This window comes from Legionella sp. W05-934-2 (assembly GCF_964199965.1).
Classification (GTDB): Bacteria; Pseudomonadota; Gammaproteobacteria; order Legionellales; family Legionellaceae; genus JAFIFT01.
Genome location: NZ_CAXMZT010000001.1, coordinates 1 through 230,686, shown reverse-complemented (window position 1 = coordinate 230,686; position 230,686 = coordinate 1). Strand labels below are relative to the sequence as shown.

The window sequence follows — 230,686 nt, the reverse complement described above, 5'->3', positions numbered from 1 at the left end:
TGTCTAATTCGAATACAGATGTTAAGGACCAAGCTTCTGGGTTAAGGAATATTTCCCGTAACAAACCGGTTAAGGTCATTGCTATCACTGCTGGAAAAGGGGGCGTTGGAAAAAGCAATGTTTCCGTCAATTTAGCCGTTGCACTTGCTAAAAAGGGTAATAAAGTTTTATTGCTTGATGCGGATCTTGGTCTTGCCAATATCGATATCATGTTAGGATTACATGCGCGCAATAATTTATCCCATGTTATGGAAGGGAAATGTGTCCTTAATGATATTATTCTAAAGGGGCCAGAAGGCATTCAAGTTGTGCCTGCTTCGTCTGGAACAGAATATATGACCCAATTGAGCCCGATGGAGCATGCAGGCATTATTGATGCCTTCAATGAAATCACGGATGACTTGGATTATATGATTATCGATACGGCAGCAGGTATTTCGGATACGGTGTTAAGTTTTACACGTTCTGCCCAGGAGCTTATTGTCGTGGTTTGCGACGAACCAACGTCTTTAACAGATGCCTACGCTTTAATTAAAGTTATGCGTAAGCGTTATGAATGGCAAAATTTCCATATATTGGCTAACATGGTTCGTAAGGAAAAAGATGGGCAGATTTTATTCAATAAATTATATCGGGTTGCCGATCAATTTTTAGATGTCAATATTGATTATCTTGGCGCGATACCCTTTGATGAACATATCCATGATGCCGTCAAGAAACAACAACCTATTCTGCTTTCATATCCCGACTCTCCAGCCTCAAAAGCTTTATGTAAATTAAGTGATAATGTTACGAGTTGGTCATTTGCAGAATCATTAGCTGGCTCTACTTCTTTTTTTATTGAGAGGCTAATCTCAGAAGGATAAATCTTCTGCTAAAATTGTAAGTATATCTTAATGAAAAATGCTGTGCGCTTTAGGTTAAGAGATGGATGGCTTGTTGTATTGCCTGTAGAGCCATCGTTTGAAAATACATCGGTGGGCGCTGTGTAACCTACAATGATAACGTTAAACAAGGATTTGGTTAACAGGAGCATGAATGGACGCGTTGACTGCCTACAAACAAGCAAATCAACCATGCACCCATGATCTGGTCATTCAACATGCACCCATGGTTAAACGCATTGTATATCATATGCGAGCAAAATTACCCGATACAATTTCCCTGGATGATATGATACAAACAGGATTGGTCGGGCTATTAGAAGCCGCTAAGCAATATGATGCGACGAAAGGTGCATCGTTTGAGACATATGCCAATATCCGAATTCGTGGTCATATATTAGACGAGATAAGAAAAAATGACTGGGTGCCTCGATCAGTATATCGTAATGCTCGAAAGGTATCCCATGCGGTCAAGCAAGTAGAGCAACGTCTGGGTCGTGATGCTTCTGACACCGAAATTGCAGAAGAATTAAATTTAACGTCTAATGAATATGCACACCTTCTCAAAGAGAGTACTTGTATTCAAGTCTTGCACTTTGATGATCTAGGCATTGATCAAGATTACGTTGGACAAGACATCGATAGTGAGCAACCATTAACGACTGTCTTAAAAAATGATTTTAACGAAAAATTACTTGAAATCATTGATGGATTGCCCGAAAAAGAAAAACTTGTTTTGTCGTTATACTATGAACAAGAATTAAATTTAAAAGAAATTGGTAAGGTAATTAATGTGAGCGAGTCCCGTGTTTCACAGATTTTGTCGCAAGCGACCTTGCGAATTAGGGCTCGATTAGAAGGATAATTATGGATGGATTAACCTTAATTGGTTTAATACTTGGTTTTGCGGCTATCTTAGTTGGCCAAATTCTCGAAGGGGGTTCCATATACTCCCTATTGAATGGACCTGCATTATTAATTGTATTGGGTGGCACAATTGGTGCTGTATTTGTTCAAACGCCCATTGTTATATTTAAAAAGGCATTGCGATTATTCTGGTGGACAATATTTCCACCCAAATTTGCTTATCAAACCGATAGACAAAGATTGGTTGATTTAGCCAAAAAATCAAGGCAGTATGGTCTTTTGACGCTGGAAGAATATATTGACACTGAAGAAAACCCAATCTTAAAACAAGGGTTGGAGTTACTTGTCATTGGTGTGGATAAAAACACCATACGAGATGTATTAGAAACAGAAGTGGCAAGGGTGGAAGATTTCAATCATAAAGCAGCAGGCTTTTTTGAAGCCATGGGTGGGTATAGTCCAACGATTGGGATTATAGGTGCTGTCCTAGGATTAATACAAGTAATGGGGAATCTCACTGAACCCAGTGAGCTTGGTGCAGGTATTGCCGTTGCATTCGTGGCGACGATATATGGGGTTGGCTTTGCTAACCTTTTATTTTTACCCATCGCTAATAAAATTAAGCTTGTTATTGCCGAACAAACGCATCATAACGAGATGTTAGTGGAAGGGATTGTTAGTATGGCAAGTGGTGAAAGCCCTAATATGCTTGATTATCGTTTAGTCAATTATGGGCAGCATCATGGCTAAACGAAAGAGGGGCCATGACAAAGGACATGAAGATTCTCACCGATGGGTTATTTCATATGCTGATTTTATTACCTTGTTATTTGCCTTTTTTGTCGTCATGTATGCAATATCATCGGTGAATATATCTAAGTACCGTTCCCTGGCAGAGGGCATGTCTAGTGCCTTTAATAAACATGATCGCAAGCGGCCATCAAATATAATCCGTGAAAGAAGCGAAGTTGCCGTTGAAACGAAAATCAATGAGGATGATTTTAATCGTTTAGAAATGGCTTTGCAGCAACTAAAAGGTGAGGAGTTTAAGATAAGTCGACATGAAGGTTGGGTTGAGCTTGATATTAAAGCAGCTTCACTATTTGACAGTGGTAGCGCTCAGTTAGTGCCTGATGCCGAAAAAAAATTAATTCAAGTTGCAAAGCTCATTGATAAATTACCATACCCTGTTGCGTTAGAAGGTTATACCGATAATAAACCAATTTATACCACACAATTTCCATCAAACTGGGAGCTATCATCTTCCAGAGCATCGGCCGTAGCAAGAATACTAACACAAAATGGTGTTTCTGCTGAAAGAGTAACCGTCACTGGCTATGCTGCGCAATACCCTATCGCAACTAATCGAACGGAAGCGGGGCGAGCAAAAAATCGGAGGGTGAACATTATCATAGCAAAAGATAAGACCGTGCCTCGTTTATTAAATCCTGAAATGCGGTCTGAATTTTCAAAATCAAATATATTATTGGAAAGTTTTATCACCAAAATACCAAAAGGAGAATTTTAATGATTTGGATGGTTGCGAGTATCGTCGCAGTGTTAACAATGGTTTTTGGGATGATCGCCTGGCGTCAAACCCAACAAATTAAGCATTTAAATAAACGTTTGGAAGCAAATCAAGAATCGCTGCGCCAATTTGCGCTAGAAAAACAAACGCTACTTAATGCAGATCTGAGGTTTAATCAACAACTTAAAGAAATTCATCAACAAATATTAAGTCTAGACAAGCAGATACAAGCCAACGGTAATATTCGTAACAATGATGGCGGTTATCAGCACGCACTTAAGATTTTATCCATGGGTGGGACGAAAGAAGAAATTATGAACAGTTGTCATCTTTCCAATGCCGAAGCCGAGCTATTAATGAATCTTAATGCCTATCGTACAGCAATGACAAAATAGGTAAACTATTCAGATCTGCTCACCGAAATGCCATATTTGGCGCATCTTGAGCGAAAACTGAAATAAAAAATGCTCACATACTGATTTATGCTGCGCTTCTTGATTTCATTTTTCGTCTAACCTGCACTCAAATCTGTCTCTCCCTCGAAATTTAATTGTGCAGGTGTATAGATACAAATAATAAAAAGTTACCTATTCGATTAGCGATAATAAACTATACGGCCTCAAATTCTTCTAGCTTTATGACTTCAAAGGCTGGTTCTTCATAAGGATGGGACTGCTTTAGGGCAATAATGGCCTTTTTAATCGTTTTCTCGGTACATAATATCTCCACACGATACTCATCAACCTTATTTAATAGTTGCTTTTGACCCAATGCTGGATTTGCCTTAGAGCTTGGCATAAACTGCCCTTGGCCAGGGCACTGCCAAGCGCATCGTTGATATTCGCCTAGTTGGCCTGCCCCCGTTTGAAAGATAGCTTCTTTCACTGTCTCTGCATGATCAAATGGCACTAAAAAATTTAATTTATAGTGAGTTAACTTTTCCATTTAATATTACACCCCAGACTTGGTTTTTGGGTAACGGTTATTGGTTGGCCGGCAAGCAGTTGGTCACAAGCTTGGCGTAAGAACTCCCCTGTGACAGGTATGTCATTACCAGGGCGAGAATCATCCAGTTGCCCACGGTATACCAGTGATAAGTTACTATCAAATAGATAAAAATCCGGGGTGCATGCGGCTTTATAAGCTTTCGCAACTTCTTGTGTATTATCAAATAAATACGGAAATGGGTACTGCTGCTCTTTAGCGGTTAGGACCATATTATCCGGGCTATCTTGTGGGTATTTTTCAACATCATTCGAATTAATGGCGACACATTCAATTCCTTTAGGCTGATAGTGGTTAGCCAATCGTACGAGCTCACTATTCACATGTTTTACATAGGGACAATGATTGCAGATAAACATTACCACAAGCCCTTTACGATTTGCTGAAGGTTTAAGCGTATAGGTAGTGTTGGTGACAACATTGTCTAATGAAAATAAAGGGGCTTCTGTACCGAGTTGCAACATGTTTGAAGGTGTTTTACTCATTACCAAGACTCCGATTAAATGATAAAAAAATATTCCTAGATGATTAAAGTATCAGTCCTATTTCTTAATATAAGACGTTTTAAAACATTAAACGATTACCTAGAACACAATAATGTGTATGAATGCTGTTAACGCAAACATCAAATTCAATATCAACCAGATGAGTGATATTTTATTAGATTTCTCGAGATTAAAATACGCGTAAGTGGATATCGATAAACTACCCAGCATAAACACCCACTGGGAGGCAATCGAAAAGCCAACAGAAAACAGAGCAATACCCAAAATTCCAATAATGATGGAAAAATCACTCGTTTCTCCGGAAAATAAATAATAAAACAACAGTTGAAAGCTAAGCAAAACTGGTAGGGCTACTTGTAAAATCATGCCAATGCCCAGTAGGGCGGCAGTATGCCCTGAGATGAATATTATTTCTAAAGCAACAAAAAAAAATAATCTAAAATATAATGCGGTTAAAAATAATAGAAATGACCCTACAATGTAGAAAGGATGAGAATAAATAGTAAACAAGCCACTAAATGTCGTCAGAGCGCCCAATATACCAATAAAAATAAAAAGACGATCCACCAAATTTTTATTTTCTGTGATTACCACCGTAGTAATATTCCTTTACTAATTGCTTCTTTGATAGCAGCATTTTGTGTTTGATTCACAGACACCCAATAATTTCCCATGTTACTTAAAGCAAATTTAACTCTTGGATATTGGCAAACTTGTACGACATCTTTACAATTGACACGAATAATATCAAATTTCTCATGGACAAAGCATTGAAAGTGAAGATTTCTTACATCCGATGCGAAAGCAGCCCATTTGCCTTTTTCAATGATTGCTATCAAAGGGGGACTCATGAAGACGTCTTCTGTTTCATGCTTTTGTAACTCTATCTTGTCGTTGGTGGTATTTTCAATAAGATAAAAAGTTTGATTGCCTGCCTGATTTAACACGAGAAAAGGGTCATTTAATTCATAACCAATATGCTCACATCCCTTGGGTAGGGTGGCTGAAAATGAAACACCCAATATTATAAGTAAAACAAGAGAACAAAATAGTTGCAAAATGGTTGCTCGACTACTCAACAATATGTTGATTTTGCGCATGATTCTTTTTTGCCTTTATTTTAGATTTAATCATAGGATAATAAGTACGATAAATACTTAAGTAAAGATAAACAACTGCATATGATAATGAAACTGAAAGCCAAAAGATAGATGTATTTGGATATTGCCAAAGTAAAATTGCTAAGCTCAATCCAAAAAGGGCAGAATAGGCATGCATTAACAACTTCAGACCCTTTGAATCAGTTAAATATTGGAGACGTGATGGGTAGACATATTTGATGGGCACAAAAATCAAGATTGATAGTATAAATAGAACCCAGGCGTTGAAACCAGCGGACGTCTCAAAGATGAACATATAGAATAATGCGATATTCCAATAACACGGGAATCCTTTGAAAAAATGATCCGGAGTCTTTGCGTCAGACTGACAAAATTGATAGGCGGAAGTCAAAATGACAATTGCAACAATGATAAGCGAATATTGTTGGGGTAACATGTCTGGCTTTATATAGATGAAAAACATAGGCGTTATAACATAATTTAAATAATCAACCATGTTATCCAGTAGTGCCCCATCAATGCTTGGGAGTACCGATTTAATTCGGACCATTCGGGCAAATGTACCATCAATCGCATCAATAAATACGGCTATCGCCATTAACCAAAGAGCTTGCATATAATCATGATTATAAATACTGACTAAGGTAAAAAAACCTGCGACAGCTGCAAGTGCGGTAAATAAATGGACGGTCCATGCAGCTATCCGTTCATGTAAAGGAAAAGGTTTTTTTGCTGTTTGCATTATTATTTTTAAAAGTATACCCAAATTAATGAAATAGTAGCAATGTTTGATTAATTTTCGCAACCTTTTTATGTTTAGGAATTAAAATATCGTTATTTATGATGGTCCATATTCTTCCGCGGTGAATATAAGTCGATCAAACTGTACCCGAGCATTTAGTTAATTGCCAAGCAACTTTAGTAGGTAATTTATCTAAAGCTTGCATTGATTTGTACTAAACTCAGTGTAATGATACAGTTGTTTAAAAATTCATTTTTTATATCAATCAAGGATTGGCAATGACAAGCCATAAAACACACAACCCTTATACTGAAAAAGATCTACACGAATATCGACATCTAACAACTAAAGAAATCGACAAAGAAATTCAATTAACCCATCAATCCTTCGTCAATTGGAAACAAGAATCCATCGATTCACGCTGCAAATCGCTCATTGAATTAAAACAATGTTTAGAAAAGCACAAACAACGTTGTGCAACAATAATTAGCAGCGAAATGGGTAAACCAATTTCAGATGCGATATTGGAAGTTGAAAAATGCATGTGGCTTTGTCAACATTATGCTGAAAATGCCCAACAATATTTAGCAGATAAAGTCATTGACGCCGATTATTTACAATCATTTGTAACCTATCAGCCTTTGGGTATTATTTTTGCCATCATGCCTTGGAACTTCCCTTTTTGGCAGGTGTTAAGGTTTGCTATACCCACTCTAACAGCAGGCAACGCCTGTTTATTAAAGCATGCATCCTTATCCACAGGCGCTGGCAACTTAATACAGGAGTTATTTGAGGAAGCTGGCTATATGCCGCATCTGTTCAAGAATATGATTATTGACACAACACAATGTGAATATATTATAGCGAATGAGTTCGTTAAAGGCGTTACGTTAACAGGCAGCGAGCAAGCTGGACAATCAGTGGCCTCACAGGCAGGTAAGCATCTTAAAAAAGTTGTTTTAGAGCTTGGTGGTAGTGATCCATATATTCTTTTATCCGATGCTGATTTAGCGTGTGCTGCAGAGCAAATTGTTAAGTCTCGTTTAAATAATGCAGGGCAAGTCTGTATTGCCGCAAAACGTGTCATGGTACAACCCCACCAACATTCAAAACTGATTAATTTAATCACGTCATTAAGTAAAAAGTACAAAATGGGCGATCCTTTGTCTCCTGATACGACTTTGGGTCCATTGGCAAGCAAATCGCTGCAAGTTAATTTACACAACCAGGTGAAAGAATCATTGGCACATGGCGCTACGCTTCATTTTGGCGGTGAAATACCAAATCGACAGGGTTATTTTTACCCACCTACGTTACTGGATAATGTTAGTCCAGGGATGCCAGCGTTTGATGAAGAATTATTTGGTCCTGTCATTAGCATAATCCCCGTAAAAGATGACGACCAAGCAATTAAGTTAGCTAATCAAAGCCAGTTTGGGTTAGGTGCTGCTGTGTTTAGTCAGGATATCAATCGGGCAAAAACCATTGCTAAAACACTGGTGAATGCGGGATGTTGCTTTGTAAATCAATTAGTTTCTTCAGATCCGAGATTACCCTTTGGTGGAATCAATCGCTCTGGTTATGGGAGAGAGCTATCTGAAGAAGGTATTCAAGAGTTTTGTAATATTAAAACAGTCGTAATCAGTAAAACTGGATTGCCGGAATGATAAGAATTGATCTCAACCATCAAATTATGCTCTTTGAGGACGATCAAGGTAAGAATTACGTTTGGCCAATTTCTTCTGGTCTCAAAGGAATTGGGGAGCTAGAAGGGAGTGGTTGTACGCCTCGTGGTAAACATAGAATCTATAGTAAAATAGGTGATGGCGCCCCTATCAATAGTGTTTTTGTTGGTCGACAATGGACTGGTGAAATATTTACAGAAGAATTAGCCCAGAAAAATCCGGATCGAGATTGGATATTAACTCGAATATTGCAACTGTCTGGTTTAGAAGAGGGCTTTAACTTAGGCGGTAATCGAGATTCTCTGCAACGCTATATTTACATTCATGGGACACCTGATCAAACAAAGTTAGGACAGCCAGGCTCAAAAGGGTGTATTCGCATGAATAATAAGCATTTGTTGCAACTTTTTGACAAGGTGGCGCTGAATGATATGGTTGAAATATGTGCCTTATAAATTTTCACCTAAAATTTAAATGGATTAGCATCAACATCACCACTTTCTAGAGCAACTAATTCTATCAAAATTCTGCAATTTATGATTATACCCGTGATCATTCAAAAAGCGAGTTTTCTGCTTTTTCTTTTTGTCCTGCAAAACGTTAAAAAACAGACATGGGAATGAGCCATTGCGTGTTTTTTAACGTTTTGCATAATCAAAAAATAAAGGCGCATAAATCCTCGCATTTTGAATGATCACGGGTATATAATATACGAATTGTGATGATCATCAAGGTGGTTCCATGAGCTACAAATTTGAACAGGGCAAAGACTTAATAATCGATTCTATTGTAGAAAAAGTAAGCAAAAAAATGGCTGCTAAAAAAGCAGAAAGGTGTGGTACCTTTCTTAGCCAATTTTACCAAACTGTTGCACTTGACGATTTAGAAGCTTGGAACGTCGATGATCTGTATGGCGCTGGAATTAATTTATGGAACCTGCTTTCGAAACGCAAGCCAGGTGAAACCAAAATCCGCATTTATAATCCAGACTTTGAGCGTCATGGCTGGCAAACCACACATACAGTTGTCGAAATAATTGCTGACGATATGCCTTTCTTAGTGGATTCAATCCGTATGGTAATTAATCGGATGGGGTTATCTTGCCATTTGATTATGCATATGGGTGGCCTTATGCTCAAAAGAGATAAGCATGGCCATGTGACTAAAGTCTATAAAAAAATAGATGTTCCCCATGATGAGGTATTCGAAGAGGCCGCGATTTTTATAGAAATTGACAGTCAAACAGACCCCATCGTATTGCGAGATTTGCATGAAGATTTTGAGCGCGTTCTAGAGGACAACAAAGCGGTTGTCGAAGATTGGGTATCCATGCGTGAAAAAGTTCAAGAAAGCATCATTGATCTTGAAAAAACAGCGCATTTACTTGATGCTGGTGAGTTATCAGAAACGATCGCCTTTTTGAATTGGATAGAAGATCATCATTTTACATTTCTTGGTATCCGAGACTATGAATTAGTAAAAGAAGATAAATCGATGATCCTGAAAGTGATCCCAAACACCGGGTTGGGTGTCTTAAGACATAGTTTAAGTCAATCAAAAGCACGAATTATTTCCGAAATGACGCCTGAGGCAAGAGAATTAACGTTGTCATCCACTCGAATACTCGTTATGTCAAAAACGAATACGTTGGCATCAGTTCATCGAGATGCTTATACGGATTATATCGGCATCAAGCGATTTGATAAAACTGGGAAAGTGATTGGAGAGAGACGTATCATCGGCTTATATACTTCCGCTGCGTATAATACCAATCCTAAACATATCCCTTTTTTACGTCACAAAGTGGCGCAGATCATGGAAAAGTCACAACTTAATCCGCGCTCACACTCAGGTAAAGTATTGCTCAATATTTTAGAAACACTTCCTAGGGATGATTTAATTCAAGCAACAGAAGATGAGCTACTTGAAATATCGATGGGTATCTTTTATATGCAAGAACGAAGACGTATCCGTATGTTTGCTCGTACGGATGTCTATCGTCGTTTTATCTCTTGCTTAGTCTATGTACCGAGAGAGCGTTTTAATACGGCGCTCAGACATGCCATGGAAATGGTGCTTGAAGCGGAGTTTGATGCCTTGGAAATTAGCTTTTCAACGCATTTTTCTGCATCTGTTTTGGCACGTATCCACTTTATTATCCGTATCGATCCGACTAATCTCAAAGAATATGATTTTAAAGATGTTGAGAAAAAGTTAATCATTGTTGGTCGCTCTTGGTCAGATGATTTACATGACTATTTGAAAGAAAGCTTTGGTGAGGAAAAGGCAAATCGACTTAATAATGAATATAAGGATGCATTTCCAGTTGCCTATTCCACACAGTTTTCTCCTCGAACGGCGGTGTTTGACATCATTCATATTGAAGCATTATCTGAACAAGAACCATTAGGCATGAATTTCTTTCATCCAATGGATGAAGACAAAGATTTCTTTCGCCTAAAAGTCTATCAGCACGAAAGTACCATTACCATTTCAGATGTCCTCCCAATTCTTGAACGATTAGGCATGCGTGCAATTAGCGAACGTCCCTATTTTATTAAGCACGGTGACGGTTTCAAAACATGGATTAATGATTTTTCGCTTCAATATATCAAAAAAAGAGATTTTGATATCGATGTAATCAAAGACTTATTCCAAAATGCCTTTTTGAGCGTTTGGTATGGGCATGCTGAAAATGACGGATTTAATTTGCTTGTTTTAGGCGCGGGCTTAGATTGGCGTCAAGTCTCTATTTTGCGCGCATATGCGAAATATTTTAAACAAATTCGATTTACGTTTAGTCAAGAATACATTGAAAATGCGCTTAATAATAATGTTGCGATTGCACGCAAACTGGTTCAATTATTTGAAGTTCGCTTTAATCCAGATTTGTCAAAGGATAGAGACGATCGTTCAAATCAATTAGTCCGTGAGATTCTCAATGATTTAGACGATGTTAGTAATTTGGATGAGGACAAAATCATTCGTCAATACGTTCAAACGATAACCTCAACATTGCGAACCAATTATTATCAGATAAATGCTTCTGGAAAACCAGCACCCTATCTGTCCTTAAAGATGAATAGTAAAACCATCGCCGGTATGCCGAAACCTTACCCAATGTATGAGATATTTGTTTACTCACCTCGATTTGAAGGGGTTCATTTAAGAGGCGGAAAGGTCGCTCGAGGAGGTTTGCGCTGGTCTGATAGACGTGAAGATTTTCGTACTGAAATTTTAGGGTTAATGAAAGCACAGCAAGTTAAAAATGCCGTGATTGTGCCTTCTGGTGCGAAAGGAGGATTTGTTCCGAAACTCATCGCTTCTAATGCTTCTCGCGAAGAAATCATGGAAGAAGGAATCAGTTGCTATCAACTATTCATCCATGGTCTTCTCGACCTAACCGATAACTTGGTTGAAGGAAAAATTGTTAAACCGGCTCGAGTGGTTTGCTTTGATGAAGATGATCCCTACCTAGTAGTCGCTGCTGACAAAGGAACAGCCACTTTTTCAGATATTGCTAATGAAATATCCTTGGATTATGGTTTCTGGTTAGGCGATGCCTTTGCCTCAGGTGGCTCTGTTGGTTATGACCATAAAAAGATGGGGATCACCGCGAAAGGTGCATGGGAGTCAGTTAAACGCCATTTCTATGAAATGAATATTGATATTCAAACTAAAAATTTTAGCGTAGTAGGCATTGGTGATATGGCAGGCGATGTTTTTGGAAACGGAATGCTCTTGTCAAAACAAGTCCAATTAGTCGCTGCATTTAATCATGTTCATATATTCATTGATCCAAATCCTGATAGCCAAGCTAGTTTCAAAGAACGAGAGCGCTTATTCCATTTGCCACGTTCTAGCTGGACTGATTACGATAAAAAATTGATCTCAAAAGGTGGTGGGGTGTTTAATCGTTCTGCAAAATCTATCCCGGTTACCAAGGAGATGAAAAATCGTTTCGGCATCAAGCAATCCGTGATAGAACCCAATGAATTAATCCAATACTTGTTAAAAGCGAAAGTCGATCTTTTATGGAGTGGCGGCATTGGGACCTTTGTTCGCGCTTCAACGGAAACAAATGCCGATGTGGGTGATCGAAGTAATGACGCGATTCGTATTGAGGCGAACCAGTTGCGTGCTAAGGTGATTGGTGAGGGTGGGAATCTTGGATTAACGCAAGCTGCCAGAATTGAATATTCCTTGAATGGCGGATTAGTGTTTACTGATTTTATCGATAACTCTGCCGGCGTTAATTGCTCAGACAGAGAAGTGAATATCAAAATTTTGTTGAATAGTATCGTTGATTCGGGTGATCTGACCACAAAACAACGGAATGAGTTGCTAAGTGATATGACAGATGAGGTGTCACGACTGGTATTAAGAGATAATTACAATAAATCAAAAGCGATAGGTTTAGCTGCCGCCCAAGCTCATAAGTCAATTGATTTGCATGCAAGGTACATCCAAGATTTAGAGTCCCGAGGTAAAATCGATAGGGTATTGGAATACTTGCCAGACGATAAAGTGCTTAATGAACGAAAACTTTCTGGCCAAGGATTGATGCGTCCTAGTCTATCGGTCCTTATGTGTTATTCGAAGATTTTATTAAAGGCGAATATTTTATCTAGCAATGTGCCGGACGACCCCTATTTAAAACAAATTTTAGATCAATATTTCCCTCGTCCTTTGAGAGAGAAATTCTCCACACAAATGAACCACCATCCACTTCGACGTGAAATTATTGCCACACAATTGAGTAATATTATTATCAATGAAATGGGTTTTACGTATGTGTATCGGTTGCAAGATGAAACGGGTGCACCTGTTTCAGCGATTGTTCGTGCTTATATGATTTCTCGATCAATTTTAAATATTGATGAGATATGGAGAAAAATTGATGAGCTTGGCACTAAAATTACAGCCGAAACGCAAATTAAGATGATGCTCCAATATGTTCGTCTGTGTCGTAGGACTACCCGATGGTTTCTTCGCTCTCAACGTAAAACTCTGGATATTAGTAGCGCGATTGAGCGTTATAAATCGGGTGTTAACCAGCTTAAAAAATGCATGCCACAAATTTTTGCTGAAAAATCAAAAGAACTTTACCAAAGTGCCTATGATCACTATTTATCCTTAAATGTTGGAAATGTTATTGCACATGAGCTAGCTGTTACCAGGGCGTTATTCTCGGCCATGGATATCATTGAAGTATCTCAGCAAATGAATATAAAAGTAACGAAAGTTGCACAGGTTTATTTTGCATTAGGTGAATATCTCGATTTAAACTGGATTCGTACAAAAGTTATCGTACATTCAACCGAAAATCATTGGGAATTACTATCAAGAGAGGCATTACGAGATGACCTAGATTGGCAACAAAGGCAGCTGACAGCTGGCATTATTCGCATTGATATGGAAGAAAAGGATTTGATGGATCAATTCAATCAATGGTTTGAAATGCATAAGAATCTCATTGATCGCTGGCATAATATTCTAGCCGAACTAAAATCTGCACAAACAATGAATTACACTATGTTTTTTGTCGCTATTCGTGAGTTATTGGACTTAACCCAAACCACGATACAAATGGCTGATAAACAGGTGATGGCTTGAGACGGCTTATTTTAATAATTGTCCAGCACAAAGGGAACATGATTAAAATTCATGGGCTTTAAAGCGCATACTATTATTTTGTGCCGACTATGAAATCCTGCTTCCCTTTGTCCTAAAAGTTGTTATTATACGGATTGTTATATAAAACAAAGGAGTGATTTATGCCGTTAAATAATAACTCGTTAGAGAAATATTCAAAGGGGTCTCGTTTTTTCCATTGGCTGATTGCTGTGATTGTCATCACGCTATTAGCTGTGGGCTTTATTCTTGGCGATTTACCGGATTCGATGAAACCAATATCTTATACGTTACATAAATCGTTTGGAATTACTGTCATCTTTTTGATGCTTATTCGATTGCTTTGGTTAATTCATACTGGAAAACCCAAACTACCTGCGTCAGTACCAAGCTGGCAACGACTACTTTCTCGTAGTGTGCAACATGGATTTTATGTCCTTCTCTTTATTATGCCAATTGCTGGTTGGATCATGTCAACGGCAGCAAACAAATCCCCCATGTTTTTTGGTTTGTTTGCTTTTCCATTTCCAGGGATTGATCAAAATAAACAGTTAGCTGAATTTATGTTTGAAGTTCATTCATGGGTTGCTTGGTTAATTATTGTATTACTTGTTATGCATGTGGCAGGGGCTATTAAACACCACTTCATCGATAAGGATAACGTTCTTAAGCGTATGTTATAATCCATGTATACCCGTGGTCATTCAAAAAGCGATGAATGATGACGGGTATATAACACAAGGTGAAGGGATGTACCTTGTTAAATTCCTACTCTCATTTGACAATACATGATTTAAACCTATTGATATTAATTCCTTGTAGCCAAGGGATTCCGCTTATTCGGAACCTCATACAAAGCCCAGATAGACCAGTTATTGCACATTAAGAATAAATAATGTGCTATATTTATAAAACATATAAAAACTGGAATCACTCATGGAAGCGAATAATTCGATTAAAATACCAACCTCCTTACTAACAATTCCGATGCTTTTAATATTAGTTATGCTACCAAAACCTAGTATAGCCTTGGAATCATTTACTGTAGCATCGAATACATTTATCTTTAATCCGAGAACATTAAGTTATACAGCAATCAATTCAAATGGAAATGTTGTTAAACGGGGAAGGGCGTCAGGTGGTTCACATTATTGTCGTGATATAGGCCGTAGTTGTCGAACACCGGTTGGATCGTTTCGGGTGATAGGGATACGTGGGGCCGATTGCTATTCAAGTAGATATCGATCGCGAATGCCCTATTGTATGTTTTTTAAAAAACTCTATGCCGTTCATGGTCATTACAATGTGCCAGGATATAATGCCAGTCATGGTTGCATTCGTGTTCCAATTCCTGATGCAAAATGGCTCTATCATAATTTTATGCGTAATGGCACAAGAGTTATCGTAAAGCCGTATTGAAGATAAGATTGATTGCCAGTCAAGAATATACCCAGAATTTTACTAGGGTCGCATCCATGCGTTCCTAATGGCAGACAATCGACTGTCTCTAAGTCCCTTAAGCCACTACGTAGTCTGAATTGGAAAGATATTTTTTGTCAGGATAATAAGCAAAGACAACGGAGCCGCCCTTGATTGCATTGATAATTGGGCGAGCCAGCGCGGTTGCAACAGCAGGGCACCCCCAACTTCGGCCTGCACGGCCAGAGCTTTTAATGAAATTCTGATTCACATACCAAGCACCATGAACGACCACGCGTCGAAGAAAGGCATTATCATTAAACCCTTTTTCTAAGCCTTCTAAATTGAGTGAGTAGCCTTTAGAACCGATATAACTGTCTTTCGTTATAAATGTTCCAATACTACTTTCCAAGCTATGATTTTTATTGGAAAAATGTTTTGCCATGGTCATGCCTGAATTTTTACCATGGGCGACAAAAGTGTTATAAAGCATTTTGTGACTATTTAAATCAAATACCCACATCCTTTTAGCAGATGAAGGCAACGAATAGTCGATAACGGTTAAAATGTGTTTTTTGACACTGCCTTCTTCAATGGCATGCTTGTAAGCAGTTAAGGCGGTTTCCAATGCCTTTTTCTTGATATTAGGCGCAACAACGGATAAACGTTGTATCTCCTCTTTGATATCGACTGAGTTTTCAGCATATCCTGGATTAGCTAAAACAACAGCTGCCATTAACGGTAGATTTTTTATTAATTTTTTAAATTTTACCATATTATTAATAACTCCATATATACTCAATTACTAACCAAACTGGTGGCATTATATCTCCATTCTAGGGAGATGTAAAACCATCTGGGCTCATATATACCATGATGGAGCAATCAAAGTCTACTGGTTTAGTTGATTTACACGATGAGATGCTGCAAGCATTAAAACCTAAAAAATCAGTATAAACAGTAAATTATATGTATAATAATAGGTCAGGTATTTTCAGTTTATGGAGGATATGATAAATTACAGCATTTATTAATCCTGTTAACAAAGAAATCCCACGCTACTTGTTTGTTAGCCTGCTATCTTTTGACATTCAATCGAGCTATGCATGTATTTGCAAGCTAGCATTGTGAGTTGTAATTGAATGATAAGGATAAGTTATTTTTAACGATTTTGATTCTTTGGAAAACATACCCCCTTTTTTCTCCTTTGGAGGTGAAAATGCTTGACCGTTCTAAACTAGGCCCAATACAAGGAACTGCAAGTTCTATCAATGACGCTTATCGGGCGCCAGAATATCCCTATGTCTCTCATTTGATTGAATATGGTCAACTAACGACTGATCAAACCCAACAAATTCAAAATACTGCTATGTCGTTGATTAAGCAGGTGCAAAAACTGCGATTAAAAAGCAGTGGTATTGATTCATTTTTAACAGAATATGCGCTGTCAAGTGACGAAGGCATTGCCTTAATGTGTTTAGCTGAAGCCTTGTTGCGTGTTCCCGATACGATCACCATTGATAGTCTGATAAAGGACAAGTTAGGGTCTGCCAATTGGCAATCCCACCGTGGCCAAAGCCATTCAACGTTTGTTAACGCGACAACTTGGGCGTTGATGCTAACTGGTAAGGTGTTGAGTCCAGAAAAAGCAGAATCAAAGTTGTCACAAGTATTAATAAAACTGATTAAAAAGAGTGGGGAAGGGGTTGTAAGAAAAGCGGTTGAGCGAGCAATGCGCATCATGAGTCGTCAATTTGTCATGGGGCGGACTATTGAAGAAGCGACGAAACGAGCTCAAACGAATGAGTCTAAAGGATACTCCTATTCCTATGATATGCTTGGTGAGGCGGCTTTAACAGAAAGGGATGCGCAACGCTATATGAAAGCCTATGAAGAGGCTATCATCAGCATTGGGAAAGTCGCAGACCCGTCAAAATCACTAAGAGAAAACCCGGGTATTTCTGTTAAGCTCTCAGCAATTCATCCTCGTTATGAAGAAAATCAAAGGAAACGAGTTCTTGATGAAATCCCTCCACGATTATTGAGACTAGCGCAACTAGCCAAACAATATCAAATCGGTTTAACAGTGGATGCAGAAGAATCAGATAGATTAATGTTGTCATTGGATATTTTTACAAAAGTCTATGAAGATGAAAGTCTCGCCGGTTGGCATGGATTAGGATTAGCTGTCCAGTCCTACCAAAAAAGAGCCTTTTATGTTATTGATTATATCGCTGAACTTGCTAAGAAGCATGGTCGGCGTGTTATGTTGCGTTTAATCAAAGGTGCTTATTGGGATACTGAAATAAAGCGCGCTCAAATGGATGGGCAATCCGGTTACCCCGTATTTACCAGAAAAATATTTACCGATGTCTCTTTTCATGCTTGTGCAAAAAAGCTACTAACCTATACAGATTATATATACCCCCAATTTGCAACCCATAACGCCTATACCGTTGCTACGGTGTTAACGTTAGTTGGTGATTACACTGATTATGAATTTCAATGCTTGCATGGAATGGGCGTTGAGTTATATGACCAAATTACCCCGAAAAATAAGCTAGGAATACCTTGTCGAATCTATGCGCCAGTTGGTTCGCATGAAGATTTACTGCCTTATTTAGTCAGGCGTTTATTAGAAAATGGTGCAAATTCCTCCTTTGTTAATCGAATTGTTGATCAAAAATCGCCAATTGAGAAGTTGGCACAAGACCCATTGGCTATATCAAAAAATCTGATTGAGCAAAATAAACCATTTATGGTGTTGCCAGAAGAGGTTTTTTTACCTGAACGAAAAAATTCCCAGGGATTCGATTTCACCGATCGTGAAAAAATAGCTAACTTACAACGCTATTATAATGACATGACATTATGTCAATGGGAATCGAAACCTCTGATTGCCGGCCCAACTAATAGTTCTGAGACTTTTTCTGTTTATGCCCCGTTTGACAATAGCACGGTCATTGGCAAAGTGACTGAATCAAGCACAGACGATATAGAGACTGCCCTTGAACGAGCTAAAAATGCACATGCTTCCTGGTCAAATGAATCCGTTGAACATAGGGCCGCCGTTCTTGATAAAATAGCGGAATTATTCGAAAACCATCGATATGATTTGATGGCAATAAACACATTTGAAGCCGCAAAAACTTGGCGGGATAACATTGCAGAAATCCGAGAAGCGATTGATTTTTGCTATTATTATGCGCAACAAGCAAGAAAACTGTTTGGTAAACCCATGGTATTACCTGGCTATACAGGGGAGCTTGATGAGCTTTCTTTCCATGGCCGTGGTGTTTTTGTTTGCATAAGCCCATGGAATTTCCCCTTAGCTATTTTTACGGGTCAGGTAGTGGCAGCGTTGGTGACTGGTAATTGTGTCATCGCTAAGCCCTCTGAACAAACGTCCCTTATTGCTAGTCTGGCAACAAAACTGATGCACCAGGCTGGTATTCCAACTGATGTCTTACAACTATTACCGGGTAAGGGTGAAACTGTTGGTGCACAATTAGTGAACGATACCCGCATAAAGGGCGTTGTATTTACTGGATCAACCCAAACCGCATCGAAAATAAATCAAACACTGGCGAAACGTTCAGACGAAATCGTCCCACTTATTGCGGAGACAGGTGGCCAAAATGCCATGATTGTTGATTCATCCGCCTTGCTAGAACAAGTGACAAAAGATGTCTTATTATCAGCATTTGGCAGTGCTGGTCAACGTTGTTCAGCATTGCGTGTCTTATATATTCAAGAAGAGATATATGAAAAATTAATGACTATGATTCAAGGTGCTATGGCTGAGATCACTATTGGTGATCCGAGGTTCTTGGATGTGGATGCTGGTCCTGTTATCGATAAAGAAGCATTGGATACTTTGTTAAGACATGTGGGTCAGATGAAAGAAAAGGGAAGGGTCGTATACCAAACGCCAGTATCGGAAGAATGCGAACATGGTTATTTTATGCCACCTACCCTTATCAAGCTTGATTCTATCAACGAACTTAGCCAAGAATTTTTTGGCCCAATCCTTCATGTTATTCGATATCAAAAAAAGAATGTCGACTCTGTCATTCATGACATCAATCAGACCGGTTATGGATTAACGATGGGAATCCATACGCGCATCAATCAATTTGCAGACTATGTGCGAAAGCGTGTTCATGTGGGTAACTGTTATGTCAATCGCAATATGATTGGGGCAGTCGTTGGATTGCAGCCATTTGGCGGTGAAGGCAAATCAGGCACAGGATTCAAAGCGGGAGGCCCGCTGTATTTATACCGATTCTGTCATGAGAGGACCTATACGGTAGATACAACCGCTGCGGGCGGAAATGCGAGCTTAATGGCTATACCCGAAGATTACTAAAGTATGAGATGAGATATAAACTAACAATAAAATGGCGTGGTATGGAATTTATGCTCTATCGGTTCGCAAAATTATGCTATATGATTAAATAAGGACATACGATTGATACGGATGTCTAGATGTCTCATAGGTGTTTGACTCATATCGATAAGGGATCTCACTATGGTTTCAACCCAAGAGCAAAAAATTGTCCAAGCATTATCTAAGAGAATTGTAAAGGCACAACAGAAAATTCGTATTTTGGATACGATTAAATGGGATGACACCGTCAAGACGCAGTTTTTTAAAGAAAAATGCAAAAACTTGCCTAAAGTTGATAAAGATTATTATTCTCAAAGACCATTGCCCTTTGATGTCTCAGAAAAACGTTTAGAATTTAATTTGATCATACGGGATGCACGGCATTCTTTAGGGGAATACTCAGCGGCAACGCAATTAATCAAGCGTCAATGCGAAGAATATATTCAAGCACTTGCTTTGCTCGACTCTCGTGGAACACCCGATTTTAGCCGTATTTCAATGGCGTTATATGGTAGTCCAGATGATGTCTTTTACGTTGGTGGGCCTAAATTAAGTGGATTAGGTGCGTCGTTATTTGATGTGTTGACCTCATTAGATTGCCAACTTCAATCGACGGCAGATGAAAAAAGACATACTGCCAAAGAGGCTCAGAAATTATTACAAGCGCGATTAAGCCAGTATTTCACTCATCACCCAGAGCGTGTGACAGTTGAGGTGAATGATAGCATGGTCGCTGATGCTGCCGCTGGTGCGGAGACAATTAAATTAAATAGTCATAGCCGATTTAGTGACCGCGATATACGTTATCTTGAGGTGCATGAAGGATGGGTGCATGTCGGTACAACGCTTAATGGTGCTGAACAGCCTTATTGTACGTTTCTATCCAAAGGGGCTCCTTCCTCCAGTGTTATACAAGAAGGCCTTGCTGTTTTAACAGAAGTCATTACTTTTTCATCCTATCCCGGTCGATTGCGTAAGATCACTAATCGCGTTATTGCGCTTGAAAAAGTGCTAGCTGGGGCTAATTTTCTTGATATTTATCGCTATTTTATTGAAGTGGGTTTGAATGAAGAAGATAGCTATAACCATACTGTCCGCGTTTTCCGAGGCTCCTTGCCAGAGCTAGGACCCTTTACCAAGGACTTATCCTATACAAAGGGATTTGTATTAATTTATAATTTCATCCGTCTTTGTATTAGCCAAAAGAAAATTGATACCATCCCGCTACTCTTTATGGGAAAAATAGGTCTTCAGGATTTGCCCTTGCTGCAAGAGCTAAAAACTGAACAGCTTCTCGCGCCACCCATGTATTTACCGCCCCAGTTTGAGGATTTAGCCGCGTTAAGTGCTTGGATGTCATTATCCTTATATTTAAATAAGTTTGATATGCAGGAAATGAAGCGAGTCTTTTATGGGCTATTAATATAGTACCTAATCTTGCAAGCTTATCACTTAAACAGGCGTTTTAAGTGTGATTGCATTTATCTCGTCAACCATTAGGCGTTACCCATATTGCCTACCACACCCGTATCTGCATGCCAGCCTAATTTTTTTAAGGGCAGTTGGTTGATTAATAGCTGAATAGATTGATTGGAACAAGCTAAAATAACATTGCGGGGATGCTGAATGCGGATGGTGAGCACATTGTTATTGAACACCAATCGCAATTGGTTAAGCAATTGCGGGTATTGTGCCATGTTAGCGCAGTTGATGATTACAACGCCTTGTGGGGTCATTAACCTTTGGCAATTCTGAAAAAAAGTAGATGTTGCACAATGATTGGGGTATTCATTATCTTGGTACAGATCTATCAATATTGCGTCGTATGTTTTATCACATTGAGAAACATAAGTGTTCGCATCATTTTCAATGATGGTTGATGAATGTAGGGTATCCACATAAAAAAACTGTTTCGCAATGTTAATGATTTCAGGATTTATCTCAATCACATCAATGTGAATGTCATCAAATTTATTTTCTAATGCATGAAGCAATGCTCCTCCACCCAAACCCAGCATTAAATATTGGCCTGAATCCTTCTGGCATAATTGAAGCATGGGCATCATATATTCTAATGCCGGTTTATGAATTGCTCTGCGATTTAAACGGCTATGAATTGTGCCATCGGGTTGGGCAAGCCAACGATAACGCCAGTTTTGTTTAACAAGATAGTGCCGACTGCGGTAAATAATGCGATTTATGAAACTAGGAATCATTGTTGGAAAGGGTATAAATGTGGAATATTCATGATAGCGGATAATTCGCTTAAAGCTGTATTCACTTCATTGATTAATTGGGGGTCACATAGATCGTTTAAGTGAAGCTTGTCTCGATAGTGTTTTTTAACCCATGATTCCAATTCCATTAATTTGTGCTCATTAATCAGGAACCCAGGATTTATGGCTTTAAGACCAGCTTCGGATAAGGGTACCCTTAATCTTAGACAAGCAGGGCCACCTCCATTACGCATGCTTTGTTTTAGATCAAGAAAGACAACTTGAGTCAGTGGGCAATCGCTATCGCCTATCCAGCTTTGAACTAACTCACGAACATGATCATTTTGCTCGCATTCGCTTGGCGCAACCAATAACATGCCCTGATGGTTTGGTAATGAGATGATTTGCGAATTAAATAGATAGGTACTCACTGCGTCAGCAATAGGGAGTTCGCTATTTTTTACCTCAAAAATGTTTAAATCAAAGTGAATTTTAGATTTCAATTCAGCCAAAATCTGCTTTTGATTAACATAGGCCAATTCGTGAATCAATAGGATATTTTCATTGCCAACAGAAATCACATCATTATGAAAAACACCTTGATCAATCACATCGGGGTTTTGGCAAGCAAACACCGAATTATCCTCCCTTAAGCCATGGGTATAGGCGATTTGACGCGATGCTTCTAGGGTTTGTCTTGCCCAATAACGTTTTGGTCTTGAATAGAGATTGTTTTGTAGTCCTTGTTGCCCAAATACAAAAAGATTGACACCCGGTTGATTATGAAAACCCAGACGCGTATGGTTTGCTGCACCTTCATCTCCCATGACAGCTGTTGCAGGGAGGACCGGGTGATGGGCAAAATGGTCCAAGTTTGAGAAAGCCATTTGTAATAATTGTGCGCTGAACGTTGCTTCAATATGACGGTGTATATTGGCATTAAGATTTGCTGCGGTAAAGTGTGTACGTTTATCTTGGCTATCTTGATAACTGGTTACCGTTGCTGCATTAGCAGTCCACATATTGGATGCCGAAAAGGCGGCACTTAACAATTGAGGAGCGAATCGATACGCTTGATGAATCATCGATTCAGTGGAGCCTTCAAAACCCAGTTGTTTTAGAAGCGGTAGGTAAGGGCGGGCGTGAGGCGGTAAGAATGCTTGCGGGATGCCCCTTTCATGCAGAAGGCGCATTTTTGCAATGCCTTGTAGTGCTGCGGCTTTGGGATTAGCTTCTGATAGTGCATTATCCATGGATGCAATATTACCACTGGATAACCCTGCATAGTGATGCGTTGGTCCCACAAGGCCATCCATGTTTAATTCTATCATTGTGATATCCTTATTCCTGGCATAAGATCGTTAGGCAATGTCAGGTGGCTAGCCTGCGTAGACGCAATAGGATAAGCACAATAGTCGACCGCAAAATAGCCACTTGGACGATGATTTCCACTGCAGCCAATGCCACCAAAGGGAAGATTTCCAGCGGCCCCTGTTGTTGGTTTATTCCAATTGATGATACCGGCTTTGATATTGTCAAAAAAGTAGTCAAATTGTGCCTTAGAATCGCTTAATAGACCAGCGGATAAACCATATTTTGTGTTATTAGCCGCATTGATTGCTTCATCAAAGGTATCGTATCGGTATATTTGCGCAAGGGGTGCGAATATTTCCTCATCATAATGGCGTTGCGCTTTTGACATATCAATAATGCCTGGCGATAGCAAGCCACTGTTTTCTTTCAGTAACGACATGGTTAGAAGGGATTTTCCGCCAATTGATTGAAGATGCTCCTGTCCTTTTAAGCTCACCTGGGCATGGTGTTTAGAAATGACAGGCCCCATAAAAGGTTGCTTTTCGGACATGCCATCACCAACGGTAATTGCTTCAGTTGCTTGAATCAATGCTTTAATAAATTTATCCCCGAAGTCACCATTCGGTATATACACGCGTCTGGCACACGTACATCGTTGCCCAGAAGTAATAAAACACGATAATAATGTTTGATAGACGGCAGCGTTCATATCCGCTACGTCACCAATAATAAGAGGGTTATTACCTCCCATTTCTAAGGCTAAAATTATGCTTGGGTTATCGGCAAACGTTTGATGAATTTTTTTTCCAGTTGAGTAACTACCTGTAAAATAAACACCCGATAATGGCTGTGATAATAATAGTTGGCCTGTTTGACCATCACCTTGAATACAATTCATCACACCAGACGGGATGCCTGCTTCAAGCCAGCAATTCATGATTAATTGAGACACCGCAGGAGTGAGCTCAGAGGGCTTTAAGATAACGGTATTGCCAGCTAATAAGGCAGGAATGATATGGCCGTTGCTCAAATGGGCTGGAAAGTTATACGCCCCTAAAACAGCAACTACGCCATAAGGTTTATAACGTAAGCAGGATAAACTATCATCGCCCAGGTGATTTGTCCTTTGAGCGCAACGTTCCTCATAGGCTTGTATGGATAATTTGATTTTTCCTATCACAGAAGTTACTTCTGTTTTGGCCTCCCATAAGGGTTTACCATTTTCCAAAGAGATCAACTCAGCTAACGACTGAGAATATTTTTCCACAACATCCGCAAATTTTTCAACAATTGCTTGTCTTACGCTTAGTGATTCCCTAGACCATAGCGGAAGGGCAGTTTTAGCTGCTTTGAAAGCATTTTCCACTTCATCTGGGGTTGCATTGCTGCCAACCCAAAGCACTTTGCCTGTGGATGGATTATACGATTGAAAGCTGGTGCCTTGCCCTTTCACCCATTCATTATCAATGAGATGACAAGATTGATGTAAGTCAATGTTATTTAGAGCCATAAGTTCCTTCCTTTGTAACAGTTGGTGATTGGCGGTGCAAAGGTGCTAGACGAATCGAATCACCAATTTGTAGTTGTAGAATTTCAGCTGTTTCTTTACTGATAATACAAGCGTTTTCGCGTTGATCAAACATGACCGATGTTAAAACAGCACGAAAATCGATATTCGTATTTGATAATAAATACGGTGGCGATACCACATCATCTTTTATACTCTTAATTGTTAATTCGCGGGAAGAGCTTAAAGTTTTTATATCGGTTCGCATCGCTTCTATTGCAGGTCCACCATCAAATATATCAATATAGTTATTAAATCGGAAACCTTCCTTAAATAATATTTTCATTGCTGGGGCCGTAGAAGGGTGTGGTTGCCCTATAACTGCCTGTGCTTCGGGATGTAATAATTGGACATATAATGGAGAGCGGGGCATCAGATCAGTAATATATTGTTTGTTGGATGTTAATGTCAGCTTGTCCGCTTCTTTAAAGGGGATTTTAAAAAATCCGCCAATGACATGATCCCAAAAAGGGGAGTTTCCATCGGGCGACGATACACCTCTCATTTCAGCAATGACTCTATCGGCAAAACGGTTCGGGAATTGTGCCATAAATAAGAACCGTGCGCGCGATAATAAAAGACCGTTAGCATTTTTCCGGTAGTCTGGATGCAAAAACAACGTGCATATTTCGCTGCTATCTTGTAAATCATTCACAAGACTTAATACTTTATAGTCAGTACGGATGTTTAAAGCATGGCTAATACGCGTTCGTTGAGAGATATGATAGGAGTAAAAGGGCAAATCAAAGCCAATAGCTGATTCGATGGCAGAAGTTCCAACCACTTCACCCGTGTCCGTGTCTTCTAGAACAAAAAGATAGTATTCACTGACAGGCTTTTCCACCGTTTTATCAAAAGACTCAACAGCCCATTTGACTCGTTTACCAAGCAATACAGGATCATGGGGTAATGTGGTCATGCCATATCCGCTGGCAATCGCAATCTTCTCCATGGCTGCCGAGTCCGATAATTTGATACGTCGATATAACATCATGATTGAATATCCTCCAAACTTCCACGTGCTAAATCATCTAAAAGGAGTGTGGACAATGTTATTCTCTCGATAAAGCTATCGAGTAAAATATATTCATTCGGACTATGAATAGCGCCTCCTCGCACACCGAGGGTATCGATAACTGGTACGCCATGGCTAGCAATATTGTTACCATCACAACACCCACCACTATCCATCCAATCGATGGAAACACCGATTTGCTTTCCAATTGCCACAATGCGGTTAAATAAGTTTTCAGTGGCGTGATTAACACGTTTAACAGGTCGTGCAAATTGGCCATGAACCGTTACTTGATAGTCTTCTTTAGCATGTTTTTGAATAATGTCATCAATTTTTTGACGAACCCAAGCTTCATCGTCTTGTTGGGCAATGCGAATGTCAAGTTTCGCGACAGCCTTATCAGGCACTTGATTTAGCGCATCACCACCTAATATTTTGCCAATGTTTATGGTAACGCCGTTTGCAGGAAAGTTAAGTTGGTGAATATCGGCTAATATTTCAGCAAGATGAACGATGGCATTTCTACCATTATAAAAATCACGACCAGCATGGGCTGTTCTACCTTTTGCTACAATCGTTAATTTACCACTGCCTTTTCGATTTTTAGCTAAACTACCGCGATCATTCATAGCCGGTTCATAAATCAAACTTGCTTGATAATGCCTGGCAATTTCATCCATAAAACGACTAGAAGCAATTGAACCTATTTCCTCGTCGGCGTTGATCATGACATCCCAACCGATAGAGTCGGCGCTCTCAAATTTTTCAAATTGGGATAGCGCATGTAAAATTACCAGCAATCCGCCTTTCATATCTGCAACGCCAGGGCCATTCCATCGATTATCATCTATGGGTTTTACTTCCTGAAAAGTTGAGTCTTTTGAAAATACGGTGTCCATGTGCCCCGTTAATAGGATACGGCGAGGGCAATCCGGTCTTTTTCGAATATAGAGTGTGTCTCCACAGGATATCTTTAAGAGGTTACCATGCATATCCATCTGTTCGACGGGCTCGGATTTGATGATTTGAATCTCATCTGCAATCGGTTGAAAAAGGGTGGTTAACTCTTTGGACATTTGCTTTAGTCCATCCAGATTTTCACTCCCTGAATTAATATGACACATTTTAATTAATTGATCGGTGATGATTGAAACATGTTGTTCAACCTCATGCTTTAAATCCTTAATTATCATAATGCATCATCCGAATTGAGAGTTTAGTAACACTAGCTGAATTAATAAAGGGTTTCAAGCGAAATCATAAAATACCGGTTGAATGAATTGAAATTATGGGTTTATCATAGCTATCTAAAGATGCGTTTGCTATGATTAACCAATTTCTTTCTGTTCGTAACTTAAATTGCTATGATGACTCCTGTTAGTACAGTTAATCAAAATGAAAAGTCAAAATTTGATGCCCATCAATCTCATTGGTGGGATAAAAATGGACCACTAAAAACACTTCATGATATCAATCCAACTCGATTAAACTTTGTCCAAGAACATAGTGATCTTGCGGATTGCAATGTCCTAGATGTTGGCTGTGGTGGTGGGGTTTTATGTGAAGCAATGGCTGAACATGCGAAATCAGTAACCGGCATTGATATCGTAAGCTCTGCTATAGAAACAGCAATTGATCATGCCAACCAAGCTAAATTGACTATTCGCTACCTGAATACGCCCATTGAAGATTTGTCAGAGTCACAATTTGATGTTATCACTTGTATGGAAATGCTTGAACATGTTGATTCACCTGACATTGTTATAAAGCACTGCTATCGACTTCTAAAAAATCAGGGCTGGTTGCTTTTATCAACCATCAATCGAACTGCTATTGCTTATGCACAGGTCATTTTAGCTGCGGAGTATCTTTTAAATGTTCTACCACGGCAAACTCATGATTTTAATAAATTCATCAAGCCATCCGAACTTTCAAGAATTTGCCGAGAGCATGGTTTTGAGGTGATTGACATCAAAGGGTTGAAATATAACCCATTTACACGTCAATCTTGGTTAAATGACCAACCAAATGTCAATTATTTATTGGCATGCCGAAAATGTGTCCAAGAATAAACGTAGGTATCAAACACTCGTTTTATCATCGTTGGATTCTTTATTCTTCCCAAAGCGTTCTTGGTAACGTTGATAAGCATATTTAGCTTGTTCAACAGTCACTTCATCTAATTCGTTGCCGAATAGATCAACTCTTGCAACACCAGGCTGTTGGCATTTCAAATAAGCAGGCGAACTGCTATAAAAATTCAATGACTCTTTGAGAATTTTTTTACTAAAAGGGGCGGTATCTAATCGCTCATAAAAGTCTAATATTTCTTCGAAAATACCTATTTGAAGCGGTTTAACTTCCGATGATTTTTTAAAAAATGCATTCGGGAAATGTTCAATCAGCCAGTCAATCACTGCAATTTTTTCTTTTTTTGTTAAATCAGTCATAATCAAGTAAATTGAGTATTGGTGAAACGAAAATAGCATACTCATCATCAAATTGGCAATAGAACGAAAGGGAATATCACGACACATAAGGGGTAATAATAGCGTTATATACAACCACATTGGATTACATGTTGACATTTTATGGGCTGGCTACTAAGGTTTAATATGAGAGTTAGAGGAACTGCTCTCCTTTAATGGAATAATCCTCGGAGTCCTACTTTTGGCCACGGAGTGTCATAGGAAATACCTGATGGAAGATAAGCCAGGCTTTAGCCTGGCTTTTTTTTTAGACTCAATCACTTATCGATAAATCATTATGAATAAAATGTTGCAGATGTTCTCGATACTCACTTGACTTTAAATAATCCGACAACGCTTGATTAATTTGTTGTACCAAGTTCGGTTGATTAGGTCGTACTGCAATAGCAATTCCTAAGCCATATTCGAAAGGTTGGCCTAGCGTTTTAAATTTTTGTCCGCCATTAACCAACCAATAATCGACAGTAGGCTCATCGACAAGGACAATTTGAATTTGTTGATTATTTAAAGCCTCAATGAGGCTACGCTCATCAGCAAAGCTTACAATCGAATTCGTAACGCCCAAAGACGATAGGACTTGTGTAAATAAAGATCCTTCGAGGTAACCAATCTTATTGTTTTGCAATGTATCTAATGAATAGGGTTGGTTAAAATCTCGACTGACCATAAATTGGCAATACCCGGGCAAATAGGGATCAGAAAAAATTACTTTTTGAGCTCGTTCAGCATTGATCGTGAGTGAACTTACGCCAACATCTGTCTCACCTTTTGAGACACTATCAATAATGTCTTTAAACGGCATGGGTTTGAATTGGCATGGGCGATTAATTTTATTGCAAATATAAGAAATCATCGATATATCAAATCCATAAAAATGATTATTGGCAGTTTGATAAACGAAAGGGGGCATATCCACTGCGACAGCGACATTAAGTTGTTGTGTAAATCCACATTGGCATATGATAAACAGCAAACATAAAATTCCCTTTTTTATCATGATTATTCCTTAACTTTCGGTGGCGTGGCGATAAAATCTTTGAAATAATTAATTGGAAGATAAGCACTGACAATTAAACCAGAATGACCTTCTGGTTTAGTGAGTTTTACTTCTCCACCATGCAGTTGAACTATTTGACGAACGATGGCTAGGCCCAATCCACTGCCTGTTTTTTTGTTACCAAGCACACGATAAAACCGTTCAAAAACCCGTTCTTTTAATTCATCCGGTATCCCCGGTCCGTTATCTTCAACACGGATAATAATATTATCATCCTCTTCATCTTTTAACACAGAAACAATCACATTTCCTTTTTCGTGTGAATAGCGAATGGCATTGTCAACTAGATTACGGATTAGAATGCTAATAGCGGTTGATAGAGCGTAGATATTAGGAATTTTTTTATCAGCATTAACTTCAATCTCAACACCTTGTTCAACGGCGTGTGGCACTAATAAAGCAACTGTTTCACGAACAATATTCGCCAAATTAACATATTCTAAATCTTGAGGTTTGACTGCTTCAGGAACCAAACGACTCATGGTTAGCAATTGTTGGACAATATGGGTGCTTCTGTCTACGCTGATAATTAATTTCTTTAAGGCGTTATTTTTTTCTTTAATATCATTGGATTTTAAAGCGACTTGCGCTTGTGCTTTTAATGCAGCTAAGGGTGTTTTTAATTCATGTGCTGCATCAGCGGCAAATCGCTTTTCCCTTTCAAATCCTTCCTTTAGACGAAAGAATAATTTATTCAGTTCGTCAATGACAGGTTTGATTTCTTCTGGTACCTCTTTTAAATCGACTGGCTCAAGGTGTGATGGCGCGCGATCCGCGACTTCTTCAGCAACCCTATCAAGGCTGTCTAGCCCTCGGCCAATGATTATCCATATTAATAATCCTGATAAGGGGAAGGTAAGTAGCATGATATATAAATCATCTTGAGCGATTCGATGCCCTAATTCATTGCGCGTGTCATAGCGTTCTGCAAGGACTGTGCGAATACCAGCCTTATCATTATAGGTAGTAAACACCCGCCATTGCTGATCATCCATCGTTTTATCACTGAAACCGTCTTTATCGGAAACGAGAGGTAGTTTAGGTGCTGAGGAAGAATGTAATAATAAATTATCGCCATTCGTCCATACTTGGAAATAGAAACGGTTTATTAGATGCTGTGGCGGATCAGGATTGAAATAACGCGTTTTATAAAAATGCTCGACTTGATAGGGAATTTTTTCGAGTGAACGCTGAATTTCGCCTAGGGGACGATTACGAATATCATCACCAAGTAATGCTTGATAAGAAAGTGCTGATATTGCCATTAACGTATCCAAGTGCTCTTGAATATCTTTTTGATCTAAATAATAGTTTCCAATAGCTGTCAGTGTTGTAGTAATCGTAATTGCTAGTAAGAGGTTTATCAGCAAAAATTTGCGAATAGAAGACTTCACAATTAATCAGCCGCTTGTTTTTCAACCATATAGCCAACTCCTCGGATTGTTCGAATATAGTTGGCGTCTAGTTTTTTTCTTAAGTTGTGGATATGAACTTCTAAGGTGTTACTGTCAACGTCTTCGTCCCAACCATAAAGGCTTTGCATCAATTGCTCTCGTGATAATACGGTGCCTTCGTTTTCTAGTAATTTTTGTAATAGGGCGAATTCTCTACGGGGAAAGTTAACTGCCTCACCTTCCACATAAACAGCATGCGCAGCCGGATCGAGCACCACATTACGGTAATGCAACTGTGACTCGGCTCTGCCGGTTGAACGTCTTATTAGCGCTCGAACTCGAGCCGATAACTCATCTAAATCAAACGGCTTTGTGAGATAATCGTCAGCCCCACTATCTAACCCTTTTACTCTATCTTCGACAGAGTCCCGTGCAGTTAAAATAATCACGGGAGTTTTAATGTTTTCATTCCGTATCGTTTGAAGGAAAGCAAGTCCAGATAGTCTGGGTAATCCTAAATCGAGAATAATGGCCTCAAATGATTCTATTTTAACAGCATTTTTAGCGGTCTCACCATCTTTTAACCAATCAACGATAAAACCAAACTGCGTTAATCCAGCTTTAACGGCATCGCCTAACTGTTCATCATCTTCGATTAATAATAAACGCATTATGTCTCCTTAGGGACGAGTTGAATCGCGGCTTGATGTTGGGCGAAATGATCGATCATCAAGATGACGCGTTAACCATAATGCTTGTATGAAAACAAATAGTAACGTTAAACCAAGTCCGCCAAATAATTTAAAGTTCACCCATGTATCAGTACTGTAATAAAATGCTATATAGAGGTTAAGTGCCCCCATCAGCAAGAAGAATACACCCCATGCATAATTCAATCGCAGCCATATCCCATCTTTAAGTTTAATATTACTGCCCATCATTTTTTTTATTAAAGGTGTGGTATTAAATAATGATGAGAAGAAAAAGACGATAGAAGCTAACCAATAAATGCCGGTTGGCTTCCATTTGATGAACCAAGGATTTTGTAAATATAGCGTTGCTCCGCCAAGCAAGGCAATGATAGCAAGGCTAACCAATTGCATGGTATCAAAGCGATTATATTTAATTCGAAACAAAGCCACTTGTATAAATGACGCGATAACGGCGATACCCGTTGCGGCATAAATTCCATATAGCTTGTAGGTTAAGAAAAATAAGATAATGGGAAAAAAATCAAATAAAAGTTTCATGGGCTCTAAAAATTAATCGTTCTATATATAATACAATAGGATAATTCGATTCAATTGTCACTACAAACGCTTTGATTAAACGTTAAATCAACTGAATTTTGCATAGATTACACATAAAACCTTAATATTTTATTAAATTGTTATTAATTATTATCGGCAGTGACTCTGAGAATCTCTTCGAGCGTTGTTATCCCCGCTAAGACTCTGTCAAATCCATTTTTGCGAATAGAGGCAATGGCGGGACGTAACACAGATTCGTAGGCATGCTGGGATTCATTGCGGTGTATCAGTGTGCGAATTTCTTCATTGACGGGTATCAACTCATAGATTCCAACCCTGCCTTGATAACCAAGGTGATTGCAATTTTCACAGCCAACCGCTTCATAAATATCCGCAATTTTCTTATTGTGCGCAAAACCCATTATCCTTTTTTCTTCCGAGGTTACACGATGTGGTTTTTTACACTGATCGCATAAACGACGAACTAAGCGTTGTGCGATTAGCCCAATGAGGCTTGAGGACAATAAAAACGACTCGACCCCCATGTCATGAAGCCTGCTGACCGCACCAATAGCTGTGTTAGTGTGGAGCGTCGATAATACCAAGTGACCTGTTAAACTCGCTTGTACGGCTATTTCTGCTGTTTCTAAGTCACGAATTTCGCCGATCATAACAACATCGGGATCTTGACGTAAAATTGCTCGTAAACCTTTGGCAAAGCTCATTCCAGCCTTGGTGTTAACTTGTGTTTGTCCAATGCCGGGGAGGTCATATTCGATGGGATCTTCGATTGTGAGAATATTGCGTGAAATTTCATTTAACTCTGTCAGCATGGCGTACAAGGATGTTGTTTTACCAGAGCCTGTTGGCCCCGTCACAAGAATAATACCGTGGGGTTGAGCGATGAGTTTTCTAACGCCTTCCAATATATCATCAGGCATGCCTAAATGAACTAAATCAAGCTTGGCAGCTTGTTTGTCGAGAATCCGAAGGACAATGCGTTCGCCGTGGTTAGAAGGAAGTGTCGAAACACGGACATCAATAGTGTGACTTCCAATTTTTAAAGAGATCCGACCATCTTGAGGTATGCGTTTTTCAGCGATATCGAGCTTTGCCATCACCTTCACTCTTGAAATCACTAAAGGTGCTACCGAGCGTTTAATATCTAATACCTGTTGTAAAACACCATCAATGCGAAAGCGAACTATCACTTGATCTTCATAGGTCTCAATATGAATATCAGATGCCTTTTTTTTAATCGCTTGGGTAAAGAGTGCATTGATTAGTCGGATGATTGGCGCATCGTCTTGGGTGTCCAATAGATCTTCACTAAGCGGTTGGTTTTGAGAGAATTGCTCAAGTGATTCGTCTTCAAAATTAATATTGAGATTAGCAATATCCGATCGATTCTCATAAAAAGCCGTCATATATCGGTTAAAAATTTCTTCTGATACTTCAACAGGATTAATTGTCTGACCTAATAAGCGATAGATTTCAGATAAAGCTCTTGCATCAGGCGTTTTATAAAAATAGAGATCATAGTTTTGCGTTTCTTTATTAAATATTGAGACAACCTGATGCTTTTTAGCAAATGGATAGGGTAGGGTAATGGCATTAGAATCATTCATCATCGTCATTACTTGGTTGTCTTGTCTGGTGGTGGTTGAGTCGCTTTCATGTTTGGTGGAGGCAGTATTGTTTTTGCAGGTGCAATCGCCACAATTTTTGTCTGTGCCGAAAAAGGTATCGGCAATTTTGCAGAGCTTAAAGGTTCTAGAACCAAATGTTTATCGTCTTCGATGTATATTTCTTGGCTGCGTAAATTTTCAAGTTCTTCGTTGCGTACTTCTTGGTATTTGCCACCACTCACACGAACAGCGTCGTGTTCACTATGTAAAATAATGGGCTTGATGAAAACCATGAGCATTTTCTTTTCACGAGAACGAATGTTTCTTTGGAATAATCGACCAACACCTGGAATATCCCCTAAAATGGGTAGCTTTTGATCATCATTGCCGAGACTATCTTGTATTAATCCACCTAACACCACGATATCACCACTTTCAATATGAATAGCAGTCACAATTGAGCTGATATTAAAGACAGGATTTAGTGCATCGGTACTACCAGGATCAATGGTGTCATTACCCTGGTCGATTTGCATTTGAATGCCATTACCCCTTGTAATCTGGGGTCTAACATATAAATGCAAGGCGACATTCACACGGTCGAATGTGACATACGGCGATGCGGTTGTTGTACCACTCGCATTATTGGGATAAGACGTCGTTTGGACAGATACTTGTTTACCCACTAGAATTTTAGCTTGGCGGTTATCCAGGACAACGACAGAAGGTGTGGAGAGAATATTGGCTCTTCGATTGTTCGCGAGGGCAATAATCTGCGCTTGAAAATCGGAAATTGACGTTTTTGAATTAATAATTGCAAACCCAGGTCGAAAATTTGCGGGATTACCCGTTTGTTGATTCGTACCCCATTCAATTCCTAATCGATTCACATCCGCTTCATTCATCTCAGCAACCATTGCCTCGATTAAAATTTGAGCGGGGCGAATATCAATTTGGCGAATCACTGAATTTAAAATGCTGATGATGCTCGCAGGTGCATTCATAATGATGGAGTTTGTATTCGGCTCACCGATAATCTGCACGGTTGGTTTTGTCGATCCTTCCGATTCGCTACTTACTTGTTGGTTATTCGATTTTGAACCTTCCATCCCACCCATTGGTGAGCCGCTTGGCTGGAAAGCACCATCAAAAGGAGGGGGGCTTGACGAGGTTCCTGTTGCAAGCCCAGATTGCGGCATGGTGCTATCAAGCTCGGGTTTAGTAATGGTACCGATGGTTGTTCCAACTTTACCACTAAAATTCGCCTGCGCTACACCAGCTAAGATAGGGACAACATCCTCGGCACGAAGATAATGTAAATAAACAACTTTTGTGTTGCCTTGTCGAGAGCCACTGTTTTGTTGATCGAGCTGATTGATCAATAATCTTAAGCGAATACGCTCTGTTTTACTGCCACTGATTAATATTGAATTACTGCGATCATCTGGCGCAATCATAGTTTTAGGATTATTGCCTGCTAGCGTTCGAGTCTTAACAATATCCTTAAGGGTATTTGCGACATCCATTGCTAATGCATTTTGTAACTGAACGATATCGATTCCATTGGAAGAAGAACTGTCGACTCGTTTAATGATATCAGCCATACTACGAATATTGCTAGCTCTCCCCGATAATATCAGCATATTTGAGGGACCATACGCTGAAACACTGCTCCACTGAGGCATCAAGGGTCTCAAAACAGGAACCAACTGTTCTGCGGGCACATATTCAACGGGGACTACGCTAATAAGCATTTCGTCGCCATCAGGGGGGTGTCTTAATTGATTAAGAAAGTCAGGGCTTTGAGTTTTTGCATCAATATTAGGAACGATTTTTATTGTTGATCCACTTGGAATCGCTGCATAACCAGAAACTTGCAACATGGATAGAAAGACTTGATAAAGCTCTTTATCTGAAATAGGTGTGCTTGAAACAATCGAAATTTTGCCTTGCACTCGCGGATCTATGAGAAAATTTTTCCCTGTTACCCGAGATACTTCAGCTATCACCGCTCGGATGTCAGCATTTTTTAAATTCCATAGTTTTTTATATGCTTTCTTTTTCAGTGGTGGTGCATGTGAAGGTACTTCAAAAGTGGGTTTTGAAGATGCCAGTTGTACTGGTTGAATGGCTGATTGAGGTGAATCTTCCTCACTTAACTGGTCCCGCAATTCTATTGCTTGCTTATATTCAGTGAGTGGTCCAAGTGTCACTAAATAGAGTTTTTTACTTTCAATATAACTAATTCGAACAGGGACGGGCGTTTGTTTGCTCAGCTGTTCCTGAAGTGTTCGAGCATTATTCTGGTTGGAAAATGCACCAGCATGAAGTAGATAGGTGGATTGCCCATTTTCCGTTTTAGTATGGATGGTTACATTCATCGCATACAGGCACACGGATAGTATCGATAGTAGCGATGTGGTGATTAGTTTTCTTAGCATGTAAGCCAAACATCAAAAATTCTATACATTAAGACATAATACCCAAATTTATAAGATAACAAAAGCTTAAAATGATGATTATGGAGGGGATGGTGGCTATGGGTGGACTCGAACCACCGACCTCAGCATTATGAGTGCCGCGCTCTAACCGGCTGAGCTACATAGCCATTGAAGATGCTTATTTTACGATTTTAGTTTTGAATGTCAATGACATTCTTCAATATTTTGATTTGATAGCTTTCGATATGAAACGATTACCATCTATCCAAGATTTACTAGTATTTGGTTTGCTTTTAGTAAGGGCGGGCAAATATTTGAATGATATCTACCCGCAGAAGGAAAAGAGATTAACTAACAAGAATGAATAGCGAGCCTGGTCCTCGAACAATTTGCAGTAGCAAGCGGTCACTTTTTTCTTTAGCGACTTTTTGCAAGGACTTAACGTCATTAATGTGTTTCTTATTCGCACTAATAACGACATCACCAGGTCTTAATCCTGCACGCCATCCAGCACTTGTTTCGGAAGCACCTACGACTTGCACACCAACCACGTTTCCATGAAGCGGGGTTTCTTGTTCATAATTTTTCAATGCCAAACCAAACAAGAAGGGATTTTCGGACTGAAGTTTTTGCTCATGCTCTTTTAAATCAGTCACGATGGTTGTCAAGACCAATTGCTTTCCATCACGGCGAACATGAATTTTTGCTTCTGTACCAGCTCGTAGTAAGGAAGTGGTTATTTTAACATGTGACGCTTGTGTAATAGGTGAATCATTAATTTTTGTAATGATATCACCTGCTTTTAATCCGGCACTTTCAGCAGGGGAGTTTTCATTTACTTGCGATACTAGAGCACCTTGCAAATTTTCACTATACCCTAAAGCGACGGCTAATTCCGGCGTTAATGGTTGAACAAATATACCCATCAACCCACGGTGGACGGATCCATAACGCAAAATTTGTTGAACAATTTCTCGAGCCATGTTTATTGGAATGGCAAATCCAATACCCACATTGCCGCCATAAGGAGACAGAATCGCTGTGTTGATTCCAATTAACTCGCCTTTTGCAGTGACAAGTGCGCCGCCCGAGTTGCCCGGGTTAATGGCAGCATCTGTTTGAATAAAATTCTCAACGCCTTCAATATTTAGATCACTTCGTTTAAGGGCAGAGATAATTCCAAATGTGGCCGACTGGCTATTTCCATAACTATTTAATCCAAACGGGTTACCAATTGCTATCACAAAATCGCCTACCTCGGCTTGATCGGAATCTGCGATGGGTAGACTTTGTAAGTTTTTAGCTTCGATTTTTAATACAGCCAAATCAGTTTCCATATCGCTGCCTACGATTTTGGCTTTTAAGCGTCGTCCATCGTGGAGCGTGACAGTGACGATACTTGCATTACGAATTACATGGTCATTGGTAATGATAATGCCGCTTGATGGATCAATCACGACTCCTGAACCAATGCTATTAAATTTGCGGGGCTTTGGGGGCAAACCTCTTATGGTGCGTTCTTCGAGTTCGGCAGGTGTTTCTGGTGCTGGCACATAACCTTGTACTGAGATATTGACAATGGCTGGCATTGTCTTTTTCAAAATTGGCGCAAAGGTTGGCATAGTCACTGCTTGGGTATTTGCTGCATATACAGGGGATAGCCCTAACAATGCAATTAAAATAAAACGGATCATTATTTTCATGTTCATAGTGTTAACCTATAGGTTTATCAAACCAAATAAAAGTTCCTATTCTACCCGTTTGCCCGTCTCGACGATAGGAGTAGAAGAGATTTTTTTGTTCAAATGTGCATAATTTGGATTTTTGGATCGACATGACGCCATTTAAGCGAAGAATATGTGCTGCCAATTCATCCAAATGGATATGCCATTTTTGTTGTTTGAAAAAATATCTTGGCGAAAAAGGATAGTTAAGTTTAAATTGATCACATACTTCATCACCTACTTCAAAGCAATGACCGCATATCGCAGGGCCAACCCATGCGATACAATCATTCGCATTACTATGCATTTTTTTTAGCGTATTTTCAATGATACCATCACACAAGCCACGCCAACCCGCATGAATGGCTGCAATCTCTGTGCCTGTTTTATTCGTTAAAATAATGGGTAAGCAATCTGCCGTTAAAATTGCTAAAATTTGATTAGGTTGCCTTGTAATGCTTGCATCCGCTTGATTATCCTGATTATGTGTCGCATCAACAACATGCGTACTGTGTGTTTGATGTAGCCAAACTGGAGAGGTCGGCATGGATTGCTCATGCATTAACAATTGCCGATTTTGCAATACATGTTGCATGGTATCGCCGGTGCGAAGCCCTAGATTACCATACTGGTAGGGATAATGGCTTGCTCCGGACATTCGTGTTGAAGCAAAGGCATTGACATGCTTAGGTGCCTGCCAATTAGGTGTAATTATCATTATAATTAGCCTCAATTGCACAAATTAATGACTTTAGATCATCAGGAATAGGGGCCATCCAAGTCAAGGTTTGTTTGGAAGATGGGTGCTCTAATGTTAACCTAAATGCATGCAGCGCTTGACGTTTGAAGGCTTGTAAATGATTTTTAACGAGGTCTGAATGCTTGGGGGGAAGCTTTAATCGATACCCATAAAGTGTATCACCAATGATTGGATGTCCTATATGAGCCATATGGACTCTTATTTGATGGGTTCGACCTGTTTCAAGTTGCACATTCAGTAAGGTAAAATGTTGAAATTGTTTGTCAACCGTGTAATGGGTAATGGCTTCTTTGCCAGACACTAAAACAGCCATTTTCAATCGGTTTTTTGGATGCCTACCATAAAACGTTTCGATACAGCCGCCACTAATAATATGCCCATAAACTAAGGCTTTATATTCCCGTTTAATGATGCGTTGCTGTAGTTGTTGGACTAGGCTATTGTAGGATTCTAATGTTTTAGCAATAACCATAATCCCCGTCGTATTTTTATCTAGGCGATGAACAATACCTGCTCTTGGCAAGTTCGCTGATTCTTTATAGTAGGCTAATAACCCATTTAATAATGTAAATTCGCTATTACCAGCACCAGGATGAATGACAAGCCCCGCTGGTTTATTGATCACAAGAATCTGATCATCTTCATAGATAATATCAAGCTGTATCGATTGGGGTATGTTATCTAATTGTATCTTTGGTGTAAAACAAGATTCCTTGATGAAGACCGAATCATCGATTTTTAATTTCGACTTTGGCAAACAGGTTTGATCGTTTAGCAAAACATTGCCTGATTTAATTTGATCCGCCCAGTAATTTCTTGAGAATTGGGGTTGATTATTAACAATCCATTGATCAATGCGGCATCCATGACCTTGCTCATCGACAGTCAATGAAACGGATTTATCAGGCTGATTCACATTCTGTTTCCATTAATCTTGCACGCAGTGAATTTGGCAAGGCTTCCGTAATAGTAACCGTAACAAACTGACCAATCAATTCATCAGGACCATTAAAATTAACCACACGGTTGCATTCGGTTCGTCCTGCTAGTTGTCGCTCATTTTTTTTGGAAAAACCAGTCACCAGTAGTCGCTGAGTGGTGCCGATCATCGCTTCGCTATACCGAGCAACTTGTGTATTAAGACGATTTTGTAATAGTTGTAATCGCTGTTTTTTTACTTCCATCGTAGTTTCATCAACAAGATTCGCTGCTGGAGTGCCGGGTCGTGGGCTAAAAATAAAGCTAAATGACATATCAAATCCAATTTCATGGACTAAATCCATGGTGGCTTGAAAATCATCATCCGTTTCCCCAGGAAATCCGACAATAATATCGGTCGACAGTCGGATATTGGGCCTAACTTTTCTTAGTTTCCTGATTTTGGACTTAAACTCCAAAGCGGTATAACCACGTTTCATCAGGGTAAGAATTCTATCAGAACCACTTTGCACAGGAAGGTGTAAGTGATTGGCAAGTTCCGGAACTTCCGCATAAGCATTGATTAAATTATCCGAAAAAGCAAGCGGGTGGGAAGTAGTAAAGCGGATACGCCCAATTCCTTCAATCGCCGCAATATAATGGATCAACAATGCTAAATCGGCGATATCACCATTTTCCATTTTCCCTTGGTAATCATTAACATTTTGCCCTAATAAATTAATTTCACGCACACCTTGTGCCGCGAGCTGGTAGCATTCAACTAATACATCATCAAACGGACGGGATATTTCTTCACCCCGAGTATAAGGTACGACGCAATAACTACAATATTTACTGCAACCTTCCATGATAGAAACAAATGAAACGGGGCCTTCAGCCCTTGGAGCAGGGAGATGATCAAATTTTTCGATCTCAGGAAAACTGATATCAACAACCGGTTTCCCAGTTCGTTCCCGTTCATTTAGCAATGCAGGGAGTCGGTGCAAGGTTTGTGGACCAAAAACGATATCAACATAAGGCGCTCTTTTGATGATATCAGCACCTTCCTGACTGGCAACACAGCCGCCAACGCCAATAATAATGTTTGGATTGGCTTTTTTAAATTCACGCCATTGACCAAGTTGAGAGAACACTTTTTCTTGTGCCTTTTCACGGATAGAACACGTATTTAAAAGAATGACGTCTGCTTCATCAACATTACTTGTTTGAATCATCCCTTTGGCGTGATGGAGAACTTCAGCCATTTTGGATGAATCATATTCATTCATTTGGCAACCGTTCGTTTTAATGAATAACTTTTTCGTCATAATCGCTTCATAAATATCGAGGAAAAAAAGGCTTATTATTTCAAATTTGAACAATTTGGCAAGAGGCAAGCGCATTATTTTTATTGAAATGTGGTAACATTTGCATTTTATATCAATATTTCTGAGGAAAATTCTATGCCATCATTTGATATCGTGATTGAAACAGATAAAGTTTCTTTACAACATGCCTTTGATAATTCAGTTCGGGAGTTGCAGAATCGATTTGATTTCAGGGGCGTCCAGGCCGAATACACGCTTAATGAGTTCATTGTAACGTTAAAAGCGGAGTCAGATTTCCAAGTTGAGCAAATGGAAGATATTTTCCGTACCCAATCTGCTAAACGCAATTTAAATATGATGGGTGTTGAAAAGCCAGAAACGATGTCTCGAAGCGGAAAGTTTTATTCGACAACGTTGACTTTCAAGCAAGGGATTGAACAAGAAGACGCTAAGCGTATTGTAAAATTTATTAAAGAAAGCAAATTGAAAGTTCAGGCCAGCATACAAGGGGATAAAGTTCGCGTGACTGGTAAAAAAAGAGACGACTTACAAGAAACGATTGCGATGTTAAAAAATTCCGATTTGAATTTGCCGATGGAATTCGAAAATTTCCGTGAATAACGTTGCAACGAACTTATTTTGTGCTCTTGATACGGCTCATTTAATTATCATAACATACGAATTCAACAAGAAATTGCATGAGCTTTACCAATTATCTAATCAATAACAAGTATCAATCTTAGTTAGTATGTTGTTGATAGAGACACAAATGAGTGCATATTGACAAATTGGTCATTATATGTATAATTCTAGTTTTTTTTCCGTTGTCCATTATGTCATATCCCCGTGAGTTGCTCTATCTGTTTCCTGCAATACCTTTCTTGCCAGAGAATATCTCCAAAGCGTTTATTCAAGATCCACTGACTCAAGCATTTTCGAAGTTAATAGAAGATAATCGATATCATCTATTGTCAAAATATGTGAAATTTAACTGGTGGACTCGGTATTTGACAAACGATGAAACTCTTGAACTGTTTAAAAATTTTAAATCCGCCTCTAATTTAACGCAACGTTATTACAGCGCATTAATTGAGCGAAAAACTAACGAAATAGAAATCAAAAAATCAGATATTTCCTATCTATTAACGTCTTACGAAAAATTAAGCATTTTAGTAGAAAGACAAAAGATCAAAGAAAAAGGGGAAGCTCTTGGGGTGTTTGTTGAGGAAAAGGATTGGTATGATGAGATTGAAACATTAAAAAAAGAAATTAGAATACAACGTCGGCTCATGTGTCTTTTTCAATTAGGCATCAATATAAGATTTGAAGAAATAGACGCAATTTTTAAACAATACCCATTTTTTAAACGCGATGTATTTCCATATACCGATGAAACTGATCTAAAAAAATGCAAAGAAATCATCCGCCAATCAATCTTATCCCATATTGGTAAGCACATTTGTTTTGACAGCCCAATCGATCTAAACAATGAAAATCAACAATTGGCTGAAGCACTAGTTGATGCAATTTTTAGTGATTCACCTCAGCGCTTTTCTGAGCAAGCAAAAAATTATAGAGATTCTGTGCACAAGAAATTGCTCGACGAGCTTAGCAAATATCGGCAGGTAGCTTCTGCACAATCATCTGAATCGATTAGCCAGTTATTCTCTGGTTTTACTAACAGTTTATTTGAACATGCTGATAGACTCGCACAAGCTTACCAATTTATTCAATACACGGGTTTTGGCTCGCAATCGGATTTTTTTCTATTTGACGTCTATAGTGCTGCCCGAAACGCGCAGAATGTATCTGAATTCAAACATGCTATTTACGGAATTTTAAAGCCTTTTCATCCGATTGTTCGTGAATACCAATCCATTGGTCTTTATGAAACCAATGAACTGCGAAAAGTTATCCGGATAATGATCCCCTTATTGATATTGACTGCCACGTTTATCGCGGTTGCTGCTATTTTGGCACCACTTGCATTACCGGAGATTGCTTTTTGGGCTGCTTTGGTTCCTTCAATATTTATCGGATTAGGCTTAACTAGCCTGTATTGTAAAGTTAAAGATAACCTATATCAATCTATTCGGCAGACGTATTACGGTGGTCAATACCAATTGCCTGAATTTCAAGTTAATGAACGCATGAATGTGATTTTTGGAAATTCTGCATCGATTGTTCAACAATTTTATATTGAACTATTGAAACAATGCCAGGCTAATGACGAATTATTTTCTGGTGAACAAAAAAAGGGGTTGTTAACGGATGAACAAAGCAAGCGAATGAATGAAAATAGACAGCAACTGCATCTCTTGTTAAAAGAATGGCATGATATCCATGAAAATCACCAAATTACCCAAGAAGAGGTGTTAAAAATCACGCGCAATCAGATGGTAAGAGTCATCAATAAGAAACGCAGTCAGTTGAGCCAGTTAGTTGAATCAAACTATGATAAAGAGGTAGAAGGGTGGGACAACATTGCCAAAAATGTAACAACGACTGAGCCCAAAAATCCCATAGCGAATGCTGGTAAAAAATTTGTTAGTCAACTGAGTCTATTTAATCAAATTAAGCGCTCGATTGACGAGGAAGCGCAAGTTTATGCGCCTATCTTGATAGCTATAAACTAGTGCACGCGATGCTCAACTTTTCACAGAACCAATCGTACCCGGGCCTGATTGGTTCTGCGAAAAGTTGAGCATCGCGCTATTTAATAAGCTGTTTTCGTCGTTTATAAGCCAACCATTGCTCTCGGATCACATGGAAAAGAAATGCGCCCAATAACTTTTTGTTCCATTTCACCGATTTTTTATCACTAAGACGAATGATTTGGTAGTAAAACCAGGCTACTTCGCCTTGAATATTGATACCTTGTATCATTTGAAAAGGGCTTGTCGGTCCCAAAAGACCATGTCCTAACAGTTTTTTTTCAGGCCGCGGAAGCGTTTTTAATTCGTGTTGTTTCAATTGATTTGGCCAATCTGGCATCACACAGAATGGTCTTGCAAGACCTAAAAAATCGACATGGGTTAACGCCTCATTCATCGCTGTGATCGTTTCAAATCCGCCAGTTACCATTAATGGGATTTTCGCAACTTGTCTTACTTGTTTCGCATAATTAACAAAATAGGCTTCACGGGCAATAGTTGAATCCCTTTTAGGCAAATCGGCCTCCCCCTTATCACCATGGTGACCTAGAAGCTGCGGTTGTTCATAAGTGCCTCCGGATAATTCAATCAGATCGAGCGGATAGTCATTTAAAACATTGATCACGTTGATACAATCATCGATCGAATAGCCGCCCTTTTGAAAGTCTGATGAATTTAATTTTAAGCCCACCGCGAATTGGCTGCTCACGGAGGACCTAACTGCTTCTATAACACGTTGTAGAAAACGCATGCGATTGTCAAAATTGCCCCCCCACTCATCGGTTCGTTGGTTGGTAATCGGGGATAAAAATTGGCTTATTAAATAGCCGTGCGCCCCATGAATCTGAACACCATCGAAGCCACATTCTTCTGCAATTTTAGCGCTTACTGCGAATCTTTGAATAATTTGTTCGATTTCGTGTGTTAAAAGGGCACGCGGTTTTGCAAATGAATGGAGAAGATCAAGGCTTACCTCAGAGGGGGCTAGGGGGGAGCGATTGACCCATTTTGTGCATTGCCTACCAGGGTGGCTAATTTGCAACCAAAATCGGCTGCCATTTAATTTGCCTGCATGCGCCCATCGTTTAAGAAGATTCTTATCACTGCTTTGATCAATAATGACATTGCCTGGACGTTCTAAAAAGCGTCTATCGATCATCACATTACCACTAATGATTAGTCCTGCCCCCCCCATAGACCATTGTTGATATAGATTCACCAAACGATCATTGACTTGGCCATCCACACTTAACCCTTCAGTCATTGCAGCCTTTACAAGCCTATTTGAGATAGCTTGTCCACAAGGTAACGTAAAGGGTTGAAATAAGGGATTGTTAGTTTTGCTCACAGCGACATCCTATTGATATTTAATATTATTTGATATGTGAAACGATTGATAGATTATGTTATAATAAAAAACATCCCTTAAGGTTTACAACAAGGTTGCTTTGGTGAAAAACTTTGTACAAATTAGTGTGTCAACGGGCTTAATCAGCTGAATTGTTTCCCGATAACACATAAATTTAGCCAAATTTTTCATTTTTTCTTTCTTAGCGAAACTTTAGGGCTGTTCACTAATGCCATTTCGCTACAGCTTATGCTATTCTAAGAATTTATACAACTTACGCTAGGGTTAAATTAAGGTTACATAGACATGCCTTCTGAAACAGTGTTTTATACCATCTTTCTTATTTTCGCAGGAGCATCTTTATTCGCAACCGTGGTTCTATACACCCGACAATCGTTATTAGTAGCCTATATCCTTTTAGGTATGGTGTTTGGTCCCTGGGTTTTAAAGCTAGTTGATAATGTTGGGACAGTTCAGCAGATTGGTGATATGGGAATCGTCTTTCTGTTATTTTTGCTGGGGTTGCATTTGCAACCGCAAAACCTCGTGCACATGTTAAAAAAGATTACTTGGATTGCCTTAATCAGCTCAGTTGTATTTGCAGTTGTTTCCTATATGATTGGTCGTTGGTTTGGGTTATCTGTTTCAGAGTCTTGGATACTTGGCGCTGCCATGATGTTTTCATCAACAATCATCGGTTTGAAGCTCCTGCCAACAACGATACTTCACCACCAGCATACGGGTGAAGTGATGATTTCTGTATTGTTAATGCAAGATTTGATCGCTATTATTATTTTAATCCTCATCAATGGTGCCCAAGAGGGAACCGGCTTTACTTGGAATGACTTAATTCTTGTTGGAATAGCGCTTCCTGCCATGATAGGATTTGCCTTTGCATTTGAGCGTTATGTGCTTATCAAACTACTGGCCCGATTTGATACGACACAAGAGTATGTCTTTTTATTGTCAATCGGCTGGTGCATGGGGATGTCGGTATTAGGTCATGCCTTAGGCCTCTCAGAAGACATCGGCGCATTTGTTGCTGGCGTAGCACTTGCGTCTAGCCCAATTTCTCTCTACATCGCTGAGAGTTTAAAACCATTGCGCGATTTCTTTTTAGTCATGTTTTTCTTTACGGTGGGCGCCACCTTCAATTTTAGCTTAGGCTCACAAGTCATGATACCGGCATTTATTTTATCCGTGTTAATTATTCTCTTTAAACCACTGCTATTTAGTATGTTGTTGACGTTTTCGGGTGAAAAGAAATCTGTCTCAAGAGAAGTGGGTTTTCGTTTGGGCCAAGCAAGTGAGTTCTCACTACTCGTTGCAAGTATTGCGCTTAATGGCCATATTATTTCAGAAGTTGCTTCGAATTTAATTCAAGCAACCACAATTATTACCTTTGTTGTGTCTTCTTACATTGTTGTTTTAAAATACCCAACCCCCATTGCGTTGTCGGATAATATGCGGAAGGATTAATACCATGAAATTATTAGTGATTTTAATTGCGTTGTTTTCAGAACGATTTTTAATGCACAAATTAGCAGACAAACGCGTTTCATGGATTCATTGGATACAAAAGCAATTTATCGAAATTTGCAATAATAACAAACCATTACAGTCACGTTTAATGAAGACTGTGCTGATGGTATTGCCCATGTGGCTTATCGTTGCGGGTGTCTATTGGATATTAAGTGATGCGTTCTGGGGTATTGCTTATTTTATCATGAACTTAGTTATCTTTTATTTTTGTATTGGCCCTACCAATATTTTTTATCCTTCTGAGAAAGAAGGTGTTGGCATACAACATTTAGTTATCGCTAACGGTGCTATCATTGCTCCTATCTTTTGGTATATTTTGCTGGGCCCTTTATTCATGCTTGCTTACCGCCTGATTGAACTGGCTAGCCATCATCAGAAGGAGCAGTTGTACTGTGAGGTCATTGTCCAGTGGCTCGATTGGATTCCGGCACGAATTACGTCGCTATGTTATTTGTTTGTTGGTCATTTTCAACGCGGACTTGAGCCTTTTGGTCATTACTTTTTTGCAAAACCTCAAGACAATAATGTGTTACTCGAATCAAGTGGGATGGCAGCTATTAGTGACGATCAATCAACACTCTCCGAGCTTGATGCTGAAAAAGCACTTGAACATAGTATTATTCTTTACCTGGTGTTCATTGCTATCGTCACCATTATCGCATGGTTTTAAGGATACCAAATTATGAAACGAATGATCGTTATTTTGTTGGCTTGTCTTTGCTTAACGAGTTGTAAAACAGGCGAACATATTGCTGTCAAAAATAGCCGAAATGCTTCTAAGGTGACATCAGAGGCCCCAAAGACCACAGCAAAATCAATGAAGCAATGCTTGCAAAGTTGTGAACAAATTAATCGTTCCTGTCTGAGCCAATGCAAGGATAGCTGCCGTATCTGCCAAAAAGAAGCGGACAAACAAGCTTGGAAAAGTTATGAAGAATACTATCAAAGAATGAAAATTCAGGGTACTTATCGGCCAAGAGATTGGTTATCTTTTCGAGATCCTTTAAAATGCCGAAAAGTGTCATGTAGTTGCCCAGGTGACTTAAACGTTTGTATTCAACAATGTGGTGGCGAAATTAAGAAAAAGCTACTTGCCACACCGTATTGCGAATAACTCGATAATATAAAATGGGGAAAAAATTAAATGTCGAACGAATCAATTTCAGATATCGATCCAGTCGAAACACGTGAATGGCTGGATGCACTTGATTCTGTCTTATCTGTTGAGGGCAAAGAAAGAGCCGCCTTTCTCGTCCAACAGCTCATCGATAAAGCGAATGGTGCAGGCGCTATTGTTAATACCTCAATTAATACACCGTATCGAAACACTATCCCTGTGCATGAAGAGTTATCCATCCCGCCGGATGAAGGCGTTCGCAAACGTATTGCTGCGTTAATTCGCTGGAATGCTGTGGCTATGGTGTTACGCGCTGGTAAGATTTCCCCTGAGCTAGGTGGTCATATCGCGTCCTATGCTTCCGCTGCAACGTTATATGAGGTTGGGTTTAACTATTTTTTTAAAGAAAATGACTTACTCTATATTCAAGGCCATTCTTCACCAGGTATTTATGCACGAGCGTTTCTGGAAGGTCGACTCTCCGAAGAACAGCTTAATAACTTTCGCCAAGAAGTCGAAGCGAATGGCTTATCTTCTTATCCCCATCCCTGGCTAATGCCGGACTTCTGGCAGTTCCCGACGGTTTCAATGGGTCTTGGCCCCTTGCAAGCAATTTATCAAGCTCGTTTTCTGAAATACTTGGAGAATCGAGGATTAATAGAGCCTAATAAGAGTAAAGTTTGGGTGTTTTTAGGTGATGGAGAAACTGACGAACCTGAATCTTTGGGTGCTTTAACCATTGCATCGAGGGAACGGCTTGATAATCTTATATTTGTGGTTAATTGTAATCTACAGCGTTTGGATGGCCCCGTCCGGGGCAACGGGAAAATTATCCAAGAATTAGAAGGGGTATTTCGTGGTGCTGGATGGCAAGTGCTAAAAGTCATTTGGGGCGCACGGTGGGATAGTTTATTAGCTCAAGATAGCAGTGGGCTTCTGCAAAAGAGAATGGAAGAGTGTGTCGATGGCGATTATCAAGCCTATAAAGCAAATGATGGAGCCTATGTGCGCGAAAACTTTTTTGGGCAATATCCCGAATTGAAAAAGATGGTTGAAAATATGTCAGATGATGATATCTGGCGACTTAACCGAGGCGGCCATGATGAAGGAAAAGTTTATGCTGCTTATGCCAAAGCACTTGAAACAAAAGGTAGACCAACGGTTATTCTTGCAAAGACAGTGAAAGGATATGGCATGGGTGCCGCCGGTGAGGGGCTAAATATTACCCATCAGCAGAAGAAAATGACCATCGAGCAATTAAGAGCATTTCGCGATAGGTTTCATATCCCCATTTCCGATGATGAAATCAATGAGATTCCTTTTTATCGACCAAATGAAAGTAGCCCGGAATTCAAATACCTTCAGCAACAACGAGAAAAACTGGGTGGGTATTTACCCAAACGCACACACGAATGCGAGCAGCTTCCTGTGCCTGATTTATCGGCATTTTCCTCCGTCATGGGAGACAGCGGCGATCGAGAATATTCAACAACGATGGCCTTTGTGCGCATCCTATCAGTCTTATTAAAAGATAAATCCTTAAAAGATAGAGTGGTACCTATTGTTCCTGATGAATGTCGAACATTCGGTATGGAAGGCCTATTCCGTCAAATTGGTATCTATTCGCCCATTGGTCAGCTATATACGCCGGTCGATCATGAGCAAGTAATGTATTACAAAGAAGCGAAAGATGGTCAGATTTTAGAAGAAGGAATAACTGAAGCGGGTGCATTTTGCTCATGGATTGCCGCAGGAACTTCCTATTCAACCAATCATCTCCCCATGATCCCATTCTTTATTTATTATTCAATGTTTGGTTTTCAGCGTGTTGGCGATTTAGCTTGGGCTGCTGGCGACATGCAAGCTCGCGGGTTTCTTTTAGGAGGTACGGCTGGGCGAACAACACTAGCCGGTGAAGGGTTACAACATCAGGATGGTCATTCGCATATTCTTGCCGGCACCATCCCTAATTGTATCACCTACGACCCCACTTATGCCTATGAATTAGCGGTCATCATCCATCATGGTTTGGATCGCATGTATGCAAAACAGGACAACGTGTTCTATTATATCACTGTCATGAACGAAAATTATCATCACCCTGAAATGCCTAAAGGATGTGAGGAAGGCATTATCAAAGGCATGTACTTGTTAGAAAGCATTAAAGGCAAAAAGGGGCATGTCCAATTGTTGGGGTCAGGCACAATTTTGCAAGAAGTTCGCAAAGCAGCACAATGGCTACAAAAGGATTTCAACATTGGTTCTGATGTTTGGAGTGTTACCAGTTTTAATGAATTACGTCGCGATGGTTTACATTGTCAACGGTATAATCGGATGCATAGCGATAAAAAAGCGAAGACTCCTTATGTGACACAGTTATTAGAAAAGACCAAGGGCCCCATCATAGCAGCAACAGATTATTTAAAGCTCTATGCAGATCAAATTCAACAATTTATTGACAAGCCATTTATTGCTTTGGGGACTGATGGCTATGGACGAAGCGATACACGCACAAAACTTCGTCATTTCTTTGAAGTTGATGCAAAGTTTATTGTATTGGCTGCGATTGAATCTTTAGTAAAAACAGGTGAACTACCAAAATCAGCTATTAACGAAGTTATGAAAAAATATGACATAAACGCCGACAAACCTGAGCCCATATCACAATAAAGGTCTGTCCGGTTTATGACGAATGAGGAATCATAATGGCAAATGAACAAAAAATAAAAATCCCTGACATTGGTGGGGCTGAAGGTGTTGACGTCATCGAAGTATTAGTGAAGGAAGGGGATTCTATCAGCCAAGATACATCATTGATAACCTTGGAGTCTGATAAAGCGAGTATGGAAATTCCCGCCCCGGTTGCAGGGATCGTTAAGAAATTGATGGTTAAAATTGGCGATAAAGTATCAGAAGGCGATGACATTTTAGTCATAGAAACAGAGGCTGGAAGTAATGAGGTTAAAAAGGAATCTTCTCAGAATCAGTCAGAACCAGAAGTCCAAGGAAATAAAGAACGTGTAACGGAGCCTAGTAGCAATGCCACTTCGACTGCGCCAATGTCTGAGTCCATCGAATCGATTAAGATTCCTGATATAGGTGGCGCAGCAGATGTCGACGTCATCGACATCATGGTAAAAGAAGGGGATATGGTTGAAGTAGAACAATCATTGCTTACATTAGAGGGTGATAAAGCGACCATGGACATTCCTTGTCCAAAAGCAGGCAAGGTTAAAAGTATCCATCTGAAAATTGGTGATAAAGTCTCCCAAAATGATCCAATATTAGAATTGCTCGTTGCCTCTCATGGTGAATCAACCGTGACTCAATCACCTGAACCACCGACAAAAACGCGTGTGGACAATACGGCTGAACAACCGAAATCGATTGATGCGCCAGCGGTGATTAGTAAATCATTACCTAACGATCAGGCAGTCCATGCTGGGCCCGCTGTTCGTCGACTTGCGCATGAATTAGGCGTTAATTTAAACCAAGTGACAGGTTCTGGTCGCAAAGGTCGTATTACCAAAGAAGACCTTGTCCTTTTTGTTAAAAATGTCATGGAAAAGGGCGGTTCAGGTGGTGGCTTATCGATTCCCCTTGCTCCCGCTATTGATTTTAGTAAGTTTGGTGAAATTGAAGTTAAACCGCTTAACAAAATTAAGCGATTAACCGGTGAAAATGTGCATCGAAGTTGGGTGACAATTCCCCATGTGACACAATTTGATGAAGCTGACATTACCGAGCTCGAAGCGTTTCGTTCTGCAGAAAAAGAAGGGGCTAAAAAAGCCGGTTATAATTTAACCATTATCGCATTTGTGACAAAAGCATTATACCTTGCTATGAAAACATTTCCCCAATTTAATGCTTCGTTATCGCCAGATGGAAAGGATTTAATTTATAAGTCCTATTATAATATTGGCATTGCCGTTGATACACCCAATGGATTAGTTGTGCCCGTGATAAAAGGCGTTGATAAACTCAGTGTGGCTGATATCGCGCGTGAAATGGGAAGACTATCACAAAAGGCACGTGAAAAAGGATTAATGCCTAATGACATGTCGGGTGGTTGTATGACCATTTCAAGCCTTGGCGGCATAGGCGGAACAGCATTCACGCCGATTGTTAATAGCCCTGAAGTAGCGATTCTTGGTTTATCAAGGTCTTATATCAAACCCGTGTTTCAACAAGACAAATTTGTTCCACGTCTCATGTTACCCTTATCGCTATCTTACGATCATCGTGTGATTGATGGGGCAGAGGCTGCACGTTTTTCAGTGTATTTAGCGGATATATTGGGTGATATTAGAAAAATCATATTAGGATAAAGAGATTAATAGTGATGTCGGTTGGGTGCAATACTGATGCACTTGATAATTTATGAAAATAAGCCGTCGTTGCGAAAGAAGTGAAGGAATTTAGTGCAAATCTTTGTACAGAGATGAACTGGATTGCTTCGCAGAGCTCACAAAGACGAGGCTAAATAAAATTGTCCTGTTCAAAGGTTCAATGCCCAACACAGTTTTAAATGAGATAATAAATAGAGGCAAATATGGCAACTGATAAAAAAACAGATTTAGTCGTTCTAGGAAGTGGACCAGGTGGATACACAGCTGCTTTCCGTGCTGCAGACTTAGGATTAAATGTCATCCTTGTTGAACGCTATGATAATATTGGTGGCGTTTGCTTAAACGTGGGCTGTATCCCATCCAAAGCACTGCTTCATGTTGCCAAATTATTGGATGAAGCTGATGAAATGCATGGCATGGGTGTTGAGTTTGGAAAAACTAAAATAGATAACAAAAAACTAGTTGAGTGGAAAAATTCGGTTGTTAATAAACTGACAGGCGGGTTAAAAGCACTTGCAAAACAACGAAAAGTTGAAATTGTAACAGGGGTTGGTAAATTTACTGGCAGCCACAGTATGGATGTGGCCAATGGCAAAGAAAAAACATCCATTGAATTTAAAAACGCCATCATCGCTGTCGGTAGTGAATCGATTAAACTCCCATTTATTCCCGAAGATGATAGAATTTTCTCTTCAACCGGTGCCCTTGAGCTTAACGATGTTAAAGGCGATATGCTCGTGATCGGTGGTGGGATTATTGGTTTGGAAATGGCAACAGTCTATTCCTCTTTAGGCGTTAATGTCACCGTTGTGGAGTTTTTAGATCAATTAATGCCAGGCGCTGATAAAGATTTAGTAACTATCCTACAAAAGCGTATGGAGAAAAAAGGGATTAAGTTTTTACTTAAAACAAAAGTAACCAAAGTTGACGCCAAAAAAGATGCCCTTCATGTGACCATGGAAGGAGATAATGCACCCGATAAACCAATGAAATTCAATCAAATTTTACTGTCTGTTGGCCGCAAACCAAATGGTGGCATGATTGATGCGGACAAAGCGGGTGTTAAAGTGGATGAACGAGGATTTATATCCGTTGATAAGCAATTGCGAACCAATGTTGCGCATATTCATGCGATTGGTGATGTCATTGGACAACCCATGCTTGCGCATAAAGCGATTCCTGAAGGGAAAGTAGCAGCAGAAGTTATCGCTGGCAAAAAACATTATTTTGAACCAGCTTGTATCGCCAGTGTTGCTTATACCGATCCAGAAGTTGCTTGGGTAGGCTTAACCGAAAAGGAAGCGAAGGAAAAAGGCATTGACTATGAAAAGGGCGCATTCCCATGGGCTGCCAGCGGTCGTGCTTTAAGTATGGGACGAGAAGAGGGCATGACCAAGTTACTCTTTGATCCGAAAACAAATCGCATTTTAGGTGGTGGTATCATTGGTGTGAACGCTGGTGATCTTATTTCTGAAATCGCTTTAGCTATTGAAATGGGTTGTGATGTGGAAGATATTGCCTTAACCATCCATCCGCATCCAACGGTTTCTGAAACGATATGCCAGGCTGCGGAAGCATTCGAAGGTAGCATCACGGACTTATATTTGCCGAAGAAAAAGAAAAAATAACTAACCGATTAATCGATTTTATCATTCATAAGTTAAAACCCCGAGATGTCATGAGATTTCTCGGGGTTTGAAGTAACTTAAACTAATTTGTTAATAGCTTATTTGCCCTTAGAGCAACAATTACCGCCAAATATATTATAAAGAAAGGCGATAACAACGCCATCTATAAATCCATGAATAAATGCGAGCGCTGTCCCTAAAAATACATTAGCTAATGTAATTCCATTGATCATGTAAAGCGCGTTCATTGTCATGACAATTGTTGTTCCATAATCAATAAAATAGGCCATCAATCCTAGAATTAACATGGTTAATCCCATAAATACACCAAGGGCCAACCCGAGACCTTTAATGCTTAGCCGACACTTTTCCATTACTCCCTCCTTCGTACACGTTTACCCCTCACCTTAATTATAGTTGAGTCACAGACAGATGGTATTAAGTTATTAATTGGTATCATATTCTTGACACTTGCAGAATGTGTCTAGCAGACTGTGCAATCCTTCATGACCATACAAAATTTACTTGGTTATTCGTTCTTTATAAATGGTATAATTATGGTTTTATAAAAGGGTATAAGGATTAATCATGTCCATTTGGTATCGAAGTATCACTGTCGAGCAGTTGAACCTACGTAGTCAAAATACAATGGCGGAGTTTTTAGGTATACAATTTACTGAAGTTGGGGATGATTATTTACTGGCGACCATGCCTGTCAATGAGAAAACCAAGCAACCCATTGGCATTTTGCACGGCGGGGCAAATGTTGTGCTTGCTGAAACCATGGCGAGCACTGCTGCCAACATTGTCATTGATATCGAAAAGCAATATTGTGTTGGCCTTGAAATCAATGCCAATCATATTCGTTCTACGACGGATGGAGTCGTCACTGGCAAAACTTATCCACTTCATCTAGGACGAAGTACGCAAGTTTGGCAAATTGAGATCAAAAATGCATCCGGTAAATTAACGTGCGTTTCTCGTATGACAGCATCCGTTTTATCGAGATAGTACGGCATCGCTTTCAGAAATACCCTCTTAATTTAAGCTGACATATGCTCTAATATGAGGATTACTAAAAAACCGATAAAAAAGCTCGAAGTAATTAATGGCGTATCTTCTACCTCATGCGCTTCAGTCAACAATTCTTCCGTAACGAGATATAATAGGGCTGCAACACCAAAGGATATCAGTGCAGATGTATATATCGGTGGCAGTGATTGCAACAAAGAAGCACCGCCAACGGAGCCAATTGGTAATAATAGGCCTAACCCAAACACGATCAAAATCGTGTTCAATTTATTAAATTGTTTACCCGATAACGTTGCCGCAGATGACAAGCCTAAAAATAAAACCTCAATTGCCAGCGCAAACGTAATTAGCAATCCACCTTGTTTACCAACCAGAAAAGCTATACCAATTAATACCCCATCTATGAATAAATCAATACCGACACCTGATATGAGTCCCCACGGGGTAGCAGACTGACCACCGTGAGTATGGCCAATAGCTTCGGTTAATAGCTTTATGCCAATCATTGTTATTAAGCCGGCTAAAAAGCCAATCGTCATAGCCCAAATATTAGTCCCTTGTCCCAAATGGGGTAATAATTCGATTGCCACAGCCGCAAAAACCACACCAGCAGCAAAATGTTGGGTTCCGCTAATTAGTTTTTCGCCAGGATTAAAAATCCCCGCAATTATTCCACCAAGTAACATCCCAAATGTTGGTATCAAGCTATAGGGGGTTGAAGTCCAATAGTACGGAAACGTACGCTAAGGAAGTGCCGTATTCTTCGATAGCTGATTTAGAACGATCAATAAATCCAGATTGTTTAGTTTTGCGGCAATGTCTGTAAAATAATGAAAGCTCAAAGCTCTTTTACGTTTAAGTGCACTTCATTGGAAGCAAATTTGGCAACGATATCCAATTCACCGCCCATGGCTTCAATATAACGCTTCAGGGTGGACAGTTTCATGTCACGCCGTCTTTCTGTTCTTGAGACATTAGCCTGTTTAGTATTAAGTTTAGTTGCCATATCTTCTTGAGTAATATGCAGCTGCTCACGTATTTCATATAAAAGAACTTCCTTAAGCAATTGACTGGTTTTTTCTTCAACCGCCTTTTGCGCAATTAAGCTCATTTTGCTTTTTAATGTTGAAAAGGACTTAGCCATGGTTCTTTTCCTCCGTTTTTAAAATTAAGAGATGTTTTTGGTACAAACGCTCAGCAATAGGAATATTTTTTTCATACCAACGATCATCTCCTGTTTTATTACCGCCCAAAAGTAAAATTGCACAACGTCTCGGATCGAAAGCATACAAAATTCTGTATGGGTCACCTGCATGTTGGATACGTAATTCACGCAAGTGCGTAAGTTTTGAACCCTCAATTCCAGATGAAAAAGGAAACTTTAGATTCGGTCCGCATTGTTCCAAAAGATTTACTGTTGATGCGATATCAATCTGCTCTCCTTCCGTGAGACTCTCCCACCAAAGTTCAAATTCATCGGTATATTCAACATCCCATATCATTACTATAGTCCAATAATATATTACATGCAAGTAATATTACTTTAATGTAATGTTTTTAGCAATCAAATTCAATAAGTTTGAAGTCCGATGGTACAAAAACGTATGCTATGGATCTTCAATGTTATCAGCAAGCTGGTTGAATGGCCTGAGTTCACCCTGCATAACTTTTTCATTTAGAACAAAAGAGTAATGCCCAAGTACATTAATATGACCATATTGCAGTGGTGATAGCCTAGCCTCATCCTCTTCTCTTATCAAAACAGACTTCTGCTCTAAATAATTTCGTGCCGCATCCATGTAAAGAGTATTCCAGAGAACAACAGCATTCGTCACTAAGCCTAAAGCGCCTAGCTGATCCTCTTGTCCCTCACGGTATCGTTTACGAATTTCTCCACGTTGGCCATGACAAATGATTCTGGCAACACTATGCCTGCCTTCACCTCGGTTCAACTGGGTCAGTATTCGACGACGGTAATCCTCATCATCGATATAGTTGAGCAAATACAAGGTCTTGTTAATGCGTCCGACCTCTATAATTGCTTTTGCCAAGCTCGAAGGTTTATCGCTTTTTAATAGTGATCGAATAAGTTCCGATGCCTGTACAGTGCCGACTTTTAGAGAGCCAGCTATTCTCATCATATCATCCCAATTTTGCTCGATACGCTGTGTATTGGCGCAACCCCGTGCAATATCGTTAAGTACACCATAGTCTGCTTCTTTATCAATGCGCCAGAAAACGGCTGCACCAGCATCTGCTAAACGAGGGGAAAATTGATATCCTAGCAACCAGAATAACCCGAAAATTATATCGCTGGCTCCCGCGGTATCCGTCATGATTTCCGTTGGATTTAAACTCGTTTGCTGCTCCAGCAACCCTTCTAAAATAAAAATAGAGTCTCTTAAGGTGCCAGGTACCACTATACCGTGGAAGCCTGAAAACTGATCCGAAATAAAATTATACCAAGTAATTCCCTTGCTAGAACCAAAATATTTTCGATTGGGTCCTGCGTTAACAGTTCGAACAGATGTAACAAACCGCATGCCATCTGCGGAAGCCACTTCTCCACCACCCCATTTTTTTGCCAGTGGGATAGTGGACTGATAATCAACCAATCTAGCATTAGCTCTAGCCAATGTTTCCGCACGGATATAATTTTGCTTAACCCAATTTAGACGGTGGCGAGTCAATGCTGGAATATGGTGTTTTATTAATGGTTCCAGTCCAATATTACATGCCTCGGTTAGAAGTACAGCACAAAGGCTGGTTGGAAGATCATCAGCGCGAGCATTTGATTCACTTACATGAGTAAACTCATCAAGAAAGCCTGTGCGAGCATGGATTTCAAGTATTAATTCGGTTAGATCAACTTGTGGCAATAACTTCGCAATTTGCTCACTAAGGAATGTAAGCGTTGATGGAGTTTCAAGCTTATCAAGGTTCATAATCGTTAATGTAGGATGCTTCCCTGAATTATCAATTCTGATTGCGTTATTATTATCAAAATTAGCTGCAACTTTTTTATATGTGACATCCAAACGATTTGTCATGGCCGCTATTGCATCGTGAGGAGCCAAAGGATGTCCTAATAAACGGCAGATCTGTATTCTGTTGTTATGCCAATCAGATCCTTGGAGTAATTTTGTCCGAGTATCCCCCCAACGGTCACTGTTTTCGACATAAACATCCCTTCTTTTCAAACTGTCTTGTAACTTATCCAAAAAGCATAACGTATAACCCTGTTTTGAGACATTTCCTTCTTTATCAAAAACTAATCGCTTCCAGGGTTGAGTAATAATATCAAGCGGGGGATCCTTAAGAGTTTTTTTGCGTGATAAATTGCCCTGCGCAAGATATTCTAATGCTTCAATCGTATTATTACCTGCTGGCGCCGCTTTAAAAATGATATCTCTGAGTGCTCTGGGTAGAAATCTAGAGACTTTTCCATATTGCTCGACTATTTCATCATGAAATTTATCGCCCACTGGTCGAGCTAAAATGTTTATGGTTTCAATAGATTCCAGTAGTTTTTCTTTAGAAATTAAGGCATAAATTGTCTCACGTAGCTTGGTATTTTCTGTCCCTTCATTTAAAACCTGCTCGCAAGCTTTTGCTAAAGATAACGCTGCCTTATCTAAATCCTTTAATGTACGTAAACGTTTTTTTTGGCCAATCCTCTTCGCATCACTTGAAATGCCGGTGGTAAGCAGATCAAGCAAATCTAGCGCATCATCAAGCGCAATTATTTCAAAGGTTTGAACAAAAGCAACCAGTATGGCTGTTCGCCTATCATCAGACATACGCGCTATTTTTTTCGCAGAGATTAGGCCTGCGTAACGAGCCAGATTTTTTAATCGCACAGGGGGTATATGAGAAAAATCAAAATTGCCAAATCCAAATGCCTGCAACTCAAGGTAACGCTTCATGGACTCGTTAAATGCAGGAGCGCTGATTGTTACAGGACCTTTTCGATAATAATCAAAACGCGATGTTCGCTCTCCTTTGGGTACATGAAGAAGAGCCTCTAATTCTATTTTTTGCTCGGGCGTTGGCAAAGATGATAGGCGTTTCCATAGACGTTGGGCAGCTCTTTCTCTAATTTCAGAAATTAATCGGGATAGGGTTGATTCTCCAGGTAAAATTACTTTGTGTTGAATTAACCAAGTGGTAGCAAATTCAAACAGTAGGCTTGGTCTTTCATTGCTTATCCATGATTTGGCATAGAGCAATCGGCTTAGTCGAAATACCCAGGGCATTTGATTGAAATCACGATACCCATAATACTCGCGAATGAGTGCTGTATGCTCGCGTTTGGTAGTTTCACGTTTTCCATAATCATTTAAGACAGTTATATCGGCGATTGATAGCTGTCCTGCAACAAAAATTTGAGCATTGACGGGCACAAGGGATAAATCCGTAAGAAATGTTCCTAAGAATCGAACAGATGTTAATTGTAAAGCAGAACCAAGTTTATTTTGATCCCCACGTCGCTCAGCAATAAAGGATAAGTCTGTATTGTCTAAATGAAAGTATCGTGCCAGCTGAAATTCATCTGGTTCCCCAACATATTGGCCATATTGTGCCTTTTGTTCTTCGGTTAAAAAATCTACAGCCATAAACCTATCTTATAAAAGCACCATTCTTGGAGTAAAATTAGAGTAAAACAAACGTCCGTTTTCCTTACTAAAAAATCACAAGCTCAGAGCAAACGATTTTAATAGATTTATTTGGTAAAGAAACACTGGCAATTAATCAAGGTAAATAATACTCTATATTCAACAGACTTTCCTAACGATTTTAAGTGAATATTAACTGACTATGAAAATTGGCTACGCACGAGTTTCAACATTAGAGCAAAATTTGGACTTGCAAATTGATGCACTTGAAAAATCGGGTTGTAAAAAAATTATTACAGATGAAATCAGTGGCTCTGTCGCTGAGAGACCTGGTCTTACTCGTTTAAAAGAAGATTTAAGAGAAGGTGATACTGTTGTTGTTTGGCGGCTAGATAGATTAGGCCGTTCACTAAAGCATCTGATTGCTTTGGTTAATGAGTTTGAAATTTTAAAGGTTGGCTTTGAAAGTTTGCAGGAGTCTATTAATACAACTACGTCTACTGGCCAATTAATATTTCATATGTTTGGCGCACTAGCAGAATTTGAGCGCAACTTGATAAGAGAGAGGACTAAGGCAGGCTTGGCTTCTGCCAGATCTCGTGGCCGCCTTGGTGGAAGACCTAAACAATTAGATAGCAATAAACGGCAGCTTGTAGTCAAACTATACGATGCTCGCGAACATACAGTTCAAGAAATTTGCCATATGATGGGTATTTCAAAACCAACACTTTATGAATACCTTAAAGAAAGAGAAAAATAGAATGATAGCCAATTTATGTATACGAAGAGCAACACTTGCTGATGCCGAAGCAATCAGTCACGTTATCATTCAAACACTCGAAGAAGTAAACTCAAAGGATTACCCAACGAGTGTGCTCAATGCAGTTATTAAAAATTTCTCTACAGAACAAATAGCCGCGAAAATGAAACAGAGAAAAATTTTTGTCATAACGGAAAAGAACCACATTATTGGCACAGCAAGTCTTGAAGGAGACTTAGTACGAACAGTTTTTGTATTACCCAATAAGCAAGGTAAAAAAGCAGGATCATTATTAATGCACTATTTGGAAGAAGTTGCACGTAAAGAAAATATTTCCTGTTTGACAGTTTCTTCTTCAATTACTGCAGAGGGATTTTATCAAAAGCTTGGGTATAGCGTGTTACGCAATGAGTACTATGGGGAAGAAAGAACTATTATCATGAAGAAAAAATTATCTGAGATTCCTTAGCGTACGTTTTCGTACCATTGGACTTCAAACCCCCTATACAGAAATATGGTGGTCATCGTATTGATTCTTAAAATTATTAACTAATTGAATATTATCATAAAGTACAGTTTTAAGTTTGTAAAATAGTAAAAAAAATAATCGCTTGTAAGTTATCTATTAATCTATCAAAATGTTTGTTTATTTTATCCAAGGAACTGCTCATGTCACATTTTCCTGTCATTATCATCGGTGGGGGGCCTGTTGGACTTTCAATGGCTTTATTGTTGGCACAGCAAAAAATTCACTGCTTATTAGTCGAAAAGCATCCGCACACCACTAACCATCCAAAGGCAAGAGGGGTCAATGGGCGCAGCATGGAAATCTTTCGCCAACTTGGCCTTGAATCTCACTTAGAAAAATATAAGCTTCCAGCTGAGGCGACACGCTTTATTTGGTTAGAAGACTTTCAAGGACAAGAAGTTACCCGGGTTGAAGACAACACGGATTATGCGAAACAAAGTCCAACGACACGTGCAGTCATCGCTCAAGATAATGTCGAAGATGAACTTTACAATAAAGCAGTTAATAGTGAGTATATAGACCTACATTTTAATATGAAAATGACCAGCGCCGAACAAAATAGCGAACGTGTTTTAATCACCGTTGTTAATCAAGCTTCAAATGAAACGACGCAAGTAACCGGAGACTATCTTATTGGGGCGGATGGTGCTTATAGTTCCTTACGGGATATATTCGGTGTCAACATGCAGGGGGCCGATAATTTAGGCGAATTTTGTAACATCTATTGTGAAATGAATTTAGACCGCTATATTGCTCATCGCCCAAGTGTTGGTTTTATGTTTACCCGGGAAGATATATTAGGCACCTTTATATTGGCGAAGGCGGGCTTTCAAAAATGGCTTGTTGGTGTTCGTCTAAGAGATGAAGCAGGTTTTAGCAAAGATATGTTTACCGACGACTATTGCGTGCAATTTGTGAAAGATGTTGTCCGGGATGACTCTGTCGACGTGAAGCTTATTAACAAAGGTTTTTGGACAATGGCAGCCCTTATTGCGGATCAATACCGGGTAGGCCGGGTATTTCTAGCAGGCGATGCTGCTCATCGACTTCCCCCAACAGGCGGTTTTGGTATGAACACTGGCATTCAAGATGCTCATAATTTAGCATGGAAGTTAGCCTTTGTACTCAACGGTTATGCAAATGATTCCCTATTAAACACTTATGAGAGTGAACGATTGCCAATTGCCTATACCAATATCATGTGGAGTAATAAAAATGCCGAACGTTTTAATAAAATTTATTCGTCGTTGATTGAAGAAGACTATCAATCGTTCAAAAATGCATTAGCCGATCAAACCAATCATTTAAATAACATCAATTTAGATCTCGGCTTTATTTATGGACAAGATTACGCCAATCATTCGGATTTTCAGCAAACGTCAGTCGTAGGGGGAAGGGCGCCTCATTGTTGGTTAAAGAGTCATGATAAAACTTATTCAACGCTGGATCTCTTTGTTGATAAATATATCTTGTTATGCGCCAAAGAATCTGAACATTGGCATTCAGTCCTAAAAAATAAGCCATTTCCCTATCAAATCCTTGTAATTGGCAAAGAGGGAGATTATGAAGATATTAACCAAGATTTTTCGCAATTGTATGACATTGGTAACGATGGTGCTGTGTTAGTTCGTCCAGACGGGCATATCGCCTGGATAGGGAAAAACCAGCAAGCCGAGTTTGATTATCACCTTGATTAAGCAGTTATCACATTGACTATTAGGAATGGTTAAGCAATTGTTATTTTTTCTTTTGCTTGGGTGATAGCCATTCCTGCCATGTTTCCATGCCTTTTTGCATTTGTTTGACCCATTGATCCGATAATTGTTGATAGCCATCAAACAGATTCTCTTTGTCTGGCGATTGACTGAGCATTTCAAAGCCAGATTCTAAAAAATTAGTCATCATTTCATGCAGTGGATGGCTTGATAACTTGATGATATTAATAAGAATTTGTTTCGAAAGAAACGGATTGCTACTTGCTTCTTGTTCAACAATGATTTGTAATAAGGTCGCATTGGTTATGTCATTTTCAGTTGACGAGTCTATCACTTTAAATTCCACATTATGGTGAATATACGCTTTCAATTGTTCAAATGTGATATATTGACTAATTTCCGTATCATACAACCGACGGTTCTTGTACTTTTTTATTACTTTCATTAGGCTACCTGTTTATATTCCCTGTTTTTCCTTCTCATAAGACAAGTTGAGAACCTGCCAGAAGGGCATCGAAAGAGGGGAAGAAGGCACTTAGGATGCTTAAGCAAAATACAATCCACCATTTATGTTTAAATTTGCACCGGTGATATATTGACTTCTTCGATCAATAAGAAATTGCACTGCCCAGGCAATTTCATTTGGCTCAGCTAACCGTTTAGCAGGAATATCCTGGATGATCCCTTCTAAAATATCCGGACGAATTCCCTCCATTAATCGCGTGTTAACATAACCAGGAGAAAGCGAGTTAACGGTGATATTATAACGAACTAATTCTTGAGCAAGGCTTTTTGTAAAACCTAAAACACCCGCTTTAGACGCGGCATAATTGGCTTGTGAAAATTGCCCCCTCAGCGCATTGACAGAAGAAATATTCACAATTCGACCATACTCATTTTCGCGTAAATTATTAACAACGTGGTGGGTCACATTAAACATGCCATTTAAATTCACGTTAATGACATTATCCCATTGTTTTTTAGTCATTTTGGTAAATACAGCATCTCGTGTAATGCCTGCATTATTCACTAATACATCAATGGGGCCGAAGTCGCTGAGGATGTTAGTAATCACTTCGCCGCATTGATCATAATCCGTAACATCTAATAGATGGAAGTGTATATTATTAAAACCTTCCTCTTGCAACGTTTTAAGCCAATCCTGGCTTGCTGTTTTTTCAACGATATCCATCGCAAAAACGTGCTTACACTGTTTACTGAGCATTTTACAAATCGCTGTACCAATATCACCAACTCCACCAGTAACAATCGAAAGATGGTTCTTGTTCATAATCAGATCCTAAAATATCAAACCACCATCAAAGAAGGGTGGTGGTTTGATTTGGGACATGCCCAGATAATAAAATATAAATAGGGTAGTGGTATACGTTACATGTATTGGCCACCGTTTAAGTCAAAGTTGCTGCCAGTAATGAAACCGCTTTTGTCATCGGCTAAAAAGGTAACCATTCTAGCAACTTCTCCCACTTCTCCTAAACGCCCTACCGGTATTTGTGTTGTAATATAATCTAACGTCTCAGGCTTCATTTTAGCAACCATTTCAGTCTTAATATAGCCAGGCGATATCACATTCACAGTTATGCCTTTGCTTGCAACTTCTTGCGCCAAACTTTTGCTAAATCCATAAAGGGCTGATTTAGTCGCAGCGTAATTACATTGACCAAACTGACCTTTACGTCCATTGATTGATGAAATAGTAATAATTCTGCCATAACCAGCATCTAACATAGGTTGAAGAAAGTTGCGTGTCATATTAAAAACGGACGTTAAGTTAGCATCTAAGACGGTATGCCATTGCTCAGGCGTCATTTTTTTGAATGTGCTGTCGTTTGTAATACCCGCATTATTAACTAATACATCGATACGCCCATATGTATTGATTACTTTAGCCTTTAAGGCTTCACAATCTTCATAGTTGGAAATGTCTGCATAAGCAATATCAATGTTATATCCTTGATCTTTTTGCTTTTGCTGCCAAGCTTTAGCAGCGTCGTGATCCCCACCTTTATAATAACAAGCAATCACTTGAAAACCTGCTTTTGATAAATCTTGTGAAATGGCTGTTCCAATCCCTCCAGTACCACCTGTCACAACAGCAATCCGATTCGTATACATGATAAGCTCCCTTTATTATATTGATATGATTGCCTAATAAAATGGTGACTGATTAGTTACTATTTGTCAAATAGTTATACTTTTTTTGGATATTTATCTTAATGTACTAATGTATTTTCATAGGGAAGTAATCATTCGAAAGGGTTGATCCATGACTTTTATCCCTTTATAGTGGCTTTTGAATTTATTTGGGAGAACGGTATTTTAAAAAATAATGAAATCTCATTTATTGGAATGATTGTTTGTCTAACAGCGAGTACATACGCAATGTATGATTTTTTTATCGCTGTTGCTCCGAGTGTGATGACGTCACAATTAATGCATAGCTTTCACATGACAAGTACTGGGTTAGGGTGGGTAGGAGCTAGCTTTTTCTATGCCTATGCTATCATGCAGCTGCCTTCTGGGTGGATGCTCGATAGATATGGTGCTAAACGCATGATGATTTCATATTCGTTACTCTCGTGCTTAGGACTCATCTTATTTGCAACCACCTCCAGCTATTTTGTTGCTATGATTGGGCGGTTTTTATCTGGCACAGGTGTTTGTATTGGCTTTCTTGCTTCCTATTATTTGGCTTCACGATGGCTACCTCACCGCTATTTTTCAACTGCGGCTGCGGCTTTGCATTGCTTAGGCACGGTAGGCGCCATTATAGCGCAAAGGCCTTTAGCCTTGATGGTAAATAACATTGGATGGCGATACACCAATTTGAATTTAGCAGCAATAACGGTCGTGCTGACAATGTTATATTTGTTTTTTATCCGCGATGGTGAGTCGTCTACTGAAAAAAGCAAAACCAAATTAAGGGAGGCGTTGTCTTATTGTTATGGCAATACCCAACTTCGGTGGATAGCCTTGGTTGCATTTCTTGCTTGGTTACCATTCTCAACCATTGGCGCATTATGGGGCGTTCCTTATCTAATAAAGGTATTTAATTGGGACAATCTGACGGCATCTAATTTTTGCGCATTGTTTTGGATAGGTTCTGGTTTAGGTGGTTTTGTATTATGTGGTTTGTCAGAATGGCGGGGCAGGCGAAAAAAGCCAATGCAGTTATTTTTTTTGATAGCCGTTTTAAGCAGCTTGGTTATTGTGTGGATACCAACTTTCTCAAAAGGTGTTTTATTATTGTCGATGCTAATGCTAGGGTTATCAGTATCGGTACAGACCTTAACGTTTTCATTAATTAAAGAAAATGTCCCGCAGCAATATTTTTCAGCAGCATCAGGCCTAAATAATTCCATATCGATGCTAAGTTCTGCGATGGGCCAAGCGTTAATTGGTATTCTGATGGATTGGCATCGCATCAATACCCATACTTCATTCGTTGACTACACAATTAGCGATTACCAATTCGCATTAGCAATTGTCCCTATTATTGCAATGATCGGTTGGTTTGTTGTCACGTTTAAAATTAAAGAGACTTATTGTATTCCTGTGGAAAAAAGACTTAATAAGTTTTCTTATAACAAGGAGTCAACCTACAGCAAAAAGGAGGAAATTAGTCATAACTAATGTGAGCCTACCAATCATTAATAGGTAGAAACGTGCACGGCTCGCGTAATCACAGGGTGATTGATATCATTTCCATACGCTTTGATAATAATTTGCTTGTTATGATCATCGGGGACCAAAACCACCTGCCAAGTTTTTTTCACTTTATCTTTGACATAAGAAATTCTAGGCATCGAAGAAGGCATAGAATTTTGCCGATTATCAGGATTGGCATGAGCAACCTGATTTAGTATCAATAATTTATCCACCATTTTGGAAGCAGTCCACATTTGATAGCCACCACTATCCTGAATATTATGAACATTTGACTCGATCATAACGACGGCCATCTGCAATTCTCTTGAAAGTAAATGCTGTCCTAATTGTTGATGTTTAACACGCATCTTATGCATTTCCTGCTTTTTACTCGCTGAGTCTTGATTGCCACAAGCAGACAGTAGTAAGGATAAGAGAGTCAAAAGCGACAAATAAATTATTTTCTGAATTCCAGCTTTCATATTTATCTCTAATTAGTCCATTTACAAATAAGCTTAGTTGTAAGTCGAGAATATGCAAGTTGGTTGCCTAGGATAGGTTATCAAGAGGGAATTAACTATCTATGTGCTAGGTCTGATTATTTTGATAATCAGTCTTAACGGATGGGTAATACGACTGGTATTCCGCACTAGAAACCAGGATTTAATTATGAAATTATTTTGATTACGAACCCATAATAATAACCCATGAAAGCCGACCTCCGCTTTATGCGGTGGAAGACGGGAATTGGTCTAGAGCAAGATTGAATGGGGTTTTATTTTGTCAGATTGAATTAAAAATAAAATTTCATTTTTGGGTGCGGAATCTGGTATACAAATGAATGATAAGCTGAATGGATAAATGGGCATTTACTATATAAATGCCCATTTGATGATTGCTTATTAAAAATTTTAAGCTGTATTTGTTGGTTGAAATTGTGGTAACTCAGGGGATTCTAATTCTATTTGTGAAAAATCCACTTCATTGATCCGTCTAAACTGATTAACATCCTTCTTTTGCGTAAACGTTGTAACAACGCTCGCTAGCGAGTCGACTAAGTTCACGATTGGGCTAAGCGCAGCGACAATAAGGATGAAACCGGCTGCAGCAACAGTGCTACCAGCTTCTTTTAATTTGTGCCAGGATTTAGAGGAATCACCGTTTATCAAGGCTATTAACGATTTACCTAAATCCACGATAGCCGCTAATAATGTGGCAGCAGAAAGCAATGTAAACAAAACTGGCGCCGCAATAATTGACGCGCTTCGATAGGCTACATCTGAGAATGAGGTGTAGGGTCTAAAAAAAACAGGACCATGGTCATGGTAGCTCTTTTGAAATGGAAGTCCCGTTGTGCCAAGCAATTTATTAATCTGAATCATGATAAAAACCTTCTTTTGAAATTAGTGCGCAATTATAGTACATTTTATATAACAGAGTCAAATTCTCTCCGGAGCGTTAAATAAATATCAAGTTAAACACATAATGACAACAGACAACTTGCACCCTTATTTGTATTCGTTTTTTCCAATTAAATCTGTTATGGTAAAAGTTCACTATGATTGCGATGAATATAACTGAACTATCTTCTTAAGCGCTAACTAGTTCATCATATATTCTCTCGACTGACTTAGTGTCAGTAGTCTGCATTAATTAAATGATATTTTTGATATACAAGGAGTGTGTATGAAATATATTGTTACTTTTGCAACAACGGACGACCTTACTAGCAACCCTTTTTGGCATAGTTTTTTACTGTTATCAGTCGTTGATGAAACCGGGAAAATCAATGTGGTCGATAATTGGGGCTATTATGGAATACCCTCAACATCTCGAACGAGTTTTATCACCAAACTGAAAATTAAAATTGGCTTAGACATCGATTTAACAGGTAATCATGGCATGCTAAGGCATGAAGAAGCACGTTTTTTAGATCTCGGAAAAGGCCTTCATGGTAAAAGCTTTGAGTTAACCGAAACACAATTCAATACCCTTCAGCAACGCTGCTTAACACAAGTTAAACTTCAAAATGAAGCCATTCAAGACTACACGAAAGGCATTAAAGGAAAACCACCGGAAAAAACAAGAATCTACCCCCAAGAGGAAAATTCTAAAAGCATCTACGCATTAGAAAAAGCAAGAGCTCATGAAGCGGGTGAAGAACCGCGATTAAAACCCTTTGAAATTCGAACGGGATGGTCTTTTTGGGGGCCAACGCTCAAAGAATCATTTACTTGTAAATCCATGGCTCTTGAACTCCTTTCTGGCATTTTAAAACCGGAATATATCGATGATCTGACGGAACATGGCAAACATCCAACCGTCCCCAAATATAGTGGTAAACAAGAAAACATTTATTTATATAGTTCGGGACCATTGAGAGCGCATAAAAAGCGCTCTGGCGATGTGGTCTATTATCGAAGCTTAGAAGACGAAGGCGTTACGCTTTCTTGGGTCATCCCCCCTCAAGAAATTATTACATTGACTAATGAAACAAAATCATTACTGACAATTCCTCCCAATTATATTGACGATGTAAAAATACTCACCTCAAAATTACAACAACTTGAGTGGGTGTTTATTAATGCAAAGCTTGATCAAGATTGTGAGCCTTATCGTCAAGGTTTAATAAAGCGTATACGGGATTATTATTTATCGTTTTCAAGGGATAATAAGGGAAATTATTCTCATAATAAAATTGGTAATAATGCCTTTTTTATGAATTTAGGAAACTTACCAAACGATCCGAACAATAACCCAACTTCTAGGAATATCTGCCGTGTCCAAAATTTCATAAATTTACTTCATTTAATCCTGGTTGATGGTTGTCGAATCTATAACCCAATTGCAAATGAAACGCAAATTGAAAAAGAGATACGACTGAATTCTAAGCGCTATGAGCTTGAACTACTTGGAAATTATCTTAGCCTTGCCGATAAGCATTTATTGGCTGAAATTATCGGTAAAGCTTACTTTAAACCAGCGTTTATCATCGATGAGAATGAGGAATCATTGGTTGCACGAGAAAACGAGTCAATGCCACTGGCCCTTGTATAAAACACGATTCATGCTCCCTTCTCCGCAGACATGAGGCGAAAGTGTCCAAAGGGCGGATGAGGATTAGATGACTCGTGAATTCATAGCAGATTCTGCTTGAAATACATACTGATTAATCACTCAGGGGAGGAACAAAAGACTCCCCTTTTCGACCAAACGCATTATCCAAATAGTAAATAATCCGTTGAGGAAGCCAAAAATTTGGGAACATTTTGTCATGACCATCGATAAAGCCAAGATGCCCTCCCCGCTCGCTTAGTTCAAGCATGGTTGTTTTCGATAAATCAGCTTGCTTGGGAATTGAATCAGGTGACATAAACGGATCGTCTTTAGCGTGCAGTATGACAACTTGGTTACTAATTCCGCGTAGAAAATAGCGACAGCTCGTTTTTCGGTAATAATCATCGGCATCGGCAAATCCATACAGAGGCGCTGTGATGAGATTATCATATTCTCGAATCGTATTAACTGACATAAGTTGATTTTCATTGACGTTAATAACGGGGCCTACTTGGTGTAATTTTCGAAAGGTTAGGTATTTAAGATCTTTTAATATATAGGCCTGGTATAGTTTTGAAACCCCTTCATTAAGCGTATCAGCACAGCTTGCTAAATCAAACGGCACAGAAACAGCGATGCCTAAGTCAATGGGCTTAAGGTGAGGCGTTTCACCGAGCCATTTTAATAAGATATTCCCCCCCATTGAAAAGCCAATAACCCCTTTAGGGCAATTTGGATAACGTTGATTTAAAAATTGAATGACTAAGTTTAAATCCTCCGTTGCTCCTGAATGGTAGGCAAAGGGTTTTTTGTTGGGGCTTAAGCCAGCACCTCGAAAATGAACTAAAACGCTTCGATAGCCCGATTTATGAATGGCATTAAAAAAGCGTTTTACATAATGGGAATTAACATTGCCCGCTATACCATGCAATAAAATAATCAAAGGACTGTTCTCTGGTAAACTATCATCCGCCCAGGATAAATCAAGAAAGTCGTCATCCGGCAAATCCAATCGTTCATGCCTTAAGCGCATAGTTGGGGTTGGCTTATTAAAAATTGGCAATATCGTTTGCAAGTGACAACTTGCTAGCCATTTTGGTGGTTGAAAAGGACTTTCGATAATCATTTTTATATTCTTTCCAAATAGTTAATTCCCAGTGATATATTGGCAAACTAATGTGACCAGATAGGTAAAAAATATAACTATTTCTTAAAGTATAGACTTTTTTAAGCAAGATGAATTTCCTACCAAGCGATTACACCTCCATCATAGCGTCTGACTGTTTCTGCATGACTTATATCAATATAATTATCCATTTGTGTTAACATCCCTTTCACAGAAACATCAACATCCGTTATCGCATTAATACCACCCAAATCGGTTTTAACCCAGCCAGGATGAAGGAGCATCACTTTTACACCTTTTTGTTTTACATCAATGGCAAAACTGCGCATGACACTATTGAGTGCTGATTTACTAGCACGATAAGCATAAGATCGTCCTCGTTCGTTTTCGGAGATACTACCCATACTTGATGACATAACGAGGATATGTTTATCGTTACTAGCAAGTAGGTTTGGCAATAATGCATCGCATAATAGTATGGCACCCACACAGTTAACATTGAGCACATGGAGAAAATTATCGCGATACACATGACCAACAGTAACCCCTTGTTCACCGGTAATACCCGCATTATTGATCAATAGGTCTATCGGCCTTTTTTTTAAATTTGATTTTAACGCTTGAATATCACTGTCTTTAGTGATGTCTAATTGGTAGACTTCCCCCCCTATTTGTTCCAACTCATACGCTTTTTTAGGGTGTCGACAACACCCAATCACATGATAGCCGCGCTGGTTTAGTTGTTTCACAAATTCTAAGCCAAGCCCTTTATTTGCACCTGTGACCAAGGCTGTTTTCATTAATATTATCTCCATTTTAAACAACTTTATAGACAACGAATTTTCTAAAAAAAAAAAGCATTTGATTTTTATAATTTTAGCCCCATTTTAATAATAATGGGCTATACATTATTTTATTTAAATGTTTAATAACTTTGTTAAAGGAGAGATAAAATGACTCGTATGGTGACTTATGATCCGATGGGAATATTAAGTGAAATCAATCGGTTATTTGATAACAGCGGCTACCATTATCGAAGTGGCAAAAGCAGCAGCGAAACCAGTCAATGGGTGCCTGCAGTGGATGTTAAAGAAAATGAAAAGCAATATCATTTTTTAATGGACCTACCTGGAATACAAAAAAAAGACGTTTCTGTTTCAATGCATGATAACATTTTAACAATTGAAGGCTCCCGAGAACATGAAACAGAAGAGACTGAAAAACAAAATTATTATCGCTATGAACGAAGTAAAGGTAAGTTTTATCGACAATTTACCCTGCCAGAATCTGTTGATGAAAATGCTATCAATGCAACGATGAAAAATGGCGTACTTGAAATAATCATCCCTAAAAAAGAAGCTCCAAAAGCAAAAACAATTGATGTCAAAGTCGAAGAATGATGATATCGGATGGTATTTGTAACATAGTACCATCCGCTTTGTATCCTATGTGTGAATGTCTTGTTTGATTAATACTTGCACTTTGTACGTTTTTTGGGTAATTTAAATAGTCTATAAATTTTCTTCATTTAATATATAAAATGGCCAACAAGGAGTTGTTTATGCATTTCATACCCAAATCAATCATTGCCTCAGTCATCATTTTTTCAATCAATATGCCATTATCCTTACACGCATCCATTACCAGAACTTACCACTTCCCTCCTAATCAGCCAGTTACCATTCAAAACCCTCTGTACTGGGATTTAGATACGCATTGCACCATCAATTCGAATGATGAAGAGGATACATTGGTCGGGAAGATGGTCCATCGTAGTGGTAAAATTAATGGTAATTATTTAAAACAAGGGCAAGACATGGCAGTCACAGTTCATCCTAATGAAGATTTCCATCTTGAAGCAGAGTATAAAGCTGTCGTTCAAATTACCAATTACGGAGAGTCAACTGTCTCGGCGAAATGCAGAATTTAAGCCCCATTAGTTTCATCCGCCCGGGCTAGTCCTGGGCTTTGATGTTCAGGATGAGATTCCTTTAATAGAAACACCGCTATTATTAAACTCGCTAAATAACATAATGGCATCACTGACAATGACCATTGATAGGAGGTTAATGGGTAAGAAACACTATGATTGATCATCACCCAATTTCCACTTCTGTGCAGAAAAATACCCACGAGTGGTTGAAATATTGCACCGCCAAGCAAGACAGATAAATTATTAAAACCAGACGCTGTGCCGACAAGGTGAGGCGGATTATTATCTTTGACAACCGCAAAACTCACCGTTTGCCCCCCCGATCCAAGCCCCATAACAAATAGCACTAAATAAGCCATTGCAGGTGATACGTTGGGAACATATAGAATTACTACAGTGGCGATAAAGCCCAACAAAGAGGATATCGCTAACGAAATTTTACGGCTGTATATGTGATCACTTAACCATCCCAACAAAGGAGAGCCAATACCAATTCCTAGCCAAATCATACTGCACATACCTGATGCAACTAGAACACTGACTTGATATTTTTCTTGCAAGAAAGGCACGCCCCATAAAACCGCAAAAACAGCAATGGGCGTCCATATAGTAAAGGCATAAGCACTGATAAACCAGGTATAGCTATGCCGACATACTTCTTTTAACCGACGAATTTCTCCTAAAAAGCTTCGCTTTTGTGGGCTTCGTTTGGGTGGCACAGGATAATCTCGTATGACAATGACCATCAACAACGCCAATGCAATGCCAATTCCACCTAATATAAAGCTCGCATTTCGCCAGTTAACCAGATCAATCAATGCAGCAAGTGGCATTTCGCCAAACATAGCGCCTAGCGAGCTCATTAATTGCGCTATGCCAGCTAAAACAGCAAAATAATGAGGAGGAAACCATCGCGAAATAAGAACTAAAACACCGATAAAAGAAAAAGCGGATCCTAAGCCAATTAAAAATCGTCCAACTGCAGCCGTAATTAAACTATTGGTTGAAGCAAAAAATATCGATCCAAATGCGCACACTAACAGTGCAATGGTCATTAAACGCCGAGGACCATAACGATCATACAACAAGCCAGCAGGCAATTGCATCGGTGCGTAGGCATAAAAGTAAAAGGCAGAAACAATGCCAAAGCCTTCTGCTGTCACCTTGAAAGTTTGCATCATTGGCTCAGCCATAACGCTAGGTGCAACCTGCAAAACGAATTCATATAAATAAAAACTCGCTGCCAGAATAAAGATGACATAGGATTTGAACAAGCTAGGAGTGTTATGTGCTTTCAAGATAGATTGATGTAGTTGTTTTTTACTATTACACCTTATTAATCACCCTTTTGTCAATGTTTTGGTCTCTTTTATCGTTGCGTGTACATAAGAAGACGTTTTTTTAAAATTTAATCAGACGAAATGTTAAATTAATTCTTGGTCCAATAATCGCATTCGTTTTTGGAATCGAATGCTTATAGTGGTTTTGGGTGTCTCCCTGCATAATTAATACACTACCCTGCTCTAACGTGAGTTGTGTGCGCTGTTTAGTTTGGTTGTTTCGCAATAAAAATTTGCGTTCAGCACCTAATGTTATTGAGGCGATAATCGGTTTGTCGCTGAGTTCACGCTCATTATCTGTATGCCACCCCATGCTGTCTTGTCCATCACGATAGAGATTCAAGAGAACACTATTAAATGGATGGCGAATTAACACCTCCACCTTATGTTTTAATTGCAAAAGCGGCTCATTCCATGGGGATGGTTGATGCTTGACGCCACTATATTGGTAAATGGCGTCCTCGTCCCCATGCCAGGCGACTAACCGTGGCGCTAACACCGATTTACCAAACATTTTATAGGATTCTTGTTGCCAACAGATACTATTTATCAATTGATTAAAATACTGGTTTGATTCTGACACAGTTAAAAAGTGGGGATGATACGCTATGTTTAATTTATCACAACAAATCATGATGAAACCCGCTCTTTATTATAAGCTAATTGTTAACATTGACCCTAAATTAAATAGGGTCGTCTTTCTTAACATCTGATTTCTGAGAATCATAGGCTTTTTGAACGGCTGCTTCAATCATTCTAGCATCTTCTGATCCGGGTGGTGCCAGCTGCAATAATCTTCGCCAATAAGAGATTGCCTCATTGAAGTGGCTTTGTTGGTAGGCATCCATGGCTAACATATTTAGCGCATCGATTTGATTAGGATTTTGTCGGAGAACTTGCTGAAACAAATCGCGAATTATAGGGTTAAATTGGTTATGATTCATCTGCCATAAAGCATAGGCATAATTAATTTGATAATTACTATTCGCTGGCTCAAGATGGTTTGCATTTTTAAAATGAACCATTGCCTCTTCCCATTTTCCTTCACTGGCAAGAAGCTTCGCAAGCAAATAATGACCTTGTGCACTATTGGGTTGTGACTTCACCTTTTCTTGTAAACGATTAATAAGCCCCTGTTTGCCATCCATGGATTGTAATAATTGCGATACCTTTTCCTTTTCTTGTTGTTTTTGTTGGTATTGTGTCAAATCAGGGTAAGCACCAATCAGTCTATAGATAAAAAATGAACACACGACAACAGCAAATACTGTCAGCAATTGAAAATTTCGTCGAATTGGCATCAACCAAGCAATTACCAAAGCAGTGAGTAGCACTAATAAAACAGAGATAGAACAGAATAACATCATATTAATTTACTTCTTTTCGCTGACAACTTTGCAAGAACACAAAAAGCCCCGAGATAACAAACAGCAAGGGACCAAACCATAACAGATAGGTTAGCCACTTAACCGGTGGATTAAACAGCACAAAATCACCATAGCGATCGGTCATAAAATGCATGATTTCATCATCACTTCTGCCCTCTTTGACTAACTCATAGACTTTCTCTTTTAAATCCTTTGCCAGTGGTGCATGGGAATCTTCTAAATTTTGGTTTTGGCAAACAAGGCAACGAAGTGATGAAAGCATATGATGAAATTGGGAAGACTGGGCCTTGGTTTCAAATGGATATAACTCAGCGGCTGGCTCAGCCATCACCATAGCTGATATAAACCAAGCAACCATGATCCAATGCACTTTCTTCATGTTGATTGCCCTTTTATGATCGGCAAGAACGCATGTTGCCAGATGTCAGTTGTTAAAATACCGACATGCCGATATCGAATAATCCCCCGCTTATCAATTAAAAATGTTTCTGGAGACCCATAAACACCAAAATCAATGGCAACGTGGCCTCGTTTATCAAAAAGAACCGCTTGATAGGGATTTCCATAACTATTTAACCAAGCTTTTGCAGATTCTTCGTCATCTTTATAATTGATACCAACTAAGTTGACACCTTGGTTTCCTAACTCAATTAGGAATGGGTGCTCAAGCGAACAAGCTTCACACCAGCTTGCCCAAACATTTAAGACAGTCCATTTACCGTTAAAAATAGACTGGTCTATTAATTCTCCATTGATGAGGTTTGGTAAGTGAAATCGAGGTACAGTCTGGTTAATTTTAACCGATGGAATCGTTTGAGGTTCTAGGAATAATCCCCGAAAAAAAATTAATACGAGCGATATAAAAGCAACTAATGGGAGTAATCGGTAAATAAAAGTTCGATTTATCATACTGAGCGCCCCATACCCAGTTCGCTTGCTAAACACTTGCGATAGTAGCGCGGGTTTAGCAAGGCAGTTAAACCGCCTAGCAAAATGACAAAACCACCTGCCCATATCCAACGCACCAACGGTTTATAATAAAGTCGAACTGACCATGAATTATCATCAAGCGGTTCACCTAAGGCAATATAAATATCTCGAAAAGGCGTCACGTCAATGGCAGCATCGGTCATTGCCATTTTTCCAACATGATAGATTCGTTTCTCAGGATAGACTACCGAGTGATAGTTGCCCTTTTCAACATGAAACTGAGCAATCGTTCCACCATAATTAGGTCCTTGCAATGTATTTTCAGACTCAAATTGTATTGTATAACCACCGATTGTCAGTTGCTGGCCAGGTTTCATGCTAACGTCGCGTGTAATCCCATATCCTGTTGAAATGGACACCCCAACGATGACCATTGCAACACCAAAATGAGCCAGATTCATGGACCAAAATGAAGCAGTCATCCCGCGAATACCATTTTCTTTCCATCGATTAATCACCGATAGCAATATGCTGCTTTTTATCCAAAGTGCCAAGCATAAACCAAAGAATGGTTGGAGATAGATGGTATAATCAGCCCACCAAAACACCCCAAAGGCCGTGATTATTGTAATGATAACCATTTTGATTAATGTCGAACGAATTCTTATGAAGCGGTCTGATTGCCACCTGACATGAATCCCTACCCCCATTAACACAAATAAGGGAATCATCAATGGTACAAATACCGTATTAAAATAAGGAGCTCCAACCGATATTTTTCCTAAATTAAGTCCATCTACGATTAATGGGTATAGTGTTCCAAGCAAGATAGAAAATAAAGTGACAACAAGAATAATATTATTCAGTAATAAAAACCCCTCTCGAGAATAGGCTCTTGGTTTATGTGGGTTCACTAATGTTTCACCACGCCAAGCAAATAAGCTCAATGAGCCGCCGATGACTATAATCAGAAATGCTAAGATATAAAGGCCTCTTTGTGGATCCACTGCAAAGGCATGTACTGATGTCAGCACACCCGAACGCACTAAAAATGTGCCAATTAAACTCAATGAAAATGTCATAATGGCTAATAAGACAGTCCAGGCTTTAAATTGCTCTCGCTTTTCACACGCAATTAATGAGTGGATTAATGCTGTTCCAGCAAGCCAGGGCATAAAGGAGGCATTTTCGACAGGATCCCAAAACCACCAACCACCCCAACCTAGCTCGCGATAAGCCCACCAGCTACCTAATGTGATCCCCACCGTCAAACAACACCATGCCCCCATCGTCCAGGGTCTTGTCCATCTGGCCCAGGTTGATTCAACGGTACCCATCCATAATGCTGCAATGGCAAATGCAAATGCAATAGCAAATCCAACATAGCCCATATACAACATAGGGGGATGAAAAAGAAATCCCGGATCTTGTAATAGCGGATTTAAATCACGCCCTTCCAATGGAATTGGCGTTAGTTGTCTAATAAAAGGATTGGAGGTAAATAGAATAAAAGAAAGCAGACCGAAACTTAAAAAACCAAGGACGATAAGCACCCTGCTAACAAATTGTATAGGTAAATACTGACTAAATTGAGCAATTAACACCATCCAAAAGGTTAATATCAGAACCCATAACAAGATGGAGCCCTCGTGACCACCCCAAACGGCACATAGTTTATAAAACCAAGGCAGTAAAGTACTTGAGTTTGATGCAACATAAAGCACACTAAAATCGTCTTGTATAAAACATACGGTTAATATCGCTTGAGCGATAAGTACCAAAAGGAACACAAGCCTTGTTAAATTTCGGCTTCGGCCCATCACGTCCTCACGCTGTTGAACGATGCCAATGGTAGGAATAACCATTAAAACGAAGCTCGATAGCAAAGCAAGTATTAAGGCCATTAAACCTATCTCAGGAAAATACATTAGCTGCTAGCTCCTGTCTTTAAGGTCTTTTGCATTGAAGCCTTCACTTCAGGAGGCATATAGTTTTCATCGTGCTTTGCGAGTACATTGCTTGCTTGAAAACGTCCTTTCTCATTCATGGTACCCGTGGTAACGATGCCCTGACCTTCTCGAAACAAATCAGGGAGGATGCCTTCATAAAACACCACCACATCATTGGCAAAATCGGTCAAGGTAAATTGAACTTCAAGCCCACCTGGTTTTCGTGAAACAGATCCCTGCTTTACCATGCCGCCAAGGCGTATGGTCTGATTGATAGGGGCTTCGTGATGCATGATTTGTGTTGGTGTATAAAATAGACTAATGTTTTGTCTGAGTGCATATAAGACTAAACCCAAGACAATGAGCAACCCAACAAGCAAGGAAACAATTAACAGCAATCGTTGTCGACGTACCGGATTCATGACGATGGCCTTTGAAATAATCGTTTTAAATGGTTAGTTACACGGTTTCTATACATTCGCAATCTTATGAAATTGAATAAAAATACAACAAAAACCAATCCATAAGCGGGCCAGACATACATGTCATAATTGCCCATAGACAACCATTGAGTTAGATAATTCATCCATTGCCCCCCAAATATAGGTGCTTGACCCATTGTTGCTTATTCTCGCGTTCAATCAATTTTGTTCTTGCGCAATCAAGGATAAAGTACACAGACAAGGTCAAAAAGCCAACCATCATCAAAAAAAGTGGGTATAACATGGAAGAAGCGATTTTGGGTTTTGAAAAAAGGGATAATGTTGCGCCTTGATGCAGCGTATTCCACCAATAAACAGAAAAATGAATAATTGGTAAATCAACTAACCCAACGAGTGTCAGCACAGCAACTAATTTATCAGCTTGTGTCGGGTTGCGAGTCGATGATTGTGTAGCAATAATGGCAAGATAGATTAAAAGGAGTATGAGCTCAGAGGTTAAACGAGCATCCCAAATCCACCAGGTTCCCCACATTGGCTTACCCCATATACTGCCGGTAACTAGTGCGATGAGGGCCATGCTGGCACCGATGGGAGCAGTCGAAGATAATAAGATTCCTGCCAATTTAATTCGCCAAACTAGTGTTAATATAGCTAAAAAACCCATTAACGCATACAATGACATCGAAAGCATCGCTGCAGGAACATGAATATACATAATTCGGAAAGCATCACCTTGTTGATAATCAGCAGGTGCAATAAATAAGCCGGTGAAAAGGCCCGATAAAAGTAGAGCAATTGCGCAAACCAACAAAGGCCTTTGCAACCAGGTTGTGTTTTCATAAAACCATTTAGGCGAGGCTAAAGAATAAAGAAAGGACCACATAGTTATTTTAATCTACCAATCGGTGCCAGAATACTATCACACTCTCCTTCCATAGCCAACTTATGGCGATAGCCTTACTCACACTCACTAATTTGCATTTTGATAACTAAAGCGATTGGCCACGGTAATAGCATGACGCTGCCTATGGATCCTGCCAATAACAAAGCTAAATAGGGATTAACATTAATGGGTTGTGACGCTAGACTGACCACACCACTTCCCCAAATCATCACCGGTAACACGAGAGGAAGTAAAATCAAGGCCATCATGACCCCCTTCTGTTGCATCGATAAGCTAAATGCCGCTGCTAAGGCAGTTAAATAAGCAATCATAAGCGAACCTGCGGAGACTGCGGTAAATAGTATAAGAGACTGGTAAAAATGCAAACCATATGCCACTGTTAATATTGGCATTATCAATAAGGTAGCAACCAGCGAAGACAACCAATGAACGAGTACTTTTGCTTGGGTTATGGTTACAATTGGTTTCTGCAATAAATACCATTGTGTCATCAATCCATTATCATAATCTTGTTGCCATACTTGATCGATGGATAACAACATGGACAATGTTAAACCAAACCAAATAATACCAGGCGCCAAGGACTTTAATGAATTAGGCGAAAATGGCAAGGACAATGGGAAAAATAAACACACCATCAAAAAAAACAAAATCGAAAATACAACATCCCTTGGTTGCCTGGCTTTCAGTAAAATTTCTCGGCGACAAAATTGGTAAAATTGGTTCATAACATATAATTCATTGTTTTACATGACAAATTTGGAAGCGGTTGATGTGATGTTACAACAACAATGCCATTTTGGTTAATATGATGTTCAATCAATTTTAGTAGATTTGAGATGCTTTGTTGATCTAATCCAACAAATGGCTCATCTAAAATCCAAATGGGTCTTTTGTGGAGAAGCAATGCCATTAACACGGCTTTTTTGCGTTGGCCAGCCGATAGTTGAATAGCTGGCACATGTTCGCAATGACCTAATTGAAAATAATTGAGCGCTTGATGGTAAGATTCATCGGGAACAGAAGATAATAGCCAGTGTTCAGAAATCGATAATTGATTTTGCAGTGGTATTTGATGACCAATGTAATTGATATTTTGTTGAAATCGACTTAAGCGATCCTGTATTGGCTGTTGATTAAAAAGAATCAATCCACTCTCTGGTTGTTTGAGACCGCATAAAAGTTGTAATAACGTTGTCTTCCCAGCACCATTCCCAGCTTGAATATGAAACACACAAGCAGCTGGAATAGAGCAATTGATATTAGTTAATATAGGTGTCGCTTGGATACTGTAATAGAGCTGCTTGACTTCTATCATTGTGAGCACATACAAAAATATTGCTGGTTAATTTTATTTATATATTCAGGAACGTCATTTATAATTGATATTTATTAAATGCACCGTCCTTGCGAGCTTTGCGAAGCAATCCAGACAGATCTCTGAACAAAAACCAGTTCTGGATTGCTTCACTACGTTCGCAACGACATCTTATTTAAAAAATTGTTCAGTAAAATGGCAAACACTCCTCATGCAATCGCCTATTATATCGATTAAAATCAATTAAAACAAAATTTATTCTTAACACGCCCTCCTTTTAAATCTAGAATATATTTTTAATTAATAGAGGTTAATACTATGGCATTTTTAGCTGAATATGGCATGTTTGCGTTGAAGTTGCTGACTATCATAATAGGAATCCTAATTTTACTAGCCGGAATAATATCAATTAGTAAAAAAAGCCAACCTAAAGTATCGCTCGAATCATTGTCAGATGAATTTGAATCGCTAAAAACATCCCTGAATAAAGTGGTTAAACCCCATGTCAAACAAAGTCGCAAAGAATTAAAGGCGAAACATAAAGCCCAAAAAGAGCTACCGTCTATATTTGTCATCGATTTCGATGGTGACATCAAGGCAAGTCAAACTGAACAACTGAGAAAAGCGGTTACGGCAATTTTAGCGGTTGCGACGGAAAAGGATCAAGTGGTTATTCGATTAAATAGCCCAGGGGGCGCTGTCAATGGCTATGGATTAGCCGCATCACAACTGCAACGCATTCGAGACAAACAAATCCCGCTTGTTGCTTGCATTGACAAAATCGCAGCAAGTGGCGGCTATTTGATGGCTTGTGTGGCTAACCAAATTATGGCAGCACCTTTTGCGATCATTGGCTCCATTGGGGTGGTAGCTCAGCTTCCCAACTTTCATCGCTGGCTCAAAAAGCACGATATTGATTTTGAGCTCTTAACTGCGGGTGAGTTTAAACGGACATTAACTGTTTTTGGGGAAAATACCGCTAAAGGACGAGAAAAATTTCAAGAAGATATCGAGCTCATTCATCAAGCGTTTCGAAATTATGTGATGCAAAATCGGCAAATGATTAATATTGATGAAGTTGCCACTGGAGAGCATTGGCTTGCACTCGATGCCTATCAATATAGGCTGATTGATGTATTAAAAACCAGCGATGATTATCTTATTAGTCAAATGTCTGACTATAATATATATAGAGTTAAGGTTCATTCCTCACCAGCACTCATGGAAAAGTTAATGAAACCTGTAGCAAAAATGTTACACCCTTGGTCTTAATTATGGCGACACCTAAACGGATTACAAAAGCGACACTCATCAACATCGTCGATTCTGCAGCGAAACTGACTTCCGGTAACGCTGCAAATTACATTCCTGAGCTTGCCCATATCGATGAAGATTTAATTGGAATAGCCATACAGCAAATGGAACATAAAGTCCTGACATATAGCAACAAACCATTACCCGATGTTACCTTGCAAAGTGTTGCAAAACTAATTCCGTTAATCGGATTATTAGAAGAAGTGGGGCTAGATCAACTTTTACAATGGGTAGGTGCTGAACCATCCGGTGATGAATTTTCATCGATTACCCGGTTAGAACAATTTGGACCTAAACCCTCCAATCCAATGCTTAATGCGGGTGCGATAACATTGTGCTCAAAAATACCAGGCACAGGCGAGCAACAATTTGCTTGGTTAGAGCGATGGGTCATGCAGCTATTTAACCACCGATTGTCGATCAATCCCTTAGTTTTTAATTCTGAAAAGCGAACCGGCGATCGCAATCGATCCCTGGCATTCTTATTAAAATCGCATGGCATTATTGATGGTCCAGTTCCTGAAATTTTGAACGTTTACTTTACGTTATGTTCTTATGAAGCCTCATTAGAGCAGCTAGTTATGCTACCATCATTGCTAGCCAACCAAGGTTTTTGCCCAATTAGGAAAACACGGATAATTAGCAAAGAAACAGCTCGCACAACATTATCCATTATGGCAACTTGCGGGCTATATGACGAAACAGGAACGCACATGGTACAAACTGGATTACCCGCAAAAAGCGGCGTTTCTGGCTATATTATTGCTGTCATGCCAGGGATAGCCGGTATTGCCTGCTATAGTCCGAAAGTAAATGCAAAAGGTAATAGCATCCGTGGGCGTGCTATGTTGCAGCAATTAGCCCAATTGTTTGGTTGGCATTTTGCTGCGCGATAGTCATTTGCCTTGCTAACCGGCTGAAATACAGCGTAATACGACAGTTAAAAAATTTACTACACATTAATTTTTTTGCTAGCAGAAATTTCATAACCTTGTAGCCATTGGATACCCATCTTTTTCATTTGTTTCACTTGATCGAGCGATTGTACTTGCGTAGCAATTGCTTCTATCCCCACCGTTTGTAGCAAATCAATTATATAACGCAGCATCATTTCTGACTGATCTGTTTTAAAAGCATCGTGAATTAAACTCCCATGTATTTTGACATAGCTCAGGGGGATCTCTTGTAAGTAATTCATCGTTGATAAATTAACACCTGCCTGATCAATACCAAACTGGAATCCTAAGTCGATTATCTGATTAATAAAACCCATCATGGTTAATTGATTGCTAACGAGCCAAACTTCCGGTATTTCGAAAGCTAAACGATGGCGCATAGACCTTGAAATGTGATTTAATTTCGCTAATAACGCCTGCTGATCCCCTTGCTCCAATATGGTATTCAGGGATAAGTTCATCGCATAAGTGCTATCATTTTGTATCAATAGTTTTTCAACATTATCGATCATTAGATTATCGATCAGTGATGATAATCCCGATCGTTGTGCTATCGGCAAGAATGCATTTGCACCAATTTCTTTATCATCTATCATGATGCGTAAATACAGCTCTTGATGCAGTATTGACTCTGAGCCGACAACCGCTTGTTCGTAAATAATAAAGTTGTCTGTTATAAGTGCAGACTTTAATGCATTGGGGTCAACAACCTCGATTTTAGTCTCTCCATCGGTGATAACATGATAACTTTCACCCGATTCCCTGGCTTTATTTAACGCTTGATCCGCCAGTGTTAAAACGTTTGATGAGGATTGATTAAATGCATAAGGAACTACTGAAAAGAACACTTCTACGTGGTCATCTTGTTGTTTGATTTTAGCCAATCCTTTTGAAAAATCAGGGATAGACGATAAAATTAATTCTTTGGATATCTCTTTGATGACCAAGCCAAATTGACTACCGCCAATTCGACAAATAAGGATTTGTGAGTGAACTGACCAAAACTGTTGAATATATTTTGAAAACGCTAGAATGATTTCATCACCTTTTGCGTATCCGGAATGAATATTGAGATCATCCAGGCCCTCTATAGTCACGAGGATAAAATACCCAGGACAAAACTCTTCTTTATTTGTTAATAAATAGTTAAATTGTTGCAGAAAGAAACGTCGATTACCCAGATTTGTCAGTTGATCTACATAGGCTTGTTGACGTAATCGTTGGATTTCACTCATATTACTTCTGAATAGACTTTTCAAATGATGGACCATGCGGTTCATGGCCAGCGTTAATTTTTTTAACTCTGGCGTTTTGGGAATATTAGCTTGAATAACAAACCGTCTGTCACATATATCTTGCGCTTGCTCAGTGACACGATCCAGTGGCTTCATAATAATTCGTATTGAAATAAAGATAGTTATCGACGTAATCAAAGCAAACAATAAATACCAAATAAGAAGGAATTTAGCATTTTGCCATATCGATAGATAAGCAATTTCCGGATCCGTTGTTACGACGAGATAACCTACTTGCTTCCAACCGTCCATAATCACATTTTTTTGAGAAGTGCTTGGCCATGAAATTAAATCACGAAACCAATCAGGCACTTTGATCGTGGCTTCATTTAATTTCCTTGAGATAAGTAGTTCATCTTTATGATTATAAATTTCGATTGAAGCAAAATACCCCTGATCAAAGACAGCTTGCACCATGGATAGCATCATTGCTTTGTCCGTCTTTGACAAATAATGGGATAAAGATAATCCGAGAGAGGTTGCTGTATCCTGAGCATTGTTGTTTAGCTGCTGGCGATAGAAATGGGCTGAATTATTCAAGGTAATGGCGTACGTTCCCATTAAGACAACAAATAATAAAAACAAAACGCCATAGATTAATTTTTTAGTTAAACTCATTGTTTGTTCCCTCTTTTTCCATTCGTTTTAGTAAGTCTTGCCATTTTCTCAAGCGGTTAGAATCGCCTACGCGTTGATCACGACTTTGTTGTCTTACTAACCACAGACCATCAATATTAAAACTATAGACCGGAATTAAATCACTCCGTTCAGAAGCCGGTAATATTTTTGAGTTAATATTATCCAAAATCAAAGGATCACTGCCTGTGGATTCATAGTAAGCTAAGACCATATGAGCCTGATTCAAAGTTTTTGATTTGACATAGACTATTTTGAGCCTCTCGCTAGGGACCCCCATTTTTAAAAGGGTAAAATATTTAGCAATCGAGAAATCCTCACAATCCCCTGCGGCAGACTCAATGAATTCTTTTGGCGTCTGCCAATAATCCGGCTCTCCTTTAAATTGCATATCACTGACAAATTGAAAGAGATTAAAAAACCGATTAACTCGGTCTAGTTTTTCAAACTCTGACATATTGGCCTGTTCATCAAGCAATTTTTGGAGGGTTAGGAAACGTTTTTTAGCTGATCCATTAGAATGATTAATTTCATGGTTAAAATCTTTCGAAATTTTTTGCTGGGCATACATATTGAATGTGCAAGTGGCAAAGCATATGACAAAAAGACTTAGAAATAGCCTACTTTTTCTTTGCATAGTAAGTTACTATTCGCTTGTCCTTGAAATCATGCCGAAAGGTAACCAATAATCCTTCCACATGCGCAATTGACTTCAGTCGTTCCATAGTATTAGCCGCTAATCCTCTATATTCATACGGTCCAGCAAAGACAAAGTAGCACCTGTCAATTTCCTTAGCAAATACCTTAAAGCCTTTCGCTCTCAGTGTATCTACCATATTTTTAGCAAAATTCAACGAGCTAAATTTTCCAACCTGTACAAACCAATCTCGGTTTCTTGCTGGATAGGGAATATGACTATTTTTCAATAAGTTGGGTTTAGTTAAAGGCGTTTTTTCAACTTGCTTGACGGGTTTAGCGATTCTTAAATCTTCTTCAAGCATTTCAGGCATTGGAACACCATCCATGGGTTGCTCAGTAACAACCTGGCGTTGAGCGGAATTAAATATATCCCCGTTAACAACATTTGTTGGTATGCGTACATTAAAGAAAATAATTAATTTACCGACGCCATTAATGATGCGATAACGGGAGTATACCTCATCGACGTAACCTCGGGCATTTTCAATGGATGCTTGGTAATATTCATTTTGAGAATCTAATAGATCAAGAAGCGTTCGCTTACCCAATTTGAATTGTTCTTGATAAGCAGAGCGGGTTTTTTTGGCAGCTTTAACATGCCGTCTCAAAGGAGATAATCGTTCACTACTTGAAATCCATGCATTCCAAGACAACCGAAGCGACTCCCTTAAATCGAGTAATGCTTTATTTTTTTCTTCATAGGCCTCTTGTACTTGGTACGCTGTTCGCCTAACTTCGGCTTGATCTGCTCCGCCTCTGAAAATATTATAGTTCATGCGTATAATGGCTAACTTATCATTATTTGGACCAGTCAGTCCCGCAAGATTTCTATTCTCTGAAGCTCTTAAAACAAAATCAACGGAAGGATAATAGCGTGAGCGTGCAACCTTATATTGCTCTTTAGCCTCTTTAATATCTGCATAACTTGATTTAACGGTAGGATGGCGTTCAGCTCCAACCTCAATCGCTTGATTTAATGTTTTTGGCATTTCTGCGATCGAAGGCTCCTTCGGCCATTGCAATTTCTCAGGCCACGCACCTATAACACGAGCAAATGTAATTCTAGCTTCACGAAGGTTTGCTTCAGCACTGATTTTATTTGCCTCCGCTAAGGCTAAACGTGAATCTGCTTGATCAAGCTCGGCTTCGCGAGATAACCCCGCATCACTTCGTTCTTTAATTAGAGCAAATACTTTTTTGTGTGCTTTTAGATTGTTGACCGCAAGGCCTAATAACTGTTCATTTAGTAATACATCTAAATATCTTTTTGTCGCATCAAGCGCAAGATCCTCAGCAATACCTTGAGTTTTTAGTAGTTGCGCTTGATAGAGATATTGATTTCGGTGATATTCACCGATGATTGCTCCGCCAGCAAATAAGCTCTGCGTTAATTCAACACTGGACTCTTTGCGAGTTAGCTTTCGTACCCCACCACCTTGAAGTGCGCTAGTAGTTGGGTTTAAAGTTGCCTCTTCACCAACACCAGCACGGACATCAACAGAAGGCAAGTAGGCACCAGCTGCCACATCGATCCCTTGACGATCAGATAATGTTTTTGCTCGGTTAAATAAAACATCCGGGTTTGTGATAATGCTTTTTTGCACAGCATCTTCTAGGGTCAGCGCTTGTGCGTAACCGCTAACCATCATTGCGATGCATAGTGCTTTTTTTAATCTCATAGGATATGATTATTGTTTTTATTATAGATACAATAAATGATTACGCGTTTTATTTCAACATTTTAACATACATTGTGAAAGAACATGCATCCCATATTTACTGTCAGCGAACTTAATCGTCAAGCCAAGCAATGGCTTGAACAAGGATTTGCCAATATTAAAGTCAAAGGTGAAATCTCAAACCTAGCCAGGCCAGCGTCTCAACACCTTTACTTTACTTTGAAAGACGACTCTGCACAAATAAAATGTGCCTATTTTAGGCAATCGCAAAATGGGTGGTCAAAAAACATTGATAATGGTCAATCCGTTATTTTACTGGGGCGGGTTACTTTATATGAAGCACGCGGCGATTATCAACTTATCGTTTCCGAAGTCATTCCGGATGGTGAAGGTCTCTTACTACAGAAAATTGAACTTTTAAAACAAAAATTGAATCAAGAGGGGTTATTTGATCCAACCAATAAACAAGCCATTCCAAAGCGCCCACAAACAATAGCCATTATCACGTCTGACTCTGGCGCGGCAATTCACGATATCTTAACTACGTTAAAAAAGCGTTATCCCATCGCATCTGTCTCATTATATTGCTGTGAAGTACAGGGAGCGCAAGCGCCTTTAACTATCATTCGCTCATTAAAATGCGCTATTTCCGATTCAAGAAACGATGTCATTATCATCGCGAGAGGTGGTGGGTCTTTAGAAGATTTAATGCCATTTAATGATGAACAATTAGCTCGAGAAATCTATCGTTGCCCTATTCCAGTTATCAGTGGTGTAGGCCATGAAACCGATGTAACAATTTGCGACTTTGTTGCTGATCTAAGAGCTGCAACGCCAACCGCTGCAGCACAAGCGTGCTGTCCTGACCAGTCTGTTTTGTTAGAAGACATCAGCAACCGAATTGATAGAATGAAACACCTTGTTAGACAATTAGTCGCAGGCTATCAACAAGCGTTAGGATGGCAAACAAGGCAACTGTTTGCTCCCACAAATTTAATGTTCAATCAACGTTGGCAGACTCTGGATTATCTCCAAATGCGACTTCAACAAGCGCAAAAGCGTCAGTTGCTTAATAAAAAAAATAGCATAACTATTCAATTGCAACATATTCACAAGTTGCATCCTAAACAAATCATAAAATCCTATCAACATCAATTTTCTTTTAAACTACACAGACTTCAACAAATTATGGGTATTACACTGAATGCCAAAAAGCAACACTATGGAAATACCACAGCAACATTGCATGCATTGAGCCCATTAGCTACACTGAACAGAGGTTATGCTATTGCCAGTTTTAATGGTGCTATCATTACTGACCCATCACAAGTTGAAGATAGCGATATGATCGACATAAGAATTAAACATGGTCAGTTATCCTGCAAAATCATACAAAGGAAGAAATTTAATGAATAAATTATTTCAATATTCACTTTTTAATCTAATTTTTTTATTAACTTTTCCACTTACCATGCATGCTGTAAAAATTAATTTACCGGAAAATCACGCTGTTAATGGGGGCGTGACTATCATTCCCATTGATCTGAAGGAAAAACCCGCCGCTTCTTATTTAGATAAAAAAATAGCAATTATACCAAGCTTTATGAGTAATCAATGGTTAATGATCGTTGGCATACCTCTGGATGAAAAGGCACCGATTCAAAACATCAGAGTATCCCAACCTCAACAAGGATTAGTTCCCTTTCATGTCAGTGAAAAGTATTATCGCATCCAGTCATTAGTGATCGATAACAAACGAAAAGTGGATCCGTTTGCCAAGGACAGACCACGTATCGAAGCAGAGGAAAAAGAACGTGAACAACTGTTTTCTGTCTTTAGCGAGCGAAATCCTTTTGAGGAAGGCTTTATCGCCCCCTCACACGGACCTATTTCAAGTCAATTTGGTTTACGAAGAATCTATAATGGTAAGCCAAGAGCCCCTCATACTGGACTTGATATCGCTTCGCCTAAGAATACGCCGGTGATCGTGATAAATAGTGGCAAGGTAGTCAGCACAAAAAATTATTTCTTTACTGGCAATACGGTGATAGTTGACCACGGGATGGGATTGTTTTCCCTTTATGCGCATTTAGACAAAATCTTAGTAAAACCGAACCAACAAATTAAACAAGGAGACCAAGTTGGTCTTGTTGGTGCAACTGGTCGCGCAACCGGGCCACATTTGCATTGGTCGATGATTTTAAACCAAACACTCGTGGATCCCCTTCTTTTTGTACCCAGCCAAGCGATAACAAACATGAAGAAACGGTCTTAATACAAGATGCTTAATCAATTCCAAGATAGCTTGGCTCAGATAGCTATCCAAACACAAAGCCATCTATCTCAACTTGTCTTTGTAACATCAATCTTATGGATTTCGTTTTTGCTAAACCAGGTGTTAGGTAATTGGCTATTTCGATTTGGTATTTTTCCAAGACATATTCGCGGCTTACCAGGAGTTTTCTTTGCACCGTTTATACACGCTGACTTCAATCATCTTTTTTTTAACACGATCCCTTTTATTGTGTTAGCAAACTTTATCATGATTCAAGGTGTCAGCTTATTTTATAACATCAGTATTTTTATCATCATCGTCAGTGGCTTGATTACTTGGGTCATCGGTAAACGAGGCATCCATATTGGCGCAAGCGGGCTTATTACTGGGTACTGGGCCTATTTGCTCGCTGACGGTTTTCAAAACCCATCCCTAACCACCGTGATTGTTGCATTAATCGTCGTATATTATTTTGCCGGTATTTTCTTCGGACTATTTCCATCCAAAAAAGGCGTTTCGTGGGAAGGACACTTATCGGGGGCAATTGCGGGTGTTTTGGTGGTTGTGTTACAAAATATCACTCTATAAATAGACACCTACTCTGAATCATTAATTATGCAAAAAATAGCGAAAATAGCCTTTGTACCGGACAAAAATCAAATAACTAATACGAGCCCGTGAGCGTGCCCGTGCCCATGCCCGATTTTGAAGAATTAAAAGATAAACTTTGATCTTGAAGCAGATCACCGGAAAAAGTGATTTCTGCCCATTAAAAACCGGGCACGGGCACGTCTTAGATATGAGTTTTTGTCCGGTACAATGGAAAATAGCCTGTTACAATGCACAATCTTAAGTGCTCAATTAATTTACTAGGTATTCCTTATAAAGTATTTTATACTTAATAAGTTGCCTGTTCATTTTTTTATGAACAAATACAGAAGCAATATTGATTTAATGTGATTTGGCAAAGACTTTTTTGTCTTTTGAATTGCCATAGGGACAAAAAAATAGTATCTTGACGCGTTTTTAACCCGTAGGAGAATCTATTATGTTAAAAGAATCGATATCCAAAGTGCTAATGTATTTCCTTTTAATAACCGCGAGCGTCACAAGCTCTGCTCAGCCCCATGAAATGTCACTTGGGTTCAGCATTGACTATGTGTTTAAACCCAATGAACCTCAAGACCTGGTTAACAATTTTTTCTTTACAATAGAAGCTAATTGCAAAGTCAAATCAACCGATGAAAGCGATGAGCTTCTTGCAAAAATGTTAAACGGTAGTAGTACGTTTAATTCAAATAAATTAAATCTGGGTGATGAGATTAAAGTCACTGTTCGAAACAATGATATCCTTCACATTGTTGCTCCATCTGGCGCAAAGGTAAGATTGACAAATTTAGGTTTAACTGAATTTATTGCGAATTGCTATCCAGCATAACGACAATCATGCCAACGAATTATAAATGGTGTCGTTTAAGATAATGCAAAGGACTTTCCGTTGATTAGAGAAAGCATAGAGATCCTTAGATGAACCCAGGTATTAAATACCTAAAGGACTCTATGCAAAGGAGGAAAGTTTCCGGCAAAACGAGAGGTACTCCATTTCAATCCACTAACATATTTTTAAATTGCCAGGGATCGCTATTATCGATTTGCTCTGAAAACAAATGCTCGCGATTTCTTAAAGGTGTCCAATCGGTGTAATGCCCTTTTAATTCACCCAGATAGGGTATTGCGACCTTTAGCGCATAATCAAATTGTATATCTTCCGGTTCAACAATGCCTTGATTGGGATTTTCAATTGCCCACATAACACCTGCTAAAACACCTGCTACCACCTGTAAGCTCGTAGCATTATTGCCTGGGGCTAGTTCTCGTGCTTGCTGAACTGACAATTGTGATCCAAACCAGTACGCACCTTTTTTATTACCCATTAACAAAACACCAAGCTCATCCATCCCATCGATAATTTCATCTAACATAATTCGCTGTGTTTGATTAGAATGCCATTCATTTTCTGCCAACTCGTGGATAGATAAAATCGCATCGGGGCATGGGACATACGCATAATGCACGGTGGGGCGATAAAAGAGTCTTCCCCCTTCTTCCAAGGTTAAATAATCTGCAATCGAAATTGATTCTGCATGGGTAATTAAAAAACCGTGGCTTGCTCCGTATGAAGGGGTCCAAGTTCGCACTTTTGTTGCTGCACCGGGTTGTTTTAGATAAATTGCGCATTGCGTACCAAAAGAAAATGGAAAGCCATTGTCCGGTAAACTCTTTTCGTGTGTTCCCCAACCAAGCTCTGCGGGTTGCGATCCTTCCGAGATAAAGCCTTCAACGGACCAGGTATTCACAAACTCGCCTGGCTTTTTAACGCGGGCAGAAGTTTGCATGTCCCTCTCAGCAATATGGATTGATTTTATGCCGAGCCAGTGAGCTAAATATCCCCAATCTTCGCGAGTTGAAGGCATGCTTCCTGAATAGTTGTTATCTTTGGCCATATTCAGTAACGCTTGTTTGACAAAATGAGAAACTAACCCTGGGTTTGCACCATGGGTAATAACCGCCGTCGGTGCGATCTTTGTTGTTTTAATATTAAGCACGCCCTGCCTAAGCGCATAATTTGTTCGCATTTCAGGATGTTTCGAAGCGTCTTTATATTCACCTTTCCAGGGCTCTGTGCAAGTATCAAGGTAAAGCGCCCCTTTTTTTTGACATAATTCAATTAAAGCGGCACTGGCTATGTCAACAGACAAATTAATGAACAAATCACCTTGTTTTATAGACGGCTCAAGAATTGATAAATAATTTTCAGGTGTAATGTTCTCCACATTCAATAAAACTTGATATTCATTTGTCAAAGCGATTCCATCGTGACATTTATCAAATACGGTAATTTGTGATGGATTGATGTTGAGGTGTCTAAATAATAAAGGTAACAATGCCTTACCAATGCACCCAAAACCAACAAGAATAATGTTATGCCGAAATGAAATAGGTCCTATCATTTTTTATCACTTTTAACTCAGATGAATATTTTAATTTGGGTAAGCCTATCAGAATAATACCGCCTCATTTAAACCTGAGCCGTAGTAATTATAACTTGGCTTACCCCATGATAACTAATAAAATTTGTGTGAATTTTATAGCGCTTTTGGTTGTTGTTGCGTAATACAATGAATACCGCCACCTCCTGCAAAAACGTCTAAGGCGTCAATTTGAGTAATGCCCTCGTTTGGGAATAAGTGCTTAAATAGTGTATACGCAGCATCGTCATATTTTTTATGGCCAAATGACGGCATCACAATGCCTTTATTTGCACGATAAAAATTGATATAGGATAGCGTCAATCGTTCACCATTGATTTGTGTTGCAGGTGGTAGCTCAATGGTAAACACTTCGAGCGCCCTCCCCTTAGCATCGGTTGAAGACTTTAATATCGCTAGGTTCTCTTGGAGTATATTGTAATTTTCATCCTGCTTATCGGTCGTAATAAGGCATAATACCTTACCAGGTGCAATAAATGTGGCAATCTCATCAATATGCCCATCGGTCTCATCACCAATAAGTCCATTATTAAGCCAGATCACCTTGTCAATAGTTAGATAATCTTGCAGGTATTGTTCGATTTCATACTTTGATAAATGTGGGTTACGATTATCATTTAACAGACACTCTTTCGTTGTTAAAACAGTCCCTTCGCCATCAACATGAAACGAACCGCCCTCCATCACCAATGGCGCTTTAAATCGAATAGCGTTAACTTCTCTCAATATGTGAGAGGCGATTTGATTATCTAAGGCATAGTTATCGTAATTCCTCCCCCAAGCATTGTGAATCCAATCAACGCCTGCCAGTTGGCTTGAACCATTCAGTAAAAATGTTGGCCCCGTATCCCTTGTCCAGGAGTCGTTTATGGGTAAACTGATAATGCGTGCGCTATGATTGCATAAGTTTAAAGCATTAGACTCATCTCCAGGGTTAACAAGTAGCGTCACTGGCTCATATTTTGAAATCGCTTTCACAACTTTAGCATAGGCAACTCGTGCTCTATCTAAGCCGATTTGTTCCCAGGTTTGCTGGTGACATGGCCATGCCATCCAACAACCACTGTGAGGGTGCCATTCTGGCGGCATTTTAAACCCTTTTTGCTTAGGCGTTGTCATGATTTTCCTTTGCTTTTGTTAGCATCAAGATAAGTGAATTGTGAAAAAATACTACGAAGCTCATTCAAATAGTGTTGAATCGTTTCTTCGGATAATTCGGTGTTAATCAATTGCTTTTCATACGATTGAAGTAGCTTTTTTGTATCGAAATGAGCTAAATTTAGCACATTGGTGACCGTATCTCCGCTTACCAGATCATTCATTTCAAACTCCCCATTGCCCAATAGTTTGACAGCAAGCGAGTTGATGTCGCCAAAGAGATTATGCAAATTTCCTAGAATTTCTTGATAAGCGCCAACTAAGAAAAAGGCAAGGTGATAGGGGTTATTAGTGTCATAGTTTGGTAACATTAATGTCGAACTCAAATAGGACTTACCTGTATATTGTTTCAAGGTGCCATCTGAATCACAAGTCAAATCTTGAAGAATGCTGTGCATTGTAGGGGGCTCTGTCAGGTGAGAAATAGGAGCCACGGGGAATATTTGACCAATAGCCCATGCGTCTGGCATCGATTGGAAAAATGAAATATTACAAAAAATCTTTGTTGCTAATCGCTCATTAATGCTTGTCAATAAATCATTGTCACTGGCATTGTTTTCATCCAAGCGACTTTGAAGCTCAAAACATATCGCGGTAAAAAATTGTTCTACCTTTGCTTTTTCCTTTAACTTGATTACGCCATGTTTGAACATTGAATGTGCTTCATTAAGTGAATGAAAGGCATAATTAAATAATTCAGTGGGCGTGCACTCTGACATACTTTGATAGGTATCCCAGATATCACGAAGAACATGGGAGTCATCGGGCTCAATCAAAGGTAATTCACGGCTTTGTTTAACAATTTCAGCATCGGTTATATTCGTGGCGATCAAGGCGTGATGTGCTGTAAGCGCCCTGCCCGACTCAGAAATGATATTAGGTTCAGGGTGTTCACTATCTTCACATACATTGCGTAGTGCTAATAAAATATTAGTCGCATATTCTTCTAGGCTATAATTCATTGAACAATCGGTGCTTGAATGCGTTCCTTCATAATCCACTGCAAGGCCACCGCCAACATCGATTGTTTTGATGGGGGCATGCAATGTTCTTAATTCAATATAATAACGTGCCACCTCTTGCATGCACTGCCGTATATCCAAAATGTTAGCAATCTGAGAACCAAGATGGCAATGCATAAACTCAAGACAGTCGAGATAACCTTCTTGTTTTAATACTTGCACAATATCCAGAACTTGCTCCGCATTTAAACCAAATTTTGATTTTGCACCCCCCGTATTTTCCCATTTACCCGCTCCCTTGGTTACCAACCGGATACGGATTCCAATTTTAGGACGAACATCCATCTTAATAGATTCTTTAAGGATAATATCCAACTCAGATTGCTTTTCTATAACAATATACACTTGATGGCCCATTTGTTGGGCAATTAAGGCCATTCTGATATAGCAAGCATCTTTGTAACCATTACAAATAATGGTTGAGGGGTTTTGACCTAACAAACCTATCACAGCCATGAGCTCTGGCTTGCTTCCTGCCTCAAGACCTACCTGATGCCCAGGTGCAGTGAGAAGCTCCTTCACAACAGAATTCTCTTGATTAACTTTAATTGGGTAAACTAATGTGTAAGTCCCACGATAATCAATTTCTTCGATTGCTGTTGCAAAAGCGGTATAAATTCTTTTAACACGATCATGCAAAATATCTGTGAATCGGATGAGCAAAGGCAATTGCAATCCAGCTCGACTTGCCGCATTGATAATTGTTTTGAGTTCAACACCTGAATCGTTCGTATTTTTAGTAACTTCAATGTTGCCATTATTATTAATGGTGAAATAACCCTCTCCCCAGTTATCAAGGTTATAATAATTATTAAGCGTGGAATCGTGCGGCATTAGAAGGATACTCCGGTAAATTAAAGACTTGATTTAACAAGTTCATGGTAGGTGTGAGGTTCACGTTGTTGAGCAAAGGGAAATAATCGCCCCCAAAGCGCACGCTCATTAAAATCCAATTCAGCAACTAGCACAGCAGATTCATTCCTTGGTGCTTGGGCTAAAATGTGACCTAAAGGCGAACTAATAAAGCTGCTGCCATAAAATTCAAGACCCTCTTCACAACCAATTCGATTGACGGCAACCATAAAGGAATTAGCCATAATGCCTTGAGCCACAATGACTTTTTCCCACATGGGTTGGCTATCAAAATCAGGGGCGGTTGGTTCACCGCCGATTGCGGTTGGGTAAACTAATATTTCGGCCCCTTTTAGGCCATAAATTCTTGATAATTCTGGAAACCATTGATCATAACAAGTCGGTAACCCGAGTTTATGTCCGGCTACCGTGTGAATCGGATAATTTGAGTCACCTGGTTTAAAATAAAAATCTTCATGGTATTTTTCCCCACTGGGTATATGCTGCTTACGCGTGACCCCTATTAATTTCCCTTCGTTATTAAATGCAACTGCGGTATTATAGCCCGCTTTTTCAAATAGAGATGCAGTAACACAAATGTTAGCTTCTTTGGCAATACTGCTTACAAATCTAGCTGTTGGGCCATTTTGTACATCCTCCTGATAAGGCTTTGGATCGACATCCGAGCGGGTACAAAAATAAGGCGATAAAGTTAGCTCCTGCAGACATACTAACTGAGCGCCTTGCTTGGCAGCAGCAAAAACACCAGAAGCTAGACTATCTTGATGTTCATTTGCATTTTCTCGCCATTTTTCTTGCACTAAAGCTATTTTAAATTTTGAATGACTCATTTTTACTCTCACTTGTATGTTGCATGGTGCCTTGGATTAAGAAAGTGCGTATTTTAGATTAAAAAAGAAGAGAGTTGAATAGGGATAGCACCAAGATATTGCAATTTGTGCATTGGCTCAAAGACCAATACATCAAAATTATAACTGCAATTCAGCAACCTTTCATCCATCCAAATAATATCTGCTCCCCTATCTGGGTAGAAAGCAAAATGAAAAAGCGAATTAGAGGGCTAATAAGCTACATGCGTTTGCTTTAATAATTTAGCTAAACGACAACCCGCTAGCGCAATTTGATACTGACTTATTTTTTGAGCGGCAGATTGGTACTGAGCAGGTATTTTTGAACTACCTTTAAGGGGTGCATAAACTTTTTCAATACCAATTTTTCGTGATTCATCAAGCCAATGACTCACATCAACTTGGCCAACTGGCAATGATCGACAAGGATATTTCTTTTCTATATGGCGTGCTGTTTTTAAGATATCTTGGTATTTCACCGGTTTATTGGATATCAAATAACCAGCACCATTATCCCAAAATTCATGCAACGATCGCCCAACCGTATTCTTCGTTAACGAATAATAATTGCCGCCTGCATCCCCCTGAGGATAAGCCTTCGATACTTTCGCAATTGAATGCAAGGGTTGATGAATATCACCAATAACATGGAGAATGACTCTTAATGCCATGGCTTTGTTCAACGCAGTGGTGCGCGGATTTTCTAGTGATTGAACAGCAGTGCTTATAGCCCATCTTGCATATTGGCCACATTGTTTTGGTAACGGTGTGCCATCTTCGGAAAAGTATTTATCTTCATAGTGATAAGTGGTATACCATTGGATATCGTCAAACCGGATATCATCCATCCAAGTCGCTGAATTAACTAGTTTTCTCGGCGGGTAGATAGCATCCAAAACATGATTTAGATGGGATAATTTTTTGACATATCCAACAGGAAGCTCGTCAATGGCGATTTGTGCAACGAGACGATGTCCCATACTGTTCCATGCATGCAATTGCGTTGAACAGATGATTAATAAAAAGGCAATGCTCCTAAACATAGTGTGTCCCAAAGTAAATTACGATAAATAGGGTGACCAGGCAGGTTCTTGCACATCCCCTTCACCAGAGGGCAACACTAATCGAATACGGCCATCGGTCGAAACCATTGCGAGCACACCGTGATTTCTTTGTTGCGTTGCGTAGAGAACCATACGGCCATTCGGTGCAATAGTCGGCGACTCATCACGTTCAGCGTTGGTGAGTGTGTGGTTGCCATTACCACCTAATCCCTGCAATGCAATATTATATTTATGCTGTTGTCGTCTTAGCATGATGATATTTCTGTTATCCGGTGTAAAGGAAGCTCGCGCATTGTATTGGCCAGAAAATGTCACTCGACTGATTTGCTTTGTCGACAAATTTAGTTGATAAATTTGTGGGCTGCCTCCTCGATTTGAGGTAAAGATGATGGATTGTCCATCACGTGAGTAGCTTGGTTCCGTATCAATTGACACACCCGTAGTCAATTGCGTCATATCACCCGATCTTAAATCGATTTGATATAATTTTGGCGCTCCGGATTTTGACAATACGATAGCTAGACGATTACCATCGGGCGAGAACGCTGGTGCACCGTTAATACCAGGGAAATTTGTTATCAATTTTCGGCGGCCAGAGGCTAACTCAATCAGATATACTTGCGATTTTTTTTGCTCAAAACTAACATAAGCCAATTTTTTACCATCGGGAGACCAAGCAGGCGACATAATCGGCTCGGATGATTGCAAAAGCGTTTGCGCGTTTTCGCCATCCATGTCCGCGACTTCCAGCTTATATTTATTCCGGCTGGCATTACGATTGACGAGAACATAAGCAATTTTTGTCGAAAAGATTCCCTTTTCCCCAGTTAATTTCTGATACACTCTGTCACTGATAAAATGCGCAAACGATCGCCCTTGACTGGGTTTTATGCGATATTGCTCTGCTAAGAGCATTTTGCCTTTTGTGACAGCATCAATTAATTCGAAACGTACCATTAATTGACCATCATCTTGCTTTTTAACTTCGCCAGTTAAAACCGTATCTGCCCCCAGTTGTCGCCAACTAGCGATGGGCATCGATTGTCCTTTCGCAGGTGAAGCTGAAATCACTCGAAACAAGCCGGCATTGGCTAAATCCCGTTTGACAATATCACTCATCATCAATGCCGGGTCAAGGCCTGAAAAGGATTCTATCGCGATGGGCATCGCAGAACTCACGCCCTGCGTTAATTCGAGATTGAGCGCCCAAATCATGAAGGGAAAAAACGACAAAAAAATCAATACAAAACGTCTCATGTTAACCTCGTGCTTGTTCCGGTCTAACGGTTAATTGAATATCGCGAAACAGCTCAAATAACTCTCTTTCTTGTGGGACAGGCAAAGGAGATGCTTTATTGATGGCTGATTCTGCTGAGCGGTCTAAAATTGTGTCCCCGCTGCTTCGTGATAATTGCGCCAACACCACCGTTCCATCGGGCGCTAGTCGAATTCGAAACTCACAACTGAGCTGGGAATCAACATTCGCAGGTAAAATCCATTGTTGCGAAATAGCTTGAAGGATAAGCGCCTTATATTTTTGGAGCGCTTCATTAACGCGTGCTTGTTTTGCAGCGGCAGCTTTTGCTGCTTGCAATGCCTCTTCGCGTCGACGTTCGGCCTGTTCGCGTTGACGTTCGGCCTCTTGAGCGGCTTTTTGTTTACGTTCCTCTTCAAGGCGTCGTTTCAATGCTTCTTCTTGTTGCTGCTTTTGAAGTTTTTCACGTTCCTTTTTCAGTGCAGCAAGTCGTTGTTGTTCTTTGCGCTGTTGTTCAGCTCGCTCTTTCGCTTCCCGCTTTAAGGTGGCAAGACGTTTTTCTTCCTCAATTCTGTGACGTTTCGCCTCTTCCGCAGCCCTTTTCTCTGCAGCTATTTTAGCAAGTCGTTGACGATTCGCCTGATCTTGTTCTTGTTTTAATTTATGAACGGCTTCTTCAATTTCCTTTGCATCAATACTAACTGCTTCAATCGCCTTTTGTTCCTGATGGTTGGGATCAGGATTGATCTGAGGCTTATCGATTACCATCGCATTGATAATCGGCTCTGATTTTGGCGTTGGCGCATAGGAAATAAATACAACCACAGCCAAATGCAGCATGAAAGAATAAAGGATTGCTTTTTTAAAAGACATCGTATCTGACACAATTAAGCTTCCCTATCGTCGGTCATTAAACCCACTTGTTCGGCACCTGCTTGCTTGAGTTGCGACATGGCTGTGATCACCCTTCCGTAGGGCACACCTTGGTCACCTTTTACCAAAACTTTAGGCGCTTGTTTTTTTTCAGCTGCGATACGTAATTCTGCCGCAACTCTTACCATTAAATCTTTCGCTGAGATAGGTGACTCTGGATTAGTAGCCTTATTTAAAAAATATTGCCCTTCCTTGTCAACACTCACAATTATCGGCTCTACGCCATCGGTTTGTATTGCTTCACTAGTCGCTTTCGGTAATTCAACTTGTACCCCTTGACTTAATATTGGCGCAGTTATCATGAAAATAACCAATAACACCAACATCACATCAACGTAGGGGACTACATTAATTTCTGCGACCGGCGCTAGTCTAGATTGCTTTGTTTGTTTCATTGACATCATCCCGGCTATCAGCCAACGTTTGTCTTTCAAAAATCAATAACAACTCTTCTTGGAATAATTGGTGCTCAAACACAATTTGCTGGCTTTTTTGTTGTAAACGATTATAAGCAATAACTGCCGGTATTGCAGCAAATAAGCCAAGGGCAGTGGCAAATAGTGCTTCAGATAACCCAGGCGCTACCATGGCAATCGTTGCTTGACGAACTTGTCCTAGGGCATGGAAAGCATTCATAATGCCCCAAACTGTACCAAACAAACCGACAAATGGAGCAATTGCCCCTACCGAAGCTAATATCGTGTGATGGGCTGTTAATTCATTTTCCTCTTTGAGAGCTGATATTTGCATAACACGCTCAATAGGTTCTAAGGTTGTTTTGCCAGCACGATGATAACGCAAAAACTCTTTAAATCCACGTTTAAAGATACTGGCTAGACCAGAAGTATCTTCTTTATCGACACTCGCATAGAGCCTTCCTAAATCCGTGGAAGTTTCAAAAGCCTTCATAAATTTTTTATCATCTTGTTGTTTTGCATAAATAAAAGCGGAACGATATAAAATCAATGCCCAAGAAAACAATGAAGCAAGAATTAAACCAAGCATGACAGATTTAACTACGATATCTGCTTGTGCAAAATACGATAAGAAACTAATATTTCCTAACACGTCTTACTCCTATCATTCGTTTGATTATAAATTACTCTGTGTCAGCAGTTTCTGTCAATGGCGAGCCATAAAATTGATAAGCCAACTCGGTTGCAACTCGCCCTCTCGGAGTGCGCATGAGAAAACCTTGTTGAATTAAATACGGTTCTATGACGTCCTCTATTGTCCCTTTTTCTTCACCTATTGAGGCGGATATGCTATCGATACCAACCGGTCCGCCATCAAATCGCTCTATTACTGCCTTAATTAATTTTCGATCCATGATATCGAACCCGTGCTTATCAACATCCATCATTGATAAAGCTTCTTCTGCAATCGTAGCGGTAATAATACCTTTCCCAATCACTTCAGCATAATCTCTAACACGTCTTAGTAATCGATTAGCAATTCTTGGTGTTCCACGTGAGCGTTTAGCTATCTCATAAGCCCCTTCCGCTTCTGTCTGAACCTTCAATAACTTAGCTGAACGTTTAACAATTTGCGTGAGGGCATTGATGTCATAGTATTCTAACCTTTGAACAATTCCAAATCGATCTCGCAATGGAGACGTTAGCAAACCGGCACGGGTGGTTGCACCAATCAAGGTAAAAGGAGGCAAATCAAGTTTGATTGAACGTGCAGCAGGTCCTTCACCTATCATAATATCTAACTTATAATCTTCCATGGCGGGATATAAAATTTCTTCGATTACGGGACTTAAACGATGTATTTCATCAATAAATAACACATCGTTTTTTTCTAAATTTGTCAGCATAGCGGCAATATCACCAGCCCGTTCTAAAACCGGCCCCGATGTTTGACGCAGATTCACATTCATTTCATTGGCTATGATATTGGCCAGGGTTGTCTTGCCTAACCCGGGAGGGCCAAATATTAGCACATGGTCAAGCGCGTCGGCTCGCTTGATAGCGGCATTGATAAAAATCTCCATTTGCGCACAAACAGCATCTTGGCCTATATAATCAGCTAGTTTCAATGGGCGTATAGCCCTATCGATAACATCTTCTCGGGGTTCGGTAATGGCACTAATGACGCGATCACTTTCTAACATGGCGATACTCTTATTTTTTTATCTTTTTTATACCAACCGACTTCTCATTCCTACCGCTTGTTATCGGAAGCTCTGTGTTTGCAAAAGAAAAGCTTTTAGCATTACCCTGAATAATTGTAGGATAACCTGTTACGCTTCATATTCTATCAATATCATCCGTGAGTTTCCATTAGATTATCCGAATCAATAAACATAAATAATGATAGTCCTCTTCTGCGATCTGATCTTTATAAATTGGTAAAAGATAGCTATTACCTGAACAATCAAACCGTATTACCAATAACCAGCCTAATTGACATATCAACGTTGCACTCTGATAACTTTTTTCCTTAGCGCCGTTTAAAATTAACCACTTATCTTCTCGAGACAGGATCCTCAAAGGCAATTGGCTATCTTTTTTTCTGAGATGGATATAAAGGTAAAACAACAACCCTATTAACAACAGAGTTTTTGCAAACCAACTTATGGGTGAGAACAAAACAGCCATACTGGTCACCCCAAAAACACAGGCAATCAATTTTTTTTCAAGATTTGATTGCGTTAGTGTGATAGAGAGACAACACAAATTGGACACTATCTTGGTCTTCCTTATCGGTTGGTTGCTCAAATTCCATCAGCCAAGCATATAAATAACTATCTTGGTGATGAAGAAGTTTTTCAAATTTTTCAAATTCGCCCTCTGTCATGGCATCTAAATGATGCTCAAGAATGTGGTTAAAAATAATATCTAATTCTAATAACCCTCGACGACATTGCCAGGCAATTTTTGCTTTCCGTTCTTTTGCGATCATGGCTTACTCATACATTGATAGAAGGCAAATCCTACACTAAAATAGTCAACTTTGACAATGATTCGATTTACTTTTATAAGTTAAGCTTCTATGTCATTTCCTGTATTTTCCATCTGTCAGACATGGCGGGATGGTGCCCAAGGGGAAGATTAGGGATTGATGAATAGGAGGTATTATTTTATGTGTCGCACTTTATCCTTGAGACTTTTACTATGAAACAATATACCATTAACGATCGTGTTTATACCTATTCATCCGATTTATCCTCTGAATTGGAAGTCAATTCCGATGAGACCTACTTGTGCCAACTTGATTACTTACACTGTATTTCTGTGAAGGGTGATAAAGCCGGATCGTTTCTTCAAGGCCAATTGAGCTGTGATATTAATTCAATCGATAGCACGCATTATCGCACAGGGATGTTGTGCAGTCTGAAAGGCAGAATAATTGCTCTGATGGATGTTATCCATTGTCATGACTATCAATTAGTCATGGAAAAGGATATCACGGCAAGAACCCTGTCCGTGCTTGAAAAAGCAGCGCTTATTAGTCATGTACAATTAAAGCCAAGCACTCGCTACTCCGTTTTAGGTGTCATTGGCCCGGTTGAAAAAATTGATTTACCAATCACCCCTCCATTGAAATCAGATACACTCAATCAAAACGAAGAAGCATGCCTCTATCGGATTGCTGAAAACATGCATATTCTCCTCCTACAAAATGAGGTTGCCGATATATTAATTAAAAACAATCAAACGATGATGAAAGGTTCATTGCTTTGGCATTACTATTGTCTAAAAATCAATCGACCGGCAATCTATGGATGCACACAAGGACAATTTTTGCCCCACCGTCTAGACTTCCATTTGCAGCCAACTATGATCAGCCTGGAAAAGGGTTGCTTTCGTGGTCAGGAAATTATCGCTCGCACCCATTACCTTGCAAAATTGAAACATGGCTATTTCACTTATGTGAGCCATTTACAACCTGAAACGTTAGATAAAATAATGCTAAATGATATAGAAATAGGTGAAGTGATTGACTGGTGTCCCATGGGTGAAAATCAGTTCTTAATCGCCGCTAGTATTAAAAAGGAGGAAGTGGATCCCTTTTTAAAATCGCTTTCTTAGTCTCTCAAGCACACTAAAGGCAAAGCTAAATACAGAAAGAAGTGATTCATGAGAATCTATTATTATTCAAGCGAGGACATAAATTTGTCATGAGCCGCTTGTTCTTCATCTGTCGCTTTGATGACAATGCCATTGTGAACAATCGCCGTTTTTTGGTCTGTCATACCATCGGTTGATTGACGGGGTTGCTCTGTCACCAACTGTTCAAAAAGACTTGTTTGACCGCCCGTCATCGCCAGATAGACTGACGCCAAAATTTCAGCATCAAGTAAAGCACCATGTAATTGACGATTTGTATTATCAATATCGTAGCGTTTGCATAGCGCGTCTAGATTATTACGTTGCCCCGGATGTTTCTTTTTTGCAAGAACCAGTGTGTCGATAATCGAACAATATTTATGTAAATTTTTCTTCCATCCTACCTTTGCTAGTTCCATGTTAATGAAACCCACATCAAATGGTGCGTTGTGAATGATTAATTCACAACCGTTTATGAAAGACATAAATTCTTCGACAATGTCAGCAAATTTTGGTTTGTCGGCTAGAAATTCATTACTAATACCATGAACCTGAAATGCAGCATCCTCAACCGCTCGTTCAGGATTGATATAGCAGTGATAATGGCAACCGGTTATTTTTCGATCCACCACCTCAACACAACCTATCTCGATAATTCGATGCTCTTCAGGTGAGATGCCCGTTGTTTCAGTATCTAATACAATTTGCCTAGTCATAATGGTAATTTAATCACTCAAAGTTTTTATTGCGCTAGTTGCCAACCTATCTGCTCGTTCATTTTCAGGATGCCCTGCATGCCCTTTCACCCAATGCCAATGGATATCATGTTTTTGTGCTAAGGTATCTAATTCTTGCCATAGATCGGCATTTTTCACAGGTTTGTTTTGCGCATTTCGCCATTGCTTTTGTTTCCAGGCATTCAGCCATTCCGTCATCCCTCGTCTCACGTACTGTGAATCAGTGTATACATCAACTCGACAGCTACGCTTTAGAGCCTGTAAGGCTTTAATCGCAGCCATTAATTCCATTCGATTATTGGTGGTTAATGCTTCAGCACCACTCAATTCCTTTTCATGATCTTTATAGCGTAAAATCGCGCCCCAACCGCCCGGACCGGGATTACCTTGACAAGCACCGTCAGTATAAATTTCAATGGTCATAAAAATATATCATCAAATGGTTCAATATTAGGGTTGATTGAGTAGGGTTTAAAATCAACGACTCCCGCATTGCGCAGAACCTCTTCGTCAATAAAAAAATGCCCCGTGATTAGCTTGGATGGTTGGGTTAATATCCAATGTGCCGCATCGGCTACAATCGTTGGTTTTCGACTCGATTCATAAATTTCTTTTGGGAAATGGACGCGAACGGCATCGGTTGCGATTGTTGTCCTTGGCCAAAGCGAGTTCACTGCAATACCAAACGCGCTTAACTCTTCAGATAAACCGAGGGTGCACATGCTCATGCCATATTTGCTCATGGTGTAAGCCAAATGAGGGCCAAACCATTTGGCATGCATAGTTAGCGGTGGAGAAAGTGTTAGAATATGCGGATTATTCGATTTTTTTAAATGCGGTATGGCATGCTTTGAGCACATATAGGTTGCTCTGACATTGACAGCATGCATTAAATCATAGCGTTTCATGTCCGTATCTAGCGTATTAGTTAAACTAATAGCACTTGCATTATTGACCAGACAGTCCAACCCACCAAAATGCGATACGGTTTGTTCAATGGCATTTTTGACTTGATCTTCAAAGCGAACATCGCAAGTGATTGGTAATGCTTTGCCACCTGCGTCTTCAATTTCTTTCGCAACCGTAAATATCGTACCCGCTAACGTTGGATGGGGTTTATCTGACTTTGCTGCGATAGCAATGTTTGCACCCTGTGCAGCAAATTTTAAAGCGATCTCACGCCCAATGCCTCGACTTGCGCCAGTTATCAATAATGTTTGAGTCATGCTTTGTCCTTGAATTTTAAACGTCCAATCCACTTGAGAAATAGACGCATTAGTTTACCATATGGCGGATAAAGCCAGGAAGCAGGCGCGAGATTTCTCTGTATAAATATGGGTTTCAACATACTAAAACGATCAAACCCTTCTTGGCCATGATAACAGCCCATGCCGCTTTCACCAACCCCGCCAAACGGCAGGTCATCCACAGCAATATGCATGATAGTGTCATTAATCGTTAGGGCACCACTCAGTTGTCGCTTGCTAACTAATTCAATTTCAGCCTTATTTTTACCAAAATAATACAAAGCAAGTGGGTTGCGGTGCTTATCAACATAAGAAACAGCTTGATCAAATGTTTCATAGCCAATCACCGGCAAGATGGGCCCAAAAATTTCTTCCTGCATCAATATCATATCATCAGAAGGATTCAACACTAACGTTAAGGGCATCTTCCTCAACTCATTGTTTATGTCACCCAAACAAATAACCGTGGCACCTTTTATCTTAGCATCCTCTAATAATCGAATTAATCGTTGAAAATGCGATGGCGATATAATACTACTATAATGATCATTGTTGGGCATATTGGGGTAACGTTTATCAATAAATTCCCGCACTAACTGCTCAAATCGATTAGTAGCGCTAGTGGGCATTAGAACATAATCAGGGGCGATGCATGTTTGACCCGCATTAAAGCATTTACCCATTAATAGGCGATGAAGATAATGATCGGGACAGGAGGTTGATATTAATGCAGGCGACTTCCCCCCCAGCTCTAAGGTGACCGGTGTTAAATTCTCACTTGCAGCACGCATTACTTGTCTACCCACCGTCGTTGATCCTGTGAATATTAAATGACCAAAGGGTAGACTTGCAAAACGTTTTCCTAATGTAACATCGCCATTAATCAAACAGACATCTTCTTTTGGAAAAGTTTTTTCAATGAGTGAGGCTATCAACTCGCCTGTTTTCGGTGTCAATTCAGAAAACTTAATCATAACACGGTTCCCAGCTGCCAATGCATATGCAGCTGGCACTAATGATAAATAAAGAGGATAATTCCAAGGTGATATGACGCCAACGACACCCAAAGCTTGGGGCTGGACATAAGCCTTGGCGGGTTGAAACAGGTAAGATACCTTTTTTCGTCTCGGTTTTGCCCACTTTTTCATATTTTTTAAGCAATATTTTATCGCTTTGAGTGTGGGGAATAACTCAAGGAAATATGTTTCTTTCGTTGACCGATGTAAAAAATCACTGTTTATTGCAGCCGAGATATCCTCGGCATGCTCTTGGAGTAAATCAGCTAACCTACGCAAATAGTCCTGTCGAGTTGACAAAGGCAAATCACCTTGCTGACGCCAGGTTTTTACTGTCAGTTCAAACCGCTGTGCTAATTGTTCACAATCCATATGAAATTCCTAATGTTCGATTTTTTCCCAATCGCTAATTTTAATGTTGAACAATATTAGCATACTCTCCGGCAAGAACTGACTCTTTAATAATTGCAATATCCGGCGCGTGAACTCGGTCAACATCATAAAACTTTACTTTGCTACGAATTAACTGATGCAGTTTTTGTGTTACTGGTGCCAGTTTATCAACATTAAGAAAATCTGCACCTTGTGCTGCAGATATTAATTCAATCGCCACAATAGTAGCGGTATTATCAATCATCGAGCTGAGTCGAAGAGCAGCTGAGGTCGCCATCGAAACATGATCTTCTTGATTCGCTGAAGTGGGTATACTATCGACCACATGGGGATGAGCAAGGGCCTTATTATCACTTGCACAGGCGGCCGCAGTCACTTGTGGCATCATAAACCCAGAGTTTAATCCATTATCTTTTACTAAAAAAGCAGGCAGTCCACTGAATTTCTCATCAATTAGTAATGCAATTCTTCTTTCGGATAAAGAACCGATTTCTGCAATCGACAAAGCTAAATTATCAGCCATCATCGCTATCATTTCACCATGAAAGTTTCCACCCGATATGATATCTTCATCTTTTGCAAACACTAAGGGATTATCCGATACGCTATTCATTTCCACTGTTAATGTTTCTTTCACCCAATTTATTTGGTGTAATATCGCGCCCATGACTTGTGGTTGACATCGTATTGAATATGGGTTTTGTACGGGTTTGTTTAAACTCGCCTGATCTCGATTGACTTGGCTACCCTGAAAAATTTGGCGAAACAATGTTGCTACTTGAATTTGCGCCGCATGCCCCTTGACCTGCTGAATTCTGTCATCAAATGGAACTAAACATGCGGACATGGCTTCTGTCGTTAAGCTACCAGCAAGAATTGCCGCATGAAACACCACTTCCGTTTGCCATAACGCATTTAAAGCAATCGCTTGGGAAACTTGTAAGCCATTCACGAGCGCCAACCCCTCTTTTGGCTCTAATGTTAATGGAGCCAAACCAAATTTATTAAGCCCATCAACAGCAGTCAGCACATCATTCTTGTAATTAAAGTAACCTTCACCGATTAATGGCAGCGACATATGTGCTAAGGGCACTAGATCACCCGAGGCGCCAACAGATCCCTTTTCAGGAATAATCGGCAAAAGTTGGCTGTTATAAAAGAATATAAGCCGCTCTATTAGCTCAACTCGCACACCCGAATATCCCATAGATAAGCTATTGATTTTCAATAATAAGATCATCCGTGTTATACGCTTAGAGAGTGCAGGACCAATGCCGCAAGCATGGGAAACCAAAGCATGGTATTGTAATGTGTGCAACTTTTCTTCGGATATAATGCGATTTGCTAATAACCCCAGACCGGTATTAATCCCATAGACCACCTGCTTTTTAGCAACGATCTTTTCAACAACAGCCCTGGATAAATTGATGTCAGCAACAGCGGAAGGCTCCAATGCTATCTGAATTGTCTCGTTATCAACTAAATAGTTGCATTCATCCCAACTTAAATGCCCAGGCTTAAGATAAAATATTTTGGACATGGCAAAAACTCCTAATCAATCATAGGTAACCATAGTTTATTCTTTTTGGCGCAATTAATTGCCAAGTCATACCCCGCATCTGCATGTCGCATCACACCAGTAGCTGGATCATGATGCAAAACGCGTTTTAACCTTTGTTCCGCTTCAGGTGTGCCATCTGCAACAATGACCATACCAGCATGCTGAGAATAGCCCATGCCTACACCACCGCCATGGTGGATGCTCACCCATGTTGCACCACTAGCGCAATTTAATAGTGCATTCAACAATGGCCAATCTGAGACAGCATCCGAGCCATCTTTCATGCCCTCGGTTTCTCGATTTGGGCTTGCCACTGAGCCCGAATCAAGGTGGTCTCGTCCTATGACAATAGGCGCTTTTAACTCGCCACGCCGCACCATGTCATTAAAGGCAACACCGATTGTTGCTCGATGTTCCAATCCAAGCCAGCATATTCGCGATGGCAGTCCTTGAAACTGGATTTTCTCTTTTGCTTTATCCAACCATTGATGGAGGTGGACATCATCCGGAATGAGCTCTTTAACTTTTGCATCCGTGGCAAAAATGTCATCCGCTTCGCCCGATAAAGCAACCCAGCGAAAAGGGCCGATGCCTTCACAAAACAAGGGGCGGATAAATTCAAGTACAAACCCTGGAATATCAAAGGCGTTTTTAACGCCATGATTAAACGCTTCCTGTCTAATATTATTTCCATAATCAAACACGGGTATACCCATTTTTTGAAAGGCTAACATGGCTTTTACTTGGTTTGCCATCGATTGACGGGCAAGGGTGATATATTGGTTCGGCTCTTTAACGCGTAGAATAGCCGCCTTTTCCATAGTATACCCTTGAGGGATATAACCATTCAGCGGGTCATGAGCAGACGTTTGATCGGTGACCGCATCCGGTATAATCTTTTGGTCGAGAAGCTGTTGATAGACGTCAGCAGCATTGCCCAATAAGCCAACGGAAATTGGTTTTTTCTTTTCACAAGCGCTTTGGATGAGCGCATAAGCTTCGGATAAGGAATCAACTTTGTAGTCCAAATAACCTGTATCTAGGCGTTTTTGGATACGTTGTGGATCACATTCAACAGCCAGCATCGATGCACCAGCCATGACAGCAGCAAGCGGTTGAGCCCCACCCATGCCACCTAACCCACCCGTTAAAATCCATCGCCCTTCCCAGCTGCCTTGATAATATTTTGTTGCACAAGCCATAAAAGTTTCATATGTCCCCTGCACAATCCCTTGGGAACCGATATAAATCCAACTTCCGGCAGTCATCTGGCCGTACATCATTAACCCAGCTTTATCTAATTGATGAAAATGCTCCCAGTTTGCCCAATGAGGAACAAGATTTGAATTAGCGATGAGTACGCGAGGGGCGTCTTGATGTGTCTCAAAAACGCCAACCGGTTTACCCGACTGAACAAGCAATGTTTGAGTAGGCGTTAATGATTCAAGGACATCTAATATTTTTTTCAAACACGCTTGATTTCTAGCTGCCTTGCCAAGTCCGCCATACACAATTAGTTCATCTGGGTTTTCTGCGACTTCAGGATTTAAATTATTACAAAGCATGCGTATTGCTGCTTCTGTTTGCCAACAACTCGCAACGCGATCACTACCTGTTCGTGCTTTAATCACAGCTTAATCCTTGTCCATATTGATTTCGGTTAATTATACCCAAGAATGTTTAAAATGCTAGGGCACGCTCTCATTCCATAATTATTTCATTTTCAACCGTTAAAATGATATAATAATGGCCATCAATTGCTTTCTATAGACAGGTTTATGTCAAAATCCACAACCAAACATCCCCGATCGCTGATTATATTTTGTGGTACTGAGCTCTGGGAAAGGTATGGTTTTTATGCAGTACAATCCCTTCTAGCATTGTATCTCACCCAGTTTTTTTCATGGCCCGATGATCGCATCTATAATTTGGTTGGCACGTTTACTGCGCTAACTTATTTATCTCCTGTGATTGGTGGGTGGATAGCAGACCGATTAATTGGTCAAAAATATGCGGTGATTGTAGGCAGCATTTTTCTATGCGGGAGCTATTTATTACTCTCGATGTCACATGATACGCATTCGTTACCCATTTCACTTGCTTGTATTGCGATTGGTACGGGTTTAATCAAGCCCAATATATCCGCCATGCTCGGCAATGAATATGATGTTGATTCTCCCTATCGAGAACGGGGATTTACCCTCTTTTATATGGGTATCACAACCGGTATTATTTTAGGTACAACCTTACCGAGTATTTTAACATGGTACTTTAATTGGTCTGCTGCATTTATTAGTGGGGCGATAGGCATGGTTTTTGCCTTGATCTTGTTTGTAGTTGGTTGTCAGATATTTAAAATTCGAAATCGCCTACAACAACCATTCGAATTAATCAATGGATTTTACGCTTTCGTGCTTCTAGCGCTGTCAGGTGTGATTTTTTGGTTTATATTAAGTACCCCAACATTTGCTGCCTCAACATTTGCTATTATTTTTTTAGGATCAATTGCCTATCTCATTCAATCCATTCGCACAGATAGCAAACATCAGGCAAAGTTGACAATGATAATTTGTTGCCTGTGTTGTATTTCAATTCTATTTTGGGCGTTTTATTTTCAAATGTTCACCTCGCTTACGTTGTTTATTGAGCGAGTGGTTATGCCCGATGTATTTGGCGTACAATTCCCTCCCCCCTATTATGTCAGTATCCAAAGTGTGGGAATGCTATTTTTTGGGTTAATATTAACCAGAAATCGACGAAAATTATCCGTCCAGGAAGTCGCTAAACGCACGAATGTGAAATTCTTTCTCGCAATGATCTGCATGAGTTTAGCGTATTTATTTATTACCTGGGTCTGTTATCGCTCCGTTATGAGTATTGACAAAATTCAACCTCTGCTCATTATTCCTGCTTACCTACTCATCTCAATCGCTGAGTTGCTGTTATCGCCTGTTGGCTTAGCGGCTATAACTACGTTGGCAAGCAAATCCCATGTGAGCACAATGATGGGCATATTCTTTGTATCCCTGGGGTTAGGCGGGTATTTATCAGGAATCTTAGCCACATTCACTGCGGTAAATTATCATCCAAACAGCCCTTTAATGATAGTTAAAATGCATTATCTTGATAGCTTTAATTTATTATCGTTTATCATGTTTATCGCCACAGTATTTAGCTTTATCTTTTTTAGGCTTATCAATAAGATCATTTTAGCGATGGACTCATCGGAAATTTAATCAACTAAAATACCCGCAATAGTCTTTAAAGCACGCAATGTTCCTGTTAGAATATACGACTTTTTTAAACAAACTCACTCTATGACCCAAAAAACATTACTCGAAAGAATTATTCATGAACTCGAAGAAGCAAAGGCCAATCAAATCGACGTTATTGATGTTTCAGATAAAACTTCTGTTACCAATTGTATGGTGATATGCTCAGGTCGATCAACAAGGCATGTGAAATCTACTGCGGAAATATTAGTGGAAAAATTAAAACATGCTGGTTTCCAACCAATAAGCAAAGAAGGTATCGATCGCGGAGAATGGGCACTCATTGATTACAATGACATCATTGTCCATATCATGCATCCCGATCACCGTGCATACTATAATCTCGAAGAATTATGGCAAAAAGCACGCCCTCAAGAGGATCATGGTTAAGCTAACAATTATTTGTCTTGGTAATAAAATGCCCAACTGGGTCAATGAGGCAGTTACTATCTTTAGCAAACGATTAAAAGAATTCTGCCAGGTTCAATTAATTGAAATTCCATTGCAAAAGCGGGGTAAAGTTCATAGCTTCAAAACAATTCAAGACAAAGAAGCTGAAAACATGATTAAACACATTCCCAATGGTTCCTATGTGATTGCTCTGGATATTAATGGGACCGCCATGACAAGCGAACAATTGGCGGCGCGGGTTTGTCAGCTTCAACAAACAAAACCCCATTGGTGTCTTCTAATCGGAGGGCCTGAAGGGATACCAAACCCGGTAATGGATTTAGTTCATGAAAACTGGTCATTATCGAACTTAACACTGCCACACCCGATTGCTCGTATTGTTTTATTCGAATCGCTATATCGTAGCTGGACAATCCTAAGCGATCACCCTTATCATAAGTAGTTGTTAAAAAACAGTGGCGTCAATGTGACTTATTCAGATTATCCTCATCACACAAATAATCAGCCCCAGCAAAGTAATCGTCTATTTATTTTGTATGCGCTGGTTTTCTGCTTTGCTGCAATTTTGTTAATTCGACTAGCCTATCTGCAATTGTCACAACATGGGCGCTACCAACTGCTTTCACTCAAAAACCAGTTAAATACCATTCCTATCGCTCCGCCAAGAGGAATTATTACGGATCGAAATGGGGTGGTTTTAGCAGATAACATCCCCGTTTATTCATTAGAAATCATACCAGAACGTATAAAAAACTTACCTAAAACACTGGAACGGCTTAAACACTTATTGCCATCTATCACCGATGAAGACATCGAAACCTTTAACAAAAGCCGATTAGCTAGCCGATCGTTTTTGCCAACACCTTTTAAACTGAAATTGAATGAAGATGAAGTGGCCCGCTTTGCTGTTAATCAATTCAAATTTCCAGGCGTTTTGATTAAAGCGCGTTTAATGCGCAGTTACCCTTATAGCCAGGCAACTTCACATGTCGTTGGCTTCGTCGGTAGGATTAATACAAAAGAACTGGCTATTGTCGATAATCAAAATTACCGTGCCACCAATTTTATTGGCAAAACAGGCATTGAAAAATTCTACGAACCGTTATTACATGGTCGAATAGGGTATCGACAAGTTGAAGCAGATGTCAGCGGCAGAATACTAAAGACAATTGATGAACGGCCCCCTCTTTCTGGTGACAAATTAACATTGTCGCTCGATATTAACATTCAACTTGCTGCACATTATGCATTAAATAATAAGCGAGGTGCAGTGGTTGTCATTGACACTCACAATGGCGAAATTCTTGCATTGGCGAGCACGCCATCATTTGATAGTAATTTATTTGTCAATGGCATTTCACAAGCTAATTACCAAGATTTGCTCAATGATCCGGATAAGCCATTATTTAATCGAGCTATTCGAGGACTCTACCCTCCCGCGTCAACCATCAAACCCTATATTGCGTTAGCTGGGCTAGAGAGTGGTATTGTGACAAGTCAAACAAGAATTTTTGATAAAGGTTGGTATCAAATTCGTGGAGCGAGCCACGTTTATCGAGATTGGAAAAAGTTTGGCCATGGTATGGTTGACTTATCCAAAGCGATAAGGGTATCTTGTGATACCTTTTTTTATCAGCTCGGTGAGCGATTAGGGATCTCAGGAATTGAAGCGATGTTATCGCAATTTGGGTTTGGACAGCTAACTCACATCGATTTGCCTGACGAATTAGGCGGCATATTACCTACTGCTCGTTGGAAGCGCGAAACAAAACATAAACCGTGGTATGGTGGGGATACCATTATAACCAGTATTGGGCAAGGATTTATGCTTAGCACACCCTTGCAATTAGCGAGAGCTTCTGCAGCCTTAGGCTCAAAAGGCAGGCACTATCGCCCTCATGTACTAAAATCTGTGAGCAACCTGGGTCAAAACGTTTCATTAGACATTAGTCCCTTAGAGGAATACCCTGTTGATGTCGGTGATAAAAACAATTGGACGTTTATTAGTGAATCCATGACCAGAGTCATTACCAGCCCGGACGGTACTGGTTACCGTTATGGAAAAAATGTACCCTATTCGATTGCAGCGAAAACGGGTACTGCGCAAGTACACAGCGCCAAAAAATACGATCGAAAAAAATATACTGAGATACCCGAGCGATTGAGGGATCATTCGTTATTTATTGCATTTGTTCCTGCTGAATCGCCTGAAATTGCGGTAGCAGTCGTGTTAGAGAATGATCATATTGCACCCAATATTGCTCGTAAAGTCATCGATGCTTACTTTGAATCCAAGAAACAACATGAAAAATCAAAACATACATAATCCCATCTATCGATTAACAAAACGGGCACTTCATATTGATTTTCCGTTACTCGGGGCATTATTAATGCTGATGTGCTTTGGCTTGATTATTTTATACAGCGCCTCCAACGAAGATATGAACGTCATGAATCGTCAGTTCATTAGACTTTGCTTTGCTTTGTTAGTCATGATTGTATTTGCATTCATCCCACCACACCGTTACAAACTTTGGTCACCCTGGCTTTATATTTCTGGATTAATGTTATTGATTGCCGTTATGGTTCTTGGAAAGATAGGGAAAGGCGCTCAAAGATGGCTAGAACTTGGCTTATTCCGCTTTCAACCCTCTGAGATAATGAAGCTTGCTGTGCCAATGATGGCGGCTTGGTATATCGACCAGAAAGGCGGGTTACATAAACAATCCACTTGGATCATTACCTTGGCTATTATTCTGGTGCCTACGTTGATAATCGCCAAACAGCCTGACCTTGGCACTGCTATAATGGTTGCTTCAGCAGGCTTATGTGTCATCTTTTTAGCAGGCCTTAGTTACCGCATTATCTTTTCCGCCACTTGCCTTGGTCTTTCAGCACTTCCTATTTTGTGGCATTTTCTCCATGACTATCAAAAAAAGCGGGTGATGATGCTACTAAATCCTGAAAAAGATCCGTTAGGCGCAGGCTATCATATCATTCAATCTAAGATTGCTATAGGATCCGGTGGCCTTGCTGGCAAAGGGTGGTTACAAGGAAGTCAATCTCATTTGAATTTTTTGCCTGAGCATGCCACTGACTTCATTTTCGCCGTTTGCGGTGAAGAATTTGGCTACTTTGGTTCTTTTATACTAATTGCAATGATTATCTGTATCACCCTTCGCGGTTTACAAATTGCCTTGCAAGCACAGACAAACTATACGCGAATGCTTGCCGGTAGTTTGAGTTTCACCTTTTTCATATCTGCTTTTGTGAATATTGGTATGGTTATGGGGATATTGCCCGTTGTAGGAATTCCGTTGCCTCTCGTAAGCTATGGCGGCACAGCCATGGTAACCTTCATGGCCGGATTTGGTGTCCTCATGTCAATTAGTACACATAAGATTCTATTTCACCAAGGCCACTAGGTTATTATTGCTACTATCGACAACATGACTTTCTTGAGCAGTCGATGGTTGAATATCCGGTTGGGGATTTTGTATCGACTCCACTGCCTCGTCTAAGCCTGACCAATTTTTCGTTTTTACAAAATCTAGAATTTGATTTAATTTCTCATGTTCTTTTAATGAAGTTGACCAAACATTGAGGTATTTAGGTGAGTTTAAGTCAATTTCGCCTGCAATGATAGCATCAGATAAATTTTTTAGTATCGCACACAGTTCATCGTATTTGTTATAGTGGAATTTTTTTAAACAATAAATCACTAAAAATAATACCAAGTGTTGTTTAGAATTAAGTTGCTTCAAATGTGATAAAGCAAAAAACGGATTATTAATGCTCGTTCCATGTCGTGCTTTGCAAAATAGGTCATAATCTGTTTTATTAGCAAACATGGGCAAACGCATTCTCAAAAAAATGGGGTATATATAAATAAAAAAACGCATCCTATCGGTATAGTGTCTTGATATCAATAAATTCGAGAGTGATTTACTAATCTTGGATTTTGCTGATTCAGTTGGTTGTGTTAGTGCATTAGGTGCAGCGTTATTGTTGGCATCAGGTAAATCAAAACGGCGTGCTAACAAATCAATTCTTTTTTGGCTGACACCATGTTGCTTAGCAATGGGGACTAATTGATCAAACAATGGTTTATTTTGGCGAAAACAACAATGCACCAGAATTGCCTCAATCGACTGAAAACTTTCAAACATCAGTTGCGAAGGATGGTAACCGTCATCGTGTTTATTTTTGCTATAAAGGTAATTTAAATGCCGCATGGTCTCTTGATAGCCCTTTTCAACAAGCTCTTTTTGTTTATCTGTAGGAACACTAAACTGCGTTGATGGTACATCGGCGTGTAACAAAACCGTGGTAAAACTTTGTTGAACCATTTTAATTCGATCCCATTCCCATGCGCTAACCGGATCTTGTATCCCTGATATTAATTGATAAAACCAATTTGCTAACCAAGACTCTCGATATATCCTCTGCCGGAACCCATTAAGCATGCCTTCTTCTGTGCCATTATCAAAACAAAAACCAAGCGATTCGATACTATAACCATACCGAGAGCTTAGCAATGACTTGTCATGACCAATGAAAGCCTCTGTTGGAAAATTGCTAGTTAGACCACCATCCGTATGAGGAACCCCTTGAAATTCAGGGGGTTTATATAAGGGGGGAATGCTTCCTGACATCTCACCTGCATGACTGAGTTCCAGATCCGGTGTTGTTTTGAGCGAGAAATAACTGGCTCTTTGCGCCTCTAAGTTGCTAGCAGTAATAATGAGTTCATCGCCCAATCCGCAGTCAGGATATCGCTTTTTTAAATTCGCCAACGATCGAAAGGTAATTTTACCTAAATTAAACACTTCATCATTTAGAAATTTTCGCCCATCTTCTGATTTATCAATGTGATAGCGATTAATAATTTCTAAAACTTTTAAACCAATCACATAGTCCAATCCGGCTTTAAGAGCCGTTGTTTTTGAATAACCCGTTTTATCCCACTCGTTATAAAGCAGGACTTCTCGGTTAAAATCAGCAAAATATTTTTCAACTTGCTCAGGCTCATAGTTTAAGTAAGCCAAAATTGACATAATCGCCCCGGCTGAACTTCCCGCATATGCCGTAAAAGGTATGCCCATTTCTCGACAGGCTCGATAGCCACCAACCAATGAAAATATTTTACCGCCACCGCCTGAGCAGACTAAATTTTTATAACCCGACCATATTTCCCGAACTTGATAGACACCATTTTGTTTGGTAATGCGAATCTGCTCATTTTCAAATAAAACGTGTTGTGTTGATGCAACTAGTGGTTGAGCCTTACTGGTTTTTTCCTCATCTTGATCCGAAGGACTATCTTGCCATAACGAAACAACAAACTTTATCAATGACGTTGTGAATTGAAGAATCCAACGCCAAAGTTGGACATACCAGGCTAGATTTTCCTCAATGAATTCTGTTTTGCGGAATTCAGCCATGGCTTGATATCGATAGTCTTTATGACTGGGTAAAACATCGATTGATAGTGGGTGGGGCTCATTGAGCTCATGATAGATCCTGTCATCGACTTTATTAACTTTAACAAGCTTGTCAACTATGCCAGGCGTAAGCACAATCCGCCTACTGTTCCGTGCTTTTTCTAAATTCTCCTTATTTTTCTTAAAGGAAAATAAGTTCTCTAAATGGGTATGCTTAAACTCAAATAGCCAGCCTTGTTTGCCTGTTTGTAGTGTAAATCCATGTAATTGAAAATCAGGGTTTAAATTCTTTTTTGTTGCCAAAGGCCAGTAAGACGTTTCAACTGAACCAAATAACCAGTTATAAAATCGTCCCCACCACGAGAGAGGTACTTCAACGGTGTAGCCTCGGTGATCATTATTAACATACCCCTCCCAGAAGCTATAACTACATTGGTTTTGATGAGGATCTAATAACCAGGTTTTCAATTTATAACGATAACTTGGATCCAGTTGGGTTAAGTCAACAACAAAGCTATGCCCCTCTATTAAATTTTCGAATAAGGTTTTACTTGAATCCGGAAACTGGCCATTCACTTGCAATAATCCTTCACGTGCAAGCAATATTATCTTTTGAAATAAAATAAGATTACGTGGATGTTCTTGTTTCTCAAATATTTCTGACAGGTTTTGCTGATATGCCGTCATTTATCAGTTTCCATATTAAAAGCACGCCTATCATACCATGTAAAATGAAAGATCAATAAATGTCAATTGATTATTTTTAGCCTATGATTGAAAGAAGAGTCCTGTCAGGCACATAGCCCGACAGTATTCCATTTAGGATCATTGTTGCCAAAGATCGACAAACTGATTGACAGGCATTTGATTCAAATATGTTGAATCGTCGCACACTTTGATGAGTTGAGCGACTTTACTATCATCAAAGCGCGTGGATAAATTATGTTTGAACTTTTCAATTAAAACCGGGATGCCTTCCTTGCGTCTACGCTTATGACCAATTGGATATTCAATCGTTACTAACTCGCTGCTACTACCGTCTGTAAAATGGAGGCGCATACTATTGGCAATAGAGCGTTTTTGTGGATCGAGATAATCATCGCTAAACTGCTTATTTTCTTTTACTGTCATTTTAGAGCGCAATGTATCAATGATCGGGTTATTTGCTGTTTCATTTTCATAGTGCTCGGCTTTAAGATCACCAAATGCCAGCCCCACTGCAACCATATATTGCAAGCAATGATCCCTATCTGCCGGATTATGCAGTTCGCCTTGTTTTGAAATGATACGAATAGCTGACTCATGGGTAACAAGTTCTATCTCTTTAATTTCATCGAGTCGATGCTGATAATCTTGATGAAGTTTAACCGCACATTCAACTGCTGTTTGAGCATGAAATTCCGCAGGATAGGATAATTTGAACAACACATTTTCCATCACATAGCTATCAAATGGTTGGGGAAGTTCAAACGTTTGCCCCTTAAATAACACATCATAAAAGCCCCATGTCTTCACACTGAGTGCCGATGGATAACCCATTTCGCCACGCTTTGCGATGATCGCAAGACGGACAGCTCTGGCACACGCATCGCCTGCAGCCCACGATTTTCTTGAGCCCGCATTGGGTGCATGTCGATAGGTTCTTAATGATTGGCCATCCACAAACACTTGCGACAGCGTCCGTAGTAGTTGATCCCTATCTGCACCCAATAATTGGGCTGTGACAGCAGCACTGGCCAACTTAACTAAAATAACATGATCTAATCCCACACGGTTAAAGCTGTTTTTTAAAGCCATTACCCCCTGAATTTCATGGGCTTTGATCATCGCTGTCATCACCTGATGCATGGTTATTGGCGATTTACCCTGCTTTATCGCTTGACGAGATAAATAATCGGATACCGCTAAAATTGCCCCTAAATTATCCGATGGATGCCCCCATTCCGCCGCTAACCAGGTATCATTAAAGTCAAGCCAACGCACCATCGTGCCAAAGTTGAAGGCCCCTTCCACCGGATCCAATTGATAAGGCGTGCCAGGCACTTTAAATCCATTATCGAGTGTTGCTCCTGGAACGATGGGGCCGAGCATGTTTTGGCAAGCCTTGAAGTTGAGCGCTAACATAGCACATCCCATTGAATCCATTAAGCAAAGTCGTGCTGTTTCATAGGCCTCTTTGCTGAGGATGGTTTTATCCAGCACATAATCAGCAATGGACTGCATGACAGCATCATAATCAGGCTTTACATTTTCTTCGACAAAATGGGACATATTAACCTCGTTGTTCAATGGGTAAATAATGGCGTTGTTCAGGGCCAATATATTCGGATGTGGGTCTAATTAAACGGTTGTTGGCACGTTGTTCAAATATATGTGCAGCCCAACCGGTCGTTCTTGACATGACAAAAATTGGGGTGAATAAAAAGGTTGGTATACCACAAAAATGATAGGCGGATGCTGAATAGAAGTCCAAATTAGGAAATAATTTTTTTTCTCGCCACATTAATGATTCGATTCGCTCAGAAATATCATATAAGGTCATATCGCCAGTCGTTTGCGCAAATTTCTTCGACCATGTTTTGATAATGTCTGATCGCGGATCGCAATCCGTATATACACGGTGCCCAAAGCCCATTATTTTTTCTTTATTTGCAAGCATTTGCAATAATTTTGTTTCTGCTTCATCTGCTGTAGTAAATTGCTCAATCAATTCCATTGCTGCTTCATTCGCTCCACCATGCAAGGGACCACGCAGTGTGCCGATAGCAGACGTCATCGCAGAATAGATATCCGATAGCGTGGCGGCAGTCACCCGGGCAGCAAATGTCGACGCATTAAACTCATGCTCTGCATAAAGTATCAAGGATACATTCATCATGTTTTTGGCAAGATCATTTGGCTTTTTCTGATGAAGCAAGGCAAGAAAATGACCACCAATGGTGGGTTCATCCGAGTATTCGCTGATTTCTTTATCAAGAAAGTGCCATGCATACCAATAGCACATAATGGCTGGGTATATGGCTAATAAACGATCAGCAATGTCATATTGTTGTTTAAATGATTCCTCGGGCTCTAAATTTCCCAGAAATGAACATCCTGTTCTTAAAACATCCATTGGATGTGCGTGTTTGGGGATCGCTCTTAGTACATCTTTTAATGCAGAAGGAATATTACGTAAAGAAATTAATTTTTCTTGATATCGATCCAGTTCTCGTTGATTGGGTAATTGACCATAGTGAAGTAAGTAGGCAACTTCTTCAAATGTTGCATGGTTTGCAAGGTCATCAATGGAATAGCCGCGATAATTTAGGCCTTTTCCGGCTTTACCCACCGTTGCAATAGCTGACTCACCTGCAACAACACCCGCCAAACCGCCTTGTTTATTGGTCATCCTTTTTCTCCCTTAATCGATCTAATTGTTGTTCAAAGGTATGATAATTTAAATGATGATATAATTCTTCTCTTGTTTGCATTGTATCAACACAGGATACCTGGGATCCCTCCTCCTTGATTGTTTGATAGACCAAAGAGGCAGCTTGTGACATCGCTCGGAAAGCTGACAATGGATATAATGCCATTTTTATTCCAACATTTTCCAATTCAGTTTGAGAAAACAGCGGTGTTTTACCAAACTCGGTTATGTTTGCTAATATCGGTGCATTTACTTGCTCGGCAAATTGTTGATACTCTGCTAGTGTCGTCATAGCTTCTGCGAAAATCATATCCGCACCTAATTCGACATAATAGTTCGCACGCTCAACAGCAGCGTTCATACCCTCAATCGCATAAGCATCCGTTCTTGCCATAATTACAAATGATGGATCCTGGCGGGCATCAACAGCTGCTTTAATCCTATCCCCCATTTCTTCTTGGCTGACAACGGCTTTATTTGGGCGGTGCCCACAACGTTTGGCTAATACTTGATCTTCTAGATGGACTGCTGCGACGCCTGCTTGCTCCATCATTTTAATGGTTCTAGCAATATTAAAGGCATGCCCCCAACCTGTATCTATATCGACTAACAGAGGCAAATCAACTGCTTGGGTGATGCGACGCGCATCTTCAAAAACATCCCCTAAATGCGTCATCCCAAGATCAGGGATACCCCAGGAGGCATTGGCAACCCCAGCACCTGATAAGTAGATAGCACGATGACCTGCATTCTTAGCTAATAACGCACAGTAAGCATTAATGGTTCCAACAATCGGAAGAATGTGCTTTTGGTTGACTAATTGCCTAAACATATGACCCATAGAATCTGTCATCAAACGCTCCCTTGTTACTTATAGATTGTCTATCGTCGTTGGCTATCTATCTTAAATTCCTGCCGCATTATTTCATATAAAGCTAAATCCATAAACAAAGACTAGATTGCCAAGAAACATACGATTTATTCTTGTTAATTGTCCGCTCAAAGCTCAATGGTTCCTTCCATAAAACGACGACATTCGCCTTTTAATAACACGCGGTTATCGTTTAGTTGGCAATGAACCGTTCCTTTACGGCTTAACCCTTGCCGAGCAACAAAGCTAGATTTTCCAAGCCTTTCAGCCCAAACGGGCGTTAACAAACAATGCGCTGATCCCGTAACCGGATCCTCAGGAATTTTATGTTTGGGGTAAAAACACCTTGAGTAAAAATCAACATCGTCACTCGGTGCACTCACAATTAATCCTTGCATATCATGCGCCAGAAGACGAATTTGATCAACCTGAGTTTGTTTAACCCTTTCTTCATTATCCAAAATAACTAGCCAATCTTTTGGTGAACAATAAGCAGCAATAATTGGTTGATTAATTAAGTCTTCCAAAAATTGATTTGGAATTTGCTCATTATGCATTAACGGGAAATCCATCTCGATAAATTGATTATCTTTCCTAACGTACAAAGGGCCACTTAAACTCGAAAAAGTGAATTGTTTATCTGTTTGCTGCAATGAAAATAGGACATCTGCGGCTGCTAATGTTGCATGCCCACACAAGTCAACTTCGCCATTTGGGCTGAACCATCGAATATGATACCCATCTTCATTTTCAACAACATACGCTGTTTCAGATAAATTATTTTCAAGGGCTATCGCTTGCAATAACTCATCATTTAACCATTCTTGAAGTAAACATACAGCTGCAGGATTGCCATGAAATAATTTATCGGTGAAGGCATCGACTTGAAATATCTTTATTCGTTCCATGTATAATTATAACTTGTTATAAAATGGACTTATCCTAGCATAGATAGAGTTAAAAATCTTTGATTATTTATCGTATGGCTCCGTCAGAGCTGTTCCCCATTTAATTTTGAAGAACCAATTTCCACAGGCATTATCTGGTTGAGACAATCCTGGATGGTTTCTGCTAACGCTTCAGGCAAGGTATTTTCTTTCATGCTTTTAGAAAAAAATGAATTGTTTCGTAAGACATTGAGTACAGCACTCGTCTGGCTTTTGCGAAGACTATCGTCTAGATTCCTCAACAAATACACGAAATGTTTTAAAACGTCCTCGATTGTTAACTCTGGCGATAGCACAAGCGGTTCAAACCTATCTTTTTGTATTGCGTAAGAATTGAATAGTGTTAGATCAAGATGCGTAAATCGCGCAATAGCAGACCTTTTACTATCCGAATGTGTCATCGCCGTTAAGGCCTCGTTATACGTGTTTATTAGATTCGTCAATAGTTGCATTTTTAGATCAGCTTCAGGCAATAATGTGAGCGCATGGGCGTTAATATAGTTTTGGCTATGAATAAATTGTCGATACAAATGCCTTTTGCTCATGCATTCGAGGGACATATAGGAAACCATTTTCCGCATTCTCGCCACATTTTTTGGCCTTGTTGCCGCATACTGTTTAAAATCTTCGGGGTTTCTTCCCGCTATATATGCTTGAACAATTTGATAACAAAAATCCCTGAAAAACCGTATTTTTGGAACACAATGCTGAATGGAAGATGGCGGTTCATTTTGACTGTTGAGCTTTAAGAGATATGCTTGTTGTAGAAAGGGTAATTTGTCTTCCAAGCGTTTAAAATCTCCATCAACAACCCGGTTGAATACATCAATAAAATGAACCAATACACGATTGAATTGATCCATTAATTTTTTTATATAAGCAGGATTTGAACTGATCATTTGTTCAAAGTCAGCATCAGGATAGATAAACCCTTGATCACAAGGCTCTAAATCAACAATATATTTTTGTCCATCATGTTCAAAATCTTCTAAAGGGCGGTTTTCTATTAATCTAGCGGGAAATTTACCAAGTACGATATGATTAAGATACGTTTCAACACTGATATGCACCTCTGGTTGCGTATGTTCCATTTTCTCATCCATGACCACTCCTTTGCCCACGTGGAATCCACGATGTTGTATTCCATTAAATCATCGAGGACACCTATAATTATAGAACATTTTGCCGGGTCACGATCCGGCGATACAGAAAACGGGCTGGCGCAATGGCAGATAGCAAATTATGTGGCATATTCAACGGATGATTCGCAATGAGTTTCGCGAGGTAACTGGCACATAATGGGATGGTCGTTAACCCTCTTGAACCAAAACCAGTCAGAGCATATAAGTTTGTTTCAAAGGGATCACGGTTTTCAATAAACCGATTTGCATCCTTCTCAAACGCTTTGAAATTATTGATAAACTTTTCCTGATTAGGAATTGAGCCAACAACTGGCATATAATCATTGATCGTTGTTCGGATGCCACACCAATGATTAACGACTTCCTTGGACCACTCGCAATCAAGTGGTATTGCATTTAATGTATGTAAGTTCTGTCGATCCGCTTCAAGGCTTGCTATCGCCTCAAGGCGATCAATTTCAAACGTTGCACCTGTATAATGATAACCGTCCGTGGCAGGGAGAACATGGCCATTGCAACAGACGGGAACACGAAGCAAATCGGACTGTGTCGTCGAAGTTAAGGCAGTCATCTGGCCTTTTATTGTCCTTAAAGGGAGATAGTTGGTTTGTGAGTACTCTTTCATTTGCCAACCATTAGCCAAAATAACTACCTCAGCATGATGATTATTAACATGCCAGTGATTGTCATCGTGATTCAGCGTTGAAATGTTGGTATTACCGATGAAATCGATCATGTCATGGTCGAGTAGCTTTTGGCATAATTGCTGACTATTTATCCATCCAGACTTTGGAAACCAAAGGCCTTTTCCGGTTATGTTCAACCCCGCCTTTTTAGACAACTCAGCTTCTGATAAAAATTCCACCATGGGTGAAAGCGTTTCAAGCCAGTGAAGGAAGATAGGATTATAGGTTTCTGCTGGTTCAAGGGATATCATGCCATTGAATTCATGCTCTATACCAGTCATGTCGAATTGTTGATAAAAACGGATGGCATGGGGATAGGCTTGGAGCATGATTTGGCTTAGAGGTGAATCATAAGCTGAGAAACTGGGAAATATGACGGCTCTCGGATTTGCAGACGCACCAACACCTGGTTGTGCTCCTTTATCAAGCACAGTTATTTGCCAGCCAAGCTTTGCCAAATGATAAGCAATCATGCAACCGGCAAGTCCTGCTCCGATTACCAATGCGTTTTGTTTGGAGGGCTTTTTATACTGGCCAAATTCCCATAAGCTTTTCTTTTTTAATAACTTATGGTTATTAGATTGATTAGTTTTAATGGCTTGGATCATCTCCCTTTTTTGACCATAGCCTTTTGTCTTTTTATACGTAAATCCTGCTTGGACTAAGCCATCTTTTACCATACGTGCACACGAAAAAGTGGCTAATTGTGTTTGCTGATGAGATAGTTTACTAATGTAGGCAAATAGCTGGGGTGTCCACATTGACTGATTTTTTGCAGGCGAAAAACCATCAAGATACCAACTATCAATCATTCCCTCGCAACTTGGTATTAATTTTTCCATTGATGTGACGACATCAGCAAAGATCAGTGTTAGACAAACACCATTTTCAAATTCAATGGAATGAAAGCCCGGGATTAAGGCGGGATAGCTTTCAATCAGTTGTTGGGCATACTTTGTCAACTCCGGCCAAAAGGTTAAGGCTTTCGTTAAATCCGCTAGTTTGAGCGGATGCTTTTCACAAGCGTAATAATGGAGGGTATTTTTCTTGAGCCCTTGGGCCTCCCACAAGCGCATGGTTAAAAGGAAGTTTAGACCCGTTCCAAATCCTGTTTCTGCGATGACAAATGGTTTTCCTTCTGGCAATACCTGCCAGCGGTTTGGTAGATCATTGCCTAACAAAAATACATGAACACTTTCAGCCAACCCATTATCACGGCTAAAATAAATATCATTAAATTGGTTAGCATAAGGAATGCCTTGTTGCCATTCGATATCTGCAGGAATAATCGGTTGAAACGGTTGACTCATTATTTACAAAAATTAATTAACATCTTGTCTATATTTTATCACCATAAAAAGCAAAAGATACACTGTTTTCTATTACTCGGGTTTATACCCAATTAACAGCATACGTTGTTATTGGTTCGCATTTTGAATTTCGTTGGGTATACTTAATTTAATATCTCCTTAATCGAAAAAGCATGGCCAAAAAACTGTATCTTACCAGCATCGAGAAAAGAAAAGGCAAATCCTTTGTCTCGCTAGGCTTCGTGTCACAATTGTATAAAGATGGTTTGCCATTTCAATGTTTTAAGTTGTTTAGTGAACGAGATAATGCTCACTTTAGTATACTTCAAAATTTGACACATCAGCCCGTTAAACCCATCATGCCTATCAGTGATGCTATTGCGCTTATGCGCAATCAACCTGATGAATTGCAAACGATTTTGTTTGATAAAGTTGTAATCGATGAGCAGAAAACCTGCTATTTTGAAGGCAGTGATTTTGAAAGCGATAATGATATGGCGGAATTTCAATTCAACCTCTCAATAGCGTATCAGCTTAATTGTGAGGTCATCCTTGTGGTTTCTGGCAAAGATAGGCAAACTAGTCATATCAAAACCTTGATTCAATCAGCGCTGGACATTGCAAAGCGAAACCATACGAATGTCCGCGGCGTTATTATCAATCAGTTTAATCTTGGCAATGAGCTTGAAACGTCAAGCCAATTACAAAGTTTTTTCACTCAATTATGCATTTCGATTATACCTGAGTTTGAAGAATTTGCTTATCCAATGGTTAAAGACGTTGCCAAACTCCTATCTGCAAAAATCATTTTTGGAAAAACCAATATCCACCGACAAGTGAAAGAAATTACTGTTGCAGCTAAAACGGTGACTAATTTTTTGCAATCAAGGCTAGATCGTAAGGGAATGTTGATTATAACACCTGACGATCGGATGGATATATTGTTAGGCACCCTACTTGCCGATCAATCGGCTAATTACCCCAAAATAGCCGGTATCGTGCTAACTGGTGGGATGAAACCGAGCAAAGTCATTTCAGAAATTATATCAGGGCTAGAGCATACCTTCCCGGTGATGGTCACCCCATTAAAGACTTATGAAACAGCAACCACGATTCACAATGCCAAATTTAGTTTGCAAGAAGATGATATGGACAGGGTAGATAAAGCGGGGGAATTAATGTCACCCTATATTCAGCTGATGCTAACAACCATCAATAAGTCGCCTAAAACCGATGAAATGAACCCCGCATTATTTCTCCATAATTTGTCGGTTAAAGCAAAGAAGATGAAAAAACACATTGTCTTGCCGGAAGGAACAGATATTCGAATATTGCAAGCTGCCGACTATCTGCTTAAACGGGAAATTGTGTCATTAACCGTTATTGGGAATCCTGAAAAAATTCTCTTATTAGCCAAACAACATGATTTAAGCTTGCCAAACTTATCTATTTTGGATCTTGAAAGCGCGCCAAACATTCAAAAATATGCAAAACAATATTTCAAATTGCGTCAACATAAAAATGTCAATCTTCCTATTGCAATTGAACGCATGGCTGATGGCAACTACTATGCCACCATGATGGTCTATTTCAACCATGCTGATGGTGTTGTTTCCGGAGCAACTCACACAACCGCAGACACCGTTCGCCCAGCGCTTGAAATTATCAAAACAAAACCGGGTGTTGATAGAGTATCCTCCGTATTCATCATGTGCTTACCCACCCGAGTAGTTATCTATGGCGACTGTGCCATTAATCCTGAACCAGACGCAAAGACGTTAGCTGAAATTACCATGCAAGCGGCTGTCATGGCCAAAAGCCTTGATATCGATCCCAGGGTAGCGCTGCTTTCTTACTCAACAGGCGGTTCCGGTCATGGTGCAAGTGTGGATAAAGTCAATCAAGCTATCAAGCTGTTGGCTAAAGAAAAATTAGATTACTTAGTTGAGGGCCCGATTCAATATGACGCTGCGGTTGACATGGGCGTTGCAAAACAAAAATTACCCAACTCAAAAGTAGCTGGCAAAGCGAATGTTCTAATTTTTCCTGATTTAAACACAGGAAATAACACCTATAAAGCAGTACAGAGAGAGTCTGGCGCACTAGCAATTGGACCTGTTTTATTGGGATTAAATAAACCAGTCAACGATCTAAGCCGTGGATGCACTGTCCAGGATGTCATTAATACGATTTTGTTAACGGCTATTCAAGCAAGCGAGAATTCACCATGAAATGGATTTTAACATTTAATGCAGGTAGCTCATCCATTAAGTACAGCGCCTTCCATATCAAAGATCAAACGATGGTGCTAGAGTTTAAAGGGTTAATCGAAGGAATTGGCGAAAAACAGAGCTTTTGGACTCATGAAACGACTAAAAGCGAGCATCTCTTTAAAAATCATCAACAAGCCTTTCAAGCCTTGCTTAAACCTGTGACAGAGGGCATTCAAGGTGAAATTATCGGAATTGCCCACCGTGTTGTTCATGGTGGAAGTCAATTTAGCACACCCACTGTGGTTGATAAAACCGTGTTATCAACCATTCAATCATTATCAAATTTAGCACCGTTACATAATCCAGCAAATGCATTGGGTATTGAAGTGGCTAAATCTTTATTTCCCAAATGCCCACATGTCGCTATCTTTGATACAGCATTTCATGTAACCATGCCTGAAAGCGCTCATACTTATGCAATCGATAAGGATATCTGTCATCAATACCAAATCAAACGCTATGGTTTCCATGGAATCAATCATCAGTATGTTGCTGAACAAGCCGCGGGCTTCCTTTTAAAACCCCTTTCACATTGCCAGCTAATCACATTGCATTTAGGAAATGGTGCCAGTGCTTGCTTAATAAAAGATGGGAAATCGTATGATACCTCGATGGGGTTTACACCATTGCCAGGATTGATAATGGGGACACGTTGCGGGGATATCGACCCGTCCATTATTCTTTATCTTGCTGATCAAGGTATTACAATGGCAAGTATCTCAAGCATGCTCAATCGTCGTAGCGGTTTAAAAGGGATTGGCGGTGAAAATGATATGCGCAGATTGCTTGAGCATGAAGCTGCTGGCGATATGGATGCTAAGCTCGCCATCGAGATGTTTTGTTATCAGTTACAAAAATACATCGCTGCTTATTATGGCCAATGCCCCAACTTAGATGCGCTTGTTTTTACTGGTGGCATCGGTGAACATTCAGTCGACATTAGAGCGAGAACAATCCAGCCCTTAAATCATCTAGGGTTATCCATCGATGCTAATTTAAATAGTAATCAAGGATGGACACAGCCTTCCATTATCCATAATGGATCCATCCCTATTTTGGTTATTCCCGGGGATGAAGAGAAGGCTATGGCAGAACAATGTATGACAGTTTTATAATATACCCGTGATCATTCAAAATGCGAGGATTTATGCGCCTCTATTTTTTTGATCCTGAAAAACGTTAAAAAACGCCCAATGGCTCACTCCCTTGAGTGTTCTTTAACGTTTTGCAGGGCGAAAAAGAAAAAGCAGAAAACTCGCATTTTGAATGATCACGGGTATAAAATAATTTAAAGGTTCGCCATCACAGTGTCCGCTTTCGCTAATGTTTCCTCGATATCGGCTAACGTATGTGCCTGTGAGACAAAGCCTGCTTCAAACATGGATGGGGCGAAATAGACACCTTTTGCTAACATGCCATGAAAAAATGATTTAAACTTTGTAGAATCGCCTTTTGCAACATCGTCATAACCACGAATCGTGGTTGTGTTTGCAAAATAAAAACCAAACATACCGCCTATTGACTGGGCGTAAAAAGGTAGGTTGTAACGACGAGCGATTTCCATTAACCCATTAACTAGTGCATTGGTTGAATTGGTTAAGTTTTCAAAAAATCCAGGTTTCTGAATTTCTTTGAGTGTAGCCAACCCTGCGGCCATGGCAAGTGGATTACCGGAAAGCGTTCCTGCTTGATAGACGGGACCAACCGGTGCTAAATGATCCATGATCGCTTTGCTACCCCCGATGGCACCTACAGGCATTCCTCCTCCAATGACTTTTCCTAGCGTCGTTAAATCGGGAGTTACATTATAATAACCTTGAGCGCCTTCAAGCGCCACACGGAAACCACACATCACTTCATCAAATATCAATAGGGATTGGTATTGGTCACAAATCGCACGCAATCCCTGCAGATAATCTGCTGCAGGTAATACAAGGCCCATGTTGCCTGCAACAGGTTCGAGAATGATACCAGCAATGTCATCGCCATATTGTTTAAATAATAATTCAATTTGATTCAGATCATTGAAGTCGGCTGTTAACGTGTGTTCAGTAATGCTGTCTGGTATGCCCGGGGTTGCAGGAATTCCTAATGTTAATACGCCGGAGCCTGCTTTTACCAGCAAACTATCACTATGGCCATGATAACAACCATTCAGCTTAATAATTTTATTTTTACCCGTATAACCACGCGCTAAACGAATGGCTGTCATTGTTGCTTCAGTTCCCGAGCTCACCATCCTTACCTTTTCGATTGAAGGGACAATCTCAATGACTTTCTGTGCAAGTTCAATTTCAAGCTCAGTGGGTGCACCAAAACTCATGCCATTTGCTAATGCTGTCTGAACAGCCGTAATCACCTTAGGATGGGAGTGCCCTAAAATAAGGGGTCCCCATGAACCCACATAATCGATATAGTCTGTGCCATCAACATCCGTTAATCGGCACCCTTCACCCCTGCGAAAAAATATTGGGCAGCCTCCTACGCCTTTGAAAGCACGTACAGGCGAATTGACGCCTCCTGGAATAAATTGATTAGCTAGTTCGAATAATCGTTCTGAGTTAGACATAACTTGATTCTACTGATTTTAGTTTGAATTAGGTGCTCTTTTTACCATGGAAGTAGGATTATCTCAACCCTTTATAGGTTAAGACCTTTACAATTTAAGCCAACCTGGGTAAATTATCAGTTTTTAATGATTCGGAAGTATGATGAGCGATTATAAGCGTTATATTTGCATAATTTGTGGATTTATATATGATGAAGAAGAAGGCTGGCCAGAAGATGGCATTGAGCCTGGAACAAAATGGGAAGATGTGCCAGAGGACTGGTATTGCCCTGATTGTGGTGCAGGTAAAGAAGATTTTGAAATGGTTGAGATGGAATAATATGTTATCGAGTATAGTCAATGGGTGCCGTTATACTGCCTCATTCTTATTATCTGTTTTTTCAACAGATACCTGGATGTCGATTATCGTTGGCGCGATAGCTGTTACGTTATTAGCCTTGCTAGTCGGCGGGTTTGTCTTACACTCAGCAGCGATGTCTACTAATGTTTTAATTGCTGCAGGTGTATTGACTTTATTTACAATCCCTCTTGGATTAGGGATGTACTTTCTTAACAAAGATCAGTTTTCTTCAAGCCAGCAACAAAATGAAGGATCAACCGATAAAAATGCATTTGCACTTTCCTATTTAAGTACGTTTGGTGCTTCGTAAACGGGTTTACTCAATCGCACAATGTGGCATTTAAAATGGTTTAACTGTCACCATTACCACGATTAAGATTAGCAAAATTGTCGGCACTTCATTAAACAACCGATAAAATACTTGTGTATGATGGTTGTTGTCGTTGTGAAATTGACGTAAATAACGTCCGCAAAACCCATGATATCCCCATAGAAGCAGCACGGCAGTCAGTTTAACATGCATCCAACCGCTCGCCAGATAAAATCGCCAATTTAACATGAGCAACCCAATGCCTAATAAGGTCGTCAGAATAGCTGCAGGATAAGTAATGCCATAAAAGAGCCGCCGCTCCATGAGTTTGAATCGTGAAAGACTGATCGCATCTTCCGCCACACTATGATAAACAAACAATCTCGGCAAGTAGAATAAACCAGCGAACCAAGCGACCATCGCGATGATATGGAATGATTTTAACCACAAATAAAGCATTTTACCGTTTACCTCGATTTTTACGCCTGTGTCGAATTAAGTTGAGGGACTCAACTCCTAACGAAAACGCCATGGCGAAATAGACATAACCTCTTGGAACATGAAAAGAAAAACCATCTGCTATTAACACCATGCCAATCAATATTAAAAAACTCAAAGCTAACATTTTTATAGTTGGATGTTTTTCGATAAAGTGGCTCACCACATCGGAGGCAAAGATCATAACGATAATCGCAATAGTGATAGATAAAGCCATCACCCAAAATAAATGGGTTAAGCCGATGGCTGTCAAAACACTGTCTAGCGAAAAAATAATATCTAATAAGGCTATCTGAATAACAACGTTTAGAAATTGATTCGAAGGTTGAATTTTTTTATCTAATCCTTCGATTTCATCCTCATCTTCCGCCATTTCAGCATGGATCTCTTGGGTTGCTTTTACCATTAAAAAAGCGCCGCCAAACATGAGAAACAAATCGCGAATGGAGGGGGAAAAATCACCAATACTAAATAATGGAAACGTTAATTTGACAAGCAAAAAGGCGAAGGCCAAGAGTAACAAACGTGTTATCCAGGCAAGTCCTAACCCAACCCGACGCGCAAGCGCTTTTTGTTTATCGGGTAACCTATCTGCCATGATTGATAAAAACACGAGATTATCAATTCCTAAAATAATCTCTAAGATAATTAATGCCAGCAGACTCGCAACAATATCAAGCATTGAATGTCCTGGAAAATGTTGAAAAAAGGTATTTATCTCATCCTCACCAAGGGTATTATATAGTCTATGATGAGACAACATACTGAATATTGCCATTATTATAGAGCTATTGCCTTGATATGTCACTCGCCTCGATGTGTTCATCCATAAACGATAAATAAAATTAATAAAACATATGCTCCCCAGGTTGGATATTTACCATTGATGCGCATTGGCTTTTGACACGCTCCAACGGTATAATGGTCAATTTTTTGGAGACTCGTATCATGTCACGCCCCAGTAAACGTGAAGCCAATCAGTTGAGAGAAATAAAACTCACAAAAAATTATACAAAGCATGCTGAAGGCTCAGTGTTAGTTGAATTCGGCCATACCCGTGTGATATGCACAGCGACTGTCAGTGAAGGTGTGCCACGCTTTTTGAAAGGCAAAGGTCAGGGATGGATCACTGCTGAATATGGCATGCTACCGCGCTCAACCCATAGCAGACTTGAACGTGAAGCGAGTAAAGGCAAACAAGGAGGCCGAACGCTTGAAATTCAAAGACTCATTGGTCGCTCTCTAAGAGCATGCATTGATTTGAAACGCTTAGGCGAAACAACCATAACCCTTGATTGTGATGTGATACAAGCAGACGGCGGCACACGGACAGCTTCCATTACAGGTGCTTGCGTTGCTCTTAGAGATGCACTTTCGACAATGGTTAAACAGGAAAAGCTTCGAACCATGCCTGAGTTTAACTACATAGCAGCGGTTTCGGTGGGTATTTATCGCGGACAACCTGTTTTGGATCTCGATTATGCAGAAGATGTGCTTGCTGAAACAGACATGAACGTTGTCATGACCGAAAAGGACCGATTCATCGAGATACAAGGTACTGCTGAGGAAAATGATTTTAGCTTGGATGAACTCAATGACATGCTTGCACTTGCAAAACAAGGCATACAGGCAATTATCGAAATGCAAAAAAATGCCTAGAACGATACCTCAACTACTTTATTTTAAAAGAGACTAGGATTAATGTAAAATTTGCGATAAATTAATTTAATTATTACACTTGAAAACTGAGATATTTGCTATCATATGCTACAATATCTATATAACAATCAGGAGATGGTATGAATAGAAATGATTTTAACGCCGTAGTTAGGCAACAACCTTCGGTGTTAGCAACCAATAAGGTTTTGAAAAACACCTATTTGTTGCTAGGTGCTACGTTTTGCTTTAGTGCATTGATGGCATTTGTTGCCATGGCTTCCAACATGCCCCCTATGAATCCCCTGCTAATGATTGTCGGAGTCTATGGCTTAATGTTCTTAACTCATGCAACACAACGAAGTGCCATGGGAATTGTCAGTGTGTTTGCATTTACTGGCTTTTTAGGCTTAACAATTGGACCTATTTTAAATCTCTATATTGCTAACTTCAGTAATGGTGGCCAGATAGTTGCTACGGCACTTGGCGGAACCGGCATTATCTTTTTTGCCCTTTCTGGTTATGCCTTAACAACTCAAAAGGATTTTAGCTACTTATCCGGATTCTTATTTGTCGGCATAATGGTTGCGATTTTAGCGATGATAGCCAACTTTTTCTTAGGTCTTCCAGCACTTCAACTTGTCATTTCTTCTGTGTTCATGCTAATTTCTTCTGGCTTAATTCTTTGGCAGACCAGCGAAATTATTCATGGTGGTGAAACAAACTATATTGCTGCAACGGTGACATTATTTGTATCGCTGTATAATATATTTGTTAGCCTGCTTCAAATTTTAGGGTCTTTATCTGGTAGAGATTAACCATCTCCCAAACCTGGATCCCGGGATTTCCCGGGATTTTTTTTACTATCAGCACACATCATTCTCCGCTATGCTCCTTTTCATTCATTACAATATTGATTAAAGTAATGGTTAACACAGATTATATTTTGCATCCATGAGTACAATGAAGACTGACTACGATGTGTTAATAATTGGCGGCGGTATCAATGGATGCGGAATTGCAGCCGATGCAGCTATGCGCGGATTAAGTGTTTGTTTAGTCGAGGCTGGTGATTTAGCATCACAAACGTCATCAAACAGCAGTAAATTAATTCATGGTGGATTAAGATATTTAGAACAGTTCGATTTTACCATGGTGAAAAAAGCATTGGATGAACGTTCTGTCTTGATGAAGGTTGCACCACATCTTGTCAAGCCACTGCCATTTTTTATCCCTTACCATCAACAGATGCGTCCAAAATGGCTCATACGTCTAGGTCTATTTCTATATGATCATTTAAGCAGAAAAAATACACTTCCCAACAGTCAAATTCACCATCGAAACAATCCATTGTCAATAAATTATTTCTCGCCATTAGCTGACAGTTATAGATCGGGGTTCACCTATTATGATGCTCAAACGAATGATGCTCGATTAACCATCGCCAATGCCCAGCAAGCAAAAAATTATGGCGCCCATATACTTCCCTATCACCGCTTTGTATCTGCTAGCCCCATCAAACAATCGCAATGGCAAGCATCGATTTCGCATCAAAACACCCTAATCCAAACCTGCGCAAAAGTGATTATTAACGCGACTGGCCCTTGGGTCAATCTCGTTAATAAACAGCTAGGCATCACAGACCCCCTTCCAATTAATTGGATTAAAGGATCTCACCTCGTCGTTAAACAGTTATATGAGGGGAACCATGCCTATCTGCTGCAAGGTACTGATAAACGAATAATTTTTATAACACCCTATTTTCAATATTCCATGATAGGGACAACCGATGTTCCTGTTGATGATATCACCAAACCGCCCCATATTGAGCCTGAAGAGATCCATTATTTATTAGATCTTGCTCAACAGTATTTCAAACGCCCCATCCATGAAAGCGATGTTATTTGTACTTGGAGTGGCATTCGACCATTAATTGGCGATCAACATGAGCAAGCCCAAAAAATGAGTCGAGACTATCAGCTCCATCTTACTAAAAGCCCTGCGACAGTCTTATCAATTTACGGTGGGAAAATTACGACCTATCGTCAATTATCCAATCAAGCCTTAGAAAAAATTAGAGAATATTTTCCACATATGGGCTCATGTATTACTGATGAAGTATCACTTCCCGGTGGTAACATTCCAAGCCATCAATGGCAATCCTTTTATCAAACGAAACAAAGGCAATACCATTGGATAAGTGCAACCTTATTTAATCGCTATATCACAACGTATGGTAATCTTATCGACAGATTATTATCCAATTGTGAACAAATAGGTGATTTAGGGCAGCATTTTGGTGATGATCTCTATGAACGAGAAATTGCTTATCTCATCGAACACGAATGGGCAACCAAGACAGAAGATGTTTTAAGACGCCTAACAGATATCGGCTTAACAGCTCAAACAGACACAATCATGCATCTAAATGATTATTTTAAGGGAAGAGGTACAGGAAGGGATCCCGATTCTTTATAAAAAAAGGACAAGCTAGTAATAGGCCTCTAGAAGATCACTATTTCATCAATAGGATCGTCAGGCATGGGGGAAACTAGTCGCAACAATTGATCGATGATTTTATAATTTGCTTCTGGAAAATCATATTGTGGCAGGTGTTCAATTTCAGACCATCTGATTTTCGGTTGACCTTCTTTGCATTCGGGGATGCCCTGAAATTGGGTCACCAGGAAACATTCCAGACGAACATATTTATCAGGATAATGGTGTTCAGTTGAGTAAAAATGGAATGCCTTTGAGACGATAATGCCAATTTCTTCTTCTAATTCACGATGTAGTGCCTCAAGGAGATTTTCATTCGCTTTAATTTTTCCCCCCGGAAATTCCCATTGGTTGCCATGATCGCGGTGTTTAGGTCGCTGACATATTAATATTTTACCCGACTGAACAATCACTCCGACAACCACATGTATCTTCATTATACTAACGATCCATGGCAGTTTTTATACTTTTTCCCTGAACCACAGGGACAGGATTCATTGCGTCCGACTTTTCGCTCAGCTCTACGATAAGTTTGCTCTGCTAAGGTAGGTTGCGTCTCATCCTGTAGTGACGTTGATTGATTGTGAATAAACTGCATATTGTCAACCCGTTCAGCTTCTCGCATGGATTCAACCTCTGAAACATCAGACTGACTTTCAAGCTCAACGGATGTAAGAAAACGTATCGTATCATATTTGATGGTATCTAACATGTCAGAGAATAACGTGAATGCCTCCCGCTTATACTCTTGTTTAGGATCCTTTTGTGCATAACCACGTAGATGTATCCCTTGACGAAGATGATCCATGACCGCCAAATGTTCGCGCCATTGATAATCAATGGTTTGTAATAACACTGATTTTTCAAGTCGGGTCATCATTTCACGCCCAGCAAGCGCTTCTTTTTTCTGATAAGATTCGATGAATTTCGTTAAAATGTGTTGTTTAATATCTTCTGGTTGGATTTGATGATTTTCTTCGGTCAATTTAGCGATGTCAACATGGATATTGAAATGATCCATTAATATCTGGGTAAGGCCTTCGACATCCCATTGATCTTCCATCGACTCAGGCGGCAAATGCGCATCAACTAAATTGATTACCACTTCATTGCGCATTAATTCAACCACTTCCTGTGTATCATCGAGCGCCATAATCGAAGATCGTTGCGTATAAATCACTTTGCGTTGTTCATTGGCTACATTGTCATATTCCAATAACTGCTTCCGGACATCAAAGTTATATCCTTCCAATTTACGCTGGGCATTTTCAATTGCTCGTGTCACCAACGGGTGAGTAATAGGCTCCCCAGGTTTCATGCCCAATTTTCGCATCATATTAGCAACACGCTCTGAGGTAAAAATTCGCATTAAGGTGTCTTCTAACGACAAGTAAAAACGACTGCTACCCGGATCACCTTGCCGGCCAGCGCGACCACGTAGCTGATTGTCAATTCGCCGAGACTCGTGGCGTTCGGATCCAATGATACGTAACCCGCCAGCGTCAATGACTTTATCATGATTCACTTGCCATTGCTTTCTAATTGCCTCTTGTTCAGACTCTTTAGCATCTTCCGGCAGTTTTGCTAACTCAGCAGCCAGATTACCACCTAAGACAATGTCCGTTCCGCGACCAGCCATATTGGTGGCAATGGTAACAGCACCAGGCCGCCCTGCTTCGGCAATAATCTGCGCCTCTTTTTCATGAAATTTAGCATTTAATACCTGGTGAGCAATCTTTTCTTTTGTTAATACACGACTCAATAATTCAGATGCTTCAATAGACGCTGTTCCAACAAGAACTGGCTGGTTTCGTTTGACGCAATCACGAACATCTTCAATGATAGCTTCGTATTTATCTTGCTGTGTTAAATACACTAAATCGGATTCATCTTTTCGGATCATTGGCCTATTAGTTGGGATAACAACCACTTCCAAGCGATAGATTTGTTGGAACTCATAAGCTTCTGTATCCGCTGTTCCTGTCATGCCTGAAAGCGTATTATATAAACGGAAAAAGTTTTGAAATGTAATGGATGCTAATGTTTGGTTCTCTTTTTGAATTTCAACTTTTTCTTTAGCCTCCACCGCTTGATGCAATCCATCAGACCAGCGTCTACCAGGCATAGTGCGTCCCGTATGCTCATCAACGATGACCACTTCACCGTTGCTGACAATATAGTCCACATCCTTCATGAATAAGTGGTTTGCTCTTAACCCTGCATTGATGTGATGCATTAATTGAATATTTGCGGCATGATAGAGACTGTCTCCCGCTTCAATTAAGCCGCCTTCTTGAAGCAATTCTTCAACATGCGCATGCCCAGATTCTGTTAGATATGCTTGTTTCTGTTTGCGATCTAATGTGAAATCGCCTTCTTTCGCAACCTCACCACCCTCTCCCTCAACTTGCTCAGTCAGTTTTGGGATGATTTGGTTGATTTGTTTGTATAATTTAGAACTGCCTTCAGAAGCCCCTGAAATAATTAATGGCGTTCTCGCTTCATCAATCAAGATCGAGTCAACTTCATCAACAATGGCAAAATTTAACTGACCTTGTACTTTGCCTTCTTCATCGAAAGCCATATTGTCGCGGAGATAATCAAAACCAAACTCATTGTTAGTTCCATAGACAATATCGCATTGGTAAGCCGCTTTTTTTTCTTCCTGTGGCATATCGGGATAAATAACACCAACACTTAAGTGCAGCAAATCATAAATTGGCTTCATCCATTGGCTATCTCGCTTTGCCAAATAATCATTTACGGTTACAACATGCACCCCAAGGCCGCTAATTGCATTTAAATAGGCCGGTAAGGTTCCTACCAATGTTTTTCCTTCCCCCGTGCGCATTTCAGCAATATTGCCTTCATGCAAAACCATGCCGCCAATCAACTGAACATCAAAATGTCGGAGCCCCAACGTTCGTTTTGACGCTTCACGGACAACAGCGAATGCCTCTTCTAACAAGCTCTCTAATGGCTCACCTTGGCTATAACGCTTTTTGAACTCGTCTGTTTTTGCGCCTAACTGCTGATCCGTTAGTTTCTCAAATTCGTTCTCATAGGCATTAATGGCAGCAACCTTCTTTTCCAAACGTCGCAATGTCCGCTCGTTGCGGCTGCCAAACATTTTTTTAATTATCGTATTTAACATAGCCTATAGTTTCCTCTGAGAATGTTGATACTAACACGCATTAATGTACTAAATATTGAATCATTTTTCCATGATCTTGCTGTTCTAATTGCAGGATTGTCTGTTCTAATTCACCTAATCCTGTCATTGTTTTCGTTTGAATCCGATGAGTCAACTGTTTTTTCCATAACTTAGCTCCCGGCATACCATGACATAGGTTCATAATCGGCTTAAAAGTAATCGATAATGGCACGCCCTGTCGTATCCCTTCTTCGATGATAGGAAGATACCTTATAAATGCTTCCACCCGGGATAAAGGCTTCTGGTGTGAAAATAGCTGTCGACCGAATTGGTGGATTAGATAAGGATTATCACAAGCTACACGGCCCAACATCACACCATCGACCTGTTGTAAATGTTGATAAATTGCCTCGATGGTCTTTATATCTCCGTTAATGACAATTGGTAGATGGGGATAGTCCTGTTTTAGGCGATAAACGTAATCATAGTTGATGAGTGGAATGGTCCGGTTTTCTTTAGGACTTAATCCATTTAACCATGCTTTTCGCGCATGGACGATGACTTTATCAACCCCCGCTTCAATTTGCTCAACAATGAAATCATTTAAAAATTCGTAGCTATCATTCTGATCAATGCCTATTCTTGTCTTTACGGTAACTGGAATTGAAACAGATTTTTTGATTGCCTTAATCGCTTCAGCAACAATACTGGGTTTAGCCATCAAACAGGCCCCAAATTGGCCAGATAACACTCTATCACTTGGGCAACCGACATTGAGATTGATCTCATCATAACCAAGCTGTTCGGCTTTAATAGCACACTTTGCTAGCGCTTTACTATCAGCCCCTCCGAGTTGTATGGCTATTGGATGCTCACTGTCATGATATTGTAGACTTTTACCCGGTTGATACTCAATGGCCCCTGTTGTCTGCATTTCAGTGTATAACAACACGTCAGAACACAAAATTCGCATTAATTGGCGAAAGTATGTGTTAGACCAATCAATCATGGGGGCTATCGATAGTGGGGAAATTAACACGGTTATTGAGTAATAAATATTTTAATGGGTTATTATAGCAAAAATCTAATCATATGTCCGTCTTTTAAAGGGGCAAATAGACCTATTCCCCCTTCTCGCTCTTAATTTTACTCACATCAGCAGAGATGGCTTGCTCAATTAAGTCAATAAAGTTTGATTCTGGCAAGCTCCCTGAATCCGAATAGATTGCAATGCCTTCTTTAAAAATGATCAAGTGGGGAATCGAACGTATCTGAAACAGTTCAGATAACTCCGGATGAGTTTGAATATTAACTTTTCCAAATCCTATTTCACTATATTGCTGTGCCACTTTATCAAACGTTTTTGCAAAAGCAAGACAAGGGGCACACCATTCTGCCCAGAAATCCAGGATGGCAATTGAGTGCGTGTCTATAAAATTAGACAGATTTTCAGCGTTTAAATGAGCGACTAACATGGCATCACCTTTGTCTTTTCGATAGCAGCTAAGATGGCATTTGCAATTTTTTCAACAGATTGGGCACCATCAATCACATGGAAACAAACCTCACCCTTCTTGGCGGCTTGTTGATAGAATGCGATTAATGGTTTTGTTTTTTCGTGATATTCTCTCAATCGCTTTGCAACAACAGCTTCTGTATCGTCCTCTCGTTGGACTAAAGGCTCACCAGTGATATCATCAACACCCGCATTCTTAGGAGGGTTTGAACTGACGTGGTAGCTTCTACCCGACGCAGGATGAACACGGCGCCCGGTGATTCTTTCAACGATCAAGCTATCTGGAACGTTTAGGTTAATAACATGATCCAAGCCAATTTTCCCCACTTTCATTGCTTCAGCTTGGGGTATTGTTCGCGGGAACCCGTCAAACAAATAGCCATTTTGGCAGTCGGATTGGGTTAAACGATCCTTCACTAATTCAATTATTAAATCATCGGAAACAAGTTTGCCTGAGTCCATGATTGATTTAACCTGTTTTCCGAGAGTCGAGTTAGCTTGCACTGCTGCTCGTAGCATATCACCGGTGGATATTTGAGGAATACCAAGCTCATGAATAAGGTATTGTGCTTGTGTTCCTTTGCCTGCACCAGGGGGGCCTAATAACAAAATCCTGCTTTTTTTTGTCATGCGTTCACCATATTGTTTGCTTTAAAGTAACCGATAGGGTTACTACTCGTATGTTTCACCGCTATATTCTACCATATTTGATACCACGATTTCCCTGGCAATGAATTTTTACATCGTTCTAACTGGTTTTCATAAATAATAGCACGCTGCTTGACTTTTCGCGCTACATTCACTAGCCATTCCTTTTGTAGATAGGTTTTTCTCATATACCCACCTATTCCCTCATGATAGGCAAGATACAATGCATAAGCATTTGCTGCCGATATGCCCGCTCGTTTTCTCGCGCGATGAGCATACCAACCAATAAAATCAACCGCTTTCCCAAATTCATCGCGAGATGCAAACGCGCCACCGCGTTCATTTTTATACTGTTGCCAAGTCATGTTTAACGCTTGTGTATACCCGGACGCGGTGGATGGACGCTTCCATGGAATAACCCATAATAGTTTGGTTCTAGGTGGTTTTGCACGTCCATTAAAACGTGATTCTTGATGGATTATCGCCATTTGCACAGGAATTGGTATCTGCCAATGACTTTGAACGCGTTGAGCATCCCCATACCACTCGGGGTATTGCTGAAATATTGAGCATACGTTGTTGACGTTATCCGGTGGTTGTTGAACACAGCCATTTAACATGAACGAAAACCCGATTAATAAAATTATCTTTTTCACAGTTTCTCTATTTTCATAAATAGCTTATCCCTAATCACCCTCTAACCCTTGAACGGGTCGAGTGCTTCCCCACTGCTTGCAACTTGGACATAACCAATGCAAGTGTTTGCCACCAAAACCACAATGACTGCAACGATAAATAGGCTTGTTTTCGAGAAATTTACTGGTAATGTCATACAACATTCGCAGCTTTTCTTTTACTTTGCCTTGAGCATTATCAAGATGCCAATGAATGAGTCGATTTATCCCTCTGATTGAAGGGTATTGTTGTAACTGAGAAGCAACAAAATCAATAGCAGCATCCTTGCTTTCATGCTCAGCAATATAATCCGCAATAACAAATAGCATGGATGCTCGAGGCTGTTCGGCTAACCGTTGTTTGAGATAATTGATACATTCAGGCATCGCATTAATCGCTTGATAACACACAACCAAGGTTTCGACAGTCTCACTGACAAAATTTGCATCTTGGCAAGCCACTCTCCGCAAAGCACGTATGGCTAATTTGTATTGCCCTTGTCGACGATTAATATCGGCTTGTAATAAACTTGCTCTGACTGATAATTTATCAACAGCTAACGCTTGTTTAAGGGCCTGGCTGGCAGATTCAAGTTGATTAGCTTTAATTTGATCACTGGCAATTTCACAATAATAATGAGCCATTTGTTGGTTAAATGACTCGCCACTTCGATAGGATAGTTTTTTGACGATTTCAAGTGCCTTATACCAGGATTTTTCCTGCTGGTATATCTCAAGCAATTCAAGTAAGCTTCGATATTCCGTTTTACCACCTAACTCCACCACTTCAAGAAAAATTCGCTCAGCACGATCAAACAACCCTGCACTCATGTAATCCTGACCTAACGCAAGTAAAGCATCTTTTTTGTCTTCTAAGCTCAATTGGGGGCGTGCGATAAGGTTTTGGTGAATTCGGATGGCTCTATCAACTTCTCCCCTGCGGCGAAACAGTGAACCAAGGGCAAGATGTGTCTCGACTGTGTCACTGTCAACTTCTAACAGACGGATAAATACATCAACGGCTTCGTCGGGTTGTTCATTTAATAAATAGTTCAAACCGACAACATATTCTTTGGATAAACGATTGGAAACTGTTTGTTGACGAGATTTATCGCGCTTCATCCCAATAACCCAGCCAGACCATGCTGCTGCAGGCAAAAGCAATGGCCATAAATTCAACATACCCGCATCTCCAAGATGTTATTAATTGGCGTTAATGCTCATTATACATTTAAATCAATTATGCGATTAACGAAACCAACCTTTAAACTAAAGGTAATTGCATGCTATAAGTCTGGCGCATTATCACACTTCATTATATGAATATGTAATAAAAAGCCAAACCATTTATTATTGATGACGTATCAGGTCATTTTACCAACTTGACATGTATACCTTTCGATCCAATGCTATTAATACCTTGGTTGAAAGCATGATGTCAACAAACCCCTACAAATAAATCAGTTAAACAACATAACTAACCAAAACCATCCTAACTTACTGGACGCTTTTATCAGGATGGATAAAAACATGCCCTAACATGGTTGGGTAGGGATTACCTGTGATGGACGCTAGATTAAAAGCACGCTGATTTAGACGCTCTTTCGCTAACCAGGCCATCATCATCGCCTCTAAATAGTTTTCATTGATACCAAATTGAGAAGATGGACTAACCGTTGTGTTAGGTAATAAATAGCTAATACGTTGATTTAATTGGGTATTATGTACCCCTCCACCACACAATATCAATTGGTTTACCGGCGAGAACAACTGAACTTGATTTGCAATGGTCATTGCTGTTAACTCCAACAATGTTGCTTGCACATCTTCAGATGGTATGCCTGGTTTCAATTGATTTTTTAACCAAGCCAATGAAAAATATTCTCTATCAACGCTTTTGGGTCCCGATAAATGAAAATAATGATCTTTTAAAAGTTTTTTTAATAACCCTTGGTTAACATGACCGCAGGCAGCCCATGCACCATCCTTATCAAATTCAACATTTTGAATAGCTTTGATCCAACTGTTCATCAAACAATTGCCTGGACCAATGTCATAGCCTGCCACCAATTGCTCATCAATGAACATAGACAGGTTTGCAATACCACCGATATTGACAATCGCCACCCTATCTTGCAATCTTCCAAAACAATAATCGTGATATAGCGGCGCAAGTGGCGCACCCTGCCCACCTAATGCAATGTCCATGCTTCGAAAATCAGCGACTACTGTGGTTGATGTTTCAGCAGCAAGCGTGCTCGCACACCCTAATTGATAGGTATAAAAAGGCTTTTCTAAGGTCCGATGAGAGATAGTTTGTCCATGAAACCCAATTGCAGCCACATCGCTTGCTTGAATTTGGCTCATGGATAAAAGTTGATTATAAGACTCAGCAAATTCGATAGCTATTGTACGATGCAATGTTCCAATATCTGCTAAGTCAGCATGTCTATTTTGAACAACTCGGCTCAGTAACTGGTATGTTTTCTCTTTGTAATTGAACGTATGTCCGTTAATAAGTCGATTATGCTCATCAATAATGACAGCATCCATACCATCCATACTTGTACCAGACATTAAGCCAGCGAAATAAGCCATATCGTCTCAACACACCCAAATTATCACAAATTAATTACTTATCGTTAATTGATATCGTTTAACGACATCCTATCATAATTATGTCCCCAATCATAAAGGCTATTGGGAATATTTTATGTATGCAAATGAACACGGGTATATACCTAAGAAATGCTCCTTATTTTATCACGAAGCGGAAAAAGTGATAAATTGGAATGTCTTTCTAACATTTGCATTTCACAGAAATATTAGAGGTCATTTCTGGCATTTATACGATTCTTGAGTTTACAATGCTAAGGAAACACCCTTGTTCGTCATTGATAAAGGATTATCCATGCAGCATTGTACAAAAACACCACTGATCTATCTCGGAATGTTAGCGTCCTTCCCGCTTTTGACCTTTGATCTGTTTCAACCTGCCTTACCAACAATGACGGATTATTTTAACACAAATCAATCACTTGGCCAGCTAACCTTAAGTATAAATTTGTTTTTTTATGGGTTTGCACAGCTATTATGGGGACCATTGATCGATCATTATGGCAGACGTAAAATTCTACCCATTAGTTTGTTTTGTTTTATATTTTCCACCATCTTGTGCATCGTATCACAAAATATCTACATGCTACTCATAGGACGAGCACTGCAAGGATTTTTTGCTTGTTGCGCCAACGTGCTGGCGTTTTCATCCACGCGCGACATTCACGATAGCAAACAAAGAGCCCGTACATTATCACAAATTGCCATGTTATTAGCCTTATCCCCTATGCTTGGCCCAATCATTGGTGGATTTGTCTTTGTTTACAGCAATTGGCAAATGACCTTTATCTTGATGATATTCTTTGCATTGATATTATATATTGTAGGAACCCAGGTCATACATGAATCACCGAATTTTCGCACAAAAAAAAATCCAATCAATTTTGTATCCACCTTTAAAAAGTATGCCATCGTCTTAAAACTGCCACTGGTAAGACATAGCATGTTAATGCAGTCGGCATCATTTTCTTGTATCATGGTTGTCGTGGTTAATATTTCTTACCTGTTAATTGATGATCTAGGTATCAAACCTGAGTATTTCGGTTACTTTTTTGCATTTAACGGCTTAACCATAATTGTCGGTAATTCGCTTGGTATTAAATTGAGAAATATTTATTCCATTATTTGGAACATTCGTTTTGGCAGTATCGTGATGACTACAGGCGGAATTCTATTATTAGGCTCAAGTTTTTTGAATGGTTTATCGATAATAACCTTATCGTTTATTTTGATTATCAACATCGGATGCTCACTTCTAAACCCGCCTGCAATCTCACTTGCTCTCAATCGCATGCCACAATTATCAGGCACTATCACGGGCATCATCAACACTTGCCGTAGTTCTATCTCATCGCTAATTGCTTCTTTGGTCGGTAGTTTTGTCGCCCTGCATTTTATGGTATTACCGATTGCCCTGATGGTTTTATCGATAATATGTTTGATAGCTGCATTTTGTTTGTATCGCCCAGGAAGCGATCTACCCTAACGCTTGTTGTTATCCGGAAGGTTAGGGACATTTTCAATTTTAAAACAATCGAAGAAGTTCTGGGTTGTTTGACTAGCTAATAACTCAATTGACTCACCTCTTAATTCTGCCATAAAAAGACCGACATATTTGACAAGCGCCGGATGATTTTGTTTTCCACGGAAAGGTGTTGGGGCAAGATATGGCGAATCTGTTTCAATTAATAGTCGATCAAGTGGAATTTTTTTTGCAATATCTTGGAGATCTTTGGCATTTTTAAAGGTCACAATCCCTGAAAAGGAAATATAAAAGCCAATATCCAGCGCTTTTTTTGCAAATGACCAGCTTTCCGTAAAGCAATGGATAACACCCCCAACTTTTTCCGCACCACCCTCTTTTAATTGTGCGATCGTATCATCACCTGCATCACGGGTATGAATAATTAATGGCTTATTTGATTTTCTGGAAACATCGATATGTTTTTGAAAGGATTCGATTTGACATTGGATGGCTTGAGTTACAATCCCTTCCGGCAATCGGAAATAATCAAGTCCTGTTTCACCAAGCGCAATACATTTTGGATGTGAAATCGCTTGATTGAGCAGATCGTCGGATGTGTAGTTGATAGTATGAGCAGAATGGGGATGAACCCCTGTTGAAAAACTGACTTGCGGGTAACGATCTGCTATCTCAGCTAAGGTAGAAAAATCACTCTTTTCCACAGAAACGCACAACAGATGGTTTACCTGGTTATCGAGCGCTTGTGCAATAACTTGATCTAAATCATTATTAAACGATGTTAAATCCAGCATATTTAGATGACAATGAGAATCGACAAACATAAAGCCCCTTGCTGCTCAAAGATATTTCATATTTTTTTAAATGGTATCGGTGGATTGTGTTGATTTTAACATACCCGCAAGGTATGTTTCGATTTTATTACATAACGGACGACTATTTTCGCCCATGAACTGAAATCCAATTCCTGCAGGTCGATTTCCTTGCGCACCTTTAGGGGTATACCATATTGCTTTCCCACGTATTTGATAGGGTTCTGGTTCGTCAAGTAAAAAAATGGTTAACATGACTTCAGTCCCAACCTTCAAATCTTCGGACATTCTAATAAACAAACCACCTTCTCTTACATATGGCATGTATGCCATATATAAAGCATTTTCTGTTTTAAAAATACATTCTATTTCTTTAATTTCATCACTCATTTAGCAATTCCTCTGCAACCCATGAGAAGTGTTTCACACATGAGGATGTGGTTTAAAGCAATTCCTTTATTAATTAGTTTTATCATAGCATGTATTTGCTGGACTTGTTGAAGCATCATCGTATTGTTACCAAAGTATCCCTTCTGGATATCATTGGAATAATTACTGCGCAGGGATACACCATGTAGGATATATAAAACCCATAGTAAATCTTGTATGGGATATTGCTGCCAATTTTGGGCGATATCACAAGGATGTTCTTTAAGCTCATAGACAGCATTCATTTCGTCAATTAACCGCGATTTGGCATCGAGCAGTTGCATCTTACCTTCATCTTGATTAAGCCACGTTGACAAATGAGCCAAATCATCTTGATTTATTATGGATACAGGTATCTTCCATTGGACCGTTCGACTACGAACGGTTGCTAGAACTTGCGATACATTTTGGCATGTTAGAATAAACACCACATGCTTTGGAGGTTCTTCTAACATTTTTAACAGTGCATTCGCCGCCGACTGATTAAGTTTGTCTACTGCACCAATCACGATAACACGGTAGTTTGCTAAATTTGGTGCCTGATAAATAAACGAAGATAAATCTCGTATGTCAGCCACTTTGACTGTCTGTTGCTCATTAGGCAACTGGATTAAATCAGGGTGCGCGTTTTGCTTAAGCAAAAGACAGGATTGACACTGCCCACAATCTAACATCGAACTACATAGCAATTGGGGTACAAAACCGCGAACCACGTCATCAATGGGTTTTGTGAGTGGGCATTCAATCAAATGCGCATGGCTTAATCGACGCTGCTGTATCAATGTTTGAAAATGGCTTTTCAGTGTTTGTATGGCAATATCCATGGGTTAACCGACTCGCTTTATTAATTCCGTCACATACATGGTAATCGCATTTTGAACTTGTTGGATTGGCAAACTAGCAGAAATCACTCGCGCACGATCACTGTCGGCAATGAGTTGCTTATATCCATTATGAACACGCTCAAAGAACGCTTTCGATTCTTGTTCAATACGATCATAGGTTCCTCTTTGACCGGCTCTTATTAACCCCAATTCTGGCTCAACATCGAGATATAAGATCAAATCTGGTTTTATATCACCCACTGTAAAATCAGACAATTGTTTGATAAATTGCAAACTCATCCCGCGACCATACCCTTGGTAAGAAATGCTTGACCACTCATTGCGATCAGAAACTACCCAAGTACCCGCCCGCAATTTAGGACTAATTACATGTTCCAATAATTGTTTTCTTGCAGCATACATTAAAAGCAGTTCCGTTTCAGCAGACAAAACTTCGTGGTCGATATTGCCTTTGATGATGCTCCTAATTGCTTCAGCAATTGGCGTTCCCCCTGGTTCACGAGCAGTGTGATAACCAATCTGATGTTGCTGCAGTACCGAACAAATAGTCGTTATCGCTGATGATTTTCCAGCCCCTTCTAACCCTTCTACTACAATATAATGACCTTGTGTTGACATTATGATTTCCCTTGAATATAGCGGTCAACTGCTTGACGATGCTGCTGGTAATTGCTGGAGAAAAAATGGTGACCATCACCTGAAGCAACAAAATATAAATAGTTTCCAGTCCTGGGGTGTGCGGCGGCTTCGATTGATGCTTGTGAAACCATGGCAATCGGTGTCGGCGGCAACCCGCTGTATCGGTAGGTGTTGTAGGGAGATTTAACTTGCAAATCATCTTTTGATAAAACGCCTTGGTAGTCTGTACCAAGCGCATAAATGACAGTCGGATCCATTTGCAAACGCATATGATTTTGCAACCGATTGACAATGACCTGAGAAATAATTGGCCTTTCATCATCAATCGCCGTTTCCTTTTCAATAATCGATGCAGCGATTAACATTTCGTAGGGGGTCTTATAGGGCAACCCCTCATCGCGGGATTGCCACGATTTATTAAGGACTGTCTTAAGGTGTTGATTAGCTCTGAATATGAGGTCAGAGGCTTTAGAGCCAGCAGTAAAATAGTAAGTATCGGCCAATAACAAGCCATCTAGTGTATTTGATGGGCTAATCTCTTCAATCACTTCACTACTTAAATCATGTTTAAGCCAAGGCATAGATAAAAGATGGGTCTGAATCGATGACCAAGTTTTACCAGCTATGATCACAAAGGGAAGCTGGACAACGCGCCCCTTATTCAAATCGTCCATAAACTGTATAACCGCATTTTTTCCGACAAATTGGTATACGCCAGCTTGAATTTTATCCATGCCGAGAATCCGCAACCAAAATGATAATAGCTTGGGTTGTTTTATCACCCCTTTTTGGAATAATTGTTGGCAGACTTGATTTAACGTGGTGTTTTTTTCTATCGTAATATAATCGCTATGCAAATGGCCATCGGGATTGGGTTGATAAAATTGATAGATATGTCGACCCCCCCATGTCCCAATACCTATCAAAATAATTATACCAAGTGCAACAACCCATCGAATAGCCATGTCCCAATTATACCTTTTGGAATATTAACGTACCATTAGTACCACCGAAACCTAATGAATTACTGAGCACAAAATTAATACGTCTTGGCTTGGCTTTATGCGCAGCATAATCGAGGTCACAGCCTTCGTCTGGATTATCCAGATTAATCGTCGGGGGGGCAATTTGATCGCGTATTGATAACACAGAATAAATCGCTTCAACAGCGCCCGCTGCACCCAATAAATGCCCAGTCATTGACTTAGTCGAACTGACTGTTAACTCATAGGCATGGGAGCCAAAGATTCGTTTAATTGCTTTAGTTTCATTGATATCATTTAAGGAGGTTGATGTGCCATGAGCATTAATATAATCAATTAAATTAGGTTCAATCCCCGCATCCTTAATTGCCGCTAACATACCACGACTCGCACCGTCCGCATCTTCATCAGGTGCAGTAATATGATAAGCGTCACCTGACATGCCAAAACCACTTACTTCTGCGAAAATGGTTGCACCGCGAGCGCGGGCGTGTTCATAAGATTCCAGCACGACAATACCAGCACCTTCGCCCATCACAAATCCATCTCTATCTTTATCCCAAGGACGAGAGGCTTTTTCCGGTTCATCATTGCGCTTCGACAAAGCTCTTACGGCTGCAAAACCCGCTAAACATAGAGGTGTTGAAGTCATTTCGGTTCCACCTGCCACCATGACATCAGCATCGCCATAAGCAATTAAACGTGCCGCTATACCAATATTATGTGTACCCGTTGTGCAAGCCGTGACGATCGAAATATTAGGACCTTTTAGAGCATGGCGAATGGAAATCTGTCCGGCAGCCATATTGATAATTCCGGCGGGGATGAAGTACGGAGATACTTTTTTAGGACCGGATTCAATCAATCTTTCATTATTGTCAGTAATTGTTTTGATTCCACCGATGCCTGCTCCGACAGCAACACCCGCTCGTTCAAGGTCGACTGTTTCATGCGATATGTTTGCTTGAGCTATCGCTTCGTTGGCTGCAACCATAGCATATTGCGTGAACATATCCATTTTCTTTCGTTCTTTGAAAGGAATATCGTCATCAAAATTTGTGTTTTTAACCTTAGCCCAAATTTTAGTGGAAAATTCTGTTGTATCGAAGGAATCAACTAATGCTACACCGCTTTTTCCAGCAAGAATGGATTGCCAATTCGTTTCAACACTATTGCCTAGGGGAGTCACTAACCCCATTCCAGTTATTACTACTCTCTTTTTAGCCAAAGCAATTCTCCCAAAAAAAGTACCCTTAACATTTCAAATAGGATACTGAAAATAAGTATTGATATGCAACTTTATCATTGTATTGTATAAATATTGATGCCACCTAAGATCCTAATTACTTTGTATGGTTGCTTATTATTCCATTTATCGAACACGTCCTGATTAAGAGTTAGCTTAATGCGACTCAGAATTGCAAGGGATGCCCCCAGATACACCATAATAAACAAAGTCCCCGGTGTTAAAATACCACCGAGGACTCCCGTCAGATTAAAGCCGCCTGCCAAAGCGTATCCTCACCTTTGGCTGGTTCAGTTTAAGCGTCTTCATTACCAATATTGGATTCAACATAGTCAATTGCTTCCTGAACGGTGGTGATTTTTTCAGCCTTTTCATCAGGAATATCTGTATCAAATTCATCTTCAAGCGCTAACACAAGTTCAACGGTATCCAATGAATCGGCACCTAAATCATCAACAAATGATGCATCATTTTTCAACTCTTCATCAGAAATACCCAATTGCTCAGTTACAACTTTTCTAACACGTTCAGCAACAGTACTCATAATTTTTTAATCCTCTTATTAGTATTAAGTAAACAATAAATGCATTTAAAATAATCCAAACTTCTTATTAATTCGTTGTTATCAAAAAATATAACTCAGTTAAGTTTATAAAATTAATTTGATAACGCAAGCTTTTTAATGCATAAATAAGCCACCATTTACATGAATTGTTTCACCTGTTATATAGTTTGCTTTTTCTGAGGCCAAAAAGTTCACAGCCTCAGCAATATCGTCAGGTTGCCCCATTCGCTTCATCGGTATTTTTTTTAACAACTCATCTTTAATCATTTGGGGTAAAGCATCGGTCATGTCCGTTTCAATAAATCCCGGCGCTACCAGATTCACGGTAATATTTCTGCTTGCAATTTCAGCAGCTAATGATTTGGAAAAGCCAACTAAACCCGCTTTAGCTGCTGTATAATTTGCTTGACCACTATTTCCGGTAAACCCAACTACGGAGCTGATGTTAATGATTCGCCCCCATCGAGCGCGAAACATACTTCGTAAACACGCTTTTGTTAATTTAAAAATGGCGGTCAAGTTTGTATCAATTACCGATTGCCATTCATCATCATCCATGCGCAACACTAAATTATCTTTCGTAATCCCGGCATTATTAACCAAAATTAAAGGACTCTGTCCTTTTTCAGAAATCTCTGCAAGTAATGTCTCAATCTGATCGGCTTGACTCACATCCAATACTTTTCCTTCACCTGGTATTGGATAAGATGCTAATGCATCTTGAATTGAAGCGGCACCTGCTGATGTCGTTGCAGTACCAATCACATGATACCCCTCTGATGCCAATTTTTTGGCTATGCTATGTCCGATACCTCGGGAAGCACCCGTTACAAGAGCAGTTTTTATGTCTGACATAAATATCCCATTTACTGATTAGTTAATACTTGGCTTGTTAACAATTGTGATAAGGCTGATATTGGTTTTAAGGAACGATCAATTCGTTTGACCAATCCAGATAAAACGTTGCCAGGCCCTACTTCCAATGCTTCATTTAACGAATAAGTTCTCACCATATTATCGATACTTTCTACCCATAACACAGGAGAGTATAACTGCTTTGTCAACCAGGGTCGTATCTCTTCTGCAGAAGTATAAGGCTTGGCATTCACATTGGCTACTACCGGTGTTTTAGGCGAAAGAAACGTAAACTGTGAAAGGTATGTTTCAAATTCCGAAGCCACGTCTGTTAATAAATCACAATGGCACGGCACACTGACAGGTATCATTTTAGCCAGACGCGCATTTTGTTTTTCAGCTAAAGTAATTGCTTTTTCAACTGCAGCGGTATGACCAGCAACAACAACTTGACCAGGAGCATTAAAATTAGCAGGGCTAACCTTAAATGCTTCATCACTTGCCATATCACATAGGGATGATACCGTCGCATTTTCTAAACCAACGATTGCTGCCATTGCGCCTTCACCCAATGGCACGGCTTCTTGCATCAGCTGGCCGCGTCGTCGAACAATTTTTATACCTTGTTCAATTGTCATCGCGCCAGCACAAACTAACGCGGCATATTCACCCAAACTGTGTCCCGCCATCACCTGAGGGATGGTCTCAGGAAAAGCTTGCCTGAATAATTGGTAGATTAATACATCCGAAGCTAACATCGCGACCTGAGTGTATTCAGTCTGGTTAAGTTTATCGTTTGGTCCATTATGGACTAAATCCCAAACATTAAACCCCGCGTGTTGCGATATCAACTCAAAGTACTGCGTGCAATATTGAGGAAAACAATCATAAAGTTGATTTAACATGCCAACTGACTGGGAGCCTTGTCCAGGAAAAATAAATGCTGTATTCATTTGATGACCTCAATATTTGATAAGCATCGCGCCCCAAGTCATGCCACCACCAAATGATTCAAGTAACATGGTGTCACCCCGCTTCACTTGTTGGTTTTTAACAGCATGATGTAACGTGAGGGGAATCGAAGCTGCCGACGTGTTTCCCTGAGTCTCAATGGTTAAAATTACCTGCGACATCGGTAAATTTAGACGTTTTGCAATGGCCATAATGATTCGCTTATTTGCCTGATGAGGAATTAACCAATCTACCTGCGATTGTTCCATGTTTGCGTCTGCTAGGATTTGATCAACCACTTGCTCCATATGCAAAACAGCTAATTTGAAAACTTCATTACCTTGCATATGTATGGAAGAACGGGTGTCCCGATGAGTGGCGTTGTCATAATTTAATAGACCATCCTGATCAAATTTCGCATGCAAGCGAGAGGCAATAATTCCGGGTGAGTCAGAAGCAGTTACGAGTGCAGCACCTGCTCCATCTCCAAATAATATACAGCTACTTCGATCATTCCAATTCACAGTTTTTGACATGGTTTCACTACCAACCACTAGAATCGAACGATATTTTCCGTTTTGTATATATTGACTAGCAACATCTAGCGCATACACGAATCCACTACAGGCAGCATTCAAATCGAACGCAGGCGTCGTATCTTTTGCTCCGATTGCTTTTTGAATAAAACAGGCGGCCGAAGGGAAAAAGTGGCTTGGTGAACAGGTTGCTGCAATAATCATATCCACATCAGTGGGTGAAATATTCCCATTCCTCATGCAATCAAGGGCTGCCTGCTCTGCCATATACGCAGTTGTTTCTTTCTCATTGGCAATATAGCGACTATGAATACCCGTTCGAGCATAAATCCATTCATCATTCGTTTCTAAATTGGCTGGGAGGTCATCATTATGCAGGTTTTTATTGGGCAAGTAGGCACCCGTACTGTGAATAGACGCATAAATCATAGGATAAGCCCTTCATTTACAAATTCGGTTATTTTATCACGTACTATATTGGCAACATCCCTTTTGGCTAATAAATTTGCCTGTTCAATTGCAGCGACAAAGCCAACGACATTTGCACCACCATGACTTTTAACAACAAGGCCATTTAGTCCAAGCAAGCACGCTCCATTATAATGAGAGGGATCCATCTTTTTTTTAAATCGCTTTAACACGGGTAATGAAATCACCCCACTCAACCGACTAAACCAAGAATATTTAAATGCTTCTTTTAATTGGTGTTGGATAAAACGCGCTAAGCCTTCACTCGCTTTTAATGCGACATTACCGACAAATCCATCACAGACAATCAAGTCAAAGTCACCCGTGAAAAAATCATCTCCTTCGCAATAACCTGCATAGTTTAAACAGCTGCAATCAGCTAACATATTGGCCGTCCGTTTCACCTGATCATTGCCTTTGATTTCTTCAACGCCAATATTTAATAAACCAATTTTGGGATTTTCAATTTTATCCACTGCGCGAATTAAGGCAGAACCCATGACAGCAAATTGGAAGAGATGTTCAGCACATGAATCTACGTTTGCACCAAGATCCATAACACGCGTTGTGCCATGTATCGTTGGCATTTCAGACATGATGGCTGGGCGATCAATGCCCGGGAGGGTTTTTAAAACGAATCGGGAAATAGCCATTAGTGCACCTGTATTACCCGCACTAACGCAAGCATCTGCAATCCCTTTTTTGACAAGGTTTACAGCGACACGCATAGACGAATCACGCTTATTACGCATAGCATGCGAAGGAAGCTCATCCATTTCAACGGTTTCGCTAGCATGAATCACTGTTATTCGAGGATGATTAGCTATTCCATGCTTAATTAACGCTTTTGATACCAGCGTTTCATCGCCAACTAGCAGAAATTTTAATCCTGAATTCCTTTTCAGGGCTTTTGCGCAAGCAGGTATGACCACGGGCAACCCGTAATCACCACCCATTGCATCAATAGCTAGTGTCACGTTGTTCAATATTATTACTCTTCTTCGTAAACGGTTTCACTGTCTACAACTTGTCTACCACGGTAATAACCATCAGGTGTCATATGATGACGCAAATGAGTTTCGCCAGTAACAGCATCGACAGATGTTGTTGGTTTTCTTAAAGCATCGTGTGATCGACGCATATCACGTTTTGAGCGTGATTTTTTGTTCTGTTGCACAGCCATTGTATTGCTCCTAACCAATTTGTCACAATAAAGGAGCAATATTACCTATTTTTTCTTTGGCTGCCAAGTCTTTCGTTAAATTTTTTTCTGTTAAAGATCAAATAAAATACCTGGTAATCCATGACTTTTGCACCTCGTACAGAAAATCAACGCACTTCTGTCTATCTTGTTTTATGTAACCGTCTCCCCAGACATGGGGAGACGGTTACTGTGGTTGTTGAATCGAAGTGATTCTATATGGCGTTCATGACGGTAAGGCACCTTTTTTCATCGGAATGGAAAAGTGGTAAATATAAATGTAGCTCATCAATAATTATGGTTTCAAAGGGGATTTCATCCATTTCTAAAACAACGGGCTCGTATTGATCCATTATCCGCTCTGCTACTTCATCACTATCACACAACCCTATCTGAGTCCTATTTTGATAGGAATACTCGAACGATTCCATGCAACGCTGGCAACACAACGTAAGTTGACAGCTCGTCTTCAAGGTGAGGTCGTAATAATCACCATACTGCTGCAAATTATAAACTATTTGAACGGGGGTTATTGTAATGACGTGTGATGGTAATCTTTCTTGTTCCGGACTGATCATTATTGTATCCGAAGGGGGGTATGACAAATGTAATCGCATATTAGTCTCACAATATACTGAAGATTGCTTAAAATTATTATATAATAGCCTTTTTGTGAACTAAATAACACATACTACATGAACAAAGTAATTGTTGGGATTTCCGGTGGTGTCGATTCTTCCGTTTGTGCCTGGCTGTTAAAGCAGCAAGGATATGAAGTAGAAGGATTATTTATGAAAAACTGGGAGCAAGATGATAAGGATGCCCATTGCAGCGCAGCTTTGGATCTTGCAGATGCCCAAGCAGTTTGCCAACAACTCAATATACCCTTACACACGGTCAACTTTGCTGAAGACTATTGGAATAATGTTTTTACCTATTTTTTAGAGGCTTACCAAAAAGGACGCACACCGAATCCTGATATTCTATGCAACAAAGAAATCAAATTCAAATTGTTCTTTCAATATGCACTTCAACTGGGGGCAGACTTTATCGCCACAGGTCATTATGCCCGAACTAAGCAAATTGATGGGCAATTTAAATTAATCAAAGCAAAAGATAGAGAAAAAGATCAAACGTATTTTTTGCATGCGATTAATCCAAATATCCTCTCGCAAGTCTTATTTCCTATCGGCGATTATCTTAAATCAGAAGTTCGCCAAATTGCTAAGGATCAACATCTTATCACCCATGATAAAAAGGACTCTACTGGAATATGCTTTATCGGGGAAAAGCGGTTCCGCTCTTTTCTAAAGGAATATCTATTAGCCAAGCCAGGCGAAATTATTGATACATTTGGGAAGTCTATCGGTAAGCATGATGGGTTGATGTACTATACAATTGGACAACGTCAGGGTTTAAATATTGGTGGGCAAAAAAATGCGGAAGAAAAACCTTGGTATGTAGTCGAAAAAAAGATTAATACGAATCAGCTCGTTGTTGCACAAGGGACCCATCATCCGCTTCTTTATAGCCAAGGATTGATCTGTCAAGGTATTAACTGGCTAGACAACCAAAGCGCAAATTTGCCCTTGACATGTTATAGTCGAATCCGCCATCGTCAACCAGAGCAAGGTTGTTTATTATCACCACCGGATGCAAAAGGCAGCCATGTGGTGATGTTCACAGAACCTCAACGTGCCGTTTCTCCCGGACAATATATTGTGTTTTACCAACAAAATGTCTGCATTGGTGGCGCCGAGATTGAAGAAGTTATAAAATAATAAGTAGAGAGCATTAATTTTTGGAGCTGTTTATGAGTACTGTCGTAGGCAATCAAGCCGATGATAAACTACAAGATATCATTTTCACTGTGCGTGCCGCGGATAAAGTCTTTTCTCTCCTAGAAGAGGAAAATGATCCTTCTTTGAGCCTACGTGTTTACATCACAGGTGGTGGGTGCTCAGGGTTTCAATACGGCTTTGCTTTTGATAACAAAACGAATACTGATGATATCATTGTCAAACAGCAATGTTCGTTTGGTGATAGTAGTGTTAATCTGGTTGTCGATTCAATGAGCTATCAATTTCTGCAAGGAGCTGAGATTGATTACGTTCAAGGCATTCAAGGCGAGCAATTTGTGATACGAAATCCCAATGCAAAAACCACCTGTGGGTGTGGATCTTCTTTTAGTGTTGATGATGACGAAGAATTCTAGCGAAATATTTTTTCATCACCGTTTACCAATACAGCCAATATGTTATTATAACGATTTTAAAGACTGGATTGATGTATTATGCTTAGGCTATATTTTCCTTATAAATATGTTGCGGTTACAATTTTCTGTTTCATTGTGTCTTATGGCCAAGCCACAACCCTGCCAAAACAGCCGCCTCGTCCTACCGAAGGACCATTAACTATCCCCACAGCCCCAACGATTAATGCAAAATCCTATATTTTGATTGATGTTGATAGTGGCAAGGTCATCGCGGAAAAAAACAGTGAGCAAAAGTTGCCACCTGCTAGTTTGACAAAATTAATGACGCTCTATGTGATATCCAATTCACTTAGCAGTGGTCAACTTAGACTAGAAGATAATGTCCCTGTGAGTGTAAAAGCCTGGAAAACAGGTGGTTCTCGCATGTTTATTAAAGAAGGTCAGCAAGTGAGCGTTGAAAATCTTTTAAAAGGCATTATCGTCGATTCTGGGAACGATGCTTGTGTGGCCATGGCTGAATATATTGGGGGTTCAGAAGAGGGTTTTACGGCAATCATGAATCAACAGGCTCAATCGATTGGAATGAAAAACAGCCATTTCACGGATAGCACCGGCCTCCCCAACGCCGAATTATACACCACATCCATGGATCTAGCGATACTTAGTCGTGCGTTGATCCAATCATTTCCTCAATACTACCATTGGTATAAACAGAAATGGTTTACTTACAACGGCATTAGACAACCCAATAGAAATCGGCTGTTATGGCGAGATAGTCACGTTGATGGTATGAAAACAGGCCATACCAATGATGCGGGTTACTGCCTCGTGTCCTCTGCTAAAAAAGATAACATGCGTCTCATAGCCGTAGTGCTCGGTTCACCTTCAGAAGCGGCACGTGCCGATGATAGTGAGCGGTTGCTTAACTATGGTTTCCGATTCTTTACAACCCATCAACTATTTAAAGCCAAGGAAACCATTACCAGTCTTCCTTTATACAAAGGGCAACTCAATCAAGTCAACGTCGGCCTTAAAAGTGACCAATATATCACTATACCAACTGGCACCTATGATAAACTGAAAGTATCAACCAATATTCCAAGCTCATTAGTAGCGCCTATCAAACAAGGGCAACAAATTGGGGAGCTTATTATCGAATTAGAAGGCAAACCTGTTGTACAAAAACCACTCTATGCCTTGCATGATGTGCAAAAAGGTGGTTTTTTTGTTAGATTTAAGGATGGTTTTAAATTAACTTGGAATAATTGGTTTGGGAAAGCTTAAACTATATTGGAAAATATTAATCGAATGGCTAATAAACATACCATGATGGATTTTCCTACTGACTTTAAAATTAAGGTCTTTGGCCCCAATGATCATCAATACATCGAAGAAATTCGACAGTTGTCACATGACCATTGTGAGCAAGGCGATAAACCAACATTTACTTATCAGCCAAGCACAAACCATCGTTACATCTCCATCACGATTGCCTTCCATGTGACTTCAAAGTCGAATTTGGATAAAATCTACAATGCATTAACCGCCCATCCACAGGTTAAAATGGTAATATGATGGCCCTGATTCATAAGCACCTTGGACTTGTTGACTACGAAAGTACTTGGCAGAAGATGAAAAGCTATACAAGTGAGCGAGATGAAAAATCAAACGATGAGCTATGGTTTTTACAACATCCGCCGGTCTACACGCAAGGTCAAGCAGGTAAAGCCGAACACATATTAAACCCCAGGTCAATCCCCATCATTCAAACAGACCGTGGTGGGCAAGTCACTTATCATGGCCCTGGCCAGCTAGTTGTCTATTTCATGCTTGATATACAAAGGATGAATCTGGGCATACGGACCCTCGTTGGCTTATTAGAAAAATCATTAATTGAACTGCTAAGCCTCTACAAAATTAAGGCACAAATTCAATGTGGCGCACCCGGGGTTTATGTCGATGAGGCTAAGATTGCTTCCATTGGTTTGCGCGTAAAAAAGGGAAGAACTTATCATGGGATTGCCTTGAACATTGATATGGATTTGAAGCCATTTGACGGCATTAATCCTTGCGGCTATGCCAAAATGAAAATGGTTCAGGTTAAAGATTACGTTGATGATGTGTCTTTTTTAAAAATTACCCAAGATTATGAGAATGTCCTCTCAAGTATTTTTGGGAATTAACCATGCATCTATTCACTGACTATATTCAGCCGATTACAGTCTGGTTAGCAGACAACCCTCACTGGGCATTAATCATTACCTTTCTTATATCATTTTCAGAATCGTTGGCGATTGTTGGGAGCATTGTTCCGGGATCAGTTACTATGACAGCCATTGGGATTTTAGCTGGCTCGGGCGTTATGAGAATTGATTTAACCATACTAGCAGCAATTCTTGGAGCAACTTGTGGTGATAGTGCAAGCTATTTTTTAGGGTATTATTACAGTGACCGACTAGCGTATGTCTGGCCCTTTAGCAAATACCCTAAGTGGTTAGCGTATGGAAAGGACTACTTCACCAAACATGGTGGAAAAAGTGTTCTCATCGGACGGTTTATTGGTCCTTTACGTTCGCTCATACCGATAATAGCCGGTATGATGAAAATGCAACAATCTCGTTTTTTAACAGCAAATGTGTTGTCAGCTATTGGATGGTCAATATTATATGTTATCCCAGGAGTATTAATTGGCGCTGCAAGTTCTGAACTTTCAAATGAGAGTGCCACCAAGTTATTTGTTGGTGTGCTTTTAGCGCTATTTGCAATTTGGATAGCAGGAATCGGTTTAAAGTGGTTACTAATTCACAGTAAAATTTGGCTTTCTCATAGCTTTCATCGTTTTTGGATTTTTGCCAAGCGCCATCGGCGTGTGCAATCTATTTTTTTATGGATTACTCCCCCTGCTGAAAAAGACCATGCTCCTACCTGTTTTTTACTGCTAAGCATCTTAATCATTTTAATCTCGTTATTTTTCATTAACTTATTTCAATCCTCCCCTATGCTTAACGGGTTAGACCAAGGGATTTATTATTTCTTCAGTAGTATTAAAAACAGTTATTTTGACACCTTCCTGATCATTACTGCGTTATTAACATCTTTTTATATCACAGTATATTTTTATCTGATTTTGGCGACAGGTTTTTTATTACATAAGCAATGGCGAACGCTAAGATATTGGTTTTTTATACCAATTTTAACCTTGCTGATTAATTTATGTGGTTGCCAGAATATTTCTCAACCGCTGTTATACCCTGTCTTTCATTTAAGTACTTGCTTGCAGCAAAGCTGGATAACATCCTTATGTTCTTCCGTGTTATTGTTTACCAATTATGGTTATAAACAAATGCATGCTGGCCTTACGACTGTTTTATTTATTGTGTTTGTTGGATTTAGTGCGTTAACGCATTTATATTTTGCCCAGTTGAGTTTCACTGACATCTTAATAGCTAGCCTCAATGGCTTACTAGTAGCGACCATATTATGGCTATTTTATCGGCGAAAACATCTTCCCTTAAACACGGATATTAAACCTTGGGTTAGCTTTTATGCGTTAATTATTATCTCATTCGCAATAGCCTTTTCATTTCTAGAATTCCCTCAACTAAAAGAAACACACCCATTCAAGCAAAAAATTAGTTTAATAACAAAGAATCAGTGGTGGAATCAACAAGGTTTTACACCACCACAAATCCGTCGAAATCGATGGGGTACGCCCGTTAGTTATATGAATATTCAATTCGCCGGTGATTTAGAAGTATTTAGATTGGCCCTTCAGTCACAAGGATGGCAAGCAGTGGATGATCATATTTTTCAAGCCTTTTTAGGTCGATTAAAAGCCAATGATTCGTGGTACAGGAAGCTACCCTTTTTACCGCAGCTATATAAGGCGAAATCTTCAAAATTAGTCATGGTAAAACAAGTTCAAGGCGACTTTTTAGTCATTCGGCTATGGCTCTCACCCATCGAATTAAAACATGATAAAACAACGATTTATTTCGGCAGTGTTCATCAGTCCTACCTTGAGCAAAAGCAGCACCATATTAGCCAACTGTCCCCGATTGCGATAGTCAGGCATGATCTCAATGGCCTCTTTAAATTGAAGCCCTTTACTTTGATGAAACAATCCCCCCCCATTTTAGTGAACATGCCCAACGACGGACTTCTAATTTCACAATAGGCAAACAACTATTTTTATACAGGCTGTTCTGTATGTAAGTCATTTGTATTATTTATTAAGCAGTTGATTATTATATCAATAAGATATTTATTGCCCAATAAATAAAAAATTGATAAGCTCTTAATTGTCTTCTCATATAGTAAACGTAATGCGAATTATATATATCTTACTCACTTTGTGTATTTCCCCTTCTCTCACTTGGTCAATGGCCCCAAAAATTAATTGGCATAAAGCAGTCAATATAGCCATAGAAAAATATGGTTTGCGCACGGAACCATCGCTACAAAACGCATTTCTGCGAGCCCATGTTTCTTACCCTCCAAAAGAAATTACATTTCTTGCGTTTAAGAAAGAAAAAAAGATGGAACTTTGGGCAAAGCAAGATAATCAATGGCGATGGATTAAAAATTATAAACTAACGGCATTTAGCGGTGCCCTTGGCCCGAAATTAAAAGAACATGATAAACAAATCCCTGAAGGAATTTATAATTTAACAATGTTAAATCCTTTTTCAAAATTTCACTTATCAATCCAAATTGACTACCCAAACAGTTTTGACCGCAGTATTGCTCGTCTAGAAAGAAGACGCCACTTGGGTGGCAATATTTTTCTACATGGTAAAAATGTCTCTGTCGGGTGTTTAGCAGTTGGCGATAGAGCCATCGATCAAATATTTCTAATTGTTAATCGAGTCGGCTTAGAAAATAGTACGTTAATTATCGCCCCAAATGATATGCGGGTTGCACCTGCGGCTACCCATCTTATCGGCAAACCCAAGTGGGTCACATTACTCTACAAAAAGATCAAAGTTGCACTGCAACCTTTTCGTCACGCCAAAGCTTAACAGTCTATCACTGACATAGCTTCATAAAATGTTAAGAAATATGAATTATAATTGAATTAAATGAAACATATGGAATACGTTTCAACAAACTATTCAGGCTTGGCATGCAACCCTATGGGGTTTTTGGGAGTTAAATAATGTTTTTCACCGATCTCATTGTTAAACTTAATTATAAAACAGCCAATAAAGAGGCGGTTTTAGATGCCCTGGGCCAACCTTTGGCGAACTTCCCTGAAACAGATGATAACAAGCTGATATATATTGTCAAAACGAATAATGATTTACAGGTAGTCAATGCTGAGAAAGCGAAAAACCTATCAGAAGCCAATAAAAAGAAAAATGAAGATGAAATAACAGAACAACTCTTTGCAATTGAACGTCAAAAATATGCACTGCTAACAGAGGGCCTTAATCCACTCCTCAATCCAGAGATAACCGATAGGCTAGGTATAAAAATTGCCTCAGCCTTTGCTAGCAATATGGCAAAAGTATTAGCGTTATTTATCACAGCAGCATTGTTGCCACTCATTAATCTGTTGGCGATGCCGCTCGTCTTTTCCGGTGTATATTTCTTGCTTCATCTTATACGCTATCGTGCCACCATGGGTCGATGGCCAAATAAAAGAGAGCTTGAACACCTCCTGGGTTATTCTCTCGCTGCTGCAGGCGAAATGATATTAGCGACAGGGATCTTCATGCTACTCAGTAGCGCATCGATATTAGCCCCTATTTCGGTCCATATATTAAGTATTGTTGGGTTGCCCTTTGGTGGACCTTTATTCACGTACTTGATTATGCCATTAATCATGGCAACCGTTATTGCTACCGCAACGACAATTTACAATCTTGCACGTGTTTTAGTTAACCATTTCTTCGATGTCAGATTTCACTTTAGTCGCAAATTTCCATTTTTCTTTACCATCAGTCTAAAACAAGAGCGCGAAAGTTTGGCTACGTTAGCAAAAAATCTTGTGATAACTGCCTTTAGAGAATTCACAACCGGCTTCATCGTTTCATTAATTGCAATGTATTTGAGCTATATCCCAGGTGCTTTATTAGGTAGCTATCTATCAGGTCCTGCAATATCGGCTGCATCAACAGCACTGTTTACAACGAGCATCCAGATTGTCGGCTCAATACTTGATTCCGTTATCATCTCACTTGCTTTAGACAAGCTTTTTGATACCGTGTTCAAACCTGCTTTGAGTCGAACAATTGATCAATATACAAGTCCTTCCGATGTATCACCCAAGCAAAAAGATGGAACTTCTAAATCACATAGTGCTTCTAACAAATTTCAGCCATCTGCAAGTAATAACCTAGCAGCAGCGACTACTATTGCAAGCACTATCCAAGAGCGTACTAAATCAAAAGACCTTTCTGATTCCTCAAATACCATTCAGACCCAGGCAACACCCCTACCCAAAACCGCTGATACCTCCCCTACGCCTGCAGCCCAAAGTCCAAAAACCGAGAAAAGAGATGAAAAAACACCTCATAAGCATCATAGTCTATTTCATCACCATGAAATGACTCCTGCGAAACAGCCAGAAATGACTAAAGATAATATGCCCCCTTCGACTGTGGAAGAAAAGCATAACTATGATGATGACGTTGGAAATGAAAATTTAGAAAACCAACAAACACAAAAGAAATAAGCAATCGCTATTCACCTGCATCACGACATTCATTACTTATATTGAATTTGCAAAGACCTTGACAATGAATGCTATTGCTAAACTCTGAAGAACATTTCTGCTCACACTCCGGTAAACGTTGATCAATGCAAATTTGTTGATCCGTTTGCTGGGTCAATATTGCCGCTTCAGATAACTCTTTAGCCAATACGGCAGCTTGGTTTAAACTAAGCAATACTAAAACGATCCATCTCATCATATCTGTCAAATAATCCCTTTACTGTATTGTTAGCTTAGCATATCTTAGTATCAAGTGTATTTCATCAATGCAAATCATTGATTTCACGACTATAATATTTAATGAATACAATAAGAACATAATTTAACATGAACAGTTCCCATGCAAAAATATGGCATACCATTAACTTCAGTCAATTACCGCTGCATGATCCGATGCTGGCTTGCTTAGTGCTTTTAAGTCGCTACTATCAAAACCCTCAAACGGGTAAAACGTTAACCGCTCGTTTACCGTTGATTAATAATAAACTATCCATTGAAACCTTACCAAGAGCCGCTAAACGAGCTCATTTAAATTGCAAAGAAATCAGTTTGCCGCTCGAGGAAATTAACAACAACCAATTACCAGCAATACTTCTCTTAGATGACAATGAAGTTTGCTTGATGTTTGCTGATGAAAAAGGCATACAACAGGTAATCAAACCAGATGAGCAACAACCTTATATCAGCTTGGATGACATTAAGCAGCGTTATCAAGGGAATTTAATTGAGTTTGAACCCGAATATCAATTCTCTGAAAGATCCAGCCAAACCTTGAAACAGGAAAAAAAGAACTGGTTCTGGTCTGTCATGAAACGTTCCCTGCCAACATATTATGAAGTTATTGTTGCTTCTTTGCTTATTAACTTGTTTGCCCTCGTTGTTCCATTATTTACAATGAATGTCTATGACCGTGTTGTGCCAAATCAAGCTATCGAAACAATGTGGGTGTTAGCGAGCGGCGTTATCATCATCTTTTGTTTTGATTTTGCCATGAAATCATTGCGTGCCTACTTTCTTGACAAAGCTGCTAAACGAAGTGATATCGACCTATCATCCAATATCTTCGAACACATGATGGGTATTAGTATGATGGAAAGGCCAAAATCGGTTGGGTCCTTTGCAAATACGATTCAGTCATTTGAAACCTTTCGGGATTTTATCGCCTCAAGCACAATTACAATTCTCATTGATCTGCCCTTTTCGATCCTATTTATTTTTATTATTTACCTCATCGGAGGTAATTTATTCCTGGTACCCACTATTGTCATTCCTTTTGTATTTTTTGTCGGGATTGTTTTACAATGGCCTTTAATAAAATTGACTAAAATGAGTTATAAATTTGCCGCGGAAAAGCAAGCGATTCTATTTGAATCGATTTACAATGCTGAATCCGTCAAAACCAGTTCAGCAGAATCTAGTTTACAATCTCGTTACGAGCAAATCATTAAAGAAGCCTCTGCTAATAACCTAAAACTACGATTTTGGTCAAATATCAGTATAAATCTCACAACTTTTTCACAGCAGGCTGCCACTGTTGCGATGGTAATCGCTGGTGTGTATAAAATTGGTTGGAACGAATTAACGATGGGAGCGCTGATCGCCTGCACTATTTTAACAGGTCGAGCGCTTGCACCCATGGCGCAAGTTGCTTCCGTCATAATGCGTTATTTCCAATCTGTGAACGCATTAAACTCACTTGATAAAGTCATGAATTTATCCACAGATTACGATAATAATAGTCAATACCTCCACCGCCCAAACCTAACCGGGAATATTTCTTTTAAAAAAGTCAATTTTAGTTTTAAAGAAGATGAAAATCCGGTCTTGCACGATATTACATTTGGTGTCCATGCTGGGGAAAAGGTTGCAATCATTGGCCGTGTTGGCTCTGGTAAATCGACCATCGCTAAACTTATTTTAAAACTGTATACCCCAACAGCAGGAAGCATTCTAATTGATGGCACAGACTATATCCAAATTAACCCTGCTGATTTACGCCAACAAATTGCATATGTTCCACAAGATGTTAGTTTATTTTATGGCACAATTCGTGACAATATCACCATTGGATCGCCTTTTGTCGATGATAAAGAATTAATACGCGCCTGTAATATTGCAGGGATCGGCAGTTTTACCAATCAGCACCCCCAAGGGCTCGATAGACAAGTGGGTGAAAAAGGCAGCGAATTATCGGGTGGGCAAAGGCAGGCAGTTGCGATTGCAAGAGCCTTGCTTAATGATCCCAAAATTATTGTGTTTGATGAGCCAACAACCTCTATGGATGATAATAGTGAGCGGATTTTTAAGGCGCAACTAAAAACGTGTTTAACTAAAAATCATACGATGGTGATGATCACACACAAATATTCCATGCTTAGTCTTGTTGATCGCATCATTGTGGTCGATGATGGAAGGATCGTGGCTGACGGACCAAAAGATGCCGTCATATCCGCATTAAAATCAGGGATGGCCATAGCAAAAGGAGAGGAGTCCGATAAACATGATTGACATCAAGCCTCGAATTTTTAGCCATATTCTTCTTTGGGGAACACTTTCTTTTTTTGTGATTGCCTTAGTTTGGTCCAATTATGCGATATTAGATGAAGTAACAAAAGGCGAAGGCAAGGTCATTCCTTCAAGCCAAGTTCAGCTAATCCAACACTTAGAAGGTGGTATTGTCGACGAACTCTATGTCCGTGAAGGGGAAGTTGTTGAAAAAGGACAAAAGTTAATGCAAATTGATAATACTATTTTCCGATCAAGTTTTTCTGAGCTTAATCAGAAGATTGCCGCGTTGAAGCTTAAAGTGATGCGTCTGGAAGCAGAAGTCAATGATACCCCCTTTGATATTCCTAAAGAGTTAGAACAAAATCATCCATCCTTATCAAAAGCTGAAAAAAAACTATATGAATCACGAAAATCTGAAATCACTCAATTAAAGCAAGCGATGGATCTAGCAGAACAAGAACTTACCTTATCGCTCCCCCTGGTTAAAAGAGGGGCTGTTTCACAAGTGGAAATTCTACGATTGCAACGTACAGTCAATGAATTAAAGAGTAAATTATATAAATTCCAATCCGATGCATTAGAACAACTCAACACTGTAAAAGCAGAGCTACTATCACAAAGTGAAAATTTACTCGATGAAGAAGATAGACTTACCCGCACAACGATTCGCTCACCTGTTAAAGGGGTTATTAATAAAATTTACGTGACAACCATTGGCGGTGTCATAAAACCTGGCTCCGATATCATGGAGGTTGTACCGTTGGATGACACCTTGTTAATTGAAGCCAAAATTAAACCACAAGATATCGGTTTTATTCGCCCAGGACAAGATGTGACAGTCAAAATCACCGCTTTTGATTATTCAATCTATGGTGGTTTAAAAGGGATTGTTGAACAAATCAGTGCTAACACAATCACAGAAAAGAAAGATGGTCGTGATGAAACATTTTACCTAATACGTGTTCGAACCGATAGAAATTACCTCGGAACGGAAAATAAACCGCTCTATATTATACCTGGCATGCTGGCAACTGTTGATATACTTACTGGCGAGAAATCGGTATTGGATTACATCTTAAAGCCGATTTTAAAAGCAAAACACAATGCCTTAAGGGAACGATAATAATCCAAGAGTTATGTCCATCCTTTTTATATTGGACAATTTTAAAAAAACCGTCGTTACGACCCAGAGCCTAGCGAAAGGGAAGCAATCCAGAGCCGATTTTTGTTTAGGGATCGAACTGGATTGCTTGGCAAAGCTCGCAAAAAATGTCCTTTTAAGATAATGTTCGGTACAAAAGTCTATACTTAGTTTAAGTACCTTAACTGAATCGGCTACGATTTATCCACATTTTTTAAAAGGAGTATCAAAATGTCATTCGAAGACTATTTAAGCAACAAGCTCAGCCGATTTTCTATGATTGAGTATGTTTTAGTGATGCTAGTGTATTTTACGATTACGCTATTGATCGCCTCGTTCTATAAAGTATTACTGACCATTGGTTGGTGGTTTGATCTACTTTTGGTTATCTTATGTGCCTTTCCATTAGTTGTTCATTTAATATCACAGCCAGGAAATGGTATTGGTGAAAAAATTCAATCGTGCCTGAAAAATAACACCCCTGCACTGCAAATCCTGTTGTTTTTGACCATGTTTTTCTTTGCACTGATGTTAAGTGCTTTGTTTCCGATACTTACCCAAGGTAGCTGGTGGATTTACGTTGTCTTAATGATTGTATTGGCGATACAACCATTACGTACGTCTTGGATTTGGTAATTCAAGTAAAGGTATCGAGGCAAGCGTTTAGCGCTTACTATCAAAAAATTGTGTGAGCAAGCGTGAACTTTGGTCAGCGAGCAATCCTTCGTCCAAACATATCGCATGATTGGAAGCTAGGCCATTAACAATATTGACCACACTCCCACAAGCACCTGATTTAAAATCACGGCAAGAAAACACTAAACGCTTTATGCGAGATTGTATCAAAGCACCAGCACACATAGGACAAGGTTCTAAAGTAACATAGAGCGTTGCATCCAATAGTCGATGGTTGTTGATAGACAAACAGGCCTTTCTTAATGCAACTATTTCTGCATGGGCGGTGGGGTCAGAATGGCTTATTGTTTGATTATATCCTTCACCAATTATGCTGCCTGATGCATCAACCATCACAGCGCCCACAGGAATTTCGCCAAGGCTCGCGGCTTCATTGGCCAAAGCTAAAGCGCGTTTCATATAGGTGATATCGTTCATTCCCACTCAATCGTTGCGGGTGGTTTACCTGAAACATCATAAACTACCCTGGAAACACCTTTCACTTCATTAATTATACGATTGGATACATGACCAATGAATTCCCAAGGCAAATGAGACCAGTGCGCGGTCATGAAATCCGTGGTTTCAACGGCGCGTAATGCGATGACATAATCATAGCAGCGACCATCACCCATCACAGCCACACTTTTGACCGGTAAAAAAACAGCAAATGCTTGCGAAACTTTGTCGTAAAGATTGGCTTGGCGTAATTCGTCAATAAAAATAGCATCCGCTTGACGCAAGATGTCAGCATAGATGGGTTGGATTTCGCCTAATATGCGAACACCTAACCCTGGCCCCGGGAACGGATGACGATACACCATGTCATAGGGTAACCCAAGATTTAGCCCAAGTTGACGAACTTCATCTTTAAATAATGTCCGCAATGGTTCGATTAATTTAAGTTTTAGCGTTTCCGGTAAACCACCCACATTATGATGCGATTTAATCACTTTTGACCCGCCAGCAGAGGTGCCGTCACCAGATGATTCAATAACGTCCGGATAAATGGTACCTTGAGCAAGCCATTGAATATTTTCCAGTTTTTCTGCTTGATCCTGGAATACATCAATAAACGTACGCCCGATTGCTTTCCGTTTATCCTCAGGGCAAGTCACTCCCTTTAACGCCTGATAAAACTGTTCCTTCGCATCAATTGTCATTAAATTGATGCCATAATGCTGTCCAAACATAGTTTGCACTTGTGATACTTCATTGAGTCTTAGCAACCCTGTATCAACAAAGACGCAGATTAACTGATCACCGATTGCTTGATGCAATAAAGCTGCAACAACAGAGGAGTCAACGCCACCAGAAAGCGCTAACAATACTTTTTCAGACCTGACTTTTGCGCGGATTTGCTCAATGTTTTCAGCAATAATATTTTCGGATTGCCAATTAGTTTTAGCCTGACAGATATCTACCACAAATCGCTGCAGTATGCGCATGCCTTGCTTTGTATGGGTAACTTCTGGGTGAAATTGTAGACCATAAAACCGCTTACTATCATTTGCCATAGCGGCAATAGGGGCATTTTTGCTACTGCAGACGACTTGAAATCCGGGTGGAAGCTTGTTTACCTTATCACCATGACTCATCCACACATCTAATAAGGCATGACCGTTCTCATCCGTTTCATCTTCAATATTCTTTAACAAAGCACTGTGTCCATGTATTTTAAGTCGTGCATAACCAAACTCGCGTACATTCGAGGAGCCCACTTCCCCACCCAAATGATCGGCAATTGCTTGCATGCCATAGCAGATGCCTAATAACGGTATGTTCATCTGAAACAGCCAATCTGCCAATTTATGGGTGGTTGAAAATTGAATTGACTCAGGCCCGCCAGATAATATCACACCGCAAGGGTTTAGCCGCTGAAAATCCGCCTGGCTTATATGATAGGGATGAATTTCACAATAGACCTTCATTTCGCGTACGCGACGAGCAATTAACTGCGTGTATTGAGAGCCAAAGTCAAGAATGACGAGAGGCGATTGTTGTAAATCCTGCATCATGATTCTTCTACCTGGTAATTGGGTGCTTGTTTAGTAATGCTAACATCGTGAACATGTGATTCACGCATGCCAGAACTTGTTACTTGCACAAACTGCGCTTTATCATGTAATTGCTTAATGGTTTCACATCCCGTGTAGCCCATGCAAGAACGAATGCCACCGACCATTTGGTGAATAATTGTTTGAATCGGACCTTTGTATGCCACCCGCCCTTCAATCCCTTCCGGCACTAATTTATCAACATTCGCTGTATTTTCTTGAAAATATCGATCACTTGACCCATATCGCTGAGCCATGGCACCAATGGAGCCCATACCGCGATAGCTTTTGTAGGTGCGTCCTTGATATAATTCTATTTCACCAGGTGACTCTTCGGTACCGGCAAATAAGCCACCTAACATGACAGAATCTGCACCGGCTACTAACGCCTTGCTGATGTCACCAGAAAAGCGAATACCTCCATCCGCAATAATAGGGATACTACCTTTTAAAGCATTTGCTACCTCATATATGGCAGAAATTTGAGGCACTCCCACCCCAGTCACAATTCTTGTTGTGCAAATTGAACCAGGACCGATGCCAACTTTCACACCATCCGCTCCTGCCTTTCTTAATGCTTTTGCAGCCTCGGCCGTTGCGATATTACCGCCGATAACCTGTAAATCGGGATAATGTGACTTAATCCACTTAACTCGGTCTATCACCCCTTTCGAATGGCCGTGTGCCGTATCAACGACAACCACATCAACACCCGCTTGATACAATGCATCCACTCGCAACTCTGTTTCATCCCCAACACCGACTGCGGCGCCAACTCGCAGTTGCTCATTGTTATCTTTACTTGCATAAGGATTTTCTTTTGCTTTTTGAATGTCTTTGACGGTAATCAAGCCTCTCAATTGAAAATCGTTATTGACTACAAGGAGTTTCTCCAATCGATGCTTGTGTAATAATGCACGAATTTCTTCACGATCAGCCCCTTCTTTCACCGTGACCAATTTTTCTTTAGGCGTCATCACATCTTTCACTGGTAAGGACAAATTTTCTTCAAAACGAATGTCCCTACTGGTCACAATCCCAACCAAATCATCGCCATCAACAACTGGCATACCCGAAAAATTATGTTTATCCATCACTGCTAATAATTGCGCTACAGTAAAATCCGGCGAAACAGTAATCGGGTCTTTGACCATGCCACTTTCAAACTTCTTTACTCGCCTAACTTCTTCTGCCTGTTTGACAACTGTCATGTTTTTATGAATGATACCAATGCCCCCTTCTTGAGCAATAGCAATGGCTAAGCGACTTTCAGTCACGGTATCCATCGCGGCAGATAATACGGGGATATTTAGTTGAATGGATTTAGTGAGAAAAGTTTTGAGCTCAACATCTTTGGGCAACACCTGTGAACTTGCAGGTACGATTAGTACGTCATCAAAGGTCAATGCAGAGTGTTTCAAGGCAAATTTAGAGGACATGGATAAACTCCTAGGCGGAAATTATCAACCCATTTTAACAAATTTTAGCAAATCTATCCATGTAAACCTTTTCAGAGGATGAAATAAACTCAATAAAAGACAAAAACTAATCTCTTATACGTGCCCGAGCCCGTGCCCGTGCCCGGTTTTAATATGCGCAGTACCGTAGTATCTTAGTCCACATAGAGCGAAGCGCTGAGTGATCCTGACATTTTTTTGTTCAAGATAAAAATATCAGGATTCCGCAGAGCGCAGCGCAATGCGGGAACATTAAGGTATATTCCGAGACCTTTTTTAGGTATTTTTCTCATAAACAAAATAATACCGATGCTTTGGTTGCATTTTATATATAGTTAAGTCTATGATTGTTAAGGAACGATCCTTAATATATTTATTGTCGAGAAAGGACTCTAATAATGGATGATATCAGTCAGTTTCGTGGTTATGCAGGGGAGGTAGTTCGTAACTTTTTGAAATTTAGCACCTTCCTAACTATCATTCCCCTAATCATCTTTTGGTTTGTTGTCTATTTAATTATGTACCTAATGGGTAATAAACTGCCTGGATTGATTTATTTGCTAATCAACCTATTAACAGTATCATTTTTGCTTGCCCGCTTTACGATCCCTGCCTGTGCGGGTGAATTGGATGCCGGTTTTTTTTCGCCTCATATTCAAAAAGGTGATACGGGTTCATTTGTTTTGCGTTATTTAATTTACATGTTTGCGTGGATGATTCCTGTGTATCTTTTGGCAAAATATGTTCTAAAGGTCCATTCGGTTTTCTCCATGTTCTTTTTCGGACCAAGCAGCTTTGGTGCCTCATCTAGCTTCCATGGACTATTAGCACTTGTCATCGTGTTGGCCATTGTTTTTGGGCCAACGATTAGTTGTATACTAGCAGCGATTACTTCCTCACTCGAAGAAGTATTTAGCCTTGAACCGATCATTTGGTTATGGAGTGATCGACGTTATGATTTAGGCCCATACTATTCAGCTGCTTTTGGGGGCCTCATAGTCTTCTATGCCAAATACATCATTCCATTATCGATCATCAATATCCTATTGTATAAGTCCTCATTTGAAGCAGGAATCACTTTCTCAACCTTCATTTCCATTTTACCGTTTTTAATTTCACCCATTATTATTGGACGTTTAAGCGGTGCCTTTGTGTCTGGTGAGCAATCCATAGCCGATCCCATCGATACGCATGCATCCCCTCTATCACCAAGTCCAATCTCTCCAAATAGCCCTAACGGAAATGGTAACGGCGCACAACCCACTAGTGAAACAGAATCCTGGGCGCAGTTAAAAGATAAATTCAATGAGTTATTACCGCGACTTGAAAAAATGAGTGAGTCAGAATTGACTGAACAAGTCAAAATGTTTAATGCCTTCGACAGCAATAATGTCCATGTGCAACTGGCCCTAGCACATCTTTACTATCATCAAAAACAATCAACCAAAGCCTTAAACCAAGCTAAAATTGCATTAAAGTCTAGCTTGCACAACGGCATGGGCTATGAATCAGTCGCGCTATTCCAGAAATTTAAAGATAGTAAAGCGAAGTTAGATTTGGATAACCAGGCCTTAATCAGCCTGGGCGCTTTTCTTACCAATCAACACTATTTCACCGATGCTGCATGGTGCTATATGATTGCCATTGCTTCAGCGAAGTCGGATAATGATAAACTCGAATACCAAAAAAAATACATTGAAATGGCAGATAAAGCAAACCGTGCGAATGAGTCGAATCTGGCTTATCAGCTCTATCAGCTGTTTTTAAAACAATGCCCTGACTCAACGTTGGCGGACTTTGTGACCGATCAAGCAAATACCATTCAAGTACGATTAAGTGACTCGTAATCAATGAATCCTATCGGCATTTACCGGTTGATGTAAATGCCGTTCTCCGCCCCTCTAAATGAGCAACTTTCTCATCAACTTTGTCACATTCAGACCGACCGAATCAGTGGCAGATTATCCAATCAGGTCTAAACTTAATAATAAAGGAATAACAATAACTGGATTGATTATGCTACAAGAATTACAACAATCGCTGAATGACATCATTCTTGGTAAAAAGGAAGTCGTACGCCTAGCGGTCAGTTGTATGCTAGCGCACGGTCATCTACTGTTAGAAGATTTACCCGGCATGGGTAAGACAACCTTAAGCCATGCACTAGCACAGCTGACCGGAATGGATTATTGTCGGATCCAATTCACCAGTGACCTATTGCCCGCTGATTTAATCGGAATTTCCATTTTTAACAATCAGTCCAATACTTTCACTTTCCACAAAGGTCCATTATTTAATCAACTCATTCTCGCTGATGAAATTAACCGTGCTCCTCCCAAAACACAAAGCGCGCTGCTTGAAGCAATGGAGGAAAAACAAATATCAACAGACCAGGGGACATCCAAGCTTCCTTCCCCATTTTTTGTTATTGCCACTCAAAATCCATCCTTCCACACAGGCACATATCCACTTCCTGAATCGCAACTCGATCGTTTTTTAATGTGTTTAGCATTGGGTTATCCTGATAGAGAAGCTGAAAGGAAGTTATTAAAAAAAATTGAAGATGGCCCTTTATTTCTAAAGGAAAAGCCAGTTATGGCTCCCAATGATCTTCTACAACTTCAACAGCAATGCCAGCAGATTAAAGTCAGCGAGGTTATTTTTGATTACATTCAAGCATTACTTGCTGCTTCACGACAACAAAACTGGTTTATTCATGGCTTAAGTCCTCGAGCAGGGAAAGGGTTAGTGAGGGCTTCTCAAGCCTATGCATTAACAGACGGAAGAGACTATGTTAAACCCGACGATGTCATTGCGGTTGCAGGCGCTGTTATCGATCATCGATTACAATTTTGCCAAGACGAAAGGAAATCACCTAGCCAATACTTATTACAACATGTCGAGGTACCCTTGTGAAAAAGTATTTCCAAGACAAATGGCAACAATGGTTGACTCGTAAACACCCACCCATGCCCTTTGTCACCTTGAATCGACACGTCATTTATGTATTGCCCAGCAAATTCGGCAGTTTATTTTTTTTAGTGATAATCTCGTTATTCATCGGATCCGTCAATTACCAACTTAGCGGTGGTTTTTTTCTGACATTTTTATTAGTGACCATTGTTATGCTAAGTGCTTGGATTGGACATCAAAACATCAACGGACTTCGCTTTATAGCCAAACCCGTCAAAGACTCCGCCACCCACCAACTATGCCAAATCCCCATTCAAATCAGCCATAAAAAATCTTCCTGCTTCTCCATAAATCTTATCATCAATGGACGCAACAAACGATGGGAAACGTTAGAGTCAGATCAGATAATCCATATGCCCTGTTCTTTCCTGGAACGTGGTTATCATCAAGTGCCGAGAATACGTGTTGAAACCCGGTTTCCATTTGGTTTATTTGTCATATGGTCTTATCTCACGTTTGATACCCATGTTTATGTGTATCCTAAGCCTAAAGCACCAGGATTTTGGCCAGAACCAGCGTATTCTGCCAATCAACAATCCATGAGCGACGGTGATGAAGAATTTTACACACTAAAACAAAGCGAAAACCCTTGGAAGCAACCATCTCGAATCAGCTGGACAACGGCTGCCAAAGGATATGGTTGGTATGAAAAGCAATTTAGCATGCCGTTAAAAACGCTTTATTTTTTTTCAACACAACAAGTCAGCCGATTCCCCTTAGAAGAAGGGTTACGATTTATTAGTTTTTGGCTTATTGAAAGCGAAAAAAGAGGCTTTGACTATGTGTTCCAACGCCAGCCTTTTAATACTGCCAGCCATGGGCCGCATCACTTAACAAATCAACTTAGACAAGTAGCAATCTATGGAAAGGCTCAGCAATAATCGCAACTTACTGTTCCTAATGATAGCAACCGTCTTGGTATGTATATCGCCAATCCTTACAATTGCTCCCAGTTGGCTCATTATTGCTTGCTTATTCTGCTTAGGTTATAGAGCAATACAAGCATTTTTCAAAAGTGAACCAACCCATTGGCTTTTAAAACTACTATTAACAATTCTCGGACTGATATTATTAGTGCATGAAGTCAAAGGTCGACTTGATTACCTATTTTTCATCTATTTTCTTATTTTGTTTGTTAGTTTTAAGGTACTCGAAATTCAGCAAAAAAGGGATTATTTAATTCAGATATTAGTGAATTTCTATGTGTTATTCGCCTGTTTAGTAGTTGTAATGGAACTGTGGATATTTGTCTATCTTCTCGTTGCAGGACTCTTAAACTTTATTGTTCTATTTAAATTGTTCAATCCAACCATACGAATAAGCCTCTTTAGCCAACGAAATTTCCCCTTACTAATAATGACATTAATGATAACCATCGTCTTATTTTATGCATTTCCAAGAATAAGCACCCCTTTTTGGCAGCTGCCAAGTCCTGGTCAAAAACAAACGGGATTTACCGATAAACTCAAGCTGGGGGATGTTCATGAATTAGTGCTCGATGACAGCCAAGCAATGAAAATTGTTAGCCACACCAACTTAGGTAAACAACCATACTGGCGAGGTCTTGCCTTAAGTTTTTATGATGGGCTAAGTTGGCAAGTCAGCAAAGCAGCAAAAACTGCAGATAATCCTATTCCCCGACTATCTTTTCATGAAAACGCGGACATTGAAATTATCTTAGAGCCTACTCAAACTCCTTGGGTCATAACAACGGGACAAGTAACACAAGCCAGTCCTTCGTTACTTCATATTCCAAATGTTGGCATCGTTCAGTTAACAAAAAGGCCCATAACCAGGCAGTTGGGCTACCGATTCAATGTCAATCTTAAACCTTCTCGATTGATGAACAACAGCATATGGTATCTCAACCAACAATATCCTTCTTATGCTAACCCCCGTTTACAGAATTGGGCAAAGCGTCTCATGCGCTCAAGTCATCAGCAAACCGATTTATTTATTGAACAGCTTAAATCAGAAATTCAAAACAAACCCTTTTGGTATACCCTTAACCCAGCCCCTATTGGTAGAAGTGCAAGGCAGTTAGATAAGTTTTGGTTTGAAACGCGAGAAGGATATTGTGAGTATTATGCAAGTGCAGTTGCTTTTATTTTACGTGTGGCAGGGATACCAGCGCGCGTCATTGTAGGCTATCAAGGCGGTCAATGGAACCCTGTTGGGCAGTATTTAGTGGTGAAACAGTCTGATGCGCATGCCTGGGTAGAATATTGGAGCAATGAGAGCGGTTGGCTCACCCTTAATCCAACGGCTTGGATTCCAGCAAATCGAATCGATGATTCCATACAGAAGCGATTAGAAAGATTGCGCCAAAACAATTATGACCTTGAGTTTGATCGATTTGGGCATAATTTAGGTTTTTGGCAACGAACTCGCTATTACCTAGAATCCGCAAACTTTTTCTGGCAGCGATGGCTCTTATTCTATAATTATGAGACTCAACAACAATTACTCGATATCCTATCTAATCAGCGCATGCTTAACTGGGTATATGCTCATGTTAAATGGGTGTGGACTTTCATAAGCTTGGTTATCTTGCTTGTCAGTATTCGGTGGTGGCGACAACGACCTGACCCTTTTCAAAAAGAAGTAACCAAGCTACATAGCTTATGTGATAAATTAGGGGTTCAGTACCAACCGCCAGAAACGTTTACGACGCTATGTCGCCAACTTAGCAGCCTATTTCCAGCACAAAGGAACGAAATCGAAACACTAAGACAAGAATATGAGTCCTTGCGGTATCAAACAAACCAACCTATTAACCAATCTTCCTTGACTGCCTTTATCAAATCCGTCAGTAAAAAACTTAAGCAGTGGAACAAGGAGTATCAATCAAAGTAACGGGTTTATCATCGAGGCTGTGATGCAAAAAGATAGCACCTACCCGTTTAAATCTGTCGATTGAATCAGTGACTAAATAGCTTACTTGTCCTTGATGGTCCTCGCCTTGCATTAAACCTTTCTCATTGAGTTTCTGTTTAACAACTTGAGCGGTTGCTTGAGCAGAATCGACAATTTTGATAGTTGAAGGAAGCATTTCTTGGATAGCATTTTTAAAAACAGGAAAATGGGTACATCCCAGTAAAATAGTCTCATCCTCTGATATGTCAGTTAGATAATATCGCAGAGTCTCTCTTGTAATAGCATGATCCGTTAGACCTTCTTCTGCTAGCGCAACTAACAAACCACATGGGATCGCTTTGATGCGGGTATGAGGAAGTTGTTGACTGATAATCGTTTGGTACGCTTTTGAAGCAACCGTTGTTTCCGTTGCTAACAAGCTAATGCTCCCTTGTTGGCAAGCATCAATCGCTGCTTTAGCACCTGGCTCTACCACACCTATCACTGGCATATAGTGCAATCGTTGTTGAAGATGAGTGAGCGCCGCTGTCGTCGCAGTGTTGCAAGCGATAACTAATGCTTTTATTCGTTGTTCAACAAGAATTGCAGCCATCTGCTCAGCATATTGTTTGACCGTTTCTGGGCTTTTCGTGCCATAGGGTAGTCTTGCGGTATCACCCAGATAGATAAATGATTCCTGAGGTAACGTGTTCCTCAGAGCACTCAATACTGTTAACCCTCCCATGCCTGAATCAAAAACACCAATTGGCAGCTGTTGCAATAGCATATTTTCACTCATACATTATCCTAATCAAATTGTACGCCACTCACATATAACCCAGCCATAAAAATCCAAATAATCAATGAAGTGTAAAAACGACTTTCTAGCCGTTTTGTTTTGTGTCGATGCACTATCCATCGATCAAGACTAATGACAGGTACTATCGTAAAAAGAAATATCAGGGCTATCTCAACCATGCTCGTTGTCTGCGGCGATTTAGGTAAAAACGAAGCGATATAGTTCGCCAGGTTAAACCAAACCAGTTTAAACTGATTAATTACCCACATTAGAAAGATTTCAAATTCAAGAAAAAAGTAGGAAGCAATAAGCAATGGAACTAATAATTTAAACCATGAAAGTTTCCAGTATTTTTTAAATACATTGACAATTTCATCAGCAAAAATAACAACTAATGTTGCAGCTAAAACAATTAATGCAAACGATAACCACATGTTATTAGTTTCCTTCTAACTCAGCCCACCTCTGATATAGTGATTCTAACTCTGACTCAAAGTCATTTAATTGGCGTTGGTCTTCAACAATTTTCGAAGCGTCTTGCTGATAATAGCCTAATGCCGCTACTTTTGTTTGTAAAGTCTGGATCTTGCTCTCTAATAGCTCTATTTTTTCAGGTAGTTTTTTTAGTTCTTGTTGTTGATTATAGGATAATTTTGTTGATTGCTTGGCAGGCTTTTCTTGTTTAGAAACCTTTTTCTCGGCCACCACAACTTTCTTACGTTGCATCAAATAGTCATCATAACTGCCAGCATATTCAACAAATTGGCCATCACCTTGATATACTAACACACTCGTTACCACGTCATTGATAAAGGCCCGATCATGGCTGATTAATAGTAAAGTGCCCGTGTAATCAACAAGCATCGATTCCAATATATCAAGTGTATCAATATCGAGATCATTGGTTGGTTCATCCATCACTAATAGATTAACTGGCTTAGCTAATAATTTAGCTAATAATAGTCTGTTTTTTTCACCACCTGATAATGTCGAAACGGGTTGTTTAAATTGCTCAGGTGAGAATAGAAATTCTTTTAAGTAAGAGGCAACATGCTTTTTTTGGCCATTGATCGTAACATAGTCAGCCCCATCAGCAACGTTAGCCATCACTGACTGATTTTCAACCAATTGTTTTCGGTACTGGTCAAAATAAGCGACCTCTAATTGCGTTCCTAGCTTTATTGTTCCAGAGTCAGGAGGGATTTGCTGCAGTAATAATTGAATCAACGTCGTTTTACCACAGCCATTAGGGCCAATAATCCCTAACTTATCACCGCGCATAACGAGCAAAGATAGGGCCTTTATAATCGGCTTATGGTTAATAGAATAATGAACATCCTCAGCAACGACGACAGATTTTCCTGACTGGTTAACGTCCGTATCAATTGTTTTAACTTTGCCAAGTTGTTCCCGCCGTTGGCGGTATTGCTCTCGCATTTTTTTTAAAGCACGAACCCGTCCTTCATTTCGCGTACGGCGTGCTTTGATGCCTTGTCGAATCCAAGCTTCCTCCTGTGCTAATTTTTTATCAAATAAGGCATTATGTTTATCCTCAGCCAGTCTAATCGCTTCGCGGCGATCGAGGTAGGTAGGATAATCACACTCAAACGTTAGCAGCTGCCCCCTATCAATTTCTACAATGCGGTTTGCGACTTGCTGAAGAAATTGCCGATCATGGGAGATGAAGATAACGGCTCCACGATAGGATTTTAAATAGGCTTCAAGCCACTCGATGGATTCAATATCTAAATGGTTTGTTGGTTCATCGAGTAATAACACACTCGGCTCAGCGATTAATGCCTTTGCCAGTAGCACCCGACGTTTCATCCCACCCGACAAAGCGCCCATGGTTTGATTAATAGGGATACCCAAACGCTCTGCCATTGTGTTAACTTTCGGCATCATTTCCCATAAATGACGGTTATCCATTTCTGCATGTAGCGTGGACATCGCTTTTTCGTCATTTTGATAAAGAGCGACATGGTAGTGATATAATAACTGACCGTTATCACCAAGGGATTGAACCAAATAATGATAGACAGGTTCATTGTCATTGACTGGAACATCTTGAGTAAGGCCGGCAATCGTTAATTGTTTTGCGATATTAACCTCACCGGCATCGGGCTGGATTTGGCCTTCAATAAGCTTTAATAACGTTGATTTTCCAGCCCCATTTCTTCCAACGATTACAATTCTGTCGTTGGCTTCAACACGCAAATCAATTTTTTCCAGCAATTGCTGATTACCAAGATTCAGGCTAACGGACTGTAATGTGATAATGCTCATAAATCATCTTTCTAGAATTAATTTGTTATTTTCTTGGTGAATTTTAAACTCAGATAATACATTCATGCCTAACAACACCAATTCATCTGAGCTTTGTTGCATAATCACAGCCTTTATATTTGAAAATTGAAAATTACCAAAGGTTAGACTATCGATTCGAGTTAAATAACCCTTAACTGATCCACCTGCAGTATTCATTGTGATTGGATAACGACCACTTAAATTCATTTTATCAGCCAACGGCTTAGAAATAGCTACCATCGTAGCACCAGTATCAACTAACAGATCAACGGGCACATCATTGATTCGACCTTTTACTAGATAATGTCCTTGTCTATCAGCCGTTAAGACCAGTTTACCATGAATGATTTCTTCTGAACGAGTCACAGAGGCTTGTTGCTGAAACTGGAAAAATACAAATAACAAGCCAATGATCAATACCCAAGCGATTATAAACATAATTCGACCACTTCGTTGGTGCGAATTATCGTTCATGAAAGTTCCATAATTCCATCAATTTCTATCTGGACCTGTTTCGGTAATGCAGCAACTTGAACGGCAGCTCTCGCAGGAAAAGGTTGTTTTATCCAACGTTCCATCACTTGATTAAGTAACTGAAATTGACCCAAATCTGTTAAATAAACATTGATTTTGACTAAATTAGCTAAACTGCCGCCCGCTGCTTCGCACACAGCCGATAAATTAGCAAACACTTGGTTTGCTTGCTTTTCAAACTCATCAGAAATGACAACCATCGTATCTGGAACGAGTGGTATTTGACCTGATAAATAGACCGTTGAGCCCACTTTGATTGCTTGGTTATAAGTTCCAATCGCTGCAGGTGCTTTATTTGTTTCAACTACTTGCACTCTATTCCCCCTGTTTATTACGGAAAATACGAACAACCACTTTATTCGCTCTTAAGCGCCTCATCACACGTGCTAAGTGATTTCTCCCTTTAACGCCAATTGAAAAAGTCACCTCATTATGCCGGCCATCTTTGGGATCCACGTTGATATTGGCAATATTCGATTCACATTCAGCAATGGTTGACGCTAACATTGCTAGCACGCCACGTTGGTTCAAAACCTCAACGGTAATATCAACCCAATATTCTCCCTCAACCTGCTCATCCCAGCGCAAAGATACAAGCTGTTGGGGATTGTAGCGCTTCTTCGCCAACACCTCACAGTCACTGGTGTGCACAAATATTCCTCGCCCTCGATGAAAACGGCCAACAATTTTATCGCCTGGAATTGGTTGGCAACAATCAGCAAAATGAACCACCATCCCTTCCGTTCCTTTAATAGCAAGCGGTTTGTCATTTGCGACGGGTTCATACAGTTTGCCTGATTCATCTTGTTTCGAAACGAGTCGTTGCGCAATCACCATCGGGGTTTGATGACCAATGCCGATGTCATAATATAAATCATCTGCGCTACTTAAATTTAACTCTTGCAATAACTGTTCAAATGACTCGACAGGTAGTTTTTCAAACTCACAATCCAAGTCACGAAACGACTGCTCCAATAGACGTTTCCCAAGGTCGATGGATTGCGCATGTTGCTGGCTCTTAAGGAAATGGCGAATATTACTTTTGGCTTTCCCAGTAACAACAAAGTTCAACCAATTCGGATTTGGCTTACCGGTTGGTGCGGTCATGACCTCAACAGTTTGTCCTGTAATTAATGGCGTGCTAAGTGGAACCAAACGCCGGTTAACTTTTGCCGCCACACAACTATTCCCGATATCCGAATGCACCATATAAGCAAAATCGATAGGGGTTGCGCCTTTTGGTAATTCCATGATGTCTCCACGCGGGGTAAAGACATAAACTTCATCTGGGAACAAGTCAATTTTAACATTTTCGATAAATTCGAGAGAGCTGCCTGTGCTTCGCTGCATTTCTAATAAACTTTGTACCCATTCCCTGGCTCTTAATTGGGCCTCGTTTAGTTCTAATCCGGATGATTTATAGACCCAATGGGCAGCAACACCATTTTCAGCAACCCTATCCATGTCTTGGGTGCGTATTTGCACTTCGACGGGAACACCATAGGGGCCAAATAACGTCGTGTGGAGCGATTGATACCCGTTAGCTTTGGGTATGCCTATGTAATCTTTAAAACGCTTGGGGACGGGCTTGTAAGTGCGATGTAAGGCACCTAAAACACGATAGCAACTATCAATATCCTTGGTAATTACACGAAACGCAAAAACATCCGTAATTTCTGCCAATGATGTTCGTTTATCACGCATTTTTCGATAGATGCTGTATAAATGCTTCTTGCGCCCATAAACTTCAATATAAGGGATATCCATTTGAATCAGCGCATCTTGCAACTCATTTTCTATCTTTTTCGTGATTTCGCGACGATTACCCCGCGATTTATCGACCGCTGATTTGATAGCGCGAAAGCGTAACGGATACATGGCTTGAAACCCCAAGTCTTCCAAACCGACGTATAGTGTATGCATGCCTAACCGATTGGCTATGGGAGCATAGATTTCAAGTGTTTCTAAGGCAATTCGGCGGCGCTTAGCAGCAGGCATTGCTCCTAAGGTTTTCATGTTGTGATATCTATCGGCTAATTTGACGATGATGACTCGTATATCTTTAACCATCGCCAAGACCATTTTACGGAAGTTCTCAGCTTGAGCCTCCGCTTTTGTCTCAAACTTGATTTTGGTTAACTTGGTAACGCCATCCACTAAAGCAGTTACTTCTTCACCAAACTCTTGCAGCAAATCTTCCTTGGTGATGGTCGTATCTTCAACCACATCATGCAGCAAAGTGGCCATAATGGTCTGGGGATCAAGACGCATATTTGCCAAAAAAAGGGCAGCCGCTACTGGATGAGTAATGTAGGGCTCACCAGATCGTCGCATTTGCCCCTCGTGTGCTTTTTCAGCAACGAGGTAAGCTTTTTTGCATTTTTCAACTTGAGAAGCATCTAAATAACATGACAACACTTCTTCAAGCGCATCAAAATAACTCACCTTAGTCACTTTCTCCTTAACCATGCGCTCTGCGATTGCCATGTATTTTTTCTTGCCTTAATCCCTATCTAAATAATCTGGCTTAATGAATCCTTCGGCAATTTCTCGCAAAGCGATCACAGTTGGTTTGTCATTTTCCCACTCAACCAATGGCTCCTCGCCGTGGGTTGCAATATCACGTGCACGCTTGGTCGCTAGCATGACTAATTCAAAACGGTTATCAACATTTTCTAAGCAGTCTTCGACTGTTACTCGAGCCATAAGATAAATCCTCTAATTTGTTTTAAAACAACCCTATTTTACTGTTGACAAAGCAATAAAGAAAGCAATTTTGCTTTTTTCATTGCCTGTTTTGCCAATTTTAAACGATTTGCTATCACAATACTTGCCAACTCTTCAGCCGCATGCTCAAAATCGTCATTGATAATGACATAATCAAATTGGTTATAATGCCTCATTTCGTCCTGGGCTTTTTGCATTCGGCTGTGTATCACAGAATCCGTATCTTGATTACGATTCGTCAAACGCTCTCGTAATTTCTCTAAGGAGGGCGGTAAAATAAATATTGTCACCACATCCTCTTTGAAGTGCTGCTTAATTTGTTCTGCACCTTGCCAATCAATGTCAAATAAAATATCCACCCCAGCGACTAGCTTCTCAATAATCTGCTGTTTAGAAGTACCATATTGATGATCAAACACTTGCGCATATTCGATGAATTCATTCGCCTCAATCATCCTTGCAAACTGCGCGGTTTCAACAAAATAGTAATCCTTACCATTGACCTCTTTCGGTCTGGCTGGCCTTGTTGTATGTGAAATAGACACTTCTAGGTTATCCAATTTTGATAACACGTTTCGAATCAAACTGGTCTTTCCTCCGCCAGAAGGTGCAGCGACCACAATGAGACTACCTTGATATTTTTCCATCCTCTCACTCGACATTTTGAATTTGTTCACGCATTTGTTCAATTAAGACTTTCATCTCAACCGTTTGTTTACGAACATCTGCATCATCTATTTTAACACTAAGGGTATTAATTTCCCGATTTAATTCCTGCATTAAGAAATCCAACCGCCTACCAACGGGTTCTTTCATCTTCATTGCCAATTCAATTTGTTGGCAATGACTTTCAATCCTATCTAACTCCTCAGCCACATCCATTTTGGTTAACATCAAAGCAACCTCTTGCATAAGCCGATCGTCTCCGATAGTAATCGACAGTTCAGCAAGCCTACCTTCTAATTTTGCTTTCAGATGAGAATTCAATGCGTGGACTTTATTAGCAATGTTTTTTTGCAGATCCAATAAACAAACAAGTCGCTCTGCGATGATCGTTTGCAAAAATTGCCCCTCTTGACGACGGCTGTCCCATAGCCGTTTTAAGCCTTGTTCGAATGAATCGACTAGCGTCTCTTCCGACACAAGTTGAGCCTCATGCTCAATTAATATATCGGGTAAGGTCAATAATGTATCCCAGCTCAATTGTCCTATCTCGTTTACTTGTTCACTCACTTCATTCACCTGTTCAACAATTTTCTTAACGCGCATTATATCGATCGCTAAGTAATTGTTTTTCACCTGCTTTTCTTTTAATTTTAGTTGAATATCAACTTTTCCGCGTGAAATTTTAGATTTAACCCTCTCACGCAACAGTCCTTCTAAAGAGCGATACGCATCCGGCAACCGAATCGTCAAATCCTGGTACCGATGATTCACTGTCTTAAATTCCCATGTGAGTAAGACTTCCGCCAAGTCCATCTGATAAGTGGCAAATCCCGTCATGCTCAATAACATATTTGAATAACCTATATTAATAATAAAAACAAAATAGACGCTTGTAGCGCTTCACGCATATTCTTCTAAGAGATGTATGAAACAGTAATTGAAATTTTGAGAAGATAAATCTTTTTTTCTAATAATTCAAGGATTGAATCAAGCACATAATACTCACAATTAGATTGCCGTGACGATTTATTTTTAACATTTTAGGCGTTATAATACATCGTTTAATATTACTCTAGGTGCCTACCATCTTTAGTTATTTTCGAAAAATTTTGAAGCGTGCACATCCTAAGAAAAAAGTCATTAAGGATGAACATATCATACCCCGCACGCAACACTGCTTATCAAAAACGGACATTAGCGAGAATGCCTTAAAAGTGCTGAATCGTTTAAACACTGCCGGTTATGAATCCTATCTTGTTGGCGGTAGTGTGCGCGACTTACTGTTACGCAAAGTCCCTAAAGATTTTGATATCACAACCAATGCTACTCCCCAACAAATCAAAAAGCTATTTCGCAACGCTCGTATCATAGGACGTCGTTTTAAAATCGTCCATATCTTGTTTTATCGTGAGGTGATAGAAGTAGCCACTTTCCGTGCGAGCGCAACACTGCATGATAATTTAAAAGCCAATGAAAAAGGTATGCTCATTCAAGACAATGTGTTTGGTACGATGGAAGAAGACATATGGCGGCGTGATTTCACTATCAACGCCCTCCTCTATGATATTAATCAATCTGCAATCATTGATCTGACGGGTGGTTATCAGCACTTGCGCGATAAAACCATCCATATCATTGGCGATGCGCAAACACGTTATAAAGAAGATCCCGTCAGAATGTTAAGAGCCCTACGATTTTCTGCCAAACTTGAATTTGACATGGATGAAGCCACAGCCAAGCCTATCCATTCATTGATCCACTTGATTCAACATGTTTCTCCTTCTCGATTATTTGATGAAATTACCAAACTTTATCAATGTGGCCATGCACTAAAGGCTCATCAATTAACCGTTCAATTTGGGTTATACCAATTGCTCTTACCCCAAACAGCTGACGTCGACAAACAGTTTGCAAATCAACGGACATTGATTCAAATTGCGTTAGAGAATACTGACCGGCGAATTCATGAAAATAAACCCGTAACACCTGCCTTTATTTTTGCAATCATTCTTTGGTTCCCCTTGATAGCACTTGCCGAAAAAATGGTTGCTGAGGGTCAAGAGCCTTTGGTTGCTTTAGAAAAGTCCATGAGTGACGTATTGAGCAATCAGTGCCAACTCATTGCCATTCCCAAGCGTTTCACCATTGTCATCCGTGAGATCTGGCTACTTCAATATCGTTTTACCAAACGAGTCGGCAACCGCGCTTTTCAATTACTAAATCATCCTCGCTTCCGTGCAGCTTATGATTTTCTGGCCATACGTGCTTTAGCTGGGGATGCGGACATGGATATAGCGGATTGGTGGACAACGTTTCAAGAGGCAAGCCATGAAGATAAAGAAGCCATGATTGCAAAAATGCAAGGAAGTCCTGGAAAAAAAAGACGTCGCCGCCGCGCACCTATTAAACGAGAGATAAAGGATGATTGATTGTTACATCGCCCTAGGCAGCAATTTGGCAACGCCTAATCGGCAAATACGGACAGCGATTAAACATCTGAAAAACCTTCCCCATAGCCATGTCATTCAAGTAGCACCATTTTATTGTAACCCCGCTATCGGTTTAAAAAATCAGCCCAAGTTTATCAATACAGTTGTTCATATAAAAACTCGAATAATGCCTTTGAATTTACTAGCACTCTGTCAAAAAATTGAGAAATACCAAGGCCGAGTAAGAAAGCGACGATGGGGCGCAAGAAAAATTGATGTCGACCTTATAATTTATGGTGAGAAATCCATGCATCACCCCAAACTCACGCTTCCCCATCCTCGTTATCGTGAACGCGATTTTGTTCGTATTCCCTTGTCTTATTTAGATTGGACGTTGATTTAAGATACATAATCTAACGAGAGGACTGCGGACCATCCGGTAATAAAAACTCCGAGAACTAAATATCATTACGGTGAGAAACTCATAATTTGTATTTGTGCGTTAATCATAAGGTTGATATTTTTTCAGATAGCCATCTAGGCTGCTCCTTACTAGATTAGTATTGCTATGACTATCTGGTACGAAATTGCCTTCGCTTGATGCGACATATTAACTTATCTTTGGGCCCTTTGATTGGGTCGATTCTATTCTTTTATGGGCACTTTGAAAAAGTTTGTCAACGGCTCGATGAGAATCAGTTTTTAAACCAAAAACACTTAAAAAGTAAGTTGTTCTACCCTGGGCTGTGTCAATGACTTTCATTTTACCCGACGTAACAAATTCCTTTTTAATTGCTTCTATCTCGCTTGCTGAATTTACTTTTTCTAATGAATCTTTGAGCTCTTTAAGTAACGATCGCTTAAGCGCATCTCCTTTTAACCCGCTATACTGCTCTTGAAATTCCGAGAGAGCAAAATCAGCTGAACTCACTTCATGAAAAGAATGCTGTCGGTTGCTCAATCTGCCTTCTAGATACTCACGAACAGCTACTCTGGAATTCGTCTTGTGTTGGGTAAGTAACAACTCTTTATGTGATTTTAGTTCATCAATAACGTCTTTTGGTAACAGAATGACGTTTTGTTCTACCCGTTCTAACAATTTGATGGGAGATTTTGATAAGGACCATCCGGGATTGGAATAATAGAAGGATCTTACCGCCCATCGCCACGCACTTTTATTACTTTTTAAGTGGTTATATATGTATATCCATTGATCATTACCATTAATTGTTCTTGAGTCGTCCTCGCTCATATTTTGTGTATAAGCCGTGGGATTATTATAATGAAACAGACCAAAGTCAAGGTCGATTAGCCTTAAACCATCGGATGTGTACATGATATTTTGCCGACTATCATGATCACAATTATCGGCTAAATCTGGGTGAGAATAGCCTAACTCATTTAACTTTTTAAGGGCTATGACCCATTTATCCACTGCATCAGGATCCTTCGGTTCCCCTGGAATTAACCTGGGCATGTTAAAGACTACGTTGTTATTGGCTTTCGTATTCCACAGTCCTAAGACAAAATACTGATCAATTTTATGGGTGGAGAGCATAAACTTTTGCTCTAGTAGACGGTGGTTGATACGATGAAGATTGTGTATTCCTTCATCAGTATATGCACTGTTATGCCTTGTTCTTTTAATGGCCTTGTCATCCGTTTTTTTATAAACCACTCCCTCAACCCCCATGCCTATGATTGCCTCTGAGGGTCTGTAGCTTTTATTCAATGATTTATTACTTTTCCACAATTCCACACTAGCAATGGGTGCAGAATGCTGGCTATCAAAGCGAACAGCGTAGACAACATTTTGGTAGCGAAAAATTTTAAAGGATGGATCCTCGGCATCAAGGTAATGGGCAGTGATATCATCCCCACTCATAATATCGCTTGTAGCAGGCATCATGTTATTATCCTAAGTAGTTATCTATTTCAATCATAGAATTGAACTGAAAAATGTGAAGAAATAACCCATATGTCGGCATTGTTATCAATCGCTACTCATCTTCTTATGTTTATTATACCACATTGTTATATTATTGGGCATATTCATAGGATATTTAACTCACGTCATCGGTTTTTCATAGACCATCACCAGCACAACGCCGTCATGAATTTCCAGTTGAATAGTATTGAGTATATTCCGATTAAAACACGACGTTTGCCCCGGAAACGCTAAGTTAAACTCCTTTAACTCCCATTTCAACCCGATTGAACTAATGTTCGCACTGGGGATGCCAAAAAGCGATAGTTTAGTATCGATTGGCAGTGTCAATTGCTCTGATTGACCTTTTTTTATAACGAATCCAAGAAGTAGGGGGGGCGTAAAAAAGACTATTTGTTGCCATAAAGATATTAATATTGTTAAGAATATGGTCCAAATACCCGCCGTTCATGCCAACAATAATTGCCGGAAGAAGGTTTTGTTGATGTAAATAATGCATCGATTTTTGAAAATCTGAGCTATTTTGGCATGGTTCAAACAAGACAGGATGATTATTACGCAAGGCCGCATGAATACTATCCAGATCGCCAATGATGATTTCTGGTGATAATCTCATCTTCTTTAAATGATTTGCTGCCCCGTCTGCAGCGATAACAGGTAACTGCTGCTGTCGAAAAAAGGATGCCTCTGGCAAATCACCATTTAAGCATAAAATCGAGCGATATCTACTATCGAATAGATAGTTTATCATAACGATGCTTCAACAATATTAAATAACAAATCCCAGAATATTTCTGGCTAGAACAGCCATTGTTCTGGTTTCATTGCCATAAACAATCAAGGCCAATGAGCCGATTAGATAGTTCAAAATCAAGATCGTTTCAAAAAGTAAGCGTAGTTACTACGCGCCTATTTGGTTGAACTGAACATATTCCTTAAGACTATTTTTTATAACGCCTTGAAATCAAACGTTTCTTTTTGCGTTGTTGTCGAGGAGTAAGTTCATTTTTCTTATTTTTAAAAGGATTGTCTCCCGTTTTAAACGAAATTTTAACGGGGGTTCCAACAAGATTTAGTTGTTCCGTGAATTGGTTTGCTAAATAGCGCTTATAGCTATCAGGTAAATCATTTAATTGATTGCCATGGATGACAATGGTCGGTGGATTGTGTCCACCCGCATGAGCATATCGCAATTTTATTCGACGTCCTTTGACGAGTGGCGGTTGATGTTGGCTAACCATATCTTGTAATAGTCGTGTTAGCTTTGATGTGGATAGCGCCATATTGGCTGAATCATATGCTTCATGAATATCGGCATATAATAAACCAACGTTACTACCATGCAACGCCGACACAAACCGTTTTTTAGCATAAGTTAAAAAAGGTAACCGTCTTTCAATATCTTGCTTGACTTTGTCCTTGCTCTCCTCATCCAGCCCATCCCATTTATTGACAACAATGACAATGGCACGACCCGACTCAACGATAAAGCCAGCCATGTGGAGATCTTGTTCTGTAACCCCTTCACGAGCGTCAATAACCAGCAAGCAAACGTTTGCTTCATCAATGGCTTGCAGCGATTTAATCACCGAGAATTTTTCAATTGATTGCTGTATGCGCCCTCTTTTACGCACCCCTGCCGTATCAATTAAGATATAGGATTGTTGGTTACGTGAGAACGGAATACGAATGCTGTCTCGGGTAGTTCCAGGCATATCATAGACAACTACACGCTCTTCACCAAGAATTCGATTGACTAGGGTTGATTTACCCACATTGGGTCGTCCGATGAAAGCAATGACAATTGCCTCTTTGTCTAACTTAAGGGTCGTATCTTCAGATTCAGTGGGTTCGGGTGGAAATAACGACTCACATTGATAAACTAAATCCTGCAATCCACGCCCATGCGATGCTGCCAGAGGGACAACATGATTAAATCCAAGATGAGCAAACTCACCCAAGGCAACATCTTCTTGCATGCCATCGGTTTTGTTAACACCGAGAATGACAGGTTTATTCATCCGCCGAAGTTGATTCGCAATATCGCTATCAATGGGTGACAACCCGCTGCGTCCATCCACCACAAAAAGGATGACATCGGCTTCTTGCAGAGCCTGGGTTGATTGGCGACTCATCAGGGTATCCACTGCTGCATCATCCACACCGATACCACCGGTATCAACAATGATAAATGGACGCTCACCCAATGTCACATGCCCATATTGTCTATCACGGGTCAACCCCGGAAAATCAGCGACTAAAGCATCCCGTGAACGGGTAAGGCCGTTAAACAATGTTGATTTGCCAACATTGGGGCGACCAACTAATACAACAACTGGTTCCATCGTTATCCTACTGAGTACCGGCTTAAATAACCAGATGTTGTTTGAATTAATAAACTATCATCTGCGACAACTGGTGCAACAGACGATTTAGCCTGCGCATTGACGCGTGCCGTAAAAACGCCCGTTCGCAAGGATAAGCCATGGACCAAGCCTGTTTTATCGGTAACAAATAACTGATTATTTGCCACGACCGGTGCGCTTAAACCACGATGCATTAGCTGAGGTTGTTTCCAATTAACTCGACCGCTTTGTTTATCTAATGACCAAATTACATCATTGCTATCAACGTAGTATAAGTTACTCCGATCCACAGCGATGTCTTTATAAACAGAAGCATTTCGTCGCCATTTAAACTGACCTGTTTGTAAAGATAAAGCGCCAACTGCTCCCTGAAAAGCTGCGAAGTAGGCGGTATCATTTTCAATGATGGGATCGGCATCCACGTCAACTAACTGCTCAATATCACTTGCGCCTTTGGGAAAGGCAATTCGACCTTGCCATAATGATCGACCTGTTGCAATATCAATCGCTTCAACCTTGCCGTCTGAAAAGGCGGAAAGGACATATTGATTATTGGCAAGCACAGGACTTGAACTCGCTTTTAAGATGATATCTGGCGCACCATGATCCACTGACCATAATTTTTCACCGTTTTTGACATCAAATGCGTATAAAAAACCATCAACTGTTTTGGCAATGACTTTATTTTTCGCTATCAAGGGCTTTGCCAACATATCATTGGACAACTGTGTTTGCCAAAGTTTGCTACCGTCGGATTTTTTAAGGAGATGTAGTTTGGCGTCATTTGTGGTAAGCGCAATAAAGTTATCAGATACCGTGGGACCGCTAACAATCGGTTGGGATAAATTAGACTGCCATAGTATTTTCCCATTCCCTTCTTGGATTGCTTTAACCACGCCTTGACCGCTCACAGCATAGATAATTTTTTTATTGACCACGGGTGTCGTCTTCTCAAGCGTGGAAATATTCTTCTCTTTTCCAATAGGAACTTCCCACTTTTTAGTTAAATCCGATCGCTGCGTCATCATCGGAAGCGTCTTCGGTTCGGGGGTATTGTCTTTCCCAAGCATATAATTATCGACATAAGTACAGGATGTTAATGGGATAATCAAACTGGCTAAAGTGATTTTTCGATACAACAGTTTCATCATTATTTGTTCTCGTTAAGTTATTAACTAATTAGACGGTTTTTATACTTGCTTGCTCGGACAATTGTAACCTTGCAACATCATTTGATTTCATTTCTAAAAATAAATTACCGACATTTTGCTTTCGGGTTGTTGACAGCGCATCTTCATAGGCAACTTTAGCCTTTTCAAATTCACCCATTGCTGAATAGATATCACCGCGCAACTCACTAACCAAAGGCCGATAGCTATCATTAGAAATTGTGCCAATAGCATTAAGCGCTGATTGATAATTCTTTTGCGCAACCAACACCCGAGCCAGACGTAACTTGGCAATTTGCGTGAGTGCACTATTTTTATTATTTTTAATCACAGCATTCAAACGAGAAACAGCTTGATCATAGCTTTTTTTCTCGGTCGCAACTTTAGCTAAGGTTAAATTAGCGGCGTCGCCATAAACTGTTCCTTGGTGATTTTCTACTAATTTATTCGCCCTCGAAACAAGTGCTTTATTGTCCTGATTAGTATAAGCCACTAACATTTGCTCATAAAGCGAAGAGGCTTGAATTGAAACCTTTTGATTGTGCCATTGCCAGTATCGATACCCAGCAAAACAAACAACAAGGATTAATACAATGGTTGAAATGGTATTGCCATGTTTACTCCACCATTTTTTTATCTGTTCAATTTGTTCTTCTTCAGTCACATAGGTTGACATGGCTTACTCCTCGATCTGTTGGATAATATTCGCTACAGCTTGTAGCAAGTCATTTTGTGAAATGACTTGTTGAGGTTCATCTTTTCTTAAAAATTTAATTCCGATTGTATTTTGCTCAAGCTCTTCTTCACCAATTATTAGCGCCAAGTATGCCTGGCTTTTGTCTGCCTTTTTAAACTGACTTTTTAATCCTGTCGAAACATGGCTAACAATGACGCTTTCATCAGCAAATTGAGTTCTCAGTTTTTCAGCCAATTGCAAAGCAATGACTCTTGCTTCATCCGTCGTTGTAATAAAGAAAATTAAGGGATAGCGTTGCGATGGCAAGCTCTTTTGTTTTACTTCTTGCAATAAGATCAATCGCTCCATGCCCAGAGCAAATCCCATGGCAGTGGTTTGCTTACCTCCCAAATGCTCAACTAATAAATCATACCGACCACCGGCACAGACCGTTGATTGGCTCCCCAGCAGATTAGTTGTCCATTCAAACACGGTTTGATTATAATAGTCTAATCCTCGAACCAACGTTGGATTAACGCGATAACCTATACCAACGTTTTCAAGCACAGCACACAACTGTGCAAAATGATTCTTACTTTCTTCATTCAGGTGATCAATTAATTTTGGCGCATTGTTAATAACCTCAGTCATATCAGGATTTTTGCTGTCAAGAATGCGCAATGGATTTCGATTTAATCGCCTAATACTATCTTCATCGAGCAAATAGGCATGATCTTGAAAATAGGTGGTAAGCAACTTGATATAGGACTGACGCTCTTGGATTGTACCAAGTGAATTGATTTCTAACACCAAATCATCCAGTAAATCAAGCTTCTGCCATAACCGCTGGCAGAGGAGGAGCATTTCAGCCTCAATAGAAATGCCATCAAAACCATAAATTTCCACACCTAATTGATAGAATTGTCGATACCGACCTTTCTGAGGTTTTTCATGCCGAAACATGGGGCCAATATACCACAATTTTTGTTGTTGGTTATGTAACAATCCATGCTCAATACAAGCTCTAACGGTGGAGGCTGTCCCTTCAGGTCGAAGCGTTAAACTATCACCATTTAGATCCGTAAAAGTATACATCTCCTTTTCAACAATATCCGTAAAATCACCGATTGATCGCTTAAAAAGATTCGTACTCTCAACTATTGGCGTGCGTATTTCATCATAGCCATAGCTCGATAGCACTTGTCGCATTGTTGCCTCTAAAGCCTGCCACTTTGGTGTATCTTGTGGAAGAATATCATTCATTCCGCGTATTGCTTGAATCTTATCCGACACGTCCTGACTCCTGATCAGGCAACTTTATGATCGTACTCATTTTGTTTAAATCAGTTAGTTGTTGTTGTTTATCAATTTGCTTTTGATTAAGTTGAGCACTCATTTCAGCGGTTGTATCTTGAGAAACTTTCCCATTTTTCCACCAAATTCCAACACTGATAATCACGGCTGACAACGATAATACGGTAAACCATTTGACTAAGTTGACCCCATGATTCACATCCTTTCTTTTTTGCCATAAATAGGCCTCTTGTGTCGGCTTATGAATCGCATAATTCGAATCATACTGCTCAATCAAAGGCTCTGCTTCGAGGTCAACGCATTTGGCGTAAGCTCGGATATACCCTTTTATAAACACTGTTTGAGGCAACTTATCAAAGTCATTATCCTCAATTAAAGATAATATCTGGCCTCTTAAATGCAACTTGCCGGCAACATACTCAACGCTATAACCCTTTTTATTTCGAGCATCTTGTAGTTGTTGACCAATCGAATCTACAGATACTTCTATTGATTGTTCTGTCTCATTATCCGTTGTCATTTTGATCTCCTGATTGAGAGGAAGCTATATTTGTCATGGATTGCAATCTTGCTTGATAAAAGGAAAGCGTATTTTCATCATGCGTTTTTTCAGCGAGCATAACGCCTTGTTTCAATAACCCGCTATCTTGATAGGTTAGTTCAGGATACTGCTTTAGTAAATCGAGTGCAGAGTTGTCCTTATGTTGCTTAACAAGTAATTGCAACGCTTCTACCAACGACGGTTTACGTTGTGGATCTTGAACCAAAGCCTTTTTAAAATAGGCCAAAGCTTTGCTATCATTGCCATTTGCTTCAGCACACAGACCTGCATTTTCATAAGCACCAGCGACATTCAGATACTTAACATCTTCCACTGCTTTTAAGAAATATTTATCAGCCTCTGCATAACGTTTGTTACGGCATAAAAAAGCACCGTAGTTATTCAATTGTGCGCCGCTATTGCCAGCGAATGAAATTGCTTTTTGATAATATTGATCCGCATTTTCAATATCGCCCGATGTTTCAAGATAATATGCAAATCCCGCATTCACATCAGGGGATTTAGGAGCCAATGACAATGCATTGAGAAGCTTGGATTTTGCACGTGAACGATTGCCTTGCTTTAAATAAGCCAAGCCCAATTGGGTATTAATTCTTGCGGCATCCGCCGTTCTCTGAGGGCTTTTTTGCTGTTCAATGACTTTATCCGAATGCTCTGCACATCCGTTGAACAGAAAAACGAATGCCAATAATACTAGATGATATCGTTTCACAAATCCCTACCTAATCTCAAACGTTTCAACAAATTATACCCACGTTTAAAAATGAATCAAATGAAAGTGATAATTTTTTTAAGCTTCAATAACTTGCCGATTAAAATTAATTTTCTGCCAACGCTCTGATCGTCGTGTTCTATCTTTAAATTCGCCCGCTAATTGACCACAGGCGGCATCAATATCATCGCCCCGTGTTTTACGGGTAATCGTATTGATACCATGATTAATCAATATCTCACGAAAGTGATTAATAGTTTGCAAAGTAGAACGCTCATATTGGGCCATAGGAAATGGATTAAATGGGATCAAATTCACTTTACAAGGAACATTTGCCAACAGTTTAACTAGCTGCCGGGCGTGTTCAGGCTGATCATTGACACCCTTTAACATGACGTATTCCATGGTAACATACCGTTTATGCTCCCCCTTAAAATAGTCACGACAAGCAGCCATTAACTGCTTTAAAGGATATTTTTTATTCAGCGGGACCAGTTGATTACGTAACTCATCATTGGGGGCATGTAAAGAGACGGCTAATGCAACTGGACTGACTTCTTTTAGCTTTAATAAGTAAGGCAACACTCCGGAAGTTGATAAAGTAACACGCCGTTTTGATAAACTGTATCCAAAATCGTCCATCATCAAATTCATTGCCGCCACTACGTTATCAAAGTTAAGTAGCGGCTCGCCCATACCCATCATCACGACATTCGTAATTTTCCGATCATGAAACCCATTTTGTTGGGATAGTTCACGCACAGCAAACCATACCTGAGCAATTATTTCACCGGCGGATAAATTACGATTAAACCCCTGCTTCGCTGTTGAACAAAAGCTGCAATTTAAGCCGCAGCCAACTTGTGATGAGACACACAATGTGCCTCTGTTCTCTTCAGGAATAAATACCGTTTCAATACAATTTCCACAATGCAATTTCAATAGCCATTTGTGAGTACCATCCACTGAATGCTGGCTTGAAACCAATTCTGGTAATTCAACAACCGCAACCTCACTTAATTTTTCACGAAATGATTTGCTCAAATTGGTCATCTGTTCAAACGAACAATGCCCATATTGATGTATCCATTTGATGATTTGTTGGGCACGATAGGGCTGCTCACCAAGCGACGTGACAAACGCTGTCATAGCAGTTCTATCATAATCCAGCAGATTTATTGTATTGCTCATGGTGTCCTAGCGACTAAAAAGCTCATCGCCAAAAAAGAAGGCAATTTCCTGTTGGGCTGTTTGAGCGCCGTCTGAACCATGAACAGCATTGGCATCAATGCTATCGGCAAAATCCGCACGGATGGTCCCTACTGCTGCTTCTTTAGGATTGGTAGCCCCCATTAATTCACGATTTAAGGCAATGGCATTATTCCCTTCGAGAACCTGAACCATAACGGGACCCGATATCATAAATTCAACGAGATCATTAAAAAATGGTCGCGCTTGATGAACTTCATAAAACTGTTCAGCTTGTTTGCGTGATAGATGCATCATTTTTGCATTCACAATTTTCAAACCCGCTTTTTCAAAGCGTGATAGTATTTGTCCAATAACATTTTTACCAACCGCATCGGGCTTGATAATCGATAGTGTTCTTTCAATAGCCATGGAAACTCCAAATTTATCAATGAATCATACACGCTTTAGGATTGTTGACATCATGATTTAGAAACTTTAGGGGTTTTTCTCATCAAATATAAAATCGTGTGTTGCTTTTCAAGTCGGCAATTAACGCTTCGTCAATGAGAATTAATGCTTGGATTTAGCACACCCTGCCACACCAACAATCAAACCATGTCCCGTCATCAAATCTAAAACATCAATCGTGTTTTCGCCGATATTATAGAGGATCTCACTATTATTGGCAATCTAAGCAGGGGTATATAAATATTATGATTCAGTATTAGGCATATCTTCCGTCACATTGCGGTCTAGTTGGATAAACTCTCGATTAATCGCATCTTGTTCTAAGTCCATCTTATAATCAGGCAAGGCTCTGAGTAGATCGTTGCAGGTCATAATAAGCTGTTCAAAATGTTGCCGATATTGACGCATTTGTTGTTGAATGGATAACGCCTCGTCTTGCGTTGCGTGAATGTTATCTATGACATTGAGGGCAACTTTCTTCAAGGGTGAAATCGATTGGCAAAACGAAGATATGACGGTGTCAAGTTCGATGGCTACGTTGGATGTTTCAAGACATGTTTTTATTGCCGATGGATCATCATCAATAGAAGACATGGGCAACATCGCAAAAAGGCTGTTAATAAATGAACCGACTTGTTCCTTAGACCATTTGATTTGATTTTGTTGAGCTAACGTATACATCGCTTGATTAGCCTGCTTAAATGCAAGGTGCCATGGTTTTAATTCGTTCAGGATTAATTGCTGGCACAACGATATGTGTTTGTGGTGCGAATATTCTAACTCATGGAAATCTTTTGACATCTGAGAAAGCTCAAGCCGCTTATTCTCAAGTTCAGCTCGGGTCAGCCCTCCAGGAGATGATTCAGGTTTTACTGTCTCGCCAGACAATAGATAATCCACATAGAGCTTTTGGAGATATACTTGATAATCATAAGCCTGTTGATAAATAATACCTGTCAAAACACTTATCATTGGCAAGTGCACGAGCTTGTTGAAAAATGATTCAGGTGTGTTCAGTGTATTGACAATATCTTGTTCTGTGAGTTTGATATGATAATAGCAAAAGAGGCGACCAACCGTAATAATACTATATGATGAGGGAGTAGGTTTAGGCCCATGTGCTTGCTCTGCCATGAACGAAGCTCCTTTTGATCTGTCAAATTAAATCCTATTTTAGTAATATAACACAATTTTTGAGATAACGTTGCATGCATTTATTGGCTTAACAATGACAATTGAAGCAGATATTAAAATAATACGGTCTTTTTTAAAACAAGAAACCCCTTCTGTCTGGCTCGACCAAGCGCCCAATCATATCGATCATTTATTGATTGATCATGCCCATTGTGAACGTAAGGCTGCATCAACCGCTATTAATCTCATTGCGATAGCACCCAATGATAGGGTACTAGTCCGTTGTATGTCTCCGCTAATTCGCGAAGAAATGCTTCACTTTGAAAAAGTCCATGATATATTAGTGGCACGTGGCATCGAATTTTATGCCCTCCCACCCTCTCGCTATGCTAGTCACCTTCATCAACACGTGCGAAAATACGACACTCACTATCGACTAACCGATCTATTAATCATTGGGGCCATTATCGAAGCACGTTCATGCGAACGTTTTGCTGTGCTATCAGATGTCATCAACGATGATGAGCTGATTCGCTTTTACCGAGGCTTAATTAAAGCAGAAGCCCGTCATTTCATGGATTACATCGAATTGGCCAAACGCTATGATCCAAATTTAAAGGATCGTTTAGATTTCTTCTTACTTTTAGAAAATGAGTATATTTTAGCCAATGATAACGTATTTCGTTTTCACAGTGGGCCTTTAGCGTTATAACCAGGACTTACTTCTCCCAGCTGATTAACAAGTAGGAGAAGTAAAAGAAATTATGGTTTTGGCGAGGGTGAAGGGGATAACGGTTGTGGATTGTAGGCCAACAATTTCAGCGGCTTCTCATTCAGTCCTTCAATCGTAGTACTTAAATGTTCTTCAAATGTTGACTCTAATCTTGGTGCAAACTCTGCATTCAGCTCTTCTTTTGATAGCAGCTTTTTGGTTTTTGCTTCTTCAAAACTTTTACCTTCCATCGGCGCGCCAGAGAATGACACCTTCACGTTTTGTTGACTATCCTCGGTCTGCTCAAGTTTAAAGTTGATTGTATGTTTTGTATTATCCAGGATATCTTTGATATATACTTTCTTATTCTTGTAATCCACTTCCATGGTTTCCCAATCCAGTTGATAATTTGCTTCGACAAAATGTTTAATAAACGACGTCATCTGATCATCGCTTGGCATTTGATACTTACTGGTATATTGGAGCTTACCATCCACTTTTTCTATGCGTGGTGGTTGAGGCTGGTTATGGATCATTTCATCCATCTCAGTAGCAAGTTCTTGTTGGATTGTCTGAGCAGTCGCAGCAGCGATTGGCAATTCTTTGCCATTAATGACTTTAACCACTTCAACTGTCGGTCTACCTTGACTGTCTAGGTCTAGCCGAACTTTACCATGGAAATTGGTGATTTTTTCGTTAATTTTAATCTCACAATATTGAACAAAATCATCGCCAATAATCTCATCGAGCTCCTCTTGGCTTGTTAATTGCGCAGCAGGAAGTGAATAATCAATTGCAAAGCCTTTATCAGGATGATTAGACTGACCGCTAAAGAAATGACCGCCATGGACAAGTATGGTTGGATAAGAAATGGGGATTTCAATGGTTTCTTTACCAAGGGCATCTTTATTGTGCTCGTCTTTATAGAGATATTTGGCCTCTGCAACAATCACATAACCCCCACCCGTAGCATTTTGCTTTATTGCCTTAGCGTGTAATTGATAAGGCTTCCTATCTTCTGGCAACAGGTCAGGCTCAGCCGCTTGAAGTTTAATTTGTGAAACAGCATCCGGATTATCCAGCAAAAACTGGATCACTTTGCTTGGATCATCCTCTTTTTTAACCACTTTCCTATAAAGTGGACTTTCACTATCCAAAATTAACTCATATTCCGTTTTTTCTTTAAGATATGCCTCAACAAAAATGTCCGTGGGTGTTGGATCGGAACCATACTGCGTAAACACCACTTCTTCCGCATCCGCCCCAGAAAAGAGCTTACCATAGACCAACCCATCGTTCATTTGAGCATACATCGAAAATTTTGGATCAAAATTAGTTGGTATAGCCCCTGTCGCACCAAAGAACCCTTTGACTGCGCTCATGGTTTTGTCCTTACTAAGACCGATACTTTGAGCCACACTCTCTCGTTGACTCCAATAAAACATCAGATCGGAAAAACTCGCATTATAGGAAAATAAAGCGGCGTTAAGCAATGCGCACGATGCTAATAATTTCATCATGCCGGTATACCATTCTACATAGGCAGCTGCTTCACCTCGAAGCAATTCTCTTTGGACGTATTCTTCCAATTGCTCCCACAGTTTATCCCGCTCTTTGGCATTCTGACTTTTGTATTCTGCCTTTATTTGACGATAAGGCGTTAACGCTTTTTCACGGGAAGCGAATTCAACTGCTAGAACCGTTTTAACAAAGGCTTTATGATCCTCAAATTTTTTCTTATTTAATGTTTCAATTTTTTCTTTAGCTTTTTGGGCCTGTTCGCTAAGTTCAATGTTATCTTTGGCCATGACTCACCTCGAATTGGTAAAAATAAAAACCCTTTGCATTATGATAACACAATATAATCACCTTGTCATCCCAATCACTGAGCACAAACCGTTGCACAACTTGCTTTCCTACCACATGGTGATGAAGGGCTGGCTGATGGGTGTGACCATGCACTACCATATCACAAGGATATCGATGGATAAACTTATTAATGCCATCAATTGTCACAGCACCCAACATACGTTGCTTTGGTTTGTTTCGTTGACTTCTTTGACGAACTCGTTTTGCTAATGCACGGCGAAATTTGAACGGGAAGCGATTAAAGAAAAAAGGAAAGATGGCATTCCGTGTGAAATGATAAAATAGCTGATGCGTTCTATCTTTGGTACATAAACGATCACCATGTGTCAACGCAATCGTGTTTCCTTGCCAATTTAATAATGTACCATCTTTTAAATAGTGCATACCGCTCTGGCGGCAAAAACGTTTACCCAATAAAAAATCACGGTTGCCGCCCATATAGAATAGCTTGATGCCTTTTTTATCTAGCGCTAGTAGGGCGTTTCGAATGGGGGTAATCCATTCAGAATGATCATCATCACCAACCCATAAGTGAAAAAAATCACCGAGGATATAGACTGACTTTGTATTATTCTCAGCCCAATGGCAAAAGCGTATGAATTGGTCAGTTAAGGCAGGACAATCTGGATTTAAATGTAAATCGGATATGAAAACAGCTTCATTCATAAAGGTTCAACAATCAATTGTTCATCCTGAAGGTAAATTTGACAAGGTCCTTTTATGTCTTGTAAATCATCACTCAAACGATAGTATCCAGCGATGGATACGAGATCCGCTTCTAATGCTTGACAGAAAATTCTTGCATTGATATCCCCGTTTATACCAGCGAGTGCGCGTCCACGTAATGGCCCATAGATGTGAATATTGCCATTCGCTAATAATTCCGCACCATGACTAACAGGCGCAGTAATAATTAAATCCCCAGATTTGCTAACCACTTGTTGGCCAGAGCGAACCGGTTTGTCGTGTATTTTTGCCACACAGGCTTCTTGGGTTTCAACCACCTTTTTGCGAGTCTCATCTTCAATGGCTCGATCATATTTAGTAGAAGCATGTAAAATGGGTAATCCTTGTGATATAGCCATTGCTGCATGTTCCGGATGAGGGCTTTGCACTGCAACAGGATATAACCCTTTGGATAACATGGTATCACATAATTGACTTAAATTAAGTTCTTTATTGCCCATTTTGGAAAAATCAAGAACAATTCCCGTTTGTTCAAACATAGCAGGCGCTTGTGCAATTGCTTCTTCCAATTGTTCTTCGAGGGAAGGAAAATTATCATAGTGGAACTGCATAACTGTCAGCGTGAACATTCTTCCTTTTAAATGAAACGCCTTCGTTTGTGTTGATGACTGGTTCATAAATAGTTATGAGTTAATTTGTTGAAATTTTTATACTATCTGGCTCATGATAGTAAATCAACTAATTGCCACATAATTTTTGCAGTTGCTCCCCAAATTAAGTGTTCGGGGTGTTCAAAACTCAAGGTTTTTACGTTCACCCCACCAAACTGGCGCGTCATCATTTGATAAGATTTTTTTTCTTTGACTTTTTCGATGGGTAATTTGATTAATTGTTCCACTTCTTCTATCTGCAGTTGATACCCAGACACACAATCGACTTCAGCTAAGTAAGGCGAAATTTCATACCCTGTCAACGTAAAGACTTTATCCATTGGCTGTATGATATGAATGCGTTGGGGTTCAATACCGATTTCTTCATGCGTTTCCCGCAATGCTGTATACTGTATGTCTTTATCGCCTCGTTGCCACCTCCCCCCTGGGAAGCTCACTTCGCCAGCATGAATGGATAATTGCAAACTTCGTTTGGTTAAAATTAAAGAGTGGCTTTGGCGTTCAATGATAACCAATACCCCTGCTTGTTTATTCATATTGGTTGCTCTAATGTGTTTTCACCGCATTTAAGATAGCGGATAGTTTAATTAAACATTCCTCATATTCTTGTTCTAGCCTAGAATCAATGACAATGCCACCGCCTGCATGTAGCCAAAATTTTTGATCAATCGCTGTCATGGTGCGAATGGCGATATTGCTGTCTAATCGCCCATGCCTTGAATAGTAAAATAGACTGCCACAATAAGGCCCTCGCGCCGAGAGCTCCAGTTCAGCGATCATTGTCATTGCTTCGACTTTCGGAGCCCCAGTGATTGAACCGCCAGGAAATGAGGACAACAAAACCTCAATCGCCGAGTAGCAATCTTTCTTAATAGCTACGACTTCACTCACCAAATGATGGATTTGCGGATAACTGTGCAACGCGCATAATTGATTGACACGGACACTGCCTTTTTCAGCAATTTTACTGAGATCATGGCGCATTAAATCCACAATCATCACGTTCTCAGCGCGATCTTTTTCGCTGGTTTTCAACGCTTGCGCCAATGCCCAATCAAGCTTAGGGTTTTCATGGCATCGAGGCGCCGACCCTTTGATCGGGCACGTCGTTACTTTATTGCCATCAACCGTGATAAAACATTCCGGTGAAAATGATAAAATTTGATGGGAATCATAGGCTAAAAACGCACCATAGGGCTCAGGGTTTTGGCGAGCAATTTGTTCATATAATTGCCATGAGGACACTGTCGTATTGATACAAAACGTCTGAGCGAGGTTAACTTGATAACAACGCCCTGTTTTTAAACCATCCATAACCAAATTGAAGGCGTTTTCATAATCCGATTTCTGCCATAATGATTTAACCTCAGCAACAGCCTGCGTTGAAGCCGATAGGATGGAGTTTTGCCAAAGTTGTTGTATGTCGCTGACATTAGCAAGTGTGTCGTCATCTGTTTCATAAATTAACGTGGCTGATTTTTCTTGATGGTTAATGGCAATACACCATCGATACCAATTTAAGCAAACCAACGGTAGATTGTGGTATGGGTTATGTGCTTGCAATGGAATACCATGAGCTAGAACGCCATAATTATAAGAAATATACCCTATAATGCCTCCTTGAAATGGGTAGTGACCAGCGGTTGGTTGGTTAAATTCTTCCTCTATTTCTAAAATACTCGCAATATCCTCAAGCCGATGCAGCGTTTGACTCTTAAATGGAAGAGCTGTCACAATATCCCAATTGCCATTGTTTTTTCCATCGCTTTTTAATAAGGCAAAGCCAGGCAAACTAGCTAATTGGCGATAAGTGGACAATAAATCGCTTGGCAAAACCAGTTGTTTGGTTTCTCTGAATATTTGTTTCATTATTTTACATTATGCTGTTGTTGTGCAATAATTAACACTTTGTTTTGCCAATTGGGATTTTTTGGAGTCAACCACATGTACTTAGGACATTTATCTGGAATCACCTACAACGGCACCCCGGTCTTATGGTGCAAAAATGACAACGGCACATACCAGTGTCTTTTTACCACATATCATAATAATCAGCAAACAGAAATACCAAATAAAGAACAGGGTGATATCAAGAAACTGATAAGCCAACGGCTCAATATTCCCGCTGATGAAATCAGCAAGGAGACATGCTTTAATGCAGATTCATTAAATGATAACGACACAAAATTTATCCCTTTTATACAACTACCAAAAAATGATGCCGCCTCTAGCGGCTCACAAATATCTTCCTTCAATAGTCAAAGTGCCAAATCAGAAAGTTCAAATAACCTTAATCAATCCAGTGCTCGTTCACGAGGCCAACAAACCCCTAATTCAAGTGCTGTACCTGGACTATTTCGAAAAGGTCCCACTGAAAAAACCATTAGTCTAGAAAATATTGTGACGGAACCATCCGATATTCGTGTCACAACTTGCTTTGATGACAGTTTTATTAAAAACAATCAAAAGTTATACGATAAAACCAGGTCGTTTCCAATTTTAAGAGAAGCTCATGTCTCTTCATTATTATCCATGGAGACATCAGACTGGATATTGCGCATTAGACAACATCAATCGCAAATTCTAGACAATATAGTCAGCAATACCATCGCCAAAGCATGTGAAGGGAAGCTAACAATCAGTGGCCCTGTAAAAGCATTTCTCAATAGGGCTATTGTTCGCATCATGAATGATAATTTGTATTCCAACGAACCAACCCAATATGAGCGCTATCCACACAATCCGTTTCAAACTAAAAAAGCCTTTGAGCACGCCCTTCAGAAGGCTTGCCTCACCTATGCATCGAATAACACATTATTTTTGCAGTTTCTAATTGATGATACGATGGAACCGAATGTTCTGTCTGATAACGAAATTGTTCAAAAAGCCATGACCTTTATGCGAATGTATGTCCAAGAAAATCCCATCACGATTCTTAATCTTAAAGCTCAACTTGAAGAGCTTGTGAAACTATCGATGATGGCAGGTTTATTAGAGCGTATTAGAAAGCTAATCCAGCTTCAGGCACCGGGTGGGGTCAAAAAGCCAAATAGTGAAGAACAACTTCTTTTAGACAGCTACCTGTTAACAGAGGTTATAAAACCGTCCAAACATCGCTATGACCAAGCGCAATTAACCATCGATTTATCGGTAATCAGAGAGTTGATTGAATTTATCAATGCTCTGCAACCTGGATTTGAGAACCACTCAGCACGTAGCTTACAATCCGCTAGTGAAAATCAAAGTTATACATTCTATTCATGTCAAAAAACGTTGTTCAGCCTTACCAGAAATTACTTCAAAGATGATGAGTCGGCACAAAACCAAGTGGATATTCTCTATAAAGCAATCATTGAACAAATAAACGATGCGAACAAGGGAAATAATGCTCATTGGGTCGCCGGAACATTAACGACGAATGCAGATAGTGATTTCTTTCTTGTGTTGGACGCTTATAAGGCGTTAATAACAAGCTTTGAAGAAAAGCTTCCAGTACACTCTTCACGAGATAACAAACGGCAAAACCTGTTAATTAAAGATCAAGAAGCCAGTGACATCGCAAAGTTCTTTATCCAAAAATATGACGAGCGTAACCTCATTAAGCGAGAGGAATCGCCTTCAGTTAAAACTTACTAAGGGAACAATTTAGCTAGGCGAGTTGTTTTAATGCGTCTCGTATTAATTGCTCGCTGCTCTTATTGCCGTCATCGACTGAACGAGCCACACGGCTAGCTTCAGCTGGTTTATAGCCCAATGCAATTAATGCAGCGATCGCTTCATCAATCTGCCGTGGGGCAGGCATTGAACTCGATTGACAAGCCTTTTCAGTGCTTGTCCAATCCTTGACAGCGTCCTTTAATTCGATGAGTAGTCGCTCGGCTGTTTTCTTGCCAATGCCTGGAAATCGCGTTAAAGAATGACTATCGCCCTGACGGACTGTTTGCACAAACTCATCCGGGGTCACTGACGATAAAATGGATAACGCAAGCTTTGGACCAACACCATTGACCTTAATCAGGGTTCGAAATAGCGTGCGCTCTTGCTTTTGATAAAACCCAAATAAAAGCAATGCATCTTCACGAACAACCGTATGAATAAAAAAACCGACGGGATTTTGCAACGATTCAACCTGGAAATAGGTATTCAGTGATGTTTCAACGTCATAACCAACGCCATTCACATCAACAACTAGCCGTCCCGGGATGGATTTGTCTAAAATATCACCTTTTAACCAGCCTATCATCGCTTTGCTCTCCTTCGTCTACGGCTATACTGTGAAATGGCCGGCGGACTTGATATATGATGGCAGTGGCAAATAGCTGCCGCTAATGCGTCGCCAGCATCTGCTTGTGGTACGATATTTAAATTTAAAATATGCCTAACCATATGATTAACTTGCGTTTTATCCGCCCCACCATGTCCAACCAGCGCTTGTTTAATTTCCCGTGGGGAGTATTCACTCACAGCCAATCGATGCGATGCAGCCGCGACCATCGCCACACCACGAGCATGGCCCAATTTTAGTGCTGCACTCGCATTTTGGTGCATAAAAACTTGCTCAATTGCAACTTGCACAGGTTGATGGGTTTCAAGTAACTGGCAGATTGCATTAAAGATGACTAAGAGTCTTTGGCTAAGTTCACCATCACCTGTTCGTATACACCCGCTATCAATATAACTTAATTGCCTACCTTGCTGATTTACCAGGCCATAACCTGTGATCCGTGAGCCTGGATCAATCCCTAAAATAATGGTCATGCGAAAATACGCTTAAGTAATATTATTCATACATACTATCGGGTAAAACAGCATTTGAATAGATCTTTTGAACATCGTCTAGATCCTCCAACATATCATAAAGCTTGGCGAACGTTTCCGCAGCCTCGCCATCTAACGCTACTTCCGTTTGTGCTCTCATGGTTAATGTATTATTCGCAACGATTAGGTTATTTTCCTCTAACGAGGCTAACATCTGATGGTAATTATCCTCTGAAGTGATAATCTCAACAAAGCCATTTTCAACATAAACATCTTCAGCCCCCGCTTCAATGGCAACTTCCATGGCTTTTTCTTCATCATTAATCGGTTCGAGGGATATTTCCCCTTGATTGGTAAACATATAGGCAACCGAGCCATCTGTCCCCAAATTACCGCCGAACTTGGTAAACGCATGCCTGACTTCAGATACCGTCCTATTTTTATTATCGGTTAAACAATCAACAATGATTGCCACTCCTTGAGGACCATACCCTTCATAGCGCAGTTCCATCATGTTTTCACCTTCTAGCCCGCCTGCACCTCGCTTGATTGCATTTTCAATGGTGTCACGTTTCATATTTTGCTTAAGTGCTTTGGATATGGCATCACGTAAGCGTGGATTGGTTGTTTCATCTTCCCCCCCCATTCTTGCCGCAACCGTGATTTCACGTATCAATTTAGTAAATATTTTGCCACGTTTAGCATCTTGTGCACCTTTACGGAATCGAATATTTGCCCATTTACTATGGCCAGCCATGATTATTCCTCATTGTAGGTATTTTAAAATTTGCTCTTTTCATCGTCTAACAAGCGCTGTGAAACGGAATCAGAAATCTGTCGTGCAGGCCCGGATGAGAATACCACAGAATTATAGCGCTTTTTAAACTTGCTTCAACTACTATACCCGTGATCATTAAAAATGCGAGGATTTATGCACCTCTATTTTCTGATTCTGCTCAACGTTAAAACACGCTATGACTCGTTTCTTTGAGTGATTTTTAAAATTCAGAAAGGACAAAAGAAAAAGTAGAAACCTTGCATTTTGAATTATCACGGGTATATATTATCGATATGCTCTAGGATAAGTGATTCATGGGACTTTCCCTAAAAGACTCGCCTTTTGGATTATCTTGTTAGAAATAAAAGCAATAAAGGAAACAAACATGTTATTTGGCTTTGGCAATATTCATCAAAGTGAAGCGGTAAAAGGTATCCTCCCTAAAACCCAGAACTCCCCTCAAACCCTCCCTTATAATCTTTATGCCGAACAATTAAATGGATCAGCCTTTACCCGTGATAGGAAAGACACGCTTTATACTTGGGTATATCGACGACTGCCATCGGTTGTAAGGCCTGATTTCGAACCGCGAGAGTTTATAGGTCAATCGAAACCTTGCTTAAACTATAAACCCAACCCCATGCGATGGAGTCCTGTCAATTACCTAGAAAATCAAACGTCAGATTTTATTGATAGCCTGCGGCAAATAGCTTGCAATGAACATAGCCATGTTTATTTATATGATTGCAATCAAAGCATGGATGGCCATTATTTTGCGGATCTCGATGGCGAATTGCTTTTTATCCCCTTTGAAGGCCAGATTTTACTAAAAACAGAGCTCGGGGAGCTAGATCTAGCACCCGGTCAAATTGCCGTGATACCGCGAGGCATGTATTGGAAAATGGAACTGACGTCAGATAAAACAAAGGGTTATCTTTGTGAAAATCGGGGATTACCATTCCAATTGCCCGAACTAGGGGTTATCGGCGTCAATGGCCTAGCCCATCCAAACCATTTTGTTTACCCCGAAGCAAGCTATGAGCCTGAACCTTCTTCACCGGTTACCATAGTCATTAAACATGGGGATCAATTATGGACGGGTCGTCATGCGCATACCCCGCTGAATGTCATCGCCTGGCGTGGTAATTATGCCCCTTATCGTTATGATTTAAATTTATTTAATACCATTAATACAGTCAGCTATGACCATATCGACCCATCAATTTTCACGGTTTTGACAAGCCCTTCTCATACACCAGGCGTCGCAGCCATTGATTTTGTGATTTTCCCACACCGGTGGATGGTTGCAGAACATAGCTTCCGCCCGCCCTATTTTCATCGAAACATCATGAGTGAATTGATGGGATTAGTTCATGGTCAATATGATGCAAAGCAAGAGGGGTTTTCTCCTGGTGGATTTAGTATCCACAACGCGATGATACCCCATGGACCTGATAAAGTATCAACGGATAACGCCCTGGTTGAGAACTTAGAGCCTATGTATTTTGATAAAGGGTTAGCTTTCATGTTAGAAAGTAATCTTGCATGGTCTCCAAGCGAATGGGCAATGGGGCTTTCGCAATACCAACGTGATTATGTCCAATGTTGGCAAGGGATAACGCCAGGAGAACTGTAAAGGAGGCACAATGGAAAGTGTGATACCGGTCGAAGACAAAGCAGCCCTTTCTAGGATAGAGCAGTACCATCAAGCGCACTATTATGAGCAGTTAACAGATTGTGTCGCCTGCCTATTCGGTCAGAATTTCACCAACATGGAAACCAAAGTATGGTGCGAACAAATGCGCCTTCTCTACCAGCTCAATGATTCTTTTTTAGAAGAATACGTTAACAAACTGCAAAAAAAGGACGAAGGCGGATTCTTACAAACGGTGCTTGGTGGAACAGTTAGTTTTTTTGGTGGCCTTGTTAATAAAGTTCAGGATTTTTTACCCTTTAGTATCGGACGGTTAGTGTTTACCGCCCCCGTTATTGATTCGTTTAAATTTGTGAGTCAAGTCAGCGATGTGGTTTTTGATTTCAATATTAAGCAATCGATTACTCGTTTTTTAGTGAATCAATTCAAATTTGACAACAATCAAGGCCAATCAGAAGCAGAACTAGCCGTCAATAAGTCATTGGAAGCAAACCGCTCGTTAGCTGAAAAAATCATCGATACAAGCCAAACTCTGTCAAAGAATCTACTTAAATTGTTTATGTTTCGTGAGATGTTATTGAAAGGTAAAATTACCAATGATACCAAAGAGCAATCGGTTCGGGAGTCCTTTATTAAACAGTCAGGGCTCGAGAAGGAAAAAAAAGATAAGATTGTCGCCATTGTAGAGGTGTATTTTATTCAACAACTCAACCTTCTTTTTGAGCAAAGTTTCAAAGAGCTATTCGAGTTTCAGCAACATCTAATTGTTGGTGAACAAAATGACTTTGATCGTTGGTTAGGCCGATTATTTGAGTCTTCTGAATCAAGACAGGTATTTTCACGACAAATTCAAATACAGTTTTTGCAAGCAACACGTGATTTTTTTGTGCAAAAGAAAAATGAACGAAGCATTTTAGGGAATCACCCCTACTTATTTTCCATCGCTATCGGCCTAATGGTCGCTATGCTGGTTATTTCAATCATTTCATTATTTGGGCTTGGCTTATCTACTTTAACTTTATTAGCCTCAGGGGTATCCGCTTTTGCAATCGTCATGACCGCCGCATTGTTAATGATTACAAAACTCGATAGCATTTATTATTTGCGAAATCCTGAACAACGCGAACACATTCAACGAAACACGGATATCCTTAATCAAAACATCACTCATATTAATCAAACAATCGAAAACACGAAACACACAGCAAAAGGAGAACTTGATTGGTTGGAACAGTTTCAAACAATCAATGCAACGTTATTTGATCATAAGCATGTTATTTATGGCTATCATGAAGCATGGGTACGAGAGTTTGCTTCAAGGTATCGACATGCCAAGGTCATTTCAAGTGACTTAAAGGAGAAAATTGTCAAATTAATCGATCTGAGTAACAGTCAGAGCAATAAGCTATTCGACGCATTTACACGCGACAAATCTCATACTTGGAAGGAATATCTTACCGACACAAAATCGTTTCTCGAACACCCTGCCCACCAAAAAGCAATCAATGCTTTTGAATTGAGATTAAAAATTCGCGAGCAGGTGCTTCATATTGTATCAAAATTGAGATATATCCCCACTGAATTAAGTCAGTTTTATACCCAAACATTAAAAGGCCAAGCAGCAGACTTGGTCTATATTCAACAAATTCATCGATGGAATGAGCTTCCTTACCAACAGCTCTGCCGTAGTGCCAAAAGTTTGTACCACAATAAAGAAGCATCCATCATGGAGCCAATGCGTTTTCTAGGGGATCCTGATTATCGAAAACTATTACAACTCCCTACCCTAACTAACCAAAACAATATCAAACCGTATGATATATCCACCTATTTACGCAATAGCCTTCACTTTTTACTCAGCTTGAACCAGCCTATCAAACCGGGTTTGGGTCTTGACCCGTTAAGACAAATGTTTATTCCCACCAATGAATATTTTCTGTATCGAATGATGCTGTTTAGGCAACTCGCAAAGATATATTTCAAAGATAACTCGCCCGACAATCAAAACAACCGCCTATTCATTGAAGATTTTGTAAAACGTTTTTTCAACATTTCAGCAAAGGAAGTTTTTGATGATATTCTTAATGAAGCGTATTACCTACCAACAAACGCCATCTCTCCGACGATTGAAATAGATGGGCAAACGTATATTACTGAACAACTTAACTACACCATGCAATCTCTCACACTGGATATCGCCTGTCATCAGACCCCTCTTACACCGCACCATATCCTGAGTTGTTATAGCCAAGATTATAAAGAAGCAATCGAAGCGAAAGACCCGGTAAAACTCATTGCTTTAAATATTAATCAGAATGACCTTTCGGTGCAACAAAGTGAAACATTTGAAAATTACATAAACAAGTTAATTAATGATACGCAAGGGTTTATTCAATACCTAAAACATAACTCGGCCCCTAAATCCTATATCGACTGCTATCAATTCAACGTCATTGACCAGCTCATTCAATTGCAAATCGATATTATCGTTGCGACGAATAAAGCAGGTGCCAATAGCCATAACTATCCGCTTGTCAATCTTTGGCGTCGAATCGATGATTATTTAAGCAATCAACCTTACCGAATACACCATCACTCGGGTTTGTATCGTTTATTAGATTTATTTCGACAAAGCCCTAAATCAATCTATCCATTTCTGCTTCCAAAAAAACAAATGATTGAATATAAAGAAAGTATTAAAGAATTATTGATTTTAGGTGAAACGAAACCACAAAAACCCTCGATGTTTGCAAGCGTTCCAGTGTCTGCAACCACCCACTCGGAAGCACCTAAGGTTAAAATTCTTTAAAATTGGACTGGTTTTTATGCGTAAATCACTTTATTCTAATGCATGATTTCATCGGGTTAGGAGACATAACCCGACAATAGGGAACTTCCCTATTAAAGGCTAACTAAATTTAATCTAGAATAGGAGTGTGTCATTGAATGATTCATCCTTTCCCCTCATTCAGTATTTGAATGAACATGGTGAAGTGGTTCGTGAGCTTCCTCAATTTGCCCATGATAAAGCAACGCTGACGAAGCTTTATAAAATTATGAGCCATACCCGTCTCTTTGATAAAAAAGCAATTGCCTTACAAAGAACTGGAAAAATGGGCACCTATGCACCTATCAATGGCCAAGAGGCCATTGGTACAGCCATTGGCTATTTAATGCAGGCGGAGGATGTATTTGTCCCCTACTATCGCGATTATGCCTGCCAGTTTCAACGTGGCGTTTCCATGACCAATATCCTTTCCTATTGGGGAGGGGATGAAAGAGGCAGTGATTTTGAAAATAATTCGCATGATTTGCCTATTTGTGTTCCCATTGCATCGCAGTTCCTGCATGCTGCTGGCGTTGCTTTTGCTTTAAAATATCGAAAAAAACCGCAAGTTGCAGTTGCCTGCATTGGTGATGGCGGCACATCAGAAGGGGATTTTTACGAAGCGCTGAATGTCGCTGGGGCTTGGAATTTGCCAGTGGTTTTCGTTGTTAATAATAATCAGTGGGCAATTTCTGTCCCGCTAAGCCAACAAACTTGTTGTGAAACAATCGCTCAAAAGAGCGTCGCTGCTGGGATTGAAGGACATCGCATCGATGGAAATGATATCATCGCCTGCACTCAAGTGATTGGTCAAGCCATTGAGAAAGCCAGAAGTGGCGGAGGACCATCCTTAATTGAAGCGGTGAGTTATCGTTTATCCGACCATACAACAGCGGATGATGCCACGCGCTATCAACCAGCTGATGACGTATCAAAAGCTGAAAAACGTGAACCCCTTCATCGGGTGCAAATGTTTTTAAAACAATACCATCAATGGCAAGATGCCGATGAAAATTCAATCGTTGATGAGGGTAAGCAACTTGTTCAAGAAGCAGTCGACGCCTATCTCTCGATGTCGCCTCAACCTGTGACATCCATTTTTGATTATCATTTCGCGCAAATGCCGGACTATTTGAAAGAGCAACGTGAGATGGCGATGGAGGAAGTGACCCATGGCTAACATAACGCTTATTGAAGCCGTCACCATGGCTTTAGCCCATGAAATGGCGAAAGATGATAGCATTGTTGTTTTTGGAGAGGATGTTGGAAAAAATGGGGGCGTTTTCCGTGCCACCCAAGGACTGCAAGAAAAATTTGGCGAACACCGTGTGTTTGATTCGCCCTTAGCAGAATCAATGATAGCGGGTTTATCGGTTGGCATGTCTGTGCAAGGTCTAAAACCGGTTGCAGAATTTCAATTTATGGGTTTCATTTACCCTGCCTACAACCAGATCGTTTCCCATGCCGCAAGAATGCGCAATCGAACGCGCGGGCGTTTACATTGCCCGATTGTCTTTCGAGCTCCCTTTGGAGGCGGTATTCGTGCACCCGAGCATCATTCAGAAAGTACAGAAGCAGTTTTTGCGCATATTCCTGGATTACAAGTTGTTATCCCATCCTCACCACGACGGGCCTATGGGCTATTATTAGCCGCTATTCGTAATGAAGATCCGGTCATATTTCTAGAGCCCAAACGAATTTATCGCCTAGTGAAGCAACCGGTTGAAGATAACGGGGAAGCGCTACCTCTAGGCAAATGCTTTACCTTAAAACAAGGGGATGATGTGACCCTAGTCAGTTGGGGGGCCAGCATTCATGAAACAACCCAAGCAGCCGCTCAACTTGAAGAAGAAGGTATCTCCTGTGAGGTCATCGATGTGGCATCCATTAAGCCACTTGATATGGAAACTATTTTAGAATCCGTTGAAAAAACCGGCCGCTGTGTCATCATCCATGAGGCAGCAAAAACCTGCGGCGTTGGCAGTGAAATTTCAGCCCAAATCGGTGAGCATTGTTTGACTGACCTGCTAGCACCTGTTCAAAGAGTGACTGGTTATGATACGGTTATGCCCTATTTTCAGCTTGAAAAAGAATATATCCCAAGCGTTAAACGCATAAAAGATGCTGTATTAAGCATAATGGAGTAAGGATGAAAGAATTTAAATTACCCGATTTAGGTGAAGGTTTGCCTGATGCAGAAATCCACGAATGGTTCGTTAAAGTAGGTGATGTAGTCAAAGTTGACCAACCACTTGTGTCCATGGAGACAGCAAAAGCGGTTGTTGATGTGCCAAGTCCCCAAGACGGTGTTATAGAAAAACTGTTTGGCCAACCCGGCGATGTCATAAAAACAGGTCAGCCATTAGTTGGATTTACTCAGCAAGTGTCTGAACGAAAAGATCAAGGAACGGTTGTCGGTAATCTTGAAGAACTAGCGGATGTGGGAGAGGATAATTTTATTATCGGCTCTGCTCAAACAAGCAAACGTATAAAAGTTTCCCCCGCAATCAAACTGCTAGCTAAAAAGCTAGGTGTTGACTTAAACAATATCAAAGGCAGTGGCGAGCAAGGCCGAATTACTCGTGAAGATGTTGAGAAAAAACATGCTCAATCACAAACTATACCGGAAGGATTTGAAGCTCTGAAAGGCGTTAGACGAGCCATGCTTGCCAGCATGGAACAATCTCATCAAGAAATTGTGCCTGTTAGCATCTATGACGAAGCGGATATTCATGCCTGGTCTGGCCAACAGGATATTACCGTTCGATTAATTCGTGCGCTAGCCAAAGCCTGTCAAGCAGAGCCAGCATTGAATGCCTGGTATAATACCCAACATAAAGCGCGTCGTTGTTTTGATAAAATGCACCTTGGCATTGCAATGGATAGTGCCGAAGGGCTATTTGTACCGGTTATCACTGATGCGGGCAACCAAACTGATCAAGTCTTACGGGAAACGATCAATCGTTACAAGAAACAAGTCGCTGAACGCAATATTCCTGCAGAAAATTTAAAAGGAGCAACTATCACTCTTTCGAATTTTGGTAAGTTCTCAGGAAAATTCGCCAGTCCAATCATTGTGCCACCCATGGTTGCAATTTTAGCAGTAGGCCGTTTACATGAAGCAGCCATTGCTAAAGATGGGAAAATTAATGCTCATCCTGTATTGCCGTTATCGCTCACATTCGATCACCGCGCAATCACAGGAGGCGAAGCAACAAGGTTTTTAGGTGCTGTGATACAGGCATTGCAGGCGGCCTCTTAGTTTATCCTGAGCGTTTATTAATAGCAGATAGTTGACTTGCATATTGGATTCAAAAGTGATAAATTTGTCATCTTTTAAGACAAATACAAGCAAAAGCGTTCAATCGATCTTGACATTTGGCATGTTCACTGCAAAAGTGGCTAATTGGTGCACTATAATCAGGGAGTTTTTATGAGCAATACCCTTCAACAACATCACTTTAATGCAATTATCTATTATGCAGGTGAAATCTTTGCAATGGAAATGCAATTAGAAGCGGCAAAACAGCACTGTTTGAATACTGAAGATAAGCTTACCTCACAACTATTATCAGAAGATGTCACGGATGTTCTAAATAATCGTAAAGCTATCCGACAAGAAACACGAGATGCCGGTAAACAACTTTCTGAACAATACAATCTGGCACTTCAAAAAGGCCATGAATATCGACTGCTTATCGAAAAAGACTATCTCGACGCGCAAAACACGCTTAGAACGTATTTAACCAATTACGCTCACAAACCGGTGCGAGAGCAAATATATCAATTAATCACCCAAGCGAGAAAAGGCATTCAAACCATCGATTTTGATACCAATCCTTTCTGGATTGATAATAACGCTTATACTTTATTTATTAAGCAATTAGCAAACAGTTTAAACCAAACTTATAACCATACCTATACCTATCAAGAGCCTGTTACCAATCATTTTCTCATGACTTTATTAGCCCATCCATTGGTACGAGGCGGAAACTCCTTGTCACTAATAGGAGGCCTCGCAGCGCTCACGGTAGGTATTCTTGCTACAGCGGGCATCATTACGGGTCTTCCCATTGCAACCGTATCAACGTTAATCACCGCAGGCGCTATTGTTAGTGCTACGGCTATTGCTTTGATAACCTGTAGCTTCTTCCGCCATCGCTCTCCTGATGAGCTCGCAGCCCGAAGTGAAAAAATATCCGTGCCTGGCATGACCAGCCAAACAGTGCAAACAAATCCTTTGCTAGGAACTGCTGCGAACGACGCGAATATCCCAACCGCAGTGCAGGAGACAACACCAAGCGATGAAGAAAGACCAGCAGAAAGCCCATCAACTAGGTGATTAATTTATCTTCCTGTCCCAATGGCTCCATTGGGACAGGTCCAAACCCTTTATGTTTAATTGCTGCCCCTGTTCTACTATTTATCAGATATTATTATAACGTCACTTCAATCATGCCATCCTCGGCAGTATTTTTTACTTGGATTGACAATCCCTTAAGCCGTTTGATAACAACCCCATGAGGAAAGTGGTATTTATTATCCACACCCGAAGAAATAATGGCCATAGTAGGCGACACAGCTTCTAAAAACCGTTGGCTGGAGGAGGTTTTACTGCCATGATGAGGCACCACTAATACATCACTTTTCAATTTGTCCTTGTAATGATTAACCAGATAAGTTTCAGCTTCACGCTCAATGTCTCCAGTTAACAATATTGAATGAGATGGCGATGATATCTTCAACACACACGAGTGATTATTTTTCTCACCGATGAAAGACCTTAAAGGAAGAAACTCAAAATGTATGCCATCCCATGTCCAATCCGAATAGGAATGACAATTGTGCCCACGACGATAATACCTTGGTGAGTCAGATATTAATTGTGCATTGGGAAAAACATGGCTAATGGAATTAAGACCACCACGATGATCTAAGTCTGGGTGCGATACCACAATACTATCTAATTGCCTCAGGGCATAGTATCGAAAAAATGGTAATATGACACTGGTACCAATGTCACCTCCTCCGCCATAAAATTGAAGACCAGTATCATACAGTAATTGATGGTGTTGCGTTGCAATTAAGATAGATAAGCCCTGTCCTACATCAAACACAACAATTTTAGCCTGATTGGCTAAGGGACGTATTTTAACCGGGATAAAACTAACTGCCAAAAGGATAAATGCTGGCAGGAGTAAGGAGCGCTTGGGTACTAGGATTAAGATAAATAACGCCAGTAAAATACCACAAATCTGCCAGATTGATTGCAAAGCAAATTGCCAATTTAATAGCGACATTTTCTGAAAACCGGTTAGGAGAATAATTAATCCTTTCACTAATTGATTAAAAAGCCAATCACCAATGCCTCCACAACCAAAAAACATCATCAGCACTTTGAATAATCCAAGGGGCAATAACACCAAACTGACATAAGGTATTAACACCAAGTTGGCAAGCAATCCATTGTTTGCCTGATAGCTAAAAATATAAAGAGTGAAAGGCATTAACCCAAGCAAACACCCTACCTGCAGCAGCACCATTTTTTTTAAACCTTTGTACTTAATTCGTTGATTGGTTATCAATAAAACAGCCACAGCAATGAATGATAAATAAAATCCAGGCATGACCAAGCAATGCGGTTCAAAAGCGACACAAAGAAATAGCGCAATTTGCCAGGCCTGCCAACTGCTCAGGTATTGATTAGTAAGATACCTTGATAAGAGAGCAGCTGACATAACAACCGAGCGCTGAGCTGGTACCGCAAATCCCGCAATCAAAGCATAAAAAAGCGCACAACCCAGCGCACCGATAGCAGCTAGTCGCTGAGCAGGGAAATAGAGCGTTATTCTCGGTATACTTCGATACAGGTAACTAAAGAGAAAAAAACACAATCCCGTTATCAAGCCGACATGTGCCCCCGAAATGACCATCAAATGGGCTGTCCCAGTATCGCGAAATTGCTTCCATAAGTCAGGGCGAATGTCATTACTAATACCAAGGGTCAAAGCGGCAATTAGCGCTTTTGCATCCCCATCAAGCGAAAGGTTTTGAACGGATTGATAGAGTTTTCCCCTGAGTTTTTCTATGGGGTAGCTATTTTGATTACCCAATACGTTAACAGTGGAAGGCTGAAAGGATCCGAGTCGGTCAATGTGATGAGCCCATGCCCATTGTTGAAAAGAAAATGAGCCTGGGTTCTTCAGATCATGCGGTTTTTTTAACGTTGCTTTCATTGCAACCATATCACCAATCTGTAGAGGTGGACAATGAAAATAACAAGATAGTCTTATTCGGGCAGAAACTTTTTTAAAATCAAGCGATTCTAATTTGATATCCACCACACTTTTCTGTAAAGAATAGTTAGGTACATGGATAATTCTGCCTTTTATTGGGACGTTGCGAATGATACTAGAAGATGGCAGGCCATTTGCGGCAGTGAGCCATTGATGGAATAAAGTGGTACCCATGCCTAAAATGAATAGCAATAAAGTGGGCTTTAATGAGTACTGCCATAGAAGATAGCCTAACAAAAAGTAGGGAATAAAATAGTGTTGAGCAGGCAAAAGCATAGCGCTCCCTGCTATAAACGCGAGTAAAATCATCCATTAAAAAGACTTGCCAAACTAAGCGCTAATCTAAAACATCCTTTTCCTTTTTGCAAGCTTTACCACACATAATCAACAGAAGGTTCTGATACGATTGCCGTTGGTTGTGTTTGTTGATGCAGATTTAATGCATCAACCAATATCTGCAAACGGCTTCTGCCTTGATAATGGTTAATATCCAGCTTATAGGCAATATGAATGGTTTTTGCGTGGTGATTTGGCCATCGGCGCGTATCAACATTAAATGCGATGGCATCAATTACCGATTTGTTGCCAGCGGGCGATAACGACATTTTTAGATGATGTCCCCCAACAATCCGTTGATCCAACAATTCAAATACGCCATCAAAACAAGGTTCCGGAAACTGTTGTCCCCACGGGCCAGAACGCTGTAACAATTGGGCTGTTTCTAGTGTCATCCACTCAGGCAATAATTCACCATCTGTCCAGATCAACCCTCGGCAATCCGATTCATCGATATGCTGGCTAACTACTTGATTAAATGCCGCTTTAAACTGTTCAAATCGTTCTGCCCTAAGACTCAATCCTGCCGCCATTGCATGCCCACCAAATTTGATAATCATATCGGGTGCTTCACGATCGATATCCGCTAATACATCTCGGATATTTAAACCATGAATAGAACGTGCCGATCCTTTTAACTCACCTTCATCCCCACGGGCAAACGCAACAACAGGACGATGGTATTTTTCTTTTATCCGTCCAGCTAAAATGCCAATGACTCCTTGATGCCACTCAGGATCATACATCGCAAGACCAAGTGGTAACTGCCCTGAATTAGCCATGGATTTGCTGAGTTTTTGAATCGTATCAAGGGCTTGTTCTTTCATTGTGAGCTCAATTTGTCTCCGGGTTTGGTTTAATTCATCCAATTGACTGGCTAGCTGATTCGCTTTTTCATCACTACCGGCAAGTAAACAAGCAATCCCTAAAGACATATCATCTAGTCGGCCCGCCGCATTTAATCGAGGTGCAATGGCATAGCCTAAATCGGTTTCTTTAATACGGTCTATATCTCGCCCTGCAATTTTTAATAACGCTTTGATACCTGGCCGACATCGGCCTGCACGAATCCGTTGGAGCCCTTGGTCTACCATGATGCGATTATTTTGATCCAAGGGCACGACATCAGCCACTGTGCCTAATGCAACCAAATCTAATAACTCAGCCATATTAGGCTCTGGAATACCGGCGGATTGAAACCATTCAAGGTTTGCCAAATGCCGACGCAATGCCATCATCACGTAAAAAATAACCCCACAACCAGCAATAGCTTTGCTCGGAAACTCACAATTTGGTTGATTGGGGTTAACAATGGCATACGCATTGGGTAATTGATCGCTCGATAAATGATGATCCGTGATCACAACATCAATGCCATGTTCATTTGCCTTATCCACACCCTCAAAACTTGAAATGCCATTGTCTACCGTGACCAATAAACTTGGCTTTAAAGGTAATGCATGCTCAACAATTTCTGGCGACAACCCATAGCCAAACTCAAAGCGATTAGGAACTAAAAAATTGACAGATTGAGCACCTAAAAGTTTTAGGGCACTAATGGCAATGGATGTAGAAGTCGCTCCATCTGCATCAAAATCCCCTATCACTAGAATGTTTTCATGTGTCATGACTGCTTTAGCGAGTCGCTCAACTGCTTTGTCAATGTTTTTGAGTAAAGCGGGCGATATAAGCATTTTTAAATTATTATCCAGCATGGAAGTCTGGGTGATCCCTCTTGCCAAATAAATGCGATTTAATAAAGGATGTTCGCTAACGGTCGTCATGCCAGCAGTTGGAATCTGTCTTCGCTTAATTCTCATAACGACGTTCTCCTAAGCATCTGCCACCAACGCTTTGCAGGTTGCTGGTAAGTTATATTGTTCCAGGACCAATTACATGAGAATGATCGACAAGCCCTTTCGATTATTGCAAGCGTTTCCTCACAATACTCCGTTAATACTATGAGTTCGGATTCATAGACATTCTTCGCTTCAAAAGGGCTTTTAATGGTCATGTCCGGCCAAATATCTGCCAAACGCATCATATTGGCATCATCCGATATCATCACTTTTTTACTAAGCGATAATTCGCCCTGGCCCCAAAACCAAACCCCATTGACAATTGAAGAAGATTGGGTCATTGGCTGTAATGTATGCAAATACATTTGCGCTTCAGTCATTCTCTTCTGCCATACCATATCGTCACCTAATTGAGCCAGATAGGGCATGAGCGATTTATTATGTAAGTAGGAAGGCGAAAAACTATTGATTAAAACAGGTTCATTCATTTGGCCTAACCATAAGGTAGGGCTATGATAATGAAGCCTTATCCCTTCCTGCTGAAAAAAATCACTTATCTTATCAAAATACCACCGTCCCCTTTCATCATCAAGGTTTAATCGCGGTCCACACTGTGCAATAACGGAATCGTTGTGAGTAGTATGAAAATATACGGGGCTAATAACAACCCAATCACCCAACAGATTATGATACCATTTTAACAGGTCAGACATCGGGGGTTGTTTTGAATCATAGCCCGCACCAATTAATACATTTTCGAGCGGATCGCGCCAATGTTCGACGGAATGAATCGGGGGATGGGGGTGGTTAGACCAAACAATGATGTTTTTATTTTTTTTCATTTGATATAATTTGTTAATTAGTATGGGTGATTTTAGCAAGTAGAACAAATGCCAAATTCATCAACAACCGACAACATTGTTAGTTTGTACTGAAAATCGAAAGATATGCCTACTTAATGATTGCCCACTTTTTTTCTTGCAACTCGGTACAAACAAACTGAAGTCAATTTATAGGTTTTTTCATGCAAATCAATCTAGAACGCCCAGATAGCCACAGCATACAATCATACAGCGATCAGGGGGTTGTCATCAATGATAAAACCTATCGCAGCAGCCTGATCGTTAGCCAACAAACAATTGACGATAATTGGCAACAAACTCATATTCACTTACTCAACGAAGATGATGTTTCCCGGATATTAATATTTAACCCAGAGATCGTCATTATTGGTCATCCAAGTTCGGGTCAATTTCCCAATGATGCCATACGGTTACTTTTTTCTCAGAAAAAGGTTGGCCTAGAGTGCATGGACATTGGGGCAGCTTGCCGAACATTTAACGTGCTATTAAGTGAATTAAGAAATGTCACACTTGCCCTGATTATACCTGCCGCTTAGATTCGATGACATTAGGTACTTGATCTATCTTATTGAGTAACCGGGAGAGCTTAGACAAACCATCGACCTCAACCGTTAAGGTAATTAAGGCTAGATTCTCTTCTTTGTTTGTTTGCGTGTTTAATGAGTATACATTTGCTTTCTCATTGGATAAGACTGCCGTGATGTCTTTAAGCAATCCACTGCGATCAAAAGCCTTGATGCTAATATCAACCACATAGCTTTCACGGGTTTTCTCACCCCAGCTCACTTGAATCAGCCGCCTTTTATATTCCTCAGGCAAATGCAATATGTTAGAGCAATCTTGTCGATGAATGGATACGCCTCTCCCCATCGTGATATAGCCAATCACCGTATCTCCGGGTAACGGCTGACAACATCTGGCCATCGTTGTTAATAAATTGCCGACACCTTCGATTTGTAAATCACCACCGGAAACTTCTGGTTTTACATGCGTTTTGATTATTTCCTGTGGTGGCTTTGACACAATGCTATCAGGTGATAAACGATGCACCACCTGAGAGATTTTCACATCGCCCCTGCCGATGGCAGCCAACAAATCATCCACTCGTTTATAGTTATAAATATCTAATAATTCTTCCAACGCTTCAAATTTAATACCCAGTGCTTTTAATTCTTTATCAACTAATTCGCGGCCTTCCGCTTTGTTTCGATCAAAATCTTGCATACGAAACCAATGAAGCACTTTCGCTTTTGCGCGCGAAGTTCGTAAATAATTTGAATGTGGGCTTAGCCAATCTCGGGATGGTTTGTCTTCTTTACCCGTTAAAACTTCAACTTGGTCCCCTGTTTTTAGTTGGTAAGTTAACGGTACGATTGAACCATTGACTTTCGCACCACGACATCGATGACCAATCATCGTATGCACGTGATATGCAAAATCCAGTGGTGTTGACTTTTGGGGCAAATCGAAAATATCACCGTCGGGTGAGAACACATAAACTCTATCTTCCAAAAACTCTGTTTCGATTGCTTCGGAGACCCCTTTGTTTTTAGCTAAATCACGGTGCCAAGCAAGAACATCACGTAACCATTCAATTTTACGCTCATGACTTTCTTTTTGTTCAGCACCGCCCTCTTTATATTTCCAATGCGCAGCAACACCCATTTCAGCAAGATCATGCATTTCAAACGTCCGAATTTGCACTTCGAAAACACGATCACCTGGGCCAATGACAGCAGTATGGAGGGACTGATAACCATTGGGTTTTCGATTGATAATATAGTCATCAAATTCAGCTGGAATTTGTTGCCAGAGCGAATGCACTAAACTTAAAACCTCATAACATTCCGCTTCGGTATTGACCAACACTCGAACAGCAGTCGCATCATAGATTTCGTCTAAAGAAACATTCTTACGCTCCATCTTACGGTAAATACTATGGATATGCTTAGAACGACCATAGACAGCAAAATGGTGGATATCCAACAGTTGGATTTGCTCATTCAATTCATCCACGATTTTATTAACATATTGATCACGTTCAATTCGCCTTGTTTTTAAACCCTTGGCTATTTCTTTGTATGCCGATGGCTCTAGATAGCGAAAAGCGAGATCTTCCATCTCCCATTTAATGGCCCCGATCCCCAAGCGATTGGCAAGGGGAGCAAAAATTTCCATGGATTCGGAAGCAATTTGGCGGCACATACCTTCAGGCAATTGACCACAATAGCGAAGTATGCAAAGTCGTTCCGCGAGTTTAATTAACACAACCCGGACATCATCAACCATCGCCAGTAACATTTTTCGTGTATTTTCGAGCTGTTGTTGATTTTCAGGGGCTTTATTTAGTATCTGAACATTCGCAATATCGCCCATTTTGTTGATACCATTGACCAGTTTGCAAACGACATGGCCAAGTTGTTCTTCCACAACATCAAGCGATAATTCTGCATAATAGACGCTATCCATAATAATAGCGGTAGCAAGGGTTTCTTGATCCACTTCAAGGTCAGCTAACATATCTGCCATTAATAATCCCTTATGCAAACAGGAAATGCCGATATCCGTGGCTTGATCGCGACCAGCAACTTCACTCAATGCACAAGCATTTTCAATCAACGATATATCTTCGATATACCCTTTTCTTATCAATTTTTTTAACCACAACTGAGTATCAGGTTGATTATCCTTTATCCATTCACATTCTTCTTTTACCTTTACCATGAAATTTACCTCTCAAAAACAGCCATGGATTCAACATGGGAAGTTTGTGGAAACATATCCATAATGCCAGCTTTCACTAATCGGTAGCCCGCTTGGTTAACCAAATAATCGGCATCTCTTGCCAGGGTGGCTGGATTACATGACACATAAACAATGCGGTTTATATTAAGTTTAGAGAGTTGCTTAACAATTTCAAGAGCGCCTGTTCTGGGCGGATCGATTAATGCTTTGTCGATGGGTAGTTTTATCAATTCCACGAGCGCATTTTCCTTGCTAAGATCAGCAGCAAAAAACTGCGCATTTTCAATGTGATTACGTAGACGGTTATGGTTTGCTCTTTCAACCATTGATTCACTGCCTTCTATCCCAATAACCTGTTTTGCTTTTAATGCTAAAGGCAAGGAAAAATTACCAAGTCCGCAAAATAAATCCAATACAACATCATGATCGTTCAAAGCAAGCCATTCAATTGCTTGATCAATCATCTGTTCATTGATAACGGGGTTGATTTGGGTGAAATCAGTTGGGTGAAAATCAAAGGTAATATTATAGCGACTTAAATGGTATTGAAGATAATCTTTATCGTCCTTCGGATAAAACAATGAGACCGTTTCATAATTACCCGGCTGCAGAAATATGCGATAATGATTTTCGTTTGCAAACGACATTAGCAACCGTTGCTCATTGTCCGTTAAGGGCGCTAAATTTCTTAATATCAAGGCCGTTTCATCGTCACCAACAGCCACTTCAATTTGAGCAATGGTGTCTAAATTATCAAACTGATCTAACAACTGCTTAAATTTAACGATATTATCGCCCACCGAGGGGGCTAAAATTCGACATTGTTCAATGTCCGTAATGTATTTGGGTTGTCGCTTCTCACGAAAGCCAACTAATACCCCCCCTTTTTTATGCACGTGTCGTACACTTAATCGTGCTTTATGGCGATAAGACCAAGCCGGTCCGACAATCGGTTCAACCCAAGCTTCGGGCGTTACATGGCCAAAACGAGCTAAGGTATCTGAAAACATCCATTGCTTAAATGCAATTTGTCCGTCGTGTGATAAATGCTGCAATGAGCAACCGCCACAATACTGGTAGTGCTCACATTTAGGTGCAACGCGATTTCCTGCCGGCTCAAGAATATCGACAACATTGGCTTGGTCGAAATCTTTTTTTCGGAAGGTCAATTCATAAAGCACCTTTTCACCTTCAAGCGCACCTTGAATAAATGTGGTTTTCCCTTCCACACGCGCAACACCACGACCCTCATGACTAAATGAATCAATCGTCGTTTCATAAATCGCTTTTTTACTCTTTTTTTCGTTCATAATGGTTGACACAACAAATAGATATATGAAATAGCTAAATAAATTAATTACATGCTAAACTGTTTTATTAAAAAAATGATAAAGTAAACTGAATAATAAAAAATTTAATTTACAAAAAGGATACTCTAATGCGCAAGGATATCACACACGGCTTGTTATTGTCATTGATAGTATTTATAAGCCCTCTGTCTGTCGCAGCCACAAATTATGACGCCTTGATTGAGGAATCATTCAACAACCGAAAAGCCGGCTTTGCCAACCTTGAACACAGAGGTGTTGGTAATCAGGTTATCTTAAAGTGGGGAGACCTACCTCATCCTCATGATAATAATCAAATCCAACTCTCCAATAACCTTATCTTGACCTACGGCGAACTAATCATGTTTGCAGGCGATTTATTTGGTTCTAATGACCGACCAATATCAAACTGCCCCATCGAAAACCGTGAAGCGTGTTTCTATTCCCAATTTCTAAAACTTGATGCGGTGAGTTCAGATACTTACCAAAACGCACTCATTCAAGTACCCGTTTATCGTCAGTATTTTGATCATTTATCCAATCAATTGGAGAATGCAAAACTATCTGGAGAGAGTGAATGGCATTTTTATCACGAACATGGGGCTCAAATCTCAAAGAAATTAAACCGATTGAGCGGTGGGGGCAGTTTTGTCAGCGACTATATCCCGTTTGGGGAATACATTTCCCTAGCAAATGTTAATTACGATCATTTCTACCCCGATGCTCATGTTGCCTACAAAGCAGGCCATCAAGCCGCTTTAAAAGTGGCAATCAAAGCCCACCAAGCCTATAGTAATGGTGATATAACTATCGCCCATTCACTATTGTCCCAGGCCTATGCGATGAATGGTTTTGCCAACCATTTCCTTACAGATGCCATGTCATCGGGCCATTTACGCACCCCAAGAAGAGCAATTGCCGCGCATATATATTTGCCAAAAGCACTCTGTTTGCTTATCGCGAATTTAATGCATGATGAAGATAATCGCACCGGTTTGAATGTCACTAACCAACGCGGCATCAGCTGGCGCGCTTATGGTGATGGTTTTTTAAACACCCCAGATGCAGCTCAACACCTTGGTTTGATTCAACAGATTGTCCAGGAGTCAGCCGATGCGATTTATGCCGCTTTTGAAACAGGCATGATGCCCCAAGCCTTCGAAGAAATGACCCTCCTACCCGATAGCAACAATCTAGAGACGCTCGATAACCACCCTCCTTTATTTAAATGGGAAAATAATCAATTGCTTAAGCGGAAAAATAATTTTGATATCAATGATGATCGCTATACGTCTTGGTGGAGCGGTATTCTCACATTGATTGATTTTAATCGACACAATCCATCATAAACTGTCGAATAAGCAGACGCTCTGGGCGTCTGCTATAAAGTGGAAGTGATTGACATTGTAGTTTGAAAAGATTTTTAATAAACTAAATTAAATCAATAGGAAACGACTTAAGGGACGTTCCCTACTATCCCAAAGTTTGTTTATCTAGGAAAGAAGAATGTATAAAAAAGTGTTGCATGCGACTGATTTAAAAGAAAATCATTTTGATCTTTGTCAAAAGGCTCACCATATTGCTCAAGAGATTGGTGCAAGCTTTCATTTATTACATGTTGTTTCCCCTCCCAACTCATTACAATGGGCACAAAGTTTAGGTTTTGCTGAATTTGACCGCCCCATCCCTGATCAAGCGGAAGCTGTATTAAAAGTTGTTGCAGATGGTCTTAATTTGCCCCATGAAAACCTCCATGTACAAGTCGGATCAATCAAACAAACTATTTTAACGATGATTAAAGAACTTGACTGTGATTTATTGATCATTGGCAGTGATACCCCCGAAGGTGTCCAGACTCTCCTAGGAAGCACAGCCAATGCGTTGATCCATTATGCACCGATTGACGTTCTAACGTTGCGTAGCTAACAAAAGGATACTGCAGGCCGTGCTGGACATTGTTCTGTTATTTGCCGTTTTAGCGGCTACCCTTTTGATGTTTATTTGGGGTTATTATCGCTACGATCTGGTGGCGATCATGAGCCTCATGGCATTAGTCATGTTTGGTATTATCCCTTCCCAGCAAGCCTTCACCGGTTTTGGCAACACAGCTGTCATTACCGTAGCTTGCGTCATGGTTATTACCGCCGCCATTTCGCAAACAGGGTTGGTGGAGCAAATTCAAAAACTACTCATGCCATTCGCTAGCACACCGTCTATCCATATTGGGATTATTTGTATCATAGGCGCTGCCATGTCAGCGTTTATGAATAACGTTGGGGCATTAGCGTTGCTCATGCCGATTGCCATCCAAAGTGCCATTCATGCAAAATTATCACCCTCAAGCATATTAATGCCACTTTCATTTGCTACCGTTTTAGGCGGCATGACCACACGCGTTGGCACACCACCCAATCTTCTTATCTCCTCTTATCGTCAACAAGTGACTGGTAGCCAATTTAGTCTATTTGATTATACACCCGTGGGTTTATCCGTATTAGTTGTTTGCCTTACTTTCATCATTTTGGTTGGTTGGCGCTATATCCCTAAAAGACGTAAAGCGGAAAAGAGCACGGAAGATTTATATCAAATACATAATTACATCAGCGAGGTTTCTATCCCGGAAGATTCCCCTGTCGTGGGCATGTCCAGAACGCAATTAGAACATTTAATAGAAGGGGATTTTTCCATCTTAGGGTTGATTCGAAAACGCAAGAAACGATTAGCCATCCCTTATCATGAAGAATTACTAGCCAATGATGTTCTCATTGTTGAAGCAAGTCATGAGGACTTGAGTGAATTGATTATAAAAGGGAAATTAAAACTTGTGCATGGTGAGATTGTCAAACCCGAAAATCTTCGCGGCGAAGAGATAAACACCACCGAAGCAGTTGTTACCCAAGGTTCGCGATTGGAAGGCCGCTCCTGGCAGAAACTGCGTATTCGCTCAACGCAACAACTCAACTTACTCGCCATTGCCAGAGCGGGTAAATCCATTATGAATCGATTAAACCATGTGAATTTTAACGCGGGTGACGTTTTGTTAATCCAAGGTGAAGAAGATGGATTGCGTGAAAAGGTAGTGAATCTTGGTTTAGTTCCCCTAGCAGAAAGACGCATTGAGGTGGGTTTTAATCGCAGTACGATCATTCCCGTATTATTTTTTATCATCGGTATATTTTTGGCAACCATGCAATGGCTTGCTGTTTCAGCGTCCTTCACACTCGTTGTTATCATGATAGTGATTTTCAACGTCATGCCCATACGGCGAGTATACCAAAGCATTGATTGGTCTATTATTGTTCTTTTAGGGGCATTAATCCCGTTAGGTGATGCATTAAAATCCACAGGTGCTGCGGAATTAATTGGGCGTAATATTATTTTTCTAGCAGGTCCGGATTCAACCATGTTCATTCTTGCTTTGGTCCTGATTATCACGATGACACTGTCAGATCTGATGAATAACGCCGCAACAGCGGTTGTGATGGCGCCAATAGCCATTAATATTGCGCAAACCTTGCATATGAGTGTTGATCCGTTTTTGATGGCCGTGGCCATTGGATCGTCCTGCTCATTTCTGACCCCAATTAGCCATCAAAATAACACCTTAATCATGGGGCCAGGCAGCTATAAATTCTTTGATTATTTATGGCTTGGTGTGCCAGTCGAGATATTAGTGCTTATCACATCCCTTCCAGCGCTTCATTACTTTTGGCTATAAGATCCCCAACGTATCAACAGTTCAAATCAATGGTTAGGTGTGGACTAATTACTAAATAAACGCGATGCTCAACTTTTCACGGAACCAATCGGGCCCGGGCCCGTGAGCGAGCCCGAGCCCGTCCGAGTTCCGTCTAATCTACTTTTTTCGCCATTTTAGTCAACATCATAACAATTCGAGTTAGTAAATCTCTGGTTAAGTGATAATATTCTTCCTGTATAATGTTTAAATGTTTGGATACCTCCAATATCGCTGCGGTTTCTGTAGCAGAACGTTTTGCCATCCGGTAAAATCTACTTTTTTCATTAGTAGAGAACTCGCCTGAGCCTTCAGCAATATTCAGTGATATAGACGTACCAGCCCGTTGAAGTTGATCTGTTAAATAAGCCCTGCCCCGCGGGAAGGCTGAAGTGATTTTATCAATGAATACCACGACCTCAATGGAGGCTTGGTATACATTCAATTTTTCAAAATCGAAATAACT

General features: G+C 40.0%; 212 protein-coding genes, 1 tRNA gene and 1 pseudogene (1 of these 214 cut by a window edge). 78 read left to right on the top strand and 136 right to left on the bottom strand.

Translation table 11 applies throughout. The features are described from left to right. The 5 genes from AB3348_RS01070 to AB3348_RS01050 form a co-directional block, all read left to right on the top strand. Positions 1-866, top strand: the 3' portion of a protein-coding gene (locus tag AB3348_RS01070; protein ID WP_367605688.1) for a MinD/ParA family protein. The gene continues 1 nt to the left of window position 1, outside the view; the window shows 866 of its 867 coding nt (coding positions 2-867); only part of the start codon is in view: it crosses the left edge, with 2 bases visible at positions 1-2; the stop codon is at positions 864-866. Positions 867-1,038: 172 nt separating this feature from the next. Further along, entirely contained in the window at positions 1,039-1,749 is a 711-nt protein-coding gene (locus AB3348_RS01065; RefSeq protein WP_367605687.1) for an RNA polymerase sigma factor FliA, read from the top strand. A 2-nt stretch (positions 1,750-1,751) separates the two neighbouring features. Continuing rightward, a complete protein-coding gene (locus AB3348_RS01060; protein ID WP_367605686.1) occupies positions 1,752-2,501 on the top strand; it encodes a flagellar motor protein in 750 nt (249 codons plus the stop codon). Next, positions 2,494-3,279, top strand: coding sequence for an OmpA family protein (locus AB3348_RS01055; RefSeq protein ID WP_367605685.1), 786 nt, complete (start codon positions 2,494-2,496; stop codon positions 3,277-3,279). The genes AB3348_RS01060 and AB3348_RS01055 overlap by 8 nt, the downstream gene beginning before the upstream one ends. Further along, positions 3,279-3,674 carry a DUF2802 domain-containing protein gene (locus tag AB3348_RS01050; RefSeq protein WP_367605684.1) on the top strand — a complete coding sequence of 132 codons (396 nt, stop codon included), beginning with the start codon at positions 3,279-3,281 and terminating at the stop codon, positions 3,672-3,674. The genes AB3348_RS01055 and AB3348_RS01050 overlap by 1 nt, the downstream gene beginning before the upstream one ends. A 214-nt stretch (positions 3,675-3,888) precedes the next feature. On the opposite strand, the gene AB3348_RS01045 is transcribed toward AB3348_RS01050, so the two are convergent. The 5 genes from AB3348_RS01045 to AB3348_RS01025 form a co-directional block, all read right to left on the bottom strand. Further along, the gene (locus tag AB3348_RS01045; RefSeq protein ID WP_367605683.1) at positions 3,889-4,224 is read right to left on the bottom strand and encodes an NGG1p interacting factor NIF3; all 336 of its coding nucleotides are present in this window, start codon (positions 4,222-4,224) and stop codon (positions 3,889-3,891) included. Continuing rightward, positions 4,212-4,769, bottom strand: a complete 558-nt coding sequence (locus AB3348_RS01040; RefSeq protein WP_367605682.1) for a thioredoxin family protein — start codon at positions 4,767-4,769, stop codon at positions 4,212-4,214. The genes AB3348_RS01045 and AB3348_RS01040 overlap by 13 nt, the downstream gene beginning before the upstream one ends. 99 nt (positions 4,770-4,868) lie before the next feature. Beyond that, entirely contained in the window at positions 4,869-5,384 is a 516-nt protein-coding gene (locus tag AB3348_RS01035; protein ID WP_367605681.1) for a hypothetical protein, read from the bottom strand. After that, the gene (locus tag AB3348_RS01030) at positions 5,378-5,890 is read right to left on the bottom strand and encodes an enhanced entry protein EnhB (RefSeq protein ID WP_367605680.1); all 513 of its coding nucleotides are present in this window, start codon (positions 5,888-5,890) and stop codon (positions 5,378-5,380) included. The genes AB3348_RS01035 and AB3348_RS01030 overlap by 7 nt, the downstream gene beginning before the upstream one ends. Then, a complete protein-coding gene (locus AB3348_RS01025) occupies positions 5,862-6,653 on the bottom strand; it encodes a phosphatidylcholine/phosphatidylserine synthase (RefSeq protein ID WP_367605679.1) in 792 nt (263 codons plus the stop codon). Before AB3348_RS01025 ends, AB3348_RS01030 begins: the two co-directional genes overlap by 29 nt. A gap of 278 nt (positions 6,654-6,931) precedes the next feature. Here AB3348_RS01025 and AB3348_RS01020 point away from each other — a divergent pair, with 278 nt between their 5' ends. The 5 genes from AB3348_RS01020 (at position 6,932) to AB3348_RS01000 (ending at position 15,391) form a co-directional block, all read left to right on the top strand. Further along, positions 6,932-8,320 carry an NAD-dependent succinate-semialdehyde dehydrogenase gene (locus tag AB3348_RS01020; protein WP_367605678.1) on the top strand — a complete coding sequence of 463 codons (1,389 nt, stop codon included), beginning with the start codon at positions 6,932-6,934 and terminating at the stop codon, positions 8,318-8,320. Further along, on the top strand, positions 8,308-8,793 hold the full coding sequence (locus AB3348_RS01015) for a L,D-transpeptidase family protein (protein ID WP_367605870.1): 486 nt from the start codon (positions 8,308-8,310) through the stop codon (positions 8,791-8,793). Before AB3348_RS01020 ends, AB3348_RS01015 begins: the two co-directional genes overlap by 13 nt. Before the next feature lie 286 nt (positions 8,794-9,079). Then, positions 9,080-13,954, top strand: a complete 4,875-nt coding sequence (locus tag AB3348_RS01010; protein ID WP_367605677.1) for an NAD-glutamate dehydrogenase — start codon at positions 9,080-9,082, stop codon at positions 13,952-13,954. A 161-nt stretch (positions 13,955-14,115) separates the two neighbouring features. Next, the gene (locus AB3348_RS01005; protein WP_367605676.1) at positions 14,116-14,655 is read left to right on the top strand and encodes a cytochrome b; all 540 of its coding nucleotides are present in this window, start codon (positions 14,116-14,118) and stop codon (positions 14,653-14,655) included. Between the two features lie 322 nt (positions 14,656-14,977). After that, positions 14,978-15,391, top strand: a complete 414-nt coding sequence (locus tag AB3348_RS01000) for a L,D-transpeptidase (protein WP_367605869.1) — start codon at positions 14,978-14,980, stop codon at positions 15,389-15,391. Between the two features lie 97 nt (positions 15,392-15,488). Here the strand turns inward: AB3348_RS01000 and AB3348_RS00995 are convergent, their stop codons facing one another. After that, complete coding sequence (locus AB3348_RS00995; protein ID WP_367605675.1) at positions 15,489-16,166, bottom strand: murein L,D-transpeptidase catalytic domain family protein; 678 nt, start codon at positions 16,164-16,166, stop codon at positions 15,489-15,491. Between the two features lie 444 nt (positions 16,167-16,610). Here AB3348_RS00995 and putA point away from each other — a divergent pair, with 444 nt between their 5' ends. Both putA and AB3348_RS00985 read left to right on the top strand, forming a co-directional pair. Beyond that, on the top strand, positions 16,611-19,760 hold the full coding sequence (gene putA / locus AB3348_RS00990; RefSeq protein ID WP_367605674.1) for a bifunctional proline dehydrogenase/L-glutamate gamma-semialdehyde dehydrogenase PutA: 3,150 nt from the start codon (positions 16,611-16,613) through the stop codon (positions 19,758-19,760). 162 nt (positions 19,761-19,922) lie between these two features. Beyond that, complete coding sequence (locus AB3348_RS00985) at positions 19,923-21,209, top strand: flavohemoglobin expression-modulating QEGLA motif protein (RefSeq protein ID WP_367605673.1); 1,287 nt, start codon at positions 19,923-19,925, stop codon at positions 21,207-21,209. A gap of 68 nt (positions 21,210-21,277) precedes the next feature. On the opposite strand, the gene AB3348_RS00980 is transcribed toward AB3348_RS00985, so the two are convergent. From AB3348_RS00980 to AB3348_RS00960, 5 genes are read right to left on the bottom strand one after another with little or no spacing between them, the layout of a single operon-like run. Further along, positions 21,278-21,997, bottom strand: coding sequence for a spermidine synthase (locus tag AB3348_RS00980; RefSeq protein WP_367605672.1), 720 nt, complete (start codon positions 21,995-21,997; stop codon positions 21,278-21,280). Further along, positions 21,994-23,334 (bottom strand): N-succinylarginine dihydrolase, encoded by a 1,341-nt coding sequence (gene astB / locus AB3348_RS00975; protein ID WP_367605868.1) that lies wholly within the window; start codon positions 23,332-23,334, stop codon positions 21,994-21,996. Before astB ends, AB3348_RS00980 begins: the two co-directional genes overlap by 4 nt. Next, positions 23,325-24,821 (bottom strand): succinylglutamate-semialdehyde dehydrogenase, encoded by a 1,497-nt coding sequence (gene astD, locus AB3348_RS00970; RefSeq protein ID WP_367605671.1) that lies wholly within the window; start codon positions 24,819-24,821, stop codon positions 23,325-23,327. Before astD ends, astB begins: the two co-directional genes overlap by 10 nt. Continuing rightward, positions 24,808-25,872: an arginine N-succinyltransferase gene (locus AB3348_RS00965; RefSeq protein WP_367605670.1), complete on the bottom strand. Its 1,065-nt coding sequence runs from the start codon at positions 25,870-25,872 to the stop codon at positions 24,808-24,810. Before AB3348_RS00965 ends, astD begins: the two co-directional genes overlap by 14 nt. Beyond that, the gene (locus AB3348_RS00960) at positions 25,869-27,086 is read right to left on the bottom strand and encodes a hydrolase (protein ID WP_367605669.1); all 1,218 of its coding nucleotides are present in this window, start codon (positions 27,084-27,086) and stop codon (positions 25,869-25,871) included. The genes AB3348_RS00965 and AB3348_RS00960 overlap by 4 nt, the downstream gene beginning before the upstream one ends. A gap of 171 nt (positions 27,087-27,257) precedes the next feature. Here AB3348_RS00960 and ubiG point away from each other — a divergent pair, with 171 nt between their 5' ends. Then, complete coding sequence (gene ubiG / locus AB3348_RS00955; RefSeq protein ID WP_367605668.1) at positions 27,258-27,965, top strand: bifunctional 2-polyprenyl-6-hydroxyphenol methylase/3-demethylubiquinol 3-O-methyltransferase UbiG; 708 nt, start codon at positions 27,258-27,260, stop codon at positions 27,963-27,965. A 9-nt stretch (positions 27,966-27,974) separates the two neighbouring features. On the opposite strand, the gene AB3348_RS00950 is transcribed toward ubiG, so the two are convergent. The 12 genes from AB3348_RS00950 to miaB all read right to left on the bottom strand — a co-directional run bounded on the left by AB3348_RS00950 (position 27,975) and on the right by miaB (position 40,882). Next, complete coding sequence (locus AB3348_RS00950) at positions 27,975-28,343, bottom strand: ProQ/FINO family protein (RefSeq protein ID WP_367605667.1); 369 nt, start codon at positions 28,341-28,343, stop codon at positions 27,975-27,977. Between the two features lie 292 nt (positions 28,344-28,635). After that, positions 28,636-29,379 (bottom strand): transporter substrate-binding domain-containing protein, encoded by a 744-nt coding sequence (locus AB3348_RS00945; RefSeq protein WP_367605666.1) that lies wholly within the window; start codon positions 29,377-29,379, stop codon positions 28,636-28,638. Positions 29,380-29,381: 2 nt separating this feature from the next. Next, entirely contained in the window at positions 29,382-30,833 is a 1,452-nt protein-coding gene (locus tag AB3348_RS00940; RefSeq protein WP_367605665.1) for an ATP-binding protein, read from the bottom strand. Between the two features lie 2 nt (positions 30,834-30,835). Beyond that, complete coding sequence (locus tag AB3348_RS00935; protein ID WP_367605664.1) at positions 30,836-31,504, bottom strand: response regulator; 669 nt, start codon at positions 31,502-31,504, stop codon at positions 30,836-30,838. 9 nt (positions 31,505-31,513) lie between these two features. Then, positions 31,514-32,083, bottom strand: coding sequence for a septation protein A (locus AB3348_RS00930; RefSeq protein ID WP_367605663.1), 570 nt, complete (start codon positions 32,081-32,083; stop codon positions 31,514-31,516). 143 nt (positions 32,084-32,226) lie between these two features. Continuing rightward, entirely contained in the window at positions 32,227-33,714 is a 1,488-nt protein-coding gene (gspE, locus tag AB3348_RS00925; protein WP_367605662.1) for a type II secretion system ATPase GspE, read from the bottom strand. Positions 33,715-33,719: 5 nt separating this feature from the next. Beyond that, positions 33,720-36,152 carry a GspD family T2SS secretin variant LspD gene (lspD, locus tag AB3348_RS00920; RefSeq protein ID WP_367605661.1) on the bottom strand — a complete coding sequence of 811 codons (2,433 nt, stop codon included), beginning with the start codon at positions 36,150-36,152 and terminating at the stop codon, positions 33,720-33,722. Between the two features lie 90 nt (positions 36,153-36,242). Then, a tRNA-Met gene (locus tag AB3348_RS00915) sits at positions 36,243-36,319 on the bottom strand. Between the two features lie 180 nt (positions 36,320-36,499). Beyond that, positions 36,500-37,855, bottom strand: a complete 1,356-nt coding sequence (locus tag AB3348_RS00910) for a Do family serine endopeptidase (protein WP_367605867.1) — start codon at positions 37,853-37,855, stop codon at positions 36,500-36,502. Between the two features lie 10 nt (positions 37,856-37,865). Continuing rightward, positions 37,866-38,594, bottom strand: a complete 729-nt coding sequence (gene pgeF / locus AB3348_RS00905; protein ID WP_367605660.1) for a peptidoglycan editing factor PgeF — start codon at positions 38,592-38,594, stop codon at positions 37,866-37,868. Next, positions 38,578-39,552, bottom strand: a complete 975-nt coding sequence (locus AB3348_RS00900) for an RluA family pseudouridine synthase (protein WP_367605659.1) — start codon at positions 39,550-39,552, stop codon at positions 38,578-38,580. Before AB3348_RS00900 ends, pgeF begins: the two co-directional genes overlap by 17 nt. Then, positions 39,539-40,882: a tRNA (N6-isopentenyl adenosine(37)-C2)-methylthiotransferase MiaB gene (gene miaB, locus AB3348_RS00895; RefSeq protein WP_367605658.1), complete on the bottom strand. Its 1,344-nt coding sequence runs from the start codon at positions 40,880-40,882 to the stop codon at positions 39,539-39,541. Before miaB ends, AB3348_RS00900 begins: the two co-directional genes overlap by 14 nt. A gap of 135 nt (positions 40,883-41,017) precedes the next feature. Between miaB and AB3348_RS00890 the strand changes: the two genes are divergently transcribed. After that, a complete protein-coding gene (locus tag AB3348_RS00890; protein ID WP_367605657.1) occupies positions 41,018-41,503 on the top strand; it encodes a YajQ family cyclic di-GMP-binding protein in 486 nt (161 codons plus the stop codon). Positions 41,504-41,715: 212 nt separating this feature from the next. Then, a complete protein-coding gene (locus AB3348_RS00885) occupies positions 41,716-43,518 on the top strand; it encodes a hypothetical protein (protein ID WP_367605656.1) in 1,803 nt (600 codons plus the stop codon). Positions 43,519-43,594: 76 nt separating this feature from the next. On the opposite strand, the gene AB3348_RS00880 is transcribed toward AB3348_RS00885, so the two are convergent. Beyond that, a complete protein-coding gene (locus AB3348_RS00880) occupies positions 43,595-44,884 on the bottom strand; it encodes an NADH:flavin oxidoreductase/NADH oxidase family protein (protein ID WP_367605655.1) in 1,290 nt (429 codons plus the stop codon). A 306-nt stretch (positions 44,885-45,190) separates the two neighbouring features. Between AB3348_RS00880 and AB3348_RS00875 the strand changes: the two genes are divergently transcribed. The 6 genes from AB3348_RS00875 (at position 45,191) to lpdA (ending at position 53,520) form a co-directional block, all read left to right on the top strand. Then, positions 45,191-46,363: a cation:proton antiporter gene (locus AB3348_RS00875; protein WP_367605654.1), complete on the top strand. Its 1,173-nt coding sequence runs from the start codon at positions 45,191-45,193 to the stop codon at positions 46,361-46,363. 4 nt (positions 46,364-46,367) lie between these two features. Continuing rightward, a complete protein-coding gene (gene ampE, locus AB3348_RS00870; protein ID WP_367605653.1) occupies positions 46,368-47,096 on the top strand; it encodes a regulatory signaling modulator protein AmpE in 729 nt (242 codons plus the stop codon). Positions 47,097-47,108: 12 nt separating this feature from the next. Continuing rightward, positions 47,109-47,540 carry an acyltransferase gene (locus tag AB3348_RS00865; protein ID WP_367605652.1) on the top strand — a complete coding sequence of 144 codons (432 nt, stop codon included), beginning with the start codon at positions 47,109-47,111 and terminating at the stop codon, positions 47,538-47,540. A gap of 30 nt (positions 47,541-47,570) precedes the next feature. Continuing rightward, positions 47,571-50,213 (top strand): pyruvate dehydrogenase (acetyl-transferring), homodimeric type, encoded by a 2,643-nt coding sequence (gene aceE, locus AB3348_RS00860; protein ID WP_367605651.1) that lies wholly within the window; start codon positions 47,571-47,573, stop codon positions 50,211-50,213. Between the two features lie 35 nt (positions 50,214-50,248). After that, on the top strand, positions 50,249-51,871 hold the full coding sequence (locus tag AB3348_RS00855; RefSeq protein WP_367605650.1) for a dihydrolipoyllysine-residue acetyltransferase: 1,623 nt from the start codon (positions 50,249-50,251) through the stop codon (positions 51,869-51,871). Between the two features lie 224 nt (positions 51,872-52,095). Next, a complete protein-coding gene (gene lpdA / locus AB3348_RS00850) occupies positions 52,096-53,520 on the top strand; it encodes a dihydrolipoyl dehydrogenase (protein ID WP_367605649.1) in 1,425 nt (474 codons plus the stop codon). Between the two features lie 98 nt (positions 53,521-53,618). On the opposite strand, the gene AB3348_RS00845 is transcribed toward lpdA, so the two are convergent. Further along, positions 53,619-53,894, bottom strand: a complete 276-nt coding sequence (locus tag AB3348_RS00845) for a hypothetical protein (RefSeq protein WP_367605648.1) — start codon at positions 53,892-53,894, stop codon at positions 53,619-53,621. 214 nt (positions 53,895-54,108) lie between these two features. Between AB3348_RS00845 and AB3348_RS00840 the strand changes: the two genes are divergently transcribed. Next, positions 54,109-54,531 carry a hotdog fold thioesterase gene (locus AB3348_RS00840; RefSeq protein ID WP_367605647.1) on the top strand — a complete coding sequence of 141 codons (423 nt, stop codon included), beginning with the start codon at positions 54,109-54,111 and terminating at the stop codon, positions 54,529-54,531. A gap of 32 nt (positions 54,532-54,563) precedes the next feature. Here the strand turns inward: AB3348_RS00840 and AB3348_RS00835 are convergent, their stop codons facing one another. From AB3348_RS00835 to AB3348_RS00820, 4 genes are all read right to left on the bottom strand, one after another. After that, on the bottom strand, positions 54,564-55,256 hold the full coding sequence (locus AB3348_RS00835) for a ZIP family metal transporter (protein WP_367605646.1): 693 nt from the start codon (positions 55,254-55,256) through the stop codon (positions 54,564-54,566). Between the two features lie 134 nt (positions 55,257-55,390). Next, positions 55,391-55,696 carry a helix-turn-helix domain-containing protein gene (locus tag AB3348_RS00830; protein ID WP_367605645.1) on the bottom strand — a complete coding sequence of 102 codons (306 nt, stop codon included), beginning with the start codon at positions 55,694-55,696 and terminating at the stop codon, positions 55,391-55,393. Then, on the bottom strand, positions 55,689-56,054 hold the full coding sequence (locus AB3348_RS00825; protein ID WP_367605644.1) for a type II toxin-antitoxin system RelE/ParE family toxin: 366 nt from the start codon (positions 56,052-56,054) through the stop codon (positions 55,689-55,691). The genes AB3348_RS00830 and AB3348_RS00825 overlap by 8 nt, the downstream gene beginning before the upstream one ends. A gap of 105 nt (positions 56,055-56,159) precedes the next feature. Further along, positions 56,160-59,168, bottom strand: a complete 3,009-nt coding sequence (locus AB3348_RS00820) for a Tn3 family transposase (protein ID WP_367605643.1) — start codon at positions 59,166-59,168, stop codon at positions 56,160-56,162. Positions 59,169-59,370: 202 nt separating this feature from the next. On the opposite strand from AB3348_RS00820, the gene AB3348_RS00815 reads away from it, so the two are divergent. From AB3348_RS00815 to AB3348_RS00805, 3 genes are all read left to right on the top strand, one after another. Further along, positions 59,371-59,928, top strand: coding sequence for a recombinase family protein (locus tag AB3348_RS00815; protein WP_367605642.1), 558 nt, complete (start codon positions 59,371-59,373; stop codon positions 59,926-59,928). Next, complete coding sequence (locus tag AB3348_RS00810; RefSeq protein WP_367605641.1) at positions 59,900-60,397, top strand: GNAT family N-acetyltransferase; 498 nt, start codon at positions 59,900-59,902, stop codon at positions 60,395-60,397. Before AB3348_RS00815 ends, AB3348_RS00810 begins: the two co-directional genes overlap by 29 nt. A 200-nt stretch (positions 60,398-60,597) precedes the next feature. Continuing rightward, a complete protein-coding gene (locus AB3348_RS00805) occupies positions 60,598-62,154 on the top strand; it encodes an FAD-dependent monooxygenase (RefSeq protein WP_367605640.1) in 1,557 nt (518 codons plus the stop codon). A gap of 40 nt (positions 62,155-62,194) precedes the next feature. Here the strand turns inward: AB3348_RS00805 and AB3348_RS00800 are convergent, their stop codons facing one another. The 3 genes from AB3348_RS00800 to phbB (AB3348_RS00790) all read right to left on the bottom strand — a co-directional run bounded on the left by AB3348_RS00800 (position 62,195) and on the right by phbB (AB3348_RS00790) (position 64,308). Then, a complete protein-coding gene (locus AB3348_RS00800) occupies positions 62,195-62,617 on the bottom strand; it encodes a polyhydroxyalkanoate synthesis regulator DNA-binding domain-containing protein (RefSeq protein ID WP_367605639.1) in 423 nt (140 codons plus the stop codon). A 99-nt stretch (positions 62,618-62,716) separates the two neighbouring features. Then, on the bottom strand, positions 62,717-63,463 hold the full coding sequence (gene phbB / locus AB3348_RS00795; protein WP_367605638.1) for an acetoacetyl-CoA reductase: 747 nt from the start codon (positions 63,461-63,463) through the stop codon (positions 62,717-62,719). 98 nt (positions 63,464-63,561) lie between these two features. Then, positions 63,562-64,308: an acetoacetyl-CoA reductase gene (phbB, locus tag AB3348_RS00790; RefSeq protein ID WP_367605637.1), complete on the bottom strand. Its 747-nt coding sequence runs from the start codon at positions 64,306-64,308 to the stop codon at positions 63,562-63,564. Between the two features lie 234 nt (positions 64,309-64,542). On the opposite strand from phbB (AB3348_RS00790), the gene AB3348_RS00785 reads away from it, so the two are divergent. Further along, positions 64,543-65,826 carry an MFS transporter gene (locus AB3348_RS00785; protein WP_367605636.1) on the top strand — a complete coding sequence of 428 codons (1,284 nt, stop codon included), beginning with the start codon at positions 64,543-64,545 and terminating at the stop codon, positions 65,824-65,826. A 17-nt stretch (positions 65,827-65,843) separates the two neighbouring features. Here the strand turns inward: AB3348_RS00785 and AB3348_RS00780 are convergent, their stop codons facing one another. Both AB3348_RS00780 and AB3348_RS00775 read right to left on the bottom strand, forming a co-directional pair. Then, positions 65,844-66,323 (bottom strand): hypothetical protein, encoded by a 480-nt coding sequence (locus AB3348_RS00780; protein WP_367605635.1) that lies wholly within the window; start codon positions 66,321-66,323, stop codon positions 65,844-65,846. Positions 66,324-66,752: 429 nt separating this feature from the next. Then, on the bottom strand, positions 66,753-67,223 hold the full coding sequence (locus AB3348_RS00775) for a hypothetical protein (protein ID WP_367605634.1): 471 nt from the start codon (positions 67,221-67,223) through the stop codon (positions 66,753-66,755). 304 nt (positions 67,224-67,527) lie between these two features. On the opposite strand from AB3348_RS00775, the gene AB3348_RS00770 reads away from it, so the two are divergent. Then, the gene (locus AB3348_RS00770; protein ID WP_367605633.1) at positions 67,528-68,898 is read left to right on the top strand and encodes a hypothetical protein; all 1,371 of its coding nucleotides are present in this window, start codon (positions 67,528-67,530) and stop codon (positions 68,896-68,898) included. A 112-nt stretch (positions 68,899-69,010) separates the two neighbouring features. On the opposite strand, the gene AB3348_RS00765 is transcribed toward AB3348_RS00770, so the two are convergent. Beyond that, a complete protein-coding gene (locus tag AB3348_RS00765; RefSeq protein WP_367605632.1) occupies positions 69,011-70,024 on the bottom strand; it encodes a hydrolase in 1,014 nt (337 codons plus the stop codon). 119 nt (positions 70,025-70,143) lie between these two features. Next, positions 70,144-70,824, bottom strand: a complete 681-nt coding sequence (locus AB3348_RS00760; RefSeq protein ID WP_367605631.1) for an SDR family oxidoreductase — start codon at positions 70,822-70,824, stop codon at positions 70,144-70,146. Between the two features lie 153 nt (positions 70,825-70,977). On the opposite strand from AB3348_RS00760, the gene AB3348_RS00755 reads away from it, so the two are divergent. Next, positions 70,978-71,424 carry an Hsp20/alpha crystallin family protein gene (locus tag AB3348_RS00755; RefSeq protein WP_367605630.1) on the top strand — a complete coding sequence of 149 codons (447 nt, stop codon included), beginning with the start codon at positions 70,978-70,980 and terminating at the stop codon, positions 71,422-71,424. A gap of 161 nt (positions 71,425-71,585) precedes the next feature. Next, complete coding sequence (locus AB3348_RS00750; RefSeq protein WP_367605629.1) at positions 71,586-71,954, top strand: hypothetical protein; 369 nt, start codon at positions 71,586-71,588, stop codon at positions 71,952-71,954. Here AB3348_RS00750 and AB3348_RS00745 read toward each other — a convergent pair. The 11 genes from AB3348_RS00745 to ccmA form a co-directional block, all read right to left on the bottom strand. Continuing rightward, positions 71,951-73,255, bottom strand: coding sequence for an MFS transporter (locus AB3348_RS00745; protein ID WP_367605628.1), 1,305 nt, complete (start codon positions 73,253-73,255; stop codon positions 71,951-71,953). The genes AB3348_RS00750 and AB3348_RS00745 overlap by 4 nt on opposite strands. 103 nt (positions 73,256-73,358) lie before the next feature. Continuing rightward, positions 73,359-73,931: an alpha-ketoglutarate-dependent dioxygenase AlkB gene (locus AB3348_RS00740; protein WP_367605627.1), complete on the bottom strand. Its 573-nt coding sequence runs from the start codon at positions 73,929-73,931 to the stop codon at positions 73,359-73,361. Positions 73,932-73,980: 49 nt separating this feature from the next. Then, complete coding sequence (locus AB3348_RS00735; RefSeq protein ID WP_367605626.1) at positions 73,981-74,664, bottom strand: tetratricopeptide repeat protein; 684 nt, start codon at positions 74,662-74,664, stop codon at positions 73,981-73,983. Position 74,665: 1 nt separating this feature from the next. Next, on the bottom strand, positions 74,666-75,064 hold the full coding sequence (locus AB3348_RS00730) for a cytochrome c-type biogenesis protein CcmH (protein WP_367605625.1): 399 nt from the start codon (positions 75,062-75,064) through the stop codon (positions 74,666-74,668). Further along, a complete protein-coding gene (locus AB3348_RS00725) occupies positions 75,061-75,594 on the bottom strand; it encodes a DsbE family thiol:disulfide interchange protein (RefSeq protein ID WP_367605624.1) in 534 nt (177 codons plus the stop codon). The genes AB3348_RS00730 and AB3348_RS00725 overlap by 4 nt, the downstream gene beginning before the upstream one ends. Continuing rightward, positions 75,591-77,543 (bottom strand): heme lyase CcmF/NrfE family subunit, encoded by a 1,953-nt coding sequence (locus AB3348_RS00720; RefSeq protein WP_367605623.1) that lies wholly within the window; start codon positions 77,541-77,543, stop codon positions 75,591-75,593. The genes AB3348_RS00725 and AB3348_RS00720 overlap by 4 nt, the downstream gene beginning before the upstream one ends. Continuing rightward, positions 77,543-77,986 (bottom strand): cytochrome c maturation protein CcmE, encoded by a 444-nt coding sequence (gene ccmE, locus AB3348_RS00715; protein WP_367605622.1) that lies wholly within the window; start codon positions 77,984-77,986, stop codon positions 77,543-77,545. Before ccmE ends, AB3348_RS00720 begins: the two co-directional genes overlap by 1 nt. After that, entirely contained in the window at positions 77,983-78,123 is a 141-nt protein-coding gene (ccmD, locus tag AB3348_RS00710; RefSeq protein WP_367605866.1) for a heme exporter protein CcmD, read from the bottom strand. Before ccmD ends, ccmE begins: the two co-directional genes overlap by 4 nt. A 23-nt stretch (positions 78,124-78,146) precedes the next feature. Further along, positions 78,147-78,890 (bottom strand): heme ABC transporter permease CcmC, encoded by a 744-nt coding sequence (gene ccmC, locus AB3348_RS00705; protein ID WP_367605621.1) that lies wholly within the window; start codon positions 78,888-78,890, stop codon positions 78,147-78,149. A 74-nt stretch (positions 78,891-78,964) separates the two neighbouring features. After that, entirely contained in the window at positions 78,965-79,639 is a 675-nt protein-coding gene (locus AB3348_RS00700; RefSeq protein WP_367605620.1) for a heme exporter protein CcmB, read from the bottom strand. Continuing rightward, entirely contained in the window at positions 79,636-80,229 is a 594-nt protein-coding gene (gene ccmA, locus AB3348_RS00695) for a heme ABC exporter ATP-binding protein CcmA (RefSeq protein WP_367605619.1), read from the bottom strand. The genes AB3348_RS00700 and ccmA overlap by 4 nt, the downstream gene beginning before the upstream one ends. Positions 80,230-80,547: 318 nt before the next feature. Between ccmA and sohB the strand changes: the two genes are divergently transcribed. Together sohB and glsA are read left to right on the top strand one after the other, a co-directional pair. Next, positions 80,548-81,501 carry a protease SohB gene (sohB, locus tag AB3348_RS00690; RefSeq protein ID WP_367605618.1) on the top strand — a complete coding sequence of 318 codons (954 nt, stop codon included), beginning with the start codon at positions 80,548-80,550 and terminating at the stop codon, positions 81,499-81,501. Positions 81,502-81,503: 2 nt separating this feature from the next. Continuing rightward, a complete protein-coding gene (glsA, locus tag AB3348_RS00685; protein WP_367605617.1) occupies positions 81,504-82,439 on the top strand; it encodes a glutaminase A in 936 nt (311 codons plus the stop codon). Positions 82,440-82,495: 56 nt separating this feature from the next. On the opposite strand, the gene AB3348_RS00680 is transcribed toward glsA, so the two are convergent. Genes AB3348_RS00680 through AB3348_RS00670 form a run of 3 tightly spaced genes read right to left on the bottom strand, consistent with a single transcriptional unit; the run spans position 82,496 to position 86,808 of the window. Further along, positions 82,496-84,412 (bottom strand): EAL domain-containing protein, encoded by a 1,917-nt coding sequence (locus AB3348_RS00680; RefSeq protein ID WP_367605616.1) that lies wholly within the window; start codon positions 84,410-84,412, stop codon positions 82,496-82,498. Continuing rightward, positions 84,399-85,067, bottom strand: coding sequence for a transglutaminase-like cysteine peptidase (locus AB3348_RS00675; protein ID WP_367605615.1), 669 nt, complete (start codon positions 85,065-85,067; stop codon positions 84,399-84,401). Before AB3348_RS00675 ends, AB3348_RS00680 begins: the two co-directional genes overlap by 14 nt. Further along, entirely contained in the window at positions 85,051-86,808 is a 1,758-nt protein-coding gene (locus AB3348_RS00670) for a TolC family outer membrane protein (protein WP_367605614.1), read from the bottom strand. The genes AB3348_RS00675 and AB3348_RS00670 overlap by 17 nt, the downstream gene beginning before the upstream one ends. Positions 86,809-86,892: 84 nt before the next feature. Between AB3348_RS00670 and xseA the strand changes: the two genes are divergently transcribed. The 4 genes from xseA (at position 86,893) to AB3348_RS00650 (ending at position 90,521) form a co-directional block, all read left to right on the top strand. Beyond that, positions 86,893-88,224 carry an exodeoxyribonuclease VII large subunit gene (gene xseA, locus AB3348_RS00665; protein WP_367605613.1) on the top strand — a complete coding sequence of 444 codons (1,332 nt, stop codon included), beginning with the start codon at positions 86,893-86,895 and terminating at the stop codon, positions 88,222-88,224. Continuing rightward, complete coding sequence (locus AB3348_RS00660; RefSeq protein WP_367605612.1) at positions 88,217-89,083, top strand: peptidoglycan DD-metalloendopeptidase family protein; 867 nt, start codon at positions 88,217-88,219, stop codon at positions 89,081-89,083. The genes xseA and AB3348_RS00660 overlap by 8 nt, the downstream gene beginning before the upstream one ends. 6 nt (positions 89,084-89,089) lie before the next feature. Continuing rightward, complete coding sequence (locus AB3348_RS00655) at positions 89,090-89,671, top strand: rhomboid family intramembrane serine protease (protein ID WP_367605611.1); 582 nt, start codon at positions 89,090-89,092, stop codon at positions 89,669-89,671. 460 nt (positions 89,672-90,131) lie between these two features. Then, a complete protein-coding gene (locus AB3348_RS00650) occupies positions 90,132-90,521 on the top strand; it encodes a hypothetical protein (RefSeq protein ID WP_367605610.1) in 390 nt (129 codons plus the stop codon). A gap of 166 nt (positions 90,522-90,687) precedes the next feature. Here AB3348_RS00650 and AB3348_RS00645 read toward each other — a convergent pair whose 3' ends face one another. The 12 genes from AB3348_RS00645 to AB3348_RS00590 form a co-directional block, all read right to left on the bottom strand. After that, on the bottom strand, positions 90,688-92,094 hold the full coding sequence (locus AB3348_RS00645) for a homospermidine synthase (RefSeq protein WP_367605609.1): 1,407 nt from the start codon (positions 92,092-92,094) through the stop codon (positions 90,688-90,690). 135 nt (positions 92,095-92,229) lie between these two features. Then, the gene (locus tag AB3348_RS00640; protein WP_367605608.1) at positions 92,230-93,252 is read right to left on the bottom strand and encodes an agmatine/peptidylarginine deiminase; all 1,023 of its coding nucleotides are present in this window, start codon (positions 93,250-93,252) and stop codon (positions 92,230-92,232) included. Next, complete coding sequence (speA, locus tag AB3348_RS00635) at positions 93,249-95,147, bottom strand: biosynthetic arginine decarboxylase (RefSeq protein ID WP_367605607.1); 1,899 nt, start codon at positions 95,145-95,147, stop codon at positions 93,249-93,251. Before speA ends, AB3348_RS00640 begins: the two co-directional genes overlap by 4 nt. 20 nt (positions 95,148-95,167) lie before the next feature. After that, entirely contained in the window at positions 95,168-96,016 is an 849-nt protein-coding gene (locus tag AB3348_RS00630) for a carbon-nitrogen hydrolase (protein ID WP_367605606.1), read from the bottom strand. A 230-nt stretch (positions 96,017-96,246) separates the two neighbouring features. Continuing rightward, positions 96,247-97,077: a S1/P1 nuclease gene (locus AB3348_RS00625; protein WP_367605605.1), complete on the bottom strand. Its 831-nt coding sequence runs from the start codon at positions 97,075-97,077 to the stop codon at positions 96,247-96,249. A gap of 18 nt (positions 97,078-97,095) precedes the next feature. Then, a complete protein-coding gene (tolB, locus tag AB3348_RS00620) occupies positions 97,096-98,355 on the bottom strand; it encodes a Tol-Pal system beta propeller repeat protein TolB (protein WP_367605604.1) in 1,260 nt (419 codons plus the stop codon). A gap of 1 nt (position 98,356) precedes the next feature. After that, entirely contained in the window at positions 98,357-99,238 is an 882-nt protein-coding gene (gene tolA / locus AB3348_RS00615) for a cell envelope integrity protein TolA (protein WP_367605603.1), read from the bottom strand. A 2-nt stretch (positions 99,239-99,240) separates the two neighbouring features. Further along, positions 99,241-99,681 carry a protein TolR gene (tolR, locus tag AB3348_RS00610; protein WP_367605602.1) on the bottom strand — a complete coding sequence of 147 codons (441 nt, stop codon included), beginning with the start codon at positions 99,679-99,681 and terminating at the stop codon, positions 99,241-99,243. Continuing rightward, positions 99,659-100,354 carry a protein TolQ gene (gene tolQ, locus AB3348_RS00605; RefSeq protein WP_367605601.1) on the bottom strand — a complete coding sequence of 232 codons (696 nt, stop codon included), beginning with the start codon at positions 100,352-100,354 and terminating at the stop codon, positions 99,659-99,661. The genes tolR and tolQ overlap by 23 nt, the downstream gene beginning before the upstream one ends. 31 nt (positions 100,355-100,385) lie before the next feature. Further along, a complete protein-coding gene (ruvB, locus tag AB3348_RS00600) occupies positions 100,386-101,405 on the bottom strand; it encodes a Holliday junction branch migration DNA helicase RuvB (RefSeq protein WP_367605600.1) in 1,020 nt (339 codons plus the stop codon). Between the two features lie 169 nt (positions 101,406-101,574). Continuing rightward, positions 101,575-101,901 (bottom strand): hypothetical protein, encoded by a 327-nt coding sequence (locus AB3348_RS00595; protein WP_367605865.1) that lies wholly within the window; start codon positions 101,899-101,901, stop codon positions 101,575-101,577. A 28-nt stretch (positions 101,902-101,929) separates the two neighbouring features. Then, positions 101,930-102,196 (bottom strand): succinate dehydrogenase assembly factor 2, encoded by a 267-nt coding sequence (locus AB3348_RS00590; RefSeq protein ID WP_367605599.1) that lies wholly within the window; start codon positions 102,194-102,196, stop codon positions 101,930-101,932. 212 nt (positions 102,197-102,408) lie between these two features. On the opposite strand from AB3348_RS00590, the gene AB3348_RS00585 reads away from it, so the two are divergent. After that, on the top strand, positions 102,409-103,326 hold the full coding sequence (locus AB3348_RS00585) for a folate-binding protein YgfZ (protein WP_367605598.1): 918 nt from the start codon (positions 102,409-102,411) through the stop codon (positions 103,324-103,326). 62 nt (positions 103,327-103,388) lie between these two features. Here AB3348_RS00585 and dnaQ read toward each other — a convergent pair whose 3' ends face one another. From dnaQ to hutU, 6 genes are read right to left on the bottom strand one after another with little or no spacing between them, the layout of a single operon-like run. Beyond that, positions 103,389-104,060, bottom strand: coding sequence for a DNA polymerase III subunit epsilon (gene dnaQ / locus AB3348_RS00580; RefSeq protein ID WP_367605597.1), 672 nt, complete (start codon positions 104,058-104,060; stop codon positions 103,389-103,391). Positions 104,061-104,069: 9 nt separating this feature from the next. Beyond that, positions 104,070-104,504, bottom strand: a complete 435-nt coding sequence (gene rnhA, locus AB3348_RS00575) for a ribonuclease HI (RefSeq protein ID WP_367605596.1) — start codon at positions 104,502-104,504, stop codon at positions 104,070-104,072. Further along, positions 104,501-105,307, bottom strand: a complete 807-nt coding sequence (locus tag AB3348_RS00570; RefSeq protein ID WP_367605595.1) for an SDR family oxidoreductase — start codon at positions 105,305-105,307, stop codon at positions 104,501-104,503. The genes rnhA and AB3348_RS00570 overlap by 4 nt, the downstream gene beginning before the upstream one ends. Beyond that, entirely contained in the window at positions 105,304-106,716 is a 1,413-nt protein-coding gene (locus tag AB3348_RS00565; protein WP_367605594.1) for a coniferyl aldehyde dehydrogenase, read from the bottom strand. The genes AB3348_RS00570 and AB3348_RS00565 overlap by 4 nt, the downstream gene beginning before the upstream one ends. Positions 106,717-106,756: 40 nt before the next feature. Continuing rightward, positions 106,757-108,277: a histidine ammonia-lyase gene (gene hutH, locus AB3348_RS00560; protein ID WP_367605593.1), complete on the bottom strand. Its 1,521-nt coding sequence runs from the start codon at positions 108,275-108,277 to the stop codon at positions 106,757-106,759. An 11-nt stretch (positions 108,278-108,288) separates the two neighbouring features. After that, positions 108,289-109,929, bottom strand: coding sequence for a urocanate hydratase (hutU, locus tag AB3348_RS00555; RefSeq protein WP_367605592.1), 1,641 nt, complete (start codon positions 109,927-109,929; stop codon positions 108,289-108,291). 147 nt (positions 109,930-110,076) lie between these two features. Between hutU and AB3348_RS00550 the strand changes: the two genes are divergently transcribed. From AB3348_RS00550 to rodA, 5 genes are all read left to right on the top strand, one after another. Further along, positions 110,077-111,534, top strand: a complete 1,458-nt coding sequence (locus tag AB3348_RS00550) for a peptide MFS transporter (protein WP_367605591.1) — start codon at positions 110,077-110,079, stop codon at positions 111,532-111,534. Positions 111,535-111,615: 81 nt separating this feature from the next. Next, positions 111,616-111,960 carry a ribosome silencing factor gene (gene rsfS / locus AB3348_RS00545; RefSeq protein WP_367605590.1) on the top strand — a complete coding sequence of 115 codons (345 nt, stop codon included), beginning with the start codon at positions 111,616-111,618 and terminating at the stop codon, positions 111,958-111,960. Beyond that, the gene (gene rlmH, locus AB3348_RS00540; protein ID WP_367605589.1) at positions 111,953-112,423 is read left to right on the top strand and encodes a 23S rRNA (pseudouridine(1915)-N(3))-methyltransferase RlmH; all 471 of its coding nucleotides are present in this window, start codon (positions 111,953-111,955) and stop codon (positions 112,421-112,423) included. Before rsfS ends, rlmH begins: the two co-directional genes overlap by 8 nt. A gap of 24 nt (positions 112,424-112,447) precedes the next feature. Further along, positions 112,448-114,307 carry a penicillin-binding protein 2 gene (mrdA, locus tag AB3348_RS00535; protein WP_367605588.1) on the top strand — a complete coding sequence of 620 codons (1,860 nt, stop codon included), beginning with the start codon at positions 112,448-112,450 and terminating at the stop codon, positions 114,305-114,307. Next, positions 114,285-115,406, top strand: coding sequence for a rod shape-determining protein RodA (gene rodA / locus AB3348_RS00530; protein WP_367605587.1), 1,122 nt, complete (start codon positions 114,285-114,287; stop codon positions 115,404-115,406). Before mrdA ends, rodA begins: the two co-directional genes overlap by 23 nt. Here rodA and AB3348_RS00525 read toward each other — a convergent pair. The 7 genes from AB3348_RS00525 to mnmC form a co-directional block, all read right to left on the bottom strand. Then, complete coding sequence (locus tag AB3348_RS00525; protein WP_367605586.1) at positions 115,386-118,112, bottom strand: patatin-like phospholipase family protein; 2,727 nt, start codon at positions 118,110-118,112, stop codon at positions 115,386-115,388. The two genes, rodA and AB3348_RS00525, sit on opposite strands and share 21 nt — an antisense overlap. Positions 118,113-118,250: 138 nt before the next feature. Continuing rightward, positions 118,251-119,696, bottom strand: coding sequence for a bifunctional 2-methylcitrate dehydratase/aconitate hydratase (locus tag AB3348_RS00520; protein WP_367605585.1), 1,446 nt, complete (start codon positions 119,694-119,696; stop codon positions 118,251-118,253). A gap of 1 nt (position 119,697) precedes the next feature. Continuing rightward, positions 119,698-120,816, bottom strand: coding sequence for a 2-methylcitrate synthase (gene prpC, locus AB3348_RS00515; RefSeq protein WP_367605584.1), 1,119 nt, complete (start codon positions 120,814-120,816; stop codon positions 119,698-119,700). Beyond that, a complete protein-coding gene (gene prpB / locus AB3348_RS00510) occupies positions 120,806-121,690 on the bottom strand; it encodes a methylisocitrate lyase (protein WP_367605583.1) in 885 nt (294 codons plus the stop codon). Before prpB ends, prpC begins: the two co-directional genes overlap by 11 nt. Before the next feature lie 146 nt (positions 121,691-121,836). Further along, positions 121,837-122,616: a PhzF family phenazine biosynthesis protein gene (locus AB3348_RS00505; RefSeq protein ID WP_367605582.1), complete on the bottom strand. Its 780-nt coding sequence runs from the start codon at positions 122,614-122,616 to the stop codon at positions 121,837-121,839. Between the two features lie 83 nt (positions 122,617-122,699). Beyond that, entirely contained in the window at positions 122,700-123,758 is a 1,059-nt protein-coding gene (locus AB3348_RS00500; protein WP_367605581.1) for a hypothetical protein, read from the bottom strand. Between the two features lie 67 nt (positions 123,759-123,825). Next, on the bottom strand, positions 123,826-125,793 hold the full coding sequence (mnmC, locus tag AB3348_RS00495; protein ID WP_367605580.1) for a bifunctional tRNA (5-methylaminomethyl-2-thiouridine)(34)-methyltransferase MnmD/FAD-dependent 5-carboxymethylaminomethyl-2-thiouridine(34) oxidoreductase MnmC: 1,968 nt from the start codon (positions 125,791-125,793) through the stop codon (positions 123,826-123,828). Between the two features lie 173 nt (positions 125,794-125,966). On the opposite strand from mnmC, the gene pta reads away from it, so the two are divergent. Beyond that, positions 125,967-128,024: a phosphate acetyltransferase gene (pta, locus tag AB3348_RS00490; RefSeq protein ID WP_367605579.1), complete on the top strand. Its 2,058-nt coding sequence runs from the start codon at positions 125,967-125,969 to the stop codon at positions 128,022-128,024. Further along, entirely contained in the window at positions 128,021-129,181 is a 1,161-nt protein-coding gene (locus AB3348_RS00485) for an acetate/propionate family kinase (RefSeq protein ID WP_367605578.1), read from the top strand. The genes pta and AB3348_RS00485 overlap by 4 nt, the downstream gene beginning before the upstream one ends. Positions 129,182-129,354: 173 nt before the next feature. Here AB3348_RS00485 and hemL read toward each other — a convergent pair whose 3' ends face one another. After that, positions 129,355-130,635 (bottom strand): glutamate-1-semialdehyde 2,1-aminomutase, encoded by a 1,281-nt coding sequence (gene hemL / locus AB3348_RS00480; RefSeq protein WP_367605577.1) that lies wholly within the window; start codon positions 130,633-130,635, stop codon positions 129,355-129,357. Between the two features lie 142 nt (positions 130,636-130,777). Between hemL and AB3348_RS00475 the strand changes: the two genes are divergently transcribed. Together AB3348_RS00475 and AB3348_RS00470 are read left to right on the top strand one after the other, a co-directional pair. Then, on the top strand, positions 130,778-130,954 hold the full coding sequence (locus tag AB3348_RS00475) for a rubredoxin (RefSeq protein ID WP_367605864.1): 177 nt from the start codon (positions 130,778-130,780) through the stop codon (positions 130,952-130,954). A gap of 1 nt (position 130,955) precedes the next feature. Next, positions 130,956-131,285 (top strand): hypothetical protein, encoded by a 330-nt coding sequence (locus AB3348_RS00470; RefSeq protein ID WP_367605576.1) that lies wholly within the window; start codon positions 130,956-130,958, stop codon positions 131,283-131,285. A 30-nt stretch (positions 131,286-131,315) separates the two neighbouring features. Here the strand turns inward: AB3348_RS00470 and hemJ are convergent, their stop codons facing one another. Together hemJ and AB3348_RS00460 are read right to left on the bottom strand one after the other, a co-directional pair. Then, positions 131,316-131,744 carry a protoporphyrinogen oxidase HemJ gene (gene hemJ, locus AB3348_RS00465; RefSeq protein ID WP_367605575.1) on the bottom strand — a complete coding sequence of 143 codons (429 nt, stop codon included), beginning with the start codon at positions 131,742-131,744 and terminating at the stop codon, positions 131,316-131,318. Position 131,745: 1 nt separating this feature from the next. Beyond that, entirely contained in the window at positions 131,746-132,465 is a 720-nt protein-coding gene (locus AB3348_RS00460) for a TerC family protein (RefSeq protein WP_367605863.1), read from the bottom strand. Positions 132,466-132,731: 266 nt separating this feature from the next. On the opposite strand from AB3348_RS00460, the gene rph reads away from it, so the two are divergent. From rph to glpD, 3 genes are all read left to right on the top strand, one after another. Further along, positions 132,732-133,442: a ribonuclease PH gene (rph, locus tag AB3348_RS00455; RefSeq protein ID WP_367605574.1), complete on the top strand. Its 711-nt coding sequence runs from the start codon at positions 132,732-132,734 to the stop codon at positions 133,440-133,442. Positions 133,443-133,582: 140 nt separating this feature from the next. Next, entirely contained in the window at positions 133,583-134,257 is a 675-nt protein-coding gene (locus tag AB3348_RS00450) for a Bax inhibitor-1/YccA family protein (RefSeq protein ID WP_367605573.1), read from the top strand. Positions 134,258-134,402: 145 nt separating this feature from the next. Next, complete coding sequence (gene glpD, locus AB3348_RS00445) at positions 134,403-135,917, top strand: glycerol-3-phosphate dehydrogenase (RefSeq protein ID WP_367605572.1); 1,515 nt, start codon at positions 134,403-134,405, stop codon at positions 135,915-135,917. A gap of 26 nt (positions 135,918-135,943) precedes the next feature. Here the strand turns inward: glpD and mutT are convergent, their stop codons facing one another. The 8 genes from mutT to AB3348_RS00405 form a co-directional block, all read right to left on the bottom strand. Continuing rightward, a complete protein-coding gene (mutT, locus tag AB3348_RS00440) occupies positions 135,944-136,375 on the bottom strand; it encodes an 8-oxo-dGTP diphosphatase MutT (RefSeq protein WP_367605571.1) in 432 nt (143 codons plus the stop codon). Beyond that, positions 136,375-139,092, bottom strand: a complete 2,718-nt coding sequence (gene secA, locus AB3348_RS00435) for a preprotein translocase subunit SecA (protein ID WP_367605570.1) — start codon at positions 139,090-139,092, stop codon at positions 136,375-136,377. Before secA ends, mutT begins: the two co-directional genes overlap by 1 nt. A 40-nt stretch (positions 139,093-139,132) precedes the next feature. Next, a complete protein-coding gene (gene dusA / locus AB3348_RS00430) occupies positions 139,133-140,137 on the bottom strand; it encodes a tRNA dihydrouridine(20/20a) synthase DusA (protein ID WP_367605862.1) in 1,005 nt (334 codons plus the stop codon). Between the two features lie 76 nt (positions 140,138-140,213). After that, positions 140,214-140,567, bottom strand: coding sequence for a thioredoxin family protein (locus tag AB3348_RS00425; RefSeq protein WP_367605569.1), 354 nt, complete (start codon positions 140,565-140,567; stop codon positions 140,214-140,216). Then, a complete protein-coding gene (gene adk / locus AB3348_RS00420; RefSeq protein ID WP_367605568.1) occupies positions 140,561-141,238 on the bottom strand; it encodes an adenylate kinase in 678 nt (225 codons plus the stop codon). The genes AB3348_RS00425 and adk overlap by 7 nt, the downstream gene beginning before the upstream one ends. A 68-nt stretch (positions 141,239-141,306) precedes the next feature. Then, positions 141,307-141,876 (bottom strand): hypothetical protein, encoded by a 570-nt coding sequence (locus AB3348_RS00415; RefSeq protein ID WP_367605861.1) that lies wholly within the window; start codon positions 141,874-141,876, stop codon positions 141,307-141,309. 66 nt (positions 141,877-141,942) lie between these two features. After that, positions 141,943-143,112 carry a lipopolysaccharide assembly protein LapB gene (lapB, locus tag AB3348_RS00410; RefSeq protein ID WP_367605567.1) on the bottom strand — a complete coding sequence of 390 codons (1,170 nt, stop codon included), beginning with the start codon at positions 143,110-143,112 and terminating at the stop codon, positions 141,943-141,945. Positions 143,113-143,427: 315 nt separating this feature from the next. Further along, positions 143,428-144,528, bottom strand: a complete 1,101-nt coding sequence (locus tag AB3348_RS00405) for an anhydro-N-acetylmuramic acid kinase (RefSeq protein WP_367605566.1) — start codon at positions 144,526-144,528, stop codon at positions 143,428-143,430. Between the two features lie 313 nt (positions 144,529-144,841). Here AB3348_RS00405 and AB3348_RS00400 point away from each other — a divergent pair, with 313 nt between their 5' ends. Next, complete coding sequence (locus AB3348_RS00400; RefSeq protein WP_367605565.1) at positions 144,842-146,032, top strand: Bcr/CflA family efflux MFS transporter; 1,191 nt, start codon at positions 144,842-144,844, stop codon at positions 146,030-146,032. On the opposite strand, the gene AB3348_RS00395 is transcribed toward AB3348_RS00400, so the two are convergent. The 12 genes from AB3348_RS00395 to rpmF form a co-directional block, all read right to left on the bottom strand. After that, positions 146,029-146,853, bottom strand: coding sequence for a TatD family hydrolase (locus tag AB3348_RS00395; RefSeq protein ID WP_367605564.1), 825 nt, complete (start codon positions 146,851-146,853; stop codon positions 146,029-146,031). The two genes, AB3348_RS00400 and AB3348_RS00395, sit on opposite strands and share 4 nt — an antisense overlap. A 36-nt stretch (positions 146,854-146,889) precedes the next feature. After that, complete coding sequence (locus AB3348_RS00390) at positions 146,890-147,231, bottom strand: PilZ domain-containing protein (RefSeq protein WP_367605563.1); 342 nt, start codon at positions 147,229-147,231, stop codon at positions 146,890-146,892. Beyond that, positions 147,228-148,094, bottom strand: a complete 867-nt coding sequence (locus AB3348_RS00385) for a hypothetical protein (RefSeq protein ID WP_367605562.1) — start codon at positions 148,092-148,094, stop codon at positions 147,228-147,230. Before AB3348_RS00385 ends, AB3348_RS00390 begins: the two co-directional genes overlap by 4 nt. A gap of 3 nt (positions 148,095-148,097) precedes the next feature. After that, a complete protein-coding gene (gene tmk, locus AB3348_RS00380) occupies positions 148,098-148,733 on the bottom strand; it encodes a dTMP kinase (protein WP_367605561.1) in 636 nt (211 codons plus the stop codon). Beyond that, positions 148,733-149,719: an endolytic transglycosylase MltG gene (mltG, locus tag AB3348_RS00375; protein ID WP_367605560.1), complete on the bottom strand. Its 987-nt coding sequence runs from the start codon at positions 149,717-149,719 to the stop codon at positions 148,733-148,735. The genes tmk and mltG overlap by 1 nt, the downstream gene beginning before the upstream one ends. 7 nt (positions 149,720-149,726) lie before the next feature. Beyond that, positions 149,727-150,965, bottom strand: coding sequence for a beta-ketoacyl-ACP synthase II (gene fabF, locus AB3348_RS00370; protein WP_367605559.1), 1,239 nt, complete (start codon positions 150,963-150,965; stop codon positions 149,727-149,729). Between the two features lie 313 nt (positions 150,966-151,278). Continuing rightward, positions 151,279-151,527 carry an acyl carrier protein gene (acpP, locus tag AB3348_RS00365; RefSeq protein WP_367605558.1) on the bottom strand — a complete coding sequence of 83 codons (249 nt, stop codon included), beginning with the start codon at positions 151,525-151,527 and terminating at the stop codon, positions 151,279-151,281. A 135-nt stretch (positions 151,528-151,662) separates the two neighbouring features. Then, on the bottom strand, positions 151,663-152,409 hold the full coding sequence (gene fabG, locus AB3348_RS00360; RefSeq protein ID WP_367605860.1) for a 3-oxoacyl-ACP reductase FabG: 747 nt from the start codon (positions 152,407-152,409) through the stop codon (positions 151,663-151,665). A gap of 5 nt (positions 152,410-152,414) precedes the next feature. Further along, complete coding sequence (fabD, locus tag AB3348_RS00355; RefSeq protein WP_367605557.1) at positions 152,415-153,356, bottom strand: ACP S-malonyltransferase; 942 nt, start codon at positions 153,354-153,356, stop codon at positions 152,415-152,417. A gap of 9 nt (positions 153,357-153,365) precedes the next feature. Further along, positions 153,366-154,319, bottom strand: a complete 954-nt coding sequence (locus AB3348_RS00350; protein WP_367605556.1) for a beta-ketoacyl-ACP synthase III — start codon at positions 154,317-154,319, stop codon at positions 153,366-153,368. Continuing rightward, the gene (gene plsX, locus AB3348_RS00345) at positions 154,316-155,344 is read right to left on the bottom strand and encodes a phosphate acyltransferase PlsX (protein ID WP_367605555.1); all 1,029 of its coding nucleotides are present in this window, start codon (positions 155,342-155,344) and stop codon (positions 154,316-154,318) included. The genes AB3348_RS00350 and plsX overlap by 4 nt, the downstream gene beginning before the upstream one ends. Positions 155,345-155,349: 5 nt before the next feature. Further along, positions 155,350-155,541 carry a 50S ribosomal protein L32 gene (gene rpmF / locus AB3348_RS00340; RefSeq protein WP_367605554.1) on the bottom strand — a complete coding sequence of 64 codons (192 nt, stop codon included), beginning with the start codon at positions 155,539-155,541 and terminating at the stop codon, positions 155,350-155,352. Positions 155,542-156,254: 713 nt separating this feature from the next. Here rpmF and mnmA point away from each other — a divergent pair. The 8 genes from mnmA (at position 156,255) to AB3348_RS00300 (ending at position 164,453) form a co-directional block, all read left to right on the top strand. Then, positions 156,255-157,340: a tRNA 2-thiouridine(34) synthase MnmA gene (gene mnmA, locus AB3348_RS00335; RefSeq protein ID WP_367605553.1), complete on the top strand. Its 1,086-nt coding sequence runs from the start codon at positions 156,255-156,257 to the stop codon at positions 157,338-157,340. A 32-nt stretch (positions 157,341-157,372) separates the two neighbouring features. Then, positions 157,373-157,774 carry an iron-sulfur cluster insertion protein ErpA gene (erpA, locus tag AB3348_RS00330; protein WP_367605552.1) on the top strand — a complete coding sequence of 134 codons (402 nt, stop codon included), beginning with the start codon at positions 157,373-157,375 and terminating at the stop codon, positions 157,772-157,774. A gap of 78 nt (positions 157,775-157,852) precedes the next feature. Then, the gene (locus tag AB3348_RS00325) at positions 157,853-159,058 is read left to right on the top strand and encodes a D-alanyl-D-alanine carboxypeptidase family protein (protein WP_367605551.1); all 1,206 of its coding nucleotides are present in this window, start codon (positions 157,853-157,855) and stop codon (positions 159,056-159,058) included. A gap of 24 nt (positions 159,059-159,082) precedes the next feature. Continuing rightward, the gene (locus AB3348_RS00320; RefSeq protein ID WP_367605550.1) at positions 159,083-159,349 is read left to right on the top strand and encodes a YbeD family protein; all 267 of its coding nucleotides are present in this window, start codon (positions 159,083-159,085) and stop codon (positions 159,347-159,349) included. 5 nt (positions 159,350-159,354) lie between these two features. Continuing rightward, the gene (lipB, locus tag AB3348_RS00315) at positions 159,355-159,957 is read left to right on the top strand and encodes a lipoyl(octanoyl) transferase LipB (protein WP_367605859.1); all 603 of its coding nucleotides are present in this window, start codon (positions 159,355-159,357) and stop codon (positions 159,955-159,957) included. 2 nt (positions 159,958-159,959) lie between these two features. Then, positions 159,960-161,951: a VTT domain-containing protein gene (locus tag AB3348_RS00310; RefSeq protein WP_367605549.1), complete on the top strand. Its 1,992-nt coding sequence runs from the start codon at positions 159,960-159,962 to the stop codon at positions 161,949-161,951. 205 nt (positions 161,952-162,156) lie between these two features. Then, complete coding sequence (locus tag AB3348_RS00305) at positions 162,157-162,795, top strand: murein L,D-transpeptidase family protein (RefSeq protein ID WP_367605548.1); 639 nt, start codon at positions 162,157-162,159, stop codon at positions 162,793-162,795. Between the two features lie 137 nt (positions 162,796-162,932). After that, positions 162,933-164,453 carry a hypothetical protein gene (locus AB3348_RS00300; protein ID WP_367605547.1) on the top strand — a complete coding sequence of 507 codons (1,521 nt, stop codon included), beginning with the start codon at positions 162,933-162,935 and terminating at the stop codon, positions 164,451-164,453. A gap of 7 nt (positions 164,454-164,460) precedes the next feature. Here the strand turns inward: AB3348_RS00300 and AB3348_RS00295 are convergent, their stop codons facing one another. Next, positions 164,461-164,691 (bottom strand): hypothetical protein, encoded by a 231-nt coding sequence (locus AB3348_RS00295; RefSeq protein ID WP_367605546.1) that lies wholly within the window; start codon positions 164,689-164,691, stop codon positions 164,461-164,463. 128 nt (positions 164,692-164,819) lie between these two features. On the opposite strand from AB3348_RS00295, the gene AB3348_RS00290 reads away from it, so the two are divergent. From AB3348_RS00290 to AB3348_RS00280, 3 genes are all read left to right on the top strand, one after another. After that, on the top strand, positions 164,820-167,000 hold the full coding sequence (locus tag AB3348_RS00290) for a type I secretion system permease/ATPase (protein ID WP_367605545.1): 2,181 nt from the start codon (positions 164,820-164,822) through the stop codon (positions 166,998-167,000). Beyond that, entirely contained in the window at positions 166,993-168,123 is a 1,131-nt protein-coding gene (locus tag AB3348_RS00285) for an HlyD family type I secretion periplasmic adaptor subunit (RefSeq protein WP_367605544.1), read from the top strand. The genes AB3348_RS00290 and AB3348_RS00285 overlap by 8 nt, the downstream gene beginning before the upstream one ends. Before the next feature lie 249 nt (positions 168,124-168,372). Then, positions 168,373-168,777, top strand: a complete 405-nt coding sequence (locus AB3348_RS00280; protein ID WP_367605543.1) for a hypothetical protein — start codon at positions 168,373-168,375, stop codon at positions 168,775-168,777. A 27-nt stretch (positions 168,778-168,804) separates the two neighbouring features. Here the strand turns inward: AB3348_RS00280 and tadA are convergent, their stop codons facing one another. The 3 genes from tadA to guaB are packed head-to-tail and all read right to left on the bottom strand — an operon-like array spanning position 168,805 to position 172,312. Beyond that, positions 168,805-169,254, bottom strand: coding sequence for a tRNA adenosine(34) deaminase TadA (gene tadA / locus AB3348_RS00275; protein ID WP_367605542.1), 450 nt, complete (start codon positions 169,252-169,254; stop codon positions 168,805-168,807). Next, the gene (guaA, locus tag AB3348_RS00270; protein WP_367605858.1) at positions 169,251-170,831 is read right to left on the bottom strand and encodes a glutamine-hydrolyzing GMP synthase; all 1,581 of its coding nucleotides are present in this window, start codon (positions 170,829-170,831) and stop codon (positions 169,251-169,253) included. Before guaA ends, tadA begins: the two co-directional genes overlap by 4 nt. Beyond that, positions 170,831-172,312, bottom strand: a complete 1,482-nt coding sequence (gene guaB / locus AB3348_RS00265; protein WP_367605541.1) for an IMP dehydrogenase — start codon at positions 172,310-172,312, stop codon at positions 170,831-170,833. The genes guaA and guaB overlap by 1 nt, the downstream gene beginning before the upstream one ends. A 416-nt stretch (positions 172,313-172,728) precedes the next feature. Between guaB and AB3348_RS00260 the strand changes: the two genes are divergently transcribed. From AB3348_RS00260 to AB3348_RS00245, 4 genes are all read left to right on the top strand, one after another. Beyond that, entirely contained in the window at positions 172,729-174,177 is a 1,449-nt protein-coding gene (locus tag AB3348_RS00260; RefSeq protein ID WP_367605540.1) for a hypothetical protein, read from the top strand. A 169-nt stretch (positions 174,178-174,346) separates the two neighbouring features. After that, positions 174,347-175,246 (top strand): AAA family ATPase, encoded by a 900-nt coding sequence (locus AB3348_RS00255; RefSeq protein ID WP_367605534.1) that lies wholly within the window; start codon positions 174,347-174,349, stop codon positions 175,244-175,246. Further along, a complete protein-coding gene (locus tag AB3348_RS00250) occupies positions 175,243-176,184 on the top strand; it encodes a hypothetical protein (protein WP_367605532.1) in 942 nt (313 codons plus the stop codon). The genes AB3348_RS00255 and AB3348_RS00250 overlap by 4 nt, the downstream gene beginning before the upstream one ends. Next, entirely contained in the window at positions 176,165-178,159 is a 1,995-nt protein-coding gene (locus tag AB3348_RS00245; RefSeq protein ID WP_367605530.1) for a transglutaminaseTgpA domain-containing protein, read from the top strand. The genes AB3348_RS00250 and AB3348_RS00245 overlap by 20 nt, the downstream gene beginning before the upstream one ends. Here AB3348_RS00245 and murI read toward each other — a convergent pair. From murI to AB3348_RS00200, 9 genes and pseudogenes are all read right to left on the bottom strand, one after another. After that, entirely contained in the window at positions 178,125-178,958 is an 834-nt protein-coding gene (murI, locus tag AB3348_RS00240; RefSeq protein ID WP_367605528.1) for a glutamate racemase, read from the bottom strand. The genes AB3348_RS00245 and murI overlap by 35 nt on opposite strands. 8 nt (positions 178,959-178,966) lie before the next feature. Then, positions 178,967-179,392, bottom strand: coding sequence for a hypothetical protein (locus tag AB3348_RS00235; protein WP_367605526.1), 426 nt, complete (start codon positions 179,390-179,392; stop codon positions 178,967-178,969). Between the two features lie 4 nt (positions 179,393-179,396). Then, the gene (locus AB3348_RS00230) at positions 179,397-181,244 is read right to left on the bottom strand and encodes an ATP-binding cassette domain-containing protein (protein WP_367605524.1); all 1,848 of its coding nucleotides are present in this window, start codon (positions 181,242-181,244) and stop codon (positions 179,397-179,399) included. Positions 181,245-181,247: 3 nt separating this feature from the next. Continuing rightward, positions 181,248-181,739 carry a TIGR02281 family clan AA aspartic protease gene (locus AB3348_RS00225; RefSeq protein WP_367605522.1) on the bottom strand — a complete coding sequence of 164 codons (492 nt, stop codon included), beginning with the start codon at positions 181,737-181,739 and terminating at the stop codon, positions 181,248-181,250. Then, positions 181,736-182,113, bottom strand: coding sequence for a Rid family detoxifying hydrolase (locus AB3348_RS00220; RefSeq protein ID WP_367605521.1), 378 nt, complete (start codon positions 182,111-182,113; stop codon positions 181,736-181,738). The genes AB3348_RS00225 and AB3348_RS00220 overlap by 4 nt, the downstream gene beginning before the upstream one ends. 1 nt (position 182,114) lies before the next feature. After that, positions 182,115-184,244 carry a bifunctional GTP diphosphokinase/guanosine-3',5'-bis pyrophosphate 3'-pyrophosphohydrolase gene (gene spoT, locus AB3348_RS00215; RefSeq protein ID WP_367605857.1) on the bottom strand — a complete coding sequence of 710 codons (2,130 nt, stop codon included), beginning with the start codon at positions 184,242-184,244 and terminating at the stop codon, positions 182,115-182,117. A gap of 90 nt (positions 184,245-184,334) precedes the next feature. Beyond that, positions 184,335-184,505 (bottom strand): annotated as a pseudogene (gene rpoZ / locus AB3348_RS00210) (DNA-directed RNA polymerase subunit omega); the annotation flags it as partial. A 38-nt stretch (positions 184,506-184,543) separates the two neighbouring features. Next, positions 184,544-185,173, bottom strand: coding sequence for a guanylate kinase (gene gmk / locus AB3348_RS00205; protein ID WP_367605856.1), 630 nt, complete (start codon positions 185,171-185,173; stop codon positions 184,544-184,546). Positions 185,174-185,177: 4 nt separating this feature from the next. Beyond that, a complete protein-coding gene (locus AB3348_RS00200; RefSeq protein ID WP_367605519.1) occupies positions 185,178-186,041 on the bottom strand; it encodes a YicC/YloC family endoribonuclease in 864 nt (287 codons plus the stop codon). 260 nt (positions 186,042-186,301) lie between these two features. On the opposite strand from AB3348_RS00200, the gene pcnB reads away from it, so the two are divergent. Both pcnB and folK read left to right on the top strand, forming a co-directional pair. Continuing rightward, on the top strand, positions 186,302-187,621 hold the full coding sequence (gene pcnB, locus AB3348_RS00195; protein WP_367605517.1) for a polynucleotide adenylyltransferase PcnB: 1,320 nt from the start codon (positions 186,302-186,304) through the stop codon (positions 187,619-187,621). Continuing rightward, complete coding sequence (folK, locus tag AB3348_RS00190; RefSeq protein WP_367605515.1) at positions 187,614-188,024, top strand: 2-amino-4-hydroxy-6-hydroxymethyldihydropteridine diphosphokinase; 411 nt, start codon at positions 187,614-187,616, stop codon at positions 188,022-188,024. The genes pcnB and folK overlap by 8 nt, the downstream gene beginning before the upstream one ends. A 207-nt stretch (positions 188,025-188,231) precedes the next feature. Here the strand turns inward: folK and AB3348_RS00185 are convergent, their stop codons facing one another. The 11 genes from AB3348_RS00185 to AB3348_RS00135 form a co-directional block, all read right to left on the bottom strand. Then, the gene (locus tag AB3348_RS00185; protein WP_367605513.1) at positions 188,232-189,530 is read right to left on the bottom strand and encodes a hypothetical protein; all 1,299 of its coding nucleotides are present in this window, start codon (positions 189,528-189,530) and stop codon (positions 188,232-188,234) included. 346 nt (positions 189,531-189,876) lie between these two features. Then, positions 189,877-190,320, bottom strand: a complete 444-nt coding sequence (locus AB3348_RS00180) for a thiamine diphosphokinase (RefSeq protein WP_367605511.1) — start codon at positions 190,318-190,320, stop codon at positions 189,877-189,879. Positions 190,321-190,510: 190 nt separating this feature from the next. Then, complete coding sequence (gene der, locus AB3348_RS00175) at positions 190,511-191,914, bottom strand: ribosome biogenesis GTPase Der (RefSeq protein WP_367605510.1); 1,404 nt, start codon at positions 191,912-191,914, stop codon at positions 190,511-190,513. A gap of 2 nt (positions 191,915-191,916) precedes the next feature. Continuing rightward, positions 191,917-193,086, bottom strand: a complete 1,170-nt coding sequence (gene bamB, locus AB3348_RS00170) for an outer membrane protein assembly factor BamB (RefSeq protein ID WP_367605508.1) — start codon at positions 193,084-193,086, stop codon at positions 191,917-191,919. 28 nt (positions 193,087-193,114) lie between these two features. After that, complete coding sequence (locus AB3348_RS00165; RefSeq protein ID WP_367605506.1) at positions 193,115-193,780, bottom strand: YfgM family protein; 666 nt, start codon at positions 193,778-193,780, stop codon at positions 193,115-193,117. Between the two features lie 3 nt (positions 193,781-193,783). Next, positions 193,784-195,073 (bottom strand): histidine--tRNA ligase, encoded by a 1,290-nt coding sequence (hisS, locus tag AB3348_RS00160; protein WP_367605505.1) that lies wholly within the window; start codon positions 195,071-195,073, stop codon positions 193,784-193,786. Continuing rightward, positions 195,063-195,614, bottom strand: a complete 552-nt coding sequence (locus AB3348_RS00155) for a helix-turn-helix domain-containing protein (protein WP_367605503.1) — start codon at positions 195,612-195,614, stop codon at positions 195,063-195,065. The genes hisS and AB3348_RS00155 overlap by 11 nt, the downstream gene beginning before the upstream one ends. Next, positions 195,601-196,368: a type IV pilus biogenesis/stability protein PilW gene (gene pilW / locus AB3348_RS00150; RefSeq protein ID WP_367605502.1), complete on the bottom strand. Its 768-nt coding sequence runs from the start codon at positions 196,366-196,368 to the stop codon at positions 195,601-195,603. Before pilW ends, AB3348_RS00155 begins: the two co-directional genes overlap by 14 nt. A gap of 78 nt (positions 196,369-196,446) precedes the next feature. Further along, on the bottom strand, positions 196,447-197,559 hold the full coding sequence (rlmN, locus tag AB3348_RS00145) for a 23S rRNA (adenine(2503)-C(2))-methyltransferase RlmN (RefSeq protein ID WP_367605500.1): 1,113 nt from the start codon (positions 197,557-197,559) through the stop codon (positions 196,447-196,449). 6 nt (positions 197,560-197,565) lie between these two features. After that, positions 197,566-197,988: a nucleoside-diphosphate kinase gene (gene ndk / locus AB3348_RS00140; RefSeq protein WP_367605499.1), complete on the bottom strand. Its 423-nt coding sequence runs from the start codon at positions 197,986-197,988 to the stop codon at positions 197,566-197,568. A 282-nt stretch (positions 197,989-198,270) separates the two neighbouring features. Beyond that, on the bottom strand, positions 198,271-199,161 hold the full coding sequence (locus AB3348_RS00135) for a hypothetical protein (protein ID WP_367605497.1): 891 nt from the start codon (positions 199,159-199,161) through the stop codon (positions 198,271-198,273). A gap of 94 nt (positions 199,162-199,255) precedes the next feature. On the opposite strand from AB3348_RS00135, the gene AB3348_RS00130 reads away from it, so the two are divergent. Then, positions 199,256-199,873 (top strand): tRNA-(ms[2]io[6]A)-hydroxylase, encoded by a 618-nt coding sequence (locus tag AB3348_RS00130; protein WP_367605496.1) that lies wholly within the window; start codon positions 199,256-199,258, stop codon positions 199,871-199,873. 50 nt (positions 199,874-199,923) lie between these two features. Here the strand turns inward: AB3348_RS00130 and AB3348_RS00125 are convergent, their stop codons facing one another. Genes AB3348_RS00125 through AB3348_RS00105 form a run of 5 tightly spaced genes read right to left on the bottom strand, consistent with a single transcriptional unit; the run spans position 199,924 to position 204,969 of the window. Then, positions 199,924-201,681, bottom strand: a complete 1,758-nt coding sequence (locus AB3348_RS00125; RefSeq protein ID WP_367605494.1) for a hypothetical protein — start codon at positions 201,679-201,681, stop codon at positions 199,924-199,926. Continuing rightward, on the bottom strand, positions 201,668-202,408 hold the full coding sequence (locus AB3348_RS00120) for a UDP-2,3-diacylglucosamine diphosphatase (protein WP_367605492.1): 741 nt from the start codon (positions 202,406-202,408) through the stop codon (positions 201,668-201,670). Before AB3348_RS00120 ends, AB3348_RS00125 begins: the two co-directional genes overlap by 14 nt. Next, positions 202,405-203,106: a septum site-determining protein MinC gene (gene minC / locus AB3348_RS00115; protein ID WP_367605490.1), complete on the bottom strand. Its 702-nt coding sequence runs from the start codon at positions 203,104-203,106 to the stop codon at positions 202,405-202,407. The genes AB3348_RS00120 and minC overlap by 4 nt, the downstream gene beginning before the upstream one ends. A gap of 44 nt (positions 203,107-203,150) precedes the next feature. After that, positions 203,151-203,636, bottom strand: coding sequence for a CoA pyrophosphatase (locus AB3348_RS00110; protein WP_367605488.1), 486 nt, complete (start codon positions 203,634-203,636; stop codon positions 203,151-203,153). A gap of 10 nt (positions 203,637-203,646) precedes the next feature. Beyond that, positions 203,647-204,969, bottom strand: a complete 1,323-nt coding sequence (locus AB3348_RS00105) for an anthranilate synthase component I family protein (RefSeq protein WP_367605486.1) — start codon at positions 204,967-204,969, stop codon at positions 203,647-203,649. A 75-nt stretch (positions 204,970-205,044) separates the two neighbouring features. On the opposite strand from AB3348_RS00105, the gene AB3348_RS00100 reads away from it, so the two are divergent. Next, a complete protein-coding gene (locus AB3348_RS00100; protein WP_367605484.1) occupies positions 205,045-206,736 on the top strand; it encodes a hypothetical protein in 1,692 nt (563 codons plus the stop codon). A gap of 13 nt (positions 206,737-206,749) precedes the next feature. Here AB3348_RS00100 and ruvA read toward each other — a convergent pair whose 3' ends face one another. Genes ruvA through AB3348_RS00085 form a run of 3 tightly spaced genes read right to left on the bottom strand, consistent with a single transcriptional unit; the run spans position 206,750 to position 208,615 of the window. Continuing rightward, the gene (gene ruvA / locus AB3348_RS00095; RefSeq protein WP_367605482.1) at positions 206,750-207,343 is read right to left on the bottom strand and encodes a Holliday junction branch migration protein RuvA; all 594 of its coding nucleotides are present in this window, start codon (positions 207,341-207,343) and stop codon (positions 206,750-206,752) included. After that, positions 207,340-207,858, bottom strand: coding sequence for a crossover junction endodeoxyribonuclease RuvC (gene ruvC, locus AB3348_RS00090; RefSeq protein ID WP_367605481.1), 519 nt, complete (start codon positions 207,856-207,858; stop codon positions 207,340-207,342). The genes ruvA and ruvC overlap by 4 nt, the downstream gene beginning before the upstream one ends. A gap of 22 nt (positions 207,859-207,880) precedes the next feature. Continuing rightward, positions 207,881-208,615: a YebC/PmpR family DNA-binding transcriptional regulator gene (locus AB3348_RS00085; RefSeq protein WP_367605480.1), complete on the bottom strand. Its 735-nt coding sequence runs from the start codon at positions 208,613-208,615 to the stop codon at positions 207,881-207,883. Positions 208,616-209,021: 406 nt separating this feature from the next. Between AB3348_RS00085 and AB3348_RS00080 the strand changes: the two genes are divergently transcribed. The 6 genes from AB3348_RS00080 (at position 209,022) to AB3348_RS00055 (ending at position 217,459) form a co-directional block, all read left to right on the top strand. Beyond that, positions 209,022-210,272, top strand: coding sequence for a homogentisate 1,2-dioxygenase (locus AB3348_RS00080; protein ID WP_367605478.1), 1,251 nt, complete (start codon positions 209,022-209,024; stop codon positions 210,270-210,272). 10 nt (positions 210,273-210,282) lie between these two features. Continuing rightward, positions 210,283-213,099, top strand: a complete 2,817-nt coding sequence (locus AB3348_RS00075) for a hypothetical protein (protein WP_367605477.1) — start codon at positions 210,283-210,285, stop codon at positions 213,097-213,099. 133 nt (positions 213,100-213,232) lie between these two features. After that, positions 213,233-214,297: a pyruvate dehydrogenase (acetyl-transferring) E1 component subunit alpha gene (gene pdhA, locus AB3348_RS00070; protein ID WP_367605475.1), complete on the top strand. Its 1,065-nt coding sequence runs from the start codon at positions 213,233-213,235 to the stop codon at positions 214,295-214,297. Next, complete coding sequence (locus tag AB3348_RS00065) at positions 214,290-215,264, top strand: alpha-ketoacid dehydrogenase subunit beta (protein WP_367605473.1); 975 nt, start codon at positions 214,290-214,292, stop codon at positions 215,262-215,264. Before pdhA ends, AB3348_RS00065 begins: the two co-directional genes overlap by 8 nt. Before the next feature lie 2 nt (positions 215,265-215,266). After that, the gene (locus tag AB3348_RS00060; RefSeq protein ID WP_367605471.1) at positions 215,267-216,379 is read left to right on the top strand and encodes a dihydrolipoamide acetyltransferase family protein; all 1,113 of its coding nucleotides are present in this window, start codon (positions 215,267-215,269) and stop codon (positions 216,377-216,379) included. 171 nt (positions 216,380-216,550) lie between these two features. Further along, on the top strand, positions 216,551-217,459 hold the full coding sequence (locus AB3348_RS00055; RefSeq protein WP_367605469.1) for a hypothetical protein: 909 nt from the start codon (positions 216,551-216,553) through the stop codon (positions 217,457-217,459). Positions 217,460-217,553: 94 nt separating this feature from the next. Here AB3348_RS00055 and AB3348_RS00050 read toward each other — a convergent pair whose 3' ends face one another. The 3 genes from AB3348_RS00050 to AB3348_RS00040 all read right to left on the bottom strand — a co-directional run bounded on the left by AB3348_RS00050 (position 217,554) and on the right by AB3348_RS00040 (position 222,390). Continuing rightward, positions 217,554-219,689 (bottom strand): DNA internalization-related competence protein ComEC/Rec2, encoded by a 2,136-nt coding sequence (locus AB3348_RS00050; RefSeq protein ID WP_367605467.1) that lies wholly within the window; start codon positions 219,687-219,689, stop codon positions 217,554-217,556. Between the two features lie 95 nt (positions 219,690-219,784). Beyond that, positions 219,785-221,569 carry a single-stranded-DNA-specific exonuclease RecJ gene (recJ, locus tag AB3348_RS00045; RefSeq protein WP_367605465.1) on the bottom strand — a complete coding sequence of 595 codons (1,785 nt, stop codon included), beginning with the start codon at positions 221,567-221,569 and terminating at the stop codon, positions 219,785-219,787. Further along, on the bottom strand, positions 221,566-222,390 hold the full coding sequence (locus tag AB3348_RS00040; protein WP_367605464.1) for a hypothetical protein: 825 nt from the start codon (positions 222,388-222,390) through the stop codon (positions 221,566-221,568). The genes recJ and AB3348_RS00040 overlap by 4 nt, the downstream gene beginning before the upstream one ends. Before the next feature lie 182 nt (positions 222,391-222,572). Here AB3348_RS00040 and AB3348_RS00035 point away from each other — a divergent pair, with 182 nt between their 5' ends. Then, positions 222,573-222,947 (top strand): Mth938-like domain-containing protein, encoded by a 375-nt coding sequence (locus tag AB3348_RS00035; protein ID WP_367605462.1) that lies wholly within the window; start codon positions 222,573-222,575, stop codon positions 222,945-222,947. Here AB3348_RS00035 and relA read toward each other — a convergent pair. Both relA and rlmD read right to left on the bottom strand, forming a co-directional pair. Further along, on the bottom strand, positions 222,931-225,135 hold the full coding sequence (gene relA / locus AB3348_RS00030; protein WP_367605461.1) for a GTP diphosphokinase: 2,205 nt from the start codon (positions 225,133-225,135) through the stop codon (positions 222,931-222,933). The two genes, AB3348_RS00035 and relA, sit on opposite strands and share 17 nt — an antisense overlap. 5 nt (positions 225,136-225,140) lie before the next feature. Further along, entirely contained in the window at positions 225,141-226,466 is a 1,326-nt protein-coding gene (rlmD, locus tag AB3348_RS00025) for a 23S rRNA (uracil(1939)-C(5))-methyltransferase RlmD (RefSeq protein ID WP_367605459.1), read from the bottom strand. 128 nt (positions 226,467-226,594) lie between these two features. On the opposite strand from rlmD, the gene AB3348_RS00020 reads away from it, so the two are divergent. From AB3348_RS00020 to AB3348_RS00010, 3 genes are all read left to right on the top strand, one after another. Further along, a complete protein-coding gene (locus tag AB3348_RS00020) occupies positions 226,595-227,833 on the top strand; it encodes a phospholipase (protein ID WP_367605457.1) in 1,239 nt (412 codons plus the stop codon). A gap of 157 nt (positions 227,834-227,990) precedes the next feature. Continuing rightward, on the top strand, positions 227,991-228,410 hold the full coding sequence (locus AB3348_RS00015) for a universal stress protein (protein ID WP_367605455.1): 420 nt from the start codon (positions 227,991-227,993) through the stop codon (positions 228,408-228,410). A gap of 19 nt (positions 228,411-228,429) precedes the next feature. Then, a complete protein-coding gene (locus AB3348_RS00010; RefSeq protein WP_367605453.1) occupies positions 228,430-230,202 on the top strand; it encodes an SLC13 family permease in 1,773 nt (590 codons plus the stop codon). 133 nt (positions 230,203-230,335) lie between these two features. Here the strand turns inward: AB3348_RS00010 and AB3348_RS00005 are convergent. Beyond that, on the bottom strand, positions 230,336-230,686 hold a 351-nt coding region (locus AB3348_RS00005; RefSeq protein WP_367605452.1), incomplete at its 5' end, for a four helix bundle protein.

Excerpts from the sequence above, each read along its gene's own strand:
- AB3348_RS00650 (WP_367605610.1), top strand. The coding sequence starts at position 90,132 with ATGTTAAAAGAATCGATATCCAAAGTGCTAATGTATTTCCTTTTAATA.
- tadA (WP_367605542.1), bottom strand. The coding sequence starts at position 169,254 with ATGAACGATATCACCTATATGAAACGCGCTTTAGCTTTGGCCAATGAA.
- tolB (WP_367605604.1), bottom strand. The coding sequence starts at position 98,355 with ATGAGACGTTTTGTATTGATTTTTTTGTCGTTTTTTCCCTTCATGATT.
- miaB (WP_367605658.1), bottom strand. The coding sequence starts at position 40,882 with ATGACGAAAAAGTTATTCATTAAAACGAACGGTTGCCAAATGAATGAA.
- AB3348_RS00485 (WP_367605578.1), top strand. The coding sequence starts at position 128,021 with ATGAAATGGATTTTAACATTTAATGCAGGTAGCTCATCCATTAAGTAC.
- AB3348_RS00300 (WP_367605547.1), top strand. The coding sequence starts at position 162,933 with ATGTTTTTCACCGATCTCATTGTTAAACTTAATTATAAAACAGCCAAT.
- AB3348_RS00415 (WP_367605861.1), bottom strand. The coding sequence starts at position 141,876 with ATGTTAAATGGCTGTGTTCAACAACCACCGGATAACGTCAACAACGTA.
- glsA (WP_367605617.1), top strand. The coding sequence starts at position 81,504 with ATGGCGACACCTAAACGGATTACAAAAGCGACACTCATCAACATCGTC.
- mutT (WP_367605571.1), bottom strand. The coding sequence starts at position 136,375 with ATGAAGATACATGTGGTTGTCGGAGTGATTGTTCAGTCGGGTAAAATA.
- rpmF (WP_367605554.1), bottom strand. The coding sequence starts at position 155,541 with ATGGCTGTGCAACAGAACAAAAAATCACGCTCAAAACGTGATATGCGT.
- gspE (WP_367605662.1), bottom strand. The coding sequence starts at position 33,714 with ATGATGAATGATTCTAATGCCATTACCCTACCCTATCCATTTGCTAAA.
- AB3348_RS00245 (WP_367605530.1), top strand. The coding sequence starts at position 176,165 with ATGGAAAGGCTCAGCAATAATCGCAACTTACTGTTCCTAATGATAGCA.
- AB3348_RS00865 (WP_367605652.1), top strand. The coding sequence starts at position 47,109 with ATGAAACGAATGATCGTTATTTTGTTGGCTTGTCTTTGCTTAACGAGT.
- mltG (WP_367605560.1), bottom strand. The coding sequence starts at position 149,719 with ATGGCTATTCGATGGGTTGTTGCACTTGGTATAATTATTTTGATAGGT.
- AB3348_RS01025 (WP_367605679.1), bottom strand. The coding sequence starts at position 6,653 with ATGCAAACAGCAAAAAAACCTTTTCCTTTACATGAACGGATAGCTGCA.
- pta (WP_367605579.1), top strand. The coding sequence starts at position 125,967 with ATGGCCAAAAAACTGTATCTTACCAGCATCGAGAAAAGAAAAGGCAAA.
- AB3348_RS00815 (WP_367605642.1), top strand. The coding sequence starts at position 59,371 with ATGAAAATTGGCTACGCACGAGTTTCAACATTAGAGCAAAATTTGGAC.
- AB3348_RS00185 (WP_367605513.1), bottom strand. The coding sequence starts at position 189,530 with ATGATGCCTGCTACAAGCGATATTATGAGTGGGGATGATATCACTGCC.
- relA (WP_367605461.1), bottom strand. The coding sequence starts at position 225,135 with ATGGTAAAGGTAAAAGAAGAATGTGAATGGATAAAGGATAATCAACCT.
- AB3348_RS00800 (WP_367605639.1), bottom strand. The coding sequence starts at position 62,617 with ATGAAAGTAATAAAAAAGTACAAGAACCGTCGGTTGTATGATACGGAA.
- AB3348_RS01040 (WP_367605682.1), bottom strand. The coding sequence starts at position 4,769 with ATGAGTAAAACACCTTCAAACATGTTGCAACTCGGTACAGAAGCCCCT.
- AB3348_RS00475 (WP_367605864.1), top strand. The coding sequence starts at position 130,778 with ATGAGCGATTATAAGCGTTATATTTGCATAATTTGTGGATTTATATAT.
- lspD (WP_367605661.1), bottom strand. The coding sequence starts at position 36,152 with ATGCTAAGAAAACTAATCACCACATCGCTACTATCGATACTATCCGTG.
- murI (WP_367605528.1), bottom strand. The coding sequence starts at position 178,958 with ATGAGTGAAAATATGCTATTGCAACAGCTGCCAATTGGTGTTTTTGAT.
- AB3348_RS00830 (WP_367605645.1), bottom strand. The coding sequence starts at position 55,696 with ATGGCTAAGTCCTTTTCAACATTAAAAAGCAAAATGAGCTTAATTGCG.
- AB3348_RS00155 (WP_367605503.1), bottom strand. The coding sequence starts at position 195,614 with ATGACAACGGATAATGAGACAGAACAATCAATAGAAGTATCTGTAGAT.
- ccmC (WP_367605621.1), bottom strand. The coding sequence starts at position 78,890 with ATGTGGTCCTTTCTTTATTCTTTAGCCTCGCCTAAATGGTTTTATGAA.
- AB3348_RS01060 (WP_367605686.1), top strand. The coding sequence starts at position 1,752 with ATGGATGGATTAACCTTAATTGGTTTAATACTTGGTTTTGCGGCTATC.
- AB3348_RS00935 (WP_367605664.1), bottom strand. The coding sequence starts at position 31,504 with ATGCGTTTATTATTAATCGAAGATGATGAACAGTTAGGCGATGCCGTT.
- erpA (WP_367605552.1), top strand. The coding sequence starts at position 157,373 with ATGAGTACTGTCGTAGGCAATCAAGCCGATGATAAACTACAAGATATC.
- rlmN (WP_367605500.1), bottom strand. The coding sequence starts at position 197,559 with ATGAGCAATACAATAAATCTGCTGGATTATGATAGAACTGCTATGACA.
- rph (WP_367605574.1), top strand. The coding sequence starts at position 132,732 with ATGTCACGCCCCAGTAAACGTGAAGCCAATCAGTTGAGAGAAATAAAA.
- AB3348_RS00200 (WP_367605519.1), bottom strand. The coding sequence starts at position 186,041 with ATGTTATTGAGCATGACGGGATTTGCCACTTATCAGATGGACTTGGCG.
- AB3348_RS00425 (WP_367605569.1), bottom strand. The coding sequence starts at position 140,567 with ATGTTAGTCGCTCATTTAAACGCTGAAAATCTGTCTAATTTTATAGAC.
- phbB (WP_367605638.1), bottom strand. The coding sequence starts at position 63,463 with ATGAACAAGAACCATCTTTCGATTGTTACTGGTGGAGTTGGTGATATT.
- AB3348_RS00960 (WP_367605669.1), bottom strand. The coding sequence starts at position 27,086 with ATGATAATTAAGGATTTAAAGCATGAGGTTGAACAACATGTTTCAATC.
- mnmC (WP_367605580.1), bottom strand. The coding sequence starts at position 125,793 with ATGAGTCAACCGTTTCAACCGATTATTCCTGCAGATATCGAATGGCAA.
- AB3348_RS00350 (WP_367605556.1), bottom strand. The coding sequence starts at position 154,319 with ATGATTTATGCGTCTATTCACAGTACGGGTGCCTACTTGCCCAATAAA.
- AB3348_RS00035 (WP_367605462.1), top strand. The coding sequence starts at position 222,573 with ATGCAAATCAATCTAGAACGCCCAGATAGCCACAGCATACAATCATAC.
- AB3348_RS00280 (WP_367605543.1), top strand. The coding sequence starts at position 168,373 with ATGTCATTCGAAGACTATTTAAGCAACAAGCTCAGCCGATTTTCTATG.
- prpC (WP_367605584.1), bottom strand. The coding sequence starts at position 120,816 with ATGACCAATAAACAAGGCGGTTTGGCGGGTGTTGTTGCAGGTGAGTCA.
- ruvC (WP_367605481.1), bottom strand. The coding sequence starts at position 207,858 with ATGACCATTATTTTAGGGATTGATCCAGGCTCACGGATCACAGGTTAT.
- AB3348_RS00460 (WP_367605863.1), bottom strand. The coding sequence starts at position 132,465 with ATGCTTGATATTGTTGCGAGTCTGCTGGCATTAATTATCTTAGAGATT.
- AB3348_RS00015 (WP_367605455.1), top strand. The coding sequence starts at position 227,991 with ATGTATAAAAAAGTGTTGCATGCGACTGATTTAAAAGAAAATCATTTT.
- AB3348_RS00125 (WP_367605494.1), bottom strand. The coding sequence starts at position 201,681 with ATGGCCAAAGATAACATTGAACTTAGCGAACAGGCCCAAAAAGCTAAA.
- AB3348_RS00735 (WP_367605626.1), bottom strand. The coding sequence starts at position 74,664 with ATGATGTTATTCTGTTCTATCTCTGTTTTATTAGTGCTACTCACTGCT.
- tolR (WP_367605602.1), bottom strand. The coding sequence starts at position 99,681 with ATGAAACAAACAAAGCAATCTAGACTAGCGCCGGTCGCAGAAATTAAT.
- rlmD (WP_367605459.1), bottom strand. The coding sequence starts at position 226,466 with ATGAACGAAAAAAAGAGTAAAAAAGCGATTTATGAAACGACGATTGAT.
- AB3348_RS00980 (WP_367605672.1), bottom strand. The coding sequence starts at position 21,997 with ATGATTCCTAGTTTCATAAATCGCATTATTTACCGCAGTCGGCACTAT.
- AB3348_RS00930 (WP_367605663.1), bottom strand. The coding sequence starts at position 32,083 with ATGAAACTTTTATTTGATTTTTTTCCCATTATCTTATTTTTCTTAACC.
- AB3348_RS00285 (WP_367605544.1), top strand. The coding sequence starts at position 166,993 with ATGATTGACATCAAGCCTCGAATTTTTAGCCATATTCTTCTTTGGGGA.
- ruvA (WP_367605482.1), bottom strand. The coding sequence starts at position 207,343 with ATGATAGGCTGGTTAAAAGGTGATATTTTAGACAAATCCATCCCGGGA.
- AB3348_RS00765 (WP_367605632.1), bottom strand. The coding sequence starts at position 70,024 with ATGATTATCGAAAGTCCTTTTCAACCACCAAAATGGCTAGCAAGTTGT.
- AB3348_RS00630 (WP_367605606.1), bottom strand. The coding sequence starts at position 96,016 with ATGAGTCATTCAAAATTTAAAATAGCTTTAGTGCAAGAAAAATGGCGA.
- AB3348_RS00390 (WP_367605563.1), bottom strand. The coding sequence starts at position 147,231 with ATGAGTGATGAAATTAAAGAAATAGAATGTATTTTTAAAACAGAAAAT.
- tmk (WP_367605561.1), bottom strand. The coding sequence starts at position 148,733 with ATGTCAACACAAGGTCATTATATTGTAGTAGAAGGGTTAGAAGGGGCT.
- AB3348_RS00470 (WP_367605576.1), top strand. The coding sequence starts at position 130,956 with ATGTTATCGAGTATAGTCAATGGGTGCCGTTATACTGCCTCATTCTTA.
- rlmH (WP_367605589.1), top strand. The coding sequence starts at position 111,953 with ATGGTTAAGCTAACAATTATTTGTCTTGGTAATAAAATGCCCAACTGG.
- ubiG (WP_367605668.1), top strand. The coding sequence starts at position 27,258 with ATGATGACTCCTGTTAGTACAGTTAATCAAAATGAAAAGTCAAAATTT.
- recJ (WP_367605465.1), bottom strand. The coding sequence starts at position 221,569 with ATGAGAATTAAGCGAAGACAGATTCCAACTGCTGGCATGACGACCGTT.
- putA (WP_367605674.1), top strand. The coding sequence starts at position 16,611 with ATGCTTGACCGTTCTAAACTAGGCCCAATACAAGGAACTGCAAGTTCT.
- AB3348_RS00995 (WP_367605675.1), bottom strand. The coding sequence starts at position 16,166 with ATGGTAAAATTTAAAAAATTAATAAAAAATCTACCGTTAATGGCAGCT.
- ampE (WP_367605653.1), top strand. The coding sequence starts at position 46,368 with ATGAAATTATTAGTGATTTTAATTGCGTTGTTTTCAGAACGATTTTTA.
- AB3348_RS00120 (WP_367605492.1), bottom strand. The coding sequence starts at position 202,408 with ATGAATGAAGCTGTTTTCATATCCGATTTACATTTAAATCCAGATTGT.
- AB3348_RS00645 (WP_367605609.1), bottom strand. The coding sequence starts at position 92,094 with ATGATAGGACCTATTTCATTTCGGCATAACATTATTCTTGTTGGTTTT.
- folK (WP_367605515.1), top strand. The coding sequence starts at position 187,614 with ATGATTGATTGTTACATCGCCCTAGGCAGCAATTTGGCAACGCCTAAT.
- AB3348_RS00760 (WP_367605631.1), bottom strand. The coding sequence starts at position 70,824 with ATGAAAACAGCCTTGGTCACAGGTGCAAATAAAGGGCTTGGCTTAGAA.
- sohB (WP_367605618.1), top strand. The coding sequence starts at position 80,548 with ATGGCATTTTTAGCTGAATATGGCATGTTTGCGTTGAAGTTGCTGACT.
- AB3348_RS00085 (WP_367605480.1), bottom strand. The coding sequence starts at position 208,615 with ATGGCTGGCCATAGTAAATGGGCAAATATTCGATTCCGTAAAGGTGCA.
- rnhA (WP_367605596.1), bottom strand. The coding sequence starts at position 104,504 with ATGACCATTGAAATTTATACTGACGGTGCTTGTCAAGGTAATCCCGGT.
- AB3348_RS00320 (WP_367605550.1), top strand. The coding sequence starts at position 159,083 with ATGGCTAATAAACATACCATGATGGATTTTCCTACTGACTTTAAAATT.
- AB3348_RS00060 (WP_367605471.1), top strand. The coding sequence starts at position 215,267 with ATGAAAGAATTTAAATTACCCGATTTAGGTGAAGGTTTGCCTGATGCA.
- AB3348_RS00400 (WP_367605565.1), top strand. The coding sequence starts at position 144,842 with ATGCAGCATTGTACAAAAACACCACTGATCTATCTCGGAATGTTAGCG.
- AB3348_RS00260 (WP_367605540.1), top strand. The coding sequence starts at position 172,729 with ATGGATGATATCAGTCAGTTTCGTGGTTATGCAGGGGAGGTAGTTCGT.
- AB3348_RS01000 (WP_367605869.1), top strand. The coding sequence starts at position 14,978 with ATGCTACCAAAACCTAGTATAGCCTTGGAATCATTTACTGTAGCATCG.
- AB3348_RS00725 (WP_367605624.1), bottom strand. The coding sequence starts at position 75,594 with ATGATAAATCGAACTTTTATTTACCGATTACTCCCATTAGTTGCTTTT.
- AB3348_RS00740 (WP_367605627.1), bottom strand. The coding sequence starts at position 73,931 with ATGATTTGTTGTGATAAATTAAACATAGCGTATCATCCCCACTTTTTA.
- AB3348_RS00040 (WP_367605464.1), bottom strand. The coding sequence starts at position 222,390 with ATGAAAAAAAATAAAAACATCATTGTTTGGTCTAACCACCCCCATCCC.
- AB3348_RS00965 (WP_367605670.1), bottom strand. The coding sequence starts at position 25,872 with ATGATGTTATATCGACGTATCAAATTATCGGACTCGGCAGCCATGGAG.
- adk (WP_367605568.1), bottom strand. The coding sequence starts at position 141,238 with ATGACAAAAAAAAGCAGGATTTTGTTATTAGGCCCCCCTGGTGCAGGC.
- AB3348_RS00700 (WP_367605620.1), bottom strand. The coding sequence starts at position 79,639 with ATGAACCAATTTTACCAATTTTGTCGCCGAGAAATTTTACTGAAAGCC.
- ruvB (WP_367605600.1), bottom strand. The coding sequence starts at position 101,405 with ATGTTAGAAAGTGATCGCGTCATTAGTGCCATTACCGAACCCCGAGAA.
- AB3348_RS00625 (WP_367605605.1), bottom strand. The coding sequence starts at position 97,077 with ATGTTTAGGAGCATTGCCTTTTTATTAATCATCTGTTCAACGCAATTG.
- AB3348_RS00225 (WP_367605522.1), bottom strand. The coding sequence starts at position 181,739 with ATGAACGATAATTCGCACCAACGAAGTGGTCGAATTATGTTTATAATC.
- AB3348_RS00945 (WP_367605666.1), bottom strand. The coding sequence starts at position 29,379 with ATGATAAAAAAGGGAATTTTATGTTTGCTGTTTATCATATGCCAATGT.
- AB3348_RS00785 (WP_367605636.1), top strand. The coding sequence starts at position 64,543 with ATGATTGTTTGTCTAACAGCGAGTACATACGCAATGTATGATTTTTTT.
- AB3348_RS00680 (WP_367605616.1), bottom strand. The coding sequence starts at position 84,412 with ATGAGTTTAACTAAAAAATTAATCTATGGCGTTTTGTTTTTATTATTT.
- mnmA (WP_367605553.1), top strand. The coding sequence starts at position 156,255 with ATGAACAAAGTAATTGTTGGGATTTCCGGTGGTGTCGATTCTTCCGTT.
- gmk (WP_367605856.1), bottom strand. The coding sequence starts at position 185,173 with ATGGAAAAATATCAAGGTAGTCTCATTGTGGTCGCTGCACCTTCTGGC.
- AB3348_RS00985 (WP_367605673.1), top strand. The coding sequence starts at position 19,923 with ATGGTTTCAACCCAAGAGCAAAAAATTGTCCAAGCATTATCTAAGAGA.
- AB3348_RS00585 (WP_367605598.1), top strand. The coding sequence starts at position 102,409 with ATGAAACAATATACCATTAACGATCGTGTTTATACCTATTCATCCGAT.
- AB3348_RS00505 (WP_367605582.1), bottom strand. The coding sequence starts at position 122,616 with ATGGAACGAATAAAGATATTTCAAGTCGATGCCTTCACCGATAAATTA.
- AB3348_RS00100 (WP_367605484.1), top strand. The coding sequence starts at position 205,045 with ATGTACTTAGGACATTTATCTGGAATCACCTACAACGGCACCCCGGTC.
- AB3348_RS00855 (WP_367605650.1), top strand. The coding sequence starts at position 50,249 with ATGGCAAATGAACAAAAAATAAAAATCCCTGACATTGGTGGGGCTGAA.
- AB3348_RS00670 (WP_367605614.1), bottom strand. The coding sequence starts at position 86,808 with ATGAGATTAAAAAAAGCACTATGCATCGCAATGATGGTTAGCGGTTAC.
- AB3348_RS00845 (WP_367605648.1), bottom strand. The coding sequence starts at position 53,894 with ATGGAAAAGTGTCGGCTAAGCATTAAAGGTCTCGGGTTGGCCCTTGGT.
- rsfS (WP_367605590.1), top strand. The coding sequence starts at position 111,616 with ATGACCCAAAAAACATTACTCGAAAGAATTATTCATGAACTCGAAGAA.
- AB3348_RS00810 (WP_367605641.1), top strand. The coding sequence starts at position 59,900 with ATGAATACCTTAAAGAAAGAGAAAAATAGAATGATAGCCAATTTATGT.
- AB3348_RS00075 (WP_367605477.1), top strand. The coding sequence starts at position 210,283 with ATGGAAAGTGTGATACCGGTCGAAGACAAAGCAGCCCTTTCTAGGATA.
- dnaQ (WP_367605597.1), bottom strand. The coding sequence starts at position 104,060 with ATGACTAGGCAAATTGTATTAGATACTGAAACAACGGGCATCTCACCT.
- AB3348_RS01030 (WP_367605680.1), bottom strand. The coding sequence starts at position 5,890 with ATGCGCAAAATCAACATATTGTTGAGTAGTCGAGCAACCATTTTGCAA.
- AB3348_RS00590 (WP_367605599.1), bottom strand. The coding sequence starts at position 102,196 with ATGATCGCAAAAGAACGGAAAGCAAAAATTGCCTGGCAATGTCGTCGA.
- pgeF (WP_367605660.1), bottom strand. The coding sequence starts at position 38,594 with ATGATAATTACACCTAATTGGCAGGCACCTAAGCATGTCAATGCCTTT.
- AB3348_RS00825 (WP_367605644.1), bottom strand. The coding sequence starts at position 56,054 with ATGATATGGGATGTTGAATATACCGATGAATTTGAACTTTGGTGGGAG.
- AB3348_RS00230 (WP_367605524.1), bottom strand. The coding sequence starts at position 181,244 with ATGAGCATTATCACATTACAGTCCGTTAGCCTGAATCTTGGTAATCAG.
- secA (WP_367605570.1), bottom strand. The coding sequence starts at position 139,092 with ATGTTAAATACGATAATTAAAAAAATGTTTGGCAGCCGCAACGAGCGG.
- AB3348_RS00950 (WP_367605667.1), bottom strand. The coding sequence starts at position 28,343 with ATGACTGATTTAACAAAAAAAGAAAAAATTGCAGTGATTGACTGGCTG.
- AB3348_RS00305 (WP_367605548.1), top strand. The coding sequence starts at position 162,157 with ATGGCCCCAAAAATTAATTGGCATAAAGCAGTCAATATAGCCATAGAA.
- AB3348_RS00110 (WP_367605488.1), bottom strand. The coding sequence starts at position 203,636 with ATGAATAAACAAGCAGGGGTATTGGTTATCATTGAACGCCAAAGCCAC.
- ccmA (WP_367605619.1), bottom strand. The coding sequence starts at position 80,229 with ATGATAGAAGTCAAGCAGCTCTATTACAGTATCCAAGCGACACCTATA.
- AB3348_RS00165 (WP_367605506.1), bottom strand. The coding sequence starts at position 193,780 with ATGTCAACCTATGTGACTGAAGAAGAACAAATTGAACAGATAAAAAAA.
- AB3348_RS00805 (WP_367605640.1), top strand. The coding sequence starts at position 60,598 with ATGTCACATTTTCCTGTCATTATCATCGGTGGGGGGCCTGTTGGACTT.
- AB3348_RS00890 (WP_367605657.1), top strand. The coding sequence starts at position 41,018 with ATGCCATCATTTGATATCGTGATTGAAACAGATAAAGTTTCTTTACAA.
- AB3348_RS01055 (WP_367605685.1), top strand. The coding sequence starts at position 2,494 with ATGGCTAAACGAAAGAGGGGCCATGACAAAGGACATGAAGATTCTCAC.
- AB3348_RS01010 (WP_367605677.1), top strand. The coding sequence starts at position 9,080 with ATGAGCTACAAATTTGAACAGGGCAAAGACTTAATAATCGATTCTATT.
- AB3348_RS00290 (WP_367605545.1), top strand. The coding sequence starts at position 164,820 with ATGAACAGTTCCCATGCAAAAATATGGCATACCATTAACTTCAGTCAA.
- AB3348_RS01045 (WP_367605683.1), bottom strand. The coding sequence starts at position 4,224 with ATGGAAAAGTTAACTCACTATAAATTAAATTTTTTAGTGCCATTTGAT.
- rodA (WP_367605587.1), top strand. The coding sequence starts at position 114,285 with ATGAAAAATCAAAACATACATAATCCCATCTATCGATTAACAAAACGG.
- lapB (WP_367605567.1), bottom strand. The coding sequence starts at position 143,112 with ATGTTGAATTTATGGCCATTGCTTTTGCCTGCAGCAGCATGGTCTGGC.
- bamB (WP_367605508.1), bottom strand. The coding sequence starts at position 193,086 with ATGATGAAACTGTTGTATCGAAAAATCACTTTAGCCAGTTTGATTATC.
- guaA (WP_367605858.1), bottom strand. The coding sequence starts at position 170,831 with ATGCAGGATTTACAACAATCGCCTCTCGTCATTCTTGACTTTGGCTCT.
- AB3348_RS00385 (WP_367605562.1), bottom strand. The coding sequence starts at position 148,094 with ATGGATATTGCCATACAAACACTGAAAAGCCATTTTCAAACATTGATA.
- AB3348_RS00065 (WP_367605473.1), top strand. The coding sequence starts at position 214,290 with ATGGCTAACATAACGCTTATTGAAGCCGTCACCATGGCTTTAGCCCAT.
- AB3348_RS00565 (WP_367605594.1), bottom strand. The coding sequence starts at position 106,716 with ATGGATTGTGAACAATTAGCACAGCGGTTTGAACTGACAGTAAAAACC.
- hemL (WP_367605577.1), bottom strand. The coding sequence starts at position 130,635 with ATGTCTAACTCAGAACGATTATTCGAACTAGCTAATCAATTTATTCCA.
- AB3348_RS00770 (WP_367605633.1), top strand. The coding sequence starts at position 67,528 with ATGAAATATATTGTTACTTTTGCAACAACGGACGACCTTACTAGCAAC.
- guaB (WP_367605541.1), bottom strand. The coding sequence starts at position 172,312 with ATGTCCTCTAAATTTGCCTTGAAACACTCTGCATTGACCTTTGATGAC.
- ndk (WP_367605499.1), bottom strand. The coding sequence starts at position 197,988 with ATGGCTATTGAAAGAACACTATCGATTATCAAGCCCGATGCGGTTGGT.
- AB3348_RS00525 (WP_367605586.1), bottom strand. The coding sequence starts at position 118,112 with ATGACGGCATATCAGCAAAACCTGTCAGAAATATTTGAGAAACAAGAA.
- AB3348_RS00395 (WP_367605564.1), bottom strand. The coding sequence starts at position 146,853 with ATGTTTGTCGATTCTCATTGTCATCTAAATATGCTGGATTTAACATCG.
- AB3348_RS00130 (WP_367605496.1), top strand. The coding sequence starts at position 199,256 with ATGACAATTGAAGCAGATATTAAAATAATACGGTCTTTTTTAAAACAA.
- AB3348_RS01065 (WP_367605687.1), top strand. The coding sequence starts at position 1,039 with ATGGACGCGTTGACTGCCTACAAACAAGCAAATCAACCATGCACCCAT.
- ccmD (WP_367605866.1), bottom strand. The coding sequence starts at position 78,123 with ATGGGCAATTATGACATGTATGTCTGGCCCGCTTATGGATTGGTTTTT.
- AB3348_RS00840 (WP_367605647.1), top strand. The coding sequence starts at position 54,109 with ATGTCCATTTGGTATCGAAGTATCACTGTCGAGCAGTTGAACCTACGT.
- AB3348_RS00105 (WP_367605486.1), bottom strand. The coding sequence starts at position 204,969 with ATGAAACAAATATTCAGAGAAACCAAACAACTGGTTTTGCCAAGCGAT.
- minC (WP_367605490.1), bottom strand. The coding sequence starts at position 203,106 with ATGAACCAGTCATCAACACAAACGAAGGCGTTTCATTTAAAAGGAAGA.
- AB3348_RS00325 (WP_367605551.1), top strand. The coding sequence starts at position 157,853 with ATGCTTAGGCTATATTTTCCTTATAAATATGTTGCGGTTACAATTTTC.
- AB3348_RS01020 (WP_367605678.1), top strand. The coding sequence starts at position 6,932 with ATGACAAGCCATAAAACACACAACCCTTATACTGAAAAAGATCTACAC.
- acpP (WP_367605558.1), bottom strand. The coding sequence starts at position 151,527 with ATGAGTACTGTTGCTGAACGTGTTAGAAAAGTTGTAACTGAGCAATTG.
- AB3348_RS00720 (WP_367605623.1), bottom strand. The coding sequence starts at position 77,543 with ATGTATTTTCCTGAGATAGGTTTAATGGCCTTAATACTTGCTTTGCTA.
- AB3348_RS00885 (WP_367605656.1), top strand. The coding sequence starts at position 41,716 with ATGTCATATCCCCGTGAGTTGCTCTATCTGTTTCCTGCAATACCTTTC.
- AB3348_RS00910 (WP_367605867.1), bottom strand. The coding sequence starts at position 37,855 with ATGAAAATAATGATCCGTTTTATTTTAATTGCATTGTTAGGGCTATCC.
- AB3348_RS00255 (WP_367605534.1), top strand. The coding sequence starts at position 174,347 with ATGCTACAAGAATTACAACAATCGCTGAATGACATCATTCTTGGTAAA.
- fabD (WP_367605557.1), bottom strand. The coding sequence starts at position 153,356 with ATGAATACAGCATTTATTTTTCCTGGACAAGGCTCCCAGTCAGTTGGC.
- ccmE (WP_367605622.1), bottom strand. The coding sequence starts at position 77,986 with ATGAATCCGGTACGTCGACAACGATTGCTGTTAATTGTTTCCTTGCTT.
- AB3348_RS01050 (WP_367605684.1), top strand. The coding sequence starts at position 3,279 with ATGATTTGGATGGTTGCGAGTATCGTCGCAGTGTTAACAATGGTTTTT.
- AB3348_RS00050 (WP_367605467.1), bottom strand. The coding sequence starts at position 219,689 with ATGCTTTTGCCTGCTCAACACTATTTTATTCCCTACTTTTTGTTAGGC.
- AB3348_RS00755 (WP_367605630.1), top strand. The coding sequence starts at position 70,978 with ATGACTCGTATGGTGACTTATGATCCGATGGGAATATTAAGTGAAATC.
- AB3348_RS00235 (WP_367605526.1), bottom strand. The coding sequence starts at position 179,392 with ATGTGGTTATCGTTTGCATTAATTGTTTTAGCTGCAACATTAGTTGTT.
- AB3348_RS00675 (WP_367605615.1), bottom strand. The coding sequence starts at position 85,067 with ATGCAAAGAAAAAGTAGGCTATTTCTAAGTCTTTTTGTCATATGCTTT.
- AB3348_RS00500 (WP_367605581.1), bottom strand. The coding sequence starts at position 123,758 with ATGGATGAGAAAATGGAACATACGCAACCAGAGGTGCATATCAGTGTT.
- AB3348_RS00405 (WP_367605566.1), bottom strand. The coding sequence starts at position 144,528 with ATGGCTTATTTCGCTGGCTTAATGTCTGGTACAAGTATGGATGGTATG.
- hemJ (WP_367605575.1), bottom strand. The coding sequence starts at position 131,744 with ATGCTTTATTTGTGGTTAAAATCATTCCATATCATCGCGATGGTCGCT.
- hutH (WP_367605593.1), bottom strand. The coding sequence starts at position 108,277 with ATGTCCAAAATATTTTATCTTAAGCCTGGGCATTTAAGTTGGGATGAA.
- glpD (WP_367605572.1), top strand. The coding sequence starts at position 134,403 with ATGAAGACTGACTACGATGTGTTAATAATTGGCGGCGGTATCAATGGA.
- AB3348_RS00055 (WP_367605469.1), top strand. The coding sequence starts at position 216,551 with ATGAGCAATACCCTTCAACAACATCACTTTAATGCAATTATCTATTAT.
- AB3348_RS00020 (WP_367605457.1), top strand. The coding sequence starts at position 226,595 with ATGCGCAAGGATATCACACACGGCTTGTTATTGTCATTGATAGTATTT.
- AB3348_RS00775 (WP_367605634.1), bottom strand. The coding sequence starts at position 67,223 with ATGATTCAGATTAATAAATTGCTTGGCACAACGGGACTTCCATTTCAA.
- phbB (WP_367605637.1), bottom strand. The coding sequence starts at position 64,308 with ATGTATACGAATCGGATTGCTGTTGTGACAGGTGGTACTGGAGGGATT.
- lpdA (WP_367605649.1), top strand. The coding sequence starts at position 52,096 with ATGGCAACTGATAAAAAAACAGATTTAGTCGTTCTAGGAAGTGGACCA.
- xseA (WP_367605613.1), top strand. The coding sequence starts at position 86,893 with ATGCATCCCATATTTACTGTCAGCGAACTTAATCGTCAAGCCAAGCAA.
- AB3348_RS00780 (WP_367605635.1), bottom strand. The coding sequence starts at position 66,323 with ATGAAAGCTGGAATTCAGAAAATAATTTATTTGTCGCTTTTGACTCTC.
- der (WP_367605510.1), bottom strand. The coding sequence starts at position 191,914 with ATGGAACCAGTTGTTGTATTAGTTGGTCGCCCCAATGTTGGCAAATCA.
- AB3348_RS00570 (WP_367605595.1), bottom strand. The coding sequence starts at position 105,307 with ATGACTCAAACATTATTGATAACTGGCGCAAGTCGAGGCATTGGGCGT.
- speA (WP_367605607.1), bottom strand. The coding sequence starts at position 95,147 with ATGCCGCACGATTCCACGCTTAATAATTATTATAACCTTGATAACTGG.
- AB3348_RS00875 (WP_367605654.1), top strand. The coding sequence starts at position 45,191 with ATGCCTTCTGAAACAGTGTTTTATACCATCTTTCTTATTTTCGCAGGA.
- aceE (WP_367605651.1), top strand. The coding sequence starts at position 47,571 with ATGTCGAACGAATCAATTTCAGATATCGATCCAGTCGAAACACGTGAA.
- AB3348_RS00655 (WP_367605611.1), top strand. The coding sequence starts at position 89,090 with ATGCTTAATCAATTCCAAGATAGCTTGGCTCAGATAGCTATCCAAACA.
- AB3348_RS00640 (WP_367605608.1), bottom strand. The coding sequence starts at position 93,252 with ATGACAACGCCTAAGCAAAAAGGGTTTAAAATGCCGCCAGAATGGCAC.
- AB3348_RS00450 (WP_367605573.1), top strand. The coding sequence starts at position 133,583 with ATGAATAGAAATGATTTTAACGCCGTAGTTAGGCAACAACCTTCGGTG.
- AB3348_RS01005 (WP_367605676.1), top strand. The coding sequence starts at position 14,116 with ATGCCGTTAAATAATAACTCGTTAGAGAAATATTCAAAGGGGTCTCGT.
- AB3348_RS00295 (WP_367605546.1), bottom strand. The coding sequence starts at position 164,691 with ATGATGAGATGGATCGTTTTAGTATTGCTTAGTTTAAACCAAGCTGCC.
- AB3348_RS00750 (WP_367605629.1), top strand. The coding sequence starts at position 71,586 with ATGCATTTCATACCCAAATCAATCATTGCCTCAGTCATCATTTTTTCA.
- AB3348_RS00080 (WP_367605478.1), top strand. The coding sequence starts at position 209,022 with ATGTTATTTGGCTTTGGCAATATTCATCAAAGTGAAGCGGTAAAAGGT.
- AB3348_RS00310 (WP_367605549.1), top strand. The coding sequence starts at position 159,960 with ATGCATCTATTCACTGACTATATTCAGCCGATTACAGTCTGGTTAGCA.
- AB3348_RS00180 (WP_367605511.1), bottom strand. The coding sequence starts at position 190,320 with ATGATAAACTATCTATTCGATAGTAGATATCGCTCGATTTTATGCTTA.
- AB3348_RS00550 (WP_367605591.1), top strand. The coding sequence starts at position 110,077 with ATGTCAAAATCCACAACCAAACATCCCCGATCGCTGATTATATTTTGT.
- prpB (WP_367605583.1), bottom strand. The coding sequence starts at position 121,690 with ATGACAGATTCTATGGGTCATATGTTTAGGCAATTAGTCAACCAAAAG.
- AB3348_RS00660 (WP_367605612.1), top strand. The coding sequence starts at position 88,217 with ATGAATAAATTATTTCAATATTCACTTTTTAATCTAATTTTTTTATTA.
- AB3348_RS00520 (WP_367605585.1), bottom strand. The coding sequence starts at position 119,696 with ATGTCCCATTTTGTCGAAGAAAATGTAAAGCCTGATTATGATGCTGTC.
- AB3348_RS00820 (WP_367605643.1), bottom strand. The coding sequence starts at position 59,168 with ATGGCTGTAGATTTTTTAACCGAAGAACAAAAGGCACAATATGGCCAA.
- astD (WP_367605671.1), bottom strand. The coding sequence starts at position 24,821 with ATGGCTCTAAATAACATTGACTTACATCAATCTTGTCATCTCATTGAT.
- AB3348_RS00730 (WP_367605625.1), bottom strand. The coding sequence starts at position 75,064 with ATGAAGAAAGTGCATTGGATCATGGTTGCTTGGTTTATATCAGCTATG.
- AB3348_RS00135 (WP_367605497.1), bottom strand. The coding sequence starts at position 199,161 with ATGGCAGAGCAAGCACATGGGCCTAAACCTACTCCCTCATCATATAGT.